General features: G+C 70.0%; 202 protein-coding genes, 5 tRNA genes, 9 pseudogenes and 1 riboswitch (2 of these 217 running past the window's edge). Of the genes and pseudogenes, 79 read left to right on the top strand and 137 right to left on the bottom strand.

The features are described 5' to 3' along the window. The 3 genes from pyrH to rpsB all read right to left on the bottom strand — a co-directional run. Positions 1-235, bottom strand: the beginning of a protein-coding gene (gene pyrH, locus CES90_RS05225) for a UMP kinase (RefSeq protein WP_189782565.1). Its footprint begins 524 nt before the window's first position; 235 of the gene's 759 nt are visible here — the first part of the coding sequence; its start codon is at positions 233-235; its stop codon lies off the left edge, out of view. A 195-nt stretch (positions 236-430) separates the two neighbouring features. Beyond that, positions 431-1,267 (bottom strand): translation elongation factor Ts, encoded by an 837-nt coding sequence (gene tsf / locus CES90_RS05220; protein ID WP_189782564.1) that lies wholly within the window; start codon positions 1,265-1,267, stop codon positions 431-433. Positions 1,268-1,459: 192 nt separating this feature from the next. Continuing rightward, complete coding sequence (gene rpsB / locus CES90_RS05215; RefSeq protein WP_189782563.1) at positions 1,460-2,350, bottom strand: 30S ribosomal protein S2; 891 nt, start codon at positions 2,348-2,350, stop codon at positions 1,460-1,462. A gap of 273 nt (positions 2,351-2,623) precedes the next feature. On the opposite strand from rpsB, the gene CES90_RS05210 reads away from it, so the two are divergent. After that, positions 2,624-3,193, top strand: coding sequence for a murein hydrolase activator EnvC family protein (locus CES90_RS05210; protein WP_189782562.1), 570 nt, complete (start codon positions 2,624-2,626; stop codon positions 3,191-3,193). Between the two features lie 154 nt (positions 3,194-3,347). Here the strand turns inward: CES90_RS05210 and CES90_RS05205 are convergent, their stop codons facing one another. The 18 genes from CES90_RS05205 to proS all read right to left on the bottom strand — a co-directional run bounded on the left by CES90_RS05205 (position 3,348) and on the right by proS (position 18,204). Continuing rightward, positions 3,348-3,905 carry a TetR/AcrR family transcriptional regulator gene (locus CES90_RS05205; protein WP_189782668.1) on the bottom strand — a complete coding sequence of 186 codons (558 nt, stop codon included), beginning with the start codon at positions 3,903-3,905 and terminating at the stop codon, positions 3,348-3,350. A gap of 127 nt (positions 3,906-4,032) precedes the next feature. Beyond that, entirely contained in the window at positions 4,033-4,869 is an 837-nt protein-coding gene (gene whiG, locus CES90_RS05200) for an RNA polymerase sigma factor WhiG (RefSeq protein ID WP_189782561.1), read from the bottom strand. A gap of 272 nt (positions 4,870-5,141) precedes the next feature. Further along, complete coding sequence (dprA, locus tag CES90_RS05195) at positions 5,142-6,302, bottom strand: DNA-processing protein DprA (protein WP_189782560.1); 1,161 nt, start codon at positions 6,300-6,302, stop codon at positions 5,142-5,144. Positions 6,303-6,336: 34 nt separating this feature from the next. After that, positions 6,337-7,959, bottom strand: coding sequence for a YifB family Mg chelatase-like AAA ATPase (locus tag CES90_RS05190; protein ID WP_189782559.1), 1,623 nt, complete (start codon positions 7,957-7,959; stop codon positions 6,337-6,339). Next, positions 7,959-8,324, bottom strand: a complete 366-nt coding sequence (locus CES90_RS05185) for a YraN family protein (RefSeq protein ID WP_189782558.1) — start codon at positions 8,322-8,324, stop codon at positions 7,959-7,961. The genes CES90_RS05190 and CES90_RS05185 overlap by 1 nt, the downstream gene beginning before the upstream one ends. A 118-nt stretch (positions 8,325-8,442) precedes the next feature. After that, positions 8,443-8,751 (bottom strand): DUF2469 domain-containing protein, encoded by a 309-nt coding sequence (locus CES90_RS05180; protein ID WP_005311352.1) that lies wholly within the window; start codon positions 8,749-8,751, stop codon positions 8,443-8,445. 56 nt (positions 8,752-8,807) lie between these two features. Beyond that, positions 8,808-9,341 (bottom strand): NUDIX hydrolase, encoded by a 534-nt coding sequence (locus CES90_RS05175; protein ID WP_189782557.1) that lies wholly within the window; start codon positions 9,339-9,341, stop codon positions 8,808-8,810. Continuing rightward, positions 9,331-10,071 carry a signal peptidase I gene (lepB, locus tag CES90_RS05170; RefSeq protein WP_189782556.1) on the bottom strand — a complete coding sequence of 247 codons (741 nt, stop codon included), beginning with the start codon at positions 10,069-10,071 and terminating at the stop codon, positions 9,331-9,333. The genes CES90_RS05175 and lepB (CES90_RS05170) overlap by 11 nt, the downstream gene beginning before the upstream one ends. An 81-nt stretch (positions 10,072-10,152) precedes the next feature. Beyond that, complete coding sequence (gene lepB, locus CES90_RS05165) at positions 10,153-11,037, bottom strand: signal peptidase I (RefSeq protein WP_229913763.1); 885 nt, start codon at positions 11,035-11,037, stop codon at positions 10,153-10,155. Further along, a complete protein-coding gene (gene lepB, locus CES90_RS05160; protein ID WP_229913762.1) occupies positions 11,021-12,148 on the bottom strand; it encodes a signal peptidase I in 1,128 nt (375 codons plus the stop codon). The genes lepB (CES90_RS05165) and lepB (CES90_RS05160) overlap by 17 nt, the downstream gene beginning before the upstream one ends. Next, positions 12,141-12,887 (bottom strand): signal peptidase I, encoded by a 747-nt coding sequence (lepB, locus tag CES90_RS05155; RefSeq protein WP_189782554.1) that lies wholly within the window; start codon positions 12,885-12,887, stop codon positions 12,141-12,143. The genes lepB (CES90_RS05160) and lepB (CES90_RS05155) overlap by 8 nt, the downstream gene beginning before the upstream one ends. Before the next feature lie 46 nt (positions 12,888-12,933). Beyond that, positions 12,934-13,284 carry a 50S ribosomal protein L19 gene (gene rplS / locus CES90_RS05150; RefSeq protein WP_053848457.1) on the bottom strand — a complete coding sequence of 117 codons (351 nt, stop codon included), beginning with the start codon at positions 13,282-13,284 and terminating at the stop codon, positions 12,934-12,936. A gap of 134 nt (positions 13,285-13,418) precedes the next feature. Further along, positions 13,419-14,252: a tRNA (guanosine(37)-N1)-methyltransferase TrmD gene (trmD, locus tag CES90_RS05145; protein ID WP_189782553.1), complete on the bottom strand. Its 834-nt coding sequence runs from the start codon at positions 14,250-14,252 to the stop codon at positions 13,419-13,421. Further along, positions 14,252-14,803, bottom strand: coding sequence for a ribosome maturation factor RimM (gene rimM / locus CES90_RS05140; RefSeq protein WP_189782552.1), 552 nt, complete (start codon positions 14,801-14,803; stop codon positions 14,252-14,254). Before rimM ends, trmD begins: the two co-directional genes overlap by 1 nt. A gap of 85 nt (positions 14,804-14,888) precedes the next feature. Beyond that, entirely contained in the window at positions 14,889-15,128 is a 240-nt protein-coding gene (locus tag CES90_RS05135; protein WP_033526925.1) for an RNA-binding protein, read from the bottom strand. A gap of 2 nt (positions 15,129-15,130) precedes the next feature. Beyond that, the gene (rpsP, locus tag CES90_RS05130) at positions 15,131-15,550 is read right to left on the bottom strand and encodes a 30S ribosomal protein S16 (protein ID WP_149825718.1); all 420 of its coding nucleotides are present in this window, start codon (positions 15,548-15,550) and stop codon (positions 15,131-15,133) included. Between the two features lie 382 nt (positions 15,551-15,932). Further along, positions 15,933-16,529, bottom strand: a complete 597-nt coding sequence (locus CES90_RS05125; RefSeq protein ID WP_149825719.1) for a hypothetical protein — start codon at positions 16,527-16,529, stop codon at positions 15,933-15,935. A gap of 259 nt (positions 16,530-16,788) precedes the next feature. After that, positions 16,789-18,204, bottom strand: a complete 1,416-nt coding sequence (gene proS / locus CES90_RS05120) for a proline--tRNA ligase (protein ID WP_189782551.1) — start codon at positions 18,202-18,204, stop codon at positions 16,789-16,791. A 201-nt stretch (positions 18,205-18,405) separates the two neighbouring features. Here proS and CES90_RS05115 point away from each other — a divergent pair, with 201 nt between their 5' ends. After that, positions 18,406-19,266 (top strand): class I SAM-dependent methyltransferase, encoded by an 861-nt coding sequence (locus CES90_RS05115; RefSeq protein ID WP_189782550.1) that lies wholly within the window; start codon positions 18,406-18,408, stop codon positions 19,264-19,266. Between the two features lie 81 nt (positions 19,267-19,347). Here the strand turns inward: CES90_RS05115 and ffh are convergent, their stop codons facing one another. The 5 genes from ffh to nsdA form a co-directional block, all read right to left on the bottom strand. Continuing rightward, the gene (gene ffh / locus CES90_RS05110; protein WP_189782549.1) at positions 19,348-20,898 is read right to left on the bottom strand and encodes a signal recognition particle protein; all 1,551 of its coding nucleotides are present in this window, start codon (positions 20,896-20,898) and stop codon (positions 19,348-19,350) included. A 157-nt stretch (positions 20,899-21,055) separates the two neighbouring features. Next, on the bottom strand, positions 21,056-23,506 hold the full coding sequence (locus tag CES90_RS05105; protein WP_189782548.1) for a [protein-PII] uridylyltransferase: 2,451 nt from the start codon (positions 23,504-23,506) through the stop codon (positions 21,056-21,058). 26 nt (positions 23,507-23,532) lie between these two features. Further along, complete coding sequence (locus tag CES90_RS05100) at positions 23,533-23,871, bottom strand: P-II family nitrogen regulator (protein ID WP_009308760.1); 339 nt, start codon at positions 23,869-23,871, stop codon at positions 23,533-23,535. Continuing rightward, the gene (locus CES90_RS05095) at positions 23,868-25,154 is read right to left on the bottom strand and encodes an ammonium transporter (protein ID WP_189782547.1); all 1,287 of its coding nucleotides are present in this window, start codon (positions 25,152-25,154) and stop codon (positions 23,868-23,870) included. The genes CES90_RS05100 and CES90_RS05095 overlap by 4 nt, the downstream gene beginning before the upstream one ends. Positions 25,155-25,545: 391 nt before the next feature. Beyond that, on the bottom strand, positions 25,546-27,021 hold the full coding sequence (gene nsdA, locus CES90_RS05090) for a transcriptional repressor NsdA (RefSeq protein ID WP_189782546.1): 1,476 nt from the start codon (positions 27,019-27,021) through the stop codon (positions 25,546-25,548). A 435-nt stretch (positions 27,022-27,456) separates the two neighbouring features. Between nsdA and CES90_RS05085 the strand changes: the two genes are divergently transcribed. After that, complete coding sequence (locus CES90_RS05085) at positions 27,457-28,128, top strand: bifunctional DNA primase/polymerase (RefSeq protein ID WP_189782545.1); 672 nt, start codon at positions 27,457-27,459, stop codon at positions 28,126-28,128. Between the two features lie 104 nt (positions 28,129-28,232). Here the strand turns inward: CES90_RS05085 and ftsY are convergent, their stop codons facing one another. Continuing rightward, entirely contained in the window at positions 28,233-29,435 is a 1,203-nt protein-coding gene (ftsY, locus tag CES90_RS05080) for a signal recognition particle-docking protein FtsY (RefSeq protein WP_189782544.1), read from the bottom strand. A gap of 330 nt (positions 29,436-29,765) precedes the next feature. Between ftsY and CES90_RS05075 the strand changes: the two genes are divergently transcribed. Then, entirely contained in the window at positions 29,766-30,737 is a 972-nt protein-coding gene (locus tag CES90_RS05075; protein WP_189782543.1) for an LLM class flavin-dependent oxidoreductase, read from the top strand. 11 nt (positions 30,738-30,748) lie between these two features. Here CES90_RS05075 and CES90_RS05070 read toward each other — a convergent pair whose 3' ends face one another. From CES90_RS05070 to CES90_RS05060, 3 genes are all read right to left on the bottom strand, one after another. Further along, the gene (locus CES90_RS05070) at positions 30,749-34,405 is read right to left on the bottom strand and encodes an AAA family ATPase (RefSeq protein WP_189782542.1); all 3,657 of its coding nucleotides are present in this window, start codon (positions 34,403-34,405) and stop codon (positions 30,749-30,751) included. A gap of 236 nt (positions 34,406-34,641) precedes the next feature. Continuing rightward, entirely contained in the window at positions 34,642-34,842 is a 201-nt protein-coding gene (locus CES90_RS05065) for a hypothetical protein (RefSeq protein WP_149825411.1), read from the bottom strand. Positions 34,843-35,242: 400 nt separating this feature from the next. Continuing rightward, a complete protein-coding gene (locus CES90_RS05060; protein ID WP_189782541.1) occupies positions 35,243-35,524 on the bottom strand; it encodes an acylphosphatase in 282 nt (93 codons plus the stop codon). 190 nt (positions 35,525-35,714) lie between these two features. Here CES90_RS05060 and CES90_RS05055 point away from each other — a divergent pair, with 190 nt between their 5' ends. Together CES90_RS05055 and CES90_RS05050 are read left to right on the top strand one after the other, a co-directional pair. Further along, positions 35,715-36,668, top strand: a complete 954-nt coding sequence (locus tag CES90_RS05055; RefSeq protein ID WP_189782540.1) for a CAP domain-containing protein — start codon at positions 35,715-35,717, stop codon at positions 36,666-36,668. Positions 36,669-37,035: 367 nt separating this feature from the next. Further along, complete coding sequence (locus CES90_RS05050; RefSeq protein ID WP_229913761.1) at positions 37,036-37,476, top strand: winged helix-turn-helix transcriptional regulator; 441 nt, start codon at positions 37,036-37,038, stop codon at positions 37,474-37,476. Here the strand turns inward: CES90_RS05050 and mutM are convergent. The 8 genes from mutM to CES90_RS05010 all read right to left on the bottom strand — a co-directional run bounded on the left by mutM (position 37,449) and on the right by CES90_RS05010 (position 45,857). After that, a complete protein-coding gene (mutM, locus tag CES90_RS05045) occupies positions 37,449-38,309 on the bottom strand; it encodes a bifunctional DNA-formamidopyrimidine glycosylase/DNA-(apurinic or apyrimidinic site) lyase (protein ID WP_189782539.1) in 861 nt (286 codons plus the stop codon). The genes CES90_RS05050 and mutM overlap by 28 nt on opposite strands. A gap of 137 nt (positions 38,310-38,446) precedes the next feature. Further along, positions 38,447-39,271 carry a ribonuclease III gene (gene rnc / locus CES90_RS05040; RefSeq protein ID WP_189782538.1) on the bottom strand — a complete coding sequence of 275 codons (825 nt, stop codon included), beginning with the start codon at positions 39,269-39,271 and terminating at the stop codon, positions 38,447-38,449. A gap of 19 nt (positions 39,272-39,290) precedes the next feature. Beyond that, entirely contained in the window at positions 39,291-39,464 is a 174-nt protein-coding gene (rpmF, locus tag CES90_RS05035) for a 50S ribosomal protein L32 (protein WP_003951102.1), read from the bottom strand. A 2-nt stretch (positions 39,465-39,466) separates the two neighbouring features. Beyond that, entirely contained in the window at positions 39,467-40,111 is a 645-nt protein-coding gene (locus tag CES90_RS05030; RefSeq protein WP_189782537.1) for a YceD family protein, read from the bottom strand. A 126-nt stretch (positions 40,112-40,237) separates the two neighbouring features. Continuing rightward, the gene (locus tag CES90_RS05025) at positions 40,238-41,296 is read right to left on the bottom strand and encodes an ATP synthase subunit B family protein (RefSeq protein WP_189782666.1); all 1,059 of its coding nucleotides are present in this window, start codon (positions 41,294-41,296) and stop codon (positions 40,238-40,240) included. Between the two features lie 89 nt (positions 41,297-41,385). Further along, a complete protein-coding gene (coaD, locus tag CES90_RS05020) occupies positions 41,386-41,865 on the bottom strand; it encodes a pantetheine-phosphate adenylyltransferase (protein ID WP_216372959.1) in 480 nt (159 codons plus the stop codon). 29 nt (positions 41,866-41,894) lie between these two features. Further along, the gene (gene rsmD, locus CES90_RS05015; protein ID WP_189782536.1) at positions 41,895-42,479 is read right to left on the bottom strand and encodes a 16S rRNA (guanine(966)-N(2))-methyltransferase RsmD; all 585 of its coding nucleotides are present in this window, start codon (positions 42,477-42,479) and stop codon (positions 41,895-41,897) included. Positions 42,480-42,644: 165 nt separating this feature from the next. Next, complete coding sequence (locus tag CES90_RS05010) at positions 42,645-45,857, bottom strand: helicase-related protein (protein WP_189782535.1); 3,213 nt, start codon at positions 45,855-45,857, stop codon at positions 42,645-42,647. Between the two features lie 195 nt (positions 45,858-46,052). On the opposite strand from CES90_RS05010, the gene CES90_RS05005 reads away from it, so the two are divergent. After that, a complete protein-coding gene (locus tag CES90_RS05005; protein WP_189782534.1) occupies positions 46,053-47,921 on the top strand; it encodes an HSP90 family protein in 1,869 nt (622 codons plus the stop codon). A gap of 44 nt (positions 47,922-47,965) precedes the next feature. Next, the gene (locus tag CES90_RS05000) at positions 47,966-50,890 is read left to right on the top strand and encodes a tetratricopeptide repeat protein (protein ID WP_189782665.1); all 2,925 of its coding nucleotides are present in this window, start codon (positions 47,966-47,968) and stop codon (positions 50,888-50,890) included. 164 nt (positions 50,891-51,054) lie between these two features. Here the strand turns inward: CES90_RS05000 and CES90_RS04995 are convergent, their stop codons facing one another. Then, positions 51,055-52,734, bottom strand: coding sequence for a DAK2 domain-containing protein (locus tag CES90_RS04995; protein ID WP_189782533.1), 1,680 nt, complete (start codon positions 52,732-52,734; stop codon positions 51,055-51,057). Between the two features lie 258 nt (positions 52,735-52,992). Between CES90_RS04995 and rpmB the strand changes: the two genes are divergently transcribed. Continuing rightward, positions 52,993-53,178, top strand: a complete 186-nt coding sequence (gene rpmB / locus CES90_RS04990; protein ID WP_003993230.1) for a 50S ribosomal protein L28 — start codon at positions 52,993-52,995, stop codon at positions 53,176-53,178. A gap of 112 nt (positions 53,179-53,290) precedes the next feature. Continuing rightward, a pseudogene (locus tag CES90_RS04985) lies at positions 53,291-53,938 on the top strand (AfsR/SARP family transcriptional regulator); the annotation flags it as partial. Positions 53,939-53,949: 11 nt separating this feature from the next. Here the strand turns inward: CES90_RS04985 and CES90_RS51560 are convergent. Further along, on the bottom strand, positions 53,950-54,156 hold the full coding sequence (locus CES90_RS51560; protein WP_308437853.1) for a hypothetical protein: 207 nt from the start codon (positions 54,154-54,156) through the stop codon (positions 53,950-53,952). Between CES90_RS51560 and CES90_RS49285 the strand changes: the two are divergent. Next, positions 54,136-54,381: pseudogene (locus CES90_RS49285) on the top strand (FAD-dependent oxidoreductase); the annotation flags it as partial. The gene CES90_RS51560 and the pseudogene CES90_RS49285 overlap by 21 nt on opposite strands. On the opposite strand, the gene thiD reads toward CES90_RS49285, so the two are convergent. Continuing rightward, on the bottom strand, positions 54,356-55,159 hold the full coding sequence (thiD, locus tag CES90_RS04980; RefSeq protein ID WP_189782532.1) for a bifunctional hydroxymethylpyrimidine kinase/phosphomethylpyrimidine kinase: 804 nt from the start codon (positions 55,157-55,159) through the stop codon (positions 54,356-54,358). The pseudogene CES90_RS49285 and the gene thiD sit on opposite strands and share 26 nt — an antisense overlap. After that, positions 55,156-56,121 carry a thiamine-phosphate kinase gene (locus tag CES90_RS04975; RefSeq protein ID WP_189782531.1) on the bottom strand — a complete coding sequence of 322 codons (966 nt, stop codon included), beginning with the start codon at positions 56,119-56,121 and terminating at the stop codon, positions 55,156-55,158. Before CES90_RS04975 ends, thiD begins: the two co-directional genes overlap by 4 nt. Positions 56,122-56,339: 218 nt before the next feature. Between CES90_RS04975 and CES90_RS04970 the strand changes: the two genes are divergently transcribed. Together CES90_RS04970 and CES90_RS04965 are read left to right on the top strand one after the other, a co-directional pair. Continuing rightward, entirely contained in the window at positions 56,340-56,573 is a 234-nt protein-coding gene (locus tag CES90_RS04970; RefSeq protein WP_055512560.1) for an Lrp/AsnC family transcriptional regulator, read from the top strand. A gap of 21 nt (positions 56,574-56,594) precedes the next feature. After that, positions 56,595-57,116, top strand: a complete 522-nt coding sequence (locus CES90_RS04965; RefSeq protein WP_189782530.1) for a DUF3515 domain-containing protein — start codon at positions 56,595-56,597, stop codon at positions 57,114-57,116. A 150-nt stretch (positions 57,117-57,266) separates the two neighbouring features. On the opposite strand, the gene CES90_RS04960 is transcribed toward CES90_RS04965, so the two are convergent. From CES90_RS04960 to CES90_RS04950, 3 genes are read right to left on the bottom strand one after another with little or no spacing between them, the layout of a single operon-like run. Then, a complete protein-coding gene (locus CES90_RS04960; RefSeq protein ID WP_189782529.1) occupies positions 57,267-58,424 on the bottom strand; it encodes a D-alanine--D-alanine ligase family protein in 1,158 nt (385 codons plus the stop codon). A gap of 59 nt (positions 58,425-58,483) precedes the next feature. Then, positions 58,484-59,494: an NAD(P)H-dependent glycerol-3-phosphate dehydrogenase gene (locus tag CES90_RS04955; RefSeq protein WP_189782528.1), complete on the bottom strand. Its 1,011-nt coding sequence runs from the start codon at positions 59,492-59,494 to the stop codon at positions 58,484-58,486. Next, positions 59,491-60,303, bottom strand: a complete 813-nt coding sequence (locus CES90_RS04950; protein WP_189782527.1) for a lysophospholipid acyltransferase family protein — start codon at positions 60,301-60,303, stop codon at positions 59,491-59,493. Before CES90_RS04950 ends, CES90_RS04955 begins: the two co-directional genes overlap by 4 nt. Positions 60,304-60,467: 164 nt before the next feature. Between CES90_RS04950 and cofC the strand changes: the two genes are divergently transcribed. Both cofC and CES90_RS04940 read left to right on the top strand, forming a co-directional pair. After that, positions 60,468-61,118 carry a 2-phospho-L-lactate guanylyltransferase gene (gene cofC, locus CES90_RS04945; protein WP_189782526.1) on the top strand — a complete coding sequence of 217 codons (651 nt, stop codon included), beginning with the start codon at positions 60,468-60,470 and terminating at the stop codon, positions 61,116-61,118. Between the two features lie 9 nt (positions 61,119-61,127). Beyond that, on the top strand, positions 61,128-61,331 hold the full coding sequence (locus CES90_RS04940; RefSeq protein ID WP_149825371.1) for a hypothetical protein: 204 nt from the start codon (positions 61,128-61,130) through the stop codon (positions 61,329-61,331). A 213-nt stretch (positions 61,332-61,544) separates the two neighbouring features. Here CES90_RS04940 and CES90_RS04935 read toward each other — a convergent pair whose 3' ends face one another. The 4 genes from CES90_RS04935 to leuC all read right to left on the bottom strand — a co-directional run bounded on the left by CES90_RS04935 (position 61,545) and on the right by leuC (position 64,873). Next, entirely contained in the window at positions 61,545-62,180 is a 636-nt protein-coding gene (locus CES90_RS04935; RefSeq protein ID WP_189782525.1) for an HU family DNA-binding protein, read from the bottom strand. Positions 62,181-62,316: 136 nt separating this feature from the next. Beyond that, positions 62,317-62,547, bottom strand: a complete 231-nt coding sequence (locus CES90_RS04930; protein ID WP_189782524.1) for an SCO5555 family protein — start codon at positions 62,545-62,547, stop codon at positions 62,317-62,319. Between the two features lie 296 nt (positions 62,548-62,843). Beyond that, positions 62,844-63,437 (bottom strand): 3-isopropylmalate dehydratase small subunit, encoded by a 594-nt coding sequence (leuD, locus tag CES90_RS04925; protein ID WP_189782523.1) that lies wholly within the window; start codon positions 63,435-63,437, stop codon positions 62,844-62,846. Between the two features lie 5 nt (positions 63,438-63,442). Next, complete coding sequence (gene leuC / locus CES90_RS04920) at positions 63,443-64,873, bottom strand: 3-isopropylmalate dehydratase large subunit (RefSeq protein WP_189782522.1); 1,431 nt, start codon at positions 64,871-64,873, stop codon at positions 63,443-63,445. Positions 64,874-65,078: 205 nt separating this feature from the next. Here leuC and ndgR point away from each other — a divergent pair, with 205 nt between their 5' ends. Further along, a complete protein-coding gene (gene ndgR / locus CES90_RS04915) occupies positions 65,079-65,795 on the top strand; it encodes an IclR family transcriptional regulator NdgR (protein WP_030577649.1) in 717 nt (238 codons plus the stop codon). A 119-nt stretch (positions 65,796-65,914) separates the two neighbouring features. On the opposite strand, the pseudogene CES90_RS04910 reads toward ndgR, so the two are convergent. Further along, positions 65,915-66,379: pseudogene (locus CES90_RS04910) on the bottom strand (DUF4188 domain-containing protein); the annotation flags it as partial. A gap of 91 nt (positions 66,380-66,470) precedes the next feature. Here CES90_RS04910 and CES90_RS04905 point away from each other — a divergent pair. Then, entirely contained in the window at positions 66,471-67,115 is a 645-nt protein-coding gene (locus CES90_RS04905) for a MerR family transcriptional regulator (protein WP_189782521.1), read from the top strand. A gap of 51 nt (positions 67,116-67,166) precedes the next feature. On the opposite strand, the gene CES90_RS04900 is transcribed toward CES90_RS04905, so the two are convergent. The 6 genes from CES90_RS04900 to CES90_RS04875 form a co-directional block, all read right to left on the bottom strand. After that, positions 67,167-67,239 (bottom strand) — tRNA-Glu (locus tag CES90_RS04900). Positions 67,240-67,267: 28 nt separating this feature from the next. Next, positions 67,268-67,339: transfer RNA gene (locus CES90_RS04895), tRNA-Gln, on the bottom strand. A gap of 20 nt (positions 67,340-67,359) precedes the next feature. After that, a tRNA-Glu gene (locus tag CES90_RS04890) sits at positions 67,360-67,432 on the bottom strand. A gap of 62 nt (positions 67,433-67,494) precedes the next feature. Continuing rightward, a tRNA-Glu gene (locus CES90_RS04885) sits at positions 67,495-67,567 on the bottom strand. A 42-nt stretch (positions 67,568-67,609) separates the two neighbouring features. Beyond that, positions 67,610-67,681 (bottom strand) — tRNA-Gln (locus CES90_RS04880). A gap of 90 nt (positions 67,682-67,771) precedes the next feature. Beyond that, complete coding sequence (locus tag CES90_RS04875) at positions 67,772-68,506, bottom strand: HAD family hydrolase (RefSeq protein ID WP_189782520.1); 735 nt, start codon at positions 68,504-68,506, stop codon at positions 67,772-67,774. Between the two features lie 88 nt (positions 68,507-68,594). Here CES90_RS04875 and CES90_RS04870 point away from each other — a divergent pair, with 88 nt between their 5' ends. Next, entirely contained in the window at positions 68,595-68,879 is a 285-nt protein-coding gene (locus CES90_RS04870; RefSeq protein ID WP_189782519.1) for a hypothetical protein, read from the top strand. Positions 68,880-68,941: 62 nt separating this feature from the next. Here the strand turns inward: CES90_RS04870 and gltX are convergent, their stop codons facing one another. The 3 genes from gltX to CES90_RS04855 form a co-directional block, all read right to left on the bottom strand. Continuing rightward, a complete protein-coding gene (gene gltX, locus CES90_RS04865) occupies positions 68,942-70,417 on the bottom strand; it encodes a glutamate--tRNA ligase (RefSeq protein WP_189782518.1) in 1,476 nt (491 codons plus the stop codon). After that, on the bottom strand, positions 70,410-71,186 hold the full coding sequence (locus CES90_RS04860; protein WP_189782517.1) for a fumarylacetoacetate hydrolase family protein: 777 nt from the start codon (positions 71,184-71,186) through the stop codon (positions 70,410-70,412). The genes gltX and CES90_RS04860 overlap by 8 nt, the downstream gene beginning before the upstream one ends. A 242-nt stretch (positions 71,187-71,428) precedes the next feature. Next, complete coding sequence (locus CES90_RS04855) at positions 71,429-71,608, bottom strand: hypothetical protein (protein ID WP_189782516.1); 180 nt, start codon at positions 71,606-71,608, stop codon at positions 71,429-71,431. A gap of 601 nt (positions 71,609-72,209) precedes the next feature. On the opposite strand from CES90_RS04855, the gene CES90_RS04850 reads away from it, so the two are divergent. From CES90_RS04850 to CES90_RS04815, 8 genes are all read left to right on the top strand, one after another. Next, complete coding sequence (locus CES90_RS04850) at positions 72,210-76,061, top strand: sensor histidine kinase (protein ID WP_189782515.1); 3,852 nt, start codon at positions 72,210-72,212, stop codon at positions 76,059-76,061. A gap of 9 nt (positions 76,062-76,070) precedes the next feature. Further along, the gene (locus CES90_RS04845) at positions 76,071-76,484 is read left to right on the top strand and encodes a roadblock/LC7 domain-containing protein (RefSeq protein WP_189782664.1); all 414 of its coding nucleotides are present in this window, start codon (positions 76,071-76,073) and stop codon (positions 76,482-76,484) included. A 113-nt stretch (positions 76,485-76,597) separates the two neighbouring features. Next, positions 76,598-76,996, top strand: coding sequence for a DUF742 domain-containing protein (locus tag CES90_RS04840; RefSeq protein WP_009314205.1), 399 nt, complete (start codon positions 76,598-76,600; stop codon positions 76,994-76,996). Further along, positions 76,977-77,552 carry a GTP-binding protein gene (locus tag CES90_RS04835; protein WP_189782514.1) on the top strand — a complete coding sequence of 192 codons (576 nt, stop codon included), beginning with the start codon at positions 76,977-76,979 and terminating at the stop codon, positions 77,550-77,552. The genes CES90_RS04840 and CES90_RS04835 overlap by 20 nt, the downstream gene beginning before the upstream one ends. Before the next feature lie 408 nt (positions 77,553-77,960). Next, positions 77,961-81,191 carry a sensor histidine kinase gene (locus tag CES90_RS04830; RefSeq protein WP_189782513.1) on the top strand — a complete coding sequence of 1,077 codons (3,231 nt, stop codon included), beginning with the start codon at positions 77,961-77,963 and terminating at the stop codon, positions 81,189-81,191. Between the two features lie 10 nt (positions 81,192-81,201). Further along, entirely contained in the window at positions 81,202-81,615 is a 414-nt protein-coding gene (locus tag CES90_RS04825) for a roadblock/LC7 domain-containing protein (protein ID WP_004983065.1), read from the top strand. Between the two features lie 98 nt (positions 81,616-81,713). Beyond that, positions 81,714-82,283: a DUF742 domain-containing protein gene (locus tag CES90_RS04820; RefSeq protein WP_189782512.1), complete on the top strand. Its 570-nt coding sequence runs from the start codon at positions 81,714-81,716 to the stop codon at positions 82,281-82,283. After that, on the top strand, positions 82,264-82,845 hold the full coding sequence (locus CES90_RS04815) for a GTP-binding protein (protein ID WP_009314218.1): 582 nt from the start codon (positions 82,264-82,266) through the stop codon (positions 82,843-82,845). The genes CES90_RS04820 and CES90_RS04815 overlap by 20 nt, the downstream gene beginning before the upstream one ends. Before the next feature lie 188 nt (positions 82,846-83,033). Here CES90_RS04815 and CES90_RS04810 read toward each other — a convergent pair whose 3' ends face one another. Both CES90_RS04810 and CES90_RS04805 read right to left on the bottom strand, forming a co-directional pair. Beyond that, the gene (locus tag CES90_RS04810; protein WP_189782511.1) at positions 83,034-83,228 is read right to left on the bottom strand and encodes an acyl-CoA carboxylase epsilon subunit; all 195 of its coding nucleotides are present in this window, start codon (positions 83,226-83,228) and stop codon (positions 83,034-83,036) included. Between the two features lie 57 nt (positions 83,229-83,285). After that, the gene (locus CES90_RS04805) at positions 83,286-84,869 is read right to left on the bottom strand and encodes an acyl-CoA carboxylase subunit beta (protein ID WP_189782510.1); all 1,584 of its coding nucleotides are present in this window, start codon (positions 84,867-84,869) and stop codon (positions 83,286-83,288) included. Positions 84,870-85,279: 410 nt separating this feature from the next. Here CES90_RS04805 and CES90_RS04800 point away from each other — a divergent pair, with 410 nt between their 5' ends. Beyond that, positions 85,280-85,837: a YceI family protein gene (locus CES90_RS04800; RefSeq protein WP_189782509.1), complete on the top strand. Its 558-nt coding sequence runs from the start codon at positions 85,280-85,282 to the stop codon at positions 85,835-85,837. Next, entirely contained in the window at positions 85,834-86,367 is a 534-nt protein-coding gene (locus CES90_RS04795; protein WP_373313314.1) for a GNAT family N-acetyltransferase, read from the top strand. The genes CES90_RS04800 and CES90_RS04795 overlap by 4 nt, the downstream gene beginning before the upstream one ends. Here CES90_RS04795 and CES90_RS04790 read toward each other — a convergent pair. The 3 genes from CES90_RS04790 to CES90_RS04775 form a co-directional block, all read right to left on the bottom strand. Then, complete coding sequence (locus tag CES90_RS04790) at positions 86,342-86,956, bottom strand: YdeI/OmpD-associated family protein (RefSeq protein ID WP_189782508.1); 615 nt, start codon at positions 86,954-86,956, stop codon at positions 86,342-86,344. The two genes, CES90_RS04795 and CES90_RS04790, sit on opposite strands and share 26 nt — an antisense overlap. 38 nt (positions 86,957-86,994) lie before the next feature. Next, complete coding sequence (locus CES90_RS04785) at positions 86,995-87,870, bottom strand: aminoglycoside phosphotransferase family protein (protein ID WP_189782507.1); 876 nt, start codon at positions 87,868-87,870, stop codon at positions 86,995-86,997. 280 nt (positions 87,871-88,150) lie between these two features. After that, positions 88,151-88,651 (bottom strand): hypothetical protein, encoded by a 501-nt coding sequence (locus tag CES90_RS04775; RefSeq protein ID WP_208921403.1) that lies wholly within the window; start codon positions 88,649-88,651, stop codon positions 88,151-88,153. A 221-nt stretch (positions 88,652-88,872) separates the two neighbouring features. Between CES90_RS04775 and CES90_RS04770 the strand changes: the two genes are divergently transcribed. Further along, positions 88,873-89,658: a S1 family peptidase gene (locus tag CES90_RS04770; protein WP_189782505.1), complete on the top strand. Its 786-nt coding sequence runs from the start codon at positions 88,873-88,875 to the stop codon at positions 89,656-89,658. Positions 89,659-89,774: 116 nt separating this feature from the next. On the opposite strand, the gene CES90_RS04765 is transcribed toward CES90_RS04770, so the two are convergent. From CES90_RS04765 to CES90_RS04735, 7 genes are all read right to left on the bottom strand, one after another. Continuing rightward, on the bottom strand, positions 89,775-91,148 hold the full coding sequence (locus tag CES90_RS04765) for a hypothetical protein (protein ID WP_189782504.1): 1,374 nt from the start codon (positions 91,146-91,148) through the stop codon (positions 89,775-89,777). A 49-nt stretch (positions 91,149-91,197) separates the two neighbouring features. Next, on the bottom strand, positions 91,198-93,666 hold the full coding sequence (locus CES90_RS04760; RefSeq protein WP_189782503.1) for a glycoside hydrolase family 3 N-terminal domain-containing protein: 2,469 nt from the start codon (positions 93,664-93,666) through the stop codon (positions 91,198-91,200). Positions 93,667-94,009: 343 nt separating this feature from the next. Continuing rightward, on the bottom strand, positions 94,010-95,614 hold the full coding sequence (gene cimA / locus CES90_RS04755) for a citramalate synthase (RefSeq protein WP_189782502.1): 1,605 nt from the start codon (positions 95,612-95,614) through the stop codon (positions 94,010-94,012). A gap of 356 nt (positions 95,615-95,970) precedes the next feature. Next, positions 95,971-96,306: a hypothetical protein gene (locus CES90_RS04750; protein ID WP_189782501.1), complete on the bottom strand. Its 336-nt coding sequence runs from the start codon at positions 96,304-96,306 to the stop codon at positions 95,971-95,973. A 63-nt stretch (positions 96,307-96,369) separates the two neighbouring features. Continuing rightward, complete coding sequence (locus tag CES90_RS04745; RefSeq protein ID WP_189782500.1) at positions 96,370-97,125, bottom strand: GAF domain-containing protein; 756 nt, start codon at positions 97,123-97,125, stop codon at positions 96,370-96,372. Positions 97,126-97,328: 203 nt separating this feature from the next. Further along, positions 97,329-98,417, bottom strand: a complete 1,089-nt coding sequence (locus CES90_RS04740; RefSeq protein WP_189782499.1) for a branched-chain amino acid aminotransferase — start codon at positions 98,415-98,417, stop codon at positions 97,329-97,331. A gap of 288 nt (positions 98,418-98,705) precedes the next feature. After that, entirely contained in the window at positions 98,706-99,749 is a 1,044-nt protein-coding gene (locus tag CES90_RS04735; RefSeq protein ID WP_189782498.1) for a 3-isopropylmalate dehydrogenase, read from the bottom strand. A gap of 142 nt (positions 99,750-99,891) precedes the next feature. Between CES90_RS04735 and CES90_RS04730 the strand changes: the two genes are divergently transcribed. Further along, positions 99,892-101,466, top strand: coding sequence for a purple acid phosphatase family protein (locus CES90_RS04730; RefSeq protein WP_189782497.1), 1,575 nt, complete (start codon positions 99,892-99,894; stop codon positions 101,464-101,466). A gap of 105 nt (positions 101,467-101,571) precedes the next feature. On the opposite strand, the gene CES90_RS51195 is transcribed toward CES90_RS04730, so the two are convergent. The 3 genes from CES90_RS51195 to CES90_RS04720 all read right to left on the bottom strand — a co-directional run bounded on the left by CES90_RS51195 (position 101,572) and on the right by CES90_RS04720 (position 104,962). After that, entirely contained in the window at positions 101,572-101,703 is a 132-nt protein-coding gene (locus CES90_RS51195; protein ID WP_149825310.1) for a hypothetical protein, read from the bottom strand. A 329-nt stretch (positions 101,704-102,032) separates the two neighbouring features. Beyond that, complete coding sequence (pruA, locus tag CES90_RS04725; protein ID WP_189782496.1) at positions 102,033-103,664, bottom strand: L-glutamate gamma-semialdehyde dehydrogenase; 1,632 nt, start codon at positions 103,662-103,664, stop codon at positions 102,033-102,035. A 371-nt stretch (positions 103,665-104,035) separates the two neighbouring features. Continuing rightward, the gene (locus CES90_RS04720) at positions 104,036-104,962 is read right to left on the bottom strand and encodes a proline dehydrogenase family protein (protein WP_189782495.1); all 927 of its coding nucleotides are present in this window, start codon (positions 104,960-104,962) and stop codon (positions 104,036-104,038) included. Positions 104,963-105,089: 127 nt separating this feature from the next. On the opposite strand from CES90_RS04720, the gene CES90_RS04715 reads away from it, so the two are divergent. Next, the gene (locus CES90_RS04715) at positions 105,090-106,301 is read left to right on the top strand and encodes a PucR family transcriptional regulator (RefSeq protein WP_189782494.1); all 1,212 of its coding nucleotides are present in this window, start codon (positions 105,090-105,092) and stop codon (positions 106,299-106,301) included. Positions 106,302-106,311: 10 nt separating this feature from the next. On the opposite strand, the gene CES90_RS04710 is transcribed toward CES90_RS04715, so the two are convergent. Both CES90_RS04710 and CES90_RS04705 read right to left on the bottom strand, forming a co-directional pair. Continuing rightward, positions 106,312-107,676, bottom strand: coding sequence for a cytochrome P450 (locus tag CES90_RS04710; RefSeq protein WP_229913760.1), 1,365 nt, complete (start codon positions 107,674-107,676; stop codon positions 106,312-106,314). 118 nt (positions 107,677-107,794) lie between these two features. After that, entirely contained in the window at positions 107,795-109,309 is a 1,515-nt protein-coding gene (locus CES90_RS04705; RefSeq protein ID WP_229913759.1) for a hypothetical protein, read from the bottom strand. Between the two features lie 140 nt (positions 109,310-109,449). On the opposite strand from CES90_RS04705, the gene CES90_RS04700 reads away from it, so the two are divergent. The 4 genes from CES90_RS04700 to CES90_RS04685 all read left to right on the top strand — a co-directional run bounded on the left by CES90_RS04700 (position 109,450) and on the right by CES90_RS04685 (position 114,476). Continuing rightward, a complete protein-coding gene (locus tag CES90_RS04700; protein ID WP_189782493.1) occupies positions 109,450-110,937 on the top strand; it encodes an ABC transporter substrate-binding protein in 1,488 nt (495 codons plus the stop codon). Further along, a complete protein-coding gene (locus CES90_RS04695) occupies positions 110,934-112,730 on the top strand; it encodes an ABC transporter permease subunit (RefSeq protein WP_189782492.1) in 1,797 nt (598 codons plus the stop codon). Before CES90_RS04700 ends, CES90_RS04695 begins: the two co-directional genes overlap by 4 nt. A gap of 61 nt (positions 112,731-112,791) precedes the next feature. After that, positions 112,792-113,799 (top strand): ABC transporter ATP-binding protein, encoded by a 1,008-nt coding sequence (locus tag CES90_RS04690; RefSeq protein WP_189782660.1) that lies wholly within the window; start codon positions 112,792-112,794, stop codon positions 113,797-113,799. Then, positions 113,796-114,476, top strand: a complete 681-nt coding sequence (locus CES90_RS04685; RefSeq protein ID WP_189782491.1) for an ATP-binding cassette domain-containing protein — start codon at positions 113,796-113,798, stop codon at positions 114,474-114,476. Before CES90_RS04690 ends, CES90_RS04685 begins: the two co-directional genes overlap by 4 nt. 3 nt (positions 114,477-114,479) lie before the next feature. Here CES90_RS04685 and CES90_RS04680 read toward each other — a convergent pair whose 3' ends face one another. Further along, the gene (locus CES90_RS04680) at positions 114,480-115,067 is read right to left on the bottom strand and encodes a TetR/AcrR family transcriptional regulator (protein ID WP_189782490.1); all 588 of its coding nucleotides are present in this window, start codon (positions 115,065-115,067) and stop codon (positions 114,480-114,482) included. A gap of 97 nt (positions 115,068-115,164) precedes the next feature. Here CES90_RS04680 and CES90_RS04675 point away from each other — a divergent pair, with 97 nt between their 5' ends. Further along, positions 115,165-116,697: an MFS transporter gene (locus CES90_RS04675; protein ID WP_189782489.1), complete on the top strand. Its 1,533-nt coding sequence runs from the start codon at positions 115,165-115,167 to the stop codon at positions 116,695-116,697. Positions 116,698-116,821: 124 nt separating this feature from the next. On the opposite strand, the gene serA is transcribed toward CES90_RS04675, so the two are convergent. From serA to CES90_RS04645, 6 genes are all read right to left on the bottom strand, one after another. Next, a complete protein-coding gene (gene serA, locus CES90_RS04670; RefSeq protein ID WP_189782488.1) occupies positions 116,822-118,411 on the bottom strand; it encodes a phosphoglycerate dehydrogenase in 1,590 nt (529 codons plus the stop codon). Positions 118,412-118,640: 229 nt separating this feature from the next. Further along, positions 118,641-119,642 (bottom strand): ketol-acid reductoisomerase, encoded by a 1,002-nt coding sequence (ilvC, locus tag CES90_RS04665; protein ID WP_189782487.1) that lies wholly within the window; start codon positions 119,640-119,642, stop codon positions 118,641-118,643. A 128-nt stretch (positions 119,643-119,770) separates the two neighbouring features. Then, positions 119,771-120,298: an acetolactate synthase small subunit gene (ilvN, locus tag CES90_RS04660; RefSeq protein ID WP_055713333.1), complete on the bottom strand. Its 528-nt coding sequence runs from the start codon at positions 120,296-120,298 to the stop codon at positions 119,771-119,773. A gap of 26 nt (positions 120,299-120,324) precedes the next feature. After that, positions 120,325-122,172, bottom strand: a complete 1,848-nt coding sequence (locus CES90_RS04655; RefSeq protein WP_189782486.1) for an acetolactate synthase large subunit — start codon at positions 122,170-122,172, stop codon at positions 120,325-120,327. 259 nt (positions 122,173-122,431) lie between these two features. Beyond that, complete coding sequence (locus CES90_RS04650; RefSeq protein ID WP_189782485.1) at positions 122,432-125,500, bottom strand: putative bifunctional diguanylate cyclase/phosphodiesterase; 3,069 nt, start codon at positions 125,498-125,500, stop codon at positions 122,432-122,434. 402 nt (positions 125,501-125,902) lie between these two features. Then, positions 125,903-126,880, bottom strand: a complete 978-nt coding sequence (locus CES90_RS04645) for a 2-hydroxyacid dehydrogenase (RefSeq protein WP_229913758.1) — start codon at positions 126,878-126,880, stop codon at positions 125,903-125,905. 75 nt (positions 126,881-126,955) lie between these two features. Here CES90_RS04645 and CES90_RS04640 point away from each other — a divergent pair, with 75 nt between their 5' ends. Both CES90_RS04640 and CES90_RS04635 read left to right on the top strand, forming a co-directional pair. Beyond that, on the top strand, positions 126,956-127,954 hold the full coding sequence (locus CES90_RS04640) for an aldo/keto reductase (protein WP_189782484.1): 999 nt from the start codon (positions 126,956-126,958) through the stop codon (positions 127,952-127,954). Positions 127,955-128,203: 249 nt separating this feature from the next. Beyond that, positions 128,204-129,367, top strand: a complete 1,164-nt coding sequence (locus CES90_RS04635; protein ID WP_189782483.1) for a PQQ-dependent sugar dehydrogenase — start codon at positions 128,204-128,206, stop codon at positions 129,365-129,367. A gap of 13 nt (positions 129,368-129,380) precedes the next feature. Here CES90_RS04635 and CES90_RS04630 read toward each other — a convergent pair whose 3' ends face one another. From CES90_RS04630 to CES90_RS04550, 17 genes are all read right to left on the bottom strand, one after another. Next, complete coding sequence (locus tag CES90_RS04630; protein WP_189782482.1) at positions 129,381-129,578, bottom strand: DUF6191 domain-containing protein; 198 nt, start codon at positions 129,576-129,578, stop codon at positions 129,381-129,383. A 38-nt stretch (positions 129,579-129,616) separates the two neighbouring features. Then, on the bottom strand, positions 129,617-129,877 hold the full coding sequence (locus CES90_RS04625) for a type II toxin-antitoxin system RelE family toxin (RefSeq protein WP_229913757.1): 261 nt from the start codon (positions 129,875-129,877) through the stop codon (positions 129,617-129,619). Positions 129,878-129,907: 30 nt separating this feature from the next. After that, complete coding sequence (locus tag CES90_RS04620) at positions 129,908-132,964, bottom strand: helix-turn-helix transcriptional regulator (protein ID WP_189782657.1); 3,057 nt, start codon at positions 132,962-132,964, stop codon at positions 129,908-129,910. A 77-nt stretch (positions 132,965-133,041) separates the two neighbouring features. Then, complete coding sequence (locus CES90_RS04615) at positions 133,042-133,212, bottom strand: hypothetical protein (protein ID WP_189782481.1); 171 nt, start codon at positions 133,210-133,212, stop codon at positions 133,042-133,044. Positions 133,213-133,402: 190 nt separating this feature from the next. Then, on the bottom strand, positions 133,403-134,011 hold the full coding sequence (locus CES90_RS04610; RefSeq protein ID WP_189782480.1) for a hypothetical protein: 609 nt from the start codon (positions 134,009-134,011) through the stop codon (positions 133,403-133,405). Between the two features lie 35 nt (positions 134,012-134,046). Next, entirely contained in the window at positions 134,047-134,622 is a 576-nt protein-coding gene (locus CES90_RS04605) for a GNAT family N-acetyltransferase (protein ID WP_189782479.1), read from the bottom strand. Beyond that, complete coding sequence (locus CES90_RS04600; protein WP_189782478.1) at positions 134,600-136,831, bottom strand: MMPL family transporter; 2,232 nt, start codon at positions 136,829-136,831, stop codon at positions 134,600-134,602. The genes CES90_RS04605 and CES90_RS04600 overlap by 23 nt, the downstream gene beginning before the upstream one ends. A gap of 277 nt (positions 136,832-137,108) precedes the next feature. Continuing rightward, positions 137,109-138,623, bottom strand: a complete 1,515-nt coding sequence (gene gatB / locus CES90_RS04595) for an Asp-tRNA(Asn)/Glu-tRNA(Gln) amidotransferase subunit GatB (protein ID WP_189782477.1) — start codon at positions 138,621-138,623, stop codon at positions 137,109-137,111. Between the two features lie 15 nt (positions 138,624-138,638). Further along, positions 138,639-138,881 (bottom strand): hypothetical protein, encoded by a 243-nt coding sequence (locus CES90_RS04590; RefSeq protein ID WP_189782476.1) that lies wholly within the window; start codon positions 138,879-138,881, stop codon positions 138,639-138,641. Beyond that, positions 138,878-140,374, bottom strand: coding sequence for an Asp-tRNA(Asn)/Glu-tRNA(Gln) amidotransferase subunit GatA (gene gatA / locus CES90_RS04585; RefSeq protein ID WP_189782475.1), 1,497 nt, complete (start codon positions 140,372-140,374; stop codon positions 138,878-138,880). The genes CES90_RS04590 and gatA overlap by 4 nt, the downstream gene beginning before the upstream one ends. A 7-nt stretch (positions 140,375-140,381) precedes the next feature. Further along, a complete protein-coding gene (gene gatC, locus CES90_RS04580; protein ID WP_007384860.1) occupies positions 140,382-140,678 on the bottom strand; it encodes an Asp-tRNA(Asn)/Glu-tRNA(Gln) amidotransferase subunit GatC in 297 nt (98 codons plus the stop codon). A gap of 381 nt (positions 140,679-141,059) precedes the next feature. Further along, the gene (locus tag CES90_RS04575) at positions 141,060-143,423 is read right to left on the bottom strand and encodes a putative bifunctional diguanylate cyclase/phosphodiesterase (RefSeq protein WP_189782474.1); all 2,364 of its coding nucleotides are present in this window, start codon (positions 143,421-143,423) and stop codon (positions 141,060-141,062) included. A 227-nt stretch (positions 143,424-143,650) separates the two neighbouring features. Further along, a complete protein-coding gene (gene ligA, locus CES90_RS04570; RefSeq protein WP_189782473.1) occupies positions 143,651-145,879 on the bottom strand; it encodes an NAD-dependent DNA ligase LigA in 2,229 nt (742 codons plus the stop codon). Positions 145,880-145,894: 15 nt separating this feature from the next. Next, a complete protein-coding gene (locus CES90_RS04565) occupies positions 145,895-146,911 on the bottom strand; it encodes a methionine synthase (protein WP_189782472.1) in 1,017 nt (338 codons plus the stop codon). A 245-nt stretch (positions 146,912-147,156) separates the two neighbouring features. Beyond that, the gene (locus CES90_RS04560; protein WP_189782471.1) at positions 147,157-147,855 is read right to left on the bottom strand and encodes an SDR family oxidoreductase; all 699 of its coding nucleotides are present in this window, start codon (positions 147,853-147,855) and stop codon (positions 147,157-147,159) included. Positions 147,856-147,877: 22 nt separating this feature from the next. After that, positions 147,878-148,417, bottom strand: a complete 540-nt coding sequence (locus CES90_RS04555; RefSeq protein ID WP_189782470.1) for an LOG family protein — start codon at positions 148,415-148,417, stop codon at positions 147,878-147,880. Positions 148,418-148,426: 9 nt separating this feature from the next. Next, a complete protein-coding gene (locus CES90_RS04550) occupies positions 148,427-149,284 on the bottom strand; it encodes a class I SAM-dependent methyltransferase (RefSeq protein ID WP_189782469.1) in 858 nt (285 codons plus the stop codon). 92 nt (positions 149,285-149,376) lie between these two features. Between CES90_RS04550 and CES90_RS04545 the strand changes: the two genes are divergently transcribed. Further along, positions 149,377-149,706 (top strand): DUF427 domain-containing protein, encoded by a 330-nt coding sequence (locus CES90_RS04545; RefSeq protein ID WP_229913756.1) that lies wholly within the window; start codon positions 149,377-149,379, stop codon positions 149,704-149,706. Between the two features lie 43 nt (positions 149,707-149,749). On the opposite strand, the gene mnmA is transcribed toward CES90_RS04545, so the two are convergent. Continuing rightward, on the bottom strand, positions 149,750-150,880 hold the full coding sequence (gene mnmA / locus CES90_RS04540) for a tRNA 2-thiouridine(34) synthase MnmA (protein WP_189782467.1): 1,131 nt from the start codon (positions 150,878-150,880) through the stop codon (positions 149,750-149,752). Between the two features lie 60 nt (positions 150,881-150,940). Between mnmA and CES90_RS04535 the strand changes: the two genes are divergently transcribed. Then, on the top strand, positions 150,941-151,651 hold the full coding sequence (locus CES90_RS04535; protein WP_189782466.1) for an N-acetylmuramoyl-L-alanine amidase: 711 nt from the start codon (positions 150,941-150,943) through the stop codon (positions 151,649-151,651). Between the two features lie 56 nt (positions 151,652-151,707). Here the strand turns inward: CES90_RS04535 and CES90_RS04530 are convergent, their stop codons facing one another. From CES90_RS04530 to CES90_RS04520, 3 genes are all read right to left on the bottom strand, one after another. Continuing rightward, positions 151,708-152,877 carry a cysteine desulfurase family protein gene (locus tag CES90_RS04530; RefSeq protein WP_189782465.1) on the bottom strand — a complete coding sequence of 390 codons (1,170 nt, stop codon included), beginning with the start codon at positions 152,875-152,877 and terminating at the stop codon, positions 151,708-151,710. Between the two features lie 168 nt (positions 152,878-153,045). Next, positions 153,046-153,324: a DUF4190 domain-containing protein gene (locus CES90_RS04525; protein ID WP_189782464.1), complete on the bottom strand. Its 279-nt coding sequence runs from the start codon at positions 153,322-153,324 to the stop codon at positions 153,046-153,048. A 35-nt stretch (positions 153,325-153,359) separates the two neighbouring features. Beyond that, positions 153,360-153,524 (bottom strand): hypothetical protein, encoded by a 165-nt coding sequence (locus CES90_RS04520; RefSeq protein WP_189782463.1) that lies wholly within the window; start codon positions 153,522-153,524, stop codon positions 153,360-153,362. Positions 153,525-153,643: 119 nt separating this feature from the next. On the opposite strand from CES90_RS04520, the gene CES90_RS04515 reads away from it, so the two are divergent. Beyond that, on the top strand, positions 153,644-154,270 hold the full coding sequence (locus CES90_RS04515; RefSeq protein ID WP_189782462.1) for a TetR family transcriptional regulator: 627 nt from the start codon (positions 153,644-153,646) through the stop codon (positions 154,268-154,270). Between the two features lie 14 nt (positions 154,271-154,284). On the opposite strand, the gene CES90_RS04510 is transcribed toward CES90_RS04515, so the two are convergent. After that, positions 154,285-154,707, bottom strand: coding sequence for a hypothetical protein (locus CES90_RS04510; protein WP_229913755.1), 423 nt, complete (start codon positions 154,705-154,707; stop codon positions 154,285-154,287). A gap of 141 nt (positions 154,708-154,848) precedes the next feature. Between CES90_RS04510 and CES90_RS04505 the strand changes: the two genes are divergently transcribed. Next, positions 154,849-155,475: a TIGR03086 family metal-binding protein gene (locus CES90_RS04505; RefSeq protein WP_189782461.1), complete on the top strand. Its 627-nt coding sequence runs from the start codon at positions 154,849-154,851 to the stop codon at positions 155,473-155,475. Here CES90_RS04505 and CES90_RS04500 read toward each other — a convergent pair. The 7 genes from CES90_RS04500 to CES90_RS04470 form a co-directional block, all read right to left on the bottom strand. Further along, positions 155,459-156,313: a thioesterase family protein gene (locus CES90_RS04500; RefSeq protein ID WP_189782460.1), complete on the bottom strand. Its 855-nt coding sequence runs from the start codon at positions 156,311-156,313 to the stop codon at positions 155,459-155,461. The two genes, CES90_RS04505 and CES90_RS04500, sit on opposite strands and share 17 nt — an antisense overlap. Before the next feature lie 78 nt (positions 156,314-156,391). Further along, positions 156,392-157,051 (bottom strand): trimeric intracellular cation channel family protein, encoded by a 660-nt coding sequence (locus CES90_RS04495; protein WP_189782459.1) that lies wholly within the window; start codon positions 157,049-157,051, stop codon positions 156,392-156,394. 64 nt (positions 157,052-157,115) lie between these two features. After that, positions 157,116-158,180: an ABC transporter ATP-binding protein gene (locus tag CES90_RS04490; RefSeq protein WP_268257017.1), complete on the bottom strand. Its 1,065-nt coding sequence runs from the start codon at positions 158,178-158,180 to the stop codon at positions 157,116-157,118. 38 nt (positions 158,181-158,218) lie between these two features. Then, entirely contained in the window at positions 158,219-159,313 is a 1,095-nt protein-coding gene (locus CES90_RS04485) for an ABC transporter ATP-binding protein (protein ID WP_189782457.1), read from the bottom strand. Beyond that, positions 159,310-160,317, bottom strand: a complete 1,008-nt coding sequence (locus CES90_RS04480) for an ABC transporter permease (RefSeq protein ID WP_189782456.1) — start codon at positions 160,315-160,317, stop codon at positions 159,310-159,312. Before CES90_RS04480 ends, CES90_RS04485 begins: the two co-directional genes overlap by 4 nt. Before the next feature lie 69 nt (positions 160,318-160,386). Further along, positions 160,387-162,141, bottom strand: coding sequence for an ABC transporter substrate-binding protein (locus CES90_RS04475; RefSeq protein ID WP_444545334.1), 1,755 nt, complete (start codon positions 162,139-162,141; stop codon positions 160,387-160,389). A gap of 67 nt (positions 162,142-162,208) precedes the next feature. Beyond that, complete coding sequence (locus tag CES90_RS04470) at positions 162,209-163,207, bottom strand: ABC transporter permease (RefSeq protein WP_189782454.1); 999 nt, start codon at positions 163,205-163,207, stop codon at positions 162,209-162,211. A 651-nt stretch (positions 163,208-163,858) separates the two neighbouring features. Here CES90_RS04470 and CES90_RS04465 point away from each other — a divergent pair. Together CES90_RS04465 and CES90_RS04460 are read left to right on the top strand one after the other, a co-directional pair. Beyond that, complete coding sequence (locus CES90_RS04465) at positions 163,859-164,431, top strand: hypothetical protein (RefSeq protein ID WP_189782453.1); 573 nt, start codon at positions 163,859-163,861, stop codon at positions 164,429-164,431. Positions 164,432-164,639: 208 nt separating this feature from the next. Beyond that, positions 164,640-165,209 (top strand): hypothetical protein, encoded by a 570-nt coding sequence (locus CES90_RS04460; protein ID WP_189782452.1) that lies wholly within the window; start codon positions 164,640-164,642, stop codon positions 165,207-165,209. 107 nt (positions 165,210-165,316) lie between these two features. Here CES90_RS04460 and CES90_RS04455 read toward each other — a convergent pair whose 3' ends face one another. From CES90_RS04455 to CES90_RS04445, 3 genes are all read right to left on the bottom strand, one after another. Further along, positions 165,317-166,105, bottom strand: coding sequence for an enhanced serine sensitivity protein SseB C-terminal domain-containing protein (locus CES90_RS04455; RefSeq protein ID WP_189782451.1), 789 nt, complete (start codon positions 166,103-166,105; stop codon positions 165,317-165,319). 192 nt (positions 166,106-166,297) lie between these two features. Continuing rightward, entirely contained in the window at positions 166,298-167,074 is a 777-nt protein-coding gene (locus tag CES90_RS04450) for an enhanced serine sensitivity protein SseB (RefSeq protein WP_189782450.1), read from the bottom strand. A gap of 193 nt (positions 167,075-167,267) precedes the next feature. Beyond that, complete coding sequence (locus tag CES90_RS04445; protein WP_189782449.1) at positions 167,268-167,936, bottom strand: AAA family ATPase; 669 nt, start codon at positions 167,934-167,936, stop codon at positions 167,268-167,270. A gap of 147 nt (positions 167,937-168,083) precedes the next feature. Continuing rightward, a riboswitch (glycine riboswitch) is annotated at positions 168,084-168,182 on the top strand. A gap of 165 nt (positions 168,183-168,347) precedes the next feature. Here CES90_RS04445 and gcvT point away from each other — a divergent pair. The 4 genes and pseudogenes from gcvT to CES90_RS04425 form a co-directional block, all read left to right on the top strand. After that, positions 168,348-169,490 carry a glycine cleavage system aminomethyltransferase GcvT gene (gene gcvT, locus CES90_RS04440; protein WP_189782448.1) on the top strand — a complete coding sequence of 381 codons (1,143 nt, stop codon included), beginning with the start codon at positions 168,348-168,350 and terminating at the stop codon, positions 169,488-169,490. 120 nt (positions 169,491-169,610) lie between these two features. After that, positions 169,611-169,988, top strand: coding sequence for a glycine cleavage system protein GcvH (gene gcvH / locus CES90_RS04435; RefSeq protein WP_189782447.1), 378 nt, complete (start codon positions 169,611-169,613; stop codon positions 169,986-169,988). Between the two features lie 18 nt (positions 169,989-170,006). Beyond that, on the top strand, positions 170,007-171,287 hold the full coding sequence (gene glyA / locus CES90_RS04430) for a serine hydroxymethyltransferase (RefSeq protein ID WP_189782446.1): 1,281 nt from the start codon (positions 170,007-170,009) through the stop codon (positions 171,285-171,287). Positions 171,288-171,396: 109 nt separating this feature from the next. Next, positions 171,397-171,810, top strand: a pseudogene (locus CES90_RS04425) (serine dehydratase beta chain); the annotation flags it as partial. On the opposite strand, the pseudogene CES90_RS04420 reads toward CES90_RS04425, so the two are convergent. The 3 genes and pseudogenes from CES90_RS04420 to CES90_RS04410 form a co-directional block, all read right to left on the bottom strand. Beyond that, positions 171,797-172,138: pseudogene (locus CES90_RS04420) on the bottom strand (FAD-dependent oxidoreductase); the annotation flags it as partial. The pseudogenes CES90_RS04425 and CES90_RS04420 overlap by 14 nt on opposite strands. A gap of 20 nt (positions 172,139-172,158) precedes the next feature. Then, entirely contained in the window at positions 172,159-172,356 is a 198-nt protein-coding gene (locus CES90_RS04415) for a ferredoxin (RefSeq protein ID WP_189782929.1), read from the bottom strand. 45 nt (positions 172,357-172,401) lie between these two features. Then, positions 172,402-173,607 carry a cytochrome P450 gene (locus CES90_RS04410; RefSeq protein WP_189782930.1) on the bottom strand — a complete coding sequence of 402 codons (1,206 nt, stop codon included), beginning with the start codon at positions 173,605-173,607 and terminating at the stop codon, positions 172,402-172,404. Between the two features lie 167 nt (positions 173,608-173,774). Between CES90_RS04410 and CES90_RS04405 the strand changes: the two genes are divergently transcribed. Beyond that, positions 173,775-174,428, top strand: coding sequence for a TetR/AcrR family transcriptional regulator (locus tag CES90_RS04405; protein ID WP_189782931.1), 654 nt, complete (start codon positions 173,775-173,777; stop codon positions 174,426-174,428). A 140-nt stretch (positions 174,429-174,568) separates the two neighbouring features. On the opposite strand, the gene CES90_RS04400 is transcribed toward CES90_RS04405, so the two are convergent. Beyond that, positions 174,569-174,871 (bottom strand): hypothetical protein, encoded by a 303-nt coding sequence (locus CES90_RS04400; RefSeq protein WP_189782932.1) that lies wholly within the window; start codon positions 174,869-174,871, stop codon positions 174,569-174,571. A 1,016-nt stretch (positions 174,872-175,887) separates the two neighbouring features. Here CES90_RS04400 and CES90_RS04395 point away from each other — a divergent pair. The 3 genes from CES90_RS04395 to CES90_RS04385 are packed head-to-tail and all read left to right on the top strand — an operon-like array spanning position 175,888 to position 178,051. After that, positions 175,888-176,952: an aromatic ring-hydroxylating dioxygenase subunit alpha gene (locus tag CES90_RS04395; protein ID WP_189782933.1), complete on the top strand. Its 1,065-nt coding sequence runs from the start codon at positions 175,888-175,890 to the stop codon at positions 176,950-176,952. After that, positions 176,949-177,119 carry a hypothetical protein gene (locus CES90_RS04390; protein WP_189782934.1) on the top strand — a complete coding sequence of 57 codons (171 nt, stop codon included), beginning with the start codon at positions 176,949-176,951 and terminating at the stop codon, positions 177,117-177,119. Before CES90_RS04395 ends, CES90_RS04390 begins: the two co-directional genes overlap by 4 nt. Next, positions 177,116-178,051, top strand: coding sequence for a PDR/VanB family oxidoreductase (locus CES90_RS04385; protein WP_189782935.1), 936 nt, complete (start codon positions 177,116-177,118; stop codon positions 178,049-178,051). The genes CES90_RS04390 and CES90_RS04385 overlap by 4 nt, the downstream gene beginning before the upstream one ends. Here CES90_RS04385 and CES90_RS04380 read toward each other — a convergent pair. Then, positions 178,002-178,880 carry an IclR family transcriptional regulator domain-containing protein gene (locus CES90_RS04380; protein WP_189782936.1) on the bottom strand — a complete coding sequence of 293 codons (879 nt, stop codon included), beginning with the start codon at positions 178,878-178,880 and terminating at the stop codon, positions 178,002-178,004. The two genes, CES90_RS04385 and CES90_RS04380, sit on opposite strands and share 50 nt — an antisense overlap. Positions 178,881-179,118: 238 nt before the next feature. Between CES90_RS04380 and CES90_RS04375 the strand changes: the two genes are divergently transcribed. The 4 genes from CES90_RS04375 to CES90_RS04360 are packed head-to-tail and all read left to right on the top strand — an operon-like array spanning position 179,119 to position 182,448. After that, positions 179,119-180,087, top strand: a complete 969-nt coding sequence (locus tag CES90_RS04375; protein WP_189782937.1) for an ABC transporter substrate-binding protein — start codon at positions 179,119-179,121, stop codon at positions 180,085-180,087. After that, positions 180,084-180,857: an ABC transporter permease gene (locus tag CES90_RS04370; protein WP_189782938.1), complete on the top strand. Its 774-nt coding sequence runs from the start codon at positions 180,084-180,086 to the stop codon at positions 180,855-180,857. Before CES90_RS04375 ends, CES90_RS04370 begins: the two co-directional genes overlap by 4 nt. Beyond that, positions 180,854-181,633 carry an ABC transporter permease gene (locus CES90_RS04365; protein ID WP_189782939.1) on the top strand — a complete coding sequence of 260 codons (780 nt, stop codon included), beginning with the start codon at positions 180,854-180,856 and terminating at the stop codon, positions 181,631-181,633. The genes CES90_RS04370 and CES90_RS04365 overlap by 4 nt, the downstream gene beginning before the upstream one ends. Positions 181,634-181,653: 20 nt before the next feature. Beyond that, positions 181,654-182,448, top strand: coding sequence for an ABC transporter ATP-binding protein (locus tag CES90_RS04360; RefSeq protein WP_189782940.1), 795 nt, complete (start codon positions 181,654-181,656; stop codon positions 182,446-182,448). A gap of 52 nt (positions 182,449-182,500) precedes the next feature. Here the strand turns inward: CES90_RS04360 and CES90_RS04355 are convergent, their stop codons facing one another. Next, complete coding sequence (locus CES90_RS04355) at positions 182,501-183,184, bottom strand: MmyB family transcriptional regulator (protein WP_189782941.1); 684 nt, start codon at positions 183,182-183,184, stop codon at positions 182,501-182,503. Positions 183,185-183,458: 274 nt separating this feature from the next. Here CES90_RS04355 and CES90_RS04350 point away from each other — a divergent pair, with 274 nt between their 5' ends. The 5 genes from CES90_RS04350 to CES90_RS04330 all read left to right on the top strand — a co-directional run bounded on the left by CES90_RS04350 (position 183,459) and on the right by CES90_RS04330 (position 187,715). Next, on the top strand, positions 183,459-184,115 hold the full coding sequence (locus CES90_RS04350) for a helix-turn-helix domain-containing protein (protein WP_189782942.1): 657 nt from the start codon (positions 183,459-183,461) through the stop codon (positions 184,113-184,115). Between the two features lie 31 nt (positions 184,116-184,146). Beyond that, a complete protein-coding gene (locus CES90_RS04345; protein WP_189782943.1) occupies positions 184,147-184,695 on the top strand; it encodes a toxin-antitoxin system, toxin component in 549 nt (182 codons plus the stop codon). 21 nt (positions 184,696-184,716) lie between these two features. Further along, on the top strand, positions 184,717-185,925 hold the full coding sequence (locus CES90_RS04340; protein ID WP_189782944.1) for an MAB_1171c family putative transporter: 1,209 nt from the start codon (positions 184,717-184,719) through the stop codon (positions 185,923-185,925). Beyond that, entirely contained in the window at positions 185,909-187,336 is a 1,428-nt protein-coding gene (locus CES90_RS04335) for an FAD-dependent monooxygenase (RefSeq protein ID WP_189782945.1), read from the top strand. The genes CES90_RS04340 and CES90_RS04335 overlap by 17 nt, the downstream gene beginning before the upstream one ends. A gap of 151 nt (positions 187,337-187,487) precedes the next feature. Next, the gene (locus CES90_RS04330; RefSeq protein ID WP_189782946.1) at positions 187,488-187,715 is read left to right on the top strand and encodes a hypothetical protein; all 228 of its coding nucleotides are present in this window, start codon (positions 187,488-187,490) and stop codon (positions 187,713-187,715) included. Between the two features lie 67 nt (positions 187,716-187,782). Here CES90_RS04330 and CES90_RS04325 read toward each other — a convergent pair whose 3' ends face one another. Genes CES90_RS04325 through CES90_RS04315 form a run of 3 tightly spaced genes read right to left on the bottom strand, consistent with a single transcriptional unit; the run spans position 187,783 to position 190,323 of the window. After that, positions 187,783-188,763, bottom strand: coding sequence for a polyprenyl synthetase family protein (locus tag CES90_RS04325; protein WP_189782947.1), 981 nt, complete (start codon positions 188,761-188,763; stop codon positions 187,783-187,785). Beyond that, complete coding sequence (locus tag CES90_RS04320) at positions 188,760-189,467, bottom strand: 4'-phosphopantetheinyl transferase family protein (RefSeq protein WP_189782948.1); 708 nt, start codon at positions 189,465-189,467, stop codon at positions 188,760-188,762. The genes CES90_RS04325 and CES90_RS04320 overlap by 4 nt, the downstream gene beginning before the upstream one ends. After that, positions 189,412-190,323 (bottom strand): metallophosphoesterase family protein, encoded by a 912-nt coding sequence (locus CES90_RS04315; protein WP_189782949.1) that lies wholly within the window; start codon positions 190,321-190,323, stop codon positions 189,412-189,414. Before CES90_RS04315 ends, CES90_RS04320 begins: the two co-directional genes overlap by 56 nt. A gap of 292 nt (positions 190,324-190,615) precedes the next feature. On the opposite strand from CES90_RS04315, the gene CES90_RS04310 reads away from it, so the two are divergent. Then, positions 190,616-191,779 carry an ATP-grasp domain-containing protein gene (locus tag CES90_RS04310; RefSeq protein WP_189782950.1) on the top strand — a complete coding sequence of 388 codons (1,164 nt, stop codon included), beginning with the start codon at positions 190,616-190,618 and terminating at the stop codon, positions 191,777-191,779. Positions 191,780-191,986: 207 nt separating this feature from the next. Here CES90_RS04310 and CES90_RS04305 read toward each other — a convergent pair whose 3' ends face one another. From CES90_RS04305 to CES90_RS04290, 4 genes are all read right to left on the bottom strand, one after another. Beyond that, positions 191,987-192,868, bottom strand: coding sequence for a sulfotransferase family protein (locus CES90_RS04305; protein WP_229913803.1), 882 nt, complete (start codon positions 192,866-192,868; stop codon positions 191,987-191,989). Between the two features lie 158 nt (positions 192,869-193,026). After that, complete coding sequence (locus CES90_RS04300) at positions 193,027-196,074, bottom strand: alpha-mannosidase (RefSeq protein WP_189782951.1); 3,048 nt, start codon at positions 196,072-196,074, stop codon at positions 193,027-193,029. A gap of 73 nt (positions 196,075-196,147) precedes the next feature. Continuing rightward, positions 196,148-197,488, bottom strand: a complete 1,341-nt coding sequence (locus tag CES90_RS04295; protein WP_189782952.1) for a 6-phospho-beta-glucosidase — start codon at positions 197,486-197,488, stop codon at positions 196,148-196,150. 136 nt (positions 197,489-197,624) lie between these two features. Beyond that, positions 197,625-198,374 carry a DeoR/GlpR family DNA-binding transcription regulator gene (locus tag CES90_RS04290; protein ID WP_189783184.1) on the bottom strand — a complete coding sequence of 250 codons (750 nt, stop codon included), beginning with the start codon at positions 198,372-198,374 and terminating at the stop codon, positions 197,625-197,627. A gap of 126 nt (positions 198,375-198,500) precedes the next feature. On the opposite strand from CES90_RS04290, the gene CES90_RS04285 reads away from it, so the two are divergent. From CES90_RS04285 to CES90_RS04255, 7 genes are all read left to right on the top strand, one after another. Further along, positions 198,501-199,523, top strand: a complete 1,023-nt coding sequence (locus tag CES90_RS04285; protein ID WP_189782953.1) for a carbohydrate kinase family protein — start codon at positions 198,501-198,503, stop codon at positions 199,521-199,523. A 92-nt stretch (positions 199,524-199,615) separates the two neighbouring features. Next, positions 199,616-200,902, top strand: a complete 1,287-nt coding sequence (locus CES90_RS04280) for an extracellular solute-binding protein (RefSeq protein ID WP_189782954.1) — start codon at positions 199,616-199,618, stop codon at positions 200,900-200,902. After that, positions 200,902-201,864: a carbohydrate ABC transporter permease gene (locus CES90_RS04275; protein ID WP_189782955.1), complete on the top strand. Its 963-nt coding sequence runs from the start codon at positions 200,902-200,904 to the stop codon at positions 201,862-201,864. Before CES90_RS04280 ends, CES90_RS04275 begins: the two co-directional genes overlap by 1 nt. A 12-nt stretch (positions 201,865-201,876) precedes the next feature. After that, positions 201,877-202,740, top strand: a complete 864-nt coding sequence (locus CES90_RS04270) for a carbohydrate ABC transporter permease (RefSeq protein ID WP_189782956.1) — start codon at positions 201,877-201,879, stop codon at positions 202,738-202,740. Next, positions 202,740-205,694, top strand: coding sequence for a glycoside hydrolase family 2 TIM barrel-domain containing protein (locus tag CES90_RS04265; RefSeq protein WP_189782957.1), 2,955 nt, complete (start codon positions 202,740-202,742; stop codon positions 205,692-205,694). Before CES90_RS04270 ends, CES90_RS04265 begins: the two co-directional genes overlap by 1 nt. A gap of 66 nt (positions 205,695-205,760) precedes the next feature. Further along, complete coding sequence (locus CES90_RS04260; protein ID WP_189782958.1) at positions 205,761-207,602, top strand: LamG-like jellyroll fold domain-containing protein; 1,842 nt, start codon at positions 205,761-205,763, stop codon at positions 207,600-207,602. A gap of 24 nt (positions 207,603-207,626) precedes the next feature. After that, positions 207,627-209,303: a PHP domain-containing protein gene (locus CES90_RS04255; RefSeq protein ID WP_189782959.1), complete on the top strand. Its 1,677-nt coding sequence runs from the start codon at positions 207,627-207,629 to the stop codon at positions 209,301-209,303. A gap of 102 nt (positions 209,304-209,405) precedes the next feature. Here CES90_RS04255 and CES90_RS04250 read toward each other — a convergent pair whose 3' ends face one another. Genes CES90_RS04250 through CES90_RS04235 form a run of 4 tightly spaced genes read right to left on the bottom strand, consistent with a single transcriptional unit; the run spans position 209,406 to position 213,223 of the window. Next, positions 209,406-209,861, bottom strand: a complete 456-nt coding sequence (locus tag CES90_RS04250; protein ID WP_009301942.1) for a MaoC family dehydratase — start codon at positions 209,859-209,861, stop codon at positions 209,406-209,408. A 12-nt stretch (positions 209,862-209,873) separates the two neighbouring features. Beyond that, a complete protein-coding gene (menE, locus tag CES90_RS04245) occupies positions 209,874-211,379 on the bottom strand; it encodes an o-succinylbenzoate--CoA ligase (RefSeq protein ID WP_189782960.1) in 1,506 nt (501 codons plus the stop codon). A 51-nt stretch (positions 211,380-211,430) separates the two neighbouring features. Further along, positions 211,431-212,306, bottom strand: coding sequence for an amidohydrolase family protein (locus CES90_RS04240; RefSeq protein ID WP_189782961.1), 876 nt, complete (start codon positions 212,304-212,306; stop codon positions 211,431-211,433). After that, on the bottom strand, positions 212,306-213,223 hold the full coding sequence (locus CES90_RS04235) for an SDR family NAD(P)-dependent oxidoreductase (RefSeq protein ID WP_189782962.1): 918 nt from the start codon (positions 213,221-213,223) through the stop codon (positions 212,306-212,308). Before CES90_RS04235 ends, CES90_RS04240 begins: the two co-directional genes overlap by 1 nt. A gap of 243 nt (positions 213,224-213,466) precedes the next feature. Between CES90_RS04235 and CES90_RS04230 the strand changes: the two genes are divergently transcribed. Together CES90_RS04230 and CES90_RS04225 are read left to right on the top strand one after the other, a co-directional pair. Continuing rightward, the gene (locus tag CES90_RS04230; protein ID WP_189783185.1) at positions 213,467-213,892 is read left to right on the top strand and encodes a MarR family winged helix-turn-helix transcriptional regulator; all 426 of its coding nucleotides are present in this window, start codon (positions 213,467-213,469) and stop codon (positions 213,890-213,892) included. Between the two features lie 4 nt (positions 213,893-213,896). Next, positions 213,897-214,724 (top strand): IclR family transcriptional regulator, encoded by an 828-nt coding sequence (locus CES90_RS04225; RefSeq protein WP_189782963.1) that lies wholly within the window; start codon positions 213,897-213,899, stop codon positions 214,722-214,724. Positions 214,725-214,885: 161 nt separating this feature from the next. Here CES90_RS04225 and CES90_RS04220 read toward each other — a convergent pair whose 3' ends face one another. Next, a complete protein-coding gene (locus CES90_RS04220) occupies positions 214,886-216,682 on the bottom strand; it encodes a sulfatase-like hydrolase/transferase (protein ID WP_189782964.1) in 1,797 nt (598 codons plus the stop codon). Between the two features lie 296 nt (positions 216,683-216,978). Then, a complete protein-coding gene (locus CES90_RS04215) occupies positions 216,979-218,079 on the bottom strand; it encodes a serine hydrolase domain-containing protein (protein ID WP_189782965.1) in 1,101 nt (366 codons plus the stop codon). Between the two features lie 152 nt (positions 218,080-218,231). Between CES90_RS04215 and CES90_RS04210 the strand changes: the two are divergent. From CES90_RS04210 to CES90_RS04200, 3 genes and pseudogenes are all read left to right on the top strand, one after another. Further along, a pseudogene (locus tag CES90_RS04210) lies at positions 218,232-219,021 on the top strand (serine/threonine-protein kinase); the annotation flags it as partial. Positions 219,022-219,504: 483 nt separating this feature from the next. After that, the gene (locus tag CES90_RS04205; RefSeq protein ID WP_189782966.1) at positions 219,505-220,902 is read left to right on the top strand and encodes a glycoside hydrolase family 16 protein; all 1,398 of its coding nucleotides are present in this window, start codon (positions 219,505-219,507) and stop codon (positions 220,900-220,902) included. Between the two features lie 176 nt (positions 220,903-221,078). Next, positions 221,079-221,655, top strand: a pseudogene (locus CES90_RS04200) (transaldolase family protein); the annotation flags it as partial. Positions 221,656-221,699: 44 nt separating this feature from the next. Here CES90_RS04200 and CES90_RS04195 read toward each other — a convergent pair. Both CES90_RS04195 and tnpA read right to left on the bottom strand, forming a co-directional pair. Then, positions 221,700-222,908 (bottom strand): RNA-guided endonuclease InsQ/TnpB family protein, encoded by a 1,209-nt coding sequence (locus tag CES90_RS04195; protein WP_189782967.1) that lies wholly within the window; start codon positions 222,906-222,908, stop codon positions 221,700-221,702. Then, positions 222,905-223,333, bottom strand: coding sequence for an IS200/IS605 family transposase (gene tnpA / locus CES90_RS04190; protein WP_189782968.1), 429 nt, complete (start codon positions 223,331-223,333; stop codon positions 222,905-222,907). Before tnpA ends, CES90_RS04195 begins: the two co-directional genes overlap by 4 nt. A 149-nt stretch (positions 223,334-223,482) precedes the next feature. On the opposite strand from tnpA, the pseudogene CES90_RS04185 reads away from it, so the two are divergent. The 4 genes and pseudogenes from CES90_RS04185 to gnd all read left to right on the top strand — a co-directional run. Next, a pseudogene (locus CES90_RS04185) lies at positions 223,483-224,064 on the top strand (transaldolase family protein); the annotation flags it as partial. After that, entirely contained in the window at positions 224,061-224,219 is a 159-nt protein-coding gene (locus tag CES90_RS04180) for a hypothetical protein (protein ID WP_189783201.1), read from the top strand. The pseudogene CES90_RS04185 and the gene CES90_RS04180, both read left to right, overlap by 4 nt. Beyond that, on the top strand, positions 224,216-225,136 hold the full coding sequence (opcA, locus tag CES90_RS04175) for a glucose-6-phosphate dehydrogenase assembly protein OpcA (protein WP_189782970.1): 921 nt from the start codon (positions 224,216-224,218) through the stop codon (positions 225,134-225,136). The genes CES90_RS04180 and opcA overlap by 4 nt, the downstream gene beginning before the upstream one ends. A gap of 1 nt (position 225,137) precedes the next feature. Further along, positions 225,138-226,016, top strand: a complete 879-nt coding sequence (gene gnd, locus CES90_RS04170) for a phosphogluconate dehydrogenase (NAD(+)-dependent, decarboxylating) (RefSeq protein ID WP_189782971.1) — start codon at positions 225,138-225,140, stop codon at positions 226,014-226,016. 201 nt (positions 226,017-226,217) lie between these two features. On the opposite strand, the pseudogene CES90_RS04165 reads toward gnd, so the two are convergent. Then, positions 226,218-226,578 (bottom strand): annotated as a pseudogene (locus tag CES90_RS04165) (aminoglycoside phosphotransferase family protein); the annotation flags it as partial. A gap of 179 nt (positions 226,579-226,757) precedes the next feature. Here CES90_RS04165 and CES90_RS04160 point away from each other — a divergent pair. Then, positions 226,758-229,306 carry the 5' portion of a peroxidase family protein gene (locus CES90_RS04160; RefSeq protein WP_189782972.1) on the top strand. 322 nt of this gene lie beyond the right edge of the window, so the window shows 2,549 of its 2,871 coding nt (coding positions 1-2,549); it begins with the start codon at positions 226,758-226,760; its stop codon lies beyond the right edge, outside the window.

Below are 229,306 nucleotides of genomic sequence, written 5' to 3'. Positions count from 1 at the left end.
CCCGGTCCATGCCGCGCTGCTGGAGTTCGGCGCCGCGGAAGAAGTTGCCGCCGCCGATGACGACCGCGATCTCTGCTCCGTCGCGTACGACGGCCGCGATCTCCCGGGCGATGGCGTGCACCACGTCAGGGTCGACGCCGAGGCCACCGCCCCCGGAGAACGCCTCTCCGGACAGCTTCAGCAGATACCGGCCGCGTACTTTGCCGTCGTCGCTCTTCTCGGGCTTGGTGGTCATGGAGATCTCGCCTCTTTACGTGTCGCACATACGAAGAAGGCCATTGCCGGTGGGGTGGTGTTCGCAACCCATGCTCGGCAATGGCCTCCTCGTCAGATCTGCTGTCGTCCGTCACGCGTCACGCGCGCACGTGGCGGGATACGCGAACGACTGCACTCGACCCTATCGGGGCCGGGTGCCGGTCGTGCAACGGACTCAGATGCCGACCTTGATGCGCGTGAAGCGCTTCAGGGTGACACCGGCCTCGTCCAGGACCTTCCGGACCGACTTCTTGTTGTCCAGCGCGTACGGCTGGCCGAGCAGCGTGGCGTCCTTGAAGAAGCCGTTGAGGCGACCCTCGACGATCTTCGGCAGGGCGGCCTCGGGCTTGCCCTCGGCGCGGGTGGTCTCCTCGGCGACGCGGCGCTCGGACTCGACGACCTCGGCCGGCACGTCCTCCTTGGAGAGGTACTTCGGCGCGAAGGCGGCGATGTGCTGGGCGACACCCTTGGCGAGCTCGGCGTCGGCCTTGTCCAGCTCCACCAGGACACCGATCTGCGGGGGCAGGTCGGGCATGGTGCGGTGCATGTAGGCGTAGACGAAACCGTCGGCGAACTGCGCGAAGCGGTCCAGGACGATCTTCTCGCCGAGGTTGGCGTTGGCCTCGTCGACGTACGCCTGGACGGTCTTGCCGGCCTCGATCTCGGAGGCGAGCAGGGCCTCGAGGTCGGCCGGGGAGGTCTTGGCGACGTGCTCGGCGATCGCGGCGGCGGCGGCCTGGAACTTCTCACCCTTGGCGACGAAGTCCGTCTCGCACTTCAGCTCGACCAGGACACCGGAGGTGTTGTCGTCGGCGATGAGGGAGACCACGGCGCCGTTCTCGGCGGAGCGGCCCTCGCGCTTGGCGACGCCCTTCTGGCCCTTGATGCGCAGGGCCTCGACGGCCTTGTCGACGTTGCCCTCGGCCTCGTCCAGCGCCTTCTTGCAGTCCATCATGCCGGCGCCGGTGAGCTCGCGGAGCTTCTTGACGTCGGCGGCGGTGTAGTTCGCCATGATCTGTGAATCTCTTCTCGGAGTTCGAAGTCTCGAAGTCGGCGTCCGCCGCCGCGCGTAGGGCGAGCGCCCGCCGAAGATCTACGGGCTGCGGAGATCTACTGCCCCGAAGATCTAGTGGCTGTGGGTGAACGGCGGGTGGCGTGCTCGGCGCCACCCGCCGTCATGTCGACAGCCGTACGACCGTGAAGGTCAGGCCTGCTCGGCGTCCGCGGCCGGAGCCTCGGCGGCGGGGGCCTCCGCAGCGGGAGCCTCGGCAGCGGGAGCCTCGGCAGCGGCCTCGGCCGGCTTCTCCGCCTCGTCGGCCTTCTTCTCGCCCTCGAGCAGGTCGCGCTCCCACTCGGCGAGCGGCTCGCCCGCGGCCTTCTCGCCCTTTTCGCCGGTGGCGACGCCGGAGCGGGCGATGAGGCCCTCGGCGACAGCGTCGGCGATCACACGGGTGAGCAGGGTGACGGAGCGGATCGCGTCGTCGTTGCCCGGGATCTTGTAGTCGACCTCGTCGGGGTCGCAGTTGGTGTCGAGGATGGCGACGACCGGGATGTTGAGCTTCCGGGCCTCGCCGACCGCGATGTGCTCCTTCTTGGTGTCCACGATCCAGACGGCGCTGGGCACCTTCTGCATCTCGCGGATACCGCCGAGGGTCTTCTCCAGCTTGGCCTTCTCGCGGGAGAGGACCAGCAGCTCCTTCTTGGTGAGGCCGGAGGCGGCCACGTCCTCGAAGTCGATCTGCTCGAGCTCCTTGAGGCGCTGCAGACGCTTGTAGACGGTCGAGAAGTTGGTGAGCATGCCGCCCAGCCAGCGCTGGTTGACGTAGGGCATGCCGACGCGGGTGGCCTGCTCGGCGATGGCCTCCTGCGCCTGCTTCTTCGTGCCGACGAACATGACCGTGCCGCCGTGGGCGACGGTCTCCTTGACGAACTCGTAGGCGCGGTCGATGTACGACAGCGACTGGAGCAGGTCGATGATGTAGATGCCGTTGCGCTCGGTGAAGATGAAGCGCTTCATCTTCGGGTTCCAGCGACGGGTCTGGTGACCGAAGTGGACGCCGCTCTCCAGCAGCTCCCGCATCGTGACGACGGCCATGGCCGTTCTCCTTGAATTTCTCGGTTGTGCCGCGAGAACCGGACGGCTCCCGCGCCTGACGCCCGCGATGCGCCGTTGCCGCAAAGGACCGAGGGGCGCTGATACGGACCACGGAAGGGCCTCGTACCGGGGCGTGCGAAGTCGACCCGGTGACCCGGATCGCCATCAGAAGTGTACGGGACCCACGAGGCCCCGGGTGACGCCGATATCCACAACCGCCGAGTACTCCACAGATCCCGGCCATGATCCCGCCATCCGCGGGACGCTTCCCGCATGTCTGACGAGCGAACGAAACGACTGGTGTGGACGTGGTCGGCGTTGCTGTTGTGCCTGACGGCGCTGCTCCCGATCACACCGGCGGCGGGAGCGGGTTCGGGTCCGCGGAACGCCGAGGGGCCGGTCCCCGCCCTCGGCCGCGCCTGGCCCGTGGGCCTGCGCCCCCTGGTGGTCCACGCCTGGGACCCACCGCCGACCCCCTACGCCAGAGGCCACCGAGGCGTCGACCTGTCCGCCCCCGCTGGGTCTCCGGTACAAGCGGTCGCCACCGGCCGCGTGTCCTTCGCCGGCCGAGTGGCAGGCCGAGGAGTCATCGCGATCGAACTGACCAACACGGGTGACCCGCCCCTGCGCACGACCTACGAACCGGTACGGGTGTCCGTGAAGAAGGGCGACGAGGTGGCAGCAGGCACCATCCTGGGCACCCTGGAGCCCTCCCCCTCCCACTGCCCGACAGCCTGCCTGCACTGGGGCCTACGCAGAGCGGACACCTATCTGAACCCGTTGTCCCTACTGCCCCCATGGCTCCTGAGAAGGGGCCCATCACGTCTACTGCCGCTGTCATAGCCGCGGGCAGTCGTGCCGCTGGGGCGATGGGGGTACCTCCCGCTCGAGCGAAGCCGGGAGTGGGGGAGGGTGGGCCCACCGGCACCCTGTCAGCGCCGACAAGCGCACTCCACCCCCGCCCGGCACCGGCCGCCGGCACCCGGGAGCAAGAGCCTCAGCCCCGCACACCCCGAAGGGCCATCGAAACCGCCGCGTCGGTGATCGCGGAGGGATCCTCGGCGGCCCCCAGCTCAATCCGCCGCACCGCCGCATCCACGACACCCTGCAACAACATCGCGGCCAACCGAGGCTCCGCATGCCCCAGCCCTCCGAGTGCCTCCACGATCATCGCGACGAGCCCACCATGCGCGGCCCGGATCTTCTCCCGGGCCCCGGCATCCAACTCGCTCGCCGAGATCGCGACCACGGCCCGATGCCGCCGGTCCCCGACCAGCTCCAGCTGCTTACGGACGTACGCCTCGACCTTGTCCTCGGCCCGATCGACAACCGCCATCGCCGCCTCGATCTCGGCCGCCCACACCGGGAAGTCGACCTCGCACAGCTCCTCGACCACGGCGGCCCGCGACCGGAAGTACTCGTACACGGACGACCGCGCCAGCCCCGTGCGCTCGGCGAGCGCCGGGAACGTCAGCGCCTCCGTCCCACCCTCGGACAACAAAGAGCGAGCCGCGTCCAGCAAAGCGGTTCGCTGCATCGACCGGTGCTCGGCCACGGAGGCCGCTCGAATCCTTGGCACGTCAACCACTGTACGGACGGACCGCCGCTCACGGGAGAGGCTTCCCCCGACCGGCCTCACCAAGCACCACCAGGCGACCCGCATTCGGCCGGGTCAGACCGGCTCAGCGGCCGAAACTCGCCAGCTTCGCCCGCAACTGCAGGACCGACTTGGTGTGGATCTGGCTCACCCGGCTCTCGGTCACACCCAGCACGTTCCCGATCTCGGCGAGCGTGAGCCCCTCGTAGTAGTACAGCGTGACGACGGTCTTCTCCCGCTCGGGCAGTGTGTTGATGGCCCGTGCCAGGAACCGCCGCAGCTCACGGTCCTCGGCCACCTCGACCGGGTTGTCGGCGGCGGTGTCCTCCAGCGTGTCCATCAGACTGAGCCGGTCGCCGCCCTCTCCCCCGACGTGCAGCAACTCCTCCAGCGCCACCACGTTGGCCAGCGACAACTGGCTGAAGACGGCGTGGAGTTCATCGACCTGGATGCCCATCTCGGCGGCGACCTCGCCCTCGCTGGGAGTACGTCTGAGCCGGGACTCCAGGGTCGCGTACGCCCGCTCCACATTGCGGGCCTTCTGCCGCACCGAGCGGGGGATCCAGTCCAGCGCGCGCAGTTCGTCGATCATCGCGCCCCGGATCCGGGTGATCGCGTACGTCTCGAACTTGATCTCCCGGTCGATGTCGAACTTCTCGATCGCGTCGATGAGCCCGAAGACCCCGGAGGAGACGAAGTCCGCCTGCTCGACATTGGCCGGCAGGCCGACGCTCACCCGGCCCGCGACATACTTCACCAGGGGTGAGTAGTGGAGGATCAACTGCTCGCGCAGCCGTTCGTCGCCCGTCGTCTTGTAGGTCCGCCACAGCTCGTCGAGTGTCGAGGGGGCGGGCGGGCGCACGGTGCCGCGGGCGGCGGAGGTTACCGCCGCCCGGTCAGACCCGGAGGTGTGCTGGGGCATTCGTCGCCTTGTGCCGTTCTGCCGTGAACTGGGAGTGCCTGAGTGAGCTGTCGATCTGATGTCGAGTTGCCTGTCCTGAGTCGGAATCCTCGTGAGCGTAGCGTGACTGGGGCGTCGCAGTGCGCGAAGGGCGAGGGATCGCCCGTGGGCAGATACGTTCCGCTAACCGCCCACCGGTGTCACGACGGTCGCGCTGTGTGACCGACCCGACGCGTCAACTACCGGAAACCGCGAGGCGGTAGGCATTCCCCCGGACGGTCGAACACGCTCGGTCAACTTCGCCTCCGATCCGACGAAACGGAGATCATCGCCTGGCGTGTCAACTTCCAGCTGTCGCCGTGCCGTTCGACGTAACCAAGTGATCGGAGTTCGTACAGTCTTCCGACCGTGTCGTCCTCGGTCGTCCCCGCGCCCCGGGCGATCTCGTCGACCGCCGCGGTGCCTCGTCCCGGCAGCGCGGCGAGCACCTGCCGTGCGGCGGGTTCCAGCAGGTCACGTGGGAGCACCGGCCCGCGCCGGTCGGGCGCCAGCTCTCCCATGTCACCCACCAGCTCGACAACTTCGGCGGCGTCGGACACCAGTACCGCGTCGCCCCGCAGAAGTTCGTGCACCCCTGCCGAGAGGGCCGAGGTCGCGGGCCCGGGCACCCCCATGGTGAACCGCCCCAACCGCTGCGCGGCCCGTGCCGTGACCAGCGCACCGCTGCGGTAGGCCGCCTCGACGACCACGGTGCCCCTGGTCAACGCGGCGATGACCCGATTCCGCAGGATGAACCGACTCGGTGTCGGATGGTCCCCCGGCGGCAGCTCCCCCACCACGAGACCCTGTTCCGCGATCCTGCCGATCAGCTGGGCGTGCCCCCGCGGATAGGGCCGGTCCACCCCGCAGGCCAGCACGGCGACGGTCGCCCCGCCGACCCCGAGCACCCCTCGGTGAGCGGCCCCGTCCACGCCGTACGCGCCGCCGGACACGACCACCCACCCCCGCTCGGCGAGCCCCGCCGCCAGCGTGGCCGCCATGTGGGCCCCGTACTCCGTGCAGGCCCGCGCCCCCACGACGGCCACGGACCGCAAGGCCCACATCCGCACATTGGCCTTTCCCCGAACCCACAGCCCTACAGGCCGCCCGTCGCCCAGATCATCAAGCTGCCCGGGCCACTCTGCGTCCCCGGGCACGAGGAATCGCGCACCGGATGCCTGAGCCTGGGCCAGATCCTTTTCCGGATCGGCCCGCCCGGCGCGGGCGCACAGCCCCGCCCACCGCTTCTCCGACGCCCCCGGCAGCGGCGGCCCGTGCCCTGAGCACCGCCGCACCAGCTCCTGGACGCCGAGTTCCCGCAGCCACCGACCGCCGAGCTCGTCCCCGGGTTCGAGGACACGGGCGAGGAAGACCCGATCGAGCCGCTCGGCGTCCGACACACCCTCACCGGTCATCGTTCACCCACCATGGGGACACAGAACGCCGGCCTCATACCAGCGCCCCGATCGCCATCGGCACGCCCCGCGGGATCCCGGTGCGAAGCTGCAGGGCCAAGTTGACGTCCGTCGCGTCCGGGCGGTCGTGACCGACGAGATCGGCGATGGTCCACGCGACCCTCAGCACCCGATCCAGGCCGCGTGCGGTCAGTACGCCCCGCTCCAGACTCCGCTCGGCTTCGTCCATCGCGCCCGGCGCGGCGTGCCACCGGCTGCGCAGCTCGCGCCCCGGCACCTCGCTGTTCGTCCGCCACGGCATGCCCGCCAGCCGTACCGTCGCCCGCTCCCTGGCGGCTCGCACGCGGTCGGCCACCGTCACGGTGGACTCTCCCCGCGCATCGCGCTGGGAGAGTTCTGAGCGCGTGACACGGTCGACCTCGACCCGGAGGTCGACCCGGTCCAGCAACGGCCCGGAGAGCCTCGCCTGATAGCGGCGGATCGTGGCGGGCGGGCACTCGCACAGGTCGTCCGTCCGCGAGAACCGGCCGCATGGGCACGGATTGGCCGCCAGGACCATCAGGAACTTCGCCGGGAACCGGACGACCCCCGCGCTGCGCGCGATCACGACATGCCCGGCTTCCAGCGGCTGTCGGAGCGCGTCGAGCGCCTGGCTGCCGAACTCGGGAGTCTCGTCGAGGAAGAGCACCCCTCGATGGGCGAGCGACACCGCACCCGGCCGTGCGACGCCCTGACCGCCACCGACGAGGGCCTGCATGGTGGCCGAGTGGTGAGGGGCGCAGTAGGGCGCCACGTCGACCAGCGGTTTCCCCGCCGGGAGCAGGCCGGCGATCGAGTGGACGGCCGTGACCTCCAGCGACTCCTCCCTGCTCAGCCTCGGCAGGATGGCCGGCAGCCGCTCGGCCAGCATCGTCTTGCCCGCACCCGGCGGCCCCTCCAGGAAGAGGTGGTGGCCCCCGGCCGCGGCGACCTCCACCGCGGTCCGGGCCGCGAGCTGGCCGACGACATCGGCGAGATCGTGCCCCTGGTCCTGCTGGGCGGCTCCCGCGGTGTGCATGCCGGTGGCCGCACCCGTGCCCGGAAGTCTCAGTCCGGCCATCAGCGGGTCCGGACGCCCCTCGTCGGGTTCCTCGTCCGGCACAGGTTCGTCCGCGAGGACAGCGATCAGCTGCCGCAGTGTGCGCACGCCCAGCACCGAGATGCCCGGCACCAGCGAGGCCTCCGCGGCCGCGCATTCAGGCACCACGACCTGCTCGTACCCCGCCTCGGCGGCAGCCAGCACCGCGGGCAGGATGCCGCGGACCGGCCGTACCCGCCCGTCGAGTCCCAACTCGCCGATCATCACGATGTCCGAGAGCACCCGTGGGTCGATGCGCTCGGAGGCGCCCAGGACCGCGCTTGCGACCGCGAGGTCGAACCCACTGCCCGCCTTGGGCACCGAGGCGGGGCTGAGTCCCACAGTCAGCTTCTTCTGTGGCCACTCGGCACCGGAATTGACCACCGCCGCCCTGACCCGGTCCCTGCTCTCCGTCAGGCTCTTGTCCGGCAGCCCCACCAGCGTGAACGCGGCGACCCCTGGTTCCAGGTCGGCCTGGACCTCGACGACGACGCCTTCCACGCCGACGAGGGCCACCGAGCACGTGCGGGCGAATCCCATCAGGCCACCCCCCGTACGTGCTCGACGACGGGTGCGCCGCGGGTGGGCAGGAGGACTCCGACCACGTCGATGCGGACGCCGCCCGGCGGGGCCCCTCCGTGTTCCTGGAGCCAGCGTTCGGCGAGGCCGCGCAGGCGATCTGCCTTTGTGGTCGTGACGGCCGCCATCGGGTGTTCGAAAGCCCCGGCCCTGCGGGTCTTGACCTCGCAGACGACCAGCGCGTCCCCGTCCCGGGCCACAATGTCGATCTCACCAGTCCTGCCGCAGCGCCAGTTGCGCTCCAGGACCGTCATCCCGGCGTCGGCCAGCCGCCGTGCGGCCAGCTCCTCGCCGTACTTGCCGAGTGCACCTCGTGCGTTGCTCATGTCGGCACCACCTCCGGCGCCAACACTGAGGGCAACTCAGCCCGCTATTGGATCTTGGTGGACAGAGGGGCGATTGTGGATAACTTCGCCACCCACACGGATGACTTCCACCACAGCCTCAGCTGCCCGGCAGCTCCAGATCGCTCTTGTTCAGCTCCTCGATGTTCACATCCTTGAACGTGAGTACCCGTACCTGCTTCACGAACCGAGCCGGCCGGTACATGTCCCACACCCAGGCGTCCGCCATGGACACCTCGAAGAACACCTCGCCCTGTACCGAGTGCACCTGCATCTCGTAGTCGTTGGTCAGGTAGAAGCGCCGTTCGGTCTCGATCACGTATTTGAACAGACCGACGACATCGCGGTACTCCCGGTAGAGCTTCAGCTCCATCTCGGTCTCGTACTTCTCGAGGTCCTCGGCGCTCATGGCATGTTCCCCTTCAGCCGTGCGATCCCACCATTGTGCGCCAGCCCCGCGGGCCTCTAGACAATTTCGGTGTCAAGGACCACGGGCTTGGCCGGGGGACCTTCGTCGAGCAGCGTGCGCAGCAGTTCGGCGAGTCTGGTCGGGTACACCGTCTCATGCGTGCGGGCCAGTTCCCCGCACGTCCACCAACGTGCTCCGGCGACGCTGCGTCGTTCCAGGTCCGTCAGACGGGCCGCGGCCGGCACCGGCAGATGCGTATCGGCGGTACGAGCCAGGTAGTACCACTCGTCCTGGTCCCAGCGGCGGCCGGCGAAGGGGAAGGAACACGTCCGCCGCCAGAGGACCGGGCCCAGCTCGACGTCCGTGATTCCGGTCTCCTCGGCGACCTCGCGCAGCGCGGCCTCCTCGCGGGTCTCGGTGCCCTCCACACCGCCGCCGGGGGTGAACCACCAGTCGTCCGCGCGATCGTCCGGTTCGTGCCCGTGCAACAGCAGGATGCGGTCCTGCGGATCCAGCAGGACCACCCGGGCCACCTTGCGCAGACCGCCCTTGTACGTGTCCTCGTACGGCGGCTCGGGCTCAGGCGACACCGGTCGGCTCCGACTGCTTGGGACGGCCGCCGAGCCGCTTGGCCACGGGTCCGTAGGCGGCGCCGCCCAGGACGAGCACCATGCCCACGACGAGCGCGGCGGTGATCAGCCGCAGCGGGCCGGGAGTGGAGAGCGCGCCGAGCTTCTCGAAGCCGGTGGGGCTGGCCAGCATGCCGTCCATGGGCCAGACGACGGCGTCCACGCGGGCGTCCACGTTGTCACGCGGCACCGTGCCCTGACCGGCCTCGGTGAGGTGGGCGGTGGAGTCCAGGGAGCCGCTGCGTTCATCACCGAGGAGGAAGAGCCGGCCCTTGGGGACGGTGATCTCCGGGATGCCGCTCAGCTCGGCGTCCTCGCCCTCCGGCAGATAGGCCTCGTCGATCTTCTCGCCGTTGACGGTGAGCTTGCCGTCGGTGCAGCAGGCGACCGTGTCGCCGCCGACCGCGACGACCCGCTTGACCATGGGCGCGTTGCCCCAGGTCTCCTCCCGGAAGACCACGACGTCACCGCGCTTGATTTCGCCGCCGTCGATCCGCTCGGCGAGGATGCGGTCCCCGGAGGTGATCGTGGGGGCCATGGAGTCGGTCGGCACGGTGTAGGGCTGGTAGACGATCGCACCCCAGAGGAAGCTGCCCAGGAAGAGCACACAGCCGAGGGCCACGGCGATGCCCGACAGCGTGCTGCCGAGCCGTCCGTGGCCCTCGTCCGTACGACGTGTCGTCCCGCTCATCCCAGTGCTCCCCCAGGTCGGAGATTCGACCGTCCGGGCCCGGTGCGGGCCGCCGGAAGATCGGCGATCTGGGACGGCACCCTACCCGGCGGTACCCGTGCCAGAAACCCTCGGGCCCTCGGCGGCGAGGAGGCGGCGGCGGCGCCACAGCACCAGCGGGACCGCGCCCGCGAGGCCGAGTGCTCCTGGGGCGGCGGCGCTCAGGTTCTGGTCGAAGGTGTCGGGAACCGGCAGCGTGGACCAGCGGGTGGGCGGCCAGGCGACCACGATGGCGCGGCCGACGACGCTGCTCACGGGGACCATGCCGCCGTTCGTGTCGTTCTGGTGGTAGCGGGAGTCCAGCGAGTTCTGCCGGTGGTCGCCCATGACCCAGATTTTGCCCTCGGGCACCTTCACCTTGAACTGGCCGCCGGTGTCGTCGACCGTGCACGGGGTGTTGCCCGGGTACACGTACGACTCCTCGCTGAGCGCCTTGCCGTTGACCTTGAGCGGGCCCGTGCCCTTGCACTCCACGGTGTCGCCGGCGACACCGATGACGCGCTTGATGAGGTCCTTCTCCTCGGCGGACGGCATCAGGCCGATCCAGCCGAGGACGCGCTGCACGGGGTTGGGCTCCAGGGTGGGCTCGCCCTCCAGCCAGCCGGCCGGGTCGTGGAAGACGACGACCTCGCCACGCTCGGGCTCGGAGCCGAACCACGGGGTGAGCTTGTCGACCAGAACCCGGTCGCCCTCCTGCAGGGTGTTCTGCATCGAGTCCGACGGGATGGAGAACGCCTGCACCAGGAAGGTCTTGATCAGCAGCGCGAGCACCAGCGCGATACCGATCAGGATCGGCAGTTCCTTCCAGAAGGAACGCTGCTTCTTCTTGGGCCTCTGTTCCTCGTCGCCGTCGTCGGCCGAGGCCTGGGGGGCGTGCCCGCCGTCCTCGCTGCCCGCTCCGGCCGGGGAGTCACTCCCGGCGGACACGGATCCCTCTGAGTTCGCTGCGTTCACGGCGTCCTCTGCGGCCGGGGAACCCGCCTCGTCGGGCCGCTCCGGCCGTTCCTCGGAACCACCGTGTCCGGATCGTGCGCCGACCGCCAAATCCCCCACATCCACTCCTCATGCCGTACCGCCGCCCACGCCACAACCGGTGCAGGCCCACCACTCCCATAACGAGCGGGAGTTCCGCAGGGCTCGGGAGGGGGATCAATCCGTTTCGATCCGCGGAGGCCACCCTATGCGAAGCGCCGAGGGCCGTGGTCGTGCCGCTCGGCACGGCCGCGAACGTGTCCGGTTCCTCCAGCTGCCCCCAGTGGCCGACCGGCCAGGCGATCACCACGGCCCGGCCGACGACGGACTCCTCGGAGACCGTGCCACCGTACTGGGCGGTGCTCGATGTGTCGTTCTGGTGGGCACGCGAGTCGGCGGAGTTCTCCCGGTGGTCGCCCATGACCCAGAGGCGGCCCTGAGGGACGGTCACCTCGAACGGCTGGGTGGACGGTTTGTTGCCGGGGTGGAGGTACGCCGACTCGTTCAGCGGCATGCCGTTGACCGTGACGAGGCCCTGGGCGTCACAGCACTTGACGGTGTCGCCGCCGACCGCGACGACCCGCTTGATCAGGTCCTTCTCGTCGTCGGACGGGAGCAGGCCGATGAACTGCAGACCTTCCTTGATCTGCTTGATGACGATGGGGTCTTCCCCCGTGGCCGTCGTCTGTTCGTCCTCCAGCCAGCCGCCGGGGTCCTTGAAGACGACGACGTCCCCACGGGTCGGCTTGGAGCCGAACCAGGGGGTGAGCTTGTCGACGAGGACGCGGTCGCCGATCTGGATCGTCTGCTCCATGGAGCCCGACGGGATCACGAAGGCCTGGACGAGGAAGGTCTTCAGGACGAGCGCGATGAGGACGGCGACACCGACCAGGAGCGGGATCTCCTTGACCGCCGAACGGCGCCGCCGCCGCTTGATCTTGCGGGCGAGCTTGCGCCGCTCCACCCGGCTCGGCCGGGCCGCGCCACCGGCCCGTCGGGTGCCGGTAGGCAGCAGGGTGTCGGCGGCGGAGCTGGGCGCCCCGCGGGGTTTGCCACGGTTACCCATGCGCACCACCGGCGGCCGGCACGCGCGTGTGGGCGTCGGGGCGGTCCAGCCGGGTCCAGTGGTCGGCGGGCCAGGCGATCCAGTCGGCCCGGCCGATCACGGAGTCGAGGGGGACCATGCCGCCACCGGGGGATCCCAAGTGGTCGCGGGAGTCGCTGGAGTCGCTGCGGTGGTCGCCGAGGACGAACAGGCGCCCTTGGGGCACGACCACGTCGAAAGGCACGTTCGACGGGCTGTCCCCCGGGTACAGAAACGACGACTCGTCGACCGACCGGCCGTTCACCTCAAGCCTCCCCTCCTGGTCGCAGCAGACCACCCGGTCTCCCCCCACACCGACAACGCGCTTGATGTAGTCGGCGTTCCCGAAGTAGCCGGTGCCGTCGAACACGACGACGTCACCTCGCTGCGGATCAGAACCAAAACGGTACGCCAACTTATTTACGAGAACTCGGTCCCCGATCCTCAATGAGTTCTCCATGGAGCTGCTGGGAATCTGGAACGGCTGCATCACGAAGTTCCTGAAGAGCGCCAGAAAAAGCAGGCAGATCAACACGGTCAGGGTGTAACGACCACCGGGGACCCGGTCGGCGGTTCTGCCCAGCAACACGAAACGCGACCGTCCCTCCGGCCGCTCTGTGTCCGAGATCTCCTCGGAGCGAGCCGAGGGTGGTGCCTGCTCGGCCTCAGAAGGGCGGGAGGAGCGGTCGCGCTCCATGTGCTGCTGTGCTTCGGTGTCCATCGGGGCCAGATCGTATCCGGCCCCGCTAGAACACCTGAGCGCGCGCTCAGTTCTCGCGCTTCTCCTTGATCTTCGCCGCCTTGCCGCGCAGCTCGCGCAGGTAGTACAGCTTGGCGCGACGGACGTCACCGCGGGTGACGAGCTCGATCTTCTCGACGATCGGGGTGTGCACCGGGAAGGTGCGCTCGACGCCGACGGAGAACGAGACCTTGCGGACCGTGAAGGTCTCGCGGACACCGGCGCCCTGGCGGCGGATCACAACGCCCTTGAACTGCTGCACACGGGAGCGGTTGCCCTCGATGACGCGGACGTGGACGTTGACGGTGTCACCCGGGCGGAAGGCCGGGATGTCGCTGCGCAGCGACGCGGAGTCGACGGAGTCGAGCAGGTGAGACATTTCGTCTGCTTTCTTCGCCCATGCCACAGGTCATAGGCGGGAGCTAGGTGTTCCAAGAGGATGCTGTCCAGGTCGGGGCGGGCGTCGTGTCCCCCTGTGGCAGGGGCGCACGCCGGACGACGCACAACAGCGGTCTATTCTTCCACGCCGTCCAGTCGACGCCAAAATCGGCCGTACGGCTCCCCCTCCGGGTCCGGGGCCCAGCCCAGGATGGAGAGCATCTCGCGGTCCTTCTTGTCGAAGGCCTTGGGGTCGCAACGCTCTATGAGGTCGGGCCGGTTGGCGGTCGTACGCTTCAGGGCCTCGTCCCGGCGCCAGCGCGCGATCTTGCCGTGGTGACCGCTGAGCAGCACCTCCGGAATGGCACGGCCACGCCACTCGGGCGGCTTCGTGTAGACGGGGCCCTCCAGGAGGTTGGCCATGGCGCCGGGTGCGAAGGAGTCGTCGCGGTGGGACTCCACGTTGCCGAGGACGCCGGGCAACAGCCGCGCCACGGCTTCCGTGATGACAAGTACGGCCGCCTCGCCGCCGGCGAGCACGTAGTCGCCGATGGACACCTCGTAGACGGGCATCCGGGTGGCGTACTCGTCGATCACCCGGCGGTCGATGCCCTCGTAGCGCGCCGGTGTGAAGACCAGCCAGGGTCGATCGGAGAGTTCGACGGCGAGTTCCTGGGTGAACGGGCGGCCGCTGGGCGTGGGGACGATCAGGGCGGGCCGGAGGGAGCCCGTCTCGTAGCCGTCGGCGAGGACGGAGTCCAGGGCGTCGCCCCAGGGGTCGGTCTTCATGACCATGCCCGGGCCACCGCCGTACGGCGTGTCGTCGACGGTGTTGTGCCGGTCGTACGTCCAGGAGCGCAGATCATGCACGTGCACATTCAGCTGTCCACGCGCGCGCGCCTTGCCGACGAGGGAGACATTGAGGGGTTCGAGGTACTCGGGGAAGATCGTGACGACGTCGAGCCGCATTACGCCTCGTCCTCCGCGTCCCGCGAGGAGACGATCTCAGCCTTGTCGTCGATCAGACCCGGCGGCGGAGCGATGACTGCTCTCTGCTCCTCCAGGTCGATCTCGGTGACGATCTCCTGGACGAAGGGGATCATCACCTCGCTCCCGTCGGGCCGCTCGACGATGAAGAGGTCCTGGGAGGGCAGGTGCGAGATCTCGGTGATACGGCCGACTTCCGCGCCGTCAGCGGTGACGACGTCCAGGTCGATCAGCTGGTGGTCGTAGTACTCGTCCTCCTCCTCGGGCAGTTCGTCCGGGTCGACCTCGGCGATCAGGAGGGTGTTGCGGAGGGCTTCGGCGGCGTTGCGGTCCTTGACCCCTTCGAAGCGCAGCAGCAGCCGACCACTGTGCACCCTGCCGGTCTCGATGGTGAGCGGGCCTGCCGAGGCAGGATCCGTGATGAGCACTGCGCCGGGCGCGAGCCGCAGTTCGGGCTCGTCGGTGCGGACCTCGACGCTGACCTCGCCCTTGATGCCGTGGGCGCGGCCGATCCGTGCGACTACGAGCTGCACTTTTCGAAGTTCTCCTGTCGTAACGACTACGGGCCGGGGACGGCCCAGAGGCCCTCCCCGGCCCGAGCCGGTGCTGCGATTGGCGTCAGCGGACGTGGTCCACGTCGACAAGGTCGACACGGACACCGCGGCCGCCGATGGCGCCCACGACGGTGCGCAGGGCGCGGGCGGTACGACCGTTGCGGCCGATCACCTTACCGAGGTCGTCGGGGTGGACCCGGACCTCGAGGACGCGCCCGCGACGCAGGTTGCGCGAGGCGACCTGTACGTCGTCGGGGTAGTCGACGATGCCCTTGACGAGGTGCTCGAGAGCCTCCTCGAGCATGCTCAGGCCTCGGTCGACTCGGACTCAGCGGCAGCCTCGTCCTTCTTCTCGGCCTTCTTCTTCTGGGTGATCGCCTCACCCTTGCCCTCGTCGTCGCCGCCGAGGGCCTCGAAGGACGGACGCGTGGACTTCGGCTCGGCGACGAGGAGCGGCGCCGGGGCGGCCTCGCCCTTGAACTTCTGCCAGTCGCCGGTCTTCTTCAGGATGGCGAGCACGGGCTCGGTCGGCTGCGCGCCGACACCCAGCCAGTACGCGACACGGTCCGCGTCGACCTCGATGACCGACGGGTTGTACGTCGGGTGGTACTTGCCGATCTCCTCGATCGCACGGCCGTCACGACGGGTACGGGAGTCGGCGACGACGATGCGGTAGTGAGGCGAACGGATCTTGCCCAGACGCTTCAGCTTGATCTTGACTGCCACGGGAGTGGGTTCTCCTGGATTTGACGTGGTTGGGCACGGCGAGAAAAGCCGCGTGGGGTTGCGGTACCCGAGTGCCCGATGGACGCGTCAGCCGGAGGAGAGAGGGGTCCTGTGCGGCTGTCGAGTACAGCTAGCCATTCTGCCACACGCTGGAGGTCGCGCTTGCCCCGAGGGTGCGTGCGGGCATGGCTGAGCGGCCCCCGGCGCCAAGCGATTCGCTCACCGGCGCGTGTGGGGTGCCGCTGCGCCCACCCGTGCCGCCCCAGCGGCACGACTGCCCGCAGCTACGCATGACACAGCGACACCCCGCAGCGCGGCCTGGCACGAGCCCACGAGCTGTGTACGGCTGCCACGAGCAGTCGTCGTCCCAGCTCGTCGGCCGTCACGCCGCGCCCACGACCTCCGGGATCCGGAACGGCTTTCCGCAGCCGCCGCAGACGATGGGGGCCTGGGCGAGTACGGACGGCACGACCCGGACGTTGCGGCCGCAGTCGCAGACGGCCTTGACGCGGACGCCGCCGCCGGAGGAGCCATGGCGGGCGGCCGGGCCCCGGAAGCTGCGGGCCGTGTCCGCGGAGGTCGCGGCCGTGTGGGCCTTGAGCGCGCGCTGCAGTCTGTCGATGGTCGGGCGGTAGCGACGCTTCGCCTCGGGGTTGAGCGTGACCAGCGAGAAGCCGCTGCTGGGGTGCGGTTCCTCGGGGTGGTCGAGGCCCAGTTCCTCGGCGATCGCGAGGAATCTGCGGTTGTGGTAGCGGCCGGCCCGGGAGGTGTCGCGGACTCCGCGAGCGGCGGCGATGCCGTGGACTGCCTCATGGAGCAGTCGCTCGAAGGAGAGTTCGTGCCCGCAGGCGGACGACGACTCCCCGATCAGGGACTCGGGAGCGGCAAGATCCGGCAGCTCGGGGTGGTACCGCTGAATGTCGGCCCACGCCTGCGCCAGCTCTGCGGCGAGAACAGGTGGTGTCTGTGTCGTGCTCACGTAATGGCAACGAGCCGGAGTGCCCCTGTGTTCCGATTCCGGGCCATCCCAAATAATTTGCACGTACCCGTCAGTTGCCGCTGATGCGTCCTGACGAGGGCGGGTGCGCTGATCTGCGGAGAAGCCGCACAGCTCCTCCCAAGGCGGTACGTAGTAACACGTACGCCCCGACACGTAGACGTCGTCCGCGCGCCGGGGCACCTGTGGTCGTCAGTGCGCAAGGGGCGTTTCGGTCGCTCTCCTGACGGAACGGATCGCTCTAGTAAGCGCGCGCCACGACAGCGACGTTACCGGGTGCGTCATAGGAGTCGGGCACCGACCCGTCCTCGGCGACCAGACACCGTACGGTCACCGCGTGCTCCCCGAGCTTGGTCTCGCCGTCCTCACCGAGGGTCGACCAGGGGATTCGCGCCCAGCCGCCGGCCGTGGCGGCCTCGATCGCCTCGTCGATCGTCGACACCTCCGCCGTACGGGACTCACGGCGCTCGCGCGACTGCGTCAGGAGCAGCGCCTGGTCCTCCACGAGGACCCTCGGCAGCAGCTCCGGAAGGGCGTCCAGGGCCACCGGCTCCTTGCCGCCGGGGATGCGGCGGGCGAGCATCGCGGTGCTGTTCTCCAGGTCACGAGGGCCGACCTCGATGCGTACGGGGACGCCCTTGAGTTCCCAGTCGACGGCTCGGCGGCCGAACGGGATGTCCGTGCGGTCGTCCACCTGGACGCGTACGCCCGCGGCCTTGAGCCGGTCGCCGAGCTCGCGGACCTTGGCCAGAACCGCGTCGTCGCCCTTGATCGCGAGGACGACGGCCTGGACGTGCGCCAGCCGGGGCGGGACGCGCAGACCGTTGTCGTCGCCGTGCATCATCACCAGGGCGCCGATCATGCGGGTGGTGGAGCCCCAGGAGGTCTGCCAGACGAGCTCCTGCCTGCCTTCCTTCGACAGGTACTGGGTGTGGAAGGCCTTGGCGAAGTTCTGGCCCAGTTCATGGCTGGTGGCCATCTGGAGGGCCTTGCCGTCGCCCATCATGCCTTCGAGCGTCAGGGTGTTGATGGCGCCCGCGAAGCGCTCCTTGACCGTCTTGCGGCCGGGGACGACGTCCATCGCGAGGACGTTCACCATGAAGTCCTCGTAGACCTTCCGATGGATGTGCGCGGCGAAGTCGCGCGCCTCCTCGTACGTCGCGTGCGCCGTGTGGCCCTCCTGCCACAGGAACTCGGTCGTGCGGAGGAAGAGGCGGGGCCGCAGCTCCCAACGGACCACGTTCGCCCACTGGTTGATCAGCAGCGGGAGGTCGCGGTAGCTCTGCACCCACTTCGAGAAGTAGTCGTTGATGATCATCTCGGAGGTGGGGCGGACCACGGCGGGCTCTTCGAGGTCCTTGCCGCCGCCGTGCGTCACGACGGCCAGCTCGGGCGCGAAGCCCTCGACGTGCTCGGCCTCCCTGGTCAGGTACGACTGCGGGATCAGGAGGGGGAAGTACGCGTTCTGTGTGCCCGTCTCCTTGATCCGGGCGTCCATCTCCTGCTGCATCCGCTCCCACAGCCCGTACCCGTACGGTCGGATGACCATGGTGCCGCGCACCGGCCCGTTGTCGGCCAGTTCGGCCTTGGTGATCAGGTCCTGGTACCAGCGCGGGAAGTCGTCCGCCCGGGGAGTGAGAACGGGTGCTTTTGCCATGGCGCGATGCTACGGGGCCATGTTGCGGGAACGTGAATTCTTTTGCCTGCGCACAGACAGCGCACAAGCCGGTGTCCGAGACCTCTGGACGACGCGCCGGGCGCGGAGTTACCTGGCATACGGGGGGAGTGCGGGCGCACTGCCACGGGGGCCCAGACAACGGGCACAGCGGCAACTCTCGGCGGATTGGGGCGCTTTCATATGACACCTACGCTCGTGCGGCAGCGACTGCCTCGCGCGGGAGCGACACCTCGCGTGGACCAGTGCACACGCGCGCGTGACTGGGCCGAGATTCAGGAACGGATGCTGGTTCCGCTCTATGAGGCGGTCTACCGGCGGCTCGACGTGGGCGCCGGTACGCGGCTGCTCGGCCTCGGCTGCGGATCCGGTCTGGCGCTGCTGATGGCGGCGTCGCGGGGCGCCGCGGTCACCGGAGTCGACACGTCCTCACCCGAACGGATGGCGCTCGCGCGGGAGCGTCTGCTGCCGGATGGATGGGGTACACGCGCGCGTGCCGACACGCGGGTCGTCGACGGCATCCCCGAGGACGCGGCCGACGCCCTCGGCGACCCGCTGTACAACCTGGTGACCGCCTTCGAGCCGATCGGCTGCCTGGCCGGGGACTCCGAGGGCCTGGGCGACCTGCTCGCCACCGCGACGCCGCTCGCCGAACGCGGCACCCCCGTGGTCCTCGCCGGCTGGGGTCCGCCGGAACGCTGCGCCACGTCCGCCGTGCTCCGCGTGGCGGCGAAACTCGCGGATCCCCTACGCAGTGCGGGGAGTTGGCGCCCCGCACTGCGGGACGACCTCGAAGAGGTCGCCCAGCGGGCCGGTCTGCGCCCGGACGGCTCCGGACGCGTGACCTGCCCCTTCGGGTACGCCGACGTGGGCAACGCGGTACGGGGACTGCTGTCGACCGGTTTGTTCGACGCGGCGATCGCGGCCACCGGCCAGGACCAGGTCGACAAGGAACTGACCGAGGCCCTGCACCCGCACCGACGCCGGGACGGCACGGTGTGGATGCCGAACGTGTTCCGCTATCTGATCGCGCGGACGCCCTGAGGCCACGCATGCGCGATGCCGACACCACGCCCGTGCCGTCCGCGCACGGCACGGGCCCCGCAACACCTCTTGAACGAACCGTCAGCCCATGAACTTCTTGAACTCGTCCGGCAGCTCGAAGTCCTGACCGCCCTGCTGGCCCGGCAGGCCGAACGCGCCGCCCTCGGCGGCGGCGGCCCGGCGGGCGGCCTCCTCCTGCTCCTGCTGCTTGCGCTTCATCGGGTTGCCGGAGCGCTGCTTGCCCTTGGCCTTCTTCGGCTGCTTCTTCGTACGGCCGGGGCCGCCGCCCATGCCGGGCATCCCGGGCATCCCGGGCATGCCGCCGCCCTGGGCCATGCGGGACATCATCTTGCGGGCCTCGAAGAACCGCTCCACGAGGTTCTTCACCGCGCTGACCTCGACACCGGAACCCTTGGCGATACGGGCGCGGCGCGAGCCGTTGATGATCGTCGGGTCCTGGCGCTCGCCCGGCGTCATCGACTTGATGATCGCGGCGGTGCGGTCGACGTCCCGCTCGTCGAGGTTGTTGATCTGGTCCTTGATCTGTCCCATGCCGGGCAGCATGCCGAGCAGCTTGCTGATGCTGCCCATCTTCCTGACCTGCTCCATCTGGGCCAGGAAGTCGTCGAGCGTGAAGTCCTGCCCCTTCTTGGACGCCAGCTTGGAGGCCATCTTCTGGGCCTCTTCCTGGCTGAAGGTCTTCTCCGCCTGCTCGATCAGGGTGAGCAGGTCACCCATGTCGAGGATGCGGGAGGCCATCCGGTCCGGGTGGAACGCGTCGAAGTCGTCGAGCTTCTCGCCGTTCGACGCGAACATGATCGGCTTGCCGGTGATCTGCCGGATCGACAGGGCCGCACCACCGCGGGCGTCACCGTCGAGTTTGGACAGCACGACGCCGTCGAAGCCGACGCCGTCACGGAAGGCCTCGGCGGTGTTGACCGCGTCCTGACCGATCATCGCGTCGACGACGAAGAGGATCTCGTCGGGGCCGACCGCGTCGCGGATGTCGGCGGCCTGCTGCATCATCTCCTGGTCGATGCCCAGGCGGCCCGCGGTGTCGACCACCACGATGTCGTGGACCTTCGACTTCGCGAACTCGATGGAGTCCTTGGCAACCTTGACCGGGTCGCCGACGCCATTGCCCGGCTCGGGGGCGTAGACCGCGACGCCCGCGCGCTCGGCGACGACGCTCAGCTGGTTGACCGCGTTCGGACGCTGGAGGTCACAGGCGACGAGCAGCGGCGAGTGGCCCTGCTCCTTCAGCCACTTGCCGAGCTTGCCCGCGAGGGTCGTCTTACCGGCACCCTGCAGACCCGCGAGCATGATGACCGTGGGCGGCTGCTTGGCGAAGCGGAGGCGACGGGTCTCGCCACCGAGGATGGTGACGAGCTCCTCGTTGACGATCTTGAGGACCTGCTGGGCGGGGTTCAGCGCCTTGGAGACCTCGGCGCCGAGGGCCCGCTCCTTGACGTTCTTGATGAAGCCCCGGACGACCGGGAGGGCCACATCCGCTTCGAGGAGCGCGATGCGGATTTCACGAGCCGTGGCGTCGATGTCCGCCTCGCTGAGGCGCCCCTTGCCGCGCAGGTTCTTGAAAGTCGCTGAGAGGCGATCGGAGAGCGTATCGAACACGGCGGTGTCGGTCCTCGGAGTCGGGGGCAGTCTGGATTGCCCTCCAGGGTATCTGTCTGGATGTGGTTGGGTCTCCACCTCTGTGGACAACAGAGACGCAGCCCACGGGTACGGCACCGACAAGGCCCCGTACCCGTCGTCCCCGTATCCGCCGTGCTCAGCCGCGCAGCGTCTCCTCCAGCTTGCGTGCCACGGCCGCCGCCTCGTCGCTCGGCAGGGGCGTCCCCTTCGGTCCGGTGACGTAGAAGGCGTCCACCGCGTTCGCGCCCAGCGTGCTCACATGCGCGCTGCGCACCCGTACGCTCGCGTCCTCCAGGGCCCGTCCGATGCGGTGCAGCAGACCGGGGGCGTCCTGGGCGCGCACCTCGATGACCGTGGCGTGCCGGGAGGCGGCCGCGGCCACCGTGACGCGCGGCGGGGGCGCGACCACGCCCCGGCGCCGGGGGTAGGCGGCGTCGCGCTCCGCGAGCCGTCCGGCGATGTCCAGCGAGCCGTCCAGCGCCCGTACGAGGTCGGCGCGGAGCCGGGCAGCCTGGGGCAGGGAGCCGTACTCGGCGGCCACGCGCCAGTTCAGCAGCAGTACGGAGCCCTCGACGCCGTCCGGCAGGTCGAGCGCGCTCAGCTCCGCCGTGCGCACGGTGAGCCGGTGCATGGCGAGGACGCCGGCGACCGCGGGCAGAACACCGGCCTGGTCGGGTACGGCGATGAGGAGCTCCACGCCGAGCGGCTCCGGGTCGGCCTTCTCGTCCTTCTCGTCGGCGGCCGCCTCCGTCTGCGCGCGCAGCGCCAGCACCGGCCCGCCGGTGCGGAACGCCTCGATGGCGAGCCGCTCCTCCTCGGCGGTGGGCGCGGCGGGCTCGGGCTCTTCGGGGATGTCCCCGGCGAACACCGCGGCGACCCGCTTGACCAGGTCGGCCACGAGGGAGGCACGCCACGCCGACCAGGCGGCGGGCCCGGTGGCCAGCGCGTCCGACTCGGTGAGCGCGTGCAGCAGCTCCAGCGTCCCCGGCGACCCGACGGCCTCCGCCACGGACCGGACGGTGGCCGGGTCCTCCAGATCGCGGCGCGTGGCCGTGTCGACGAGCAGCAGATGGTGCCGTACGAGCGTGGCGATCACCGCCACGTCCTCGCGGTCGAAGCCGATCCTGGCCGCCACGTCCTTGGCGATGATCTCGCCCGCCACGGAGTGGTCGCCGGGCCAGCCCTTGCCGATGTCGTGCAGCAGCGCGGCGACGAGGAGCAGGTCGGGCCGGTGGACCCGGCGGGTCAGCTCGGAGGCCCGGACGGCGGTCTCGATGAGGTGCCGGTCGACGGTCCAGATGTGCACCGCGTTGCGCTGCGGACGGCAGCGGACCCGCTCCCAGTCGGGCAGCAGCCGGGTGATGAGCCCCTCGGCCTCCAGGGCCTCCCAGACGTCCACGGTCGGCCGCCCGGAACCCAACAGGGTGACGAGCTGTTCGCGGGCCTCGGCGGGCCAGGGCGTCGGCAGTGGCCGGGCGACGGCCGCGAGGCGGCGTACGGCGTGCAGGGACAGCGGGAGTCCGGCCTGGGCGGCAGCGGCGGCGGCGCGCAGCGGCAGCACCGGGTCCCGCTCGGGCCGGGCGGCGCGCGCGAGTACGGCCTCCCCGTCCTGCTCCACCACGCCCTCGGCCAGCGGCGAGCGCTCCGCGGTCGGCTTGCCTCCGCCCAGCATGGCGCGCAGCCTGGGCCGCACGGCGCGCGATCGCAGTACGCGCCCCACTTCACGCCAGGTGACGTCACTGGCGTACGAGATGACCCGCGCGGCCTCGTACACCTGGCGAAGCAGTGTGTCGGCGTCCAGCAGACCGAGCTCGGCGGCGACCTGGTCCTGTTCCTGGAGCGCGAGCCGGTCGGTCGCGCGCCCGGTGGCGAGGTGAAGGGCGTCGCGTACGTCGAGGAGTCGGCGGCGGGCGTCGGCGAGCCCCTCGCGCGGGGCGTCGGCGAGCCAGGAGGCGGCGACGGCCCGCAGAGCGGTGGCGTCGCGCAGCCCGCCCCGGGCCTCCTTCAGGTCGGGCTCAAGGAGGTACTGCAGCTCTCCCTGCCGCTCGGCCCGCTCGGCGCACAGCTCCTGGAGTTCCGGGAGTCGCTTGGGTGCCTGGTTGCGCCAGTCGGCGAGGACGGCGGTGCGCAGTCCGGCGGTCAGTCCCAGGTCTCCGGCGAGGTGCCTGGCGTCCAGCAGCCCCAGGTGTGCCTTGAGGTCCTCGCTCGCGGTCTTGCGGGCCTCTGCGGGGGTGCGGACGGAGTGGTCGAGGGCGAGCCCCAGGTCCCAGATGGGGTACCAGATGCGGTCGGCGAGGGCGGCCACGGCCTCCTCGTCGGTCCCGTCGTGCAGGAGCAGCAGATCGAGATCGCTGCGCGGCGACAGCTCACCGCGCCCGTACCCCCCGACGGCGACCAGCGAGACCCCGCGCAGCTCCGAGGCCCCGGCGCCGAAGAGGCCCGCGAGCCAGTCGTCCGTGAGCTCGGCGAGGGCGGCACGGCGCGGCGGCCCGGACTGCGCCCCCTCCTGGAGGAGGTGCAGCCGGGCCGCCGCGTAGCCGCTGGGTCCCGAGTCCTCTGCTTGTGTACGTGCGTCCGTACTCGTCACCCAGCGACTCCTGTTCTTCTGTTCGGTCAGAGCGCGTCCGGGCCGCGCTCACCGGTCCGGACCCGTACGGCCGTCTCGACCGGGATCGACCAGACCTTGCCGTCACCGATCTTGCCGGTGCGGGCGGCCTTGACGATGACGTCGATCAGCTGCTCGGCGTCGTCGTCCTCGGCCAGCACCTCGATACGGATCTTGGGGACCAGGTCCACCGTGTACTCGGCGCCGCGGTACACCTCGGTGTGCCCGCGCTGCCGACCGTACCCACTGGCCTCGGTGACCGTAAGACCGTGCACCCCGAAGGCCTGCAGTGCTTCCTTGATCTCGTCGAGCCGGTGCGGCTTGACGACCGCGGTGATCAGCTTCATGCCTCGACCTTCTTGCTCTCAGTGGCAGCGACGCTGCTCGTCGTGGAGGAGATGTGCGACTGGGTCGCCGAGGTGAAGTCGTAAGCGGTCTCGGCGTGCTGGGCCTGGTCGACACCGGAGACCTCGTCCTCCTCGGAGGCGCGGAAGCCGATCGTCTTCTGGATGGCGAAGGCGATGATCCAGGTCACCACGAAGGTGTAGCCCATGACGGAGAAGGCACCCGTGGCCTGCTTGCCGAACTGGTCGAGGCCGCCCACACCGGTGGCGAGGAAGCCGACCATCAGGGTGCCGAGGACACCGCCGACCAGGTGGACGCCGACGACGTCGAGGGAGTCGTCGTAGCCGAGCTTGTACTTGAGGCTGACGGCCCAGGAGCAGACCGCACCGGCGACGACACCGATCAGGATGGCGCCGAAGGCGTTGACGTGACCGCCGGACGGGGTGATGGCGACGAGGCCGGCGACGGCGCCGGAGCAGGCACCGAGGGTGGTGAACGCGCCGTGGCGGATGCGCTCGTAGATCAGCCAGCCGATGATGGCCGCGGCGGTCGCGATCTGCGTGTTGATCGCCATCCGGGCGGTCGTGCCGTCGACACCGAGCCAGGAACCGGCGTTGAAGCCGAACCAGCCGAACCACAGCAGGGCGGTGCCGATCATGACCAGCGGCAGGCTGTGCGGCCGCATCGGGTCCTTCTTGAAGCCGATCCGCTTGCCCACGACGAGGACCGCGGCGAGCGCGCCGATACCGGCGTTGATGTGGACCGCGGTACCACCGGCGAAGTCGATGACACCCATCTCGAAGAGCCAGCCGCCCGGGGCCCAGACCCAGTGGGCGACCGGGAAGTAGACGATCGTGACCCAGAGGGCGACGAAGATCATCCAGGCGCCGAACTTCACGCGGTCGGCGAGCGCGCCGCTCATCAGGGCCGGGGTGATGACCGCGAACAGCATCTGGAAGAGGATGAACGCGAACGCGGCGATCTGGTGCGGCTTTTCGTCCGCGCCGGTGACGAAGCTGTCGACCGTGCTCGCGATGTCGATGCCCTTGAGGCCGATCGCGTCCAGGTTGCCGATGAACCCGCCCGCGTCACCACTGAACGCGAGGGAGTATCCGTACAGCACCCACAGGATGCTGACGATGCCCAGCGAGATGAAGGACATCATCAGCATGTTCAGCACGCTCTTCGCCCGGACCATGCCGCCGTAGAAGAGCGCCAGGCCCGGCGTCATCACCATGACGAGCGCCGCGCTGATCAATACGAATCCGGTATCTGTGCCGTTCAATGCCGGTATCTCCTCATGGTCGGAACGGCCCGTGCGGATGCTGAAGCTTGGGGGAGCTCTCGGGGAGGGCCGACTGTGCTGAGGAGATTGGCGCAGCACCGTTTCACCGGGAGATTGGAATTGTTTCCCGGACGTGACGAACGCCCGCGTCGTGTTACAGACAGGTGAAACGTAGGTCACGGAGGATTCGCCATACCTGGGGCCCCGCCCCTGCGGGCCCGGTGGCCGATAACGGTTTCGTATCCGATGGAACTCTCGGTGAAGGCCGCCAAATGAGCCGACCGCGGCGGGCCATCCGTTGACCTGGCATGGGGGAGCCGAGTCGGGCAGTTAGGGATGGCCGACCGCGGTCGGGGTCGAGCGGGCCCGCGGGGTATCGGCGGGCCGGGGGTCAGACCGCTTCGGCGGTTTCGGGGAGGTGTGCGGCGAGCTTGTCGGTGAGGTCGACGACCTCGGCGAGATCGCCGAAATCGCGTACGGCCGTGTCGACGGTCTTGCGGATACGGGTGTTGACGCGCTCGGAGCGCACCTTCTTGGCGACCTCCATGGCCCGCTGCGCCATGGTCACGCCCTGCTCGGGCTCCCGCTGGAGCAGATGCACCGTGGCCATGCCGATGAGGTTCAGCGCGTACGACCGCTGGTGTTCGGTGTCCGTGGAGAAGAGCTCGACGGCGCGGCGCATCACAGGCTCGGCCAGGGAGGCGTAGGTGGGGCTGCGGCCGGCGACATAGGCGAGATCGCGGTAGGAGTGGGAGTTCTCGCCGTGCAGTTCGGCCTCGTTGAAGAATCGGATCCAGTCGGGATCCGGGTCGTCCCATTCCTCGGCGTCGGTGAAGGTGTCCTCGGCCATCCGGACCGCCCGTTTGCACTTTCCGGGCTGGCCCATGTTCGCGTAGGCGCGGGCCTCCATCGCATACAGCATCGACTGGGTGCGCGGGCTCGCGCAGTCGCGGCTGCCGTACTGGGCGAGGTGGATCAGTTCGAGCGCGTCGTCGGGCCGGCCGAGGTGGATCATCTGCCGGCTCATGCTGGAGAGGACGTACGAGCCGAGAGGCTTGTCGCCCGCCTCCTTGGCGGCGTGCAGGGCGAGGACGAAGTATTTCTGGGCGGTGGGCTGGAGGCCGATGTCGTACGACATCCAGCCGGCCAGCTCGGCGAGTTCCGCCGCGACCTTGAACAGGCGCCTGGTGGTGGCCTCGGGCTGGGGTTCCTGGAGGAGGTCGGTCACCTCGTGCAGCTGGCCGACGACCGCCTTGCGGCGCAGACCGCCGCCGCACTGGGCGTCCCACTGCCGGAACATCGCCGTGGTGGACTCCAGGAGCTCCAGCTCCGGCTGGGAGAGGCGTCCGCCACGGCGGACGGCGGCGGGCGGCTCCGGTTCCGCACGCGGGACGAGGGGCGAGGGGACGAGCCAGCGCTGCATCGGCTCGATGAGGGCCGGGCCCGCGGACAGGGCCAGCGAGCTCCCGAGGAAGCCGCGCCGCGCCAGCATCAGGTCGCTGCGCGAGAACTCGCTGATCAGCGCCACGGTCTGCGGGCCCGTCCAGGGCAGGTCGACGCCGGACACCGACGGTGACTGGTGAGCGGCGCGCAGCCCCAGGTCCTCCACGGCGACCACACAACCGAACCGCTCGGAGAACAACTCGGACAGGATCCGGGGGATCGGCTCGCGTGGGTTCTCCCCGTCGAGCCAGCGGCGCACACGGGAGGTGTCGGTGGAGATGTGGTTGGCCCCGAGCTGGCGGGCCCGGCGGTTCACCTGCCGGGCGAGCTCGCCCTTGGACCAGCCGCTGCGGACGAACCACGAGCCCAACAGTTCGTTCGGGCGCTTCTCAGCGTTCGTGCCGCTTCCGCCGTTGCCGCCCACTGGAACGCCCCCATCCCTGAAACCCACCTGTGCGCTTACACGCTGTGTGCGCAAAGCCCTACCAGAATGCCGGTTACCACGCCGTACGTCCGATGGCTCCCACCCTTCGAACGGAAAGACGACTTGCCTCCGGCATACCCACGAGCGCGAACGTCCCCAGATCCCGTGCACTCAAAGTAATCCCACGATCACCCGAACAGCCACGACGGTTCCATAAACGCCACCTTTCGCCACCCCTTCGGATGAACTCACGGACGTCAGTACGCGATTCACTTGACACATGACGGCCGGGAGTGGGCGGAGTGACGCACTCAGGGGCGCGCGTCACGGACCGCACCACCGGGTGTGCTGCGCTGCGCCATTCGGGTGGCAACACAGCGTCACATTCCGCCTCCGTCGCGTAACCACCGGCGCGCTGGACCCGTTGGAGGGGGCATGGGCTTCACGATCGGCGGTATTCGGGAGATGCGTATCCGGGAGATGCGTTCGGGTACGCGGCGGCGTGGCCGTACCTCGGAGTGCACGGCCGTGGCCGAGTTCACCGGCCTCTGGGGATGGGACGTCGTCCCCGGCGCACGGACGGCTTCGGGCGCGTGCTCATGCGGCAAGGCGCACTGCGCCGCGCCTGGCGCACATCCCCTCGACTTCGCTCCCCCGGTCCGCGCCGGGGCCACGCTCGACGAGGTGAGCGAGGCCTGGGCCCAGTTCCCCGGCGCCTCGATCATGCTGCCGGTCGGCCGTTCCTTCGACGTGATCGAGGTTGCCGAGCCCGCCGGGCGGCACGCCCTGGTCCGGCTGGAGCGCATGGGCCTCCCGCTCGGCCCGGTGATCGCCGCCCCCGAGGGTCGCGCGCACTTCCTCGTCGCCCCGGGCGCGGCGGCCGAGCTGCCCGAGCTGCTCTACCGCATGGGCTGGGACGACCCCTCCGCCCTGGACCTGCGGGGCCTCGGCCCCGGCACCCACGTCACCGCCCCGCCCTCCGACCGCGCCGGCCTCGGCCCGGCCCGCTGGCTCCGCTCCCCGGCCCTCGACTCGGCGACGAAGCCGCCGGCCCCGCGGCTACTGCTCGGAACGCTGGCGTACGTGGCGCACCGGTCGCGTGCTTAGGCGGTGTCTGAAAGCCCCGCACACGTACGGACACAGCGAAGCGCCCGTCCCCCACACGTTGGGGGCGGGCGCTTCTTTGGTCACCGCCGAAATTTCGGAGGTGACTACTCTCCGATAAGGGCGTCAACGAACGCCTCCGGCTCGAACGGTGCCAGGTCGTCGGCGCCCTCTCCGAGGCCGACGAGCTTGACGGGCACGCCCAGCTCACGCTGTACGGCGATGACGATGCCACCCTTGGCGGTGCCGTCCAGCTTGGTCAGCACGATGCCGGTGATGTCCACGACCTCGGCGAAGACGCGGGCCTGCACGAGCCCGTTCTGACCGGTGGTGGCGTCGAGGACGAGCAGGATCTCGTCCAGCGGCGCATGCTTCTCCACCACACGCTTGACCTTGCCGAGCTCGTCCATGAGGCCGGTCTTGGTGTGCAGCCGGCCGGCGGTGTCGATGAGGACGACGTCGGCGCCCTCCTCGATGCCCTCCTTGACCGCGTCGAAGGCGATGGACGCCGGGTCGCCGCCCTCGGGACCGCGCACCGTACGGGCGCCGACCCGCTCGCCCCAGGTCTGCAGCTGGTCGGCGGCGGCGGCCCGGAAGGTGTCGGCGGCTCCGAGCACGACGTTCTTGCCGTCGGCGACGAGGACACGGGCGAGCTTGCCGGTGGTGGTGGTCTTGCCGGTGCCGTTGACGCCGACGACCATCACGATGCCCGGGGTGTCGAGCGGCGAGTCGGTCTTGACCGCGCGGTCGAACTCGGGGACGAGGATCTTGAGCAGCTCCTCGCGCAGCAGCCCGCGCAGCTCCGCCGGGGTACGGGTGCCGAGCACCTTCACCCGCGCGCGCAGCTGTTCGACCAGCTCCTGGGTGGGCTGGACGCCGACGTCGGCGGTGAGGAGGGTGTCCTCGATCTCCTCCCAGGTGTCGTCGTCGAGGTGCTCGCGCGCGAGGAGCGTGAGCAGCCCCTTGCCGAGCGCGTTCTGCGAGCGGGAGAGCCGGGCGCGCAGCCGTACGAGACGGCCGGCGGTCGGTTCGGGGATCTCGATCGCGGGGGCGGCCGGGGGCTCCTCGACGGCGACGGGTGCCGTCGCCGTGGCGTCCGGGAGGTCCACCTCCTCGATCGTTCTGCGCGGTTCTTCGCGCGGCGTCTCGGCCTCGTCGCCGACGTGCGGCTCGGCCGGGGGCGCGGTGATGTCCGGGGTGGTGGGGGGTGCCGGGGGCAGCGGCTTCTTCCTGCGGCTGCCTACGACGAGCCCGCCCAGCACGCCGAGCACGACCACGGCGATGACTAGGGCAAGGATGAGAATTTCCATAACAGAGCCAGTATGGCGTGACCTGCCACCCATCGGATCGTCAGGCACGTCGGGGCTACGGACCCCACCGGGCTGGTTCCAACCCGGCTGGTGCCGATCGCGTAAGACTCGACCGCTCGCTGGGCGATCAAGCGGCGTGAGCCAGGAATCCCCGCTTACGACGGGGAGGGTTCAAAACGGGTCCAGTATGCGAGTCCCGTCTCGGGTACGCGGAGACGCGTCCCCAGGGTGTGTGACGGCCCATGCAGTGGGTCGTCACACACCCTCCCATAGAAACCTGACGCTTAATCAGCTAACGTCCCCCTCCACACCCTCCGAAGGGGACCTGTCATGCCCGTCACGGTCGTCCGTTTCAATCTGGTCGAGCCCGGGGCGACGCCCGCCTCGCTCGGCGCCCGTTACCGGGCCGCCGTCGAGATGGCCGCGTACGCCGATGAACAGGGCATCAGCACGGTGCAGACGGAGGAACACCACGGGGTCCCCAACAACTGGCTGCCGTCGCCGTTCGTCTTCGCGGGGGCCGTGTTCGGAGCGACCCGCCGGATCGCGGTGACCGTGTCCGCGATGATCGGTCCGCTGCACGACCCGTTGCGGCTGGCCGAGGACATCGCCGTACTGGACCTGGTGAGCGGCGGTCGGCTGGTGACCGTCGCCGGGATCGGGTACCGGCCGCAGGAGTACGCCCAGTTCGACGTGGACTGGAAGGGGCGGGGGCGACTCCAGGACGAGCTGCTGGAGACCCTGCTCCGGGCGTGGACCGGTGAGCCCTTCACCTACCGGGGTCGTACGGTCCGGGTCACCCCGCGCCCTGGCACCCAGCCGCATCCCCTGCTGCTGGTCGGCGGCTCGTCGAAGGCGGCGGCACGGCGGGCGGCACGTCTCGGGCTGCCGTTCTTCCCGAGCGCGCATCTGCCGGAGCTGGAGGCGTACTACAAGGAGCGGCTCGTGGAGTACGGCACCGAGGGGTGGACGATGATGCCCGCCGCCGAGACGCCGTTGCTGCACGTCGCCGAGGATCCGGACCGGGGCTGGGCCGAGTACGGCGGGCATTTCCTGCACGAGGCGCGGACGTACGCGTCCTGGCAGTCGGCCGGTATCCGGTCGGCCGTGCGGTCGGCGGCGACGACAGTGGACGAGTTGCGCGCCGAGGGTGTGTACAGGATCGTCACGCCGGACGAGTGCGTGGCGCTGGGCCTCGACACCTACGTACTGCATCCGCTGGCGGGCGGAATGCCGGTGGAGGAGGGATGGCGAGGGCTTCGGCTCTTCGCCGAGCAGGTACTGCCCCGGCTGAACGGCTGACTCGGCCGGAACTACCGGAGCCGCTGACTGATCACTTTCGACACCCCGTCGCCCTGCATGGACACGCCGTAGAGCGCGTCGGCGACCTCCATGGTCCGCTTCTGGTGGGTGATCACGATCAGCTGCGACGCCTCCTGCAGCTCCTGCATGATGCGGATCAGCCGCTGCAGGTTGGTGTCGTCCAGGGCCGCCTCGACCTCGTCCATGACATAGAACGGGCTGGGCCGCGCCTTGAAGATCGACACGAGCATCGCGACGGCGGTCAGCGACCGCTCGCCACCGGAGAGCAGCGACAGCCGCTTGACCTTCTTGCCGGGAGGCCGGGCCTCCACGTCCACGCCCGTGGTGAGCATGTTGTCGGGGTCGGTGAGGATCAACCGCCCCTCACCCCCCGGGAAGAGCCGACTGAAGACGCCCTCGAACTCACGGGCGGTGTCCCGGTACGCCTCGGTGAAGACCTGTTCGACGCGCTCGTCGACCTCCTTCACCACCTGAAGCAGATCGGCGCGGGTCTTCTTCAGGTCCTCCAGCTGCTCGCTGAGGAACTTGTGCCGCTCCTCCAGCGCCGCGAACTCCTCCAGCGCCAGCGGATTGACCTTGCCGAGCTGCTGGTACGCCCGCTCGGCAGCCTTGAGCCGCTTCTCCTGCTCGGCACGGTGGAACGGCTTGGGCCGGTTACGGGGATGCTCCGGGTCCTCCGGCAGCTCCTCGCCCTCAGCGGGCGGTGACGGCGGTACGAGCTGATCGGGCCCGTACTCGGCGACCAGACCCTCCGGTTCGACGCCCAGCTCCTCCAGCGCCTTCGTCTCCAGTTGCTCTATCCGCATCCGCTTCTCGGCGCCGAGCACCTCTCCCCGGTGCACGGAGTCGGTCAGCTTGTCCAGCTCGGCCTTGAGATCACGCCCCTCGTTCCGCGCCTGCGCCAGCTCCTGCTCCCGACGCGCCTTGGCGGCGTCGGCCGCGGTGCGCTCCGCCTCCGCGCGGGCGAGGGAGACCTCGACGTGGGCCAGCAGCTGCCGGGTGCCGGACGCGACGGCCTCCGCCACGGCCGCCTCGTGCCGCAGCCGCGCCCGGCGCTGCTCGGCCCTGGCCCGCGCCTCGCGCTCGGCGCGCGCGGCCCGGTCGAGCGAGTCGGCGCGCCCGGCCAGCCCTTTGACCCGCTCCTCGTGCGTACGCACCTGGAGCCGGGCCTCCATCTCGGTCTGCCGCGCGTTGGCCCCGTCCGCCGCCAGCCGATCCCGTACGGACGTGTCGGGCTCCTCCTCGACGGGCATCTCCTCGGCCACAGCAAGCCGCTCGGCCAGCTCCTCGGCTTCCTGTACGGCCTTGTCGAGCGCCTCCTGGGCCCGCGCGGCCGCGGCGGTGGACCGCTCGGCCTCCCCGGCGGCACCCCTCGCCTGCCCGGCGAGCCGCCCGAGCTGCTGGGCGACCGCGGACTTCTCCCGCTCGGCCGCCCGGCGCCGCTCCCCCAGCTCCTCCACGAGCCCGGCCCGTTCCCGGCGCAGCTCGACCGCGCTCTCCTGGGCCTCGGCCAACTCCTCGCACCGTACGGCCAGTTCCTCCAGCTCGGCCGCCGCCTCGTCGACGGACGCCTGCACCTCCAGCAGACTCGGCGCGCCCGCGGAGCCGCCGTGTGCGAAGTGCGCCCCGAGCAGGTCGCCTTCGGCGGTGACCGCGGTGAGGTCAGGGCGTGTTTGAACGAGGTCTTCGGCGTCTTCGAGGGTGCCGACCACGACGATGCGGTGGAGTAGGCGGTGCACGGCGGGCATGAGGTCGGCCGGGCCGCGGACGAGATCGGTGGCGAAGTGCCCGATAGGGGGTGCGGTGCGCCCGGCGGGGGGTGCCGGGAGAGGCCGTCGTTCGTCCGCGGGTGCGTCGTGGCCGGTCGCGCAGTTCCCCGCGCCCCTTTGGGGCGGCGCTGTCCCTGGGGGCGGTGTCAAGTCCTCCGGTGCGCCCGCCAGCAGCAGCGCTGCCCGGCCCGCGTCCTGCTTGCGCAGCAGTCGGATCGCCTCGGCGGCCGATGCCGGGGTTGTCACCGCGATCGCGTCGGCCGCCGCGCCGAAGGCTGCCGCCAGGGCGACCTCGTGGCCCGGGGACACCGTCAGCAGTTCGGCGGCCGGACCCAGCAATCCTCCGAGCCGATCCTTCGCGTTGAGCAGCGCGCCCGATCCGTCCTTGCGGCGCAGGCCCATGGCCAGGGCCTCGTGGCGGGCCTGGGTGGCGGCGCGGCGGCGTTCGGCGGTGGTGGTGGCCTCGCGGGCGGCGGTGAGGGCGGACTCGGCCTCGGCCAGGGCTCGCTTGGCGGCGTCGTGCTGTTCGGCGAGTTCGGTGTCGTCGGCGTCGAGGCCGTCGACCTCGGCCTTCAGCGCCTCGTACTCCTCCTGGGCGGCGGCGGCACGTTCCCGCGCCTCGTCGCGGGCGGCGGCGAGGCGGTCGATCTCGGCCTGGGCGGAGGCCGCGCGGGAGCGGGCGGCGTTGACCTGGCCGCCCAGTCGGGCGAGGCTCTCGCGGCGGTCGGCGATGGAGCGCGCGACGTCCTTCAGGCGACGCTCCTCGACGGCCAGCTCACGCTCCAGTTCGGCCCGGTGGTCAACCGTGTCCTCCAAGGCGCGCTCGGCGGCTTCGAGGGCCGCTTCGAGCTCGGCCTCCTGTTCACGGATGCGGGCGGCCTCGCGCTCCATGTCCTCGGGGTCGCGTCCGCGCCGCTCCTCGGGCGGGGCCGAGGTGGCGCTCTTCACCCGGGCGTCAGCCAGGGAGATCGTGCCGCGCACCCGCTCGGCGAGCTGTGACAGCTCGTACCAGGTCTCCTGGGCCCGTTGCAGACGCGGGGTGAGCCGCCGTACCTCGTCCTCCAGGAGCGCCTCACGCTGGAGGGCCTTCTTGAGCTCGACCTCGGCGGCCTCCTTGCGCTGCTTCAGCGCCGCCTCGTCGGCGATCTCGTTCTGCAGCGCCCCCCGGAGTCGTACGAGATCGTCGGCCAGCAGCCTGAGGCGCGCGTCCCGCAGGTCCGCCTGGATGACGGCGGCCCGGCGGGCGACGGCGGCCTGGCGGCCGAGGGGCTTGAGCTGGCGGCGGAGTTCGTCGGTGAGGTCCTGGACGCGGGCCAGGTTGGCCTGCATGGCGTCCAGTTTCCTGAGCGCCTTCTCTTTGCGCTTGCGGTGCTTGAGGACGCCGGCGGCCTCCTCGATGAAGGCGCGGCGGCCCATGGGGTCGGCGTGCAGGACGGAGTCGAGCTGGCCCTGGCCGACGATGACGTGCATCTCGCGGCCGATGCCGGAGTCGGAGAGGAGTTCCTGGATGTCGAGGAGACGGCAGGTGTCGCCGTTGATCTGGTACTCGCTGCCGCCGTTGCGGAACATGATCCGCGTGATCGTGACCTCGGTGTACTCGATGGGAAGGGCCCCGTCGGAGTTGTCGATGGTCAGGGACACCTCGGCGCGGCCGAGCGGGGGGCGCCCGGTGGTGCCGGCGAAGATGACGTCCTCCATCTTGCCGCCGCGCAGCGACTTCGCGCCCTGCTCGCCCATGACCCAACTGAGCGCGTCCACGACATTGGACTTGCCCGAGCCGTTCGGTCCGACGACACACGTGATACCCGGCTCGAACCGGAGTGTGGTCGCCGAGGCGAACGATTTGAACCCGCGGAGGGTCAGGGCCTTGAGGTGCACGCCGCTGGACTCTACCTCCCGGCTTTGTCTCACTCCATGAACGCGCGGTTTCACCCATGAACGCGCAGGGCACACCACACGTTAAAGAGCGTGAGAAGCACCGTTCACGAGTGTGGGGACGCACGGGGGAAAGAAAGAAGGGACGCCTCAGGAAGGCGTCCCTTGCAGATCTGACAACTTAGCGGTTGATACGGGCAGCCCAACCACTGCTGTCGTGGTGCCATGCGTTGCAGTGATCAGGTGAGCGCAGGCTCCGCCTGGTGTGCGTCGAGCTCCATGAGCGAGTCGTGAGAAGCGGCAGCCGTCAACGCGTCGTTCTCCGCCTGGATCCGTACGAGCTCGGATTCCAGGTCCTGGACGCGCTGCTGGAGCCGTCGCATCTCGGCGAGGAGTCGCGGGTCGGAGCCGCCGACGTAACCGAGAAGCGCCTTTGCCATGATGGATGGTCCTCCACACTGAGTGACCGACCGAAGCGGTGTGGGTCGTGAGGGAATCGCACCCGCGGTGCTTGGCACTATTGAGTTTTGCTGCCGTTCATCCATGCCAAACAGCTAAGGTGCGCGGGGCTTTCAGCGTCTCACCAAAAAGTTTGACGGTCAACACGATCACGCCCCGCATTGGCGGACGACCCGGTGGCGCGCGGCCCTCGATGGGCGGCGCGGCGGCACTTCCGGGACCTCTCCTGGCCGACGGAGCGAGGGGATCATCCTCGGCGCGGAGCTTGCCATGGACAGTGCGCTCTTGGCAACCACCTGCACATTTCTGGTTTGTGCATGCCACTGACATATGCCAGCGGCATGCACTTCCGCCGTACCCGCCTCGCTTCACTGAGCCCGGTCAGCGGATGGCGAAGCCGTCGTAGCCCCCTCGGGGTGTGTCCCAGATCTCGGTGACCCCGTCCACGCGCCCGGGCGTGTCGTCGCCCTGGAGCCACTCCAGCAGCCCTTGACAGGCCTCGCGAGTACCCTCGGCGACCACCTGTACGCGTCCGTCGGCCAAATTGAGAGCAAAACCACTCAGCCCGCCGATCTCCAGCGCCCTGGCCCGCGTGAACCAGCGGAAACCCACACCTTGCACCCGTCCACGCACCCAGGCGACCAGCCGCACATCCTCGCTCATGCCTGCACGCTAACGGGCCAATGTCTCCCAGGCCCCTCCCTCCCCCGGCGCCATGCTGTACCGTCCCGATCCAATGAATCTCATATGAAACTCACTCGTTCGTGTGAGGTTCGTGAAGGCGACGATCACAACGTTGACAACACCCCCAACGTTGACCGCAGGACAGCGCAAGGACGAGGAAGGCCAGACAATGGGACGCCACCGACGCTCCGCCGCCGGCCGCGCCGCCACGGGCCGCGCCACCGGAGTCACCGATACGGGCCCGGAGCCGCACTACGGCCCGGAGAACCTGTACGGGTTCGCCGCGTTCTTGGAGGCCGACGCCCAGGCGGCGTCGCGTTCCGGTGGTTCACGCCGCCGTAAGAAGAAGGCCGTCACGCCCGTGAAGTCCGGCCTGCTCGGTGTGTCCGCCGCCGTGGCCCTCGGCACCGTCGCGGTCGCGACCGGTGTGCTGCCGGGCGGCGACAAGTACACGGTCAGCGGTGGCGCCAGTCCCGAGACGGTGGTTCCGGCCGGCTCGCCGACGGGCGCGGCGGCCCAGCAGGGCGGCACGGACGGCGCCGCCGAGCAGCGCGAGGACGAGTCCACCAGCCGCGACTCCCAGCGCGAGGCCTCACCTTCGGCCGGCCCGTCCACCAAGACGCCCACGCCGCCCAAGACGCCCTCCGAAGAAGCAGACAAGGGCTCCGGCTCGAAGAAGACCCAGAAGCCGAAGCCCGAGCCCACCAAGGAGAAGGAGAAGACTTCCCCGGCGGAGATCTCCTCGGAGACCCAGGCCGAGGCGGCGGTCCTCCAGCTGGTCAACGAGGAGCGGGCCAAGGCGGGCTGCGACCCGGTCGCGGCGAACAGCACGCTGGCGAAGCTGGCTCAGCTGTTCAGCGAGGACATGGCCCTGCGGGCCTTCTTCGACCACACGAACCCCGACGGCCTGGACCCGTGGGACCGCGCGGCCGCCCTCGGGATCACCGGCCTCGGCGGCGAGAACATAGCCCGCGGCCAGGCCACCGCCGAGGCGGTCATGGAGGCCTGGATGAACAGCCCCGGCCACCGTGCGAACATCCTGAACTGCGACTTCAAGACCCTCGGCGTCGGTGTGCACATGGCCGACGGGGGGCCGTGGTGGACGCAGGACTTCGGTTACTAGTGCCCTGGCAGGCAACGTTTGCCCGTCAAGGAGCGGCGTCCGGTGCGTGCTCTCGGTGTACCGGCCGGAAGGCCCCGTAGACGGACTGGATGTACTTGGGCTTTCGGCCGGTGCGGCGGTGGGGCCCCTCCCGCTCATGGGGGCCCCTCCCGCTCGAGCGAAGCCGAGAGTGGGGGAGAAGCCGAGAGTGAAGGAGAAGCCGAGAGTGGGGGAGCGTGCCGGGCGTCGCGACGGGGCGAACGTTGCCTGTCGGGGCACTAGAGGGGCGTACCGCGGGGCGCGTCCGCCGAGGCGCGCACACCCCGGCGCGCTAACCGCGAGTTAGTGCAACCTTCTGGTTAGCGCTGCGCCGGAGTATCCTCGACGTATGGAATCAGCCGCGCAGACCGCCGTGACGCCCGCGCAGGCCGCCGCGTGCGCGGATGGTGCGAACCTCGACGACCTGCCCTTCGACGTGTTCGCCAGGAACTGCCCGTCCCGAGGCACCCTGGAGCACGTCACCGGCCGCTGGGGCGGTCTCACGCTCTGCGCGCTGCACGAGGGCACGCTCCGCTTCAACGAGCTGCGCCGACGGGTCGACGGCGTCAGCGAGAAGATGCTCTCCCAGACCCTCCACGCCCTGGAGCGCGACGGTCTGGTCCACCGCGAGGCCCAGCCCACGAACCCGCCCCGCGTCGACTACACGCTCACCCCGCTCGGCCGCGAGGTCGCCGAGCGCCTGCTGTCCCTCATCCACTGTGTGGAGGACCGCATGGAGGATGTGCTCCGGGCACGCGAGCGCTACGACGAGACGCGCGGCGCCCGCTGACACGTCGGGCAGTAATAGCTGGACCGGTTCATCCAGGGGCGCCGCCGCATCGGCGTGGCACAGCGTCGGCAGGGCAGCCCCTCCCGCCCGTACGCGTCGAGTGAGCGGTCGAAGTACCCCGACTCGCCGTTGACGTTGACGTACAGGCTGTCGAAGCTCGTGCCGCCGACCTCCAGGGCCGCGTTCATCACATCCCGTATGTGCCCCAGGAGTTCGGTGGTGCGGGGGCGCGTGAAACCGGCGGTCGGGCGCTCGTAGTGGACTCGTGCGCGCCAAAGCGCCTCGTCCGCGTAGATGTTGCCGACGCCGCTGATCAGCGACTGGTCGAGCAGGGCCCGTTTGATGGTCGTACGCTTGCGCCGCAGCGACTGATGGAAGGCCTCGGCGTCGAACAGCGGGTCGAGGGGGTCTCGGGCGATGTGGCCGATGACGTCCGGCAGGCCGTCGGGGATCGTGTCGTGCAACGACAGTCCCCCGAAGGTGCGTTGGTCGACGAAGCGGAGTTCGGTACCGAGGGCGTCCGCGAACCGTACGCGGATCCTGAGGTGCTTCTCGTCGACCGCGTCGTGCGGCTGCACGAGCAGCTGGCCGCTCATCCCGAGATGGGCGAGAACCGCGATTCCGGTGTCCTCGACGGGCAGCCACAGATACTTCCCACGCCGACTCGGCTCACCGATCCGGTACCCCTTGAGCCGGTGCGCGAAGTCGTCCGGCCCGGCGAGATGCCGCCTGATCGCCCTTGGGTGCAGGACCTCCACATCGGCGACCGTCCGGCGGGCCACCCACCGCTCCAGCCCTCGCCGTACGACTTCGACCTCGGGAAGCTCAGGCATGGGGCTCCTCTTCAGGGGCGCGGGGCTGTGTCGATGTGCGGCTCCGCCGCGCGGGCGCGAGCGACAACACACAACCCGCACCCACCCAACAACCCCGACCCCCCGAGCTGGAGGCGCTCAGGGGGTCCCGTTCGGGGTCAGGCCGACGCGGTGTCCGAAGGCGCGTCGGCGGTGGACTCGGCCTCGGCGGCGGCCGCGGCGGCCGCAGCCGCCGCCTTCGCACGCTCGTCCGCCGCGGAGCGGATCGCGCGCCAGGCGGACTCGGCCGCCTGCTGCTCCGCTTCCTTCTTGCTGCGGCCCGTGCCGGTGCCGTACGAGACGCCTCCGACGCGGGCGGCAGCGGTGAAGGTCTTCTCGTGGTCGGGGCCGGTCTCCGTGACCAGGTACTCGGGCACGCCGAGCCCCTCGGTCGCGGTGAGCTCCTGGAGGCTGGTCTTCCAGTCCAGGCCGGCTCCGAGGTTCGAGGACTTCTCGATCAGCGGGTCGAACAGGCGGTGCACCAGCTCCGCCGCCGAGTCCAGGCCCTGGTCGAGATAGACCGCACCGATCACCGCTTCGAGGGTGTCGGCGAGGATGGACGCCTTGTCCCGGCCGCCTGTGCCCTCTTCACCGCGGCCGAGCCGGATGAAGGAGCCCAGGTCGAGCCCACGGCCCACCTCCGCCAGCGCACGAGAGTTGACCACCGCGGCCCGCAGCTTGGCCAGCTGGCCTTCGGGCAGGTCGGGGTGGGTGCGGTACAGCGTGTCCGTGACCACGAGGCCGAGTACGGAGTCACCGAGGAACTCCAGGCGCTCGTTGGTGGGCAGGCCGCCGTTCTCGTACGCGTAGGAACGGTGGGTCAGCGCGCGCACCAGAAGGGCGGACTCGAGCTGGTAGCCGAGCCGCCCTTCCAGAAGCGTGTGGGACGAGGCCGTGTTGTCCGCCTTTTTCTTGGCGCTGATTTCCGCCTTGGCGTCAGACATAAAGCCTCTCACCAGCCGCTCAGACCTCGAGGACCTGGCGCTTGTTGTAGGTGCCGCAAGACGGGCACGCGATGTGCTGCTGCTTGGGCTCGTGGCAGCGCTCGCACGCAACCAGGGTGGGGACCGCAGCCTTCCACTGCGACCGGCGGTGGCGCGTGTTGCTGCGCGACATCTTCCGCTTCGGAACAGCCACGGCTACTTCTCCTGCTTCTCGTCGACGCCAGCTTCGGCGCCGCTCATCTCGTCCTTCTCGCCATCTTCGAGTGAACCGGCGAGTCCCTGCAGTGCCGCCCAACGGATGTCGACGGCGTCGTGGTGGTGGTCCGGGTCGTCCGCGAGCCGGGCTCCGCACTGGGAGCACAGGCCGGGGCAGTCGTCCTGGCACACCGGCTGCATCGGCAGTGCGAGCACCACCGCGTCACGCAGCACGGGTTCGAGGTCGAACAGGCCGTCCTCGATGAAGAGCCTGTCCTCGTCTTCCTCGGCGTCGTCGGCCGGCTCCGCCTTGGGGCGGCCCCGGTCGTCGGCGTCAGGGTACGAGAACATCTCCTGGTAGTCCGCGTCGAGCTCCAGCTCAAGCGGCTCCAGACACCTTACGCACTCCCCCTCGGCCTTGGCACGGGCGGTGCCAGTGACGAGCACACCTTCCATGACCGACTCCAGGCGGAGTTCGAGCCCCACCGGCGCGCCTTCCGGCACTCCGATCACTCCCTGGATCCCGAGGTCCTTGGGAGCGTCGATCTCACGGGTCAGGCGCTGCAGCGCGCCAGGACGCCGCCCCAGCTCGTGTGTGTCGAACACGAGAGGGTTGCGGTGGTCGAGGCGGGCGTTCAGGGCCATTCCTGCTTTCGATCTTGAAGCTCTGGGATGCCGCCCTTCGATGCTTCCCGGGCAGCGTTGATCGCGGACGTACGCGCGACCGAAGAGCCAGGATACTGGACCTTTCGCTCTCGGCCCAATCCGCTGTCAGCGGCCCTGCTCGTAGCGGCGCAGCTGCTCCGCGGTGATCATGGTGGTGTCGAAGAGGCTGGTCTCGTCGAGGGCATTGGCCGGGGGCTGTGCGTACCCCTGATGCCCCTGCTGTTCCTGGTTCGGGTCGTACGACGGCTGCTGCGGGTAGCCGGCCGCGTACGGGTCGGCCTGCTGGTAGCCGTAGGGGTCGGCCGCCTGCTGGGGCTGGGCGTACTGCTGCTGGTAGCCGCCGTACGGATCCTGCTGGTACGCCGTCGCCCGGTACGCGTCCTGCTGCTGACCGTACGACGACTGCCCCGGCACCGCGGAGGGCTGCTGGGCGGGGGTGTCGGTGAGCGCGGCGAGCTCGGCCAGGTAGTCGGCGTCGCTGGTGGGCCGGGGGGAGGTGCCGTCGTCGTTCAGGGCGAGGGCGCCGAGGTCGTCGGTGGCGATCCGGCCGTGGAGCTTCTGCCGGCCGCGGCCGACGGCCTCCAAAGTCTTGGCGAGGACGGCCTCGAAGGCACCGAGCTTGGCGTCCACGTACGCGTCCGCGTCGCGGCGCAGGGTCTCGGGGTCGTGGCTGCGCTCCGGAGCGTCCTCGTCCTCGTAGCCCTGTTCGTCGACGCCGGGGCCGGTGCCGAGGAGCTTCTCGCGGCCGCGGCCGACGGAGCCGAGGGTCTTGGTGAGGACGACCTCGAAGTTGGCGAGCTTGGAGTCGACGTAGTCGTCGGCCTCGGCGCGGACCTCTTCGGCTTCCTGGCGGGCCTCGGCGAGGATGCGGTCGGCCTCGTTCTGGGAGCGGCGGGCGACCTCGGTGTCGGAGATCAGGGAGCCGCGCTCGGCGTGCGCGGTCTCGATGATCCGCTCGGCCTCCATCCGGGCCCGCTCCACCATGTGCTCGCGGTCGCCGATCAGCTCCTGCGCCTGGGCGAGGGAGTCGGGCAGCGCCGCGCGCACCTCTTCGAGCAGCGAGAGCAGTTGGGCGCGGTTGACCACGCACGAGGCCGACATGGGCATGGCCCGGGCGCCGGAGACGACCGAGACGATCTCGTCGAGCTTCTTCTGCACGTCCACCGTGTGGTCCACCGTGTGCTCGCCACTCTCTACAGCTGTGTTGGAGACGGTCGGGTCGACTGTACGGCCAGTGGACGACCGCCGTCCCCTCAGTCCTGCTTCAGACGCTCGTTCAGCGCCTGGAGGACCAGCGGGGGCACCAGGTGGGAGACGTCGCCGCCCCAGGTCGCGACCTCCTTGACCAGGGAGGAGGACAGGAAGCTGTAGGTGGGGTTGGTGGGGACGAAGAGGGTCTCCACGCCGGAGAGGCCGTTGTTCATCTGGGCCATCTGCAGCTCGTAGTCGAAGTCGCTGACCGCGCGCAGGCCCTTGACGATGGCCGGGATGTCGCGCTGCTTGCAGAAGTCGACGAGGAGGCCGTGGAAGGCCTCGACCCGTACGTTCTCGTAGTCGGCGGTGACCTCGCGGATCAGCTCGATCCGCTCCTCGACCTCGAACAGGCCCTTCTTGGACTTGTTGATCATCACGGCGACGTAGACCTCGTCGTACAGCTTGGAGGCGCGGCCAATGATGTCGAGGTGTCCGTTGGTGATGGGGTCGAACGACCCCGGACAGACGGCTCGGCGCACTTGGGATCCCTCGCTCTTCGGTCCGGTCATCATGCGTCTTCGCACGTGGAGGCGGCGCGACCGTACCAAAACGTTCCCTCGCCGTAGCGACGGGACCTGATCGCTTCGAAACCGGTCGGCCAGCGGAATTCGCCGCCTCTGGTGCTGCGCTCCACGGTGACGAGGGCTTCCTCGCCGAGCCAGCCCCCCGTACGGAGTGTGAGGAGAATCTCTAGAAGATCGTCATCCGAGACGGCGTACGGGGGGTCCAGGAAGACGAGGTCGTACGGCGTCTCCGGGGCCGGGCCATGAACGATCTGCTCCGCTTTGCCCGACCTGACCTCGGCTCCGGGAAGGCCGAGCGATCTGACGTTGTCGCGGACCGTGCGGGCCGCTCTCGCGTCGGCCTCGACGAGGAGGGCGTGGGCGGCGCCTCGGGAGAGGGCCTCCAGGCCTACGGCGCCGGAGCCGGCGTAGAGGTCGAGGACCCGTTCGCCGTCCAGGGGGCCGCCGAGGAGGGATTCCCAGGTGGAGAAGAGGCCCTCGCGTGCGCGGTCGGAGGTGGGCCGGGTTCCGGTGCCGGGCGGCACGGAGAGGCGCCGTCCGCCGGCGGCGCCGGCGATCACGCGGGTCATTGGGGGAGTCCTTCTTCGTGGGCGGCTTTACGGTTCAGTTTGGCAGGCGGGAGGAGGTGGGTGCCTGGTCGCCGTCGGCCACTTCGGGTCCATCGTGGCTTGTCGCGCCCACCTGGCGAAGCCGCATGTCGACACAGCCCCGCACCTCCTGGGGCGCGCTGGTCCTCAACCCTTGTCCAAGTACTGTTCCCTCTCCTCGTCCAACAGGGCGTCCAGGGCCGTGCGCAGGCCGGGGAGGTGCTGTAGGTCCGGGTCTTCGGCCACTACCGCCGCCGCCTCCTCCCTCGCCTCCGCGATGATCTCCTCGTCCTCGATGACGGCCAGCATCCGGAGGCTGGTGCGGGCGCCGGACTGGGCCTGGCCGAGTACGTCGCCTTCTCGGCGTTGTTCCAGGTCGATGCGGGAGAGTTCGAAGCCGTCGAGGGTGGCTGCGACGGCGTTGAGGCGTTGGCGGGCCGCGCTGGCCTCGGCCATCTCGGTAACCAGGAGACACAGGCCCGCTGCCGAGCCTCGGCCCACCCGGCCGCGGAGCTGGTGGAGCTGGGAGACGCCGAAGCGGTCGGCGTCCATGATGACCATCGCCGTGGCGTTCGGAACGTTGACGCCGACCTCGATGACCGTGGTGGCGACCAGGACGTGCGTCTCGCCGGCGGCGAAGCGGCGCATCACGGCGTCCTTGTCGTCGGGGTGCATACGGCCGTGCAGGACCTCGACCTCGATGCCGTTGAGCGGGCCCTTGGCAAGGTGGTCGGCGACATCGAGGACCGCGAGGGGTGGGCGCTTCTCGGCCTCGTCCTCGGGGGACTTCTTGGCCTTCTTCGGGTCGTCCTCCTCATCGCCGATGCGGGGGCAGACCACGTACGCCTGGTGGCCGTTCTCGACCTCCTCGCGGATCCGCTCCCAGGCGCGGGCGAGGAAGTGGGGTTTGTCGGCGGCCGGTACGACATGGCTGGCGATGGGTGAGCGGCCGGCGGGGAGTTGGTCGAGGACCGAGGTCTCCAGGTCGCCGAAGACGGTCATGGCGACCGTGCGCGGAATGGGGGTGGCCGTCATGACGAGGAGGTGGGGCGGCTGCTTGCCCTTGCCGCGCAGCGCGTCGCGCTGTTCCACGCCGAAGCGGTGCTGTTCGTCCACGACGACCAGGCCCAGGTCGTGGAACTGCACCTTGTCCTCGATCAGCGCGTGGGTGCCGATGACGATGCCCGCCTCGCCGGTGACCAGGTCCAGCAGGGCCTGCCTGCGGGCCGCGGCGCCCATCGAACCGGTGAGCAGCACCACCTTGGTGGCGTGCTCGGCCCCGCCCAGCATCCCCCCCTCGGCCAGCTCGCCCATCATCTCGGTGACCGACCGGTGGTGCTGCTGGGCGAGCACCTCGGTGGGCGCGAGCATCGCGGCCTGCCCGCCCGCGTCGACGACGGCGAGCATGGCTCGGAGGGCCACCATGGTGTTGTGGGTGACCGTGAAGTTGTCGGTGACGTAGGCATGGCTCGGGTGGGCGACGCTGATGCACTGGACCGGCTTGCGGCCCACATGCTCGACGGCCCGGATTCCACGTCGAAACGTGTTCGGCCGAGCCCGTACGCGGTCGGCCTTGCGGGTCAGCCGGAACGGCGCGTGTTCCTCGGGCAGGGCGACCGAGACATTGAATGCGGCGCGCTTCGGCAGAACCCGTGCACGGCCACCCAGCGATCGCACGAGCCAGGCGACGTCGTCCGCCAGCCTGCGCGAGACCGAACAGAGCGAGATGTTCAGACCGTCCGCCTGGACGGTGCCATCCGTGTCCAGAAGGCCTTGCAGCAGGGCCAGACGGTTCTTGACCGACGTGTTCTTGAAGTCGTCCGGCACGAACTTCCCAGGTGACGTGAGACCCCACAGGTTCAGGTCGCGCAGCGTCTGGATCACGGGATTGCGGACGCCGCCGGCACGTTCCGTCAGCTGGATCGTGTAGTCGCAGCCGGAGCCCTTTACCGGCACCAGTCGGCATTCCGGCGCGACCGCGGCTGCCACGGCATCTCGAATCTCCTCGTCGATCGTGGAGAAGCGCAGGTTGTGGCGGAACGAGCCGTCCCCCAGGAGGAGGCCGAACAGGTAGGGATCCAACGGCAGTCCTGAATCGTCTCCGAGGTCGACGGGGGTTGCGGCCGGGATGTACCACTTCGAGGATCCGTTTGCCTTGAAGGTGTCGAGACGGATCTCCCGAGCGGTCATGACCTTGGGTTCCTGCCCTCGGTGCCCCCCGCAGCCCGTACCGACGATCCAGAGATGCTCGTCGTCGCACTCGACAGAGCTGCCGTCGGACAGCACCAGCCGCCAGACATCGCGCTCTCCTTGTGGGAAGACGCCGTCGATCAGCGCGATCTCCCCGTCGGGCACGACAACCTCGTCCCCCACGCTCAAGTCCCCCATCCGGCGGAAACCGGCGGGAGTGAGCACCAGCGAGTCGAGAGGCTGGGCCTTGCCCGAGCCGACCTCTCCCTGAAGCAGGCGGTGCATCGGATGCTCGGTGGCCAGGTCGTCGAAGATCTCCTTGGAGACCTTGCGCTGGCCCTCGGTGAGGGTGAAGGGGAGGCGGGCGTCGAAGGCGGTGAGGAGGCCGTCGGGGGTGGGTTTGCGAACCGCGGCGGGGAGTTGGGCGTCGGCGTGGCGGCGGCGGGCGAGGGCCACCTGGAGGACGAAGGCCTCGTCCCACTTGAGGCGGTCGCGGGCGGAGTCGATGTCCGCCTTGGTGTGGGGACGGTGGATCTTCAGGAGGGCTTCGGGGAGGGGGACCAGGCCGCGGCCCGCGCGGAGCGAGTCGGGCAGGGGGTCCACGGCTTCCTGGGCGCTCGGGAGCACTGTCTGGACCGCCTTGGCGATCTTCCAGGACTCCAGCTTGGCGGTGGCCGGGTAGATCGGGATGAGGGCGCCGGCCCAGGTGTCGACGGTCTCGGAGACGTCGTCGCCGCGCAGGAGTTCGTAGGCCGGGTGCGCCAGTTGGAGGCGGCGGTTGAAGACGGAGACCTTGCCGGCGAACAGGGCGCGGGTGCCGGGGAGGAGCTCCTTGTGGGGTTTGTGCACGCCGTTGCCGAAGAAGACGAGCTGGAGGCGGCCGCTGCCGTCGGTGATGGTCACTTCGAGGCGCTGGCCCTTGCCGCGGGGCGCCTTGGCGGAGGCGAAGGTGTGCAGTCGGGCGTCGGCGACCTGGGCGACCACGGTGACGTGCTCGTCCATGGGCAGGTCGGCGAGGTGGGTGAGCTGGCCGCGCTCCTCGTATCTGCGCGGGTAGTGGTGGAGCAGGTCGCCGACGGTGTGCAGGCCGAGGTGCTCGGCCATCACCTTCGCGGTGGCGGCGCCGAGCGTGTTCTTGAGCAGTTCTTCGAGCGCGGGCACGGGATCCATTGCACACCAACCCACTGACAATCCCGTATACGTCCTTGAAATCTGCTGGTCAGACGGGTCGTTCGGGCCTAGGATGGCGCACTCCCGGGCCCAGCAGTGGCAGGGTCCGTACCGCCTCCCGTCCGCGGTCACCGTCTCGCGGGACCGCCCGACCCCGCCGCCGTCGCCAGAATCCCACCCACCGGCGCTGCGACGATGGATTCAATGACCTCACAGTCATCCCAGGCACCCCGGACACCTCACTCATCCCACTCGCCTCATACGTTCCAGGTCGATCTGCGTGGCCTGGTGGATCTCCTCTCGCACCACCTCTATTCCAGTCCGAAGGTCTACCTGCGGGAGTTGCTGCAGAACGCCGTGGACGCGATCACCGCGCGGCGTGCCGAGCAGCCCGACGCGCCCGCCCGGGTGCGGCTGTTCGCCGAGGGCGGCGCGCTGCGGGTGGAGGACTCCGGCGTGGGGCTCACCGAGTCCGATGTGCACGATCTGCTGGCCACGATCGGCCGCAGTTCCAAGCGGGCCGACGGGATCGCCGACGGGCTCCGGGAGGTCCGCTCGGACTTCCTGGGGCAGTTCGGCATCGGGCTGCTGGCGTGCTTCGTGGTCGCCGAACGCATCCGGGTGGTCAGCCGCAGCGCCCGTACGCCCGGGGCGCCGCCCGTGGAGTGGACGGCGACCGACGACGGGTCGTACACCGTGCGGACGCTGCCCGACGAGGCGCACCCCGAGCCCGGTACGACGGTGCACCTGATCGCGCGGCCCGGCGCCGCCGAATGGCTCTCCCACGCGCGCGTGCTGTCGCTGGCCCGGGACTTCGGGTCGCTGCTGCCGTACGACGTCCGGGTGGGCGACGAGGCGGTCACCGATCTGCCCGCGCCCTGGGACCGTGCGTACCCCTCCCCCGCCACCCGCAGGGTGGCCCTCGCGCGGCACTGTCACGACCTGTTCGGGTTCACTCCGCTGGACGCGATCGAGCTGGACGTGCCGCTGGCCGGGATCCGGGGTGTGGCGTACGTCCTGCCGTCGGCCGTCAGCCCGGCTCAGCGGGCGAGCCATCGGGTGCATCTGAAGGGCATGCTGCTCACCGAGCGGGCCGAACAGCTGCTGCCGGACTGGGCGTTCTTCGTGCGCTGCGTCCTCGACACGGACAGCCTGCGGCCCACGGCGTCGCGGGAGTCGCTGTACGAGGACGAGACCCTGGCGGCCGTACGGGAGGCGCTGGGCGACAGGATTCGCGGCTGGCTGACCGGGCTCGCCGCCGGTGATCCGGAGCGGCTGGCGGCCTTCCTGTCGGTGCACTACCTGGGGGTCAAGTCCCTGGCGCGGCACGACAAGGAGATGCTGCGCACGATGCTGCCGTGGCTGCCCTTCGAGACGACCGACGGGCGGCTGTCCCTGGAGGAGTTCGCGCAGCGGCACCCGGTGGTGCACTTCACGCGGACGGTCGAGGAGTACCGCCAGGTCGCGCCGATCGCCTCCGCGCAGGGCGTCGGGGTCGTCAACGGCGGCTACACGTACGACAGCGAGTTGGTCGAAGCGCTGCCGTCGGTGCGGCCGGGGACGGTGGTCGCCGAGCTGGACGCCGACACGGTGACCGCGCATCTGGACACGCTGGACGCGGACGAGGAGCTGGCGCTGACGGGCTTCCTGTCGGCCGCGCGGGCCAAACTCGACCCCCTGGGGTGCGATGTCGTGCTGCGGGCCTTCCACCCACTGTCCGTGCCCGCGCTGCACCTGGACGACCGGTCCTCCCGGCACGAGCAGGCGCGCGCGGAGGCGGAGGAGCAGGCCGACGACCTGTGGGCGGGCATCCTCGGCTCCCTGCGGGGCAGTGCCCCCCGCGCGCGGTTGGTGCTCAACCATCTCAACCCGTTGATCCGGCGGATCAGCTCCCTGAACGACCCGGAACTGATCGGCACCGCCACCGAGTCCCTCTACGGGCAGGCCCTGCTGATGGCGCAACGCCCACTCAGGCCCGCCGATTCGGCGCTGCTGAACCGGGCGTTCATCGGCCTGCTGGAGTGGGCCACGCACAGCGAGACCGGGGAGGACGGCCGCAAGTGAGTGAGTTCATCGAGGACACGGCCTTCGACGAGCTGCGCCGGGCCATGGCGGAGAACTACGAGCAGCCGGAAGGACCCGCCCGTAACGCACGCGCGGAACAGTTGCTCGCGGAGGCGGAGAAGCTGAACATCCCGCTCGCCGTGATCGAGGCACTCGGGCACCAGCTGAAGGTCTACAACTACAGCTCCGAGAAGGACAAGATGTTCGTCCCCTTCGCGCGTCTGCTGCGCATGTGGGACGAGCGCCCCGAGGACTTCGACGAGTACGAGATCCACTCCCTGCACTGGGTCTTCAAGTGGATGTCGGCCGGCATGCTCAACCAGCCGCACATCCCGCTCGCCGCGATCGAGAAGTGGCTGGGCGAGATGGAGCACCGCTACCGGCTCGCCGGGCACTCCGAACGGGCGGTGCGCGGCGCCGAGTTCAGCGTGGCGGCGCACATCGGGGATCTGGCGCGGGCCGAGCGGGCGTACGAGGCGTGGCTCGCCGCCGACCGGGACAGCATGGCCGACTGCCACGCGTGCGAGCTGCACGGCCAGGGCTGGTGGCGGGCGCGGCTGCGCCAGGACGCCGAGGCCCTGGAGCTTTGGGCGCCGGTCCTGGAGGGCCGGTACGCGTGTGCCCACGAGCCGCACACCGTCCTGGCGTCGTCCCTGGTGCCGCTGCTGCGCCTGGGCCGCGTGGACGAGGCCCGCGCCCACCATCTGCGCGGCTTCCGGCTCGTGCGGGCCATGGAGAGCATGCGGGGCGCGTACGCGGACCATGTGGAGTTCTGCGCCCTGTCCGGCAACGAGGCACGCGGCCTGGAGCTGCTGGCCGAGCGTCCGGCGTACTTCACGGACTCCGGGGACCCGCGCAGCAAGCTGGACTTCATGAGTGCGGTGGCCCTGCTCATGGACCGCCTGGTCGCCCGTGGGTTCGGCGATCAAACGGTCCCGGGCCCGGCCGGCCGTACCTGGACCGCCCGCGAACTGGCCTCCCACGCGCGCGAGGAGGCCCTTTCCCTGGCCGCGCTGTTCGACGAGCGCAACGGCACGGCGTACGTCAGTACGGGCGCCCGGGAGCGCATGGACCAGCAGCCGCTGCTGGACCGGCTGCCGCTGGGGGTGCGTGCGACGCGTACGGCACCGGTTCCGGCGCCCCGGCAGCCCGCCGCGGCCGAGCGGACGGAGGCTGCGGGGAGCGCGCCGGGCCCCGGCGACCTGGCCGGGCTGCTCGCCGAGGCGCGGCGGCTCGCCGAGTCCCTGCACCCCGACTCCGTCGCGGCATGGGCCGCCGTGGCCCGTGCCGTGGAGGCCGGGGGCCGGGGTGCCGAGCTGACCGCCTACGACCAAGCGGAGCTCGTCGATCACCGGGCGATCGGCCTCGGCCCCGAGGGCGCCCCCCTCTTCGAACAGGCGGCCGAGCTGTACGAGGAGGCCGGCGACCCGGGCGAGGCACTGGCGGCACGCGCGCGTGGAGCCACGGTCCACGCCCTGAACGGCCGCGTCGAGACGGCCCTGGAGCTGATCTCCGAGCCGTACGAGAAGGTCCTCGCCCTCCACGAGGCCGACGGCACCGGCGTACGGCAGACAGCGTCCGTGCTGGTCGGGCGGGCGCGCATCCTCGTGCAGCGGATGCACGAGACGGAGGACACCGGTGATACGGCGGACGCGGCCGCGGTGGCCGCCGCCGAGGCGGCCGTGCGGGAGCTGGCGGAGTTCGTCGAGCCGCACCGCGCGGACGACGTACGGCTGGCCTCGCGGGCGGCGGAGGCGCGGGCGCTGCTCGGGGAGCTGGCCGCGCGCCGCGAGGACGCCCAGGCGGCCGCCGAGCTGTTCGTGGAGGCCGCGGAGCGGTATGTGACGGCCGGGCTGCCCTGGTTCGCGGTGCAGTACGAGGCGCGGCTGGCCGGCGTCGCGCAGCAGGTCGGGGACCTGGAGACGGCCGAGCGGGCGGCCCGCGCGGCGCTGGAGCACGGCGGCGCGGAGCTGGACCCGGTGGGCCGCGCCCAGCTGAACGCCCAACTGGCCGAAGTCCTCGGCGCCGGGGACCGCGTCGAGACGGCCGCGGAGCACGCCCTGGAGGCGGCGCACTGGGCCGACGAGGCTGGTGAGAGCCGGACGCTCGGTTCCTGGGCCCGGCATCTGCTCGGCGGGTTCCTGCTGCGGCAGGAGCGGTGGGCGGAGGCCGCGGAGGTACTGGAGTCGGCACTGCCGGATCTCACCGCCGAGACGCACGGCGACGGGGCGGTCGCGCAGACCCTGTGGTGGCTCGGCGACTGCCACACCGAGCTCGGTGAGCACCGGGAGGCCGCCGAGCGGTGGCTGCGGGCCGCCGACATCACCCGGCACTGGCCGGAGCAGCGCGACCACGCCATGTTCGCCCATCTCGCCGCCGAGGCACTCGCCCGCGCGGGGCTGCCCGCCGACGCCGACCGGGCCTACGAGCGCGCGGGCGACCTCTGGGGAGAGCTCGGCAACGTCCACGGATACGTCCGGGCGTTGCGCGCGCGGGCGTGGTACGCGGCGCAGGAGGGGGCCGGGCTGGACGCGTCCCGGGAGTTGATGGGTGACGCGGTGCTGGGGTGCGAGGCGGCCCTGTCGGACGTGGCCGGTGAGGAGAACCGGCGGCGGATCGTCGCCGAACTCGGTGAGACGTATCGGCAGTTCGGGGATCTGCTCGCGCGGTCGGTGGCCGAGGACGCGGAGCTCTCCGAGTTCCGGCCGGTGTTCGAGGAGGCGCTGGAGTTCGTCGGGCGGGCGGTGTCGGTGTACGGCTCGCTCGGGGCGGACTTTGTCGATGCCCGTGGTGGGGCTGAGCTCGCGGCGGGATGGTTGGAGGCGGATCTGGGGCTGGGCGATGCGGCGGGGGCACGCGCGCGTGGGGTGTTGTCCGCGGTTGCCGGGCGGGACGACGAGGTGGCGGTGGCTCGGCGGGCGGAGGCATCGAGGATGCTCGAGGTGGTGGAGGGGCGGGGGGAGAGCTGAGCTGTGCGGGGGTTGCTCGCGCAGTTCCCCGCGCTCCTCAAAAGCACGGGGTGCACCCTGGTTTTCAGGGGGCGCGGGGAACTGCGCGAGCAACCAACGACAACCCGCACTCGCCCACGCACCCCGTCCCCCGAGCTCTCAGGCGCCCCGGCGCACCCTCGTAGCTACTCCACCCCGATCAACAGCAACGCCCCCTGCCGCCCACCCCTGTACACCACCGTGTCCACCGCCAGGTAGGACTCCCGTACCCGGGTCTCCACGTGGGCCGCGATGTCGGTGGGGGCCTCGTCGCCCAGGACCAGGGTGACCATCTCGCCGCCTGCGGCGAGCATGCGGTCGACGACCGTCGCGGCGGTGGTGGTGATGTCGGCGCCGATGACGGCCACGTCGCCGTCGATGAGGCCGAGGACGTCGCCGGCCTGGCAGATGCCGGCCATGGTCCAGGACTGGCGTTCGGCGATGACGACCTCGCCGTAGCGGGTGGCGCCGGCCGCGGAGGTCATGGAGACGACGTCCTCGTCGAAGCGGCGGTCGGGCTCGTGGACGGCGAGGGCGGCGATGCCCTGGACCGCCGAACGGGTGGGGATGAGGGCGACGCGTACGCCCTCGGCACGGGCCTGTTCGGCCGCGGCGGCCGCCGTGTGGCGAAGGTCCGCGTCGTTGGGCAGCAGCACCACCTCGCGCGCGTGGGCACGCCGTACGGCCTCCACGAGTTCCCCGCTGGCGGGGGGCTCCCCGGGGCGGGCCAGCACCGTGGTCGCGCCGGCCTCGGTGTACAGCCCGGCCAGCCCCTCCCCCGGTACGACGGCCACGACGGCGCGCTGGGCCCGCTCCCGTGGCGGTCGCCCGGCCGCACCGGCCATGTGCGCGTCCTCGGCCCCGAAGTGCGTGATCCGGATCCGGTACGGCCGCCCGGCCTCGACCCCGGCCTCCACGGCGGCCCCGGCGTCGTCGACGTGCACATGGACGTTCCACAGGCCGTCCCCGCCGACCACCACGAGCGAGTCGCCCAGCGCGTCGAGCCGCGTGCGCAGCCGGGCCACGGCCGCGTCGTCCGCCTCCAGGAGGTAGATCACCTCGAAAGCGGGGCCGCCGGGCTCGGGCCGGTCGTCCGTACACACGTCCGTCGCGGCGTCGACACCCACACTCACACCAGCACCCGCACCCGCCACCGCCCTCGGCGCCTCCCCCGTGAACGTCTCCACCAGCGCCGCCAGTACGGCCAGCAGGCCCCGTCCGCCCGCGTCCACGACGCCCGCGCGGGCCAGGACGGCCAGTTGCCCGGTGGTGGCCGCGAGGGCCTCGCCCGCGCCCTCGTAGGCGGCCCGGGCGACCGCGCCGCAGTCGCCCTCGGCTCCGGTGACCGCGGCGGCCGCGGCGGAGGCGACCGTGAGGACGGTCCCCTCGACGGGATGGGCGACGGCGTCGCGGGCGGAGTCGGCGGCGTGGCGCAGGGCGAGCCGGAGACCTTGGCCGTCGGTGTGGGCCGCCTCTCCGTCGTCGGCGAGTACCTTGGCCATGCCCCGGAGCAGCTGGGCGAGGATCGTCCCGGAATTACCCCGGGCGCCGATCAGAGCGCCGTGCGCCATCGCGCGCGCGGCGTCGGCCAGGGTGGGCTTCCCGGTGGCCCCGGGGCCGGCCTCGTGGCCCGCGAAGACGGCCTCGACCGCCGTGACGGCCGACTCCATGGTCAGGTAGAGGTTCGTGCCGGTGTCCCCGTCCGCGACGGGGTAGACGTTGATCGCGTCGATCTCCTCGCGCGCCCGCCCGAGCGCCGCCAGCGCGAGACCGCACCAGGTGCGCACCGCGAGAGCATCGAAGAATGTCTGCGGCACCTGCGCCACCTACGCCTCCTTGAACGGCCCGGACGTGGGACGCAGCGTAGACCCAGCGTGGGTGTCCACCGGAAGAGGGCCGGGAACAGGGGCCTGAGCAGCCATGGTAGTTTCGTTCTACTGGCGCAGCCGTTGTATGCTGCTCCAGTTGCCCGATCCAGATCGGGCCATTCCCCTGGCAACGCCACTCAGATCTCTGATCCTGCGATCTCGATCCCGGCCTGCCGGGATCAACCGTAAGTGCATCTGAAGTCTTTGGAGTGACCCGTGGCTGCCAACTGCGACGTCTGCGGCAAGGGGCCGGGCTTCGGCAACAACATCTCGCACTCGCACCGCCGTACGTCCCGCCGCTGGAACCCGAACATCCAGCGTGTGCGTACCGTGGTCGGCGGGACGCCGAAGCGCGTGAACGCTTGCACCTCGTGCATCAAGGCCGGCAAGGTCTCGCGCTGACGCTCAGCTAGCGCGCGGCCACTGCTGGTTCGCTGCACAGAGCCGGTCCACCGAACAGTGGGCCGGCTTTTTGCCGTGCCTGCACCCTTCCTGTACTGGCACAATCCAGTGAATGCGGTTCGGCATCCTCGGTCCCCTCGACATACGCGCCGACGACGGCACTTCGGTGGACCCCGGTGGCCTCCGCCCCCGCGCCCTGCTGACGCTGCTGCTCCTCGACGCGGGCCGTTCGGTCTCCACCGAGCGCCTGACCGGCGGCGGCCTGTACGGCACCGAGCCACCCGCCGGAGCCGCGGGCGCACTCCAGTCCCAGATCTCCGGCCTGCGCAGGCGCCTGGGGCCACACACGGCGCACACGGCGCACACGGCGCACACGGCGATCGAGGCCACGCCCGTCGGCTACCGCATCACCACCCCGCCCGACGCCGTCGACGCCCACCTCTTCGAGTGGCTGTGCGGCGAAGGGCGTACCGCGCTCGCGGCCGGGGACCATCCGCAGGCGGCGGCGCGGCTGCGCGAGGCACTCGCCCTGTGGCGCGGACCCGCGCTGCCCGACCTCCCGGACGCGCATGCCGAGGTGGCGCGGCTCGACGAACTGCGGCTGGCCACCGTACAGGACCGGATCGAGGCGGACCTCGCGCTCGGCGGCGGCCCCGAACTCGTCCCCGAACTGCGCTCGCTGCTCGCCGCGCATCCGCTGAGCGAGCGGCTGTACGGGCAGCTGATGCGGGCCCTGTACGCGCGTGGGCGGCCCGCGGAGGCGCTCAAGGCCTACGAGCAGGCCAGGCACACCCTCGCGGACGAGCTGGGCACGACCCGTCGCTCGAACTCTCCGCGCTCCACCTCGAACTGCTGCGCGGCGACGGCCCGGCCCCACTCCGACACCGCGTACCGGTCCAACTCACCCGTTTCATCGGCCGGGACACCGAGCTCGCACGCATCGCGGCGCTCCTCACCGCCCTGGCGGGCGGAGATCACCGTACGGCGTTCGCCGCGTACGAGTCGCGGATCCGGGACTTCGCCAAGGGCTGCCAGAAGACCTCGGGCAACGCGGGCCCGTTCTTCGCGCCGCCCACCGAGCGGCGGATCCGCAGCCGGGACCGGATGTACCGCCTGCTCGCCTCCCGCCCGCTGGCGGCCTTCTTCAAGCGGCTCACCGAGAAGTCGGCGACGAACATCAAGCTCCCGGCGTACCCCCGGTGAATGCCCACCCGTGAGCCACGGGGCCGATCCCCCCGCCAAGTGCGAACCCGGCGGCGATCGCCCCGGTGACGTACTCCTTGGCTGCCGCCACGGCCTCCGGCACGGACTGGCCCTTCGCGAGCTGCGACGCGATCGCGGAGGCGAGAGTGCAGCCCGTGCCATGGGTGTGCCGGTTGTCATACCTCGGGGCCCGCAGCCAGTGCTCCTCCGAGCCGTCGGTCAGCAGATCGACGGCTTCTCCCGGCAGATGGCCGCCCTTGATCAGCGCCCATCGGGGCCCGTACGCGAGCACGGCCGCCGCGGCTCGCCTCAGATCGTCCTCCGACTGGACACGTACGCCGGTGAGTTGGGCCACCTCGTCCAGGTTGGGCGTGGCGACGGTGGCGACGGGCAGCAGCTTCGTCCGTACGGAGTCCAGCGCGGACGCAGCCAGCAGGGAGTCCCCGTGCTTGGACACCCCCACCGGGTCGACGACCGCCGGGGCATCCGTGCCGCCGATCAACTCGGCCACCGTTTCGACCAGTTCGGCCGAGGCCAGCATGCCGGTCTTCACGGCCTGTACGCCGATGTCGTCGACGACACTGCGGTACTGGGCGCGGACCGCCTCCACCGGCAGCTCCCAAGCACCCTGCACACCAAGGGAGTTCTGCGCGGTGACGGCAGTGATCACGCTCATCCCGTGCACGCCGAGCGCGAGCATCGTCTTCAGGTCGGCCTGGATCCCGGCCCCGCCGCCGGAGTCGGAACCCGCCACCGTCAGAACCCTGGGCGGGGTCATGACTCGATGTCCCCGAAGTGGTCCCAGCCGCCCTTGTTCGTCCAGGGCGCCCCGTCCACGGTCACCTGGGGCAGCGCCGAGGGGTTGAGGACCTCGCCGATCACCTTCCAGCGGGCGGGCAGCTTCACATCCGGCGGGAAGGTCGCCACGATCGCGTGGTCCTCGCCCCCGGTGAGCACCCACTGGATCGGGTCGACACCGACGGCCTGCCCGATGTCGTTCATCTGGGAGGGGATGTCGATCGCGCCGGAGCGGATGTCGATCCGGCACTTGCTCGCCTCCGCGATGTGCCCCAGGTCGGCGATCAGCCCGTCGCTCACGTCGCACATCGCGGTCGCGCCGAGTTCGGCGGCCGCGGGCCCCGCGTGGTACGGCGGCTCCGGGCGCCGGTGGGCCTCCACGAAGGCGCGCGGCGAGCGGAAGCCACGCGAGAGCACCGCGTGCCCGGCGGCGGACCAGCCGAGCCAGCCGGTGACGGCCACGACGTCCCCGGGCTGGGCGCCCGCCCTGGTCACGGGCTCGTGGTTGCGCAGATCACCGAGCGCGGTGATGGAGATCATGATGGTGTCACCGCGCACGACGTCACCGCCGACCACGGCCGCCCCCGCGACCTGGCACTCGTCACGCAGGCCGTCCATCAGCTCGGTCGCCCAGGTCACCGGGAGTTCGACGGGCGCGACCAGGCCGAGGAGCAGCGCGGTGGGTACGGCGCCCATGGCGGCAATGTCCGCGAGGTTCTGCGCGGCCGCCTTGCGCCCGACGTCGTACGCCGTGGACCAGTCCCGGCGGAAATGCCGTCCCTCCAGGAGCAGGTCGGTGCTCGCCACGACCCTGCGGTCCGGCGCGGCCACCACGGCGGCGTCGTCGCCGGGGCCGACCCGGACCGCGGGGGTGGTGGTGAGCCGGGAGGTGAGCTCCCTGATGAGCCCGAACTCCCCCAGCTCTCCCACGGTGCCCTTCATCGTCGTATCGCCCCTTCTTGTGCCGCTTCCAGTGTCGCCCGCGCCCGGTCGCGAGCGGTTCTCGTCCTCGGTACGATCGCGCCGACCGTCACCTTCCGTCGCCCCCGCGCCCCGGTGTGCGCGGCGCGGCCTCCACAGGTCTCCCCGTGGCGCGTGACGACGCGATACCGTGGCGTTCCTTTTCCCCACATGATCCTCGTGGCCGCCCTGGAGGTTCCGTGGTACAGGCGTACATCCTGATCCAGACGGAGGTCGGCAAAGCGTCGACCGTCGCCGACACGATCAGCAAGATCCCTGGGGTCATCCAGGCCGAGGACGTGACGGGTCCGTACGACGTCATCGTGCGCGCCCAGGCCGACACCGTCGACGACCTCGGCCGACTCGTGGTCGCAAAGGTCCAGCAAGTGGACGGCATCACCCGCACCCTGACCTGCCCGGTCGTACACCTGTAGCCCCCGTCTACCCTTTGGCCGGTGAACTCCTTGCGTCACCGGCACCCCGCTCGCTTCGGGCTGCCCGTCCTGGCCGTGTCGTTGATCGCCGTCTCGGGCTGCTCCTCAGCAGACGACGGCGGATCAGCGGCGGTTCCCAGCGCTGGGGCTGCCGCCACGAAACTGTGCCAGAAGCTGGACGGGGCCCTGCCGCGAGAAGTGGACGGTCTCAGCCGCCGGGATCCTCAGCCGGCCTCCGAGCTGACGGCACGCTGGGGCGACGCGGTGATCATACTGCGCTGTGGTGTGCCCCAGCCGCCGAAGATGGTCGACCCCAGGGTGGCCGAGGGGCGCGACGCCGATGCGGTGGCGGGGGCGGTGGACGGGGTCGACTGGCTGATGGAGAAGCGGGACGACGGGTCGTATCGCTTCACCACGGCGAATCGCTCCGCGTATGTCGAGGTGACGGTGTCGGCTGAGAGGGCCGGGGAGGACACCTCGCCGATCCTTGTGGGGCTTGCACCGGCGATCAAGAAGACGATCCCTGAGGGGATTGCCTCCTGAGGGGTGCCTCGGAAGGCCGTCGGGAGGCTGCGAGTCCGTCGTGGCTGGTCGCTCCCCCAGTCTCGGCTTCGCTCGACCGGGGGGACCCCCATCGCGGCGGAGCCGCAATCGACACAGCCCCGCGCTCGTGAAGGGGCGCAGCCCCTTTCCTCAGCGCAGCCCCGTCGACCTGCTCAGCGCCGCCTGGATCAGGCGGTCCACCAACTCCGGGTACTCGATTCCCGTCGCCTTCCACATCGCCGGATACATCGAGATCGGCGTGAAACCGGGCAGCGTGTTGATCTCGTTGATCACAAACTCCCCGTCCTCCGTGAGGAAGAAGTCGGCACGCACCAAACCCTCACACGACGCCGCCTCGAAGGCGTCCACCGCCAGGCGCTGGACCTCCGCGGTCTCCTCCGGCGTCAGCGGTGCCGGCACGATGCCCGGGGTCGAGTCGATGTACTTGGCCTCGAAGTCGTAGTAGGCGTGGGCGTCCGGCGGCGGGATCTCCGCCGGAACCGAAGCGCGAGGGCCGTCCTCGAACTCCAGCACCCCGCACTCGATCTCACGGCCGCGCAGCGCCGCCTCGACGAGGATCTTCGGGTCGTGGCTCTGGGCCTCCGCGATCGCCTCGTCCAGCCCCGACAGGTCGTCGACCTTGGTGATGCCGATGGAGGAGCCCGCGCGGGCCGGCTTCACGAAGAGGGGCCAGCCGTGCTCGCCGGCGAAGTCGATGATCTTCTTGCGGGCGGCGGACTCGTCGAGCTGCCACTCGCGGGGCCGGATCACCACGTACGGGCCGACCTTGAGCCCGAAGGAGGTGAACACCCGCTTCATGTACTCCTTGTCCTGGCCGACGGCCGAGGCGAGGACGCCCGAGCCGACGTACGGGACGCCGGAGAGCTCCAGCATGCCCTGGAGGGTGCCGTCCTCGCCGTACGGGCCGTGCAGGACGGGGAAGACGACGTCGACCTCGCCGATCGCCTTGGGCACCGAACCGGGCTCGCTGTAGACGACTTCGCGGTTGGCCGGGTCGATGGGAAGCACCACGCCGCCGTCCCTCGACTCCGCGAGTTCCTCGACCTCCGGCGTACGGCGGTCGGTGATCGCCATGCGCTCCGGTTCGTCGGCGGTGAGCGCCCAACGGCCGTCCCGGGTGATACCGATCGGCAGGACGTCGTACTTCGTCCGGTCGATGGCCCGCAGGACGGCGCCGGCCGTGACGACGGAGATCCCGTGTTCCGAGCTGCGGCCGCCGAAGACGACGGCCACGCGCGGCTTGCGGGACGGCTGCTCAGGGCTCTGGGGGAGGTTCTCGGTGCTCATATCGCGTTGAGAGTACCCGTTGGTAGGGCGGCAGTCAGCGCCCGCACGGCCGGTTTCGATCAGCGTCGCTCCGGCTTGGCGGAGCGCGACATCATCTCCTTGAGGGCGACGACCGGCGGCTTGCCGTCGTGGACGATGTCGACGACCGTCTCCGTGATGGGCATGTCGACGCCGTGCCTACGCCCCAAGTCGAGTACCGACTCACAGGACTTGACGCCCTCGGCGGTCTGCTTGGTGACCGCGATGGTCTCTTGCAGGGTCATGCCCTTGCCGAGGTTGGTGCCGAAGGTGTGGTTGCGGGAGAGCGGCGAGGAGCAGGTCGCCACCAGGTCGCCGAGGCCCGCGAGTCCGGAGAAGGTGAGCGGGTCGGCGCCCATCGCGAGGCCGAGGCGGGTCGTCTCGGCGAGGCCGCGGGTGATCAAGGACCCCTTGGCGTTGTCGCCCAATCCCATGCCGTCCGCGATTCCGACGGCGAGACCGATGACGTTCTTGACGGCGCCGCCCAGTTCGCAGCCCACCACGTCCGTGTTGGTGTACGGGCGGAAGTACGGCGTGTGGCAGGCGGCCTGGAGCCGCTGGGCGACCGCCTCGTCGGTACAGGCAACCACGGAGGCGGCCGGCATGCGGGAGGCGATCTCGCGGGCCAGGTTGGGCCCGGTGACGACGGCGATACGGTCCTGGCCGACCTTCGCGACATCCTCGATGACCTCGCTCATCCGCATGGCGGAACCGAGTTCGACGCCTTTCATCAGCGAGACGAGGAGGGTGTCGGGGGCCAGCAGGGGAACCCATTCGGCGAGGTTGGCGCGCAGGGTCTGGGACGGCACGGAGAGGACCGTGAAGTCGGCGTCGGCGGCGGCCTCGGCCGGGTCGGTGGTGGCCCGCACGTTCTGCGGGAGCTCGAGGCCCGGCAGGTAGTCGGTGTTGGTCCGGGTGGAGTTGATCGCGTCCGCGACCTCCGGACGGCGCGCCCAGAGTGTGACCTCGCACCCCGCGTCGGCGAGCACCATGCCGAAGGCCGTGCCCCACGAACCGGCGCTGAACACGGCCGCCTTGACCGGCTTGCTCACTTGCCCTGCCCCTCTTCCTGACGTTCCTCTTCCCGCAGGGCTCCATTGTGCTGGTCGGGCCGCCGGTGCTCGACCGCCGCGGCCGTCCGGCGCCGCTGCTCGATGCGTTCGTGCTTCGGGTCGTACGGCGTCTTCGGTGCCTTCTCGCCGCGGATGTCCTCCAGCTGCCGGGTGATGGCGGCCATGATGACCTCCGTCGCGTCCTTCAGCAGGTCGGGGGTCATCTCCTTGCCGTAGAAGCGGGAGAGGTCGACGGGCGGACCGGCGAGCACGTGGTGGGTCTTGCGCGGAAGGACGTTGAGCTTCTTGGCGTACGGCGGCAGCAGCTCGTTGGCGCCCCACTGGGCGACGGGGATCACCGGGCACCTGGTCTGCAGCGCGACCCGCGCGGCCCCGGTCTTGCCGGTCATGGGCCACTGGTCGGGGTCCCGGGTGATGGTGCCCTCCGGGTAGAACGCGACGCATTCACCGCGCTCCACGGCGTCGATCGCGGCCCGGAAAGCGCTCAGCGCGTCCGTGGTCTCGCGGTAGACGGGGATCTGTCCGGTGCCGCGCATGACGGCGCCGATGAATCCTTTCCCGAAGAGGCCGCTCTTCGCGAGAAATCGCGGAACGCGGCCACTGTTGTACTGATAGTGGGCGTACGCAAAGGGATCGGCATGCGAATTGTGGTTCACCGCGGTGATAAATCCACCCTCAGCCGGAATGTTCTCCATTCCACGCCAGTCCCGCTTGATCAGCACCACCAGTGGCGGTTTGGCGATCACCGCGGCGAGGCGGTACCAGAAGCCGATTCTGCGGCGGGGCACGCGGACACCTTCCTCTAGGACTTCCCAGGGCCTGCTCCGGGGGGCGGAGCCGCACAAGTGTCGCCCCGAGCCGCCGGTATGTCGAGAACACCGTACGCCCCGCCCTGCGGGCCTCCCGTGTGGCCAGGCGACAATGACCGCGACAAGAGAAGGACGGAACGCTCGTGCAGTGGACCCTGGTCGTACCCGTGAAGCCCCTGGCCCGGGCCAAGAGCAGACTCGCGGACACCGCCGCCGGCGGGGTGCGCCCCGGCCTGGCCCTCGCCTTCGCCCAGGACACGGTGGCGGCGGCCCTGGCCTCCACGGCGGTCCACGGTGTGGTGGTCGTCACGGACGATCACCTGGCAGGCCGCGAGCTCGCCGCCCTCGGCGCCCGTATCGTCCCGGACGACCCGCAGGCCGACCCGGCGGACGGCCTGAACGCCGCTCTGCGGCACGCGGAGGCCCTCCTGCGCACTGTGCGCCCGCGAAGCCCTCTGGCGGCCCTGAACGCCGACCTACCGGCTCTGCGCCCCACGGAACTGACCCGAGTCCTGGAAGCCGCCGCCGCATTCCCCCGCGCCTTCCTCCCGGACGCCGCCGGTACCGGCACCACCCTGCTCGCCGCGACCCCCGGCCGCGCCCTGCGCCCCGCCTTCGGCCCCGACTCCCGGCTGCGCCACCGCCGCTCGGGCGCGACGGAACTGACCGTGGACGAGGCCGACTCCGTACGCCAGGACGTGGACACCGGCGACGACCTCCGCGCAGCCCTCGCCCTGGGCGTCGGCCCCCGTACGGCCGCCGCGGCCGCGCGCCTGCTCATACCCGGCCAGTAGGCTGCGCCCATGCAGGCGACCGCGTACACCTACGACCCCGAGACCCGCTCCGGCCAGGTCCTCCTCGACGACGGCACCCCCGTCCCCTTCGACACCCGGGCCTTCGACGCGGGCCACCTGCGCCTGCTCCGCCCCGGCCAACGGGTCCGTATCGAGACGGAGGGCGAGGGCACCTCCCTCCGCATCACCTTGATCACCCTGCAGACCCTCTGAGACAAGAGGACATCTGCAGCGCCCCCTTCAGGGGCGCGGGGCCGTATCGATCTGCTGCTCCGCCGCGTGGTGCGAGCAACCGGACACAGCCCGCACCCGCCACAAAGCAAAGCCCCCCACGGCGAACAGGCGACCACACCCCAAAACACCGCGGGCCGGGCTCCGATCAAGGAGCCCGGCCCGGCGCGTGTGAGAGTAACCAGCGCCTCCCGATCAACGGGCGGCGGTCTTCTTCGCGGTCGTCTTGCGAGCCGTCGACTTCTTGGCCGGCGCCTTCTTGGCGGTGACCTTCTTCGCCGGCGCCTTCTTGGCCGTGGTCTTCTTCGCGGCCGCCGCCCCCGTGGTCTTCTTGGCCGCAGCCGTCTTGGTGGTGGCCTTCTTCGCGGTGGTCTTCTTCGCCGCCGTCGTCTTCTTGGCCGCCGTGGTCGTCTTGCGAGCCGTGGTCTTCTTCACCGCGGCCTTCTTCGCGGTCGTCTTCTTCGCCGCCGCCTTCTTGACCGTCGCCGCGGCCCCACCGGTCAGGCTGCCCTTGGGCGCCTTCTTGACCGCGACTTCGCCACCCCGGGGGAGCTTCTTCGAACCGCTCACCAGGTCCTTGAACCCCTGGCCCGCACGGAAACGGGGCACAGAGGTCTTCTTGACCCGAACCCGCTCACCCGTCTGCGGGTTGCGGGCGTAGCGGGCCGGCCGGTCGACCTTCTCGAACGAACCGAAACCGGTGACCGACACCCGTTCACCCGCGACCGTCGCCCGGACGATCGCGTCCAGGACGGCGTCGACAGCGTCGGCGGCCTGCTGACGGCCTCCGAGCTTGTCCGCAATCGCTTCTACGAGCTGCGCCTTGTTCACGTCTTCCCCTTCGGAGATTCGCCAGAACGAAACTGTTCAAGCTTTTTCGCACGTTAGGCAGATATATACCGCAAATCAAACACGAAACGGGCTTATCACCCTTGTGCCGCAACGAACTCGGCGGTCATGGAGCCCTTCAGCGTTCCTCCGCGGGCATTCGCCCCTCGTCGAGGTCCGTCATGAAGCCCTCCAGACGCCTTGCCGCGTCGGCGAGATCGTGCTTGGCCACCGCCGTAACGACCAGCAGCTTCCGGGTCAGCGCCATCCGTACGCCCTCCGGGACTTGCAGTGCGCGCACCCTTGCGTGCGCTTCCTTGAGTTGGCTCGCGACCGCCGCATAGAGCTCGAGTTGGCCGTCGTGTTCCATGCACAGATTGTGCCATCTGGGGCGAGTTGTCGCCTGCGCAGGGGGCAACTACCGTCTCCCGGAGGCATGCCGGGCACCCCCTTCCGATGCCGCACCATGGTGCGCGTACCCCGGCAATCGCCTTTGTAACTAGGGGAGTTGAAACCTTTCTGCACACCACTTCGAAGGCGCGTCACCCCAGACATGGCTGTACCCCCAACCGTGCTCGATTGGGGGTACAGGGGGGTGTCACGGTGGCTGGAATCCGCCTTGCGCGGACCACCCGGACCGGTCGGAGGGGATGGCCGCCGACGAGGTCAGACCTTCAACGTCCTCGGCTTGTACGACGGCCGCTTGGCCTCGTACGCGGCGATGTCCGCCTCGTTCTGGAGGGTGATGGAGATGTCGTCCAGCCCGTTCAGCAGCCGCCAGCGGGAGTTCTCGTCCAGTTCGAAGGCGGCGGTGATCCCCTCGGCGCGCACCTCACGCGCCTCAAGGTCCACAGTGACCTCAGCAGTCGCATCCTTCTCCGTGAGCTCCCACAGCGCGTCCACGGTCTTCTGCTCCAGAACGACTGTGAGCAGGCCGTTCTTGAGGGAGTTGCCGCGGAAGATGTCGGCGAAGCGGGAGGAGATGACGGCCTTGAAGCCGTAGTTCTGCAGCGCCCACACGGCGTGCTCACGGGAGGAGCCGGTGCCGAAGTCGGGGCCGGCGACCAGGACGGTGGCGCCCTTGCGCTCGGGTTGGTTGAGGATGAACGTCTCGTCCTTGCGCCAGGCCTCGAACAGCCCGTCCTCGAAGCCGTCCCTGGTCACCTTCTTGAGCCAGTGGGCGGGGATGATCTGGTCGGTGTCGACGTTGCTGCGGCGCAGCGGGACTGCCCGGCCGGTGTGCGTGGTGAATGCTTCCATGACTCTCAGACTCCAGCGGGCGTACGGGTGTCGGCGTCGGTCAGGTCGGCGGGGGACGCCAGGTGGCCCAGGACGGCCGTCGCGGCGGCGACCTGCGGCGAGACCAGGTGCGTACGGCCGCCCTTGCCCTGCCTGCCCTCGAAGTTGCGGTTGGAGGTGGACGCGGAGCGCTCACCCGGGGCGAGCTGGTCCGGGTTCATGCCCAGGCACATGGAACAGCCCGCGTGCCGCCATTCGGCGCCGGCCTCCTTGAAGACGACGTCCAGGCCCTCGGAGACGGCCTGCAGACCGACCCGCGCGGAGCCGGGGACGACCAGCATCCGTACGCCGTCGGCGACTTTGCGGCCCTTGACGAGCTCGGCGGCGGCGCGCAGGTCCTCGATGCGGCCGTTGGTGCAAGAGCCTACGAAGACGGTGTCCACCTTGATGGAGCGCAGCGGCTGCCCGGCCTCCAACCCCATGTATTCCAGGGCCTTTTCGGCGGCGAGGCGCTCCGAAGCGTCTTCGTACGAAGCGGGGTCGGGGACGGACGCCGAAAGCGGCGCGCCCTGGCCGGGGTTGGTGCCCCAGGTGACGAACGGTGACAGCGAGGCGGCGTCGATGACGACCTCGGCGTCGAACTCGGCGTCCTCGTCCGTCTTCAGCGTCTTCCAGTACGCGACGGCCGCGTCCCAGTCCTCGCCCTCGGGGGCGTGCGGGCGGCCCTTGAGGTACTCGAAGGTGGTCTCGTCGGGGGCGATCATGCCCGCGCGGGCGCCGGCCTCGATCGACATGTTGCAGATGGTCATGCGGGCCTCCATCGAGAGCTTCTCGATGGCGGAGCCGCGGTACTCCAGGACATAGCCCTGGCCGCCGCCCGTACCGATCTTGGCGATGATCGCCAGGATCAGGTCCTTGGCGGTGACGCCCTCGGGCAGTTCGCCGTCGACCGTGATGGCCATGGTCTTCGGGCGGACCAGCGGCAGCGTCTGGGTGGCCAGCACATGCTCCACCTGGGAGGTGCCGATACCGAACGCCAGGCCGCCGAAGGCGCCGTGCGTGGAGGTGTGGGAGTCACCGCAGACGACGGTCATGCCCGGCTGGGTCAGCCCGAGCTGCGGACCCACCACATGCACGACACCCTGCTCGACGTCGCCCAGCGGGTGCAGCCGCACCCCGAACTCGGCGGCGTTCTTGCGCAGCGTCTCCAGCTGGACCCGGGAGACCGGGTCGGCGATGGGCTTGTCGATGTCGAGGGTGGGGGTGTTGTGGTCCTCGGTGGCGATGGTCAGGTCGAGCCGGCGAACCTTCCGCCCGCTCTTGCGAAGACCGTCGAAGGCCTGGGGGCTGGTCACCTCGTGCAGCAGGTGCAGATCGATGAAGAGGAGGTCGGGCTCGCCCTCGGCGCGCCGGACGACGTGGTCGTCCCAGACCTTCTCCGCGAGTGTCCTACCCATCGCTTTCCCTCCGGCCGGCTTGTCCGTGCGCCGGCCCAACTAGAGATCTCGGAGGTGGCGAGCGCGCGGAACCCCCGTCATGTCGCGGTATCGCGCGCCGGCCGCCGGGCTCGCTGGTCGACGAGCCGTTGTCGTCCTTCCAGAGTGGCAAGGTCCACGCGAAATTGAACTTGCGTTTCACAGAGTGAGACGCGAGTATCGTTGCATGGACAACAGTAGCGGCGTCGGCGTTCTGGACAAGGCGGCCCTGGTCCTGAGCGCTCTGGAGTCCGGTCCGGCCACCCTCGCGGGTCTGGTCGGGGCCACCGGACTCGCACGACCCACGGCCCACCGCCTGGCCGTGGCTCTGGAACACCACCGCATGGTGGCACGCGACATGCAGGGCCGTTTCATCCTCGGCCCTCGGCTGGCCGAGCTGGCCGCGGCCGCCGGCGAGGACCGCCTCCTCGCGACGGCGGGCCCGGTGCTCACCCACCTCCGTGACGTCACGGGCGAGAGCGCGCAGCTCTACCGCCGCCAGGGCGACATGCGGATCTGCGTGGCCGCGGCCGAGCGGCTCTCGGGCCTCAGGGACACGGTCCCGGTCGGTTCCACGCTCACGATGAAGGCAGGTTCCTCGGCCCAGATCCTCATGGCCTGGGAGGAGCCCGAGCGCCTGCACCGCGGCCTCCAGGGCGCCCGCTTCACGGCGACCGCCCTCTCCGGCGTACGCCGGCGGGGCTGGGCCCAGTCGATCGGCGAGCGCGAGCCGGGCGTCGCCTCGGTCTCCGCCCCCGTACGCGGCCCCTCCAACCGTGTCGTGGCCGCCGTCTCGGTCTCCGGCCCCATCGAACGCCTCACCCGCCACCCGGGCCGCATGCACGCCCAGGCGGTCATCGACGCGGCGGCCCGCCTGTCGGAGGCCTTGCGCCGCACAGGCTGACCAGGAAGTCCACACGCTCACAAAGAGGCCTGCCTCAACGCCGCGGCAGGCCTTTTTTGTATGAGATCAACTGCAGCCGCGCCCCGAAGGGGCGCGGGGAACTGAGCGAGCAACCACAGTCAACCCGCAGCCGCAGCCACCAGAGCCCGGCACCCACACGGCGCCCAGGCACTCACCTCTTTCCCCGACCGATGAGCGAACCTCTCCTTCGCCGACCTCCCCCTGCCCTCGAGCGGCAGCGTCCCCGTTGCCGCCGCGAGGCCGAACGCCGGCATGTCCGCGTAGATCGACTCGTACGCCCCCTCCGGCACCACGTACGTCTCGTGCCAGAGCCCGACATGCCGCCGGCCCTTCCCCTTCCGCTCCTTGCGGTTGAGCGCCGCCCACGCCACGCGATGGAACGCGTCGGGGGTGTGCGCGTACGCGTAGAGCTTCTCCTTGGACTCCCAGTACTGGACGACGTAGTACGTCCACGGCGAGGCCGTGAGCAGCACCGCGTTCAGCAGCCCCCGGCTCGGGTCCTTCCGCAGTTCCCGCTGCATCCGCGACATCGCCGCGAACACCGGCCCCCAGTGGTGCACGGCCGACTCCCCCTACCGGTGACCCTATTGGGTAGCGGCACTATCCGAGGACCCATGCTTGGATAGTTCCACTAGCCAAGGAAGGGCGCAGACAGTGCGACTGGCCGAGTTGAGCGAACGCAGCGGCGTGTCCACCGCGACGATCAAGTACTACCTGCGCGAAGGGCTGTTGGCGCCCGGCCGTCAGATCAACGCGACGACGGCCGAGTACGACGAGGAGCATCTGCGCCGGCTGCGGCTGGTGCGGGCGTTGATCCAGGTGGGCCGGGTGCCGGTGGCGAACGCCAAGGAGGTCCTGAAGCATGTGGACGACGACTCCCTGGGCCGCACGATCCGGCTGGGGGCGGCCCGGTGGGCGTTGCCCCAGGCTCCCGACCCGGACGGCGAGGACCCCATCACGGTCGCCGCGCAGGCAGAGGTGGACCGGCTTCTCGGGATCCTCGGCTGGGAGTCCACGAGGGAGATCGGCGGCCTGTCTCCGGTGCACCGTTCACTGGTGGCCCTGGTAGCCGCACTGAAGCGGCTCGGTTATCCGTGCGACGCCGAAACCATGGCGCCCTACGCCGAGTTGATGCACGAGGCGGCCCGGCGGGACCTGGATCACATGGAGACCTATGAGTCCGACACGGAGAAGGTCGAGGTGGCGGTGTCGTCGGCGGTGCTCTTCGAGCCGGTGTTGCGGGCGTTGCACCGGTTGGCACAGGAGGAGGAGTCGGCGCGCCGGTACGGCATCGAGTAGGCCTGGGTACGAGAAAGGCCCCCCACCGAGGTGGGGGGCCTTTCGTCGACGTACCCCCGACCGGATTCGAACCGGCGCTACCGCCTTGAGAGGGCGGCGTGCTAGGCCGCTACACAACGGGGGCATGGAGCCTGCGTTTCCGCAGGTCCGAGCTGGTCTACCTGGACTCGAACCAAGACTAACTGAACCAGAATCAGTCGTGCTGCCAATTACACCATAGACCAATGTGGTTTAGACCAGACAGTACCCCCGACCGGATTCGAACCGGCGCTACCGCCTTGAGAGGGCGGCGTGCTAGGCCGCTACACAACGGGGGCCCTAGCGATCCTGCGTCGAGGTCGGTGGGAGCTACCCGAGCCGTCCTCGCGGGAAGGATCTGTACCCCCGACCGGATTCGAACCGGCGCTACTGCCTTGAGAGGGCAGCGTGCTAGGCCGCTACACAACGGGGGCTTTGCGGATCTGATCTCCGCATATGCAGATAAGCTCTGCGAGCTGGCCTACCTGGACTCGAACCAAGACTAACTGAACCAGAATCAGTCGTGCTGCCAATTACACCATAGGCCACTGGAACGCAAGCCCCTGAAGGGATCTTGTTCTAGCTTGCTCCGTCAGTTCCGGCCTTTCGGCCCGCTCCCCGGCGGCGCAGGAAGAACATTACCCGAAGGTGGACGGCGCTCCAAAACGACTATCCGTGCCGAGGATCGCGGGCAGTTCGGCGAGGGTGGCGATCCGGTGCGGACCGGCGGGCGGTTCGACGGTCGCGTACGCGCCGCCGCGGTCGATCCAGACGGACAGCAGACCGGCGTCGGCGGCACCCCTCCCGTCGATCTCCGGATGGTCGCCGACGTACGCCACCTCGTGCGGCGGCAGCTCCAGCGCCTCGCAGGCGGCGTGGAACGCCTCGGCGGCCGGTTTGTGGACGCCCAGCTGTTCGGCGCACAGCACCGTCTCGAAGCGGTCCCACACGCCGAGGGTGCGCAGTTTGCGCTCCTGGACGGGGAGGCTGGAGTTGGAGAGGACGGCGTGCCGGTGGCTGGCCGCGAGGGCGTCCAGGACAGGAAGGACGTCCGGGAAGAGGGCCCAGGCGCGCTCGTAGTGGGCGATGTAGCGCTCGAACCAGTCGTCCGCCTCCGCGTCGGTCAGCAGCGGCTCCCCGAGGAAGTCCCGTACACGGTCGCGCCGCGTGGCCTCCCAGTCGCCCTCGCCCGCCGCGTACCGCCGCCAGTGCAGGCTGGTGAGCTCCTTCCAGCGGGCCAGCGCCTGCTCGACGGACTCGTACCCGTGGAGCAGCCCATCTACGGCCAAGTGGGCGCGCATCCCGGTCCGGTCGGCCGTGGTGTAGTCGAAGAGGGTGTCGTCGATGTCCCAGACCACGGCCTTGATGTTCATGGAAACGACCGTAACCGTGAGCAGGGCTCCGTGTACTGCGGATGCCTTAACGTGGTGGGACTGCCGAGTGAAAGACCGAGTCACAGCCATGACCGAGTACCGCGTCCAGTTCACCGTCGAGGCCCGCGCGGCCTACGACGGCCTGCCCGGCGAGCGTCGAGCCCACCTGGACAGGGCTGTGCGGATACTGGCGCGTGATCCCTTCCGCAAGAACGCGACCGCGCAGCTCGGCCCGGACGAACACCTGCGGAAGGCGTACGTGGCCCCCGGCGTGATGCTGGAGTACATGGTCGCGGGAGCCATCATGGTCATCGTCGTACTGGAAATCTTCGACGAGTTCGCGTACCTCATCGACGAGAGCGACACCGTCTGAGAGGAACGTTTGAGGGGCGACACCCGAATCGCCGGGTGCCGCCCCTCACACATGCGCCGGAGTTACGCCGCCAGCTTGGCCAGCGCCGCGTCGATGCGGGCCAGCGTCTTCTCCTTGCCGAGGATCTCCAGGGACTCGAAGAGGGGCAGGCCGACCGTACGGCCGGTGACGGCGACACGGACGGGGGCCTGGGCCTTGCCGAGCTTGAGGCCGTGGGCCTCGCCGGCGGCCAGGACGGCCTCCTTGAGGGACTCGGGCGAGGTCCAGTCGGCCGACTCCAGCTTCTCGCGGGCCGTGCGGAGCAGGGCGTCGCTGCCCTCCTTCATCGCCTTCGTCCAGCTCGCCTCGTCCTCGACCGGCTCCGGCAGGAACAGGAAGTCGACGTTGTCGGTGATCTCCGAGAGGACCTTCAGACGGGTCTGCGCGTGCGGGGCGATCGCCTGCCACTTCGTCTCGTCGAAGTCCTCCGGGGCCCAGGGGGCGAAGGGGGCCTTCAGCCAGGGGGCGCAGCGCTCGGTGAACTCCTTCACACCCAGCATGCGGATGTGGTCGGCGTTGATCGCCTCGCACTTCTTCAGGTCGAAGCGGGCCGGGTTGGGGTTCACGTCGGCGATGTCGAAGGCGGCGACCATCTCCTCGATCGTGAAGATGTCCTTGTCCGCCGAGAGCGACCAGCCGAGGAGGGACAGGTAGTTGAGCAGGCCCTCGGGGAGGAAGCCGCGCTCGCGGTAGAGGTTGAGCGAGGACTGCGGGTCGCGCTTGGAGAGCTTCTTGTTGCCCTCGCCCATCACGTACGGCAGGTGGCCGAACTGGGGCACGGACTTGGCGATGCCCAGCTCCATCAGCGCCTTGTACAGGGCGATCTGACGGGGCGTAGAAGAAAGGAGGTCCTCGCCGCGCAGGACGTGGGTGATCTCCATCAGGGCGTCGTCGACCGGGTTGACCAGCGTGTAGAGCGGGGCGCCGTTCGCGCGGACGATGCCGTAGTCCGGCACGTTCTCCGGGGTGAAGGTGAGCTCGCCGCGGACGAGGTCCGTGAAGGTGATCGTCTCGTCGGGCATGCGGAAGCGGACGATCGACTCGCGGCCCTCTGCCTCGTACCGCTCCTTCTGCTCGGGCGTGACCTCGCGGCACTTGCCGTCGTAGCCGGAGGGCCTGCCGGCCGCGCGAGCGGCGTCGCGGCGCTCCTCCAGCTCCGAGGCGGTGCAGTAGCAGTGGTACGCGTGGCCGGCCTCCAGGAGCTTCTGGGCGATCTCCTTGTAGGTGTCCATGCGCTGCGACTGGCGGTACGGCGCGTGCGGGCCGCCGATCTCGGGGCCCTCGTCCCAGGTGAAGCCCAGCCAGCGCAGGGAGTCCAGGAGCTGCTCGTAGGACTCCTCGGAGTCACGGGCCGCGTCGGTGTCCTCGATGCGGAAGACGAACGTGCCGCCGGTGTGGCGGGCGAACGCCCAGTTGAACAGGGCCGTGCGGACCAGGCCCACATGGGGGTTGCCGGTCGGGGACGGACAGAAACGTACGCGGACGGAGCCGTTAGCCACGCTTGATCACCTTGTTGGTGAGAGTGCCGATGCCTTCGATGGTGACGGCGACCTCGTCGCCGACGGTGAGCGGCCCGACGCCTGCCGGGGTGCCCGTGAGGATGACGTCGCCGGGGAGCAGCGTCATGGCCTCGGTGATGTTGACGATCAGATCCTCGATGGAGTGGATCATCTCGCTCGTACGGCCGAGCTGGCGTTGTGCGCCGTTGACCGTGAGCTGGATGGTGAGGTCGCTCGGGTCGAGGTCGGTCTCCACCCAGGGGCCGAGCGGGCAGGAGGTGTCGAAGCCCTTGGCCCTGGCCCACTGCTTCTCGCGACGTTGGACGTCGCGCGCGGTGACGTCGTTGGCACAGGTGTAGCCGAAGATCACGTCCTTGACGCGGTCGCGCGGGACCTCGCGGCACATGCGGCCGATGACCACGGCCAGCTCGGCCTCGTGGTGCAGTTCCTGCGAGAAGGAGGGGTACTGGATCTCGTCGCCGGGGCCGATCACCGAGGTGGCCGGCTTGAAGAAGGCGAACGGGGCGTCGGGCACCTCGTTGCCCAGTTCCTTGGCGTGTTCGGCGTAGTTGCGGCCGAAGGCGACGACCTTGTTGGGGAGCACCGGCGGCAGCAGCCTGACCTTGCTGACCGGGACCTTCGTACCGGAGAGCTCGAAGTCCGCGAACGGAATGCCCTTGATGATGTCGAGGACGAGCTCGTCCGGCTTGTCGCCCTCGACCGCGCCGAAGGCTACGTTCCCGTCGATGGAGAACCTGGCGATGCGCACGGGATGCTTGCGCCCCTTAACTGAGCTGGCTGGAGTCTGACGCTCCAGGCTAACGCGGGAGGGGCGCCCCTCAGGGTGCCTGCCTCGCGCAATAGACGCCTTGCGTGGCGGCGCGTGCACAAGAAGGGCGCCCTGGTCGTGTGGCCGGGCGCCCTTTTCCCTGTGTTCTCACAGGGACCGTCTCGTATTCACAGGATCCGCCTTGAGCAGCGGGCGAGTCCTGCCCGTACTTGACCGTGCAACTACTCCGCGGCCGGGACCGGGACCTTCATGAGGACGGTCCGGCGCGGGTTGGCGGTCTGGGAGGGGAGGTCGACAGAATGCTCCAGCTCCGGCGTGCGCAGCTCCTCGGCGTCGGCGAGGTGGGCCAGCGTGGTGCGCCGGGGGTTGGCTATCGTGCGGAACATCATCGTCGTCTTCACTGTTGTTCAGGACCTCGTCGTATGCGGGCGCCGGGCCGACCGTAAGAGTCGCCCCACAAGCGCGGGTTGTCGGATTAGCCATCCCTGTAAAGCGTCAGGCTAAACATCGGATTCCCGGGTCAAGGCGTGAAGAAGGCATGATCGGCGTGTGAGTTTGCTCACTCACTCATGGGCAAACCGGGCAATCCGGATCCTCAACCCACTGTGGCAAAACGGGCATTAGTCACCTGAAGCCCGCATTCCGCTCCTGATCATGGCGACTGGGACACCCCGCTCGCGGCGGTGAATCGCAGAACTATGCCCGTTTTGACGGGGAACCCTGTCCACATCCAGTAACGCACGCCTCACACTCTGTCACAGTGAACAGACCGTTATCCATTGGCCTTGTTGGAGGTCCGGCACTGTGCTGGAATTCCACGGACCGCCGCAGGATCGTGCCGGCGCGCAGAGGCGCAAAGCAGCGCCTGGCGGCGGTGGAAGGGGGAGCCAGCGCCGGTCACTCACGACCACCAACAGGGGACGTATTCAGGGCGCCCCCAAGACGCCGACACCGCCCCGCCGTTCACGCGGAGGGGCGCCTGGTCCAGAGGTTGCGACGCTAGTGCAGGGACGTTTCAAGAGGGATGGCAGCGCTTCGGCGGAGCCGGAGCCACACAACGGAGCCGGTCACGGTTCCTCCCCCCAGCACGCCCAGAACCCGGGTCCGGCGGAGATCGGCGACGGCGGTGAGCGCTCCGGGCGCCCCGGCGCGTCTGCTCCTCCCCCGCCGCCCGGGAAGCCCAAGGGCGGCAACAAGGTCGGCTCCGGTGGCACGGGTTCACGAATAGCTCTGCGCAACTGGCGCATTTCCACCCGTCTCGTCTCGCTGCTCGCGCTCCCCGTGGTGGCGGCGACCTCGCTCGGCGCGCTCCGCATCGGCGACAACGTGGACGACATCCAGCAGCTCGAGAACATGCGGCTGCTGACCGACATGACCAAGCAGGCGACCGAGCTGGCCGACGCGCTCCAGAAGGAGCGCGACCTCTCCGCCGGCCCCCTCGCGCACGGCCTGAACGCCACCGACTACACGGTCAAGGGCAGCCGCGAGACGACGGACCGGGAGCGGGTCCAGTTCCTCGACGCGACCCAGGAAGCCGAGAACGCGAACACCACGGACAAGCTCCCCGGTGTCCGCGACAGCCTCGTCCGCGTCGCGCGCGAGCTCAACAACCTCAACGGCATCCGCGGCAACGCCTACGAGGACGCCAGGAACTCCACGCAGACCGTCGAGGCGTACCACCGTCTGATCACCCAGCTGCTGGGTCTGTCCACGGACATGGCCGAGGCCACCAGCAACCCGGACATGATCACGCGCACGCGTGCCCTGGCGGCCTTCTCCTCCGCCAAGGAGTACGCCTCCGTACAGCGCGCGGTCATCGCGGCCGCCCTGCCCGAGACCGACGACAAGGCCGGCTCTCTCTCCGAGAACGACCGGCTGTACGCGAGCTCGGCACTGGCGAACGAGCAGTCGGACCGCACCACCTTCTCCGACATCTACGGTGACGGTGCCGAGGAAGTAACCAAGCAGATCGACGACGCGAGCCCGACCATCGAGGCCGCCGACGTCTACGCGGACCGGGTGCTCGCCAGCAACGGCGGTCTGGCCTCCCAGGACAGGCGCACGTACAAGGACTGGATCGACGACTCGTCTTCCAAGATCGAGCAGATGAAGAAGATCGAGAACTCTCTGCTGGAGGAGATGGAGCAGACCGCTCGTCAGCTCCGCAGCGAGTCCGAGCAGGAAGCGATCATCTCCGGTGCGCTGATCCTGCTCGTCCTCGGTGTCTCCCTGGTCGGCGCCTTCGTCGTGGCCCGGTCCATGATCCGTTCGCTGCGGCGGCTGCAGGACACCGCGACCAAGGTCGCCCAGGACCGGCTGCCCGAGCTGGTCAAGCAGCTCTCGGAGTCGGACCCGCAGGACGTCGACACCTCCGTCGAGTCGGTCGGTGTGCACTCCCGGGACGAGATCGGCCAGGTGGCCGCGGCCTTCGACGACGTGCACCGCGAGGCGGTCCGCCTCGCCGCCGAGCAGGCCCTGCTGCGGGGCAACGTCAACGCGATGTTCACCAACCTCTCGCGCCGCTCCCAGGGTCTGATCCAGCGCCAGCTGTCGCTCATCTCCGAACTGGAGTCCCGCGAGGCCGACCCCGACCAGCTGTCCTCCCTGTTCAAGCTCGACCACCTCGCCACCCGCATGCGCCGTAACGGTGAGAACCTCCTCGTTCTCGCCGGTGAAGAGCCCGGCCGCCGCTGGACCCGTCCGGTCCCGCTGGTCGACGTGCTCCGTGCCGCGGCGTCCGAGGTGGAGCAGTACGAGCGCATCGAGCTGGCGGCCGTGCCCGCCACCGAGGTCGCCGGCCGGGTCGTCAACGACCTCGTGCACCTGCTCGCCGAGCTGCTGGAGAACGCCACCTCCTTCTCCTCGCCGCAGACCAAGGTCAAGGTCACCGGTCACGCGCTGCCCGACGGCCGAGTGCTGATCGAGATCCACGACACCGGTATCGGTCTCTCCCCCGAGGACCTCGCCGCGATCAACGAGCGGCTCGCCGCGCCGCCCACCGTGGACGTGTCGGTCTCCCGGCGCATGGGTCTGTTCGTGGTCGGTCGTCTGTCGCAGCGGCACGGCATCCGGATCCAGCTGCGTCCGTCCGACTCGGGCGGTACGACCGCGCTCGTCATGCTTCCCGTCGATGTCGCGCAGGGCAACAAGAAGCCCACCCCCGGCAAGCCCGGCCAGGGCCCCTCCACCGGTGGTCCGGCCGCCGCGCAGGCCGCGGCCGGTGCCGCAGCCGCACGTCGCCAGACCAGCGGTCAGGCGGGCCCGCCGCTCGGCGGTGGCCCCGGACGTCTCGGTGCCGTCCCGCAGCGCGGGCAGGTGGGTGCCGGACAGGGTCCGCGGGCCGCGCTGCCCGGCAACTCCAGTGGTCCGGGTGGTTTCGGCGCCCCGGGTGGTCCGCGTGGGCCGCAGGGCGGTCCGCCGCCGCAGGGTGGACGGCCGGCTCCGGCCGGTGCCGGTGTCGACATGTTCGGCGGCGGCCAGGCTCCGGGTGCCCCGCAGGGCCTCCAGGCCGCCGGGACCGGTGGCCCCGGGGCCTTCGAGAACTTCAGCGACTCCGGACGTCAGGGCGGCTTCGCCGACGGCGGCCAGGGTCAGCGTCCGGGCGGCCCCGGTGACAGCGGTCCCGGCGCCGTACCGCCCAAGCAGGGCAAGGAACGTTCCCGCAGGCGTCGTCCGCAGCTGCCCGGCCGCGGTGGTGCGCGGGCCGAGCTGCCCGGCGGCAACTCCCCGTCGCGCACGCCGAGCTGGAGCGACGAGAACGCGCAGCCGCCGGTGCCCCGCGCCTCGCTGGACGCCCCACGCGGCCACGACGAGCAGCCGGACATCACCGCGCCGATGCCGCGGATCGAGCCCGGCCAGGGCCCGGGCTCCGGCACCGACTTCCCGCGTTCCGCGCCTGCCGGACGTCCTGACTTCGACGCCCAGCGCCCCGGCGCGGACGCCGGGCAGAACGACACCGGATCGTTCATCCGCTCCGACGTGTACGGCGGGGCCGGCGCCCCTCCGGCGCCCACCGGTCCGTTCCGCGGCGCCTCGCAGGACCCCTCGTCGACCGGTCAGTTCGCGTCAGCGAGCTTCGACGGCTCCGGCACCGGACAGTTCCCGGCACCGCGTCGGCAGAACCCGCAGGACACCGGGCAGTTCCCGGTTCCCGGCCGCCAGAACCCGCAGGACACCGGGCAGTTCAACGTGCCGGGCCGCCAGAACGGCCAGAGCACCGGGCAGTTCAACCTGCCCGGGCGGCAGAGCCCGCAGGACACCGGTCAGTTCGAGCGGCCGCAGGTCAACGGTGAGAACTTCGGTGCGCCCAGGCCGCCGCAGCGTCCGCCGATGCCCCCGCAGCGCCCCGCCACGCGTCCGCAGGAGCCGGAGGCACTGCCTCCGGCCGCGAGTCCGGGCGACGGCCGTACCCCGCTGTACGACACGCTGGAGACCAACTGGTTCCACGGTCAGGGCGGTCAGAACGGCCAGGGCGGCGGCCAGCAGGCCCAGCGGCCCGCCCAGGCTCCCCAGGCTCCGGTCGCGCCCCAGCGGCCGGCGGCAACCGCCGCGTCGGCGTCGCCCAGCTGGCGCAGCACACCCAATGACGACCTGGTCCGCCAGGCCGAACGAGTCCGTCAGCCGTCGGCCGGCGGAGTCACCACCTCCGGCCTGCCGCGCCGGGTCCCGCGCGCGAACCTCGTGCCGGGGACGGCTCAGCAGCAACAGCACCAAACCGGTCCGCAGGTCTCGCGTGCGCCTGACGACGTTCGCGGCCGGCTGACCAATCTCCGTCGGGGCATCGCGCAGGGTCGACAGGCCGGTACCGGCCAGACCGGCAGCTTCCCGAGCCCCACTCACCAGCAGGAGCGTTAGTTGAGCCAGATGAGCCAGGCGGCACAGAACCTCAACTGGTTGATCACCAACTTCGTGGACAACACCCCCGGGGTGTCCCACACCGTCGTCGTGTCCGCCGACGGACTCCTTCTGGCGATGTCCGAAGGGTTCCCGCGCGACCGGGCCGACCAGCTCGCCGCGGTCGCCTCCGGGCTCACCTCGCTCACGGCCGGGGCGTCCCGGATCTTCGAGGGTGGGGACGTGGCCCAGACGGTGGTGGAGATGGAACGCGGGTTCCTCTTCCTGATGTCCGTCTCGGACGGTTCGTCCCTGGCGGTCCTCGCCCACCCCGAGTGCGACATCGGCCTCGTCGGTTACGAGATGGCGCTGCTCGTCGACCGCGCGGGCACCGTGCTCACGCCCGACCTGCGCGCCGAACTTCAAGGCAGTCTGCTCCACTGACGCCTGCGGATCCACAGACCTCACCAAATCACCGTCCGGCCGTCACAGTCCCCCCACCGGCCCCCGTCAGACGGCTCGACTGACACCGACTTGCTGTCCCGCTCGGAGGATCCATGACCCCGCCCACCGCTCCTCACGATCCGTACGCAGAGCCGTACGGAGACGAGGGCGACCAGCCGCTGGTTCGGCCGTACGCCATGACCGGTGGCCGGACGCGGCCGCGTTACCAGCTCGCCCTCGAGGCGCTGATCAGCACGACGGCAGACCCCGCGCACCTCATGGGACTGCTTCCCGAGCACCAGCGGATCTGCCACCTGTGCCACGAGGTGAAGTCGGTGGCCGAGGTATCGGCCCTGCTGTCCATGCCGCTCGGTGTGGCCCGGATCCTTGTCGCGGACCTCGCCGAGGCCGGACTCGTCGCGATCCACCAGCCCGGTGGCGACGAGAACGCCGGTGGCGCGCCGGACGTGACTCTGCTGGAAAGGGTGCTCAGTGGACTTCGCAAGCTCTGAATCGGGACGGACCACCACCTCGGCGAAGATCGTGGTGGCGGGTGGCTTCGGCGTGGGCAAGACCACGTTCGTGGGCGCCGTCTCGGAGATCAACCCGCTGCGCACCGAGGCCGTGATGACCTCCGCCTCGGCCGGCATCGACGACCTGACGCACACCGGGGACAAGACGACCACGACGGTCGCCATGGACTTCGGCCGTATCACCCTGGACCAGGACCTGATCCTGTACCTCTTCGGTACGCCCGGTCAGGACCGCTTCTGGTTCATGTGGGACGACCTCGTGCGCGGCGCCATCGGAGCCGTCGTCCTGGTGGACACCCGCCGGCTCGCCGACTGCTTCCCGGCCGTCGACTACTTCGAGAACAGCGGCCTGCCCTTCGTCATCGCCCTCAACGGCTTCGACGGGCACCAGCCGTACTCGCCCGACGAGGTCCGCGAGGCCCTGCAGATCGGGCCCGACACCCCGATCATCACGACGGACGCCCGCCATCGCGCGGACGCCAAGTCGGCCCTGATCACCCTCGTCGAGCACGCGCTCATGGCGCGGCTGCGGTAGGAAAGCAGGAACTCAAACGCCGCGCCTGGACCGCTTGGGCCCGAAATACGGCCCAAGTCCACAACGCCATACGGCAGTTGTCGTAGATACACCGAAGCCGACTGTGTCCTTTGACACGGTCGGCCTCGGTGTTCATAACGTTTCGACAGAAAAATAGGGTGGTACGACCACGCGTCGCGGTCGATCGGTGCCTCTGTGCTCACAAGGACCCCACTTTTTGCCGGGGCTCGCTCTGTTTGACCGATTTATCTGGGACTTACATCACGCGGAATCGTTGCCTCCCAGTGTTTGGAAGTCATCAGCGTGACGTGCTGGAATGCCTGAACTGCCCATTAGTCAAAAACGTACTAGGGCGTGGAGTCACCCGCGGCACGACGTAGGTGCCGGCGCCGAGAGGTTGTTGGTCGAGTGAGGCGAAGCAAGAAAGGTCCCGAGTCGTCGGCGCGGGGCAACTTCACCCCGCCGCCGCGCGGAGCGGCACCCACACAAGTGACCGGACCGGAGCCGACGGCAGCTCCCGCTCCCAGCGGCAGTCGTCTCTCCCCCCGCAACTGGCGGGTGCCCACCCGTCTGAACGCGATCCTGCTGATACCCGTGCTGGTCGGCCTTGTCATGGGCGGCTTCCAGGTGAAGGGTTCCATCGACACCTGGCAGGAAGCACGGGACGCGGAGAAGGTCGCCAAGATCGTGGCCGCCGCGGCCGTGTACGCCGAGGCGCTGCTCAACGAGCGTGACCTCTCCGCCGAGCCGCTGCTCCAGGGCAAGCGGGACAGCGACATCGTCAAGGACACCCGCGCCTTCACCGACGAGAAGGCCGACGCCTTCCACACCGAGGTCGTGGGGATGCCCGACGGCCAGGGCCTGGAGCGCCGCCTCCGCCTGGTCGAGGAGGCCGAGCCGCAGCTCGACAAGCTCCGGCAGACCGCGTTCACCCGCGCCGCCGACCCCGTACAGACCGAAGAGGGCTACGTCGCCGTCGAGCACCTGCTGATGGAGTTCTCCAACGAGCTCGGCCTCGGCACCGGCAACGTCACCGCCTACGGCCGCTCCGTCTACGCGATCGCCCTCGCCAAGGGCGCCGCCTCCCTCCAGCGCGCCATCGGCATGCACCTGCTGATCCGCCCCAGCGAGGACCAGGCGACCTTCCGCCGCCAGGTCACCGCGTTCACCTCGTACGCCTACCTCGAGAACGTCGCCATCCAGGAGTACGTCTCCGGTGGTACCGAGGCGGACGCCGCCCGACTCCAGCAGGTCCTCGAGCAGAAGGAGGAGGAGGGGAAGAAGCAGGTCGCCGACGCCGCGGCCGCGGCCAAGGCCAAGGGGCAGAACTTCACCCCGCCGCCCTCCTCCATGCTGAAAATGATCGAGGCGATAGGCAGCGGGCAGTCGCCCGACGAGCTGAAGGCCCTCGGCGTCACCCCGGCCACCTGGATGGCCGCCTCCACCCTCAAGTTCGAGGGCTACAGCGAGGTCGAGACCGAACTGATCAACCGCGCAGTGGACGAGGCCGGCAAGATCGCCTCCGACGCCCAGCGCGACGCCTACATCAACGGCGCGATCGTCGTGGTCGCCCTGCTCGCCGCGTTCATCATCGCCGGGATCATGGCCCGCCAGATGAGCCGCTCGATGCGCCAGCTGCGCAACGCCGCCTTCGGTATCGCCGAGCAGCGCCTGCCGATGCTGGTCGACCAGCTCTCGCGCACCGACCCCGGTCGCGTCGACACCCGGGTCGCGCCCATCCCGATCACCACCACGGATGAGATCGGCGAAGTCGCCCGCGCCTTCGACCAGGTCCACCGCGAGGCCGTCCGGCTCGCCGCCGAACAGGCCCTCCTGCGGGGCAACATCAACGCGATCTTCACCAACCTCTCGCGCCGCAACCAGTCGCTGATCGAGGGCCAGCTGACCCTGATCACCGACCTGGAGAACAACGAGGCCGACCCGGACCAGCTGGAGAACCTCTTCAAGCTGGACCACCTGGCGACCCGTATGCGTCGCAACGGCGAGAACCTCCTGGTCCTCGCGGGCGAGGAGCCCGGCCGTCGCTGGGACCAGCCGGTCCCGCTGATCGACGTGCTGCGCGCCGCCTCCTCCGAGGTGGAGCAGTACGAGCGCATCGAGCTCTCCGGTGTCCCGGAGGCCGAGATCCACGGCCGCGCCGTGACCGACCTCGTGCACCTGCTCGCCGAGCTCCTCGAGAACGCAACCACGTTCTCCTCCCCCCAGACCAAGGTCCGCGTCACCGCGACCCGTCTCCCCGACGGCCGCGTGATGATCGAGATCCACGACAAGGGCATCGGCCTCACCGCCGAGGACTTCGCGGACATCAACCACAAGCTGGCCAACCCGCCGACCGTGGACGCCGCCATCTCGCAGCGCATGGGTCTGTTCGTGGTCGGCCGGCTGTCCGACCGACACGGCATCCGCGTCCAGCTCCGCCCCTCGGGCGAGCAGGCCGGTACGACCTCGCTGGTCATGCTCCCGGACGTCATCACCCACGGTGGCGGTGGCGAGCAGCAGCCGCAGGCCGACCAGTTCACGGTCTCGCAGATCATCCCCGAGCAGCAGCACGCCTTCCAGCAGCAGGGCATACCCCCCATGCGGACCGCCGCCGAACTCGGCTTCGACGACAGTCGTTACGAGGTCCCGGACGACATCCGCGAGCTGGACCCCGTGGGCCGCTCCCTGATACGCGAGGAGCGCCGCGCGGCCCTGGAGGCCCAGGCGCACGGCCAGAACCCGCAGCTGCCCCCAGGGGCTGAGGCCCCGCGCTACGGAGACGACTTCCAGGCACCCGAGCCGTCCTACGACAACGGTGCCACGGCCTTCGTGGACCCGCAGCGGTCGTTCGACCAGCAGACGGCGTACGAGGAGCCGCAGCAGCCGTCGTACGACGAGACGTACTTCCCCCAGGGCGGCGCCACGCCGAACGGCAACGTCCAACTGCCGGGAGGGAACGACAGCTTCGGGGCTACCGGCGGTTACCCCGAGCCCGCGTATGCGGAGTCCCTCCAGGAGGAGCAGGCGCCGACCGCTCCGGAGACGTACTCGGGCTTCGAAGAACCGTCCTATCAGGACGACTGGCCGCAGCAGCAGGACTACCAGAGCTCCTACCGCTCCGAGTACGCTCCGGAACCGGAATCTGCGCAGGCCGCTGACGTGAAGGAGCCGGACCGCGTAGGCTTCGACCGTCCGGGATCCACCCCCTCCGCCGGCCACGCGATGACCGACGCCGGCCTGCCCCGCCGCGGATCCACCGCGAGCGCGGGCGGCACGAGCGCAGGCGCCGCGAACGGACGGCAGCAGGTGGCCCAGGACCAGCAGCCGGCGACCGGGGAGACGGGCACCGACTGGCGCTCGGCCAACGACGAGCGCTGGCAGCAGGCTTCCCAGCTCAAGAAGCCGAAGGCGGGCGGGGTCACCTCTTCCGGCCTGCCGCGGCGGGTGCCCAAGGCCAACCTGGTCGAGGGCGCCGCGAAGACGACCCCGCAGGGAGGTCCACAGATCTCCCGCGCTCCCGAGGACGTCCGGGGCAGGCTGAGCAACCTGCGCCGAGGGGTCCAGCGGGGACGCAACGCAGGCAGTGAAACGAACGGCCAGGGCTTCGGTCCTGACAGCACCTACAACCAGGAGCGTTAGTGTGAGCCCGATGAGCCAGGCGGCACAGAACCTGAACTGGTTGATCACCAATTTCGTGGACAACACCCCCGGGGTGTCGCACACGGTGGTGGTCTCCGCCGACGGACTCCTTCTGGCGATGTCCGAAGGGTTCCCGCGCGACCGCGCCGACCAGCTGGCGGCCGTAGCGTCGGGTCTTACTTCTCTGACCGCGGGTGCCTCCCGAATTTTCGAGGGTGGCAGCGTCAATCAGACGGTTGTGGAGATGGAGCGGGGATTCCTCTTCATCATGTCCATCTCCGACGGTTCCTCGCTCGCCGTTCTCGCACACCCGGAGGCGGACATCGGTCTCATTGGGTACGAGATGGCACTTCTGGTGGACCGCGCCGGCACCGTCCTGACGCCCGATCTGCGTGCGGAGCTCCAGGGCAGCCTGCTCAACTAACAGACAGACGGTGCGTTTTGGCGTCCCGGGGCCGTAAGGTTTCGGGACGCGGCTTCCAATGAGCCATGGATGCCAGCACAGTCGGAGGAGGAGAGAACGTGGCAACACCCCCAGGCGGTTCATCGTCGGGCAACTGGTCCTACCCTGGCCAGGGGCCGGGCCAGGGTGACCAGAACCGATACAACTTCCCCTCCGCACCGAGCCGCCAGCAGCCGTACGCACCGCAGGGCCCCGGCCCTTCACCGTACGACCAACCGCCGGCGCCGCGCATCCAGCCCGTGCAGCCGCAGCGCCGCGCCCCCGAGCCGTCGCCCGCCGGGGCGGCGAGCAACCCCCTGGTGCGCCCGTACGCCATGACGGGCGGCCGCACCAGGCCGCGCTACCAGCTCGCCATCGAGGCGCTGGTACACACCACCGCGCAGCCGCACCAGATGCAGGGCCAGTTGCCCGAGCATCAGCGGATCTGCAACCTCTGCCGAGAGATCAAGTCGGTCGCCGAAATCTCGGCGCTCCTGACCATCCCCCTCGGCGTGGCCAGGATCCTCGTCGCCGACTTGGCGGAGGCGGGCCTGGTCGCCATCCATCAGCCCGGCGGCGACGAGAGCGCCGGCGGTCAGCCAGACGTGACACTGCTCGAAAGGGTGCTCAGTGGACTTCGCAAGCTCTAGCGGCGGTCCTTCCCGCTCCACCACCTCAGCGAAGATCGTGGTGGCGGGTGGCTTCGGCGTGGGCAAGACCACGTTCGTCGGGGCCGTCTCGGAGATCAACCCGCTGCGTACCGAGGCCGTCATGACGTCCGCGTCGGCGGGCATCGACGACCTCACCCACACCGGAGACAAGACGACGACGACCGTCGCCATGGACTTCGGCCGTATCACCCTGGACCAGGACCTGATCCTGTACCTGTTCGGCACCCCCGGTCAGGATCGCTTCTGGTTCATGTGGGACGACCTCGTGCGCGGCGCCATCGGCGCGATCGTCCTCGTCGACACCCGTCGGCTCGCGGACTGCTTCCCGGCCGTCGACTACTTCGAGAACAGCGGCCTGCCCTTCGTGATCGCGTTGAACGGCTTCGACGGCCAGCAGCCGTACAACCCGGACGAAGTCCGGGAAGCGCTCCAGATCGGGCCCGACACTCCGATCATCACGACGGACGCGCGGCATCGGGCGGACGCGAAGTCGGCCCTGATCACGTTGGTCGAGCATGCGCTGATGGCCCGCCTTCGGTGAGTAGGTAAGCAAGTAAGGGGCGCCCTTCTTCTTGGAGGGCGCCCCTTCTTTTTGCCACACACCATTCTTCTGAGGCGCATTGGTGGCTACGAGTGCTTCGTCGTTGCGACCAGCCCCCACTCACCCGCAGCCGACACACATACGAAAGGGCCCCTTCCCGTCAGGAAGGGGCCCTTTCAAGACAAGGCTCAGCGCCAGCTGTGGGGTGCCCGGAAGCCCGGCTCACGCTCCAGGCGGCGCCAGCCGGCGCGGGCGCGGCCTCGGTGGGCCGGGGTGGTCTCGGAGGGCTGGGCGGCGGCGCGGGCGAGGAGCAGCGCGGTGATCGCGGCCACTTCCTCCGGCTCGGCGTGGCCCTTCTCGACGCGAATGTCAGGCAGGTTCATGGGTGTCAGTCTCCAGGGACGAGGTTTCCGCAGGGGTACCGAGAGGGATCCGCTGGGTTACTGGGGCGGGTTGCCGTGCTTGCGGGAGGGCAGGTCGGCGTGCTTGGTGTGGAGCATCGCGAGGGAGCGGATGAGGACCGCGCGGGTGTCCGCGGGATCGATCACGTCGTCCACGAGGCCGCGTTCGGCCGCGTAGTACGGGTGCATCAGCTCGGCCTTGTACTCCTTGACCATCCGGACCCGCATCGCCTCGGGATCCTCGGCGTCGGCGATCTGCCGTCGGAAGATGACGTTGGCGGCACCCTCGGCGCCCATCACGGCGATTTCGTTGGTCGGCCACGCGTACGTGAGGTCCGCCCCGATCGACTGGCTGTCCATGACGATGTAAGCACCTCCGTACGCCTTCCGCAGGATCAGGGAGATCCGGGGCACGGTCGCGTTGCAGTAGGCGTACAACAGCTTCGCGCCGTGGCGGATGATCCCACCGTGCTCCTGGTCGACGCCCGGGAGGAAGCCGGGTACGTCCAGAAGAGTGACGATCGGGATGTTGAAGGCGTCGCACATCTGCACGAAGCGGGCGGCCTTTTCGCTGGCCTCGATGTCCAGGACACCGGCCAGCGTCTGCGGCTGGTTGGCGACGATGCCGACCACCTGGCCGTCGAGACGGCCGAGGGCGCAGATGATGTTGCGGGCCCAGCGCTCGTGGACCTCGAGGTAGTCGCCGTCGTCGACGATCTCCTCGATGACCTTGGCCATGTCGTACGGCCGGTTGCCGTCCGCCGGGACGAGGTCCAGGAGGACCTCGCTGCGGCGGTCCACCGCGTCGGAGGCCTCCACGCGCGGCGGGTTCTCCCTGTTGTTCTGCGGGAGCATCGACAGGAGGTAGCGCACCTCGGCGATGCAGGTCTCCTCGTCGTCGTACGCGAAGTGGGCCACACCGCTGGTCTCGGCGTGCACATCGGCGCCGCCGAGGCCGTTCTGGGTGATCTCCTCACCGGTGACCGCCTTGACGACGTCCGGGCCGGTGATGAACATCTGCGAGGTCTCGCGGACCATGAAGACGAAGTCCGTGAGGGCGGGGCTGTAGGCCGCGCCGCCGGCGCACGGGCCGAGCATCACGGAGATCTGCGGGATGACACCGGACGCCCGAGTGTTGCGCTGGAAGATGCCGCCGTAGCCGGCGAGGGCCGAGACGCCCTCCTGGATACGGGCGCCCGCACCGTCGTTGAGCGACACCAGCGGGGCCCCGGCCGCGATGGCCATGTCCATGATCTTGTGGATCTTCGTGGCGTGGGCCTCGCCGAGGGCGCCGCCGAAGATGCGGAAGTCATGGGCGTAGACGAAGACCGTACGGCCCTCCACCGTGCCCCAGCCGGTGACGACACCGTCGGTGTACGGCTTCTTGGCCTCCAGACCGAACCCGGTGGCCCGGTGCCGGCGCAGCTGCTCGACCTCGTTGAAGGAGCCCGGGTCCAGCAGCAGCTCGATGCGCTCCCGGGAGGTCAGCTTGCCCTTGGCGTGCTGCGCCTCGGTCGCCTTCTCGCTGGGGCCGGCGATCGCCTGCGCACGAATCTCGTGCAGTTCTGCCACTCGCCCGCGCGCGTCCGTCGGCTCACCCGGCGCCTCATCCAAAACGGTCATGTAGCGACCTTACGAAGCCGAGCGAGCAAACCGGTCCGTCGACTCCGTACAGTCTCCGGGGTGTTTTCCTGGTACCACTGAACAGAATCGTCCCGCCATGCAGGCGAACCGACTGCTCAGGGGGTATGGGGCTTGTAGGGGTCGCACAATCCCGGTCGGCCCCGGCCCGTGCGCGGCGTTCGCTCATGCGGAGGGTATCGGTACGGCCCGACGGCGTACCCACACACCCTGAAGATCAACATTGCGCGACTCGGCGATCACGGAAGCGACAAGGTTGAAACTCGGACGGAATAGACCTACGGTGAGCCGTGTTCACTTCGTTGAAGATTGAACGAACTTCGGCGGCGCGACCTGGGCCGTCGTTGAACCACCTCACCAGTCGTTGAACCACCTCACCGAAGGAGCACGTCATGGGCACCCCCGAGCAGGCCGCGCTGACCGGCGACTACACGATCGACGCGTCCCACACGACCATCGGCTTCGTGGTCCGCCACGCCATGGTCACCAACGTCAAGGGCGGCTTCCTCGACTTCTCCGGCAGCCTGCACCTCGACGGCACGGACCCGTCCCGGTCCACCGCCTCGATCGACGTCAAGATGGACAGCATCGACACGGGCAACGCCGACCGTGACGGCCATCTGAAGAGCGCGGACTTCTTCAAGACCGACGAGTTCCCGATGATGACCTTCCGTTCGACCAAGGCGGAGGCCCTGGGCGGCGACGACTACCGCATCACCGGCGACCTCTCCATCCTCGGCACCACCAAGCCGCTCACCATCGACCTGGAGTTCAACGGCGCCGCCAAGGACCCCTTCGGCAACGAGCGCGTGGGTTTCGAGGGCAAGGCGGAGATCCTGCGCTCCGAGTGGGGTCTGACGTGGAACGCGGCGCTGGAGACGGGCGGGGTGCTGGTGTCCGACAAGATCAAGCTGAACTTCGACATCTCGGCGATCCGGGACGCCGGTTGATCCTGCGTGACGGGAAGCCCGCTGCTCGAGTCCGGCAGCGAAGTGATCGTGACCTCGACGAGTGCGTCCGAGCGCTCGCCGAGGTCCACGAGCGCGACGGCTACCCGGTGAACTGGCCGCCCTCCCCCGGCGATTGGCTGTCGCCGCCGTCGCTCATGGCGGCCTGGGTGGCGGAGTCGGACGGCCGGGTCGCGGGCCATGTCGGGCTGTGCGCGAGCGAGGCGGGAGACTCGGCGCCGGGGCTGTGGAGTGCGCGTACGGGTACGGCCGTCGAGGCGACCGCCGTGGTCAGCCGGCTGTTCGTCGCCCCGTGGGCGCGGGGGCACGGGATCGGCTCGCTGCTGATGGACCGGGCGGTGGCCGAAGCGCGGGGGCTGGGTCTGCACCCGGTGCTCGACGTGGTGGCGACGGACACGGCCGCGGCCGCGCTGTACGAGCGGCTGGGCTGGGAGTTGCTGGCCACGGTCGAGCAACGGTGGGGCGCGGACCAGAGCCCGGTGACGATCAGGTGTTACTCGGCGGGGAGCTGACCTCGATCGGTTGTCGCGGGTGGCCCTCGGCTTCCAGCCTGGCCACGGCTTTCTCAAGCCGGGCGACGCGGGTGCGTGCTGTGCGGGCCTTCAGCAGGCCGAGGACGACGAGATATCGGTCCGTCTTCCCGAGGCGCTGGAATTCCCGCGCGGCCGCGGGGCTGCGTTCCAGGGCCGCCGCCAGATCCTCCGGCACGCCGGCCTCTTTCTGCGACTCGTACGCCGCCGCCCACCGCCCGTCCGCCTTGGCCGCGTCCACCTCCGCGAGCCCGCCGGGCCGCATCCGCCCGGCGGCGGTGAGCTCCTCGACCCTCCGCACATTCACCATCGACCAGTCGCTGCGCGGCCTGCGCGGTGTGATCCGTTGCAGGTAGTACGCCTCGTCGAGCCGCCGCCGGTGACCGGTGATCCAGCCGTGGCAGAGTGCGGCGTCGTTGACGTCACCCGCGCTGACGGAAGGGATACCGGTCCCTTTCTTGGCGACCTTCACCCACAGACCGGGGTGCGGGGCGGGGTGGGCGGTGAGCCAGGTGTCGAGGTGGTCGACATCCGGGAACGCTCGCACATCGGCGGCTTCAGGAGTGGCCATGGAAGTCACATTAGGTAGCAGATGGGCCAGCATCTGTCCTATACGGCGACCGGATCCTCCAGCACCTGGACCAGCACGCGGGCCTGAACGCCCTCCGTATCCGGAGCGGCCAGCCCCGCCATGCAGATCAGCGCCTTCCACATCGCCCAGCCGCGCCCTCGCCGCCAGGCGTCGTCAGGCAGCCCGACGGCCTCCCGGAAGACCTTCCGCTCCTCGCCGGCGAAGTAGTTCCAGGCGATGACGAGATCGCAGGCGGGGTCGCCGACGCCACACGTGCCGAAATCGATGACGGCGGAGAGTGCCCCGTCGGTGGCGAGCAGGTTCCCGACGGCGACGTCACCGTGGAACCAGGTCGGCGCCGACGGCCAGGCCGACGTCAACGCGTCCGACCACACGGCCCGGCAGGCGGCCGCGTCGACGACACCGTCGAGCCTCTCCAGGGCCTCCTCGACCTGGTCGCCGTACACGCTGGGGTGGCAGCCGCGGTAGTACGAGTGCAGCCCGGCGGCCGGGCCCCGCCCTACGGGAGCCTGGCGCAGCTCGGTCAGGAAGTCGCCGAGATCGCGGGCGAGTCGGACGCGATCGATGTCGGCCGAGGCCTCGACCGTCTCCCCCTGAAGCCACCTGCGCACCGACCACGGGAACGGATAGCCCGCCGCCGGCCGCCCGACAGCGACCGGTTCCGGCACCGGCAGCGACAGATGCCCGGCCAGACCGGGCAGACAGCGGTCCTCCTTCGCCACGGCCGCCGCATACCCCTCCGCGCTCGGCAGCCGAACGGTCAGCTCGTCGCCGAGCCGGAAGGTGCGGTTGTCCCACCCCTGCCGCTCGACGGGTCCGACCGGGAGGTCTGCCCACTCGGGGAACTGGTCGGCGATCAGTGCGCGTACGAGTTCGACGGTGATCTCAGGCACCGGGCCATTGTGCGTACGAATGCGGCATCGGCCAACATGGTTTTCCCCGACCCACTCGCCGCGTACGGTGTCGACTCCTCGCTCAGCGAGCAGGGCCTCGGTGTGGCGGAGCCGCTCGAGCAGTGGGTGAACGCGGCACGATCGCTCGGCCGACCTTGCGCGGTTCAAGTCCAGCTACAGCGGCAGCCAAGGCGGCGACTGCGTCGAGGTCGCCGCCCCTCGGCTCCGCCGTTCACATCCGCGACTCCCAGGTCCCGTCCGGGGCCGAGCCAGGACGCGATCACGGTCCGGAGCTGGAGACGACTTCGGGATTGATCGTGTCGAAGTAGACCCAGTCCCCACTCGGGTCGAAATAGAACGCGCCCGAATACGTCCCGCCCGTCACCTCACGGTCGAAGGACTCGCTTCGGACCCACCTGGCGCTCTTGGGCGTGAACTGCGCGAGAGTTTCCGGTGGCTTGCTCGGCGTCTCGCGCTGAAAACCCCGCTGCCGTCCCCCGACGATGGCGGCGACGCCACCCGCCGTCAGCCGGGCGAAGCCCACCACACGAACATCGGTGGGACCCGGAGCGGACACCCTCGAATCGCCGCCCAGCGCGAAGCCGAGCCAATGAGCGTCCGAGAGCGAGCCGAGCTCGGTGAAGCGACGTTCCAGCGGTTCGGAATCCGTACGGACTGTGTTCTCATCCGTGCTTTTCGTGGTCGGCGTACACGCCGCGAGTAGTGTCGCCGCGCCCAGCGCCAGCGCGCCCCGACGCCCCAGACCTGCCAAGCCGCCCATCAGATCCCCTGCCCCCGAAGCCCTGAGGTCTGATCGTAATCGTGCACTCAAGCCAAAGGTGCATGGCTGAATCCGCCCCCTTGTGTCGCCACTCACAGGGTTCACATAATCCACGCAACAGAAATTGACCCGTCCATGGCAACATCACACAACCCTTTGGCGCAGTTGACATGAGCGCGTCACATTTCTCCCCCAGTGAACCCCCCACGGAAGGCGTCACCTTGAAGAAGCTCCTCACGGCACTCAAGAGATGCGCGGTCATCGGTGCCGCCGCGCTCGCCATCGCCAGCCTGCAGCCCGTGACGGCGGCCGAGGCCGCGCCGGCGCCGGTGGTCGGCGGGACGCGGGCCGCGCAGGGCGAGTTCCCGTTCATGGTCCGGTTGTCGATGGGCTGTGGCGGCGCGCTGTACACCCAGCAGATCGTGCTCACCGCCGCGCACTGTGTGAGCGGGTCCGGCAACAACACCGGCATCACGGCCACCGCCGGAGTCGTGGACCTGCAGTCCACGAGCGGCCGGGTCCAGGTGCGCTCCACCAAGGTCCTCCAGGCGCCCGGCTACAACGGCACCGGCAAGGACTGGGCGCTCATCAAGCTCGCCCAGCCGATCAACCTGCCGACGCTGAAGATCGCCACCACCACGCAGTACAACGCCGGTGACTTCACCGTCGCCGGCTGGGGAGCGGCCCGCGAGGGCGGCGCCCAGCAGCGCTATCTGCTCAAGGCCACGGTGCCGTTCGTCAGTGACGCCACCTGCCGCGCCTATGGCGGCAGCTACAGCGGACTCGTCGCGAGCGAGGAGATCTGCGCCGGCTTCGCCCAGGGCGGCGTCGACACCTGCCAGGGCGACTCCGGCGGCCCGATGTTCCGCAAGGACAACGCGGGCGCCTGGATCCAGGTCGGCATAGTCAGCTGGGGCGAGGGCTGCGCCCGTCCCAACGCCCCCGGTGTCTACGCCGAGGTCTCCACCTTCGCGTCCCAGATCGCCTCCGCGGCGGCCACGCTGTAGCACGCGGTCCGGCGTGGTCCGGCATCACCTCGTACGACGTCCACGGGCCCGGCGCCTCCCACGCCGGGCCCGTGCCCGTCATCCCGTGCCCGTCATCCCATTCCCGTGTCCGGGATTCAGAAGCCGCCGAAGTCCCCGCCGCCCCCGAAGTCGCCTCCGCCGCCGAAGTCGCCTCCGCCGAAGCCGCCGCTGAAGTCGTCCGTGTCGAAGTCGGCGCCCGAGACGTCGCCGCCCTCGTAACCGGCGTCGGCGCCGAAGTCGCCGTAACCCGTTCCGTACATGGCCGCGTACGAGGGGGTGGCCATCATGCTGCCGAGCATCGTGCCGATGAGGAGGCCGGGGAGGATACCGCCGCCGAAGTAGCCGCCCGCCCAGGGGCCGTAGGCGGGGCCGGCGTCCCAGTACGGGCGCCGCCCACCGGACACCGTCTCGACCTCGCGGATCATCGGGTCGCGGCCGTCGGCGAGGCGGGCCTGGTCGGCGGCGCAGACCGGAACCTCGCGTTCGGCGCCGGCGCCCGGGGTCCAGGGGACGTCGGCGACCGAAGGGCCGTGTCGGGGGTCGAAGAAGCAGGGGGCGCGGCGCTCGGAAAGGGGGCGGCCCTCCCTGCGGGCGGCCAGTTGGGCGAGGGAGAAGCGGCCGTCCTCCAGTGCCTGGGTGACCGCGCGTACCTCCTCGGGGCGGGTCGCCGCCGCCATCAGCGACTTCGCTTCCTCGTACGCGTCCAGGGCCCGTTCGTAGTCGGCGCGCATCGCGTCGTCCGCACCCGCCTCGGCGGGATGGAAGTCGAGACGGTCCAGTTCCTCACCGAAGGCCGTGATGTCCTCGTCCACCACCACCTGGAGCTTCCTCAGGGCCTCACGGCGTTCCTCCTCCTTCTTATGGCGGTTGCGGCGGACCAGCGCGTACGCGCCCACGCCGCCCGCGACCACCACCGCGCCCGCCGCGGCCAGGGCGGCCGCGTCCACGCCCGTGTCACCGCCGTCGCTCCAGCTCGACGGGGCCGAGCCGCCGAGGTTGCTGCGCAGGGCGTCGTCCACGAAGTCGTTCAGCTGGGCCTTCGTGTCGCCGGCGCTCCGCACGGCCGTGACCAGGTTCGCCACCGCCTCCTGGCTCAGGACACTGCTGTCGGCCTGGGCGTTGAAGCGGTCACCGAGGCGGATGGCGTACAGGCCTGTCACGCCCGTCTCGGTACGGAGGTTCCGGAAGAGGTCCTCGGTGGGATAGTCGGCCGGGAGGACGGCCACGAAGACCGGCTCGTCCGCGTCCTCGATCTTGTCGGCGAGGGCTTCGGCGTCCGACGAGGAGAGCAGGTCGGAGGCGGCCGGGTCGACGTAGACGGGGCTCTCGCGCAACGACTCGGCCACCGTGGAGAGGTCGGTGGCCGCGTGGGCGCTGGGCGCACCGACCGACAACACCGCCAGGGCCGCCGCGGCGAGCGACGCGATCAGCAAGCGGAAGAACAGACGTCGACCAAGTGCGCCCTTCATACCTTCGAAGCTACCTCCATCGCCACGAAAACGGACGATTCGGAGGCTGTCACGCCGCCCTGTACGCCTCCCCCAGCTTCGCCAGTGCCTCCGTGTAGTGGCCCGTGAGCAGCAGGTGGTCGGCCTCCGCGAAGGGCTTTGCCACCGCCTCGGTCATTCGGACCTCCTGGCCGACCTTCGCCTGCACGAGCTGCCGTGCCTTGAGCGCCGCGGCGGGCGCCCCGCGCTCCGGTGCCGCCCCCTTCGCCCCCTTCGTCGTCAGGCCCCAGCCGTACGGGAACTGCGCGTCGTACGACGTGTCGCCGACGTTGATCGGCAGCTGGGCCTCCGACCTGGGCCAGGTGACGGGGAGCCGGCCGGTGAAGGGCCGCTTGCCGTACAGGACGTCCGCGACGCCGTCGCCCTCCGAACCCGGCAGCCAGGAGGCGACGAGCGCGTCCATGGCGCCGAGTCGGTCGCCGATGAGCTGGGGGCGGCCGGAGACGACGAGCACGGCGCACTTCATGGCGCCGCAGACCTTGTCCACGGCGGCCTTGTCGGCGTCGCTCAGCTCCAGGTCGTGGCCGTTGCCGACATCGCCGAAGCCCTCGGTGTACGGGGTCTCGCCGACGACGACCACGCCCACGTCGTGCCCGGCGGTCGGGGCGGAGGCGTCCTTCGAGTACGTCACCCGCTTCGCGCCGCCGGCCTTCCGGATGCCCTCCAGGATGGTCGTGCCCTCGGTGATGTCGCCGGACGAGCCCTGCCAGGTGATCGTCCAGCCGCCGCTCTGGTTGCCGATGTCGTCGGCGTTCGAGCCGGCCACGTACACCTTCTGGGACCTCTTCAGGGGCAGGACGCCGCCCTTGTTCTTCAGCAGGACCTGCGACTTGGCCACGGCCTCGCGGGCCGCCGCGCGGTGGGCGGGCGAGCCGATGTCGTCGATGCCGCCGGTGGCGGCGTACGGCTGCTCGAAGAGGCCCAGCTTGAACTTCTGGGTGAGGATGCGGGAGACGGCGTCGTCCACGCGCCGCTCGCTGACGCGGCCCGCTTTGACCTCGGCGAGCAGGGTGCGGTGGAAGTCGCCGTACGCGTACGGAACCATGATCATGTCGAGGCCCGCGTTGATCGACGTACGGACGTCGCTCGCGTAGTCGCCGGGGATCTGGTCGATGGCCTGCCAGTCGCTGATGACGAACCCGTCGAAGCCCATGCGGTCCTTGAGTGCGCCGTTGATCATGTCCGCGCGGGCGTGCATCTTCACCGCGCCCTTGCCGTCGCCGAGGATGTCGAGGGACGAGAAGGACGGCATGACGGAGCCGACGCCCCGGTCCACGGCCTCCTGGTACGGCGCGAGGTGCACCGCCTCCAGCTCCTGCCGGGTGACCTTCGTGATGCCCTGGTCGATCGTGTACGCGTCGGTCGTGGACGAGCCGTACTCGGTGCCGCCGTCGCCGACGAAGTGCTTGGCGGTGGCGAGAACCTTGTCGGACCGGTCCAGGTCCCGTCCGTCGCGGGCGCCCTGGAGACCCTGGATGATCGTCTCCATGGACTCCACGAGCGCCGGGTCCTCGCCGAAGGACTCGTAGGCCCGGCCCCAGCGGTCGTCGCGCGTCACGCACAGGCAGGGGGCGAAGTCCCACGGGATGCCGGTGGCCCGGGTCTCGGCCGCCGTCAACTCACCCATCCGATGGGCGAGTTCGGGATCTCGGGTGGCGCCCAGGCCGATGTTGTGCGGGATGATCGTGGCGCCGGCCAGGTTGTTGTGGCCGTGGACCGCGTCCACGCCGTAGATGAGCGGGATCTGCAACCGTGTGGACAGAGCGCGGAGTTGGAAGCCGTCGATCATCTCGGCCCAGGCCTCGGGGGTGTTCCGCGCCGGGGCGGAGCCGCCGCCGGAGAGGATCGAGCCGAGGCCGTACGCCGTGATGTCGTCGGGGGTGGCCAGGGCGCCGCGCTCGGCCTGGGTCATCTGGCCGGCCTTCTCCTCCGGGGTCATCCGGGAGAGGAGGTCCGCGACCCGCTTGCGCATGGGCAGCTTCGGGTTCAGGTAGGGCAGGCCGTGGGCACCGATGACGGCCTTCGGGATGGTGGCGGGGGCCTTGGCGCCGGTGACGGTGAGCTTGACCGGGATCGTCTCCGCCGTCTCCGGGGAGTTGTCGGGGAGGGTGCGTACGGTGATGGTGCGGGTGCTGCCGGAGGGGGTGCCCGGGGGGAAGGTGAGGGTGCCGTGGGCCGGGGTGTGGTCGCGGTCTGCGGTCGTCTCGTACGTGACGGTGACCGGCTTCGTGACCGTGCCGGTGACGGTGACGCGGATGTGGGCCGTGTCGCCCTCGGCCACTGGGTAGACGGCGGCGTCCGTGCGCACGGTCGGGGGGCCGGCGGCTGTCGCCGTTGCCGTCGCGGCGAATGGCGAGGGGAGCAGGCCGGCCAGCAGGACGGCCGAGGCCAGGAGCGGCGTTCTTCGGGCGTGTGGGGTGCGTTGGGTGCTTCGGTCGTGCGTCGAGGACCGCATCGAGGACTGCATCGAGGACTGCATCAGGCTTCCCTCCGCTGAGACTCCGGGACCAGTCGCCGCGCTCAACTCCCGTTTCTCTTTTGTTTCTTGACGGGGGTCAAGTGTCGGCTCGGAAAGGCGTCAAGAGCCCTGTACAACCGTGCGGGAGGGGTGCTGGTCACGTAGTGCGACGGGGGGACGGGGTGCCTCGGGCGCTGGGTGCTTTTCTCGCCCCGCCGCCCCTATGGGTTGTTCGCGCAGTTCCCCGCGCCCCTTAGAAGCACGGGGCGCGCCCGGAGTCTCTTAGGGGCGCGGGGAACTGCGCGAGCAACCACAGCGCACCCGCAGCCGCCCACGCACCCCCGGCCCCACCTTTTGGGCGTTGCTACTCCGCCGGGTCCAACCCCGCCCGCAGCAGGCCGTACGTGTACGCGTCCTCCAGGGCCTGCCAGGACGCGGCGATCACGTTGTCGGCCACGCCGACCGTGGACCACTCGCCGGAGCCGTCCGAGGTGGAGATCAGGACCCGGGTGGTGGAGTTGGTGCCGTGCTTGCCTTCCAGGATGCGGACCTTGTAGTCGACGAGCTCCAGCTTGGCGAGCTGGGGGTAGATCTTCTCCAGGGCCACCCTCAACGCCCTGTCCAGCGCGTTGACCGGGCCGTTGCCCTCGGCCGTGGCGACGATGCGCTCGCTCTTGGCCCACAGCTTGACCGTGGCCTCGTTGGCGTGGCTGCCGTCGGGGCGGTCCTCGACGATGGCCCGCCAGGACTCGGTGCGGAAGTAGCGCTGCGGCTTGCCCGCGACCTCGTCGCGCAGCAGGATCTCGAAGCTCGCGTCGGCGGCCTCGTAGGTGTAGCCCCGCAGCTCGCGCTCCTTGACCCGCTCGACGACCCGGCCGACCAGCTCGCGGTCGCCGCCGAGGTCGACACCCAGTTCCTTGCCCTTGAGCTCGATGGAGGCGCGGCCGGCCATGTCGGAGACCAGCATGCGCATGGTGTTGCCGACCTGCTCGGGGTCGATGTGCTGGTACAGGTCCGGGTCGACCTTGATCGCGGAGGCGTGCAGGCCGGCCTTGTGCGCGAAGGCGGAGACACCGACGTACGGCTGGTGCGTGGACGGGGTGAGGTTGACGACCTCGGCGATGGCGTGGGAGATGCGCGTCATCTCGCGGAGGTGGCCGTCCGGGAGGACCTTCTTGCCGTACTTCAGTTCCAGGGCGGCGACCACCGGGAACAGGTTGGCGTTGCCTACGCGCTCGCCGTAGCCGTTGGCGGTGCACTGGACGTGGGTCGCGCCCGCGTCGACGGCGGCGAGGCTGTTGGCGACCGCGCAGCCGGTGTCGTCCTGGGCGTGGATGCCGAGGCGGGCGCCGGTGTCGGCGAGAACGGTGGCGACGACGGCCTGGACCTGCGCGGGGAGCATGCCGCCGTTGGTGTCGCAGAGGATGACCACGTCGGCGCCGGCCTCGGCGGCGGCCCGTACGACGGACTTCGCGTACTCGGGGTTGGCGCGGTAGCCGTCGAAGAAGTGCTCGCAGTCGACGAAGACGCGGCGGCCCTGCGACCGGAGGAAGGACACCGTGTCGCGGACCATCTCGAGGTTCTCGTCGAGGGTGGTGCGGAGCGCCAGCTCGACATGCCGGTCGTGGGACTTGGCGACCAGGGTGATCACCTCGGCGCCCGAGTCCAGGAGAGCCTTGACCTGCGGGTCCTCACTCGCTTTGCCGCCCGCGCGGCGCGTGGCGCCGAAGGCGACGAGCTGGGCGTGTTTGAAGTCGATCTCTTTCTTCGCCCGGGCGAAGAACTCCGTGTCCCTCGGGTTGGCACCCGGCCAGCCGCCCTCGATGAAGCCCACCCCGAAGTCGTCCAGGTGCCGAGCGATGGCCAGCTTGTCCGCGACCGTGAGGTTGATGCCCTCGCGCTGGGCGCCGTCGCGCAGGGTGGTGTCGAAGACGTGGAACGAGTCGTCCAGCTCGCTGGTTACCGTCATGGTGTCAAGGCTCCTGTGTTGGATCTCGGTCTACCGGAATGACCGGCTCCACCGTCCCCCAATGATCCCTCGCGCTGCGCTCCCGGCTGAGGTTGGGCCAGAAATGCGAAAAACCTCTCGCGGGTGCGAGAGGTCTGCGCGCGGGTCGAGGACGACGGTGTCCGCCCGTACCTGGTCGTACGTGGCGGTCACTGCGGACCGGCGCGCCTGCTGCCAATAATCATGGCGAACGAGAGCACGAGGGCAGTCTGGCACAACTGGCCCCCGTGCTCACCGTCCGTCTCAGGATGCGAACAGCGCGCTGATCGACTCGGTTCGGTTCGGGCGGAGTCGGATCGGTCAGTTCAGGTGATGTCTCAGTCGGCCCGCCCGGGCGGTGAACCGTCCGTCGCCTCCGGGCGGAGGATCCGTCGCGCGAAGTGAACGGCCAGGACGAGCGACGGCACCACCAGCGCGACCGGCAGCAGGCTCCACCAGCCGAACCCGAGGGCGAACAGAGAGACGGTGATGACACCGAACACGAACGACCCGACCACGGTGACACCCAGGTGGGACAGATACCGTTCGCGCGGCCGGTCGAGTTCGGCCCGCACTCTGCGGTGTGCCTCGTCCAGGGCGGCGCGGTACTCGTATTCATGGGCGACCAGCCGCTCCCAGTCCTCGGGACTGACTCCCTCCATGGACTCGGGCATGAAAGGCTCACGGGGCCGTCTGCGCGGCCACCGCCGGATCCGCTGCGCCACTGGGAGCCTCCCCTACTTCAGGGCGTAGGACGCCGCGAGAATGTTGGCCAATGACTCCATGAGCGTGACATGTGCGCCGGTGAAGTCCGAGTACTCGGGCGCGTCGACGGAGAGGATGCCCACCTTCTCCGTGCCGTGGATGACGGGTACGGCGATGACCGCCTTGTACCCCGTCCCGACCGGGATCAGATAGGAGTGCGGCTCGTTCTTGCCGTCGATCCTGAAGGTCTTTCCGCCGCCACCCAGGATCTCGTTCCTCATGTGCGCGGCGCCGACGGGGTCGATGACGCTCCTGGGCGTCCGGTGCCCGGGTTGGGTGCCTTCCAGTGTGAAGTCGCCCGTCGCGGCGTCGTACAGGTAGAAGCTGCACCGCGCCCGCGGCACGAAGGTCGGCCCGACCGGTGGGGCAGTGAGGGTGACAGCCGCGAAGAGGACCGCGTCGAGGATCTGCCTGCGCTCGCGCTCGATGTCGGACACAGTCTGCGCGGGCGTGGAGGCCGGCAGGCGGGCCACGCTCCCATAGAGCGTGGTCAGCTGCCGGACTCTGTCACTCAGGGGCTGCAGCGCCGTCGAGTACGCCTGTGTCAGGTGTGCCTCGGCCTCGGCGGCCCGCAGCTCGGCACGCGCCCTCCCCTTCTCCACCAGGCGTCTCTCGAGGTGGGTGATCAACACGACGCCGAAGGCGCAGACGCCTGCTATGAGGGCCCAGAGCCTCTTGTCGTTCCCCTGGGCGCCGTCCGCCCACACGGAGACAACGGCAACCGCCACACCGAGGACCGCGGAGAACAAGAGGAACAGATAGTGAAGGCCTCGATCTGCCAGCCATTGCTTCATCCGTACGCATCGCTCCGCGCTCGTCGACGATCTCCGTACGCAGAATCCCATACTTCCCGTACGAGGCGCCCGGCGACGGCAGCGAACTGGCGGTCCCCGCACTCCCGTTGAGAAGTGCGGGGACGGTCGAACCCGGCTCAGCCCAGTTCGTGCATCCAGCCGTGGGTGTCCTCGGCCGTGCCGCGCTGGATGTTCAGGAGGGCTTCGCGGAGTTTGAGGGTGACGGGGCCGGGTTCGCCGCCGGACTGGTGCCACTGGGCGCCGGTGCGCTTGACCGTGCCGACGGGGGTGATGACGGCGGCGGTGCCGCAGGCGAAGACCTCGGTGAGGGTGCCGTTCTCGGAGTCGGTCTGCCACTGGTCGATGGAGATGCGGCCCTCCTCGGCGGTGTAGCCGAGGTCGCGGGCGACCGTGAGCAGCGAGTCGCGCGTCACGCCCTCCAGGATCGAGCCGGTGAGGGAGGGCGTGACGATGCGGTCGCCGTACACGAAGTACAGGTTCATGCCGCCGAGTTCCTCGACCCACGTGCGCTCGACCGCGTCGAGGTAGCAGACCTGGGCGCAGCCCTCGGCGGCGGCCTCGGCCTGGGCGAGGAGGGAGGCGGCGTAGTTGCCGCCGGTCTTGGCGTCGCCCATGCCGCCGGGGACGGCGCGGACGTGGTCCTCGGAGACCCAGATGGAGACGGGCTTGACGCCGCCGGGGAAGTAGGCGCCGGCCGGGGAGGCGATGACCATGAAGAGGTACTCGCCCGCCGGCTTGACGCCGAGGCCGACCTCGGTGGCGATCATGAAGGGGCGCAGGTAGAGGGACTCCTCGCCGCCGTGCGCCGGGACCCAGGCCTGGTCCTGCCGCACCAGCACGTCACACGCCTCGATGAACGTCTCGACCGGCAGCTCCGGCATACCGAGCCGGCGCGCGGAGGACTGGAAGCGCGCCGCGTTCTTCTCCGGACGGAACGTGGCGACGGACCCGTCGGGCTGCCGGTAGGCCTTCAGCCCCTCGAAGATCTCCTGCGCGTAGTGCAGGACCATCGTGGCCGGGTCCAGGGAGATCGGCGCGTACGGAACGAGCTGGCCGTCGTGCCAGCCACGGCCCTCGGTCCACTTGATGACGACCATGTGGTCGGTGAAGTGGCGGCCGAATCCGGGATCGGCCAGGATCGCCTCGCGCTCCGCGTCGGAAAGTGGCGAGGCCGAGGGCTTGAGCTCGATCGTGGGCGTCGTCATGAGTGGTTGTCCTTCACCGGTTGTGTGTGACGGGCCGCGCTCACATCCGTACGGCCAGTGGCCGGTGCTAGGGCGTCCGAGCATTCCCTCATTCGGCGGCTCCGCGTTCGATTATCGCAAGCGGGGCTGCCGGAAGAAAACGGCGTGAATGCGACCCGAAGGATGATGGTGACACCCCGGCGGGGACATGGGGAAGCCGCCGGGTGCCAGAGGGACCCGACGGCTTCGAAAGGTTTCGAGTGGCGGTGGGGGTCCCCCCCCCACACCGTTCGAGGTGGTGGGGGAAGGTCAGCCGGCTACTCGTACGACGAGGGCGTCGCCGATCTCGTCCGTCGAACGGGCGGGCTTGCCCACGCGCTCCGCGAGGTCGGCGGAGACGGCGTCCTCGATCGTTGCGGCCTCGGCCTCGTAGCCGAGGTGGCGCAGGAGGAGGGCGACGGACAGGACCGTGGCGGAGGGGTCGGCCTTGCCCTGGCCGGCGATGTCCGGGGCCGAGCCGTGGACGGGCTCGAACATGGACGGGAACTCGCCGCTCGGGTTGATGTTCCCGGAGGCCGCGACGCCGATGCCGCCGGAGACGGCCGCGGCGAGGTCGGTGATGATGTCGCCGAAGAGGTTGTCGGTGACGATCACGTCGAAGCGCTCGGGCTGCGTGACCAGGTAGATGGTCGCCGCGTCCACGTGCATGTACTCGGTGGTGATTTCGGGGAACTCCTCGGCCACCTTGTTGAAGATGTTGGTCCACAGGTGACCCGCGAAGGTCAGCACGTTGTTCTTGTGGATCAGCGCGAGCTTCTTGCGGGGGCGGGCCTGGGCGCGGGCGAACGCGTCGCGGACCACGCGCTCGACACCGAAGGCCGTGTTCACGGAGACCTCGGTGGCGACCTCGTGCTCGGTGCCCTTGCGGATCGTGCCGCCGTTGCCGGTGTACGGGCCCTCGGTGCCCTCGCGGACCACGACGAAGTCGATGGCCGGCTGACCCTTCAGGGGGGTCTCGACACCCGGGAGCAGCTTCGACGGGCGCAGATTGACGTGGTGGTCGAAGGCGAAGCGGAGCTTCAGCAGGAAGCCTCGCTCCAGGACCCCGGACGGCACGCTCGGGTCGCCGATCGCGCCGAGGAGGATCGCGTCGTGCTGCTTGAGCGACTCCAGGTCGGCCTCGGTGAGGGTCTCACCGGTGGCGTGGTAGCGCTTGGCACCGAAGTCGTATTCCTTGGTCTCCAGCTTCACATCCTGCGGAAGGACGGCGGAGAGGACCTTGAGCCCCTGGGCCACGACTTCCTGACCGATGCCGTCACCGGGGATCACTGCGAGATTGAGGCTGCGAGACATGACGGCACCGTACTCCTGGTCCCACGGGATGACACGCGGTGTCCGGGATGCGGACACCCGGGCGAGTGACAACTTCCACAAGTCGCCGTGCGTTCACCCGTATGTGTAGCGGGCGTTGGCATTCGCTGGGAAGTTGCCTCCCATGGACATTCCCGACTTCGGCATTCCGCCGCAGCTCGCGCGCCGGATGAGCATGGCCGAGCAGCACGAGTACCTGCGTACGAAGCTGACGCGGCGTCGCACCCTGGTGACGGCGGGCGCGGTGGCGGCGGGCGGACTGCTGACCGGCTGCGGCGACTCCGGATCGTCGGGCTCGCCGAGCGCCACGACCTCGGCCCCGTCGCCCGCCACCTCCAAGGCGCCGGGCTCGCTCGTCACCCCCTTCGGCCGTCATCTCGCCTTCGGCGCCGACCCGAAGTCGCAGATGCGGATCTCCTGGCAGGTGCCGGTCTCGGTGAAGAAGCCGTACGTCCGGATCGGCCTGACCCCCGACGACCTGAGCCGGAAGATCGAGGCCGAGGTACGCGACCTGCACACGCCGGGCGTCCAGGGCGTGCGCCTCGAACTGGACCAGTACTACCTGCACGCGGCCCTGGACGGCCTGCTCCCCGGTACGACGTACTACTACGGCGTCGGCCACGAGGGTTTCGACCCGACCTCGCCGGGCCGCAGGTCGACGATCGAGTCGTTCCGTACGGCGCCGGCGAGCCCGGAGAGGTTCGTGTTCACGGCGTTCGGCGACCAGGGTGTCGGCAAGGCCGCGGCCGCCAACGACAATGTCATCCTCCGTCAGAAGCCCGCCTTCCACCTCCACGCGGGCGACATCTGCTACGCGAACGTGAACGGCAAGGGCGTGGAGCAGGACGGATACGACCCCGCCTTCTGGGACCTGTTCCTCAAGCAGAACGAGACGGTCACCAAGTCCGTGCCCTGGATGGTGACGACCGGCAACCACGACATGGAGGCCTGGTACTCACCGGACGGCTACGGCGGCCAGCTCGCCCGCTGGTCCCTCCCGGACAACGGCTTCGACCCGCGCTCGGCGCCGGGCGTGTACTCGTTCACCTACGGAAACGTCGCCGTCGTCGCGCTGGACGCGAATGACGTGTCGTACGAGATCCCCGCCAACTACGGCTACACCGGCGGCCGGCAGACGAAGTGGCTGGACGAGAAGCTGGCCGAGCTGCGGAAGGCGAAGGACGTCGACTTCGTCGTCGTCTACTTCCACCACTGCGCGTACTCGACATCGGCGCACGCCTCCGACGGCGGGGTGCGGAACGAGTGGGTGCCGGTGTTCGCCAGGCACCAGGTGGACCTGGTGATCAACGGCCACAACCATGTGTACGAGCGCACGGACGCCATCAAGGACGGCGAGGTCGGCGGGGCGGTGCCGATCGGCGCGTCGACCGACCCGACACGGGACGGGATCGTGTACGTCACGGCGGGCGGCGGCGGCAAGGATCTGTACGGCTTCCCGTCGGGCGTCGACGAGAGCTACGAGGGGCACGTCACGCGCCACGACACCGTCGACACCTTCCAGTGGACCAAGCAGCGCTCCTCCGACGGGGAGACCGTGGAGTGGTCGCGCGTGCGCTACCGGGGCTTCTCCTTCCTCAAGGTGGAGGCGGAGAGCGGCTCCAGGCCCGTCCTGAAGGTGTCGGCGCTGGCGCAGAACGGCGAGCGCATCGACCATTTCGAGGTGCGGCGCGGCGCGTAAGTCCTCAGCGTGCTCACGGCCGCACCGCACCCCATGGGGGTCCCCCCCCACGCTCGAGCGAAGTCGAGCGTGGGGGAGGGTGCGGCTCCCGGCTGGTGGGGGCACTCAGTGCCCGGTGGAGCCTCCATTGTCCCTGCGGTCGAGGGCGCGCTGGAGGGCGGCGGCGGCGTTCCTGCGGTCGGACTCGCTCGTCGGGGAAGCGTGACGGACTCGGCGGCGGACGGTCGTCTCGGCCATGGGGAATCGACTCCTTCGAGGCAATCCGGAGTACGGAAACGGGGGGTTACGAGACGCCGGATGGGGCGGGGAGCGGGGGCCGCAGGGGTTGCCTGCCTCGGGCTCCGGCTCACGACCGCCATTCGCTTGATCGAGCGAGACGTTCGGCTCCTACAAAGCTAAGCGAGTCCGGGGCATCTGTCTGCACAATTACTCGGACTTCCTACTATCTGAGACAGTGGATTGAGTCACACGCGGCTGACCTGCGCTTTTCATCATGCTGGGAACGCGGCCGCGCCCGGCCCCTCCCGTGGTGGAGGGGCCGGGCGCGGTGTCGGTCGCCGGGCGGCTCAGCCCATGTGCGGGTACGTGTAGTCCGTCGGCGCCACCAGGGTCTCCTTGATCGCGCGGGTCAGGGTCCAGCGCATCAGGTTCTGCGGGGCTCCCGCCTTGTCGTTCGTACCGGAGGCGCGACCGCCGCCGAACGGCTGCTGGCCGACCACGGCGCCCGTCGACTTGTCGTTGATGTAGAAGTTGCCGGCCGCGTAGCGGAGCCTGTTCATCGTGTGGGCGGCGGCCGCGCGGTCGCCCGCGATGACGGCGCCCGTCAGGGCGTAGTCCGACACCGACTCCATCTGGGTCAGCATCTCCTCGTACGCCTCGTCCTCGTAGACGTGCACCGCGAGGAACGGGCCGAAGTACTCCGTCGTGAAGACCTCGTTCTCCGGGTCCGTGCACTCGACGACCGTCGGGCGGACGAAGTAGCCGACCGAGTCGTCGTAGGTGCCGCCCGCGACGATCGTGCAGGCCGGGTCGGACTTGGCGCGGTCGATGGCGGACTTGTTCTTGGCGAAGGCGCGCTCGTCGATCACCGCGCCGATGAAGTTCGACAGGTCGGTGACGTCGCCCATGGTGATGCCGTCGACCTCGGCCGCGAACTCCTCCTTGAAGCCGGAGTTCCAGATCGACGCGGGGATGTAGGCACGCGAGGTCGCGCTGCACTTCTGGCCCTGGTACTCGAAGGCACCCCGGGTCAGGGCCGTCTTCAGGATGGCGCGGTCGGCGGACGGGTGGGCGACCACGAAGTCCTTGCCGCCGGTCTCGCCGACGAGGCGCGGGTACGAGCGGTACTTCTCGATGTTCGCGCCGACCGTCTTCCACAGGTACTGGAAGGTCTTCGTCGAGCCGGTGAAGTGGATGCCGGCGAGGTCGCGGTGTTCGAGAGCCACCTGGGAGACCTCGATGCCGTCACCCGTGACGAGGTTGATGACGCCCTTGGGCAGGCCCGCCTCCTCCAGCAGCCGCATGAGCAGTACGGCGGCATGGGTCTGGGTCGGGGACGGCTTCCAGACCACCACGTTGCCCATGAGGGCGGGGGCGGTGGGCAGGTTGCCCGCGATCGCCGAGAAGTTGAAGGGGGTGATCGCGTAGACGAAGCCCTCCAGCGGGCGGTGGTCGAGGCGGTTCCAGACGCCCGGGGAGTTGGCCGGGGGCTGCTCGGCCAGGATCTGGCGGGCGTAGGCGACGTTGAAGCGCCAGAAGTCGATCAGCTCGCAGGGGGTGTCGATCTCGGCCTGCTGGATGGTTTTGGACTGGCCGAGCATCGTCGAGGCCGCCAGCGTCTCGCGCCAGGGGCCGGAGAGCAGTTCGGCGGCGCGCAGGATGATCGCGGCGCGGTCGTCGAAGGACATCGCGCGCCAGGCGGGCGCGGCGGCGAGGGCCGCGTCGATGGCGTCCCGGGCGTCCTGCCGGGTGGCGTTGGCGTACGTGCCGAGGCGGGCCTTGTGGTTGTGCGGCTGTACGACGTCGAAGCGCTCGCCGCCGCCCATCCGCTTGTCGCCGCCGATCGTCATCGGCAGGTCGACCGGGTTCTCGGCCAGTTCCTTCAGCTTGGCCTCCAGCCGGGCCCGCTCGGGCGAGCCGGGGGCGTAGCCGAGCACCGGCTCGTTGACGGGGGTGGGGACCTGGGTCACAGCGTCCATGAGCTACCTCTTCCGAGTGAATGCCTGGCTTCAGCCCGAGGGAGCCGAAGGCGTTTGCGTATGTTGGGCGGCGGTCAGGGCTTGACCGTCACGAGCCCGCTGCGGCGAGCTGGTGAGAAGCCCCCGCAGGGGCGGAGTCACGGGTTCCGTAACTCCTTTCCGGAGCCGGGTCGGCTCAGCCGACCGATGGGCGGTAGCTGCCGTTACCCAGGATGCATCCTGGGTAACGGCAGCTACCGCTCACCCTTTGCTGACCATCGAGCGGACGAAGAAGCGCAGTTTGGCCGGTTTCTCCGCCAGGCGCCGCATGCTGTGCCTTCCCGGGGGACAACCCCCGGACCCCTGGCAGAAATCGCGGTGACTGTCATGTCTCAGCCTCGGGTCAGCATGCTGCGGACGAAAAATCGGAGATTCGCCGGCTTCTCCGCCAGGCGCCGCATGAAATAGCCGTACCAGTCCGTGCCGTACGCCGTGTAGACCCGCATGCGGTGGCCCTCGGCGGCGAGGCGCAGGTGCTCCTCACCGCGGATGCCGTACAGCATCTGGAACTCGTACTCGTCGAGCTTGCGCTGGGCGCGGTGGGCGAGTTCCTGCGCGATGGAGATGATGCGCGGGTCGTGGGACCCGATCATCGGGTACCCCTCGCCCTCCATGAGGATCTTCAGGACGCGTACGTACGCCCTGTCGATCTCGGTCTTCTGCTGGAAGGCGACGGAGGCGGGCTCCCTGTAGGCGCCCTTGACCAGCCGTACGCGGCTGCCGTTCGCGGCGAGGCGGCGGGCGTCGGCCTCGGTGCGGAAGAGGTAGGCCTGGATGACGCAGCCGGTCTGGGGGACGTCGCGGCGCAGTTCGTCGTGGATGGCGAACATCGAGTCGAGAGTGGTGTGGTCCTCCGCGTCGAGGGTGACCGTGGTGCCGATCGCGGCGGCGGCCTCGACGACCGGACGGACGTTGGTGAGGGCCAGCTCGTGCCCGCCCGGCAGTGCCTGCCCGAAGAGGGACAGTTTCACCGACACCTCGGCGCGCTCGCCGAGCTCCAGCTCCTTCAGGCGGTCGATGAGCTCCAGGTAGGCGTCGCGGGCGGCGCCGGCCTGCTCGGGGCGGGTGGTGTCCTCGCCGACGACGTCCAGCGTGACTTCCAGGCCCCGGTCGGTGAGGTCCTTGACGACGGGGATGATGTCATCGACGGTCTCGCCGGGGATGAAGCGGTCGACGACCTGCTTGGTCACGGGCGCCGCCGAGATCAGGCGTCGCATCCGGTCGCTGCGCGACGCGGCGAGAATCACGGGACCCAGCACGGGGCACCTCCACAAACCAGCAGATAGAACCACCGTGAAACCTAAGGATCCCTCCGATCGTCGGCCATCGACAGCTGTCACGCATCCGTGCCGCAGATCTCAGACAGATGTATGAAGAGCCGGGAAATTGAGGGAGAATGCCCGGGTGACGTCCGAAGCCGGGCCCTTCAAGAACACGGGTGACTACCAGGAGCTCGTCGACGAGATCTCCGGTCTGCTCGGCGCCCCGGCGACCCTGGAGAACCGGGACTTCGAGCTGATCGCCTTCGGCGCGTACGACAGTGAGGGCGCCCTTGATCCGTCGGCCGTCGACCCGGTCCGCGCCCGTTCGATCCTGACCCGCCGTTCGACCACTGCGGTGCGGGAGTGGTTCGAGGGGTTCGGCATCACGCGGGCGACCGGCCCGGTCCGGATCCCGCCCACCCCCGAGGCCGGGGTGCTGCGCGGCCGCATCTGCCTCCCTGTACGGCATCGGGGGGTCGCCCTCGGTTACGTCTGGCTCCTGGACGGTGATCCCGGCCCCACCGACGCACAGCTGTCCGCCGCGATGACGGTCGCCTCCCGCATCGGCGCCCTCCTCGCGGACGAGGCGCAGGCAGGCGCCGACCTCACCCGGGAGCTGCGCGCGGTCCTCACCGCCGAGCGCGGCTGGGAGCGGGACATGGCGGTGGCGGAGTTGCGCACGGCCCTCGGCCCACGCGGGGACGGCGTCCACACGGTGGTGTGCGTGGCCCCGTGGCCGTCCGCCGACCCGGACGTGGCGGCGGGGGCGCCCTCCTTCCGTACGGTGCCGGGGGCGACGGCGCTGTGCACGGTGCCGTGGGGCGCGGCCGGGCAGACCCTCGCCCTGCTGGTACGGCTGCGCTCGGCGGAGGTACCGGCTCCGGCGCTCGCGGCCGCCGCCCGGCTGCTGGAGCGGGCGGGCGCGCACGCGGCGGCCGGGGTCGCGGGCCCTCGTACGGGCCTCGCCGACCTTGGCACCGCCTGGCGGGAGGCGTCGGCGGCGGCCCGTGCCGTGCTGGCGGAGCCGCGCCTCGGCCCGGTCGCCGAGTGGCGCTCCATCGGCCCGTACCGCCTGCTGACGGCCCTGCCGCCGGAGGCGCCTCAGGACCCTGCCGTACGCGCCCTGTTGTCCCCCACCCACCGCGAACTCGCCCACACCGCCGAGGTGTTCCTCGACTGCGCGGGGCAGGCCGGGCGCACGGCGGCCGAGTTGGGCATCCACCGCCAGACCCTCTACTACCGCCTCTCCCGCGTCGAGAAGCTCACCGGGCTCGACCTGGACGACGGGGAGGACCGGCTGCTGCTGCACATGGCGTTGAAGGGGGCGCGGCTCTGAGCGGGGTCACTTAGTTCACCAAGCTCGCGGGGGTCGGGCCACCGGGGCGGACCGTGATGCCGTACTCCGCCTTCGTCGGGAGGGAGTGGAAGGCCGGGGTGTGGGCCGGGAGCAGGTGTTCGAGCAGGATGGTCGATTCGCGGAGCGCGAATTGCAGACCCAGGCAGGCGCGGGGGCCGATGCCGAAGGGGAAGTAGGCGCCGAGGTGGGCGGGGCGGCCGCCCGGGGTGAGGAAGCGCCGGGGGTCGAAGTGCTCCGGATCGGGCCACAGTTCGGGATCGCGGTGCGTGAGGTACGGGCAGACCAGGAGGTCGGTGCCCGCCTCGACGGCGTGACCGGCGAGGGTGTCGTCCTCGGCGGCGTGGCGGGGCAGGATCCAGGCGATCGGGTAGAGCCGGAGCGTCTCGTGAACCAGAGCCTGGAGGGCCTGGCGGCGTTCCGCCGAGCCTTCTTCCCCGGCGGCGAGGGCTTGTTCGCGGGTGGCGGGGTACCGGTCGAGGAGCAGGTAGAGCCAGGTCAGCGTGGTGGCGGTGGTTTCGTGCCCGGCCACGAGCAACGTGACCAGCTCGTCGCGGATCAACTGGTCGGTGTACTCGGGGTGCTCGGCGGCGTCGATCAGGACGTGCAGCAGGCCCGGGCCGTCGGGGCCGGCCTCCCCGCTGCGGGCGGCCTCGATGGCGTGCCGGGCGACCGCGTCGATCCGGGCGAGATCGGTGGCTACCGCGTCCTGGGCGTCCGTGACATCTGCGGGCAAGGTCGGAAGAGCGGTCGCCACGGCCGCCACGGCGCCCAGTTCGCGCTCGGTCCCGTCATCGAGGTGGTGCCCGGTGAGGGAGCGCCAGATGGCGTCCAGGGCAAAGCGGCGCATCTCCCGCCCTACATCGAGGGTCTGCCCGGTACGGGCGTACCCTCCCCAGCGCCGGGCGGTGGTCCGGGCAGCCTCGGTGATCCGCTGTTCGTAGCGCCGCATCCCGGTGCCGGTGAACTGGGCCTGCAGCAGGCGGCGTTGCCGTTTCCACGCCGCTCCGGTGGCGGAGAGGACGCCGTCGCCGACCAGCAACCGGGCCCGGTGCGAGCGTTTGACGTACCGGTCCGGCCGCCGGGCGAGTACGTGCTGGACCGCGTCCGGGTCCGTGACCAGCAGGGTGGGAGCCGGCCCGAGGCGGAACGCGGCGACGCCGCCGCACTGTTCGCGCACCCGGGTCAGCAGCTCGATCAGCTCGCCTCCCTCGGCATGCCACTGCTTCACGAGCCCGGGCTCGGCCTCGGGGACCGGCCGCCCGGTGCCGGGAACGTGCGGAAGGGAGCCGTGGCCGGCTCGGGTGTCCGTGCCTTGGATGTCCGTGCCTTGGGTGTCCATGCCTTGGGTGTCCATGCTTCTTCTCCTGGTCGACCGCTGGGCTGGTCCTTGACGGATCCTCAGGGAGCATCGCCACCACGGACTGTACGGGAGCAGGCACATCCGGTGACACCTTCCCCTGGTGCGGCCGCCGTCACCACTCGTCCTCGGTGTCCTCCTCGTACAGGCCCTCCAGCCGTTCGACGCTCTTCTCGGCGATCTCCGCGGCGAACCGCGGGCACGTCCACGACTCCACTCCGCGGACCTCTCCGGCGGGCGGGAACTCGTCCGGCGCGTAGAAGTGCGGCAGGTCCGTCCGGAACTTCCCGCTGTCCAGGGGCGGGTGGGCGTCGGTGTGGGCGCACTCCTCGGGGCGGGGAGCGGCGGCGACGGCGCGCATCGTCGCGGTGATGCCTTCGACGGCGGCCAGGACCGGACCGGGGTACGAGATCGTCATCGTCCGGTGGGCGACGAGCAGGAGGACGACCCGCTCCCGGTCGCCGACCCGCCCGCCCCGGTCGTACCGTCGAGCGGCCCAAAGCCCCAGATCGTCGGCGTACTTCTGGTTCCAGCTCTTGCCGTCGAGCCGCTCCACGATCTTCCCGATCTCCAGCCGCCCGTCCGCCCGCAGATACTCGGCGTCGAGATGCGAGGTGTCGCGGGGCCCGAAGAGCCGGTCGCGGCCCTCGCGCAACTCGGCCAGCGTCTCCTGCGCCACCTCCGCCATGAACACCGGGCACACCACCTGCTCCAGCGGGACGTCCCCATGGAAATAGGAGTGGCGGTCCCGTTCGTAGACGGCCCGTCCGCCGGGACTGCTCAGGGTGATGCCGAGCCGGGAGGCGGCCGTGCCGCTGCCGGACAGGCGCGGGTGCGCGTCGTGGTCGCAGGTCGCGTCGGCGAAGTCGGGCAGGACCTTCTCGACGCTGTTGATCAGGTCGTCGAGGACGGACTTGTCCCGGATCATGCCGGAGACAGCGTGCCAGCTCACCGCCCGTACGGCCTGGAGACGGCCGGGACGGTCGGCGGGCTCCGCGAGAGCGAGGTTCCAGCCCTGCGAGGCGATCGCGCTCGCGACGTCGGTCCCGGCCCCGGGATAGAGCTCCAGCACCCCTTCCAACGTGTCGATGTCCTCCCGGTCCTCCATCGGCAACCGGGGCGGGACGTCCGGGACTTGGCCCGGCTCGATGATGTCCAGGGCGATCCGCGCGTATCCGGCGACATTGCGTGGGCAGAGCCACTCCTCCCGGGGCTGGTTCTCGTCCCACTCGGCGTTCTCGTCGGCGAGCCGGGGCAACAGCCCGGGGAGTTCCTCGTCGTTCTCCTCGGCTTCATGGGTGCGGTACGGGTGCGTGTCGTGGTCGCAGGGCTGGTCTCGCAGGTGGCCGTCGGCAGCCCTCAGGGCGGCCTCGGCCTCGCGCCGGACGTCCGCGCCCCGGTCCCCCTCCGTGAGGTCCTCTTTCGGCAGCCCCGCGAGGTAGGGGGCCATGATCGCCAAGCCGAGCGTCCACACATACGCGGTCTCGCCGCCCGGATCGGCGACGAGACGGGCGGCGCAGTCGAGGACCGGCCCGTTGTACTCGCCGCGGCTGGGATACAGGTAGCGGTCCTGCATGTCGCCCCAGGTACGGGCGAGTTCGTCGAGTGGCGTGCCGTCGATCTCCCTCACGATCTTCCCGACGCCGGGCGGGCGTGAGAAGTTCCACGTTTGGACGCGGTGGCGCGAATTCGCGCTTCTGAAAATGATTGTCATCATGCTACGGTCGGTGAGCGTTCAACCTTTGACCACGCCTTTACCCGGAGTGTCCCGTGCGCGTCCCCGCCCGTCTTCTCCCCTTGACCGCGGCCACCGCGGCCTCCGCCCTGCTCACGGGCTGCTTCTCGTCGGTGGGAACGGAGGAGGCAGGCAGCGAGGGCAAGCGCATACGTGTCGCGCACATGCTGCCGCCCCGCTCGGGTCTGTCCCCGCTCTCCGACGACGCGTTCAAGCTGTCCCGCTGGTCGACCGCCGAAACCCTGGTGAAGCTGAACGCGGTGGGCGACGCGCAGCCCGCGCTGGCCACCGAGTGGGAGCAGTCCGGCAAGAGCTGGACGTTCACGATCCGGGACGGCGTCACCTTCCACGACGGTACGAAGCTCACCGGTGAGGCCGTCGTCAACTCCCTCACCGTGGCCGCCACCGCCTCCCCCAAGCCCCGCATCCTCGACGGCGTGGAGCTGACCGCGAAGGCCGACGGCAACACCGTCACCGTCACGACCGGCACCGAGGACCCGCTGGTCCCGCAGCGCCTCAGCTCGCCCCAGCTGTCGATCCTCGCGGCGAAGGCGTACAAGGGGAAGACGGTGAACCCGGTCGGCGCGGGCACCGGCCCCTTCGAGCTGACCAAGGTCAACGGCACCTCCTCCGCCTCCCTCGACCGCTACGACGGCTACTGGGGCGGCAAGGCCAAGGCCCCCGGCATCGACGTGAAGTTCGTGCCGGACGGCACCGCCCGCGCGGCCGCCCTGCGCACCGGCGAGGCCGACATCGTCGAGGCGATCCCGGTGTCGCAGGCCGCCGTGCTCGACCAGGACCTGATCACCGAGGTCCCGATGCCGCGCACCAACACCCTCTACCTGAACACCGAGAAGGGCGTCTTCAAGGACGTCTCGCTGCGCGCCGCCGCCCGCGAGGCCATCGACGCGAAGTCGATCGTCGAGGGTGTGTACGAGGGACGCGCGGACGTGGCCGAGGGTCTGCTCGGCCCGGCACTCCCCTGGGCCGCCGAGCTGCGCTCCACGGTGAAGCGCGCCGCGGCGGGCAAGCCCTCCGGCCAGACCATCACCATCGGTACCTACAGCGACCGCGCCGAGCTGCCCGAGGTCGCGGCCACGCTCCAGCAGCAGCTGCAGAAGGCCGGGTTCAAGGTGAAGCTCGACGTGCGCGAGTACGCCAACATCGAATCCGACGCGCTGGCGGGCGAGTTCGACGCGTTCATCCTCTCCCGGGCGACCGTCCTCGACTCCGGCGACCCGGCCGCGTACCTCTACAGCGACTTCGGCTCCGACGGCTCCTTCAACCTCTCCCAGTTCGCCGACAAGACGGTCGACGCGGCCCTGGACAAGGCCTCCGAGACCGCCACCGGTGACGCCCGCCGCAAGGCGGTCATCGAGGCCGAGGCCGCCGTGCTCGGCACCGACGCCGCCGTCCCGATGCTGCACGAGCGCGTCATCCAGGGCGACGCGGCCGGGGTCGTGGACGCGGCCCACGACCCGCGCGAGCGGGAGCTGGTCACGGCCGACACCTACGTCAAGTGAGGTCGGCCGCAAGGAAGTCGGTCAGCCCGGCAGGGCTGACCCGCTTCGTCTGCCTGATCACCGTCCTGACCGTGGTCGGCCTCCTGCCCTGGCTCTCCGGCCGCGACCCGGCGCTGACCGTGCTGCGCGCCCGCTCCGCCGAGCAGGAGGCGACGCCCGAGGCGCTCGCCGCGATCCGCGAGGACCTGGGCCTGGACGCCAGTCCCCTTTCCCTGCTGGGGAATTGGACCTCCGGGCTCCTTCGGGGCGACCTCGGCACGTCATGGGTCTCGGGCACGGACGTCCTCCCCTCCGTGGTCTCCGGCCTCCAGGTCTCCCTGGGCCTGATGGGCGCCTCCTTCGCCGTGGCCGTGCTGCTGGCCTGCGCGCTGGTCGCCCCGGTTCTCGTACGGGGCCGGGGGTCGAGCGGCGCGTTCGCCTCGATGCTGGCCGCCGTGCCCGAGTTCCTGCTGGCCACGGTGGTATTGCTGGTGTGCGGGGTCTGGCTGGGCTGGCTGCCCACGTCCGGCTGGGCGGGCCCGGAGTACATGGTCCTGCCCGCGATCGCCCTCGGCGTCCCGGCCGGCGGCCTCCTCGGCCGTCTGGTCGCGGACGCGCTGCCCGCCGTGCTCGACGAACGCTGGGTCGAACTGTGGCGAGGCGCGGGCGTGAGCCGGGCGCGGGTCTCGGCGGCCGCGCTCCGGCGCGTACTACCGCCGCTGGTCCCTCAGTTCGGCATGGTCGCCGTGGGCCTGACCGGCGGCGCGGTCGCCGTGGAGACGGTGTTCGCGGTCCCCGGCATCGGCCGTACGGCACTGGGCGCGGCCAAGTCCCAGGACCTCCCCCTCCTCCAGGGCTCGGTCCTCGCCCTCCTCGCCCTCGGCCTGGTCGTGGGCGCCCTCGCCGCACTCGCCCGGCGCCGACTGCTCGGTCCGGCCCTGCGCGACGCGGGCCTGACGCTCCCGGCGGCCCGCCCGATCCGCACCCACCCGGCGGTACCGCTGACCCTGGCGGTCGTCCTCCTGGTCACCATCGGCTGGGGCCTGCTGCGCGACCCGTACGCCGTGGACACGACCGCCCGCCTTCTCCCGCCCTCCTGGGCGCACCCGCTCGGCACGGACGGACTCGGCCGTGACGTACTGGCCCGCCTCGGCCACGGCGCGGCCTCCACGGTGGGCACGGCGGCGGCGGTCTGCGCCTTCAGCCTCCTCCTCTCCCTGGCCCTCGGCTTCCTGCCGAGCGTGGCGGCGGGCGCGGCGGACATCGCCAACGCGCTGCCCCCGGTGATCGCCGGCATCCTCGTCGCCGCGGTCGTCGGCCCCGGCACGGGCGGGGCGGCCCTGGCGGTCGCGCTGATCTCCTGGCCCGCCCTGGCCGCGCACGCGGCCGCCCTGGTCCAGGAGGTCCGCGCGTCCACGTTCCTGACCGCCCAACGGGCCATCGGCGCGAGCCCGTTGTGGATCCTCACCCGCCATGTGCTGCCCTCCGTGGCGGCCCCGGTCACCCGCCACGCCATCCTCCGTCTCCCGGGCATCGCCCTGGCGCTGGCCGCGCTCGGCTTCCTCGGCCTGGGCGCCCAACCTCCCGCCCCCGAGTGGGGCCTGCTCCTCGACGAGTCCCGCGCCTACGTGGAGCGCGCCCCGTGGGCGGCCCTGGCCCCGGCAGTCGCCCTGGCGCTGCTGGCGGGTCTTGCGGTGTCGGGCGCGGCGTACGCGCAGGGCCGCACAGGCGGCCGCCGTATGGGAAAGGCAGGCCGAGCACGCATCACGAAGGAGGAGGCTTCCGTTGAAGTCGCAGTCCGAGCCGACGTCTGACATGACATCCGACGTGCCGTCCGACGTGACGTCCGACGTGACGTCCGACGTGACGTCCGGCATGCCGTCCGACGTGACGTCCGGCGTGCTGCTGTCGGTGCGCGACCTGCGCATCTCGTTCGACGGGGTGGCGGCCGTACGCGGTCTGTCGTTCGACGTCCGCGAGCGCGAAGTGCTGGCCGTCGTCGGCGAGTCCGGCGCGGGCAAGTCCCTCGCGGCACGGGCCCTGCTCGGGATGCTGCCCAAGGGCGCCACGTCGAGCGGAACGGTACGGCTGCGGGGCGAGACGGACATCGCCGCCCAGCGCGGCCGCCGTATCGCCCTCGTCCCCCAGGACGCCCTGTCCGCCCTCTCCCCCGTGCACCCCGTCGGCGACCAACTCGCCGCGGCCGTACGGTCGGTGGCGGGCGTCTCCCGCAAGGAGGCCCGCGCCCGGGCGGTCGCCGCGCTCGACCGGGTCGGCATCCCCGACGCCGTACGCAAGGCGCGGGCGTATCCGCACGAGTACTCCGGCGGTATGCGCCAGCGGGCCGTGATCGCCATGGCCACGATCAACGAACCCGACGTGGTCGTCGCCGACGAACCCACGACCGCCCTCGACGCGGAACTCCAGGAACAGGTCCTACGGGTCCTCGGCGAGCAGCGTGAGGCGGTCGGCGCCGCGCTCGTCCTGGTCACCCACGACCTCGGCGTGGTCCGGGACCACGCCGATCGCGTCCTGGTCATGTACGCCGGTCGCCAGGTCGAACAGGGCCCGACCGAACGGGTCCTGGGCCGCCCCCGGGCACCGTACACGGCGGGCCTGCTGGCGTCGCTGCCACCGGACGCCCCCGACGGCGACCCGCGCACTCGTCGCCGTCGGCTGCCGTCCATCTCCGGCTCCCCGCCCACCCCCGACGCCCTCCCGCCCGGCTGCGCCTTCGCACCCCGCTGCCCCCTGGCCGAGGACCGCTGTCACCAGGAGGAACCGGGGACGTGGACGGCCGGCGCCGACCACGAGGTCTCCTGCCACCGCTGGGACGAAGTGCCGTCCTCGGCGACCGAGTTGTTCCTGGAGCAGCCCGTATGAGTGATGCCCTGCTCGATGTGCGAGACCTGGTCGTCCGCTACGGCACCGTCACGGCCGTGGACCATGTCTCCTTCACCGTGGACGCGGGCGAGACCCTCGCCCTGAACGGCCCCTCCGGCTGCGGCAAGTCCTCCACGATCGCCGCGGTGCTCCAGCTGCGCCGCCCGGAGGGAGGCGAAGTCCGTTTCGAGGGCCGGGAGTTGACGACCCTCGCCGAGCGCGAACTGCGCCCGCTCCGCCCCCGCATGCAGCCGGTCTTCCAGGACCCGTACGGCTCGCTCAGCCCTCGCCACCGCATCCGGGACGCGGTGGCGGAACCGCTGAAGGTCCAGGGTCGCTGGAACACCGCGGACGGCCCGGCCCGGGTCGCCGAACTCCTCGACCGGGTCGGCCTGGACCCCGCCTACGGCGACCGCTTCCCGCACGAGTTGTCCGGCGGACAGTGCCAACGCGCCGGTATCGCCCGCGCGCTGGCCTCCGAGCCCCGCCTCCTGGTCCTCGACGAACCGGTCTCCGCGCTCGACCCCTCCATCCGGGCCGGCGTCCTCAACCTCCTCGCCGACCTCCAGGACGAGCTGAACCTGGCGTACCTGTTCATCTGCCACGACCGCGCGGTTGTACGCCACTTCGCGGACCGCTCGATCGAGATGCGCGCCGGGAGGCTCGTACCGGCGTAGGCCCTACTGGGCGGGGCGGGCCACCTCGATGAACCGGCGCAGCCCCTCGGCGAGTTCGTCCGCCTCGGGGGCGCTCGGCGGGTCGAAGGTCCACTGGGCGATGAGCCCGGTCATCAGGGTCAGGATGAAGTTGCCGAGGGTGTCCATGTCCTTCTCCTGGACGTCCTCCTCGCGGCCGCCCATGAACATCGGGATCAGCCCACGCCGCGCCTCCCGCTGAGCCAGCGCGAGATGGTCCCGCAGCTCGGGCAGCTGGTCGCCCATGACGATGATCTCCATGCTGAGCCGCCACATCGACCCCGGCTCCCGCATGGTGTCGATGATGTTCGCCCACACCTCCCGGAACCGCTCGACCGACCCTGGCTCGGTACCGCTCATCGCCGGCCCTTCCGCGTCGAAGGCCTGCGACATGTCCCCGACCAGGGCCACGTACGCCTGTGCCAGCAGCGCGTCCTTCGAGCCGTAGTGGTAGCCGATCGACGCCAGGTTCGTCCCCGACTCCTTGACGATGTCACGCGCCGTCGTACGCGCGAAGCCCTTCGCCAGCAGGCAGCGCTTGGCGCCTTCGAGCAGATCCTCACGGTGTCCCATGCGGATCAGCGTAGCCCGTCGCCATACAGACGTCCTAGACGCTTGTTTTAAACAAGTGTACTAGACATCCGTATAAGACATCCGTACAGTCCCAGCCATGACGACGAATTCCGAGAACGCGCCCCCTGCCGGGCGGGCAGGCCGCCGCGAATGGACCGCCCTGTGCGTCCTGATGCTTCCGCTGCTGCTGGTCTCGATGGACGTATCGGTCCTCTACTTCGCGATCCCGGCGATCAGCGCGGACCTGGAACCGAGCGGCACACAGCAGCTGTGGATCTTCGACATCTACGCGTTCGTGCTGGCCGGTCTGCTGATGACCATGGGCTCGCTCGGCGACCGCATCGGCCGTCGCAGGCTCCTGCTGATCGGCGCGGCCGCGTTCGGCGCGGCGTCGCTGGCGGCCGCGTACGCGAACAGCGCGGAGATGCTGATCGCGGCGCGCGCGGTGCTCGGCATCGGCGGCGCGACCCTCATGCCGTCGACGATGGCGCTGACCCGCACGATGTTCACGGACCCCGGCCAGCGGGCGAAGGCGATCGGCATCTGGTCGGGCGTGATGACGGCGGGCATCGCGCTCGGTTCGGTGCTCAGCGGTGTGCTGGTGGAGTTCTTCTGGTGGGGTTCGGTCTTCCTGGTGAACCTCCCCGCGATGGCCCTGCTCCTGCTCCTGGGCCCAGTCCTTCTCCCCGAGTCGAGGAACCCGGCTCCCGGCCGCTTCGACCTGATCGGCGTCCCGCTGTCCATGGCGGCCGTCCTGCCGACCGTCTACGGCCTGAAGGAGATCCCGTCGGAGGGCTGGAACGTCCGCTACGTCATGTCGGTGACGGTCGGCCTGCTCTTCGCGGCCCTCTTCGTGCACCGCCAGCGCACGACGGCGTCACCGATGATCTCCCCCGAGCTGTTCCGCGACCGGGGCTTCGCCCCTGCGGTCGCCCTCAACCTCATCGCCGCGTTCGGGATGATGGGCTCGGCGTACTTCACCACCCAGTACCTCCAGTCCGTCCTGGACAAGAGCGCGCTGGAGGCCGCGCTGTGGGGTCTGCTTCCGTCCGTGCTCGTGGGCGTGGCCGCGCCCGTGACGACACAGCTCGTACAGCAGGGCGTGAACCGGGCGTACGTGGTGGCGGGCGGCTTCGCGACCGCCGCGTGCGGCTACGGCGTGCTGTCCACCGCCGGTTCGGACTCCCTCTGGCTCGTCCTGGCCGGTGCCGGCGTTCTCGCCGCCGGCACGGTCACCGTGTTCTCCCAGATGACCGACCTGGCCCTGAGCGCCGCCCCCGTGGAACGAGCCGGCTCGGCCTCCTCCCTCCTGGAAACCGGCCAGGAGTTCGGCGGCGCGCTGGGCATGGCCGCGCTGGGCTCCATCGGCACGGCCGTCTACCACCACGAGATGCCGGCGTCGGCCCCGGCCCCCGCGCAGGAAACCCTGGGCGGCGCGCTGGCGGTGGCCGCCGAACTCCCCGGCGACACCGGCCGGTTGCTGGCCACAGCAGCGAGGGAAGCGTTCACCGACGGAATGCGGGGCGCTGCGCTGGCCGGAGCGATTGTCCTGTTGGGGGCCGCGGTGGTGGCGGTGAGGGCGTTGCGGGGCGTACAGGTACGGAAGGAGTGCGAGGAGGTTCTGACCTGACGCCCAAGAGCTCGGGGGTGCGGTGTGTGTGGCTACTGCGGGTGAATGGTGGCTGGTCGCGCCCACGCGGCGGAGCCGCAAATCGACACAGCCCCGCGCCCCTGAAAGGGGCGCGGGGACGAACTCAGACCAGGTTCACCGAGCGGGCGGACGTCGCCCCGATCTCCGCGGCCACCTCGGCGAGCACGCTCTGCGAAACCGTGTCGTCGACGGTCAGCACAGCCAGCGCCTCCCCACCCGCCGCAGACCGAGCGACCTGCATGCCGGCGATGTTGATCCCGGACTCGCCGAAGATCCGCCCCACCGTACCGACCACACCCGGCCGGTCCACGTACCGGAACACGACCATGTGATCGGCGAGCGCGAGATCCACGTCGTAGTCCCCGACCGCGACAATCTTCTGGTGGTGCTTGGGCCCGGCCAGCGTGCCGGACACCGACACCTCCTCGCCGCTGCCGAGCGTGCCCCGCACAGTGACGACATTGCGGTGGTCGGGCGACTCGGAGCTCGTGGTCAGACGGACCTCGACGCCCCGCTCCTGCGCGAACAGCGGAGCGTTGACGTACGACACGGTCTCGTCGACGACGTCCTCGAAGACACCCTTGAGCGCGGACAGCTCGAGCACCTTCACATCGTGCTGGGTGATCTCGCCGTACACCTCGACATCGAGCCGCACCGCGACCTCACCGGCGAGCGCGGTGAAGATCCGGCCGAGACGCTCGGCGAGCGGCAGACCCGGCTTGACGTCCTCGGCGATGACACCGCCCTGGACGTTCACCGCGTCCGGCACCAGCTCACCGGCGAGCGCGAGACGCACGGACCGCGCCACGGCGATACCGGCCTTCTCCTGGGCCTCGTCGGTGGACGCACCGAGGTGCGGCGTGCACACGACCTGGTCCAGTTCGAACAGCGGCGAGTCGGTGCACGGCTCCTTGGCGTACACGTCGAGGCCCGCGCCCGCGACGCGGCCCTCCTTGAGCGCCGAGTACAGCGCGGCCTCGTCGACGATGCCACCGCGCGCGGCGTTGACGATCCGAACCGACGGCTTGACCTTCGTCAGCGCCTCGGCGCCGATGAGGCCGACGGTCTCGGGGGTCTTCGGCAGGTGGACGGTGATGAAGTCGGAGACCTCGAGCAGCTCGTCCAGCGACAGCACCTTCACGCCCATCTGCGCGGCGCGCGCGGGCTGCACGTAGGGGTCGTAGGCGACGACCTTCATACCGAAGGCGGACATGCGCTGCGCGACGAGCGCACCGATCCGGCCAAGGCCCACCACGCCGAGGGTCTTCTCGGCCAGCTCCACACCGGTGTACTTGCTGCGCTTCCACTCGCCGTTCTTCAGCGCGGTGTTCGCCTGCGGGATGTGGCGCGCGGTGGCGAGGACGAGACCACAGGCCAGCTCGGCTGCGGTCACGATGTTCGAGGTGGGGGCGTTGACGACCATCACGCCGGCCTTGGTGGCGGCGGAGACGTCCACGTTGTCCAGGCCGACGCCGGCACGCGCGACGACCTTCAGCTTCTTCGCGGCGGCGACCGCCTCGGCGTCGACCTTGGTGGCCGAGCGGATCAGGATCGCGTCGACGTCGGCGATGGCCGGGAGCAGTTCGGCTCGGTCCGCTCCGTTGCACTGCCGGATCTCGAAGTCCGGCCCGAGCGCGTCCACGGTGGCGGGCGACAGCTCTTCAGCGATCAGTACGACTGGTTTCGAGCTCACGTGAGTCCTCACAAGTCCAATGCTGCGGACGGCCGTCCCGACGGCCGCAGGCGGTGGAGGGTGGTGGCCGCGTGGAAGACGCACGACGCTGTGGGCCCTGACGCGTATGTAGTACGGCAGTGTAGTGGCGCCGAGGCGTCGCTTCACGCCGCTACGGAAGGATCACCCGAAGGGGAAAACAAGGCCGGCCATGGCTTCGGGTGAACCCCTCCATGGCCGGCCTCTCAGGTCACGCCTCTTCGTCGTTGACCCAGCTCATGAGCTTGCGCAGCTCCTTGCCCGTGGTCTCCAGCAGGTGCTCGGAGTCCTGGGTCTTGTACTCGTTGTACTTCTTCAGACCGCCGTGGTACTCGTCCATCCACTGCTGGGCGAAGGTGCCGTCCTGGATCTCGGCGAGGATCTTCTTCATCTCGGCCTTGGTGGCGTCCGTGATGATCCGCGGGCCGGTGACGTAGTCGCCCCACTCGGCGGTCTCGGAGATCGACCAGCGCATCTTCTCCAGGCCGCCCTCGTACATGAGGTCGACGATCAGCTTCAGCTCGTGCAGGCACTCGAAGTACGCGATCTCCGGCTGGTAGCCGGCCTCGGTCAGCGTCTCGAAGCCCGCCTTGACCAGCGCGGCCGTACCACCGCAGAGAACGGCCTGCTCACCGAACAGGTCGGTCTCGGTCTCCTCGGTGAACGTCGTCTTGATGACGCCAGCGCGGGTGCCGCCGATGCCCTTGGCGTACGACAGCGCCAGCGCGAACGCGTTGCCCGTGGCGTCCTGCTCGACGGCGGCGATGCAGGGAACGCCGCGGCCCTCCTCGTACTGGCGGCGGACCAGGTGGCCCGGGCCCTTGGGGGCGACCATGCAGACGTCGACGCCGGCCGGGGGCTTGATGAAGCCGTAGCGGATGTTCAGGCCGTGGCCGAAGAACAGCGCGTCGCCGTCCTTCAGGTTCGGGGCGATGTGCTCCTCGTAGACCTGGGCCTGGATCGGGTCCGGGACGAGGATCATGATGACGTCGGCCTCGGCGGCGGCCTCCGCCGGGGTCACCACGCGCAGGCCCTGCTCCTCGGCCTTGGCCTTGGACTTGGAGCCCTCGTGCAGACCGACGCGGACGTCGGCGCCCGAGTCGCGCAGCGACAGGGCGTGGGCGTGGCCCTGGCTGCCGTAGCCGATGACCGCGACCTTGCGGCCCTGGATGATGGACAGGTCGGCGTCAGCGTCGTAGAACAGCTCGGCCACTTTGGGTTCTCTCCTTGAGTGCAGGTGTTGCGTCCCACCGTATGACGGCGGAGGGAAAGGAAGTCTCGCGGTCTCGGTATGCGGGCGGTCACGGGCGGCCGGAATTCCCCCGGCCGCCCGAATGTGCCTTACGCCGACCGGTCCAGGGCGCGCAGCGAGCGGTCCGTGATCGAACGGGCGCCGCGGCCGATCGCGATCGTGCCGGACTGGACCAGTTCCTTGATGCCGAACGGCTCCAGCATCTTCAGCATGGCGGACAGCTTGTCGCTGGATCCGGTGGCCTCGATGGTGACGGCCTCCGGGGAGACGTCGACCGTCTTGGCGCGGAACAGCTGGACGATCTCGACGATCTGGGAGCGCGTCTCGTTGTCGGCGCGCACCTTCACCAGGACGAGTTCGCGCTGGACGGCGGAGGACGGCTCCAGTTCGACGATCTTCAGGACGTTGACGAGCTTGTTGAGCTGCTTCGTCACCTGCTCCAGGGGGAGCTCCTCGATCACGTTGACCACGATGGTGATGCGGGAGATCTCGGGGTGCTCGGTGACGCCGACCGCGAGCGAGTCGATGTTGAAGCCGCGGCGGGAGAACAGGGCGGCGATCCGGGCGAGGATGCCGGGCGTGTTCTCGACGAGCACCGAGAGCGTGTGCTTGGACATGGGGGTCGTACCTCTTCCTGGTGCTCTCAGTCGTCTTCGTTGTCGCCGAAGTCGGGGCGGACGTCCCGGGCGGCCATGATCTCGTCGTTGGAGGTGCCGGCGGCGACCATCGGCCACACCATCGCGTCCTCGTGGACGATGAAGTCGATCACGACCGGGCGGTCGTTGATCGAGTTGGCCTCTTCGATGGCCTTGTCGAGGTCCTCGGGGCGCTCACAGCGGATCGCGTAGCAGCCCATGGCCTCCGACAGCTTCACGAAGTCGGGGACGCGGGTGCCCCTGGCCTCCGGGTTGACGTCGTCCGGGCCGGAGTGCAGCACGGTGTTGGAGTAGCGCTGGTTGTAGAACAGGGTCTGCCACTGGCGGACCATCCCGAGGGCGCCGTTGTTGATCACGGCGACCTTGATCGGGATGTTGTTCAGGGCGCAGGTGGTGAGCTCCTGATTGGTCATCTGGAAGCAGCCGTCGCCGTCGATCGCCCAGACGGTCCGCTCGGGGGCGCCGGCCTTGGCGCCCATCGCGGCCGGGACCGCGTAGCCCATCGTTCCGGCGCCGCCGGAGTTCAGCCAGGTGGCGGGCTTGTCGTACTGGATGAAGTGGGCGGCCCACATCTGGTGCTGGCCGACGCCCGCCGTGAAGATCGTGCCCTCGGGGGCGAGTTGACCGATGCGCTCGATGACGGCTTGCGGGGAGAGCGAGCCGTCGGCGGGCTGGTCGTAGCCCAGCGGGTACGTCTCGCGCCAGCGATCGAGGTCCTTCCACCAGGCGGCGTAGTCGCCCGGGTTGCCCTCGCTGTGCTCCTTCTGCACGGCCTGGATCAGGTCGGCGATGACCTCGCGGGCGTCACCGACGATCGGCACATCGGCGGCACGGTTCTTGCCGATCTCGGCCGGGTCGATGTCCGCGTGGACGATTTTGGCGTGCGGGGCGAAGCTGTCCAGCTTGCCGGTGACGCGGTCGTCGAAGCGGGCGCCTAGGGCGACGATCAGGTCGGCCTTCTGCAGTCCGGTGACGGCGGCCACGGAGCCGTGCATACCGGGCATGCCCAGGTGCTGCGGGTGGCTGTCGGGGAACGCGCCGAGCGCCATCAGGGTGGTGGTGACGGGCGCCCCGGTCAGTTCGGCGAGCACCTTCAGCTCGGCGGTGGCCTGAGCCTTGAGGACGCCGCCACCGACGTACAGGATCGGCCGCTTGGCGGCGGTGATCAGCTTGGCGGCCTCGCGGATCTGCTTGGCGTGCGGCTTGGTCACCGGGCGGTAGCCGGGCAGGTCCATGGCGGGCGGCCAGCTGAAGGTCGTCTGTGCCTGCAGGATGTCCTTGGGGATGTCGACCAGGACCGGGCCGGGGCGGCCGGTGGAGGCGATGTGGAACGCCTGGGCGATGGCCCGCGGGATGTCCTCGGCCTTGGTGACGAGGAAGCTGTGCTTGGTGATCGGCATCGTGATGCCGACGATGTCCGCCTCCTGGAAGGCGTCCGTGCCGATGGCCTTGGACACCACCTGGCCGGTGATCGCGACCAGCGGCACGGAGTCCATGTGTGCGTCCGCGATCGGTGTGACCAGGTTGGTGGCGCCGGGTCCCGAGGTCGCCATGCAGACGCCGACCCTGCCGGTGGCCTGCGCATAGCCGGTGGCCGCGTGGCCGGCGCCCTGCTCGTGCCGGACCAGGACGTGGCGCACCTTGGTGGAGTCCATCAGCGGGTCGTAGGCCGGAAGGATCGTACCGCCGGGAATGCCGAATACCGTGTCGGCGCCGACCTCCTCGAGAGAGCGGATGAGGGACTGCGCACCCGTGACGTACTCGACGGGGATGGACTGTCCTCCGGATCGGGGCCGCGGCTGCGGATGGTGGGCCCCGGTGGCCTGCTCGGTCATCGGCATTCTCTTCTCGATGCTGAGGGTGTTTTGCGAGGGTTTCTACGGCGTTCAGGCGGCGTGCGGCTCACGTCTGACTGGTGCCCGTGCAACAAAAAACCCCTCCTTGCCATGAGGCAAGCGAGGGGAGCGCGCCGGGTACGGTCGCTGGGGATTCCGGAACGTCGTCCGGTGGGTCCCAGCTTCAGCCGACGCGCTTTCCAAGTACGAGGATTCGGGTGCGCATGGCACTGACCCTCTCCCCGGCGCGCACCGCATGTCAAGTGGGTGGGACAGGAGTCTCATTATGTGAGCGAAGGACACTTCCGCCTCCGTACACAGCGGTCACACCACTTGTGTACACCCCTGTGCCCCCGATTGCTCGTTCACCACCCGGGAGCAACAACCGGTGCGCCTCCGGTTCTCTTCCGCCGCCCGCGAACACGGGTTCCACCGGACCGTGCGGCACCGGATAGGAGCCCGCGGCCAGGGCCCGGCGCAGCCGGTGGTCGTCCAGCGGTCCGGAGAAGGCCGCGCCCTGGCCGTGGGTGCAGCCCATGGCGCGCAGGGCGACAACCTGCTCGGGCAGATCCACGCCGTCGGCGACGGACTCCAGGCCCAGGTCGTTGGCGATGCGCAGCAGCCCGCTGGTGATCTTGTGCAGCCGCGTGGATTCCACGACCCCTTCGACGAGGCCCCGGTCCAGTTTGAGTACGTCGACGGGGAGGCGGCGCAGCGCCGTGATCGCCGCGTGGCCGCTGCCGAAGCCGTCCAGGGCGACCCGGACGCCGAGGCGCCGGAGGTGGTTCAGCCGGCGCTCCAGATCGTCGAGGGAGCCCTTCACCTCGGTGTCGGACAGCTCGATGACGAGTGCGCCGGAGGGCAGCCCGTGGCGGGTCAGGAGGGTCTCCAGGGAACCGGGGGGCAGTGAGCGGTCCAGCAGGCGCCGGGCGCTCATCCGGACGGACACCGGCACGCTCAGGCCGCCCCTGAGGCGGTCGGCGGCCTGCTCGACGGCCTGCTCCAGCATCCAGCGGCCCAGCTCGGCGGTCTTGTCGCTGTCCTCGGAGACCCGCAGGAACTCGGCGGGTGTGAACAGCACCCCCTGGGAGGAGCGCCAGCGGGCCGCGGTCGCGATCGACGAGATCCGGCCGGTCTCCAGCTCCACCACGGGCTGGTTCAGCAGCAGGAACTCGCCGTCGTGCAGCGCGGCCCGCAGCCGGGTGGCCAGCTCGGCCTTGCGTACGACGTCCTGCTGCATCTGTGGCTTGTACAGCTCGACGCGGCCCTTGCCGGACGCCTTGGCGCGGTACATGGCGAGGTCGGCGTTGCGCAGCAGCTCGCCGGCGCCGAGGCCCGGCTCGGCGAAGGCGACGCCGATGGAGGCGGCCACCCGGACGTCGTTCCCGTCGATGGTGTACGGCTGCGAGAGGGTGACCCGGAGGCGGTCGGCGAGCTCGAAGATGTGCTGCTCACGGGCTGCCCGGTCGCGGGAGCCGTCGCCGACGATCAGGGCCGCGAACTCGTCGCCGCCGAGGCGGGCGGCGGTGTCCCCCTGCCGGACGGCTTCCTGGAGTCTGCGGGCGGCCTGGACGAGCAGTTCGTCCCCGGCCTGGTGCCCGATGGTGTCGTTGACGGCCTTGAAGCCGTCGAGGTCGATGAAGAGGACCGCCGTGTTGCGCAGGGCGACGCCGCGGTCGGAGGAGCGGCGGCCGGAGAGCGCCTGCTGGACGCGCTTGGTGAACAGGGCGCGGTTGGGCAGGTCGGTGAGTGGGTCGTGCTCGGCATTGTGCTGGAGCTGGGCCTGCAGGCGCACCCTTTCGGTCACGTCCCGGCTGTTGAAGATGAGGCCGCCGTGGTGCCTGTTGACCGTGGACTCCACGTTCAGCCAGCCGCCGTCGCCGGACTTGAAGCGGCACTCGATGCGGGTGGTGGGCTCCTCGGCGGGGTTGGCGGCGAGGAAGCGGCGCACCTCGTGCACCACGCAACCGAGGTCCTCGGGGTGGATGATCGAGGCCAGCTCCTTGCCCATGAGCTCCTCCGCCGGGCGTCCGTAGACCCCGGCGGCGGCCGGGCTGACGTAGCGGAGGATGCCGTTGGGCGCGGCGATCATGATGACGTCGCTGGAGCCCTGCACCAGGGAGCGGAAGTGGTTCTCCTTCTGAGCGAGCTCCTGGGTGAGGGTGATGTTGTCGAGGAGGATGATGCCCTGGCGCGCGACGAGGGCGAGCACGACCGTGCAGGCGGTGATGAGCACCACGCGGTCGATGCTGCGGCCGCTGAGGACGTTGTAGAGGATGCCCAGGGTGCAGACGGCGGCGGCCAGGTACGGAGTGAGTGCGGCCAGGGATCCGGCGATGGGGCGGGTGACCGGATACCGACTGTGACCTCCTCCCTGGAGAAGCACATCGGTGTGCCCTCCCTGTGGGCCCTCGGGGCGCTGTCCCGGGAAGTGTTCGTGCCCCACGCGCGCGTGGGTGTCGTCCTCGGGCCGGCCACCGTGCCGCCGGCCGGCCCAGGGGGCGTAGGCGAGGAGCAGGGAGCCCGCGAACCATCCGGCGTCGAGGAACTGGCCGGAGCGGTAGCTGTTGTGCAGCAGGGGCGAGGTGAACAGGGCGTCGCACATCACGGTGAGCGCGAGGGCGCCGATCACGGTGTTCACCGCGGAGCGGTGCATCGACGTACGGCGGAAGTGCAGCGCGAGCACCATGCTGACCAGGGCGATGTCAAGCAGCGGGTAGGCCAGCGAGAGCGCGGTGTACGCGGTGTTCGAGCCGTCGAGCTGGGCGGTCTGGGCCAGCGCGAGGCTCCAGGAGAGGGTGACCAGGGAGCCGCCGATGAGCCACGAGTCCAGCGCCAGGCAGACCCAGCCGGCCTTGGTGACTGGCCTCTTGGCCAGCACCAGCAGTCCGACGATGGCGGGGGGCGCGAAGCAGAGGAAGAGCAGGTCGGCGTAGCTCGGATCGGGTACGTCGCGCTGCAGGACGACCTCGTACCAGCCCCAGACGCCGTTGCCGAGGGCCGCCATCAGGGATGACAGGGCGAACAGCAGCCAGGCGGGTCGAAAGCGGCTGCGGCGGCTGCGCGCGTAGCAGAAGCAGGAGACGGCGGCCGCGGCCGCGGCCGCGGCGAGCCCGAAGTCGCCCATGACGAGGGCGACTTGCTTATTGCCCCAGCCGAGCGCGGCACCGAGTGCGTAGGCCGCGCACACCAGGGCCAGCACGAGCCGCACTCGCAGGCTCGCTCCACCGCGGCCGGACGACGGCCCGCCAAGCAGCGACGGGTCCGGCAGCGGCTTGGTCTCCCTGCGTGTGGGGCTCAGCGTGGGGGCGGACGGGCGGGGACTCACCGGGACTCCCAGGTGAGCGCCGCTCCCGTGCCCCGCCGGTCCCGGTACGTCGGATGGGTGTGTTTCCGGCGGCAGTTGTGCCTGCGGTGATGACCGTGGCCACCGTGACCGCCGTGGACGCCGTGACTCCCGTGCGGGTCTCTGCGCGTCACAGCTCGCCAGGGCCGCAGCCGTCGGCTCCGCCGCGTCGGATCGTTCGTCCATAGGCCGTGCATCGCCCGTCGCCCCCCTCGCAGTCTCAAGTCCGTCCCCGGCCGCCGAACGGTGCGCGGCGCAGCCCCTGTCGGGGACGATACACCAGTCTCGTCACTCAGGGACATAGTTCCTCTACGCTCCGTGACCGTCTGCGGCAATACGAGCACGTACCGCTTCCGTTGGAATGCGGAGGGTGCCCGAAGTGGATTACAAGTGCGCCGACTCTTCCGTCGTAAGGACCACGTTGCGCAGCGGCTCGTGGTTCACGAAACGCCCCAACTGGTCCACCAACAGCCTTTTGGCGCGCGGCAGAAAGGCTGTGCTGGGGCCGCCGACGTGGGGGCTGATGAGCACCCCGGGTGCTTGCCACAGCGGGTGCCCCGGTGGCAGCGGCTCGGGGTCGGTGACGTCGAGCGCCGCCGTGATGCGCCCGTTCTCCAGCTCCGCGAGCAGCGCCTTGGTGTCGACGACGGCTCCGCGGGCAACGTTCACCAGCAGGGCGCCGTCCTTCATCCGGGCCAGGAAATCACTGTTGACCAGGCCTTTCGTCTGCTCGGTGAGGGGAGTGGACAGAATCACGACGTCCGCCTCAGGCAGCAGGGAGGGCAGGTCGGTGAGCGGGTGCACCGGGCCGCGCGCCGTGGTGCGCTCAGAGCGCGCGACGCGCGCCACCCGCGCCACCTCGAAGGGGATGAGCCGGTCCTCGATGGCGGCACCGATCGCGCCGTATCCGACGATCAGGACCGTCCTGTCGGCGAGCGCTGGGCGGAACTCGCCCTGCCACTGCCCCTGTTGCTGCGCCCGTACGAAACCGGGGATGCCACGCAGGGAGGCGAGCGTCAGGGTCAGCGCGAGTTCGGCCGTGCTGGCCTCATGCACTCCGCGTGCGTTGCACAACTGGACGCCGGGGCCGACCGCCGACAGCCGGCCCAGGACGTCGTCCACGCCCGCCGTCAGCGTCTGAACGACCCTCAGGTTCCGCATGTGCTCCAGCGGTCCGACCCGCACCGCCAGGCGCTTCATGTACGGCACGACGTACAGGACGCAGTCCGCCGGGTCGCCCGGATACGCCTGGTCTCCCTTCTCACCCCCGTCCCAGAACAGGTAGTTGGGCCCTTCGGGGAGCCCGTCGATCTCGTCCGGGGGGATGGGGAGCCACACATCGGCGGTCACGTCAGCAGTCATGTGCGGAGGCTATGTCAGGTACCCGGGACGGCAGAGGTTAGGTTGGGGGGCCAGGAGAGGGAGGGTCACGACCAGGTGGAGCGCAGGACGATCGGCGCGGCGACGCTCGAGGTGGGGGCCGTCGGACTCGGATGCATGCCGATGACCTGGGCGTACACCGGGTCACGGCAACGGGGCGACGAGTCGGTGCGGGCGGTGCATCGGGCACTCGACCTCGGCACCACGCTGCTGGACACGGCCGACATGTACGGCCCGTTCACCAACGAACTGCTGGTGGGCCGGGTGCTGAAGGAGCGTCGCCGGGATGCCTTCGTCTCCACGAAGGTCGGCCTCCTGGTGGGCGAGCAGCACATCGTGGCCAATGGCCGCCCCGGTTATGTGAAGCGCGCGTGCGACGCCTCGCTGCGGCGTCTGCAGACCGACGTCATCGACCTCTATCAACTGCACCGCGAGGACCCCGAGGTACCCGTCGAGGAGACGTGGGGCGCGATGGCGGAGCTCGTACAGGCCGGAAAAGTACGGTCGTTGGGCCTGTGCGCGGTGGGTGCGCGGGCGGGGCGCAGGCCGGGGGCCGGCATGTACGACGCGACGCTCCGCTGTCTCCGGCGGGTCCAGCAGGTGTTCCCCGTGAGCGCGGTACAGGCGGAGCTGTCGGTCTGGTCGCGCGAGGCCCTCGCCTCGCTCCTCCCCTGGTGCGCGGCCCGCGGCATCGGCTTCCTGGCCGCCATGCCCCTCGGCAACGGGTTCCTCACCGGCACCCTCACCCCCGGCGAGGGCTTCGAACCGGACGACATCCGCGCCCGCCACCCCCGCTTCACCGCCGAGATGATGGCCGCCAACCAGCCCATCGTCGCCGGCCTCCGCCGCGTCGCGGCCCGGCACGGGGAGACGGTGACCCCGGCCCAGGTCGCCCTCGCCTGGCTCCTCTCCCAGGGTCCCCATGTGGTCCCGGTGCCTGGAACGAAGCACGCACGTTGGGCAGCGGAGAACGCGGGGTCCGCCGCACTGCGCCTGACCGCCGAAGACCTGGCGGAGATCGCCGCTTTGCCTCCGGCCCGGGGTTCCTGGGACTGAGCCGATAGCGCCCCCGCCGCCCCTACCCGTCCCATCCCCTACGGCGGGTGCGGGTCCGTGGGGGCTTGTCGCCAACACAACCGTCACGGACAAACGCACCCCGGACACCCCTCACCCCCAGCGGGGGTCTGAGGGCGGCAGCCAGCCCCCTGGGATGGGACGGGTGGTGCGGCGGGGGCGAGAAACAATGGAACCCGTGGGGCACTCGCGGTGTATGAACGGTAGAAGCCCCGCGTCGAAGGGATCGTGATGGTGCAACGTCGAGTGGTGACGGCCGCGTTGGCCGCAGCCGTGCTCCTGATGACGGCCGGCTGTTCCTCCGACGACGGAGAGCAACCGGACACACCCGGAAGCTCACCGCCGAGCAGCAGCGCGCCCGCGTCCCCCTCGGAGCAGGCCGCGGCCGAGGTACCCCCCGCCAAGGGCTCGGTGAAAGTGATCCGCACCGTCACCGAGGACCTGAACACCCCCTGGGGCCTCGCCCCCCTCCCCGAGGGCGGCCTCCTCGTGTCCTCCCGCGACGAGGCCACGATCAGCAGAATCGACACGGAGACCGGCGAGAAGACAGAGCTCGGCGAGGTCCCCGGCGTCGCCCCAGCCGGCGAGGGCGGCCTCATGGGCCTCGCCGTCTCCCCGGACTACGCCTCCGACCACATGATCTACGCGTACTTCACCTCGGAGTCCGACAACCGCATCGTGCGGATGCTCTACGACCCCGAGAAGCCCGAGGGCGAGCAACTGGGCGCCCCGGACACGATCCTCCGCTCCATCCCCAAGGGCACGAATCACAACGGCGGCCGGATCGCGTTCGGCCCCGACCAGATGCTGTACGCCAGCACCGGCGAGCGGTACGAGGGCCCGCTGGCCCAGGACAAGAAGTCCCTCGGCGGCAAGATCCTTCGCATAACGCCGAACGGCGAGCCCGCCCCGGGCAACCCCTTCGGCAACTCTCCCGTGTACTCCTACGGCCACCGCAACGTCCAGGGCCTGGCCTGGGACGGCAAGCAGCGCCTGTGGGCCTCGGAGTTCGGCCAGAACACCTGGGACGAGCTGAACCAGATCCAGCCCGGCGGCAACTACGGCTGGCCGGAGGTGGAGGGCAAGGGCGGCAAGTCCGGCTACATCGACCCCGTGGCCGTATGGGGGACGGACGAGGCCTCCCCCAGCGGCATCGCCATGGCGGAGGGTTCCGTCTGGATGGCGGGCCTCAGGGGCGAACGCCTCTGGCGCATCCCCCTCGACGGCACCAAGACCTCCGCCGACCCCCAGGCCTTCCTCGAAGGCGACTACGGCCGCCTCCGCACGGTTGTCTCCGCCGGCGGCAACAAGCTCTGGCTGGTGACGAGCGAAACGGACGGCCGGGGCTCCCCCGAGAACGGCGACGACAAGATCCTGGAGCTGGAGGTGAGGTAGCCGACCCGGCGCCTCACTCCTCGGTGCCCTCGGGCTCGGCTCCCTCCCCCGCTTTGGGCGGCCGCACGACGACCTTCCCGGACGCGAGATCTATCGGTCCACGCCCGGGATCGTTGTCCCCCACGTCCTCCCTGGTCAGCTCCAGCCGATTCTGCTCATCACGGGTGTGCTTACGGCCCGGCGCGAACAGTTCCTCGAAGGCGTTGAACACGGTGCTCCCTCCCCCTGGGCCCGCGTCTCGGCGGGCGGCTACTCGTCGTCGATCAGCGACTGGTCGAGAATCGCCACGGATACCAGGATCAGGAATGCCCGGTGGATCATGTAGTCGACGATCAGCCCCTGAGCTACGGACACCACACGGATGTCCTCACCACTCACAGCCTGGGACACCGGTGTGAAGGGATCCTCGGCCAGCTTGTGGAGCCCCTGCTCCAAGAGCTTGCGACGGTCCTCGGGGAGCGCATCACGCTGGGCTGCAGCGCGCTCGGTGAACTCAATCTGGTACAGCACGGCTCCTCGGCGGTTCGTGGCCTGCTTGCATTATCCCGCGACAAGCGGCTCCCCCGCCCCCGTAGGGAACAACCCCAGCCGATGCGCCACCGCCGCCGCCTCGCCACGCCCCGAGACTCCGAGCTTGGCCAGGATGTTGGAGACGTGGACGCTGGCCGTCTTCGGGGAGATGAAGAGTTCCTCGGCTATCTGGCGGTTGGTGCGGCCGGCGGCGACCAGGCGCAGGACGTCGTGTTCGCGTCCGGTGAGGCCGAGCGCCGCGACGGGGTCGGCGGGGGTGAGGGCGGCCTCGGGAGCACGCCCGAGGGTGAGGCGGGCGCGGCGGGCGAGGAGGGCGACGTCGTCGGCGAGCGGGCGGGCGCCGAGGTGGTCGGCGACAGCGGCGGACAGCCGTAGCAGCTCCGTCGCGCGGTCGCGGGCCCCGTCGTCGCTGCCGTCGGCCAGCAGCGCCTCGGCGAGACGGTGCCGGACGCGGGCGAGATCGTACGGCCGTTCCAAGGGCTCGAAGGCGGTGACGACCTCGGACCAGGTGTCGGGGGCCACCGTGCCCTCGGCGCGCCGGAGTTCGGCGCGTACCCAGCGTTCGTGGGCCAGCCAGATCGGGGCGCCGGTGGTGAGCTTCTTGACCATGGCGAAGATCCGGTCGAGGACCTCGGCGCGGCCGGGATCGGCGGTCGGGAGGCCTCGGGTATCGGCTTCCGCGGTGGCGGCGGTGAGCAGCAGCGGCCAGGCGTAGCGCTGGGTGCCGACGGGGAAGCCGGTGTCGAGGACGCGGGCCAGTTCGGCGCGGGCGTCGGGGAGGCGTCGCTCGGCGGCGGCGATGCCGATGGTGAGGGTGGACAGCGGCAGGTTGCTCTGCGGCATGGGGTTGTGGGTGCCGTAGTAGCTGTGCGCGGCGGCGAGTCGGTGGCCGGCCTCGGCGAGGTCGCCTCGGGCCAGCGCGATGGCGGCGAGGCACATGGCGCCGAGGCCGCCTGGCTTGGGGTTGCCGCCGCCGACCCTGGCCTGCTCGGCGGCTTCCAGGGCCTCGTCCCAACGGCCGAGGGAGATGAGCGACTCGGAGAGATTGCCCCGGATCCAGGCCTCGGAGACCAACAGGCCCATGCGCTGGGTGGCTTCGAGGCCTTCGTGCATGAGATGGACCGCCTCCTGCGAGCGGCCGACGGCCTCCAGGCAGGACGGAAGGTTGACATAGGCGCGGCCCACGACGGCTGCGGGCCCGCGTTCGAGGGCCCGGCGGCGGACCGCCTCCATCTCCGCGACACCGGCCTCGACGTCGCCGGCGTCGACCATCAAACCGCCAACGGTGAGGCGGGCGTTCAGTTCGATGTCCTCGGCGTCCACCATGCGCGCGTACTCGACGGCACGCTGAGCGTCGGTGAGCGCGCCGGGGCCGGGAGCGTGCAGCATGGACCAGTTCGCGACCCGGGAGAGCACCTCGGCGTGTACCTCGGACGGGGGCAGACCACGGACCAGTTCCTGAGCGGTGGCGATCTCCTTCCAGCCGTCGCCCCGGCCGAGGTTCTCGATCAGCAGGGAGCGCTGGATCCAGAACCAGGCCGCACGCAGCGGATCGTCGCCGCCCGCGAGCAGGTCGAGGGCGCGTCGGGTGATCCGCATGGCCCGCTCCCGCTCCCCGCACAGCCGTCCGGCGACGACGGCCTCCGCCATCAGGTCGAGATAGCGCAGCGGCGTGGTGGCCGGGTCGCAGCCGCAGGGAGGGTAGACCTCGGTGTAGTCGATGGGGCGCAGGGCGGCGCGTACGGCGTCGGGGGCGGCCTCCCACAGCTCCATCGCCCGTTCCAGGAGCCGTAGTTGCTCGGCGTGGGCGTGCCGGGAGCGGGCCTCCACGGAGGCGTCGAGCACGGCGGGCAGGGCCTTGGCGGCGTCGTGGGCGTGGTACCAGTAGCTGGCCAGGCGAGTGGCGCGACCGTCGGCGGGGAGGAGCGCCGGGTCGGCCTCCAGGGCTTCGGCGTAGCGGCGGTTGAGGCGCGAGCGTTCGCCGGGGAGCAGGTCGTCGCTGACGGCCTCGCGGACCAGGGAGTGCCGGAAGCGGTAGCCGTCGCCGCCGGGTGCGGCGAGGAGGATGTTGGCGCCTACGGCGGCCCTCAGCGCCTCGATGAGGTCGTCCTCGGGGAGCTGGGCCACGGCCGCGAGCAGGGCGTACTCCACGGTGGAGCCGCCCTCGGCGACGATGCGGGCGACCCGCTGGGCGTCCTCGGGGAGCCGTTCGACGCGGACGAGGAGGAGATCCCGCAGGGAGTCGGTGAGGGCGGCACAGCCGCCGTCGTGGGCGGCGACGGCGAGTTCCTCGACGAAGAAGGCATTGCCGTCGGAGCGTTCGAAGATGTCGTCGGCCTGTTTCGGGTCGGGTTCGGCGGCGAGGATGCCGGCCAGCTGGTGGCCGACCTCGGCGCGGTTGAAGCGGCGCAGCTCGATACGGCGGACCGTGCGGAGGCGGTCGAGCTCGGCGAGGAGCGGGCGCAGCGGGTGGCGGCGGTGGATGTCGTCGGAGCGGTAGGTGGCGAGGACGACGAGGCGGCCGGTGCGCAGGGTGCGCAGCAGATAGGAGAGGAGATGGCGGGTGGAGGCGTCGGCCCAGTGCAGGTCCTCCAGGACGAGGACGATCGTGCGCTCAGCGGCGAGGCGCTCCAGGAGGCGGGCGGTGAGCTCGAACAGGCGGGCCGTGCCCTCCTCGTCGTGCCGGGCCCGTGGGGTCTCGCCCAACTCGGGCAGCAGCCGGGCCAGTTCCTCCTCCTGGCCGGCGGCCGCGGCGATCAGCTCGGTGGGGAGCCCGCGGTACAGAGCGCGCAGGGCGGTGGAGAAGGGCGCGAACGGCAGCCCGTCGGCGCCGATCTCGACGCAGCCGCCGAGCGCGACGACCGCGCCCGCACGCACGGCCGCGTCGCCGAACTCCTCGACGAGGCGCGTCTTCCCGACCCCGGCCTCACCACCGAGGAGCAACGCCTGGGGCTCCCCCGAGGTTCCGCCGGCGGCGCGGGCGAGCGCGTCGTGCAACACCTCCAGTTCGTCGACGCGGCCGACGAACACCGGACTGACGGACATGGTCTCCACACCGCCGAGCATCGCACGCGGGTCCGACAGTCCGGCACCGATTATCCGCGAACCGGCCGCCGCCGGGCGCACGCGATGCGTTGCCGCGTTCACGCGGCGCGCGGGAACCGGAAGCGACGGACGCGTCGGCGACGCACCTGCACCCCCTCCTCGTCGTTCTCCTTTCGGTGGGCGCGGCGCGCCTCCCGTGCCTGACGGTAGTGCTCCGCCTTGCGGATCAGCTCTGCGGAACGGATCTGCTGGAGTTCGTACTCGAACATCTCGTACCCCCCGTGAAGGATCGGCTTCGGCTCGCTTCCTGCGATGCCGATGCCTCAACCTTCGTCTCCAAGGTAGGTCCGCCGCATCGGGAGAGTTCCGCATCTTGAACGGCTGAGGGGCCTTAGATCGACCGCGACATACCTACGGTCGACCTAAGGCCCCTCAGGACCCTCGGTGTTCAGGGGTGATTCAGCCGACGGACGGCAGTCCGAGCCAGACGTCCGTGTACTTGAGGACCGCGAGGATCAGGCCGATGACGCCGAGCGAAACACCCGCCCAGGAGACCGACTTGATCCAGACCGGCTGCGGCTTGCCCGGGACGCCGAACGCCGGCCGGACCAGGACCGCGACACCGACGATCAGCGCGATCAGCGCGAAGACGCCGCCCCACATCGCGGTGGCCTGCCAGGCGTCGCCGTAGACCGCCTCGAGCTGGGTGGCGACGGTCGCGTTCGTCGCGGCCTGCATCTCCAGGTTGCCGGTGATCTGCTCGCGCTCGGCGGCCACCGTGCCGACCCAGCTGCCGCTCAGTGAGATGACCGCGAGCGCGGCGGACACGATGGCGCCGGCGCCCTGGCCCACGCCCGAGGGCTCCTTCGCCTGGGCCTCAAGCAGTTCGTGGCCGTCCTCGGCATCGACCTCGGCCTGCTCGGCATCGGTCTGCTCCGCATCGGCCACGTCGGCCGCGGCAGCCTCGGGCGACTCCGCGTCGGCCTTGGTCACATCCACCTCGTCCTTGTCGTTCTTCGCCTCGGTGCCCGTACCGGCCCCTGTCTCGTCCACTGTCTTGGTTCCCATACCTCGCACCGTACAAATGTTGTCTGAGAGGTCTCTTAATGATCGCAGTGCGCGCCACGCGCGCGTGCCGCACGCCATTCCGGCGCCAGGACGGACCATATCTCCAGATCGTGCCGGACCCCTCGGTGGGGATACCTCTCCCGCTGCACACCGTCCCGGTGCATCCCCAGCCGCCGGGCCACGTTCAGGCTCGGTTGGTTCCCGGATGCCGCGATCCACTCGACCCGGTGGATGCCGCGGACGTCGACCGCCCAGTCGATGAGGATCCGCATCGCGCGGGTGACCAACCCCCGGCCCGTACCGGCGGGTTCCAGCCAGCAGCCAACCTCGCAGTTGGCGTTCTCCGCGTCGAAGTTGAGGAAGAGGACGCCGCCGACGAGCGTCCCGTCGAGCCACAAGCCGTGCAGGGAGGCGGTGTCGGCGGCGCGCATGTCGGCGTACCGCTGGAGGACTTCCCGGGCGGACGCGACGTCCGTGGCCGTCGAGCCGAAGGGGACGTACTGGTTGATGAACTCCCGCCCCCGTTCCAGGTGGGCGAGGAATTCCTCGGCGTGCCACGGCTCCAGGGGCCGGAGTTGGGCTCCGTCGTCACCCAGGGATATCGCGTACATCCTGCGGCCGCTCCTTGTCCAGATCGTCGACTGCGACGTCTGTGAGCCTCTCATGGGCGGCACGGGACTCGGGCGGTTCGATGCTGATGCGGGGCATGCGCTTGTCGAGCCAGCGGGGCAGCCACCAGTTGGCGCCGCCGAGCATGTGCATGAGAGCGGGGACGAGAAGCGTACGCAGGACGAAGGCGTCGAGGGCGACGGCGGCGGCGAGCGCGATGCCGAACATGGCGATCACACGGTCGCCGCTGAGCACGAAGGCGAGGAAGACGGAGATCATGATGACCGCCGCGGAGTTGATCACCCGGCTGGTCTCGGCGAGGCCGACCCGGACCGCGCGCCGGTTGTCGCCGGTCTCCAGCCACTCCTCGTACATCCGGCTGACCAGGAAGACCTGGTAGTCCATGGAGAGTCCGAAGAGGACCGACACCATGATCACGGGCAGGAAGGGCTCGATCGGCCCGGCGCTGCCGAGGCCCAGCAGCTCGCTCCCCCAGCCCCATTGGAAGATCGCGACGACCACGCCGAACGCGGCGGCGACGGCGGCCACGTTCATCGCGGCGGCCTTGAGCGGTATCCCGATCGACCGGAAGGCGAGCAGGAGCAGCAGACAGCCGAGCCCGATCACGACGCCGACGAACAGCGGCAGCTTGCCGACGATCACGTCCGCGAAGTCGTCGTAACCGGCGGTCATCCCGCCGACGTGCAGATCGAGCGAGGTGTCGGTCTCGGCGCGCGGCAGCACCTCGTCGCGCAGCCGTTCGACCAGATCGCTGGTCTTCTCGGACTGCGGGGAGGAGTCCGGTACGACGGTGAGGTACGCGGTGTCACCGCCGCTGCCGTACGTCACCGGGGTCACCGCCGAGACGCCCTCGGTGGCCCTGAGCGTGGTGTCCAGGTTGTCGAGGGCGAGCTTGTCGGCGGCGCCGTGCACCTCGGTGACGAGGGTGAGCGGGCCGTTCACGCCGGGGCCGAAGCCGTCGGCGAGGAGGTCGTAGGCCTGGCGGGTGGTCGTCGTCTTCGGGTCGTTGCCCTGGTCGGAGGTGCCGAGGCGGAGTCCGAGCGTGGGCAGGGCGAGCAGGGTCATGACGACGAGGGCGATCGCGCCGAGCTTCTTGGGGTGCCGTTCGACGAAGGCGGACCAGCGGGCGGCGAAGCCTGTGGGCAGCTCCGGTTGGGGGCCGTGCTCGGTGAGCCGGCGGCGCTCGCGGCGGCTCAGCGCCCGCATGCCGATGAACGACAGCAGCGCGGGCAGCAGCGTGACGGAGGCGGCGACGGTGAGGACCACGGTGAGCGAGGCGGCGATCGCGACGCCGTTGAGGAAGCCGAGCCGCAGGATCAGCATGCCGAGCAGGGCTATGCAGACGGTGGCGCCCGCGAAGACGACGGCCCTCCCGGTGGTGGCGACCGCGCTCCGCGCGGCCTCCTCGACCGGCAGGCCCCGCTTCAGCCCGCGCCGGTGCCGGGTGACGATGAACAACGCGTAGTCGATGCCGACACCGAGGCCGATCAGCGTGCCCAGCATGGGCGCGAAGTCGGCCACCGTCATGGCGTGTCCGAGCAGGGTGATCCCCGCGTAGGCGGTGCCCACACTGACCAGGGCGGTCGCGATCGGCAGCAGCGAGGCCGCGAGCGAGCCGAAGGCGAGGAAGAGCACCACGGCGGCGACGAGCACGCCCACGACCTCGGCGAGGTGTCCACCGGAGGTCTCGGTGAGCCCGATGGCACCGCCGCCCAGCTCCACCTGGAGCCCGTCGCCCTCAGCGGCCTTCGCCGTGTCGACGACGGCCTCGGCCTGCGCCTTGTCGACGTCCTCGGCCGGCTTGTCGAAGGTGAGGGTGGCGTACGCCGTACGGCCGTCCCCGCTGATCCGGCCGCCGTCGGCGCCGTCGTACGGGTCGGTCACGTCGGCCACGCCCGGCAGCTCGGCGATCTCGTCCAGGGCCCGGGTCATCGTCTGCTCGACGGCGGCGGCCCGTACGGTCCCGTCGTCCGTGTGCCAGACGACGGTGGCGCTGTCACCGCTGATCCGGGGGAACCCCTCGCTCAGGAGTTCCGTGGCGCGGCTGGACTCGGTGCCGGGGGTCTTGTAGTCGTTCGAGTACGCGGCTCCCGCGGCGGCGGCGCCGGCGACCGTGCCGGCGAACGCGACCAGCCACAGAATTACGGTGACGAGACGGTGCCGGACGCACCAGCGCGCAAGGGCTGCCACAGATCGTGCTCCTGGGGGGTTCGTTGATCTTTGACCGTGTACAGCCACAATTGGAACTGAACAGCACGCAAAGAACACATGAGCAATGCCTAGTCACTGTTGCATCCATATGTGATCGTTAGGCGGGTTTGAGGGCCTCGTCACAGGAGATGGGAGCCAGCTCACAGGACAGATGACGGCACTCTGTCGCCCTGTGTCACAACCGTGGACGCACCCGGGGGCGGTACATCGCAGTGATGTACCGCCCCCAGATGTACGGCGTGGAACTCCGGTTCGTTCAGCCCTCGCTGACGCCCAGCTTCTCCAGGATCAGCTCCTTGACGCGGGCCGCGTCCGCCTGACCCCGCGTGGCCTTCATGACCGCGCCGACCAGGGCGCCGGCCGCGGCCACCTTGCCGCCGCGGATCTTGTCCGCGATGGCCGGGTTGCCGGCGATGGCCTCCTCGACGGCCGTCGTCAGGGCGCCCTCGTCGGAGACGACCTTCAGACCGCGCTTCTCGACGACCTCGTCCGGGGTGCCTTCGCCCGCGAGGACGCCTTCGATGACCTGGCGGGCCAGCTTGTCGTTCAGGTCGCCCTTCGAGACCAGCTCGGTGACCCGGGCGACCTGCGCCGGCGTGATGGCCAGCTCGTCCAGTGCCTTGCCCGACTCGTTGGCGCTGCGGGCCAGCTCACCCATCCACCACTTGCGGGCGGAGGCGGCGTCGGCCCCGGCCTCGATGGTGGCGACGATCGGCTCCAGCGCACCGGCGTTGAGGAGCGCCTGCATGTCGGTGCCGCTGATGCCCCACTCCTCGCGGAGCCGGTTGCGGCGGACCAGCGGCAGCTCGGGCAGCGCGGACCGGATCTCCTCGACCCACTCACGCGAGGGGGCCACCGGCACCAGGTCCGGCTCGGGGAAGTACCGGTAGTCCTCGGCCTCCTCCTTCACCCGGCCCGAGGTCGTCGACCCCGTGTCCTCGTGGAAGTGCCGGGTCTCCTGGATGATCGTCCCGCCGCCGCTGAGCACGGCCGCGTGCCGCTGGATCTCGAAGCGAGCGGCACGCTCCACGGAGCGCAGCGAGTTCACGTTCTTCGTCTCGGAACGCGTACCGAACTTCTCGGTGCCGTTCGGGCGCAGCGACAGGTTCACGTCGCAGCGCATCTGGCCCATCTCCATACGGGCTTCCGAGACGCCGAGCGCCTTGATGACCTCGCGCAGCTCACGGACGTACGCCTTGGCGACCTCCGGCGCGCGCTCCCCGGCCCCGACGATCGGCTTGGTGACGATCTCGATGAGCGGGATGCCCGCGCGGTTGTAGTCGAGCAGCGAGTGGGACGCGCCGTGGATGCGGCCCGTGGCACCGCCCACGTGGGTGGACTTGCCGGTGTCCTCCTCCATGTGGGCGCGCTCGATCTCCACGCGGAAGACCTCGCCGTCCTCCAACTGCACGTCGAGGTAGCCGTTGAAGGCGATGGGCTCGTCGTACTGGGAGGTCTGGAAGTTCTTCGGCATGTCCGGATAGAAGTAGTTCTTCCGGGCGAAGCGGCACCACTCGGCGATCTCGCAGTTCAGCGCGAGACCGATCTTGATCGCCGACTCGACGCCGGTCGCGTTGACGACCGGGAGCGCGCCGGGCAGGCCGAGGCAGACGGGGCAGGTCTGCGTGTTGGCGTCCTGACCGAGCTCGGTCGAACAGCCGCAGAACATCTTGGTCTTGGTGCCGAGTTCGACATGGACCTCAAGGCCCATGACGGGGTCGTACGACGCCAGCGCGTCCTCGTACGACACCAGGTCGGTCATGGTGGTCACGGTGAAACTTCCCTCTCAGCCCAGCAGGACGTCGTCGTCGCCCAGCCGCTTCAGCTCGCGGTAGAGGATGGCGAGGCCGGTGACGATGGCGGCGGCGGACACAGCGGCGTCGATCAGACGGAGCGTGTCGTTCTCGAGGCGGGCCTTCTTGGCCTGCTTGGCGACACTGATCGCACCGAACGCGGTCGTGGCGATGGACAGATACGTGCCGGACTTGGACTTCTTGAAGCCCTTGGCCTTCGACAGTGCGTTACTCACAGCGACGGAGCCTCCTCGAGAAGCGGGTGGCCCCACTTTTCCACGAAGGCGGCCTCCACAGCAGCGCCCACCTTGTAAAGGCGGTCGTCCTGCATCGCCGGGGCGATGATCTGCAGGCCGACCGGCAGTCCGTCCTCCGGCGCGAGACCGCAGGGCAGGGACATCGCGGCGTTGCCCGCGAGGTTGGTCGGGATGGTGCACAGGTCGGCGAGGTACATCGCCATCGGGTCGTCGGCACGCTCACCGATGGGGAAGGCGGTGGTCGGCGTCGTCGGGGAGACGATCACATCCACCTTCTCGAACGACTTCTCGAAGTCGCGGGTGATGAGCGTACGGACCTTCTGGGCGGAGCCGTAGTACGCGTCGTAGTAGCCGGAGCTGAGCGCGTACGTGCCGAGCATGATGCGGCGCTTGACCTCCGGGCCGAAGCCCGCCTCACGGGTGAGGGAGGTGACCGCCTCGGCGGAGTTCGTGCCGTCGTCGCCGGTACGCAGGCCGTAGCGCAGACCGTCGAAGCGGGCAAGGTTGCTCGAACACTCGCTCGGTGCGATGAGGTAGTACGCGGCCAGCGCCAGGTCGAAGGACGGGCAGTCCAGCTCGACGATCTCGGCACCCAGCCCCTTGAGGAGCTCGACGGCCTCGTCGAACCGCTGTACGACACCGGCCTGGTAGCCCTCGCCGCGGAACTGCTTGACGACGCCGACGCGCATACCCGCGACCGAGCCGTTGCGGGCGGCCTCGACGACCGGCGGGACCGGGGCGTCGATGGAGGTGGAGTCGAGCGGGTCGTGTCCGGCGATGACCTCGTGGAGGAGGGCCGCGTCCAGGACCGTACGGGCGCAGGGCCCGCCCTGGTCGAGGGAGGACGAGAACGCCACCATGCCGTAGCGGGACACGGCCCCGTACGTCGGCTTGACGCCCACCGTGCCGGTGACGGCGGCGGGCTGGCGGATCGATCCGCCGGTGTCGGTACCGATGGCGAGGGGCGCCTGGAAGGAGGCGAGGGAGGCGGAGGAACCGCCGCCGGAGCCGCCGGGGATACGGGTGAGGTCCCACGGGTTGCCGGTGGGCCCGTACGCGCTGTTCTCGGTGCTGGACCCCATGGCGAACTCGTCCATGTTGGTCTTGCCGAGGATGACGACGTCCGCGTCCTTCAGCCTCTTGGTGAGGGTGGCGTCATAGGGCGGAATCCACCCTTCGAGGATCTTCGACCCGACGGTGGTGGGAATCCCGACGGTGGTGAAGATGTCCTTCAGCGCCAGCGGAACACCGGCGAGGGGGCCGAGCTTCTCACCCCTGGCCTTCTTCTCGTCGACGGCGCGGGCCTGGGCGAGGGCGCTCTCGCTGTCGACGTGCAGGAAGGCGTGCACCTTCTCGTCGACGGCCTCGATGCGGGCCAGGTGGGCCTCGGTGACCTGTACGGCCGTGAGCTCGCCGGAAGCGATCTTCTCGGCGATCTCGGCCGCGGTGAGCTTGATGATGCTGTCGGTCATGACGTGATCAGTCCTCCCCCAGGATCTGCGGCACCTTGAAACGCTGCTGCTCCTGGGCCGGGGCGCCGGACAGCGCCTGCTCGGGGGTGAGCGACGGACGGACCTCGTCCGCGCGCATGACGTTCGTCAGCGGCAGCGGGTGCGAGGTCGGCGGGACGTCTTGGTCGGCGACCTCGCTGACGCGGGCGACCGCGCCGATGATGTCGTCCAGCTGGCCCGCGAAGTGTTCGAGCTCTTCGGGCTTCAGCTCCAGACGCGCCAGCCGGGCGAGGTGGGCGACCTCCTCGCGCGTGATGCCAGGCATGCAGCGATCCTCTGGGGTGAGTGTGTGTGGTTTGGCGCCAATCCTATGGGGCGCGCGCCGTTGCCCGCGCCAGGGTTGTTCGCCCCCGCGCTGGGGCTGCGCCGCCGAGCCGGGCGCCATAGAGCTCGGGAGGTGAGGGTTGTCGGGCGGCTGCGGGTGGTTCGTGGTTGCTCGCGCGGTTCCCCGCGCCCCTGAAAAGCAGGGGCTGCGCCCCGTGCTTTTCGCTTTTAGGGGCGCGGGGAACCGCGCGACAAGCCCCACCGGACCCTCACCCGAAACGCCCCCTCGGGGGTCGAAGGGGCGCAGCCCTGGATGGGGGTCCCCCGCTCGAGCGGAGCCGAGAGTGGGGGAGGGACGGGTAGGGGCGGCGGGGCGAGGAAACTACTCGTCCGCCGTCGCCGCGGGCAGCGCCGCCGCCGGCCGCTGCCAACCCCGTGACCCCCGCGCCCGCAGCCACGCCGTCGTCTCGTCCGGCGGCATGGCCGCGGCGACCAGCCACCCCTGAACCGCATCGCACCCAAGGTCCCGCAACCGCTCCCACGTCTCGTCGTCCTCGACGCCCTCGGCGACGACGAGCAGCCCCAGGGAATGCGCGAGATCCACCGTGCAGCGCACGATCTCCGCGTCCTCGTTGTCGACGGCCAGCCGCGCCACGAACGACCGGTCGATCTTCAGCTCGCTCACGGGCAGCCGCCGCAGATGGACCAGCGACGAGTACCCGGTCCCGAAGTCGTCGAGCGACATCTTCACCCCGTGCCCGGTCAGCCCGGCCAGGGTGTCCGCGGCCCGCTGCGGATCCTCCAGGAGCACGTGTTCCGTTATCTCGAGCTGCAACGCCCCGGCGGGAACCCCGTGCCGGGCGAGCCGCGCGGCCACGGCCCCGGCGAAACCGGGGGTGTGGACATCACGCGGCGACACGTTCACGGCGACCGGCACATGCAGACCCTGCGCCCGCCACCGTGCCACCTGCCCGAGGGCCGTCTCCAGGACGTACTCGGTGAGGTGCGGCATCAGCCCGGACGACTCGGCGATCGCTATGAACTCGTCCGGCGGTACCTTCCCGCGCTCGGGATGCACCCACCGCACGAGCGCCTCCAGGCCGGCGACCTGCCCGTCGAAGCGGACCTTCGGCTGGTAGTGCAGCTCGACCTCCTGCGCGTCCAGCGCGCGCCGGAGGTCACCGAGGAGTCCGAGCCGGTCGGGGGTGTTGGAGTCCCGTTTGGACTCGTAGACCTCGACGCCGGTACGGTCCCGCTTCGCCTGGTACATCGCCACGTCCGCCCGCCGCAGCAGCCCCTCCGCGTCGAGCGCGTGGTCGGGGAAGACGGCGAGCCCGGCGCTGGCCTCCAGGACGAGGGTGAGCCCGTCGAGGTCGAGCGGTGAGCCGAGCGCGGCGACGAGGTTGCGGGCGACACGCGACGCGGACGTCGTGGAGTCGGCGATGGGCAGCAGTACGGCGAACTCGTCGCCGCCGAGCCGCGCGGCCTCCGCTCCGCGCGGCAGCGCCACTCGCAGCCGATCAGCTATCTGCAGCAGCAGCCGGTCGCCCGCGAGATGCCCGAGCGTGTCATTGACGGACCTGAAACGATCAAGGTCGATCAGCATCAGTGCCGCTCTCGCCCCGATGCGTTCGGCGTCGTCCAGGGCGGTCCAGGTCCGTTCGAGCAGCCATTGACGGTTCGGCAGTCCGGTGAGCGGGTCGCGCAGTTGTTCCTCCGCCCGGGCACGCGCGATCCACAGGGTGGAGTCGAGCGCGATGAGCGGGATGGCGAACAGGGGCAGCAGGAGGGGCTGGGCGGTGGCGACGACGCAGACCAGCGGCGCGATGCCGAGCAGCGCGACGGCGACGAGCCCCTGTCTCACCAGGGCCGTACGGGCGACGGTGGGTACACCGCCGCGCGGCGCGGCCAGGTACCAGAGCAGGGCGCGGGTGACCACGAGATAGGCGACGGCGACGAGCGCCACCTGGGGCGCCGAGTAGATGGTCCAGCTCTCGGGGTCCCAGGGCCGCTCCACGGAGGGAATGCGGCCGAAGGCGCGGAGGACGAGCGCGCCGACTCCGATGCCGAGGATGTCGACCGCGCCGTGCAGCACGCCCTGCCGCCAGCGGCCCCGGCGGGCGACGCCGACGAGGACCACGACGGTGAGGCTGACCATCCCTGCCGGCACCCAGCCGTACAGCAGCAGTACGGAGAGGGTCAGGGCGGCTCCGGAGCCGGTGCCGCCCCACCAGCGGGCGCGGCCCATGGCGACGAGGTGGCCGACGATGATGCCGGTGAGCAGGGCGAGGGACCAGCCGACCGCGCCGGACGGGAAGAGCGCGTGCTGCCCGGCGAAGGCCCGGTAGAAGCCGGCGCCCAGGATGGCGCCGGCGAGGCCGACGATCGCGGCGGGCAGTGCGGGCCAGGCCATGTGCCGCTCGGTGTCGTGGCCGGGCAGCCCGTGCCCTCGGCCGTCACCGAGCGCGGCCGTGACGGGTGCGGCCCCGCCGGTGCCGGCTCCGGGGCCGGCGGTGAGCTGTACCGTCGCCGGCAGGAGGGCGCCGGGTGCGCTCGCGCCCGCACGGCCCGGTGGCCACCCGGCGCCGACCCGAGGGTCCGCGCCGGTCTCCTGTCCGCCGCTCCGTTCTCGAGTTCCCTCGAACGGGCGTCCCCCCATGAGCAGGGAACGCCCCCATCGCCAGGCCCCGGACACCCGGCGCAGGCGCAGCCGCGAGTCCGGGGCGACGCTCTCGGTCGGTTCCATTCCCGTCCCTCTCACAGCCGGCGGTGCCCACGCCACGCGGCCCGTTGCTCCCGACAACCCTCAACGGCACCGCGTCCGAAAACCCACCACGCGTCCGGGCACGGCAGGCGCACATCTCAACAGTAGGCCGCACAAGGCTTTCTCGGGCAGCGGTCGACGACGGTTGCCCGAATGCGACCGGCCACCCATATGCATCTGGTATGCGCCGAACGGGTGGCGTTCAACCCCTACTCCTCGGTCGGAAGCGCGACTTCTCCTGCTGCTTCCGGTCCCTGTTCGAGCAGAACCGTGAAGCCGTCCTCGTTCAGAACCGGCACCTTGAGCTGCATCGCCTTGTCGAACTTCGAGCCGGGATTCTCACCGACCACCACAAACGAGGTCTTCTTCGAAACCGACCCGGTCACCTTCGCACCCCGGCTCTGCAGCGCCTCCTTGGCTCCGTCGCGTGTGTGGTGTTCGAGCGTGCCGGTCACCACGACGGTGAGTCCTTCGAGCGGCCGGGGACCCTGGTCCTCGCCGGAGCCCTCTTCCTCCATCCGGACCCCGGCGGCCCGCCACTTGCGGAGGATCTCCTGATGCCAGTCCACCGCGAACCACTCCTTGAGCGAGGCCGCGATGATCGGCCCGACACCGTCGGTGGTCGCCAACTCCTCCTGGGTCGCCTGCTCGATACGCTCGATCGAACGGAACTCGCGCGCGAGCGCCTCGGCGGCCACCGGTCCGACGTGCCGGATCGACAGGCCGGTCAGAATGCGCGCGAGCGGCCGCTCCTTGGCCGCCTGGATGTTCTCCAGCATCGCGACCGCGTTCTTCCTCGGCGCGCCCTCCTGGTTGGCGAAGACGGTGGCGATCTTCTCCTCGCCGGTCTTCGGATCGCGCTTGGGCAGTCCGCTGTCCTGGTCGAGGACGTACGCCTTGATGGGCAGCAACTGCTCGATGGTGAGGTCGAACAGGTCTCCCTCGTCGAGGAGCGGCGGGTCGGACGGCTCCAGCGGCTTGGTGAGCGCGGCGGCGGCGACGTAGCCGAAGTGCTCGATGTCCAGGCACTTGCGGCCGGCGAGGTAGAAGAGCCGTTCGCGCAACTGGGCCGGACAACTGCGGGAGTTGGGGCAGCGCAGGTCGATGTCGCCCTCTTTGGCGGGCGCCAGCGGCTCACCGCACTCCGGGCAGGTGGCCGGCATCACGAACTCGCGCTCGCTGCCGTCGCGCAGGTCGACCACGGGTCCGAGGATCTCCGGGATGACGTCACCGGCCTTGCGCAGCACCACCGTGTCGCCGATGAGGACGCCCTTGGCCTTGACCACGTCCTGGTTGTGCAGGGTGGCGAACTCGACCTCCGAGCCCGCGACCGTCACCGGCTCGACCTGGGCGTACGGCGTCACCCGGCCCGTACGTCCCACACCTACACGGATGTTGACGAGCTTGGTGTTGACCTCCTCGGGCGCGTACTTGTAGGCGATGGCCCAGCGCGGGGCGCGGGAGGTGGAGCCGAGGCGGCCCTGGAGGGGGATCTCGTCGAGCTTGACGACCGCGCCGTCGATCTCGTGCTCCACGGAGTGGCGGTTCTCTCCGTAGTGGGTGATGAACTCCCGCACCCCGTCGAGGTCGTCGACCACCCTGTTGTGCCGGGCTGTGGGCAGGCCCCAGGTCTTGAGCAGGTCGTAGGCCTGGGAAAGGCGGGTGAGGCCGTCCTTGAAGCCCTCCAGGGCGCCGATGCCGTGCACCACCATGTGGAGCGGGCGGGTGGCGGTGACGCGCGGGTCCTTCTGGCGCAGTGAACCGGCCGCCGCGTTGCGCGGGTTGGCGAAGGGCTTGTCGCCGGCCGCGACCAGTCGCTCGTTGAGCTCGGCGAACTTTTCCATCGGGAAGTAGACCTCGCCGCGGATCTCCACGAGGTCAGGGACCTTGTCGCCCTTGAGACGGTCCGGGATCTCGGCGATCGTGCGGACGTTCGGCGTGATGTCCTCGCCGGTGCGGCCGTCGCCACGGGTCGCGGCGCGGGTGAGGCGGCCGTGCTCGTAGGTGAGGTTGACGGCGAGGCCGTCGACCTTGAGCTCGCACAGCAGGTGGTAGTCGGGCGTGCCGACGTCCTTGGCGACGCGGTCGGCCCAGGCCGCCAACTCCTCGTCCGTGAAGGCGTTGTCGAGGGAGAGCATGCGCTGGCGGTGCTGGACGGCGGTGAACTCCGTCTCGTACGCCCCCGCGACCTTCTGGGTCGGCGAGTCGGGCGTGCGCAGCTCCGGGTACTCCTCCTCCAGCGCTTCGAGCGTCCGCAGGAGGCTGTCGAACTCCGCGTCGTCGATGACGGGGGCGTCCTTCACGTAGTACCGGAAGCGGTGCTCCTCGATCTGCTCAGCGAGACGCGCGTGCTTCTCCCGGGCCTCGGCGGGTGCCGACGCCTCGGTGGGTACGGATGCTGCGGTCGGGGCAGTCTGTGCGTCCTTGTCGCCGGCCACCGTGTTGTCCTCCCGTTACTCTGGGTTGTCCGCGAGAGATCTCGCCGCCTTGACGCAGTGGGCGAGCGCCTGCCGCGCGTACGCCGGGGAGACCCCCGCGAGCCCGCACGACGGAGTGACCGTCACCGCGTCCGCGAGAAGCCCCGGATGCAGCCCCAGCCTGCGCCACAGCGTCCTGACACCCATGACGCTACCGGCAGGGTCTGACAGTGGGCCCTCCGCGGTCGGCACAACACCGGCGAACAGCTTCGTGCCTCCCTCCACGGCTTCCCCGATCGCGTCGTCGTCACGCTCGGTGAGCAGCGAGAAGTCGAAGGAGATCGCGGCGGCGCCGGCTCGGCGGAGCAGCGCGAAGGGTACGTCAGGGGCGCAGGAGTGGACGACGACCGCCCCTTCCGTGGTGTGGACGCCGATGATGTCCCGGAGCGTGGCCTCGACGCGTTGACGGTCCACGCCGCGGTGTGTGCGGTAGCCGCTGGCGGTCTTGACCTGCCCGCGCAGTACGGCGATGAGGGACGGCTCGTCGAGCTGAAGCACGATGGTGGCGCCGGGCACGCGCCGCCGTACCTCGGCGAGGTGCAGCCGCAACCCTTCCGCCAGTGAGCCGGCGAGGTCCCGGCAGGCGCCGGGGTCGGAGAGGGCCACCTCGCCGTTCTTCAGCTCCAGCGCGGCGGCGAGCGTCCACGGTCCGACGGCCTGCACCTTGAGCGGGCCCTCGTACCCCTGCGTGAACTCCTCCAGCGCGTCCAGGTCCTCGCCCAGCCACGACCTCGCCCGCTTGGTGTCCCGGCCCGGCCGGTCCCCGATCCGCCAGCCACTGGGCTCCACGCGCGCGTACAACTCGACCAGCAGGCCGGCTGTTCTGCCGATCATGTCGGCGCCGGGGCCGCGGGCGGGCAGCTCGGGCAGATACGGCATCCCGCCGTCCGGCCACTCGAACGTCCCCGTGATGGTCTTGGCGGCCTCCCTGGCGTCGCCGCCGGGCATGGAGCCGATACCGGTGGCTGCGCCGAAGCTGAAGTTCTCGTTCACGTGCCGAAGCCTACGTAGGTCTTTGGGGGCCTGGGCGCTTCAGAGCTCGGGAAGCGCGGTTTGTGGGGCGGGTGCGGGCGGGTTGTGGCTTGTCGCGCAGTTCCCCGCGCCCCTGAAAGACACGGCCCTGCGGGCCGAAAGGCATGGGGCGCAGCCCCTGCTTTTCAGGGGCGCGGGGCTGTGTCGATTTGCGGCTCCGCCGCGTGGGCGCGACAAGCCCCCACTCACCAGCAGACGAAAGAAAGTTACCGACCCGGGCGGACCGTCAGGTCGTTGACCTCCGCGTCCCTCGGCAGATCCAGCGCCATCAGGATCGTGGTGGCGACCGACTCCGGGCTGATCCACCTCGACGGGTCGTACTCCTTGCCCTCCTGCTGGTGGACCTTGGCCTGCATGGGGCTGGCGGTGCGGCCGGGGTACACGGTCGTGACGCGGACGCCGTTGCCGTGCTCCTCGTGGCGGAGGGAGTCCGCGAGGGCCTTCAGACCGTGCTTGGAGGCGGCATAGGCGGCCCAGTCGGCGTGGGCGTTGAGACCGGCGCCGGAGTTGACGAAGACCACGTGCCCACGGGCAGCCCGGAGTTGGGGCAGGAAGTGCCGAGTCAGCTCGGCGGGGGCGATGAGGTTGACGTTGAGCTGGTGGCGCCAGGACTTGGGCGTCAGCTCACCGACCGGCCCGAGGTCGACCACGCCCGCGATGTGCAGCAACGAGTCCACCCGGTCGGGCAGGGTCTGGTGGGAGAAGGCCCAGGACAGCTTGTCGGGGTCGGCGAGGTCGCCGACCAGGGTCTTCGCGCCGGGGAACTCGGCCGCCAGCTCCTTCGCCCGGCCCGCGTCGCGCACGTGCAGGACGAGTTCGTCCCCACGCTCGTACAGACGGCGGGCCACGGCCGCGCCGATGCCGGACCCGGCCCCGGTGATCACATGAGTAGCCATGCCCGCCATGCTCGCATCAGTGGTGACCGCGTCACGCCACTCCCCGGCTCTCCTCCAGATACGCCATCGCGCCCACCGGCTCCTCCGCGAAGAACACCAGGTCGGAGAGTGGGCGCGGCAGGAACCCCTCGTCCTCCATACGCCGGAACTGCTCCTTCAGGCCGTCGTAGAAGCCCGCCGTGTTGAGGAGCACCACCGGCTTGTCGGTGTGGCCGTGCTTCTTCTGCTCCAGGATCTCGGTCGCCTCGTCGAGCGTGCCGGTCCCGCCGACCATGATCACGACGGCGTCGGCCTTCTCCAGGAGCAGCTTCTTACGCTCGGCGAGGTCCCGCGCGATCACCATCTCGTCGGTGCCGGGCCGCGCCTTGGCCGCGAGGAACTCGACCGACACGCCCAGCAGTCTGCCGCCCGCCTCCTGCACGCCGTCGGCGACCACCTTCATCAGCCCTACGTCCGAGCCGCCCCACACAAGGGTGTGGCCGCCCTTGCCGATCAGCTTGGCGAACTCCCGCGCGGGGCGCGTGTAACGGTCGTCGAGGTCGGCGGCGGAGAGGAAGACGCAGATGTTCATGCGTCCACGTTAGGGGGCGGCACTGACATCGGAGCCCGGTTGCCCGTCCTTCCCCTTCACCGCACTCACCCGGATCTTCGACTGCCGGTGCGGCAACTCCTCCCAGTCGTCCATGAAGCGCGCCGACAGGCCGTACTTCCGGGCGAGTTCGACCAGGGTGTCGGTCCGGTAGTAGAAGTCCTCGTGCAGCACCTGGTGTTCCTTGCCCTCGGTGCGGCCGAACGTGAAGTCGAAGAAGCCACCGGGGGCGAGGACGCGGCCGACATGGGCGAAACACTGCTCTATGACGTGCACCGGTGAGTGCGAGAAGACGCTGTGCGCGTGGACGACGTCGAAATACCCCTCGGGCAGGAACTCGAAGGTGAGGTCGGCGACGAGCGCCAGATGCGGCAGTTTGGATTGCAGACCCTCTCGCACGAGGGTGCGCTGGGCTTCCAGGAGGATCGCCGGCGAGATGTCGATCCCGTAGTAGTGCCCGGCGTCCAGATGGTCGATGAACAGCCGCCCGGCCCGCAGGTTCCCGCAGCCGATCTCCAGCATCCGGTGCCGGGGCTCCAGACCGTGCCGTACGAGGTAGTCGAACTGCATCCGGCCGATGCGCTCCCACTTCTCGACGGAGGGGTTGTGCCCGACGGCGGCTTCGGGGCTGCGCGCCGTGTCCGCCGCCATGACGGCCCGGTAGTACGCGATGTGGTCGCGGTGCTTGAGCCGCAGCCACGCATCCCGCGCCACCCGGTGGGCGTGCGCCGGGACACGCTCCGGGTAGCGCACGGCGTAACGGACCCGGTGGGCGATACTCCGACGGTTCTTGGACGAGCCCCTGGATGGGTTTCCGGCCGGGCTCCCGGCCGGATCTGCGGCTGGCATGCGACCTCCTGCGACCTGCGCGACCTCGAGGGAAGAACTCACCAGCAGCCTGCGCTGTACTCGGCGAGACGGCTACCCGAGGAGGGGCGATCGTGACCGATGGACATCGCATCACCATCGAACAGAGCACCGAACACGTCCGAGTGGTCCACGAGGGCGAGGTGCTCGCGGAGAGCAGCCGTCCCCTGGTCCTCCGCGAGACGGGCTGTCCCGTGCGGTACTACATCCCCGAAGGGGATGTCCGTATGGAACTGCTGACGGCCTCCGAGAACCACACCTACTGCCCGTTCAAGGGCACCGCGTCCTACTGGTCGCTGCCGGACGCCCCCGACCTCGTCTGGGCGTACCAGGACCCGAAGGCCGAGGTCGCCGAGATCAAGGGGCACCTGTGCTTCTACGACACCGAGGTCGTCGGCGACTGACACTCACCCGACCCGCCCCCGACAGGAGGCGTACAGGCGGCAGTCAGGCGATCGGAACCGCTGCCCGCCGCGTCGACGCGATCGTCGCCGAGCCCACCACGCGGGTGTCGTCGTAGAGGACGATCGCCTGGCCGGGGGCGACGCCGCGTACCGGTTCGGTGAAGTGGACCTGGAGGGTGCCGTCGATCAGTTCCGCGGTGACCTCGGTCTCGCCGCCGTGGGCGCGGAGCTGGGCGGTGTAGGTGCCGGGGCCGGTGGGGGCCGCGCCGCACCAGCGGGGCTTGATCGCCGTCAGGGCGTCGACGTCGAGGGCGGCGGCCGGGCCGACGGTGACCGTGTTGTTCACCGGGGAGATGTCGAGGACGTAGCGCGGCTTGCCGTCGGGGGCGGGGGTGCCGATGCGGAGGCCCTTGCGCTGGCCGATGGTGTAGCCGTACGCGCCCTCGTGGGTGCCCAGGACGTTGCCGGCCTCGTCGACGATGTCGCCCTCCGCCTTGCCCAGCCGGTCGGCCAGGAAGCCCTGGGTGTTGCCGTCGGCGATGAAGCAGATGTCGTGCGAGTCGGGCTTCTTCGCGACCGCCAGCCCCCTGCGCTCGGCCTCCGCGCGGATCTCGTCCTTCGTCGTCACCGTGTCGCCGAGCGGGAACATGGCATGGGCCAGCTGCTTCTCGTCGAGCACGCCGAGGACGTACGACTGGTCCTTGGCCATGTCGGAGGCACGGTGCAGCTCACGCGTGCCGTCCGGGTTCACGATCACCTGGGCGTAGTGGCCCGTGCAGACGGCGTCGAAGCCCAGGGCGAGGGCCTTGTCGAGCAGGGCCGCGAACTTGATCTTCTCGTTGCAGCGCAGGCACGGGTTGGGGGTGCGCCCGGCCTCGTACTCGGCGATGAAGTCCTCGACGACGTCCTCGCGGAAGCGGTCGGCGAGGTCCCACACGTAGAAGGGGATGCCGATGACGTCCGCGGCGCGGCGGGCGTCGCGGGAGTCCTCGATGGTGCAGCAGCCACGCGCACCCGTACGGAACGACTGCGGGTTCGCGGACAGCGCCAGATGGACGCCTGTCACGTCGTGCCCGGCTTCCGCCGCGCGGGCGGCGGCCACGGCGGAGTCGACCCCGCCGGACATGGCGGCGAGGACACGGAGGGGGCGGGGGCGCTGCGGGATCTCAGTCATAACCCTTCCAGGGTACGGGGCGCCGGGAACCGGAACCCGCGCATATCCGTTGACGATCTCGTGGGCAGCAGAAGGGCATCCGAGGACAGCGCTTCCCAGGGCAGGGGCAAGGACGGGGACCGACGCGTCGGGCGGCGGGCCCTGCTGATCGGTACGGCCGTGGCCGCCGTCGGCACGGCCGTCGTGGCCCGGGACGAACTGCAGCGCGCGTGGTGGCGGGTTCCCGGCATCGAGAAGCCGCGCAAGGACGGCGAGGTCGACTACACCGGGGCTCGGTGGGTGGCGGCGTCGGACGCGAACTGGCGGATGGCGGACCGGCCGGACGACTACGGCGTGGACATGGTGATCATCCATGTCACCCAGGGCAGCTTCGACAGCGCCGTGCAGGTCTTCCAGGACCCCGAGCACGGGGCGGCCGCGCACTACATCGTCCGCAAGGACGGGCACGTCACCCAGATGATCCGGGAGCTGGACGTGGCGTACCACGCGGGCAACCGCGACTACAACGAGCGGAGCGTGGGCATCGAGCACGAGGGCTTCGTCGACCGTCCGGAGGACTTCACCGACGAGATGTACGAGGCCTCGGCCCGCCTCACGGCCCGGATATGCGCGCGGTACGAGATACCCCTCGACCGGGAGCACATCATCGGCCACGTCGAAGTGCCGGGCACGGACCACACCGACCCCGGTGAGGGCTGGGACTGGGACCGGTACATGAAGCTGGTGCGCGCGGCGGCCCAGGCCTCGCCCGGGAGCTCGACGAGCGCCTGATCCGGTCTCCGGACATTTGGCTCCCGGTCCTGATACGCCGTCTCAGTCAGGCCGTCTCAGGTCAGGCCGGCGCTGCGGGCCCGTTCCACCACCGGGCCGATCGCCTTCGCGACCGCCTCGACGTCGGCTTCCGTGGAGGTGTGGCCGAGGGAGAAGCGGAGAGTGCCGCGGGCCAGGTCCGGGTCGGTGCCGGTGGCCAGGAGGACATGGCTGGGCTGGGCGACGCCGGCGGTGCAGGCGGAACCCGTGGAGCACTCGATGCCCTGGGCATCGAGGAGGAGGAGCAGGGAGTCGCCCTCGCAGCCGGGGAAGGTGAAGTGCGCATTGGCCGGGAGGCGGCCCTCCAGGGACGGGTCCCCGCCCAGGATCGCGTCCGGTACGGCCGTACGGATCGCGGTGATCAGGTCGTCGCGCAGGGCGCCGATCTCCCGTGCGAACCACTCGCGCTGCTCGGCGGCGAGCCTGCCCGCGACCGCGAAGGAGGCGACGGCCGGGACGTCGAGGGTCCCGGAGCGGACATGACGCTCCTGGCCACCGCCGTGCAGTACGGGTACGGGGCTGTACTCGCGGCCCAGCAGCAACGCGCCGATGCCGTACGGGCCGCCGATCTTGTGGCCGGAGACGGTCATGGCGGCGAGGCCGGAGGCGTCGAAGTCGACCGGAACCTGACCGAAGGCCTGGACCGCGTCGGCGTGCAGCGGGACGCCGAACTCCTTTGCCGTGTCGGCGAGTTCGCGGACCGGCATGATCGTGCCGATCTCGTTGTTGGCCCACATCACGGTGGCCAGGGCGACGTCGTCGGGGTTGCGAGCGATGGCCTCGCGCAGGGCGTCCGGGTGGACGCGGCCGTACGCGTCGACCGGGAGGTACTCGATCGTGGCGCCCTCGTGTTCGCCGAGCCAGTGGACGGCGTCCAGGACCGCGTGGTGTTCGACGGGGCTCGCGAGGACCCGGGTGCGGGCCGGGTCGGCGGCGCGGCGGGACCAGTACAGGCCCTTCACGGCGAGGTTGTCGGCCTCGGTGCCGCCGGAGGTGAAGACGACCTCGCTGGGGCGGGCGCCGAGCGCTTCCGCGAGGGTTTCGCGGGCCTCCTCGACGGTTCGCCTCGCGCGGCGGCCGGAGGCGTGGAGGGAGGAGGCGTTGCCGGTGACGCTCAGATGGGCGGTCAGGGCCTCTGCCGCCTCGGGGAGCATCGGGGTGGTCGCCGCGTGGTCGAGGTAAGCCATGGTGATCCCGATTCTACGGGGGCGCCGGCGCCGGCCTCGGCCGACGGGGGTGGGCGTCTCGTGGGCTCGGCACCCGGCGGTTGTTCTGCGCCTTGCCTGGGTGCACTTGGGCTCTTGCACGAGGGCGCCCGGCGCTGCTGGCTGTGCCCGCCTTCCCCCACTCTCGCCTCAGAAGCTCCAGGACACTGTGTTCGTCGTCTGCATCAGTACGGCCAGGATCGCGAGGTCTGCCACGCCCAGCCCCATGCCCAGGAAGGCTCGACCGCGCCTGGTCGTGCCGCGCTTGAGGGCGACGGCGGCCAGGACGATGGCGATGGGCCCGAGGAAGAGGTTGAGGACGAGGAGGCCCAGGAGGCCGAGGACGAAGGAGGCTACGGCCATGCCGTCGGCGTCGCGGCCTCGGGTGCGGGGGGTGGTGGCGGTGTGGGGTGCGGCGGTGAGTTGCATGGTTCGGTCTGCTCCCAAGGGGCTTTCGCGGGCGGTCAGTCGGTGGTGCGGGTGCGGCGGGCATGGCGCTCGCGGTAGGCGAAGACGGCCAGCCAGGTGGCGATGACGGCCGCGGCGACGAGGGAGACGTGGAGCGGAACGTGGGCCACGGTGCCCAGGACGACACCCAGCAGCAGAAGTGCGGCGACGAGGAACAGCATCGCGAGAAGGCCTCTCGTTACGGTTGGGTGAACGATTGTAGTTACAGTTGTTCACTGACTGCCAAGTCTAGCGCTCGCCCGGCTTTGCAAATACAGAGAACAGTTGTTAACTGCATGGCATGAGTCACACCCTCGGTGTCCGGCAGGCCCAGAAGCAGAAGACCCGGCAGGCGCTCATGGACGCCGCGCTCGGCCTGCTGGAGGAGCAGAGCCTGAGCAGCCTGGGCCTGCGCGAGGTCACCCGGGCCGTGGGGGTCGCCCCGACCGCGTTCTACCGGCACTTCCGCTCGACCGCGGACCTCGGTGTCGCGCTGGTCGAGGAGGTACTGGGCAGTCTGCATCCGGTGATACGGGATCTGATGTCGGCGGTCGGCGACAGCGACGAACTCATCGAGCGTGCCGTCGAACTGATCGCCCGCCACGTGGACGAGTACCCGGCTCACGTCCGTTTCATCGCCCGCGAGCGGCACGGCGGAGTCCAGCCGGTGCGGGCGGCCATCCGCGAGCAACTGGTCCGGTTCGCCGAGGAAGTGAGCAGCGAGCTGGCCAAGCACCCAGAGGCCGAGGGGTGGAACGAGGACGACCTGCTGATGCTCGCCGGTCTCTACGTCGACCAGATGCTGATGACGGCTTCCCTCTTCCTGGAGGCGCTGGACGAACCCGAGGAGGAACGGGCCAGGGTGACCCGACTCGCCACCCGCCGCCTGCGCCTGATCAGCATCGGCCGCCTCAACTGGCTGGACTGACAGACGGTCTCGCCTCACATACGTGGAGGGCGCGCCCGGTCATCGGGCGCGCCCTCCACGTACGTACCGGTCCGGGCACGGACCCGAGGTCGGCTCTCCTCTGACGCCGAGGCCGTGGCCGCCGCGCTCGGCGCGCCGCTCGGGGCGCCCTGGCCCTGCCGGCCGCCGCCCGGGCCACCACAGCCCCCACCGCCGCCGGGGCCGCCCTGACCGCCACCGGGGGCGCCGCTCGGCGCACCGGACGGGGCCGCGCCATCAGCCGACGGGGCGCCCGACGGAGCCGCGCCGCCCGCCGAGGGGGCACCGGAGGGGGCGCCGGACGGGGCCTGGCAGGTCTGCTGGCCGGAGTTGCCGTTGTTCGAGTTCGAGGTGGACGACGAGGAGTCGCCCGAGCCGCACGTCACCAGGAAGAGAGGGGCCACCGCGAGGAGGGCCACCGGTCGGCCTTCACCGGATCAGGGGCTCAGGGTCCCTCATGCGGGTTGTCCGGGCAGCCTCCGGCCACCGGCACCGGGCCCGGCGGGAAGTCTCCGAACAGCACCGACGCGCCACCCCCACCCGCACCGAGAGGCCCACCAATGACCGCCGCGGACGCGCCCGACACCCAGGGCACCCAGGACAGCACCGTCGACCCCCGCCCCTTCTACACCCGCGCCACCGCACAGGCCGCCGCGCTCATCGGGACCGTACGGCCGGAACAGCTGACCGGCCGGACGCCCTGCGCCGAGTACGACGTACGCACCCTGCTCAGCCACATCGTCGGCGGCACCCTCCGCATCGCGGTCGTCGGCGAGGGCGGCGACGGGCTGGCCGTACGGATGTTCGTGGACGGCGTCGGGGACACCGCATGGCCGACCGCGTACGAGGCGGTCAGGAGCAGGGTCCTCAGGGCATGGGCGGGCGACGAGCGCATGACGACCCCTGTACGCGTCCCGTGGGGCAACATCCCCGGACGGGACGCGCTGTCGGCGTACGTCATGGAGATCGTGGCCCACACCTGGGACCTCTCCGAGGGCCTCGGGCGGCCACTCGCGCTCGACCCGGAGCTGGCCAGGTTCTCCCTGGCCGCGGCGCGGGTCACGCTGCCCGACGGCTCGCGCGAGGGGCGGCCGTTCGAACCGGCGCTGCCGGCCCCCGAAGGGGCCGACGCCTATGGGCGGTTGGCGGCCTGGCTGGGCCGCAGGCCGCTCAGTTCGACAGCCTGACCCGCGCCAGTTGACGGGACTGCGCGACCAGTCGGTCGGCGCTGTCCCAGACCTCCGCGTCCTCCTCCAGGAAGCCGCCGGCGAGGTTGCGGGTGGCGATGGAGACCCGGAGCGGGCCCGGCGCCGGGCGGCAGCGGACGTGGACGGTCAGTTCGACGGTCGGAACCCAGCCGGAGATGCCCAGTTCGAAGGCGGTCGGAGGCAGGGCGTCCACCGCGAGGAGAAGCGAGATGGGGTCGGCGTCGCGGCCGTCGGCGAGCCCGAACCAGGCCCGCATCTCGCCCTTGCCGGAGGGCGCGCCGAGCACCCAGCCCAGGGTCGAGGGGTCCAGCTTGAGGAGCAGCCGGTCGGCGATCGCGGAGCTGCCGGGGACGGGGGCGGGAGCGTCCTGAGGGCCGAAGCACTGCTCGACCGGCGGGATCGCGGGCGGCTTCGCCGTCGTACGGACGTCGTCCGGGAGGGAGTCCAGGTCGCCGTAGGAGGCGAGGACACGGATCCGCTCGACCTCGTTGCCCGCCTCGTCGTACTGGAAGAGGGAGGCCTGGCCGGTCGACAGGGTGCGGCCGGTGCGGACGATGTTCGTGCGGACGACCGCGGGGCCCGGCCGGGACGCGGTCAGGTAGTGCGCGGAGACCGTGAACGGGTCGTCGTGCGGGAGCGCGTCGGCGAGGGCGCGGCCCAGAACGGCCAGCAGATAGCCGCCGTTGACAGCGCCGATGATCGTCCAGCCGGCGGAGAGGTCGATGTCGTAGACGCCGGGTTCCCGCAGGGTGACCGCGGTGTCCCGGTCGAACTCGCTGTCTCCGATGGTGGCCTGTACGAAAGCTGCTTCGGGCATGGGTGAACCGTACAACAGGTGATTACTAAGCGGTAGCTTTATAGGCTTTACCTGCGGCACAGGCTTTGCATGACCGGCTCAGACTTCCTCCACCGCCGCCGACCGCCGGTTCCACGCCCGTGGCGCCCGCCAGTGGTACCGCATCGCCAGCAGCCGCAGCACGAAGGCCGTGACGGCGGCGAGCGCGGAGGTGACCGTGGTCAGGGCGTCGTAGCGGAGGCACAGCACGACCAGGCCGGCGCCGACCATCGCGGGGACGGCGTACAGATCGCGGTCCCAGCGCAGCAGCGAGGGCACCTCGCCCGCGATCACGTCCCGCAGCACACCGCCGCCGACCGCCGTGGCGAGGCCGAGGGTGGCGGAGGCGGTCAGACCGAGGCCGTGCTCGTACGCCTTCGTCGTGCCCGCCACACAGAAGAGACCGAGGCCGGCGGCGTCGAAGACGTTCACGCCGGCCTGGATGCGCTCGACCTCCGGATGCAGGAAGAAGACGAGCAGGGCGGCCAGGAGCGGGGTGAGGAAGTAGCCGAGATCGGTGAAGGCGGCCGGCGGAACGGCTCCGATGACCAGGTCCCGGAACAGCCCGCCACCGAGCGCGGTGACCTCGGCGAGAACGGCGATCCCGAAGACGTCGAAGTTCTTGCGTACGGCGAGCAGCGCGCCGGAGATGGCGAAGACGAAGATGCCGATCAGGTCGAGCGCATGCTGGACGGATGGGGAGAAGATTTGCTGGAGCACCCGAACATTCTCACCCGAAAACACGAGTGCGCCTTGCAATGCAAGGCGCACCCAGTGCTCTACGTCACTTCTCCTTGGCGGGAGCCTCCGCGGTGGCCTCGGTCTTCACGGCCTTCGTGTCCTGCGGCTGCTGGTCCTCGAAGTTCTCCGGGTGGTGGCAGGCCACCCGCTGCCCCGGCTTCAGCTCGGCCAGCGGCGGTTCCGTGGTCTTGCAGATCTCCGTGGCCTTCCAGCACCGCGTGTGGAAGCGACAGCCGCTCGGCGGCGCAATCGGCGAGGGCACATCGCCCTTGAGCAGGATGCGCTCGCTCTTGGCGCCGCGCCGCCGGGGGTCCGGGATCGGTACGGCCGAGAGGAGGGCCTTGGTGTACGGGTGCATCGGCGCCGCGTACAGCGAGTCCCGGTCGGCGAGTTCGACGATCTTGCCGAGGTACATCACCGCGATGCGGTCGGATACGTGGCGGACCACCGACAGGTCGTGCGCGATGATCACGTACGTCAGGCCGAGCTCGTCCTGGAGGTCGTCCATCAGGTTGACGACCTGGGCCTGGATGGACACGTCGAGCGCGGAGACCGGCTCGTCCGCGACGACCATCCGGGGCTTGAGGGCGAGCGCGCGGGCGATGCCGATGCGCTGACGCTGGCCGCCGGAGAACTCGTGCGGGTAGCGGTTGTAGTGCTCGGGGCTCAGGCCCACCAGCTCCAGGAGGCGCTGGACCTCCTTCTTCACGCCGCCCTCGGGCTCGACGCCCTGGAGCCTGAACGGCGCGGAGACGATCGTGCCGATGGTGTGCCGGGGGTTCAGCGAGCCGTACGGGTCCTGGAAGATCATCTGCACATCGCGGCGCAGCGGGCGCATGCCGGCCGTGTTGAGGTGCGTGATGTCCGTGCCGTCGAACTCGATCTTCCCGCCGGACGGTTCCAGGAGGCGGGTGATCAGACGGCCCATGGTCGACTTGCCGCAGCCGGACTCGCCGACGACGCCGAGGGTCTCGCCCCGGCGGACCTCGAAGTCGATGCCGTCCACGGCCTTGACCGCCCCGACCTGCCGCTGGAGCAGGCCCTTCTTGATGGGGAAGTGCTTGACCAGGCCCTCGACCTTGAGCAGCGGTTTCTCGTCCTCGGACACTTTCTCGCCTTTGGTCCCCGTCCGGGTATCGGTCTCACTCACAGCTTCGGCGCAATCTCTTCGTTCCAGATCCGGCTGCGGTCCTCCTGCGACAGGTGGCAGGCGGTGAAGTGCCGGCCGCCGACCTCGCGCAGCTCGGGGCGCTCGGTGCGGGTGATCCCGTCCTTGGGGACGTCCGCGTAGGGGCAGCGCGGGTTGAAGGCGCATCCCGAGGGGACGTTGATGAGGCTGGGCGGCTGGCCCTTGACGGGGATGAGCCGGTCGGTCTGCTCGCGGTCGATACGCGGCATCGAGCCGAGCAGGCCCCAGGTGTAGGGGTGCCCGGGCTGGTAGAAGATGTCGTCGACCGGTCCGCGTTCCACGCAGCGGCCGCCGTACATCACGAGGATGTCGTCGGCGATCTCGGCCACCACGCCGAGGTCGTGCGTGATGATGATGACCGCGGAGCCGAACTCCTTCTGCAGATCCCGGATGAGGTCGAGGATCTGCGCCTGGACGGTGACGTCCAGGGCGGTGGTGGGCTCGTCGGCGATCAGCAGTTCGGGGTTGTTGACCAGGGCCATGGCGATCATGGCGCGCTGGCGCATACCGCCGGAGAACTCGTGCGGGTACATGTCGACCCGCTTGTTCGGCTCCGGGATGCCGACGCGGTCGAGGAGTTCGACGGCGCGGGTGCGGGCGGTCTTCTTGCTGACGTCGTGGTGGACGCGGTACGCCTCGACGATCTGGTTGCCGACCGTGTAGTAGGGGTGCATCGCGGACAGCGGGTCCTGGAAGATCATCGCCATCTCGCGGCCGCGCAGCCGGCGCACCTCGTCCGGGTCGGCGCCGACCAACTCCGTGCCGTCGAGCCAGATCTCGCCGGACATCCGCACGTTCTTGCCGCGTGCGCCGAGCCGGTGCAGGCCCATGATGGCCAGCGAGGTCACCGACTTGCCGGAGCCGGACTCGCCCACGATGCCGAGGGTCTTGCCCTTCTCCAGCTGGAAGGAGAGACCGTCGACGGACTTGACCAGGCCGTCGTCGGTCGGGAAGTGCACCTTGAGGTCGCGCACTTCGAGGAACGCCTCGGGGGCGTCCCCGGCGCGTGCGGGCTCGCCGACGGCGGCCCCGGTCTTGGACAGTTCGGTCACGAGAGCCTCACCCGCGGGTCGATCGTGGCGTACAGCAGGTCCACCACAAGGTTCATGAAGACGACGAAGAACGCCGCGAGCAGGGTCACCCCGAGGATCGGGGGCAGGTCGTTGGTGGTGATCGACTGGACCGCGTACTCGCCGATGCCGTGCAGGGAGAACACGGTCTCGGTGATGAGGGCACCGCCGAGGAGCAGGCCGATGTCCATGCCGAAGACGGTCACCAGCGGGGTCAGCGCGGCCCGCAGACCGTGCCGGACGACCACCTTGCGCTCGCGCAGGCCCTTGGCCCGCGCGGTGCGGATGAAGTCCTCGTTCATCGTCTCCAGCATGCCCGAGCGGGTGAGCCGGGCGTAGATGGCCGAGTAGAGGAGCGCCAGCGAACACCAGGGCAGGAACAGGGTGTTGGCCCACTGTGAGGGGTTCTCGGTGAAGGGGACGTACGTCCTGCCGAAAATCTCCAGCTGGTAGCTGAACAGCAGCAGGGCCAGCTGACCGGTGAAGAACATGGGCAGGGAGACGCCCGCGAGGGCCACACCCATCGCGGCCCGGTCGAAGAACGAGCCGGGCCTCAGGGCCGAGATGACACCGGCCGCGACACCGCCCAGCAGCCACAGCACGGCGGCGCCGAGGGCGAGCGAGATGGTCACCGGCAGGCGGCTGGTGAGCTGCGGCCAGACCTCCAGGTGGTCCTTGAAGGAGTAGCCGAAGCAGGGAGCTTCACAGCGGACCGTGGTGGGGCCGAGGTCGTACGTGGCACCGGAGACGATCCCCTTGAGGAAGTTCCAGTACTGCTCGTAGATCGGCTGGTCCAGGCCGAGGTTCCGCTTGACCGCCGCGATGTCCTCGGGCGTGGGGTTCTTGCCGATGTACTGCTGTGCCAGCTGGTCGGTGGTCTGTCCGGCGAGTTTCGGCAGGATGAAGAAGATGCCGAAGGTGACCGCGGTGACGACGAGCAGCAGGATCACCGCCGCGATCGTCCGGCGGAGGATGTACGAGATCACGAGGACCGGCGCCGGCGCCCGCGGGTGGCGAAACCCGCGGGCGCCAATGCCTTCACCTGCCTTCCGGGGCTACTTCTTTTCCGTGGTGCCGACGTTGAGGTAGTCGTACTGACCGCTGAAGGCCGAGGTCGACACCAGGTTGGTGGCGTACGGCGAGCGGTACAGCAGCACCTTGAAGTAGGTCAGCGGGACGATGGCGGCCTGCTCCATGACCTTCTTGTCGACCTCGGTGTACGCGGCGGTGCGGGCGGCCTCGTCGGTGTTGCCGATCGCCTCGTCCAGCAGCTTGTTGATCGCGGGGTCGTCCAGCTCGGACAGGTTGGTGTTGCCGGACTGACCGATGGCCTTGCCGTGAACGATCTGCTGCAGGAAGCCGTAGCCGGTCGGCCAGTCGGCACCCCACTGCATCATGATGAGGCCGATGTTGTTCTTCTTGTTGAACGCCGGCACACCCGCGTAGTCGGAGAAGTACTTGCCGGACGGGTACTGCTTGATGTCGGCCTCGATGCCGACCTTCTTCAGCGCCTCGACGATCGCCGTGGCCGCGTCGACCTCGCCCTGACGGTCGGTACGGGCGGAGATGGAGGTCTTGAAGCCGTTCTCCTTGCCACAGGCCTTCAGGTGCTCCTTGGCCTTGGTGACGTCACCCTTGTTGCCCTCGGTGGCGTACAGGTCGGCCTTCTCGTAGCCCGTGACGTCGGTCGGCAGGACGGTGGAGGCGATGTCACCGCGGATCGGTCCGCCCATGGCGGTCTGCACGGCGGCCTTGTTGATCGCGTACTCGACGGCCTTGCGGCACTCGATGTTGTCGAACGGCGCGACCTTGGTGTTGATCGCCGTGTAGACGAGACGGCCGCCGAGCGCGTTGTCGGTGTTGGCCATCTGGTCCTTGTCCTTCAGGACCTGGGCCTGCGTCTGGGCGTCGACACCGGTGCCCTGGATGTCGATCATGGTGTCGCCGGCCATCACGTCCTTGTCGATGGTGGCCTTGTTGACCTTGAGGTTCACCACGATCTTGTCCGGGTACTGCTTGCGCAGCGGGTCCGTCTTGGCGTCCCACTGGTCGTTGCGGACGAGGACGATCTGCTTGCCCTCCTCGTACTTCTCGAACTTGTACGAGCCGGAGGAGACGACCTTCTTGGTGTAGTCGACGCCCGTGTCCTTGGCCTTCGGCACCGGAGCCGTCTGCGGCATGCTCGCCAGGTAGTCGAACTCGGAGAACGGCTTGTTCAGCTTGAAGACGATCGTGTGGTCGTCCGGAGTCTCGATGGACGCGATGCCCTTGTCGCTCTTGTCCTTGTACGGGCCCTTGTACTTGTCCGGGTCGTCCAGCAGGTTCTGGAAGTAGTTCGGGCCGAGGGAGAGCACGTCACGCGCGAAGTTCGAGCGCTCCACGGCGTACTTGACATCCTTGGAGGTGACCGCGGTGCCGTCCTCGTACTTGACGCCCTGGCGGATCTTGTACGTCCAGGTCTTGCCGCCGTCGCTGGGCGTGCCCGCGCTCTCGGCCAGGTCCGGGACGAGCTCGTTGCCCGCCTCACCGGGGCCGGGCTTATACGTCATCAGCGGACGCGCGTAGAGGCGGCTGAAGTTGAGGCCGTACGCGTAGTACATGTTGCCCGGGTCGAGGGACTCGGGGGCGTCGGAGCTGGCGTACGTGACCGTGCCGCCCTTCGCCGTGGACTCGTTGACGACACCCTTGGTCGCGGCGTTGGCGCCGGCGCCCTTGGGGGTGTCCGAACCGTCTTCCGCCTTGCTGCAGGCGGACAGAAGCAGGCCGGCGCTGCTCACTACCGCGACTGCGGCCATTGCTGACCTTCGCATGATGGTCGGTTTCCCCTTCGTAGTTGGACAGTTGAGTAGGACGCGACGTGCGCCGCGACCGCAGACGTCAGCGGCTGCGGGGGTCGAGGGCGTCCCGGAGGCCGTCACCGAGGAGGTTGAAGGCCAGCACCGTGATGAAGATCGCGAGGCCGGGAACGATCATGTACTGCGGGTCGACCTCGAAGAAGTCGACCGCCTGGTTGAGCATTCCGCCCCAGGAGGCCTGCGGCGGCTGGATCCCGACGCCGAGGAAGCTGAGCGACGCCTCGAAGAGGATGTTGGTCGGGATGAGCAGCGTCGAGTAGACGATGATCGGCGCGACGAGGTTGGGCAGCAACTCCTTGAAGAGGACGTACGGGCCGCCGGCCCCCATCCCCCGTGAGGCATCGATGAACTCGCGCTCGCGGAGCGCCAGGGTCTGACCGCGCACGATGCGCCCCATGTACGGCCAGTTGAAGAAACCGATCACGAAGATGAGCACCGTGATGTGCAGCGGCAGTCCTTCGAGGCCGAAGGCGCCGCCCTGGAGTGTCGCGGAGATGGCGATGGCGAAGAGCAGCAGCGGGAACGCCAGGAAGGTGTCCATCAGCCGGCTGACGATCGTGTCGACCCGGCCGCCGTAGTACCCGGCGATCAACCCGAGGACCACGCCGATGGCGTTCGACAGGAGCGTCGCGCCGAAGGCCACGACCAGGGAGACCCAGGAGCCCTCCAGGATGCGGGCGAGGATGTCGCGGCCGAACTTGGGCTCGACACCCAGCGGGTGATCCCAGCTCATCCCGCCGAAGTCGCCCTTGGGCAAGGAGGTGTTGGGGTCGATCAGGTCCTGGTTGAAGGCGTTGGGGTCGAGGCCCAGCAGCGACTGGAGCGGCCGGGAGAGGGCCGCGATCAGGATCAGCAGGACGACGATGACACCGCCGGCGACCGCCACCTTGTCGCGCTTGAAGCGGGTCCAGGCGATCTGGCCGAGCGAGCGGCCCTCGATCTTCTTGGCCTCGACACCTGCCAGCACGGCCTCCGGCTGCGCCTCGGCCTGCGATCCGGTCGTCTCAATCGGTGCGGTCATCGTCCCTCGTGCTTGCCTGTGCCGGTGGTTGCCGACTGTGCCTGACGGCCGCCCGGGTCTGCGGTGCGGTCCGTCGCCACTGCTGTTCTTCCGTCGCCTGCTGTTTCTTGCCTGCTTGTTGCCCCGGCACGGGCGCCAACCTCTGTGTCGCGCCGGGCCGTTCGGGAGGAGAGAAGGACCGCGGCTCCGAACACCACCGCACGAACAGCACGTTCGACCTCCCCCCCACCGCTCTGGGGGAGTCTTCAACGGTCGCGCGATCAGGCACCAGACCCGACGGCGAAAGTATGCGCAACCGTGATGTGGCCAGCAGGGTTCCGGTATCCGAACACTGCGCTCGCGTGAGCGGCACTGACTCCCTGTTACATGTGACCCAGGTCACGGAACGAGTTCACCATGTCCAGATCACCCGCAATCGCCCCGTTCGATTGCGCGGCAATTCGGACGAAGAACACATGCCGCCAGCCCTGTTCACGACCATTACCGGCGAATTTGAGGTTCACTTGAGCGTTAGTTCGTAACAAAGACCCCGCACCATTGCGAGCCGTCTCGACAGCCGACTAACTTCATTCCCGCCGGGGGCAGCAGGACCCACTCCCCCGGGCACGGGGTTTTGACCGTTGACGGGTCAACGGGGAAACGGGGATATAAATGAATCTGCGCAACAAGCGTGCTCTTTCCGCGACTCTCGCGACGACCGCGCTCATCACCGGCGCGTTCACGGCCGCGCCGACCATGGCGAACGCCACCGAGCAGGCGCCCATGCGTTGCGAAGGCTACGTCTACTCCAAGGTCTTCAAGCTCGGCAAGCCGTGGTACGCCTCCCGCGGGCCGGTCGTGAGCAAGCGCAACAGCAGCTCCAGCAAGTCCACCCTGGTCTACTCGATCAAGACCACCAAGACCCGCACGACGACCTGGGGCGGCGAGGCCAGCGCCAGCGTGAGCTGGGGAATCGCCCAGGTCGAGGCCAAGACCAAGTACGAGGTCGCCAAGTCCGTCGCCAAGGGCCGCACCGTGACCAACCGTATGACGGTCGACCCGGGCAAGCGCGGCTACACCCAGCCGATGGTCGAGTACCAGAAGTTCCAGGTCGAGCGGTGGCGCGAGCTCGGCAACTGCAAGCACGACCGTATCGAGATCGTCGGCATCCTCAAGGGGATCACCTCCTCGCTGCACTTCGCCGAGTGCCAGACGAAGAAGGCGTCCTGCACGCCCAAGCCCTGACGCTGCCGCTGAGCTGAGCTGAGCTGAGCTGAGCTGAAAAACGTGCCGTCTGTTCTCGGGCCCATGAACAGGCGGCACGCAATACGGGGAAACAATACGGGGAAACAAAAACGGGGAATTGAATATGCCCTCGGAGTCCTTTGACCGGGAAGCCGGGGACAAAGACAACCAGGCACAAAGAATTGAAGAACGGGGAACGGGGACACAAATGAAGAAACTCATCGCGGGCGCCATGACGACCGTCGCGGTCGGAGCGATGGTGCCGCTGCTCGCCGCCGCGCCGGCGAACGCCGACGCCCAGGCCAAGGTCTGCAAGCCGGGTGCCACCAAGATCACCTGGGTGAAGACCACCAAGACACCGACGCTCACCCACGGCAAGCTGCGCACCGCGACGAAGCCGGAGCGGGTGTCCGTGCGGGTGCCCAAGGTGACGACCATCAGGGCGGCCGTCAAGGGCCCGGGGAAGCCGGCGACGGTACTGGCCTCCCTCGCGAAGCAGACCAAGCTGAAGCTGGCCGACGTCAACGAGCCCACACCCAGCCTCGTGGGCGTCTCGGCCAAGGTGAAGGCCGGCAAGACGGTCTTCTACGCCGGCACCACCAAGGCCGACGGCACATACACGTTCAGGACCTGCAACAGCAAGGGCACGGCTTACGGCGCGGCCAAGAAGGGCACCGCCGTGAGCTGGAACCTCAAGCTGTCCCGGAACGCGGTCCACTGCAGCGTCAAGACCGTCGACCCGCTGGCCGCCGCGGCCCAGCAGAAGTTCTGCCGCTGAAGCCGGTAGCGAATCTGCCGCTGAAGCCGGTAGCGAAGCGGATCGCTTCACGCACATGACGGAGCCCCTGGGGGTGTCACCACACCCCCAGGGGCTCCGCCCGTTGCTCAGTAACCGCCCGGGTAGCCGTACCCACCCGCTGCCGGGGCCTGGGCCGGGGCGCCGTGGGCCTCGCGGTCGTAGAAGGGGCGGGCGGCGGCGCGCAGCCACATCGCGACCGGGTCGTACTCGTCGGACATGGCGACGGTGGAGACGGGCAGGCCGTCCGGGACCGCGCCGATGGACTGCTGCATCATCGCCCGTACCGAGTCCACGGCGGGCGGCGAGGTGTCGTACACGTCGAGCCCGATGGCGAGGTACGGGGCGCCGAGCGCGGGTTGCACCCAGGCGCGGCGCAGGGAGCGTACGGCGGGGGTGCGGTGGGCGTTCTGCGTCAGCAGGGCGTAGAACTGCGGGATCTCGATGGCCGGTTCGGACAGCCGGAGCGGGCCGGCGGGCTGCCGCTCCAGGCCCGTGGCCATACGACGCAGATCCAGCCAAGGGATGCCCACGCCGCCGCCCGGCGCGTGCGGGTTCAGCCAGAGGCCGTAGTGGTCCGGGTAGAGGGTGCGGGCCACGTCGAGGCCGTCGACGACCTCATAACTGCGGTTCCAGCCACTGGCGGATAGCTCCTGGGCGGAGGTCACGCACGGGGCGTAGTTGAACCCGTCCACCTCCATGTTCCCGTACTGCGCGTCCGGGGAGCCGGCCTGGCCGTGCCACAGGAGCATCCAGATCTGGCCGGTGGAGGGGGCGGCCAGGGCACGCAGCAACGCCTCGTAGGCGTCGTATCGCCCGGGCGTCACCTGGCGCAGCATGTGCTCGACCTGCCCGGTCGCCGTGCCGCTCGCGCTCACGTTGGCCGCCCTTCGGTTTGAGCCCTGGTTGGGGTTGGACCCTGGTTGTGGGTCCAGCTTAGGTGGTGTGCGGTTTGAGCCGGTCAGGGCTCGGGGCTTGTTGTGCGTTGCGGGCCGCGCGTGCGTGGGGGTTGATCGCGCCCACGCGGCGGAGCCGCATATCGACACAGCCCCGCGCCCCTTGAAGACCTGTCAGTAGCCCTGTTGGTAGAAGGGCCGTGCCTTCTCCCGGAGCCAGTCGCATACCGGGTCCTGGGCCACATCCAGGAAGACCATGTTTACCGGCCAGGGGACGGGGGCCTTGGCCAGGGCGCGGCCCAAGGCGTCCAGGGGGACGGTGCGGTCGGTCTCCCAGGAGGCCAGTTCGATGCCGATGAACATCACGGGGGCGGCCGTCTCGATGGCGGCGAGGCAGCGGCGGGCGGTGAGGACGACACCGGTCGCGGCGAACTCGGCGGAGGCGGCCGCGAGGAAGTCCAGCGGGTCGTCCTGCCAGTCGGGCTCGAACAGGCGGACCCGGGCCCCGCTCGCCGCCCCGTCCAGCGAGGTCCGCCCGGCCCGGCACAGTTCGGCCACGGCGGGCGGCGGCAGCGGGATGCCCACGACACCGTCCGGGTTGAGGGCGATCCCGGCCTGCGGGGGCAGGCCGCGGGCGAACTCGACGGCCGGCGCGATCGTGTACGACATGTGGTTGCCGACGACCTGGCGGAACTGCTCCTCGGAGCTGAAGACCGGCACGTACACCTGCCCGTCGAGCTCCATCGTCGGCAGGTCGAGCTGGCCGCTGTGCGGGCCGCCGCCCTCGGGCAGCGGCACCCAGACGAAGCTGCGGGCCAGCACCTCCACGATCCGGGCACCCGCCGAGGGCACCCCGAGAGCCGCGGAGAGCACCTCCTCCAGCTCATTGCCGGGCCACCCGCCATGCCCATGAGGGTGCGCCTGTGCCGGAAAGTCCGCCGCGAAGTCCATCTGCTGCCTACCGCTTTACTCCGTGATGCTGTTGTCCCCGAACTTTAATGCGCCGAGCAAGGGCAGCGCCCCCGAAGGGGCGGAGGGCTGTGTCGATGTGCGGCTCCGCCGCGTGGGCGCGATCAACCACGACGCACCCGCAGCCCGCAGCCCGCAGCCCGCTATGTGCAGCAAGTCCCAAGCTCTCAACGACTCAACCCACGAAGTCGATCCTCTTCAAGACATCCGCCGCGTCCCGATCGATCAGCACCGCAGCCCCGCACCCCTCCGGCAACCGTCCCTCCTCCACCGCCCGCAGCAGCCGAGTCATCGCCGCCCGATGCCGCGCGAAGGCATACCGCGACACTCCGCGGCCGCGGCTGCGCTGGCCGTCGCGAGCCTCACCGGGAGTGACGTCGAGCAACAGCAGATGCAGGGTGCCGCCCCGTTTCCCGGCCTCGCGCGCGAGCCACGCCCGTACCCACGCCTGCGTCCCGCAGTCGTGCACGACGACACCCTCGCCGGACCGCAGCGCGCGCCGCAGTCCGGTGTAGTGGGCGAGGCGCACGAACGGCCGGTAGACCGCGTACGGCAGGAAACGCGCGAGGCGGGCGTCGAAGCGGTCGCGGGTGTCCTGGGAGTCGATCCGGATGCCCGGCACCGCGCGCCGCATCAGGGTCGACTTTCCGCTGCCGGGGAGCCCGGTGACCACCACGAGGTCGTCCGGTCCGAAGGACAGCTCGTGCGGACTTCGCCCGGCCCGCTCCCTGAGGTCGCGGACGACCGCCCTCGGGAACGGGCCGCACGCATCACCGGCCGGGGCAGCGGGCTGCTTGGGCAGCGCGCCGCCCCAGGTCGTCGCGTACGCCGTGGTCCTGTTCACCGTTGCCGTCCTCCCCAGGGGTTGGAAGACCCATCCCCACAGACTGTAAAGAGAAGGTAATGCCCGATCTCTCCTGGTTCAGTCCTCGTATGGCCACAAGAGTGCTACGGATGCAATGATGTGCGCGCCAACTGCATACCGGCCGCTTGAATCCGCGCGGGAGAGCTCCCAGCAGTCGTTCGCTGGGGCGCCGAAGGAGCAAGTCCCTCCCTTGAATCTCTCAGGCCCAGATACCGCGCGGGCGAGGCACATCTGAAAAGCGAGTCGCTACCACAGTGGCTCCACCCACGGTGCAAGTCACGACCACCGGTACATACGGTCACCGGTACGTACGGTCGTGGTGAACCTCTCAGGTTCCGATGACAGATGGGGAGGAAAGACCTCGCCTGTCATGCCATGGGAGCAGAACCGATGAGCAGCAACGCCCCCGCTGAACCGCGTCGTACCGCGCTCGATGCCCTGCATCGCTCGCTCGGCGCGACGATGACCGACTTCGCGGGCTGGGACATGCCCCTGCGATACGGCTCCGAGCGCGACGAGCACAACGCCGTACGGACGAAGGCCGGGCTCTTCGACCTGTCGCACATGGGCGAGATCACGGTGACCGGGCCGGAGGCGGCGCAGCTGCTGAACTTCGCCCTGGTCGGCGACATCGCCTCCGTCGGCGTCGGCCGCGCCCGCTACACCATGATCTGCCGCGAGGACGGCGGCATCCTGGACGACCTGATCGTCTACCGGCTCGCCGAGACGGAGGCCGGGTCTTCCCACTACATGGTCGTCGCCAACGCCTCCAACGCCCAGGTCGTGCTGGACGCGCTCACCGAGCGTTCCGCGGGCTACGACGCCGAGGTGCGGGACGACCGGGACGCGTACGCGCTGATCGCCGTCCAGGGCCCCGAGTCGCCCGGGATCCTCGCTTCCCTCACCGACGCCGACCTCGACGGCCTGAAGTACTACGCGGGTCTGCCCGGCACGGTCGCCGGTGTCCCGGCGCTGATCGCGCGCACCGGGTACACCGGCGAGGACGGCTTCGAGCTGTTCGTGCGGCCGGAGCACGCCGTGGAGCTGTGGCAGGCGCTGACCAAGGCGGGCGAGGGCGTCGGTCTGGTGCCGTGCGGGCTGTCCTGCCGGGACACGCTGCGTCTGGAGGCGGGCATGCCGCTGTACGGGCATGAGCTGTCCACCGAGTTGACGCCGTTCGACGCCGGGCTCGGGCGGGTCGTGAAGTTCGCGAAGGAGGGCGACTTCGTCGGGCGTGCCGCACTGGAGGCCGCCGCCGAGCGGGCCGCGAGCAATCCTCCGCGCGTCCTGGTGGGACTGGTCGCCGAGGGCCGCCGGGTCCCGCGCGCCGGGTACCCGGTCGTCGCCGACGGCCAGGTGATCGGCGAGGTCACCTCGGGCGCCCCCTCTCCGACCCTGGGCAAGCCGATCGCCATGGCGTACGTCGACGCCGCGCACTCCGCGCCCGGTACGGCCGGGGTCGGGGTGGACATCCGAGGCAGCCACGAGCCGTACGAGGTCGTGGCGCTGCCGTTCTACAAGCGCCAGAAGTAAACACTGTGCGCGGCGGCCCCTGCAGCCGCGGTGACGCCCGCGCACATTTCCGCTGTTCACGCTCGCTTTCCGCAGTACCCCCTTCATCACCACTCCCGCGCGTACAGGAGAATTCAGGCCATGAGCAACCCCCAGCAGCTGCGCTACAGCAAGGAGCACGAGTGGCTGTCAGGCGCCGAGGACGGCGTCTCGACGGTCGGCATCACGGAGTTCGCGGCGAACGCGCTCGGCGATGTCGTCTACGCCCAGCTCCCCGAGGTGGGCTCCACGGTGGCCGCGGGCGAGACCTGCGGTGAGCTGGAGTCGACGAAGTCGGTCAGCGATCTCTACTCGCCGGTCAGCGGTGAGGTCACCGAGATCAACGAGGACGTGGTCAACGATCCGTCGCTGGTGAACACCGCCCCGTTCGAGGGCGGCTGGCTGTTCAAGGTACGCGTCGCGGAGGAGCCGGCCGACCTGCTCTCCGCGGACGAGTACGCCGCCCACACCGCCGGCTGAGAAGACGAGGTCGTACGCATGTCGCTTCTGAACACGCCCCTCCATGAGCTCGACCCGGAGGTCGCCGCCGCGGTCGACGCCGAGCTGCACCGCCAGCAGTCCACCCTCGAGATGATCGCCTCGGAGAACTTCGCTCCGCTCGCGGTCATGGAGGCGCAGGGCTCGGTGCTGACCAACAAGTACGCCGAGGGCTACCCCGGCCGCCGCTACTACGGCGGCTGCGAGCACGTCGACGTCGCCGAGCAGATCGCCATCGACCGGCTCAAGGACCTCTTCGGCGCCGAGTACGCCAACGTCCAGCCCCACTCCGGTGCCTCCGCCAACCAGGCCGCCCTCTTCGCCCTGGCCCAGCCCGGCGACACGATCCTCGGCCTGGACCTGGCACACGGCGGTCACCTGACGCATGGGATGCGGCTGAACTTCTCCGGCAAGCAGTTCAACGTGGTCGCCTACCACGTGGACTCCGTCACCGGCCTGGTCGACATGGCCGAGCTGGAGCGGCTGGCCAAGGAGCACCGCCCGAAGGTGATCATCGCGGGCTGGTCGGCGTACCCGCGTCAGCTGGACTTCGCCGCCTTCCGCCGGATCGCGGACGAGGTCGGGGCGTATCTGTGGGTGGACATGGCCCACTTCGCCGGTCTGGTCGCGGCCGGGCTGCACCCGAACCCGGTCGAGTACGCGGACGTGGTCACCTCCACGACGCACAAGACCCTGGGCGGGCCGCGCGGCGGCATCATCCTGGCCAAGAAGGACTTCGCGAAGAAGCTCAACTCCTCCGTCTTCCCCGGCTTCCAGGGCGGCCCGCTGGAGCATGTGATCGCCGCGAAAGCGGTCTCCTTCAAGGTCGCGGCCAGCGAGGAGTTCAGGGAGCGTCAGCGGCGGACGGTCGAGGGTGCGAAGATCCTCGCCGAGCGGCTCACGGCCGCCGATGCCCGTGCGGCCGGCGTGAACGTGCTCTCCGGCGGTACGGACGTGCACCTGATCCTGGTCGACCTGCGCGAGTCCGACCTGGACGGGCAGCAGGCGGAGGACCGTCTCCACGAGGTCGGCATCACCGTCAACCGCAACGCCGTCCCGAACGACCCGCGCCCGCCGATGGTGACGTCGGGCCTGCGGATCGGCACCCCGGCCCTCGCCACCCGCGGCTTCACCGCCGAGGACTTCGCCGAGGTCGCGGACGTCATCGCGGAGGCGCTGAAGGCGCCCTCTCCCTTCGGGGCGGCCGACGTGGAGGCCCTGAAGACCCGGGTCAAGGCCCTGGCCGACAAGCACCCGCTCTACCCCGGCCTCGGGAAGTAACCCGGGCTTCACCGGCACGCAGTGCCGTTTTTCGGGGGCACCGCGCACACTGGGCAGTGAGCGCGGTGCCCCATCCCCTGCACAACCTCCCCCCTCCTGAGGAGTCACCGTGGCCATCTCGGTCTTCGACCTGTTCTCGATCGGCATCGGCCCGTCCAGCTCCCACACGGTCGGCCCCATGCGCGCCGCCCGCATGTTCGCCCGCCGGCTGCGCAACGAGGAACTGCTCGGCAACGTCGCCTCGGTACGCGTGGAGCTGTACGGCTCCCTGGGCGCGACCGGCCACGGCCACGGCACCCCCAAGGCCGTACTCCTGGGCTTGGAGGGCGCTTCCCCGCGCACGGTGGACGTGGAGTCGGCCGACGAACGGGTGGAGGCGATCAAGGAATCGCGCCGCATCCGCCTCCTCGACGCCCAGGAGATCGCGTTCGACTTCGACAAGGATCTGGTCCTGCACCGCCGCAAGACCCTGCCGTACCACGCCAACGGGATGACCGTGTGGGCGTACGAGTGCCGGGCAGCAGGCGGGGACGGACCCCGGTGGCCACGATGAGTCCGTCGTACGGCACCTCCGTACCGTCGGCGAGCAGCACCGTGCCCTCGGAGACATTCACGCTGATGGCCTCGCAGCCGTAACGGGCGTCCAGGTCGAGGGCGCCGAGATCGGCCGGAGCGCGCAGGGGGAGCCGGTCGGGGCTCCAGGCGCCGGAGAGGATCTCCTTCGACAGGGGCGGGCGGTCGTAGGGGGCGGCGGGTTCGTCGCCGATGAGGGTGATGGTGCCGGTGTGGCCCTCCCGGCGGAGGGTTTCGGCGGCGGCGAGGCCGGCGGCGGAGGCGCCGACGACGACCACGCGGCCGGCCGGGGGCACGCTCACGACTCCTCCAGGCGGATCGCGGCCGCGGGGCAGACGGTGGCGGATTCGCGAACCGCGTCGTGAAGTTCAGCCGGCGGGTTCTCGCTGAGGAGGACGACCAGGCCGTCCTCGTCGCGCTGGTCGAAGACGTCGGGGGCGAGCAGTACGCACTGGCCCGAGGCGACGCACTTGGGGACGTCGACTTCTACACGCATGGTGTTTCTTCCCTGCTCTCAGTTGGGGGGATCAGGTGGCTCCGGTCACCAGGTGACGGGCAGCTCGACGACGCCGTAGACGACGGTGTCCTGCTTGAAGGCGATCTCGTCCATCGGTACGGCGATCTTCAACTCGGGCAGTCGGCGAAAGATCTCGGGCAGCACGATCTGGAGTTCGGCGCGGGCCAGCGGCTGGCCGAGGCACTGGTGAATGCCGTAGCCGAAGGCGAGGTGCTGGCGGGCGTTGGCGCGGTCCAGATCGAAATCGTCGGGAGCGGTGAAGAGTTCCGGATCGCGGTTGGCGACGTGGACGGGAACGATCACACCCTCTCCCGCGCGGATGGTGACGCCGTCGATGGTGACGTCCTCGATGGCGGTTCGGCGCAGCCCGCCGTGCACGATCGAGAGGTAGCGCAGAAGCTCCTCGACCGCGCCCGCGACCTGCGCTTCCCCGCCGAGGATGTGCGGAATCTGGTCGGGATGGCTGAGGAGGGCGATGACGCTCAGCGCGATCATGTTCGCGGTCGTCTCGTGTCCGGCGAACAACAGGAAGGCACCCAGGTCGGCGGCGTCCTGATCGGTGATGACGCCCTCGTCCGCCTGCGCGGCCAGCCGGGTGATCACGTCGTTCCCGGGCTTGGTGCGCTTGGTCTCCACGAGTCCCACCAGATATTCGGAGAGGCTCGCGAGCGCCTGCGTGGCCTTCTGCGCCGTGGCGTTGAAGTCGACGATGGCCTTCGAGTGCTCCTGGAAGAACGCGTGGTCCTCGTAGGGCACACCCAGCAGCTCGCAGATGACCAGGGACGGCAGCGGCAGCGCGAAGTGCTCCACTAAGTCGGCGGGACCGCTCAGCTTGGTCAGGTCGGTGAGGAGCTCATCGGTCAGGCGGGCGATGGCCGGGCGCAGCTCGTTGATGCGCTTGACCATGAACTCCCGGGTCAGGGTGCGCCGCATCGTCGCGTGGACGGGGTCGTCCTGGTTGGCGAAGAAGCCACGCCGGCCCTGCGGGGTGTCTTTCCTGAAGGTGGGTGCGCCGGGATGGGTCGGATCGGTGCTGAACGCCGGACTGCCCAGCACGGTGCGGGCGTCCTCCCAGCGGGTCACCAACCAGGGGCTGAGCTGCCCCTCCCACAGGGAGACGCGGGAAATGGGCTGCTTCGCACGGAGTTCGGTGTACAGCGGCGGGGGGTCCAGGGGGGCGCCCTTCGGGCGGGTGAGCGTGAACGCGGGGACCGTCGGAGACGAGGTCATGACTGCGCCTTTCCATCATCGGCTAACGCTGTTAGTTGAACAGACGTTAGGCTAACAACGTTAGTCGACAAGTGGGAAGTCCCTGTGCCGGCTCGGACGAAGCGCCGACCCCGGGAGACAGGGCGCACCGAGGGTCGTAGGCTGCTGCGGACAGCGAGGAGGAGGCTATGAAGTCGCAGGTCAAGCGGGTCCCCAACGCGCGGGGCGAAGGCGAGCGGCTGCGGCAGGAGATCCTCGGCGCGGCGACCCGCATCCTTGAGGAGACAGGGCGCGAGGACGCGCTCTCCCTTCGCGGGGTCGCCCGCGAGGTCGGCATTTCCGCACCCAGCGTCTACCGGCACTTCAAGAACAAGGCCGACCTGGTTACCACAGTGCTCGACGTCACCTACCACGCACTGGCCGTCGCGATGAGCGAGGCCGGCGAGTCGGCCGCCGCGGCGGGCGCGGACCCATGGGGGCGCGTGCGGGCCACCGTCACCGCCTATCGCAGATTCGCCATCGACAAGCCCCGCCGCTACCGGCTGATGTTCAGCCTGGAGTACGAGCCCGACCGGCCACCGACCACCGGCCACCCCGTCGGCACCGTGCTCCAGGCGTGGACCGACACGGCTGACGCCTACCTCGCCGAAGTGGTCCCCGGCCGTCGGGCGGAGGCGCAGGACTTGGGTGTCCACCTGTGGACCGCCTTGCACGGTCAGCTCATCCTGTGGCGCACCCTGCCGAGTTCCGCCGCCGGCAACGAAGCCATCCTGATCGAGTTGGAGGAGTCCTTGCTGCGACGCCTGCTCCCGGCATCGGAGGCTGCGAGCCCCGCGGAGTGACAGGCCAGGGCTGGCTCCCTGCTCCGGGAAGGTGGACGAGGTCGCCCGATCGTGCGCCGCTCGAAAAGTCATCGGTGCGCCTCACGCGGCACACCTGTACTCGTTGATGACTCCGCCGAGGATCCGGGTGCGTAACCCGCTCATTCGCGGCAACGAACAGCGTCTGCATTGACCGGCTTCGAGCCTGATCTCAACTCGGAGATGAACGCTTCCACCCCCGACGGCGCCCACTGCCACGGGTACCGACCGGTGAACTCGGCGAACCGACGGACGAGCCGAGCACGCTCGCCGATCGTCGTGTCCCGCAGCATCCGGCTGTGCCGCTGCCGAGTCCAGCCCTCCACCATCTCGTCGCTCGCGATCCGATGGGCCGCATGAGCGAGCCGGTCGAGGTCCCGCGACAGCCCATTCAGATTGACGGTCGCGAAGACCGCGCTGGTCACCGGCGCATCGTAGGGTGTCGGCGGAGCGGTCGCCGCCAAGCTGGTCGCCCTCGGCTGACTCCCTCAACTGCCCAGCCATGGGCAGGACTTACCTGAGCACCACTCAAGGGCCCTCGCGTAGGTCCATGAACTCGTTGAGGTACCGAGATTTCCAGTTCGGCGTCGGTGACGGCGAGCCGACCGAGGCTGTACTGATGTCGGCGCCGAGGAATGGCAGTTCCGGGGCGTACCGGATGTTGCGAGAGCGCCGGCTGCCTCGCGAGGCGGCGGGGCAGCCGGCCACGCCACCCGCCTACCACCCGTCTCCTGGATGGCCCCTGCCGCCCGGCAGGTCGGTCTCGGCCAGGAACCGCCATTCTCGCGCCGTCGCACGCCAGCCGTCCCGCCTGAAGACATGTCCGCAGGACATGATCACGAAAGGCATGCACGACCACCAGCGAAGAATTCGCTGGTGAGCCCCCTGCGCCTGGCAGCCGATCACAGCCACTCAGCGCCCCTTCAGCGCCTCATCGGACCGACTACTCATCGCGCCGCCCCCGTACACGAGGCGAACCGGCACGTGACCTCACACCGCCCCTGACCAGCGGCGACACGCTCAGCAGCCTGAAAGGGTGCGGATTTGACCCGGATTCGACCCGAGGGCCCCAGACTCCAAAACGATCAGTAGTTGACCTGCGGTGATGCTGATTCTTGCCGCTGTACCGAGCATCCATGAACAGACGGGTAGCACATTTGCAATTAAGCGGACATGTTTGGGCGATTAACGGTACGCAGTGAGTAGTCGCACTCACTGTCGCCCTCTCCGGCCAACCCAAGCGCGAACCGAACAGCAGCACCATCCGGGCCACCTACTCTGGCGACTAGAGGCTGACAGAACAGGGCTCTGACCAGCCTCTTTACAGAAGTTCTTCCGCCTGGCAGAAGCCGCCTTGCCGAGCCGATGCAAGCCTCACGACCCTGATCCCAACCACGGCACGCGGGGCGACGACGCCCCGCCGACAGGGACGGGACCGCCCATGCCTCACATGACCGCCTTCGCCAGGAACCAGTGGTACGTCGCCGCCTATGCCCATGAGGTCGGGCGGGAGCTGCTCGGCCGGACGATTCTGGGTGAGCCGCTCGTCTTCTACCGGACGGAGGAGGAGGGGACGCCCGTCGCGCTGCACGACCGGTGTGTGCACCGCCGGTACCCGCTGTCGAAGAGCGGGCTGGACGGGGACCGGATCGTGTGCGGGTACCACGGCTTCACGTACGACACGACGGGCGCGTGTGTGTATGTGCCGGGGCAGAAGCGGATTCCGCGGACGGCGCGGGTCGCCTCGTACCCGGTGGTCGAGCAGGACTCGCTGATCTGGGTGTGGATCGGCGACCCGGCGCTCGCCGACCCGCAGACGATCCCGCGTGCCAAGCACCTGGACTCCCCCGGCTGGCTCACCGTGCGCGGTATGGAGCCGATCGACGCCGACTACGGGCTCCTCGTCGACAACCTCCTCGACCTGTCGCACGAGACCTATCTGCACGGCGGGTACATCGGCACCCCCGAGGTCGCCGAGACGCCGATCACGACGGAGGTCGACGAGGGGGCCGGGATCGTGCGGGTCAGCCGGCACATGGACGACGCCGAGTGCCCGCCCTTCTACGCCAAGTCCACCGGCATCACGGGCCGGATCACCCGCTGGCAGGACATCGAGTACCACGTGCCCTGCCTGTACCTGCTGCACAGCCGGATCGCGCCGGTCGGCGTGCTGCCCGAAGCCGACGGCAGCGACCCGAACGGCTTCCACACCGAGATCACGTACGCGATCACCCCGTCCTCGGACGGCAAGGTGTACGACTTCTGGATGGTCTCGCGCGACTGGGCGACCGACAACGACGAGGTCACCGAGTTCCTCAAGGGCAACAACCACACGGTCGTCATGCAGGACGTCGACGCGCTCAACCTCCTCCAGGAGACGCTCGGCACCGAGCGCACCGGCTACCAGGAGCTGAGCATCAACATCGACACCGGTGGTCTCGCCGCCCGCCGTATCCTTGCCCGACTGATCGAGGAGGGCGACAAGCCCGTGGAGAAGGTCCTGTGACGTCACCGACCGGAGAGGTCTACCGCATCGACTGGCTGCCGGGCACCGACATCCTGCACGGCACCTGTCACTGCGGGCGTGAACACACCGCGCAGGACCCGATCGATATGTGGGAGTGGATGCTCGCCCATCCGCAGGGACACGAGCCGCAAGGAAACACCTCATGACCGTGTACGAAGCCGAACTCGTCGTCGAGAGCAGGGAGTTCGCCGCCGACGGCGTGCTCGCCCTCACCCTCCGCCACCCGCTGGGCGAGGAACTCCCGGCCTGGGAACCGGGCGCGCACATCGATGTGCTGCTGGCGCCCGAGCTGGAGCGGCAGTACTCCCTGTGCGGCGACCCCGCGGACCGGCACAGCTGGCGGATCGGGGTCCTGCGGGAGCCCGAGGGGCGTGGCGGATCGGCCTATGTGCACGCCGAGTTGCGGCAGGGCGACAAGGTCCGGGTTCGTGGGCCGCGCAACAACTTCGCCCTGGAGTCGGCGCCCCGCTACCGGTTCGTGGCCGGCGGCATCGGAATCACTCCCATTCTGCCGATGCTGGCCGCCGCACAGCAGTCGGGCGCGGAGTGGACTCTGCTCTACGGCGGGCGCAGCCGTCGATCCATGGCGTTTCAGGACGAGTTGGAGGCATACGGGGACAAGGTCACAGTCGCTCCACAGGACGAGACCGGGCTGCTCGATCTGGGCTCGGTGCTCGACGACCTCGCCGAGGGGACCCTCGTGTACTGCTGCGGTCCGGGTCCCCTGCTCGACGCGGTCGAGGAGCGGTGCCCGGGACGGGCACTGCGGGTGGAGCGGTTCCAGCCCAAGGAGCAACAGACCGGCCCGGACAGCGAGTTCGAGGTCGTACTGGAGCGCACCGGCAAGACCGTGACCGTTCCCGTCGGTGTCTCCGTGCTCGACACGGTGCGGGCCGCCGGGGTCGAGGTGCTCTACTCCTGTACCGAGGGCACCTGCGGGACGTGTGAGACGGACGTCCTCGACGGCACCCCCGACCACCGGGACTCGGTGCTGAGCGACGAGGAGCGCGAGGCCGGGGAGACCATGCTCATCTGTGTGTCCCGCTGTCGGGGGGCGCGGCTCGTGCTCGACCTGTAGCCGCGCCGGGGGCCACGGCCGGCATCCGGCCCGTGGCCGTCCCGGCCACTCCCAGGTCCGCCTCGATCCGGGCCACCGCCGCGAGCAGATGGGGCAGCAGGTCACGGCGTACCGACTCCACGGAGTTGCGGCTGGCGTGCACGGGGATGTTCACGGCGGCCACCACCTCGCCGTCCCGGTCCCGTACCGGGGCGGCGACGGACCTCAGCCCCTCCTCCAGTTCCTGGTCGACGATGGCGTACCCCTGCCGTCGTACGCGGCGCAGTTCGGCCCGCAACTGGTCCGGTGACACCACGGTGCGGCGGGTGAAGGGCTTGAGGTCGGCGCGGGCGAGCCGGGCGTCGATCTCGTCGTCCGGCAGATGCGCGAGGATCACCCGGCCGACCGAGGTGACGTGGGCCGGGAAGCGGGTGCCCACGGTGATCGTCGCGCTCATGATGCGACTCGTGGGAACCCTCGCCACGTACACGATGTCCTCGCCGTCGAGGACGCACAGCGACGACGACTCCCCCACCTGCGCGACCAGCCGCTCCAGATGCGGCTCGGCGAGGTCGGACAGGGTGAAGCTCGACAGGTAGGCGTAGCCGAGTTCGAGTACGCGCGGGGTCAGCCGGAAGAGCCGGCCGTCGGTGTGGACGTATCCGAGGTCGACGAGGGTGAGCAGGAAGCGGCGGGCGGCCGCCCTGGTCAGCTCGCAGGTGCGGGCGACCTCGCTCAGCGTCAGCGAGGGGTGCTCGGCGTCGAAGGCGCGGATCACCGCGAGGCCCCGCTCGAAGGACCGGACGAAATGCGGTTCGCGGGCTCCACCGAACCCGGCTCGATCTGACATCGTCGCCTCCACGAGGACGCACGAAGGCGCACCCGAAATGCGCTCTGTACACACCTGAGATGCGCTCTGCACGCACGGAAGTGCGCTCTGCGCACGCTAAGAGCACACTTCTGCAACTGTCAACGACCTTGCGCTGCAGGGGCATTGACCCGCCCCCGGCGACGCTCTACGTTCCCGCTGTGCACTGTTGTGCGGTCTGCGCACACCTTGTCGAGTAACCGTCCCACTAGGGGGAGCCATGCGTCGTCTGCCCATCGGCCTTGCGGCCGGCGCTCTGTTTCTGGCCGCCACGGGCTGCGGTTCGTCCGACTCCTCGGGGTCGGGCGGGGTCGGCGCGTCCGGCGGTACCACCACCCTCAAGGTCGGCGTCATTCCCATCCTGGACGTCGCTCCCGTCTACCTGGGCCAGAAGAAGGGCTTCTACGCCGAGCGGGGCCTCAAGCTGGAGCTGACGCCCGCTCAGGGCGGGGCCGCGATCGTGCCCGGTGTCGTCTCCGGCCAGTTCCAGTTCGGCTTCAGCAACACGACGTCGCTGCTGGTCGCCCAGTCCAAGAATGTGCCCGTCAAGGTCGTGGCGAACGGTGTTGCGTCCACCGCCGAGGAGGGGGCCGACTTCTGCGGCATCACGGTGAAGAAGGACAGTCCCATCAAGTCCCCCGAGCAACTGGAGGGCAAGAAGGTCGCGGTCAACACGCTCAACAACATCTGTGACACCTCGATCAGGGAGTCGATCCGCAAGGCCGGCGGCGACCCGTCGAAGGTCGAGTTCGTCGAGATGCCCTTCGACCAGATGCCCGCCGCGCTCGCCAAGGGCCAGGTCGACGGGGCCTGCACCCCGGAGCCCGCGCTGGCCACCGTCAAGGCCGCCGGCGGCCGGTCCATCGCGTCGAACTTCTACGATGTGGACCCGAACCTCACCGTGGCCATGTACTTCACCTCCCAGCAGTACGCCCAGAAGAACCCGGAGCTGGTGAAGAAGTTCCAGGAGGCGACCATCGAGTCCCTCAAGTACGCCGACAGCCACCCGGACGAGGTACGCGAGATCCTCACCACGTACACGAAGATCCCGAGCGACCTGCTGGACAAGCTGACCCTGCCCCACTTCCCCGCCGAGCCGGACCGGGCCTCCATCGAGAGGCTGGCCGAACTCGGGCAGCAGGACGGACTGTTCGAGAAGGTTCCCGACCTGGACAAGCTGCTGCCGTGAAGGTCACCAACGCCGTCCTGGGCGCGGCCGGGTTCGCGGGGTTCCTAGCCCTGTGGGAGGCGGTCCCGCGCCTCGGGTTCGTCCAGGACGACTTCTTCCCGCCGGTCAGCCGGGTCGCCGCCGCGCTCGCCGCCGAACTCGCCGACGACGCGTTCTGGACGGCGCTCGGGGACACGCTCACCGGCTGGGCGCTCGGACTCCTCATCGCCGTGACCGCCGGGATCCTGGCCGGAGTCGTCATCGCGGTCGTGCCGTATCTCCGCGAGGCGACAGCCTCCACGATCGAGTTCCTGCGCCCGATCCCGTCGGTCGCCCTGATCCCGCTCGCGGTACTGCTCTTCGGCACCGAACTGCAGTCGGTGCTTCTGCTGGTGGTCTACGCGTCCTTCTGGCAGATCCTGATCCAGACCCTGTACGGCGTCCAGGACGTCGACCCGGTCGCCGAGGAGACCGCCCGCTCCTACGGGCTCGGCCCCTGGGCCCGGGTACGGCACGTCCTGTGGCCGACCGCCCTGCCGTACGTCATGACCGGCGTTCGGCTGGCCGCCGCCGTGGCCCTCATCCTCGCGGTGACCGCCGAACTCGTCATCGGCGCACCGGGGTTGGGCGCGCGTATCGCGGTGGCGCAGACCTCGCAGGCCGTGCCGGAGATGTACGCGCTGGTGGTGGTCACCGGGGTGCTGGGGCTGCTGATCAACCTGGGCGCGCGGACGGTGGAGCGGCGGGCACTGGCCTGGCACCAGTCGGTGCGCGGGGAGGTGGCGGTGTGAGACTCGTCCTGCTGCGGCTGCTGTTCGTCGTCGCCCTGCCGCTGGTCCTGGTCACCGCGTGGTGGCTCGCATCGGACGACAGCACCGATGTGTACTGGCCGCCCCTGCGGACGATCCTCACCACCTTCCCGGACGTGTGGACGGGTGAGCGGCTGCGCGCGGACGTCCTGCCCAGCCTGCTGCGTCTGTCGGCCGGCTACGCCGCGGCGACCGCGGTCGGCGTCGCACTCGGCACGGTCATCGGTTCCTACCGGCGGGTGCGTGCGGTGTGCGAGCCGGTGCTGGAGTTCCTGCGGGCGGTGCCGCCGCCGGTCCTCGTCCCGGTCATCATGCTGTTCGCGGGCATCGGCGACACGATGAAGATCGCCGTGATCGCGAGCGGCTGTGTGTGGCCGATCCTGCTCAACACGGTCGAGGGCGTGCGGGCGGTGGACACGGTGATGTCCGAGACGGCACGGTCGTACGGCATCACGGGCACGGCACGGCTGCGGAACGTCGTCCTGCGCTCGGCGAGCCCGCAGATCTTCGCGGGGATGCGTCAGGCGCTGTCCATCGGCATCATCCTCATGGTCATCAGCGAGATGTTCGCGGCCAGCAACGGTCTGGGCTTCACCATCGTCCAGTTCCAGCGCGGCTTCGCGATCCCCGACATGTGGACCGGGATCCTCGTCCTCGGTCTGCTCGGGTTCGCGCTGTCCGTCGTGTTCCGGCTGGTCGAGCGGCGCGTGCTCGGCTGGTACCACGGTCAGCGCGCGTCCTCCCGGCGGTCGCATTGAAGCTTGAGAAGGGGCGAACCATGCACGCCTTGCTCGAAGTGTCGGGCCTGCGCAAGGTCTACGAGGGTTCCGGGCGCCGTGTCGAGGCGGTGCGGGACCTGACCTTCACCGTCGACGCGGGCGAACTCGTCTGTCTGGTGGGCCCGTCGGGCTGCGGCAAGACGACCCTGCTGAAGTGCGTGGCCGGACTGTTGAACCCCACGTCCGGCGAAGTCCTCCTGGAGGGACGGCCGGTGAGCGGGCCGCCGCCGGGCATGGCGGTCGTCTTCCAAGAGTACGGCCGCAGCCTGTTCCCCTGGATGCGGGTCCGCGACAACGTCGAACTTCCGCTCAAGCAGAAGAAGTTGAGCAAGTCCCGCCGCCGCGAGCTGGTCGACGACGCCCTCGCCTCGGTCGGCCTGGCCGACGCTGCGGGCGCGTACCCCTGGCAGCTGTCCGGCGGTATGCAGCAGCGGGTCGCCATCGCCCGGGCGCTCGCGTACGAGCCGGACGTGCTGCTGATGGACGAGCCGTTCGCCGCGGTCGACGCCCAGACCCGTGCCGATCTGGAGGACCTCGTCCGGGGCCTGTGGCGGGAGCGGGGCATCACGATCCTCTTCGTCACCCATGACATCGACGAGGCCGTCTACCTCGGCGAGCGGGTCCTGATCCTGTCCGCCTCCCCCACAGTCGTACAGGAGCAGCTCAAGGTCGATCTGCCGGTCGAACGCGACCAGTTGCACACCCGAGTGGCACCGCGCTTCGCGGAGCTGCGGACCCATGTGTACGAGCAGATCCAGGCGGCGAAGCGGGGAGTTCCGCTGGGCAAGGATTGACCTCCGGTGCCGTCGGCGACCTGAACGCCGGCGGCACCGGAGGGGGTGCGGCTCACTTGTGGGGTGAGGGCACCACGCTGAGGTGGCTCGCGGTGGTGCGGCGTGGGCGGCGGGGCCTGCGGTGCGTGTCGGACGGGCGGCCGGCGTCGCGCAGGACGAGGGTCATACGGGTGTAGCCCAGGTCGCGGAGGGTGTCGGGGGTCTCGTCGATCACCCGGCAGTCGGTGGCGCCCCAGCGCGGGTCGGGGTGGAGCAGTGGGCGTACGGCGCCGTCGCGCTGGGCGGCCTCGGGGCCGACCGTGCGGAGCCAGTGGGGCAGGCCGTGCCGGTAGGCGGCGTCCATGATGGGGTCCTGGGCGATGTCGCGGCGGATGGACAGCAGCCCGCCGTCCTGGGCGTGCCGTTCCACGGCGGCGGCGAAGTGGGCGAGCATCGGCAGGCACCAGCTGGACTCGTGTTCGCCGAGGACCGTGGCGGCGTCGGGGTGGAAGAGCACGAAGCGCAGGAAGTTGTCGCCCGGCATGGCCGTCGGGTGCGGCCCGACACCGCTGAAGAGGGCCTGGAACGCGGAGTTGGTGAGGACGACGTCCCAGCGGTGGTCGAGCACGGCGGACGGGAAGGAGACGGCCTCCAGCAGGGTGGCGTAGTCCTGGAGGTACGCCTGTGCTTCCTGGGCTTCGAGAGTGTCGGGGACGGCCTGCGGTGCCGACCGCTGCCCTCCTGCCTGATATGCCATCGGGAGGTCACCCCTCTTGCCTATGCGGCCTTCACGCGGCGTCTTGATCCTCCTGCCCTCGACTCAGTCGTGTCAACTATCGTGGCATTCGACGCCGGTTGACGGCTGAATCTCGCCACAGTTGTGGCGAGACCTGGATGAGAGTTCGACCGAACCGCTAGTCTCCCCGCAGTTCACGGTGTACTTGCCGGGACCAGGGTCTCGCGCCAGGCTTGGATCCACGGATTCCGCAGTACCGCGAAATTGGCCTGAGAGAGACGTAGGAGATCTGTCGGTGACGGATGGCTTCGAGGTTCCGGACGCCACGGCGACGGTTCTGCTGCCGGCCGTCGTGGCCCGTGTCACCGCGCTGACCGACAGGCTGGGCGTGGCGCACTCGGAGGTCTTCGACACCCGACGGCTCTCGGTCGCGTCCGGCGTGCCGGAGGCGGTGGTGAAGGCGCTGCTCAGCGGGCAGCGCGCCGGTGAGCCGGACATCCAGGCACGTTTTCTGCAACGCCTGGACCTGCTGCGACGCACCAGACTCAAGCCCAACGGCCGCAAGTACACCCAGCAGGAGATCGCCGACGGCGCCGGTATGTCGCGTCAGCAGGCGGGTGCCCTCATCAACGGCGACCGGCGCCCCACGATGGAACACTGCGACGCCATCCAGCGCTTCTTCAGAGTGCACGCCGGCTTCCTCACCGCCGAGGATCCCGAGGCGCTGGCGAGCGCCCTGATGCGCACCGAGCAGGAGCTCCTCCAGCAGCTCGCCGACCGTGAACGGGCAGCCGCCGAGGCCGCCGACGACCCGCTGCAGCGGCTGCTGCAGAACCACGGTGTGCGCTCCATCGCCTGGCGGGCAGCCCAGTTGCCCACCGACCAGCACCGCGACAAGGTGGCGGAGTGGCTGGACATGCTGCTGGAGAGCGTCAAGCGGCCCGAGTCCTGACCGGGGGAGAACTGTGGGCATCGGAAAGGAAATGCGCCGTCTGTGCGGCGAGTTGGTCGGCGAGCTGACGCTCCCGGCGCCGGCGGACCCCGCCGACATCTACAGCGCCCTGTGCGACGCCATGAGCAGACGCCGTGGCCGCCCCGTCCACTACCGTACGGCCGCTTTCCCGCCCGGTACGGCCAGTGGGCTGTGGCTGGACATGCCCGAGCGGGACCTCGTCGTCATCGAGGAACGCACCGCCCCCGACCACCAGTTGGTGATCCTCGGCCACGAGCTGTGGCACATGCAGGCCGGGCACTGCGGTCAACATGTGCAAGTGGCCGAGAGCACTGTGGGCGCCGCCGTCGCCGCGCGCTTATTGAACGAGGACGCCGACCTCCAGGCGACGGTCCTGAGGGTCGCCGCCCGCACCCGGTTCGACCTGGCCGACGAGCAGGACGCGGAGAGCTTCGGACTGCTGCTGGCCAGCAAGTGCCGTACCTGGCTCGCCGGTTCGGCGCTGCGCGGGCCCGTGCGACGCGATCATCTGGCCGGCCGGATCGGGGCTTCCCTGGGCTACCGCGGTCCGCAGGGCTGAGCGGCGGAGCCGCCGACACCTATGGACGGGTCCAGCTACTACATACCGGCCGTCGCGATGACGGTCGCCCTCGCCCTCAAGACGCCCGCGCTGCTGCGCAATTGGCGCGACCCGCTGCTGAGGTCCGTGTGCGCGCTGATGACGCTGGCCTGTCTGGTGTTCTTCTTCGCCGCGCCCCCGACGATCGCCGAGGTCAATCGTGTCACCGGGGTCACGAACATCTCGGCGGCCGTCGTCTACGTCCTGCTGAGCGCGTTCAGCGGCTCCTGCCTCGTGCTGATCGTCAACTGGCGGGGCGGTCCGCCCGAGTCGACCCGCAGGCTCTCGCGCCGCTGGATCGCCGGGTACGGCGTGGTGTGCGCGGCGATCGTGGTGCTGTTCCTGCTCGGCGACGCGCCCCTGGAGCGGGTGCGGGACTTCGACACGTACTACGCCAACACCCCGTTCCTGCGCGAGATGATCGTGCTGTACCTGGTCGGGTTCACCGTCGCGGGCGTCGCGATGAACCTGATGTGCTGCCGCTGGGCGCTCCAGGTGCACGGCTGGCTGCGCGCCGGACTGCTGATCATCGCGCTCGGCTATCTCGTCAACGTGCCGTTCGCGGCGGTCAAGTTGATCGCCGTGGTGGCCCGCTGGCAGGGCGGGGACCTGGACTACCTGAGCACGTACGTCGCCCCCGCGCTGTCCTCGGTGGGCGCCCAGGTCTGCGCGCTCGGTTTCTGTCTGCCGCTGGCCGGGGAGCGCATCGGCGACTCCTGGACCACCTGGTCCATGTACCGTCGACTCGGGCCGCTGTGGCGGGAGTTGCGGCCCGTCTGGGCCCAGGCGAGCCACGACGTACGGATCTCCTGGTGGGCTCCCGCACAGCTCCAGATGACGCAGCGGGAGTCCGACATCCACGACGGCATGCTCAGCCTGTACCCGTACTTCGACTCCGAGGTGCGTGCCAAGGCCTACGACGCGGCCGTGGCGGCCGGTTCCGAGCCGGTCCAGGCGCGGGCCGAGGCCGATGCCGCGATGGTGACGGCGGCGGTACGGGCCAGGGCGGACGACCCGGAGGGCCGGGTCATCAGTTCGGCGGTGACCGACGCCCCCGACCTGCCGGCCGAGAACCCCCGTGACCTGGTACGGATGTCCATCGCCCTGCGTCAGTCCCCCGTCGTAGCGGCCGCCCGCGAGTGGGCCGCCGCGACCAGGTCAGGAAGCGACTTTCATGAGCGAACCCGTTAGCGGCACACCCGACACCGCGGTCGCGACCGCCCGGCGTGCCGTCGTCCTCGGCGCGGGACTGGCCGGTCTGCTGACCGCCGCCGCGCTGCGCGACCACGCCGAGGTCACCGTCGTCGAGCGCGACGAACTGCCCGAGGGGCCCGAGCCCCGCAAGGGTGTCCCACAGGCCCGTCACGCCCATCTGCTGTGGTCCGGCGGGGCCCGCGCGATGGAGGAGCTGCTGCCCGGCGTCACGGAGGCCTGGCTGGCGGCCGGAGCCCGGCGGATCCCGCTGCCGACCGGCCTGGTCTCGTTGTCCGCCCAGGGGTGGCTGCGGCGCTGGCCGGAGATGGAGTTCATGATCGCGTGCAGCCGCGATCTGCTGGAGTCGGTCGTCCGCGCCCGGGTCCGGTCCGACCCCCGGGTCACGGTCCTGGAGCGCACCGAGACCCTGGGCCTTCAGGGCGACGCCGCCAGGGTCACGGGGGTACGGGTCCGGCCGGCCGGGGGCGAGGAGCGGGTCCTGGCCGCCGACCTGGTGGTGGACGCCTCGGGCCGCGGTTCACGGGGCACCGCCTGGCTCGACGCGCTGGGGGTGCCGGCCGCGCGGATGGAGGAGGTCGACTCCGGGCTCGTCTACGCCAGCCGGATCTTCCGGGCGCCCGAGGGCACCGAGGAGTTCCCGGTGGTCAATGTGCAGCCGGACGTGACACAGCCGGTGCCGGGGAAGGCCGCGACCCTGGTGCCCATCGAGGGTGGCCGCTGGCTGGTGACGATATCGGGCACCCGCGGCGGTCAACCCACCGCTGCCGCAGAGGAGTTCGAGGAGTTCGCCCGCGCGCTCCGGCATCCGGTCGTCGGCGAGCTGATATCCCGCGCGGAGCCGCTGACGGACATCATGGTCACCCGCAGCACGATCAACCGGCGGCGCTACTTCGAGAAGGTCTCCGACTGGCCCGAGGGGTTCGTCGCGGTCGGCGACGCGCTCGCCACGTACAACCCGATCTACGGCCACGGCATGTCCGTCGCCGCCCAGGGCGCCCTGGCGCTGCGCGAGCGGGTCGCGGCGCACGGCATCACGGCACCGGGGCTCGCGCGCCGCATACAGCGGGCCGTCGCCGTACCGGTGGGCATCGCCTGGGAACTGGCCACCGGCACGGACATCCGCTACCCCGAGGCGATCGGCAAACAGCCGAACGCCGGGCAGAGGCTCTTCCAGCGTTACGTGCGCCGGCTGATGCGCACGGCGACCGGGCGTCCCCTCGTCTGCAAGGCCCTCCTCGGTGTCATCACCCTCAACGAGCCGGCCGGCGCCCTCGTCAGGCCGGAGGTTCTCATGGCGGTACTGCGGGGCCCGGTCAAACCACCGCTGACGGGACCGCCGCTGACGGACCCTGAGCGGGAGACGACGCTCGGCGCGTCGCGACGGTAGCCGTAGCGGGCCCCCTTTTCCCTGCGCTTTTCCTCCGCCGGCCGGGCGAACGAACGTGGGGGGAAACGGGATTGTCAGTGGCGGGCGGCAAGCTGGTGGTGTGTCACGTCCACGTGGCGCTTCACGGATCCGACCAGGGGAGAGCCGTTCGATGCCGACCGCCGTACTGACCGACCGCGAGCGCACCGCCGTCCAGGCGTATCTGCGGCTGCTGGGTACCGTACGAGCCGCGTTCGACGGGCCGCCGGAGTCCCGCCGACCACCCGTGGTGCCGACCGCCGCCCTCGCCGAGGCGGAGCAGGCGCTGACAGCGGCCGGACTGGCGGGCAATGAGGAGGAGTTCTTCCGGCTGCTGAGGAGCTGGTGCCCGGACGTCTGAGCGCCGGGTGTGCCGTTGTATGTCGGGCGGTCCGTCGGGGTGCACCGGCGGACCGCCGCCACGGGCCTCAGCCGGCCGGGGTCAGATACATCCCGGAGGCCTGGTCGACGAGTTGCCGCAGCGCCGCCATGTACTTCTCGTGGCCGCCCAGTTCACCGAGGACGCGGTACGCCTCGTCGCGGTACGCGGAGAGGTCCTTCTCGTAGCGGCGGAGAACGGCGGGGTCGAGCAGCAGGGCCGTGAGTTCCGTGCGGGACTGTTCGGACGTGCGGGCGGCGGCGCTCAGTTCCGCGATACGCGCTCTGGAATCGGGCGGAGTCTCTTCCAGGGCGCAGGCGAGGAGATAGGTCACCGTGCCGTTCAGGAGATCCTCGTTGCGGCCCGAAAGGATGTCCTCCTGGTCGTTGAAAAGCTGCCAGAGGATACCGAAGACCGCACCGAATCCGCGCCACAGCTCGGTGCGCTCACTCCCGGCTCCGGACAGCATCGCCGCCATTGCCGTGATCATCCCGAAAGGGGCGCCGGACTTCCCTCGACAGGCCGCGACGACCGCATCCCGTGAGGCGTTGTCCAGGTCGCCCCGCAGGTCCCTCAACTGGCCTTCCACAGCGTCGATCCAGCAATTGACGATTTCACCGGTCAAGGCGTCACGGACCGCGTCCGGGACCGGCTGGGCCCGTATGACCCGGATGGGTAAAGCCTGTCCGCTGAGGACGGAGGCCAGCAGAGCCGCGTCCGCGCCGAGTCCGTCGGGGATGCCCGCGCCGTGGCCGTCGGACAGGTCGTCGAGATAACAGGCGGAAGTCCACCACAGGACATGCACGGCCGACAGGGGAACGGCCGGTGCGGTTTCACCGGTCTCGGCCGCGTGGACGAGCAGCGGGAGCACGGAGAGCGGATATTTCATCTGCTGGTGCCCCAGCAGCGCGGATATGGAGGCCCGTACCGCTGACGACTCCGGCCCGAGACTCTCCAGAGCGGACGCGATGTTCGCGTCGATATCGGCCGCGACCTGTCTGTGCAGATCCAAATAGGAAAAGGAGTTCAATTGGCATCCTCTTCTTCCGTGGGGAAGCGAACCGGGACCGCCGTCGCCACGAGCCCGTGCCGGACGGTCCAGCGTCCGGTGAAGACCGTGATGCGTCGGCCGCCCACCACCGGTCCGGGAACGAGGAGTTCGGCGCGCAGACCGCCGCGCCGGCCGTCGGCGTCGACGGTCACCTCGATGTCGGCCTCCGAGAAGTCCAGCCACCGGCCGGTGAGCGGGAACCACGCCTTGTAGACGGATTCCTTGGCGCTGAACAGCAGGCGGTCCCAGTGGAGCGTCGGACGGTCGGCGGTCAGCCGGCGCAGCCGGGCCTCCTCCGTGGGGAGCGCGATCGCCTCCAGCACACCCTCGGGCAGGGCGCTGTGGGGTTCGGCGTCGATGCCGAGGGAGGCGAGGTCGGTGGTGCGGACCAGCGCGGCGGCGGCGTACTCGTCGCAGTGGGTCATGCTGCCGGTCAGTCCGTCCGGCCAGCCGGGGGCACCGCGCTCACCGGGCAGGATCGGCCGCGGCGCCACGCCGAGCTTCTCCATGGCACGCCGGGCACAGACGCGGACGACGGTGAACTCACGGCGCCGCTTGGGCACCGCGCGGGCCACGAACGCCTCCTCCTCGGGGTAGAGGGCGCCCTCCCAGGCTCCGTCGGCCGTGTCATTTGCGTGCGCCTCCACGGCCACGACCGACTCCGGGAGCAGTTCCTCGATCACCGGCTGAGACCTCCATCGGCAGAATGCGGCGCAGCCTTCCCGGCGGTTCCGGGCGCGGACGCCACTCGCGGGGGTAACCCACGGACACCTCTTCGAATCGGACCCCGTCCAGCCAGGTGGTCCGCGGAATGTGCAGATGGCCGTAGACCATCACCTCGACGCGGAAGCGCCGGTGCCAGTCGGCGGTCAGTTCCGTGCCGCACCACATGGCGAACTCGGGGTAGCGCAGGATGTCCGTCGGGTGCCGGTCGAGCGGGTAGTGGTTGACCAGCACCGTCAGCAGGTCGGCGGGCAGTTCGGCGAGCCGGCGCTCGGTCTCGGCGACCCGGGCGCGGCACCAGGCGTCACGGCTCGGGTACGGGTCGGGGTACAGCACGCGCTCGTCGGTACACACCACGCCGGTGCCGTACGCGTACTCCAGGCCCTCGTCCTTCGTCGTGCAGCCCTTGGGCAGGAACGTGTAGTCGTACAGGAGGAACAGCGGCGCCACGACCACGGGGCCGCCCGGTCCCTCCCAGAGGGGATAGGGGTCCTCGGGGGTGACGACGCCCAGGTCGCGGCAGACGGCGACGAGGTGCTCGTACCGCTCGACACCGCGGTACGGGACGGTCTCCTTCGGGTGAGTCCACAACTCGTGGTTGCCCGGCACCCACACGACCTTGGCGAAGCGGCCGGCGAGGGTCTCAAGGGCCCACCGGATGTCGGCGACGGTCTCGGCGACGTCGCCGGCGACGAGGAGCCAGTCGTCGTCCGTCTCGGGCCGCATCCTCTCGACCAGGGCGCGGTTCTCGGGATAGCCGATGTGCAGATCGCTGATGGCCAGGAGATTCCCGTGACGGCCGACCTTCGACTCCACCCGCGCTCCCCTCCGTGACACCGATCGAAAACACGAGAACACATGTGCGCACCGACGGACAAGGCCGACCCGCCGAGACCATTGGGCAGAGCGCTACGATGCGTCCCGGCAAGCGCGGCACGCAAGGATTAACACCCGCGTGACAAAAACTTCGGGCCGAGTGGCCGTATGATCCCTCCAACACCACCGCCACGCCCTCCCTTTCGCGTACGGCGGTTCGGCGTACCTCCAACTCCCTTGGCCGGGCACGGCCTGCTCCGCCGTGCCCGCGAACCGTAGAAAGGCGGCCTGCATGGTCTCTCGCGTACGCGTCTGGCTCAACCGCACGTACGCGGAGAACGTCTTCTTCATGGACCAGCTGCGGAGTAATCCACACGCTCGACCAGTGGACATCCATGCCACCCACGGTGACGCCGACTCCCCCGTACTGGCCGCCGCCGACACGGCCGACCTCGAGCCCGAGGGCCTCTCCCCCGCCGCGTACGTCGAGTACGCGCTCGACCAGTGCGCCAAGCGCGGCATCGACGTCTTTGTGCCCCGGCTGCACCAGGCCGCCATCGCCGCGCATCGCGAGGAGTTCGCGGCCGTCGGTACGGCGCTGCTGGCGCCGCCCGCCGAGGCCATCGAGGTCTTCGAGGACAAGGTGACCGCGTACGAGGCGGTCCAGGCATACGGGGTTCCCGTCCCGCCGTGGTTCCGGGTGACGTCCGTCGATGAACTCGTCGCCGCGGTGGAGGAGTTGGAGGCCGGGGGGCACAAGGCATGCTTCAAGCCGGCGGCCGGAGCGGGTGGCGTGGGCTTCCGTGTCGTCACGCGCGCCCCCTTCTCGCTCGCTCACCTCAACGGGTTTCCGAGCCCGTATGTGCCGCTCGACCTCGTCGTCGAGGCCCTGCGCGCCGCCGACGAGCAGGTGGACTGGCTGGTGATGCCGCGCCTCGAACAGCCGGAGGTGTCCGTCGACTGTCTGACCGGCCCCGACGGGCGGGTCCGGATGGCCGTCGGCCGTACGAAGAACGGACGGCGGCGCGGTTTCAGCCTCAACCCCGCGTGGATCGAACCGGCCCGGCTCATCGCCGAGACCTTCGGGCTCCACTACCTGACGAACATTCAGTTCCGCATGTATGGCAACAAGCCCGTGCTGATGGACGTCAACACCCGTCCGGCCGGCGGGCTCCACCAGCTGGCCCTCTGTGGGATCAACGCGCCCTGGGCCGCTGTTCAGTTGGCGCTGGGCGAGGAGACCGGTGATGTGATGCCGGGGCGGCTCGGGCAGGACTACACGGTGGTGTCGGGGCCGCGGGCTGTGCGGTCGGTGTCGGTGCCGCATCAGGGCATGGACGTACCGGCGGCCGTCGGGGTGCCGGGAGCCGCGGGTGTGGCGGTGGTGGAGGTGCCCGTGGGCGCGGTGGCTCCGGCTGGCTGCAAGCCGGCCACGGATCGGCCGCTGGCGGTCTGACCGGGCTTTCTCGCCCCCGCCGCCCCTACCCGTCCCATCCGCAGGGGCTGCGTCGCCCCTGCGACCCCGCCACGCCTTCGAGCTCGATCCGGTCGGTTTGTCGGCGGGTGCGGGTTGGTCGTGGTCGCTCGCGCCCACGCGGCGGAGCCACAAATTGACACCGCCCCGCGCCCCTGAAGGGGCGCGGGGATCGCCGGGATCACTGAGTTACGCGGAGTAGCCCCATGCCCTTGCCAGTTCCTTGAGGCGGGGCGGGAGTTCTGCGGTGGGGTCGGCCTGGCGGGCCTGCTGGATGCGGCCGGACTTGATCGTGGAGGACCAGTCGCCGAGCTGGGGGCGGAACGTGCCGTGGTCCTTGGAGCCGTAGTCGAGCATGGCGGACTCCCAGGGGATGTCGAGGTAGTCGCAGATGCCCTGGGTGACCTTTTCCGGCTCGGAGGTGAGGTCCTCGTACGTGATGACATGGACCGGCAGGTTCTGGCGGGCCTCTTCCAGCTTCTCGCTGTAGGAGAGGACCTCGGCCCGGATCGCCTCGTGGTCGGGGTCGGTACGGCGGCTGGTGAGGGACTGGACGACCGCGCCGGGGTGGCGGAGCAGCAGGATGTAGCGGGCGTCCGGCCAGCATCGCTCCAGGCGCGGCCAGATGAGGGTGTTGGGCGGCGTCTTGTCGACGATGATCCGCTTGCCGCTGCGGCTGAGTTCGAGGTGGAGAATCCGGTCCCAGAGGACGTGCTCCAGCTCGGTCTTGTCGAGTTCGAGCGCCTGCATGGCGGGCGCGGTGAAGTCGCGGGAGAGATGGACGTGAACGGTGCGCAGATGCATCTCGTGCGGGGCACGGATCTGACTGTGGCTGTTGAGGATGACCCGCAGCAGCGTCGAGCCGGAACGCACCGAGGAGAGGACGAACACCGGCGACTCCACCAGCCGGGGCGCACGCGGAGCCACGTACTTCGGCTCTTCGGCGCCGGCCTCGGTCCGGGGCGCCGGAACGGCGTTCAGGGGCTTCTTCGGCGGGCTCACCGCCTCGGCGATCAGTCTGCCGCGGCGCCTCAGCCCCTTGCCGATCGCTGACATTCGCGGGTCTCGCACGATGACACCTCACAACTCTCACTCGCATTATCCCGTATCACACGGTCGGTAAGAGAACTTTAGGTGTCATGAAGGGAACGAACGGGGGTCGCGGCGGGTAACCCACCCGCCGCGACCTGGGCTTTTACGTGTTTCTTAATTCTTGATGGGAACGGCGGTCACGACTGCCCCACCGCCAGACGCAACGTTTTCACCTCGAATGGCCTCAGGGTCACGGGAACACCGTCGCCGTCCGTGGCCGCCTCCGACAGGGGGCGCTCCAGCAGGTCGGTGATCTGGGCCCCGGCGAGCGGGAATCCGGTACGCAGAACGCCCTGGGCCCGGCCGCCGCGCGACTCGTACAGCCGGACGACGACGTCGCCGGACTCGTCGTCGGCCAGCTTGACCGCCTCGACCGTCACGCCCTCGCCGTCCACGGAGACGACCGGATCGGGTGCGCCCGCCGCGTCCGCGACGCGCAGCGGCAGGTTGAGCGCGTAGCCCTCGGCGACGGCGTCCTCGATGGTCGCGCCCGGGAGGAGGGAGTAGGTGAGGCGGTGCTTGCCCTGGTCGGCCTCGGGGTCCGGGATGCGCGGGGCGCGGACCAGGCTGAGGCGGACCGTGGTGGTCGTACCGCCGTCCTCGCGGACCGTGCGGGAGACGTCGTGGCCGTAGGTGGAGTCGTTGATCACCGCGACGCCGTAGCCGGGCTCGGCCACGTGCACCCAGCGGTGGCCCGACACCTCGAAGCGGGCCGCCTCCCAGCTGGTGTTCGTGTGGGTGGGGCGCTGGATGTGGCCGAACTGGATCTCGGCGGAGGAGTGCGGGGCACGGACGTCGATCGGGAAGCCGGCCTTGAGGAACTTCTCCGCCTCGTGCCAGTCGATGTCCGTCTCGAAGTCGATACGGGGGCTGCCGGCGCGCAGGGTGATCGTCTGGGTGATCCTTGAGCCCTTGCCGAACGATCGCTCTACGCGGATGGCGCCTCGGAGCGGGTCCTCCTCGACCACGGTGACGGAGTCCGCCTCCAGCAGGTCCGTGTAGCGGTTCTTGTAGTGCTTGTCGACGTCCCAGGCGTCCCAGTAGTTGGGGAGGTCGGTGTGGAGGCGGAGGAGGTTGCCCTTGTCGCCGAGGACTTCGCGGTCGGCCTTCAGGTCGCGGACCGAGGCGAGGGTTCCGTCCTCGGCGATCTCGACTCGGACCAGGCCGTTGTCGAGGACACGGCCGGAGACGGTGACCGGGTGCGGGGGTTCGGTGGGGGTGAGGGGTGCGCTGCCGTTGGCGGGAACCTGTACGTACGCCAGTGCGTCCGCAGGCGTACGTACCACCTCGGCACGGTCGCGCGGGCTGGTGTTGAAGACACGTGTGTCACCGGCACCGAGAGCCGCGACCGCTGCCGCCGTCAGCTCCTCCAGTTCCTTCGCCACCCGTGCGTACTCCGCCTCTGCCTCGCGGTGCACCCAAGCGATCGAGGACCCCGGCAGGATGTCGTGGAACTGGTGAAGGAGGACCGTCTTCCAGAGGCGGTCGAGCTTCTCGTACGGGTACGAGTAGCCCGGTGCGTGCAGCGCGGCCGTGGTCGCCCACAGCTCGGCCTCGCGCAAGCGGTGTTCGGACCGCCGGTTGCCCTGCTTGGTGCGGGCCTGGGAGGTGTACGTGGCGCGGTGGAGTTCCAGGTAGAGCTCGCCGTTCCAGACGGGGGCGTCCTCGTACTCCTCGCGGGCCTTGGCGAAGAACTCGTCGGGGTGCTCGACCACGACCTTCGCCGAGCCCTCCAGGTCGGCCAGACGCCTCGCCCGCTCCATGATCTCGCGGGTGGGGCCGCCGCCGCCGTCGCCCCAGCCGAAGGGGGCGAGGGAGCGGGTGCCGGCGCCCTTCTCGGCGTAGTTGCGGACGGCGCGGGCCATCTCCTCGCCGCTGAAGCGGGCGTTGTAGGTGTCGACGGGCGGGAAGTGGGTGAAGATGCGGGTGCCGTCGATGCCCTCCCACCAGAAGGTGTGGTGGGGGAACGTGTTGGTCTGGTTCCAGGAGATCTTCTGGGTGAGGAACCACTCGTTGCCGGCGAGCTTGGCGAGCTGCGGGTAGGAGGCGTTGTAGCCGAAGGAGTCCGGCAGCCAGACGCCCTTGGTCTCGATGCCGAAGTGCTCGATGAAGAACCGCTTGCCGTGGACGAGCTGGCGGGCGATGGCCTCGCCGCCGGGCAGGTTGCCGTCGGACTCGACCCACATGCCGCCGACGGGGGCCCACTGGCCCTTCTCGACGGCCTTCTTGATCCGTTCCCAGACGTGCGGGTAGTTGTCGCGCACCCACTCGTACTGCTGGGCCTGGGAGCAGGCGAAGATGAAGTCCTCGTACTCGTCGGCGAGCGCGGTGACGTTGGAGAACGTACGGGACGTCTTGCGCTTGGTCTCGCGGATGGGCCACAGCCAGGCGGAGTCGATGTGCGCGTGGCCCACACCGGACACCACATGCGCGCTCGCGTGGGCGGGCTTGGCGAGGACGGGGGCCAGGATCGCGCGGACGGCGGTGGCGCTGCCGGAGACGTCGTCGAGGTCGACGGCGTCCATGGCCCGGTCCAGGGCGTGCAGGATCTCGTGGCGGCGGGGCTCGTGCTCGCCGAGGTGGACCATCAGCTCGCGCAGTACCTGGAGGTCCAGGTCGAGGTGGAAGACCTCCTCGTCGAGGACGGCGATGTCGGCGCGCTGGAACGTGTACAGCGGCTTGTCGCCGGCCGTCAGGATGTCGCCCAGCGGTGTGATCTTCGAGAAGTTGTCGGCGAGGATGTCGGGGTTGGAGGCCGCCTCGACCAGGTAGTCGATGGTCTCGCCGCCGCTGACCGGGTTGCCGATCGGCACGTACTGGTTGAGCGGGTTGACCGCCTTCAGGGGGGTGCCGTCGGTGAGGTGGACGAGGGCCTCGGCCTGGTTGCCTGGCCAGTCGCCGACGAAGCCGAGGTCGATGACGGCCTCGACACGGCGGCCGGCCCACTCGGCGGGCACCTGGCCGTGCATCCGGAACCAGGTCGTGCCCCACGGCGGGCCCCATGGTGTGTCCATGGCGAAGGGCGTGTACGAGGCGGCCGCGGCCTCCTCGAAGGGCACGGGCTCGCCGGGCGCCTGCCAGGCCTCGACCTGGAAGGGCACGGAGGCCGCGTAGATCGCGGGCTTGATGCGCTGGGTGTGGACGCGCTCGACGCGTTCCTCGATGCGGCGGCGTTCGTCGTGCATGGCCGTGGGTCTCCTAGGAGTGGGGTGCGGCTTCAGTTGAGCATGGGGAGGCTGCCCACGGCAGCCCGGGGTTCTACTGCAGGTACCCGAGGCCGGGGTGCACCGCCGTGTAGCCCTCGACGAGGCGGCGTGCCACGTTCACCGAGTCGACCAGGGGGTGCAGGGCGAAGGCCTTCACGGCGGTCGCACGCGCACCCGACTCGGCGGCGGCCAGGACCTCGCGTTCGACGGCCTTGACCGCGCAGACCAGGCCGGTGGCGTGGTCGGGCAGCGGGTCGACGGCGACCGGGTGGGCGCCGTTGGCGTCGACCAGGCAGGGCACCTCGATGACGGCCTCGGTGTCGAGGACGGAGAGGGTGCCCTTGTTGCGGACGTTGAGGATGAGGGTGGTGCGCTCGTCGCGGGCGATGGCCCGCATCAGGGCGAGGGCGACCTTCTCGTAGCCGCCGGAGAGGTCGTCGGCGTCGCGTTCGCCGGCGCCCGCGGTCTCCCGGTTCTCCGACATGTAGGTGGCCTCGCGCTCGGCGCGGGTGCGGTCCCATGCCTTCAGGGCGTGGGCGTCGGGGCGCCGCATCTCCTCGTAGAACTGCGCCTGCTGGTCCTTGAGGAAGGCGCCGCGGGTCTTCTCGGCCTGCTGGTAGGCGCGGACGGCTTCGCGGTTGAAGTAGTAGTAGTGCAGGTACTCGTTGGGGATGGCGCCGAGGGACTGGAGCCAGTCCACGCCGAAGAGCTTGCCCTCCTCGAAGGAGCCGAGGAGGTCGCGGTCGGCGAGCAGGCGGGGGAGTTCGTCGCGGCCGGCGACGCGCAGGCCGCGGACCCAGCCGAGGTGGTTGAGGCCGACGTAGTCGATCCAGGCCTCGCCCGGGTTGGTCACGCCGAGCACGCGGGCGATACGGCGGCCGAGGCCGACCGGTGAGTCGCAGATGCCGATGACGCGGTCGCCGAGGTGGCGGGACATGGCCTCGGTGACGAGTCCTGCCGGGTTGGTGAAGTTGATGACCCAGGCGTCGGGAGCGAGTCGAGCGACTCGCTGGGCGATGTCGACCGCCACGGGCACCGTGCGCAGGCCGTACGCGATGCCTCCCGCGCCCACGGTCTCCTGGCCGAGCACGCCTTCCGCGAGGGCCACCCGCTCGTCGTTGGCCCGGCCCTCCAGGCCGCCGACACGGATCGCGGAGAAGATGAAGTCGGCGCCGGTGAGGGCCTCGTCGAGGTCGGTGGTGGCGGTCACCTCGGGGGCATCGGGCACGTCGGCCGCCTGCTCGGCGAGGACGCGGGTGACGGCGGAGAGCCGCTCGGCGTCCAGGTCGTGCAGGACGACTTGGGTGACCCGGCCCTCGGCACGGTCCCCGAGGAGCGCCCCGTACACGAGGGGCACCCGGAATCCTCCGCCGCCCAGAATCGTCAGCTTCACGCAACTACCACCCTTTGCCGATCGTGCATTCGTGCCGACTGTTCCGACACGTGTCAGCCCTCCCCACACGGGTGCGGGTCGGGCCGTCGTCGTGGATCATTCCGCCGCCGGCGTGGTTCATGCCCCCGTACGCGGGTCATGCCTTCACGACCTCCACCCCGGCCTCCTCCAGCGACGAACATGTCGCCTGGTCGGCGGGATCGTTGGTCACCACCACGTCGAGTTCCCCGGGACCGCAGACCCGCGCCATCCCCGTACCGGGAAACTTGGCGGAGTCGGCGAGCAGGACGACCCTGTCGCTGGCCTTGATCATCGCCCTTTTCACGGGGACCTCGACGACGGTCGTGTCCATCACCTGGCCGCCGGGCCGCACTCCGCTGGTGCCGAGGAACAGCCAGTCGGCGTGGAGCTGACGGAGGTTGTCCTCTGTGAGGAAGCCGACGAGGGAACGGTACTCGCGGCGGACCATGCCGCCGAGCAGCACCAGCTCGATGCCCTCGTCGTCGGCGAGCTCCTCATAGACCACCAGGTTGCTGGTGATCACGGTGAGGCGGCGGCCGTGCAGCTGCCGGGCCAGGCGGTAGGCGGTGGTCCCGATGTCGAGCAGGACGGACTGGCCGTCGCGGACCATCGACGCGGCCTTCGCCGCTATCGCGTCCTTCTCGGCCACCCGCACCTCGGCCACCTCGGCGAAGGGCTGGTCGCCCTCCTCCACGACCGCGCCGCCGTGCACACGCGTGAGCAGCCCCTCCTCCTCCAGTCTGACCAGGTCACGCCTGATCGTGGCGGGGCTTACACCGAGCTGCTCGGAGAGATCGGTCACGGCTGCGGGGCCGCCTGATCTCAGGGCCCGCAGGATGAGTTGGTGTCGTCGTTCTGCCAGCACGCGCTGAACAGTACTCGTCATTCCCAATCATTTCCATGCTCACTTCTGCTCGGGTATTGACCAATCCCCCGGAGCAGCGCACGATTCCGGGCATCGATTTGAAGAGTTCTGACGAGAGGTGCGCACGTGGACGACGACCGGCCCGACGTGCTGCTGACCGGGCTGCTCTTCTACGACCTCGTCCTCACGGGGTTGGGAAGGCCACCCACGCCAGGCGAGGAGATCTGGACCGACGGCATGGGCTGCGGCCCGGGCGGCATCGCCAACCTGGCGGTCGCCGCCGCCCGCTTCGGCCTGAACACCTCCCTGGCCACGGTCTTCGGCGACGACCACTACGGCGCGTACTGCCGTGACGTCCTCGCCGGCCAGGAGGGCCTGGACCTCTCCCTCTCGCGCACCGCGGACGGCTGGCACACCCCCGTCACCGTCTCGCTCGCGTACGGCAATGACCGCGCCCTGGTCACCCACGGGCAGGAGCCGCCGCACTCACAGGACGAGCTGATGCGCACCCCGCCGGAGGCGCGCACGGCGCTCGTACACATCGAGGCCGAGCCGCGCGAGTGGCTCGCCAAGGCCGCCGCGAACGGCACGCACATCTACGCGGACGTCGGCTGGGACCCCACCCAGCAGTGGTCCCGCGACCTCCTGGACCAGCTCGCCCTGTGCCACGCCTTCCTCCCCAATGAGACCGAGGCGATGGCGTACACCCGTACCGACAGCGCGGTCGCGGCGCTCGGCACACTGAGCGAGCTGGTTCCGGTGGCCGTGGTCACCCGCGGCGGCGAGGGCGCGATCGCCGTGGACCAGACGACCGGCGAGTACGCCGAGGTCCCCGCCCTCGACGTCGACGTGCTCGACGCGACGGGCGCCGGTGATGTCTTCGGCGCGAGCTTCGTCGCGGCCTCCCTCGGCGGCTGGCCCCTGGTGGAGCGGCTGCGATTCGCCGTGCTGGCCGCCGGACTCTCCGTGGGCCACCACGGCGGAGGCCTGGCCGCACCGGGCTGGTACGGCGTCCATCAGTGGTGGTACGCCCAGACCGACCCCGAGGTCCGGCGCGCCTACGACTTCCTCGCCGACCGGCTGCCGAGCGACCCGGGCCCGCCGGTGCGGTACGCCCCGGTCACTCCCCCGAACCTCACCCCCCGCTGAACCACCCCTGCACCCCCTGCACCCCCTGCACCCCCTTGTTGGTCCCCTCGTACGCCTCGTACGTCGAAAAGATCCGAAAGGCGGTGGGAGCTGTGCGGCTCTCACGAAGAGGCCTGCTGCACGCGGGCCTGGCCGGTACGGCCGCCACGGCGCTCGGCGGCCTCACGTCCGGCTGCGCCGTCCCGTACGGCTCCAGTGGCCGGAACATGGTCCTGTGGTACTGGAGCGGCGGGCTGAGCGACACCGTCGTGAAGAAGGCCACGGCTCGCTACGGCAGCGCCGTCGACCTCAAGCCCATCCAGATCGGCGGCTACTACCGCTCCAAGCTGATCACCACGATGACGGGGCGCTCCCATGTCCCCGACATCGCCGGTCTCAAGGGCGAGGACATGGCCTCGTACCTGCCGAACGCGGGCCAGTTCGTGGACCTGCGCACGCTCGGCGCGGAGAAGCTCAAGGGCCAGTACCTGGACTGGAAGTGGCAGCAGGGCATCGCCGAGGACGGCTCGATGGTGGGATTCCCCATCGACTGCGGTCCGGTGGTGCACTACTACCAGGCCGCGGTGTACGAGAAGGCGGGGCTGGCGTACGAGCCCGACGACGTGTCGCGCGAGATGGACACGTGGGAGAAGTTCTTCGCCGCCGGTGAGCAGCTGAAGAAGCGGGTGCCCGGCGCGTTCCTGCTCGTCGACGCGAGCGCCGTGTTCGAGAACTCCGTCGGGCAGAGCACCAAGCGGTACGTCGACAAGGACCGGAACTTCATCGGCGACGAGGAGCACATCCGCACCGCCTGGGACCGGGCCGTCGAGGCGAAGCGGCGCGGCCTCGTCTCCAGCATCGTCAACGGCACCCCGGACTTCAACGCGGCCACCGAGAAGGGCCTGTTGCCCACCCAGCTGGGTGCCTCGTGGGCTGCGGGCGACCTCAAGCTGGGTCTGCCGAAGACCAAGGGCCAGTGGCGGGTGGCCGCGATGCCGGGCGGGGCGGCCAACAACGGTGGCTCGTTCCTCTCGATCACCAAGGCCTGCCGGGAGCCTGAGCAGGCGTTCGAGATCATCGGCTGGATCCTCAACGCGGACAACCAGGCCCAGGGCTTCGTGGACGCCGGGCTCTTCCCGTCCACCCCCGCCTCGTACGAGATGAAGAAGCTGCGCGAGCCGGACCCGTTCTTCGGTGACCAGATCACGATGGATGTCTTCGGGCCGGCCGCCGAGAAGATCCCGGTCTCGTTCAACAGCCCGTTCGACGTGGCGCTCGGGCAGCCCATCAAGGACGAGATCAAGAACGTCGGCGTCCTGGGCAAGGACCCGAGGAAGGCCTGGAGTGACGCCATGAGCAAGTGTCGCCGCATCGCGAAGCACCTGGGGGTGACCTACTGATGGCCACCGTCCCCGCGCTGGAGAAGCCCCCGGTCGTCGTGGTCGAAGCCCCGGTCGAGGCCCCGAAGAAGGGCATCCTCAGCTACTGGCGGCTCTACGCCGCGATTTCCCCCTTCTATCTGCTCTTCCTCGCCTTCGGCCTGATCCCCGTCGGCTTCTCGCTCTACGTCTCCTTCCACCGGTGGGACGGTCTCGGCTCGATGGAGTGGGCGGGGCTGTCGCAGTACCAGTACCTGCTGAGCGACAGCGACTTCTGGGGCTCGGTCGGGAACACGATCGTCATCTGGGCGCTGGCGACCTTCCCGATGATCTTCCTGGCGCTGGTCACGGCCGTGATGCTCAACTCGGCGGTGCGGTTCAAGAACCTCTACCGGTTCGCGTACTTCCTGCCGAACGTGACCTCGGTGGTCGCGGTGGCCATCATCTTCGGATCGGTGTTCTCCACCAACTTCGGTCTGGTGAACGCCCTGCTGCAGGCGGTCGGTCTCGACCAGGTGGCGTGGCTGAACACCCCGTGGGGCATCAAGGTCTCCATCGCCACCCTGATGACCTGGCAGTGGACCGGCTACAACGCGATCATCTTCCTCGCCGGGCTCCAGACGATCCCGAGCGATCTGTACGAGGCGGCGCGGATGGACGGCGCCGGGCCGGTGCAGACGTTCTTCCGGATCACGCTTCCGCTGATGCGGCCGGTGCTGCTGTTCGTGCTCGTGGTTTCCACGGTCACGGGTCTGCAGAGCTTCTCCGAGCCGCAGATCCTGCTGCAGACCACGGCCAACGAGTCGACGTTCTCGGGCGGTCCCGACCACGCCGGCCGGACGATGGTCCTCTACTTCTTCCAGCAGACCTTCGACAACAACGACTTCGGCTACGGCGCCGCCGTGGCGTGGGGCATCTTCCTCGTCGTCGTCCTCTTCTCGATCATCAACTGGCGGCTGGTGCAGCGCCGGCGCGAAGAATAGGAGGCCGCCACCATGGCATCCGTCCAGGGCGCACGGCGCCCCAAGGCCATCAAGGGCACCCGCGGCAGAGGTTTTGCCCTGCACGCGTCGCTGATGCTCGGCGTACTGCTGTCGGCGTTCCCGTTCTACTGGGCGATCATCATGTCGACCCACACGTCGACGGAGATCTTCTCGTATCCGCCGAAGCTGCTGCCGGGCTCGCACTTCCTGGAGAACACGCGCAGCCTCTTCGACAACATCGACTTCTTCGGTTCGATGCTGAACTCGCTGCTCGTGGCCGTCTCGGTGACGTTCCTCGTACTGTTCTTCGACTCACTGGCCGCGTTCGTCTTCGCCAAGTTCCAGTTCCCCGGGCGGCGGCTGCTGTTCGCCCTCATGATGATGATCTTCATGGTTCCGGCGCAGCTCGCGGCGATCCCGCAGTTCGTGATCATGGCGAAGATCGGCTGGGTCGGTTCGATGACCGCGCTGATCGTGCCGGCGGCGGCCAACGCGTTCGGTATCTTCTGGATGCGCCAGTACATGAAGGGCGCGATCCACGACGAACTGCTGGACGCCTCGAAGCTGGACGGCGCCGGGTTCATGCGCCAGTACTGGCACGTGGCGCTCCCGGTGGTGCGGCCGGGGCTCGCCTTCCTCGGCATCTTCACCTTCATGGGCCAGTGGAACGACTACGCCTGGCCGTTGATCGTCCTCACCAACCCGGACAACGTGACCCTCCAGGTCGCGCTGTCCCAGCTCAACGGCGTCCACGGCACGACGGACTACGGGATGGTCATGACGGGCGCGCTCCTCGCCCTGATCCCGCTGTTGATCGTCTTCGCCATCGGCGCCAAACAGATCATCGCCGACCTCGGCAAGGGAGCCATTCGCTGATGCCTCGCGATCCACTGATCGCCCTCCGCCCCTGGGAGTCACCCGAGGTGACCTCCTGGGGGCGGTTGCCCATGAGCGCCGTCGACCGTCGCGACCGGGCGCTCTGCCTCGACGGACAGTGGCGGTTCCAGCTGCTGCCGTCGCCCAGGCACGAGCCCGGCCCCGGCTGGTCCTGGGCCGGGCTCCCGGGTTCCTGGGCCCTGCACGTCGCGGAGGACCCGCCGCGGTACACCAACGTCCGTATGCCGTGGCCCGAGTTCCCGCCCGAGGTGCCCGCCGCCAACCCGACCGGTGTGTACGAGCGGGAGATCGACATACCCGCCGACTGGACCGGCCGCCGGATCGTCCTCCAGGTCGGCGCCGCCGAGAGCGTGCTGCTCGTCCATGTGGACGGGCAGCCCGTCGGCATCTCCAAGGACTCCCACCTCGCGGCCGAGTTCGAGCTGACGGGCCTGGTGCGCCCCGGCTCGCCCGCGACCGTGCGGCTCACCGTCGTCAAGTGGTCCGACGCCTCGCACATCGAGGACCAGGACCAGTGGTGGCTCGGCGGCATCACCCGCTCGGTTCTGCTGTACGCCACCGATCCGCTGTATCTCGCGGACGTGACCGTGCGGACGAGGTGCGACGGGGAGCTGCGCGTGGACTGCCGGGTGCGGTCGGCCGAGGCGACGGGCGCGCTGCCCGGCGGGTGGTACGTCAGCGGGGAGCTGGACGGCCTCGGGCTTGTTCAGGACACCGAGTTCGACCGGGTCAGCAAGGAGGACGAACGGGTCTCCGACTTCCTCGGCGAGGTCCGGCTGCGGACGGTCGTACCCGAGGTGCGCACCTGGACCGCCGAGACCCCCGAGCTCTACGGCCTCACCGTCCGGCTGCACCGCGCCGACGGCACCGTCGCCGACACCTCGCACCACCGGATCGGCTTCCGCGAGGTCGAGATCCGCGGCCGGGACCTGCTCGTCAACGGGGAGCGGGTCTACATCCGGGGCGTGAACCGGCACGACTTCCACCCCCTGACCGGCCGTACGGTGTCGTACGAGGAGATGCGCGCCGACCTGGTCACGCTGAAGCGGTTCGGCTTCAACGCGATCCGCACCTCCCACTATCCGGGCGACCCGAGCCTGTACGACCTCGCCGACGAGCTCGGCTTCTACGTCGTCGACGAGGCGAACATCGAGTCGCACGACCACGCCCATGAGATCGCCGACGACCCGCGCTATCTGAACGCCTTCGTGGACCGCGTCTCCCGTATGGCCCTACGGGACAAGAACCACCCGTCGGTGATCATCTGGTCGCTGGGCAACGAGTCCGACTACGGGGCCCATCACGACGCGGCGGCGGGCTGGCTGCGCCGTCACGATCCGACGCGGCCGATCCAGTACGAGGGCGCCGCCAAGCTGGACTGGGCGGCCACGGACGACGCCTCCGACATCGCGTGCCCGATGTACGCGCCCATCGAGGACTGTGTCGCACACGCGCTCTCCGGTGAGCAGACCCGGCCGCTGATCCAGTGCGAGTACTCGCACGCGATGGGCAACAGCAACGGCACGCTCGCCGACATGTGGGCCGCCATCGAGGCCACCCCAGGTCTTCAGGGCGGGTTCATCTGGGAGTTCTGGGACCACGGCATTCTCCAGCGTGTGAACGACGGACGACCGGCCGGGCGTGGGGGCGCCGGGCTCTACGAGAGCGGAGTCACCGCCCCCGGCCATCGCTGGGCGTACGGCGGCGACTTCGGCGAGACCATCCACGACGGCGCGTTCATCGCCGACGGGGTCGTCTTCCCCGACCGCACACCCAAGCCGGTGATGTACGAGCACCGGGAGATCGCCTCGCCGGTACGGCTGTCCGTGGAGGGCGAGGGCAGCTGGCGGGTGCTACGGGTGCACAACAAGCAGCACTTCCGTGATCTGTCGTGGCTGGCCGCCGAGTGGGAGTTCGCGGCGGCCGACGGCGGCAGCTGGACCGTGCCCGCCCAGCTCCCCCACGTCCCGCCCGGCGGCTCGGCCGTCGTCGACCGGCCCGAGGTGCCGGGCGGGGCCGGCGAGATCTGGCTGACGCTGCGCGTGACGACGGCCGCCGACGGATCCTGGGCACCGCGCGGCACCGAGGTGTGCAGCCCGCAGGTGCGGTGGTACGAGGCGGACGAGGGCGAGCCGATGGTGGGCTCCGAGGGCGAACTGGGCCACGTGCCTGCGCCGGAGACGGACGAGGACGGGCTGCTGCTGCACCCGCTGCTCGCCGCCCCGCCGACGCTGAGCCTGTGGCGCGCCCCTACCGACAACGACGTACTCGGTGGCATGGCCGGCCGTTGGCGCGAGCTGGGCCTGGAGCGGCCGGAACGGGAGACGGTCTCCGTGGAACGCAAGGATGCCACGGTGCGGGTCCGGTCCCGCTGGCTGACGGGTGCCGGGGCCGTCGAGCACGAGCAGACGTTCACGGCGCTGGTCGACGGCCGGATCCTCGTCGAGGAGACGGCGGTGCTGCCCGAGGAGCTGACGGACGTGGCCCGCGTCGGCACGGTCTTCGAGACCGCCGACGGCTTCGACCGCCTCGCCTGGTACGGGCAGGGCCCTTGGGAGAGCTATCCGGACCGCGCGGCCGGGGCGCCCGTCGGGCACCACGCGGCAGCCGTGGACGAGCTGTTCACCCCGTACCTGCGCCCCCAGGAGAGCGGAGGACGGCACGGTGTACGGCATTTCACGCTCTCGGGAGACGACCACGTCCTGGCGGTACGGCTGGACCGACCGCGTCAGGTCTCGGTCACCCGTCACCGCGCGGAGGAGCTGGCCGCCACCGCGCACCACGACGAACTGGAACCCCGGCCGGGATGTGTGGTGCACATCGACGCGGCCCACCGAGGGCTGGGCACCGCCTCGTGCGGCCCTGACACCTCGCCTTCCTATCTGATCCCACCAGGTGTCCACCGCTGGGCGTGGACGCTGCGTGCCCTCTGATCCCACCCCTCATTCGCTGTTGTCACCCGTTGTTGTCACCGCTGTTGTCACCTTCACGGAGCACCTGTGTGTACTTCGCATGACCACGAGCAGGGCGAGGCCGCCCAGGCCGGCGCCGGCAGACGCAACTTCCTGCGTGCCACCGCCCTGATGGGCGCCGCTGCCACGGCCGTCGCCGCACTCCCGGCGGCCACGGCGCAGGCCGCGCCGGCCGAGTCCCGCACCGCCGCTTGGCGGCCCGATCCGGACAGCCGCCGTTTCACGCTGGCGGTGATGCCCGACACCCAGTACCTGTTCGACGGGCCGAGCATCGACAAGGCGCCCGTCGAGGCGTCCCTGCGCTACCTGTTGGAACACGGCCGGGAAGAGAACATCGTCTTCCTGTCCCACCTCGGTGACCTCACCCAGAACGGCACGAAGGAGGAGTGCGCGGCGATCGGTGAGGCGTTCCGGCTCCTCGACCGGCGGGGTGTGGGCTACAGCATCCTCGCGGGCAACCACGACGTGAGGTCGTCGACGACCGACCAGCGGGGCTCGACCCCGTACCTGGACGTCTTCGGCCCCGACCGCTTCAAGGACAAGGCCACCTACGGAGGTTCCTCCCCGGACGGCTACAACTCCTTCCACCTGTTCAAGGCGGGCGGCCGGCAGTGGATGGTGCTGGCGCTGGACTGGCGGCTGTCGGACAAGGGATACGCCTGGGCGAAGGAGATCATGGCGCGGCACCCGAAGACGCCGGTGATCCTGACGACCCACGAACTGGTCGTGGAGGACGACGCGTTGTCGTCCTACGGTCAGCAGCTGTGGGACCGGCTGATCAAGGACCACGACCAGATCTTCCTCACCCTCAACGGTCACTACTGGCCCGCCGGCCGGGCGACCCGCAAGAACGCGGCGGGACATGACGTCCACCTGCACCTCACGAACTACCAGAACCGGTACTTCGGCGGCGCGGCGATGATCCGCCTCTACCACTTCGACCTCGACCGGAACGCCATCGACGTGGAGACGATCTCCCCGTGGATCCTGGGCCGGGCCGCGAAGGGACTCAACGAGCTGGAGCGACAGGAGATCGAACTCTCCGGCGACGCCGACCGGTTCACGGTCGACATCGACTTCGCCGCCCGCTTCAACGGCTTCGACCCGGTGGCCGCCCGCGCGGAGCGGCCCGTGTCCAAGCTGCTGATCCCGGGCACGGTGGCGTACTGGCGGTTCGACCAGGCCGTGAGCGACACCGTCCGCGACCGCTCCGGACGCGGCAACGACCTCACCCTGGTCACCGTAGGCGGCGGCAGGCTGGGCTGGTCCGCCGACCACCACCCCGACCAGCCCGGTCACGGCAGCCTGGAGTTCCAGGGCTTCAAATCCCCGCTCAAAGGCGCCTATCTGCGTACGGTCGACGGTGCCCCGCTCAACTCGGCGACGTTCGCGAACGGCTACACCATCGAGGCGTTCTACCGCCTCCCGGCCGACTGGAACCCCTCCCACAACGCCTGGTCGGGCCTGGTCAGCCGCACCGGCACAGGCGGCGCCGCCGGCAAGACCGCCGACGACCCGGACGAGCCGCTCGCCACCCTGTCCCTCTCCAACGACCGCGAGCCGCAGTGGGCCATGCGCCCGCTCAACCAGCAGGGCATCGCCACCAACTGGGGCCAGGAGACACCCCTGGAGACCTGGTGGCATCTGGCGGTCGTCAACGACGGCGAGCACACCACCCTGTACGTGGAGGGCTGCCCGGTCGTCCGCAACCCGAAGGCGGCCTCCGTCGGCATCACCTCCGTGGGCCTGCCGTGGCTGCTCGGCGGCTACGAGTACGGCGGCAGGATCGACCAGATCCTGTACGGCCGCCTCGGCGACGTCCGCATCGTCGAACGGGCGCTGCCCGTCATGTCGTTCATGAACCGCTGACATCCCCGGAAGGCCTGTACGACCATGTCCGAGCAGCAAGAGCAGCAACTGCCCGCCTGGGCCGACCCGTCCGTCTCCCCCAACTCCCTGGACCCGCAGGGCCTCTCCCGCCGCGGGCTCCTCCGCGGCGCGGGCCTGTTCGGGGCCGCGTTCGCGATGGGCTCACTGGCCACGCCCGCGACGGCCGACTCCCGCCCCTACGGCGGCGACGACCCGCGCCTCGCGTACCTCGTCGGCGACCACCACATCCACACCGTCTACAGCCACGACGCCAAGTACACGTTCTCCCAACTGGCCGCCGCGGGCGCCAAGTACGGCCTTGACTGGCTGGTGTTCACCGAACACTCCAACATCGGGCACGCCAAGTACGGTGCCTCGCTGGAGCACGAGGAGATCCTCAAGGCCCGCGCCGAGAACCCGCGTCAGCTGATCTTCCAGGGCCTGGAGTGGTATATCCCGGCCGCCGAACACTGCACCGTCTTCACGGCCCCCGGCCCGAACGAGGTCGACGTCCTCACCCGGTTCGAGAACGCCTACGACGGCAAGCTGCTCGGCTACGCCGAGGGTTCCGTGGGCGGCGCGGCCACCGCCCGCAACGAGGAACACGCGGTCAAGGCCATCCAGTGGCTGGCCGAGCAGCGCCGCACCGGCTACATCGACGACGTACTGGTGCTCGCCAACCACCCCATGCGCCTGGGCATCGACTCCCCGCACGAGATGCGCAACTGGCGGGACGCGGCCCCCGAGATCATGATCGGCATGGAGGGCGCACCCGGCGCCCAGGGCGCGGCCATCCCCGGCTGGCGCGGCACGACCTCGATCCGCGGCGAGTACGAGAACAAGCCGTCCGCCCAGTCCTGGCCCGGCTACCCGGCGGAGGCGTACCTCACGTACGGCGGTTTCGACTGGGCGACGGCCACGGTCGGCGGCCTCTGGGACTCGATGCTGGCCGAGGGCAAGCTGTTCTCGATCACCACCAACTCCGACGCCCACCGCATCGTCTTCGACACCTGGAAGAACGGCGACTGGGCCGCCGGCCAGAACTTCGACAACACCGGCAGGCTCCCCGACCCCGTCAACACCGACACCCCGCAGCCCGGCAGCGACTTCTGGCCCGGTCAGTTCAGCCGCACCCACGTCGGCGTCACCCGCTACGGCTACCGCGCCGTGATGTCGGGCCTGCGCGCCGGCCGCGTCTGGCTCGACCACGGCCACCTGCTGGACGGCCTGGACGTCCGGGTGAAGCGCACCCACGACCACGGCCGGGGCGTCACCCTCGGCGGCCGCCTCCGCGTCCGCAAGGGCGAGAAGCTCACGCTGAACGTGACGGTGACGACCGCTTCGCGTCCCAACCCCCAGGGAATCCTCCCGGAGTTGGCCCACGTGGACGTCGTCCGGGGGACGGTGCAGGGTCCGGCCGCCGACCGGGACGTCTGGAAGGCCCCGGACACGAAGGTCGTCCACACGACGGACGTGACCGGCCGCAAGGGCACGTACACCCTGCGCATTCCGCTCACGGCCGGGGACGAGTCCTTCTACGTCCGCCTGCGCGGCAGCGACGGCAACCGCAACGGAGCGGGTTACCTGGGCGCATCGGTCGACCCCCACGGTCCGATCCCCCACGCGCCGGGCAACGGCGACCCGTGGGCGGACACGTGGTTCTACTCGAACCCGATCTTCGTGGACGTATCAGGAGGCTGAGGGGGCGCGCCCCCTCAAGGGGCGCGGGGAACTGCGCGACCAGCCACGACGGTCCCGCAGTTCCCCACAACGCCTGCCCCTGCGGCGCTCCAAGCGGAGCGCTTACGCGTAGAAGCGGGAGAGGCTCTGCAGCACAGCCGCCGGCTTGGCCCCACCCTCGATCTCGATCGTGCCGTCAACCGTGATCTGCACGCCCCCCGGCACGTCCTCCACCGACGCCAGCTTGCCCACGAGCCGAATCTTGGACCCGACCTTCACCGGCGAGGGGAACCGCACCTTGTTCAGCCCGTAGTTGACCTTCGTCGAGACACCCTCGACGTCCAGCAACTCGGTGAACAGCGGAATGAACAGCGAAAGGGTCAGATACCCATGAGCGATCGGGGCCCCGAAGGGGCCCTCCGCCGCCTTCTCGGGGTCGACGTGGATCCACTGGTGGTCCCCGGTGGCGTCGGCGAACGTGTTGATCCGCTCCTGGGTGACCTCGATCCACTCACTGGCCCCGAGGTCGCTGCCCGCGAGCTTCTTCAGCTCGTCGATGCCGTTCACGGTGATGCTCATATCGTTCCTTACCTAAGAGTTGGTGCCGTAGTGCTTGCGCACCCGGGCCTTCAGCAACTTGCCGGAAGCGGTCCGCGGAAGCTCGTCCGCGATCACCACCGACTTCGGGATCTTGTACTTGGCCAGCCGCCCCGCGAGGGACGCCAAGACCTCGTCCGCGTCCAGGGCGGCACCCTCCCGCGGCACGACCACGGCCCGCGGCACCTCGCCCCACTTCTCGTCCGCCACGCCGATCACCGCGCACTCGACGATGTCGGGGTGGGTGAGGAGCTGGTCCTCGATCTCGGCGGGGTAGATGTTCTCGCCCCCGGAGATGATCATGTCCTTGATGCGGTCGACGATGTAGACGTACCCGTCCTCGTCGACCCGGGCGGCGTCCCCGCTGCGGAACCACCCGTCGGCGAATACCGCGGCGGTCTCCTCCGGCAGCCCCCAGTAACCGGGCATGACATGCGGCCCACGGACCACGACCTCGCCTGTTTCGTCGACGTCGACCGGTGTCATGTCCGGCCGTACGACCCGCACATCGCTGAAGAAGTGCGGTACGCCCGCCGACCCGGCCTTGCTCACGGCGTGCTCGGCATCGAGGAACAGCGTGCCGGGGGCGGCCTCCGTCATGCCGTAGCCCTGGAGGAAGGTGAGCCCGCGCTCCTGGAACTTGGCGATGAGCGGGGTCGGCACCGGCGAACCACCGCACGACAGCATCCGCAGCGAGGACAGATCGGCGTCGGCCCAGCGCGGATGACGGGCCACCTGGTCGAACATGGTCGGCACCCCGAACATGAAGGTGATCCGGTGCCGCTCGATGAGGTCGAACGTGGCCTCGGGGACGAATGCCTCGACCAGGACGCACGTACCGCCCTTGAGCAGCACGGGCAACGTGAGCATGTTCAGCCCGGCCGTGTGGAACAACGGCGCGGAGACCAGGGCGCGCTCGTCGGTGATGATGTCCTGGTCGACGAGCACGTTGACGGCGTTCCAGATGATGTTGCCGTGTGTGAGCATCGCGCCCTTGGGGCGGCCCGTCGTCCCCGAGGTGTACATGATGATGCAGGTGTCGTCGGCGGTGACCGACTGGTCGATCGGCCCGGTCTCCGCCCCGGCGAGCAGCGCCTCGTACTCGGTACCCACCTCGACGTACGTACGGACGTCGGTGTCGCCCGGCAGCCCCGCGACGAGTCCGGTGAACCCGGACGCGTACACCAGTGCCTTGGCTCCGGAGTCGGCCAGTTGATAAGCGATCTCGGGCCCCGCGAGGCGGGTGTTGAGCGGGACGAAGACCGCGCCGAGGGTTCCGGCGGCGAACAGCGTCTCCAGGTACGAGGGGTGGTTGGGCCCCAGATAGGCGATCCGGTCCCCTCGGCGTACGCCGGAGGCGCGCAGCGCGTGGGCGAGGCGCGTGGTGCGCTCGTGCAGTTCCCCGTAGGTGATGCTCGTGTCCCCGTGGATCAGCGCGGTACGCCCGGGGGTCTTGCGGGCCCGGCGGGCGGGCCACGATCCCAGTCCCTCATTGCGCATGTCTGTGCCCCTGTCCCTCATTGCACATGGGGTGTGTCCTTAACCGTGTCGTCATGGTTTCGTCAGGCCGAGCAGCCGGGCGGCGTTCTCCTTCAGGATCTTCGGCTTGACCTCGTCCTTGATCGACAGCTTCTCGAAGTCGGCGAGCCAGCGGTCGGGGGTGAGGACGGGGTAGTCGGAGCCGAAGAGCACCTTGTCCTTCAACAGGGTGTTCGCGTACTGCACCAGCTGCGGCGGGAAGTACTTCGGCGACCAGCCGGACAGGTCGATGTGCACCCCCGGCTTGTGCGTGGCCACCGCCAGCGCCTCGTCCTGCCAGGGGAAGGAGGGGTGCGCCAGGATGATCTTCAGATGCGGGAAGTCCGCGGCGACGTCGTCGACGTGCAGGGGGTTCGAGTACTTCAGCCGGATGCCGCCCCCACCGGGCACACCGGCGCCGATGCCCGTCTGTCCGGTGTGGAAGAGGGCGATCGTGCCGGTCTCCTCGATGACCTCGTACAGGTCGTACGCCACCGAGCGGTCGTTGGGGAAGAAGCCCTGGATGCTGGGGTGGAACTTGAAGCCCTTCACCCCGTACTCCTCGACCAGGCGGCGGGCCCGCTTGACGCCGGCCTTGCCGCGGAAGGGGTCGATGGAGGCGAAGGGGATGAGTACGTCCGCGTTGGCGGCGGCCGCCTCGGCGACCTCCTCGTTGGGGACGGGCTCGGTGCCGGTCGCGGACTCGGCGTCGACCGTGAAGATCACGGCGGCCATCTTCCGCTCGCGGTAGTACGCGGCCGTCTCCTCGATGGTCGGCTTCCGCTTGCCCTCGACCTTGAAGTAGGCCGAGGAGGCGTCGTGCAGATCGTCGTCCAGGGAGGAGGTGCCCTTGGAGGACACCTCCGCGTGGGTGTGGACGTCGATGGCGACCAGTTCCTCGACGTTCATCACGCCTCCGGGATCTTCGGGGCGGGGACGCCCACGGTCTGCGGCTCGGAGCCCAGCGAGGTCGGCCAGACGTCGGCGAGGGCCTCGGGGGTCCAGCCGCCGTTCGCGTACGCCGTCTTGATCTCCTGCGGATGCGACCAGAGTGCCACCTTGTCGCCGCCGATGCCGATGGCCTGGCCGGTGACCCCGCGGGCGGCCTCGGAGGCGAGGAACGGGATCAGGGCCGCGCAGTCCTCGGGGGTGCCGAAGCCCTCGCCCTTGCGCAGGAAGTCCGGGAACGGCTTGCCCTCGCGCAGCGCCTCCACATACGGGGCGAAGACCGGGATGGTCTCGGTCATGGCGGTGGCGGCGACCGGGATGATCGCGTTGACGGTGATGTTCGCGCGGCCCAACTCCATGGCCCAGGTGCGGGCGAAGGCGGCGATACCGGCCTTGGCGGCGGCGTAGTTCGTCTGGCCGAAGTTGCCGCGCTGGCCGGCCGGGGAGCCGACGAGGATCAGGGAGCCGCCCTCGCCCTGCTCGCGCATGCGGATGGCGGCGGCGCGGGCGCAGGTGAAGGTGCCCTTGAGGTGGGTGGTGATCACCGCGTCGAAGTCGTCGTCGGACATCTTCCACAGCACCTTGTCCCGCAGGATGCCCGCGTTGGTGACCAGGATGTCGAGTCGGCCGAACTCCTCCACCGCACGGTTCACCAGCTTGTCGGCCGCCTCGGACGTACCGACCGGCACGACCTCGGCCACGGCCTTGCCGCCCGCCTCGGTGATGGACTTCACGGCCGCTTCGGCCACGGCCTCGTCGATGTCGTTGACGACCACGGAAGCGCCGGCGGCGGCCAGGGCCTGTGCGTAGGCCAGGCCGAGGCCTCGGCCACTGCCGGTGACGACGGCGACCTTGCCGGTGAGATCGATGCTGGGCACGAGTGGGGTCCCTTCAGGTGGCGGTGCGGCGTCGAACGCTTGGCGAGCGTCTGCCGACTGCGGCTACGAAATCGAAGTTAAGAGCAATAGTTGTTGACGTCAATAGTTGTTGTTGCCAGATCTTTGGGGCATGCTGGGGTAGTACGTATGCGCCGCCCCTCTCCCGGGGCCTCGACCAGGGAGTCCGCCATCGCCGGCCAGCAGACGCAGAACCCCGCCTCGATCGAAGGGCGCGAGCCGTGGATGCGCGGGCTGCACGCGGACACGGGGTATCTCCTGTACCGCCTGGGCCTGCGCTCCGGGCAGCTGTTCAACGCCTCGCTCCAGGAGTCGGGCCTGCGGCTGCGGCACTACGCGCTGCTGCGCCTTCTCGCCACCTCGCCGGGTGCGCTCCAGCGGGAGCTGAGCGCCTCCCTCGGCTATGACCCGAGCGCGATCGTCGGGCTGGTGGACGACCTGGAGAAGCTGGGCTTCGCCGAGCGGCGCCCCTCCCCCGACGACCGCCGCAGCCGGATCATCGTCCTCACCGAGGACGGCCGCTCCTTCCTGCGGAACACCGACGAGGCCGGGCAGCGCGTCACGAACGAACTGCTCGGCCCGCTCGACGCCGCCGAGCGCGACACGCTCCATGTACTGCTGCAGAAGGTCGCCGAAGCCGGACTGGGGTGACGCCATGCCGATGACCACCGACGCCCTGCCGACAGCGGGGGCCGCCCGCTCCGCCCCCGACCGGCTGCTCGCCGTGCTGGCCGCCTTCGACCACGACCACCCGGCGCTCTCGTTGACCGACATCAGCCGCCGGGCCGGGCTGACGCTCACCACGGCCCATCGGCTGGTGGGCGCGCTCACCGAGTGGGGCGCCCTGGAGCGGGACGCGTCCGGTGTCTACCACGTGGGTCTGAGGCTCTGGGAGATCGCCGCGCTCGCCCCGCGCGGGCTCGCGCTGCGCCAGGTCGCGCTGCCGTACCTGGAGGACCTGTACGAGGCGACGCACGAGAACGTGCAGTTGGCGGTGCGTGACGGCGACGAGGTCGTCTACATCGAGTGGCTCTCCGGGCGCTCGGCGGTCGGCGTCCACATCCGGGTGGGCGCCCGCTGGCCGCTGCACGCCACGGGCGTGGGTCTGGCACTCCTCGCGTACGGCGAACTCGCGGCCCAAGAGGAGTACTGCCAGGGGGAGTTGGCCTCCTTCACCCCGTACACCATCACCGACGGAGCCCAGTTGCGGCGGGCGCTCGCCGAAGTACGCCGTACGGGTGTGGCGGTGAGCAGCCGTCAGGTCACGGAGGACGCGCTGTCGGTGGCCGCCCCGGTGCGCGGGCCGGGCGGAGCCGTGGTCGCCGCCGTGTCGGTGGTGGTGCCGCAGGCCGGCGCGCAGGTACCGGTGCTGGCCCCGGCGGTCCGGGTCGCGGCGCGCGGCATATCACGGGCGCTGGGCTGGCGGCCGGACGAACCCCGACGCGGATCGGCGATCCCGGGCCGGGGCACTTCCTCGTCCTGAGCGGTGCCCGACGCGTCCTGAACGGTGCCCGACGCGTCCTGAACGGTGCCCGACGCGTCCTGAACGGTGCCCGACGCGTCCTGAACGGTGCCCGACGCGTCCTGAACGGTGCCCGACGCGTCCTGAACGGTGCCCGACGCGTCCTGAGCGGTGCCGAGCGGTTACTTCTTCACCAGCGACTGAGCCGCGTACGTCACCGTCGCGCCCGCGTGGGTGGCGGTGCCACGTGCCGTGAGCCAGCCCTGTCCGGCGTCCGCGGCGGGGGTGACCTCCCAACGGGTGGTGAAGCGGCCGCCGGAGCGGATGCGGTCCGTGGTCACCGGCCCGAGCGCCCGCACCTGCCAGCTGTTCGGCGCGGTGAGGGCGAGCCGGGCGGCGGTCCAGGGCCGGGCGGAGCCGTTGGCGCAGGTGGCCGTGACGAGGAACTTGCCGTTCTTCCGGGTCACTTGGAGGCTGACTCCGAACGGCTTGCGCTTGTACGTGTCCACCCACGAGGTGTGCATCAGGGCCACCAGCGCGTCGGCCTGGGCGGGCCGCCTGGCCGCCAGGTTGTTGCGCTCGCCCGGGTCGCGGGCGAGGTCGTACAGCTCGACCTCCCACTGGCTGTCGGGCGCGTCCCGGCTCTGCCCCGGCGCGAACCGCACCGCCTTCAGATTGCCGCGTCGCACCGCCTCCGCCGCCCGCTTCGCGCGGCCCTGGTCGACCCGGTCGGCGCGCGGGGTGACGCCGTTGTGGTTGCGGTAGAAGTACAGATGGTCGTGGCGGGCGGCCTGGTGACCGCCACCGCGCAGCAGCGGTGCCACGGAGAGCCCGTCGATGTCGGACGGGGCGGGCGCGCCCGCGAGGTCGGCGAGCGTCGGCAGCAGATCGATCAGCGGGGTCGGCCGGTCGGTGGTGCCGGCCGGGACGCGCCGCGGGGACCAGGCGATGAGCGGGACGCGGATGCCGCCCTCGTACAGGTTGCGCTTGTAGCCGCGCAGCGGGCCGTTGCCGTCGAAGAGGTCGGGGTTGGTGCCGCCCTCCTCGTGCGGGCCGTTGTCGCTGGTGACGATGACGAGGGTGCGCTGTGCGATGCGGTGCCTCTTGAGCCGGTCGACGATGTTGCCGACGAGCGTGTCCAGGCCCGTGACCTGGGCCGCGTGCTCCTTGTCGGGGCGGGACCAGGGCTTGTCCGCGTACTCGCCGACGTTCGGGGCGAGGCTCGGGGCGTGCGGCACGGTCGGGGCGAGGAACAGCAGGAACGGCTGGTCCTTGTGGGTGTCGACGAAGCCGAGGGCGCGCTCCTCGAGCAGGTCGGGCGCGTAGACCTTCCGTGCGTCGTCCCGGTTCTCGGGGATGCCCTGCTTCTTGTCGTTGTCCCACAGGTACGTCGGGTAGTAGTCGTGGGCGTGCTTGTGCGTCAGATAGCCGTAGAACTCCTCGAAGCCACGGGCGTTGGGGTGGCTCGGCTGGTCCGGCTCCTCGGGGCCGAAGCCCCACTTGCCGATGAGTCCGGTGCGGTAGCCGAGGGCACGCAGCGCCTCCGCGAAGGTGAAGTCGTCCTCGGTGAGGCTGCCCTGGCCGCCGGGACCCCACGGGTTCGTGCGCACGGTGGCGTGGCCGCTGTGCAGGCCGGTGAGCATGGAGGCGCGGGCGGGGGCGCAGACCGGTGCGGGCGAGTAGGCGTCGGTGAAGCGCAGGCCCTCGGCTGCCAGGGCGTCCAGGCGCGGGGTGTGGATCAGTTTCTGCCCGTAGGAACCGAGTTCGCCGTAGCCGAGGTCGTCCGCGAGGACGACCACGAAGTTGAGCCGCTGCGACGGGGCCTGGGCCGCGGGCACGATCGACACGGGCGGACGACTGGCCTCCGCCGCGGCGTCGCCGGCGGCCGCCTTGCGTCCCTCGTGCGCGACACAGCCGGCCACCGCTCCGGTCGCGCCGAGGGCGGCGGTCCCGGCGAGAAAGCGACGGCGGCTGGACATACGGACTCCTTGGATGACGGTCGTCGGGTGGTCGTGATCCGATCATGGACTGACACTCGGAGCACAACCATGCACAGGGCATGAACACCTTGTTGCGGCAGGTCATGGGGGACCGCGGTGATCAACTGTGCGACCCCCGACCGTAGAGAGGGGGAATCCGGCGTTCTGGTTCCCCTCACAGGCAGTGATCTTGCCAGTGGCCGACGACAGCGCGCACACCGGGCCCGCCCATCAACAGCGCTCCGGCCCCCTGAGCCGTCGTCAGGGGGCCGGAGCGCTCTTGTATGTCTTGTGTGTCAGACCGAAAGACCCTCGTAGACGGCCGCCAGGATCATGAAGCCCCGCTCGTCGCCGAGACCGCCCGGGTCGATCATCTGGTTCATCGTGTACGCGACGGACATCCGGGCGTCGAGGTCGACCAGGACGACCGAGCCGCCCCAGCCGCCCCAGAAGCAGGTGCGGGGATTGGGCAGTTGGCCGGCGTTCAGGCCGTAGCCCATGCCGTAGCGCATCGGTACGCCCAGGACGCGGTCCGTGCCGTTGAACTGCTCCTCCAGGGCCCGCTCGCACCCCTTCTCCGACAGCAGCCGAACGCCCCGGGCCGCTCCCCCGCAGGCCAGCAGTGACTGCACGGCGGCGACCGAACGGGCGTTGCCGTGACCGTTCGCGGCCGGGATCTCGGCGCGCCGCCAGGCGAGGGTGTTGGCGGTGTCCGGCGGGATGGCCGGGTTGGGCGGCACGTCACCCCGGGGCGGGGACGAGGGCGGCGCGAGGATCGGTGCGACACGGTGATCGTGTTCGGCGGCCAGGCCGATGTGGAAGTCGGCGCCCAGCGGTCCCGCGACCTCCTCGGCGAAGAAGGTGCCCAGGCTGCGACCGGTGACCCGGCGTACGACCTCCCCGACCAGATACCCCTGGGTGACCGCGTGGTACCCGGCTTCGGTGCCCGGTTCCCAGGCCGGTGCCTGCGCGGCGAGCCGGGCGGTGACGGTCGGCCAGTCGTAGAGGTCGTCGATCGTCGTCGGCGCGTCCCAGACATGCAGCCCGGACGTGTGCGAGAGCAAGTGACTCACCCGTACGCCCTCCTTGCCCGCCGCGGCGAACTCGGGCCAGTACGCGGCCACCGGTGCGGCCAGGTCCAGCTCACCGCGGTCGGCCAGGATCAGCGCGCACAGCGCCGCCATCGTCTTGGTGGTCGACCAGACGTTGCCGATGGTGTCCCGCTCCCAGGAGACCGTGCGGCCGGCGTCGACATACCCGCCCCACAGATCAACCTCCGGCTCCCCATCCACGTAGACGGCGACCGAGGCCCCGACGTCCTTGTCGTCCAACGAGGCCGCCAGCGCTTCCCGCACCGGGGCGAATCGATCCGTGCATGTGCCGTGGGTGTCCGCCATGGGGCGAAGCTAGCGGGTGGTTCGGGGGGCGGGCCATCGAATAAAGGGTCACAGCAGTCGTTTCAACGCCAAGGACAGGCCGGTCCGCCCCCGGTTCGGCTGAACGCCTGGGCTGCCTGCCGCAGCTGCCGTACGAATGGGCGTGGTGGGAAATGCCGCTGAGTGACGACGGTCCCCTCGTCAAAGGCGGGTACGAGCTGCTGGATCGGCTCGGTTCCGGTGGCATGGGTGTCGTCTGTCTCGGGCGGTCCGCGTCGGGGCGGCTGGTCGCGGTGAAGCTGGTGCACGCGCAGTTCTGCGAGGACGAGGAGTTCCGCTCGCGGTTCCGGCAGGAGGCCGCGGCGGCCCGCAGGGTCAGCGGCGCGTTCACCGCGCCGGTGCTCGACGCGGATCCGGAGGCCGATCGGCCCTGGATGGCGACCCAGTACGTGCCCGGCCCGACCCTCTCCGGGCTCGTCCGCAAGGAGGGCCCGCTGGACGCGGCCCGGGTGAGGCCCCTCGCCCTCGGGCTCACCGAGGCGTTGCGGGACATCCACCCAGGCCGGTGTCGTGCACCAGGACCTCAAACCGGCGAACGTCCTGATGGCCGAGGACGGTCCGCGCGTCATCGACTTCGGTATCTCGCGCGCCTGCGACAACCAGGCCCTGGCCAGGACCGGCCGGGTGATCGGCACCCCGCCCTTCATGTCGCCGGAACAGCTGCGCTCGCCCCGGGACGTCACCGCCGCCTCGGACGTGTTCTCGCTCGGCTCGCTGCTGGTGTACGCGGCCTGCGGGAACAGTCCGTTCGAGGCGGAGAGCCCGTACATGGCGGGCTATCAGGTGATGTACGAGGAGCCGGAGATGGATTCGGTGCCGGAGCCGCTCAGAGCCATCACCGCGCGCTGCCTGGCGAAGGATCCGGCGGCCCGTCCGGACCTCATCGAACTGCACCACCTGCTTGACCTCTCCGCTCCGGCGGTGTCGGCGGCGCGGGACGAGGTCTACTTCGCCAACCGGTTCGGCCGGCTGCTGGGTCTGGACGCCGCGACAGGCGCCGAGTTGTGGCGCACGGGCCCGCTCGACGATCCGGGCGACATCGCGGCCGAGGCCCCACCGAGCGTGCTGCTCGTCGGGGACGCGATCGTGGCGATGGCCGGGGACACGGCGTTCTCGGTGCGCCCGGACGAGCCGGAGGCCCGGTCATCGCCGGCGGGAGCGAGGCCGGCCGGGGACTGACCGCCCGTCGCCTCGTCCCTTTGATGCGCACCTTCACATCATGAACTCGCCGCAGAGGTACGGACTTTCTCCGCTTTGACTCTTGACGACCGCAGAGACGGAGCGCACATTGTCCGCACGCTCATCCTTGAGAGCGCTCTCAGAACGGGACTCCACGGAGCGCTCCCCCACCCGCGCACTTCACTCCGTACACCTGAAGAGGCCGCTATGAGTGAAAGCTCCGAACCTTCCGGCATACCCATCAGACGCCGTCGCCCGCTCCGGCGCGTACTCCTCGCCGTCGTCAGCGCGTTGGCGCTGGCCACGGCCGGGGCGACGGCCGCGCAGGGTGACGCGCCCGCGCCGCCCACCGGCTGGACCCGGGTCTTCGTCGACGACTTCAACGGCACGGCCGGCACCGGCGTCAACACCTCCAACTGGCAGTACGCAACCGGCACTTCGTACCCCGGCGGGCCCGCGAACTGGGGCACCGGTGAGGTCGAGACGATGACGAGCAGCACGAACAACGTCTCGCTCGACGGCAATGGCAACCTGCGCATCACCCCGCTGCGCGACTCGGCCGGCAACTGGACCTCGGGCCGTATCGAGACCAACCGCACCGACTTCCAGCCCCCGGCGGGCGGGAAACTGCGGGTCGAGTCCCGGCTCCAGATGCCGAACGTCACCGGCACGGCCGCCGAGGGCTACTGGCCCGCGTTCTGGATGCTGGGCGCGCCGTACCGGGGCAACTACCAGAACTGGCCGAGCGTCGGCGAGCTGGACATCATGGAGAACGTCCAGGGCCGCAACCAGGTGTGGGCCACGATGCACTGCGGCACCAACCCCGGCGGGCCGTGCAACGAGACGACCGGCCTGGGCAACTCCACGGCCTGCCCCAACACAACCTGCCAGTCGAGCTTCCACACCTACACCATGGAGTGGGACCGCTCCGTGACGCCGGAGACGATCCGGTTCTCCGTCGACGGCACCCGGTTCCACTCGGTCAACGCGAGCCAGGTCGATGCCACCACCTGGAACAACGCCACCAACCACGGCTTCTTCATCATCCTGAACGTGGCGATGGGCGGCGCATTCCCCGACGCGTTCGGCGGCGGCCTGGACGGCGACACCCGCTCCGGTGTCCCCATGGTCGTGGACTACGTTCAGGTCCTCTCGGCCGCCGGGAGCACCACCACGCCTCCACCGTCGGGCACCCGTGACGCGTACAGCGCGATCCAGGCCGAGTCGTACGACAGCCAGAGCGGCGTCAGTACCGAGACCACGACCGACAGTGGCGGCGGCCAGAACATCGGTTCCCTGGCCAATGGCGACTGGGCGCTCTTCCAGAACGTCGCCTTCGGTTCCACGGCGGCCACCCAGTTCATCGCCCGGGTCGCCAGCGGCGCGGGCTCCGGTGTGAGCGGGCTCGTCGAGGTACGCCTGGACAGCCGTACCAACGCCCCCATCGGCAGCTTCTCGATCGCCAACACCGGTGGCTGGCAGTCGTGGCGGACGGTGCCCGCGAACATCAGCGGGGTCACCGGCACCCATGACGTCTACCTGACCTTCACGAGCGGTCAGCCGCAGGACTTCGTGAACGTGAACTGGTTCAACTTCCGTCGCTGAACGGACCTGTTGGCCGTATGGCCGTGCGCCGTATGGTCGAACACCGAGGGGCTCCACGCGTGCGTGGAGCCCCTCGGCAGTTTCCATGCGGAGTCATCGCACCGCAGCGAACGTCGTCACCACCGCGAGGGAATCACTGTCGGCCGTCCGTGGTTGACGCGACCGTCTGAAGGAAGATGATCACTGTGACCTCCGAGGCAACCGAAGCGGCCGCCGCCGCGGACCCCCTGAAGCGCCTCTCCGACGCGGGCGTCTCCATCTGGCTGGACGACCTTTCCCGCGAGCGCATCGCCTCCGGGAACCTCGCCGACCTCATCGAACACCGGCACGTCGTCGGCGTGACCACCAACCCGTCCATTTTCCGGGCCGCGATCGGCGCGGGAGTGGGCTACGAGGGGCAGCTCGCCGACCTGGCCGTGCGCGGGGTCGCGGTCGACGAGGCCGTACGGATGATGACGACCGCGGATGTCCGCGCCGCCGCCGACATCCTGCGCCCGGTGTACGACGGGACCGCCGGCCGTGACGGGCGGGTCTCCATCGAGGTGGACCCCCGTCTGGCCCACGACACCCGGGCGACGATCGCCGAGGCCGAACAGCTCGCCTGGCTGGTCGACCGTCCGAACGTGATGATCAAGATCCCGGCGACGAAGGCCGGCCTGCCCGCGATCACCGAGGTCATCGGCCTCGGCATCAGCGTCAACGTCACGCTGATCTTCTCGCTGGAGCGCTACTACGAGGTGACGCACGCCTATGTGACTCCACCCACGCGTAAACGCGCGGGCTTCCTGCGTCGGTGGTTAAGCCGCCGCGCAGAGGACCAGCCCGGCCCTGTTGAGGACGTTCGTCGCGCCGACGTGGTCCGCGTTCGCCGCGAACCCACACGCCGTGCATTCGAACTTCGCTTGGGTGACGCGGTTCTCCTTCGCGACGTGCCCGCACTCGGGGCACGTGCGGGAGGTGTTGCGCGCGTCCACCGAGACCACGAGGCGACCGGCACTCTCAGCCTTGTTCGCCAGGATCGTCAGGAACTGCGCCCAACCCGCGTCGAGGATGCTGCGGTTGAGCCCGGCCTTGGCGGCGGCGCCGTTGGGGAGACACGCGCCGTCGTTGTCGGGGTGGGGCTTGGCCTTGGGGGCGCGGGTCATGCCCGCTGTGTTGAGTCGCTCGTGCGCGATGACGTCGTGGTCCCGCACGAGGGTGCGGGCGGTCTTGTGGTGGAAGTCGGCGCGCTGCCGCCGGATCTTGCCGTACAGCTTGGCGACCTTCCGGGCCGCCGCGCGGTGGCGCTTGGTGCGCTGCCGGGTCCGCTTGGGGAACATCGCGAGGTGCTGTTGCGCTTCGGCCAGTTCGTCGGCCATCTCCTGGAGGAAGCGCGGGTTGGCGACGTGTTCGCCGTCGGAGGTGGTCAGGAAGTGGGCGATGCCCATGTCGATGCCGACGATCGCCCCGGTGGGCGAAAGCTCCTCGGCGGGGACCTCGTCGCAGGCGAGGACGACGTACCAGCGGTTTCCCTCGCGCTTGACCGAGATCGTCCTGACGCGGCCCTGCACGGGCCGGTGCTGGTGCACGCGGACGTGCCCGACGCCTTGGAGGCGCACGCGGGTCTGCGGGTCGTGGGGGGTGGAGTCCCAGCGGCAGCCGTCGCCGTCCTTCGGGACGGTGACGGTGTCGAAGTGTCCGACGCCCTTGAAACGCGGGTAGCCCGGCATGAGACCGGCCTTGACGCGGCGGAAGAACGCCTGGAATGCCTTGTCGAGGCGGCGCAGGGTGGCCTGCTGGGAGGAGAACGACCAGCGGCCCTGACGCTCGGGGTCGAATGCCCGGATGTCCTTGAGCTGGGCGGACTGGTCGCCGTAGCGGACGGTGCTCTTCGAGGCGTGCCGGTAGGCGTCCCGGCGTTCCTGGAGAGCGCCGTTGTACAGGGAGCAGTGGTCGGCCAGCATCTCGCGCAGTGCGACGGCCTGACGGGCGGTGGGGCGCAGGAGGAACTTGTACGCGCGGATCACGAGCCGTCCCCCTTCTTCCACGGGCGTTCCCACTGGGTGTTGATGTACTTCTCGACCGTCGCCGCCGACACGGCACCGGCCGATGCCGCGAAGTACGACGACGACCACAAGGTGGGCATCCGCGACTTCAGGTGCGGGAACTCCTCGCGCAGGACGTGGGAGGTGAAGCCCTTGAACTGGTTGGCCACGTACGAGGCTGACGACTTCGGGTCGTGCTTCACGAAGAGGTGGACGTGGTCGGGCATCACCTCAAGGGCGATGATCTCCCAGCCGCGCTCGTCTGCCTTCTGCCGGATCAGTTCGTCCAGCCGTGCCGCGACTGGGCCGCCGAGGACCGGACGGCGGTACTTCGGGCACCACACGATGTGGAGCCCGAGGTCGTACACGCCGCCGGAGAATCGGCGAACCTTCCTGGTCACGGCCATGCGATCACTATACACACGCCGCAGGTCTAATGCGGCAGAAAGGCGGCACAGGTGAACAGTGCAGATCCGTGCACCCAGTTGAGGTCAGAGCAGCCCAGAGAAACCATTCCCCACCCCGCTAAAGCGGGGCGTCCCCTGGCTAGACCCTGATGGCGGGCCTGGTGAAGGCGCAGGCGGCGGGCCTCGACCTCACGGCCATCCACTCCGTCGCCTCCTTCTTCGTCTCCCGCGTCGACACCGAGATCGACAAGCGGCTGACACTCCTCGGCACGGACGAGGCCCTCGCCCTCAAGGGGAAGGCGGCCCTCGCCAACGCCCGGCTGGCGTACGAGGCCTTCGAGGAGGCCTTCTCGACGCACCGCTGGGAGGCCCTCGAGAACGCGGGTGCGAACCGGCAGCGGCCCCTGTGGGCCTCGACCGGCGTGAAGGGCCCGGAGTACAGGCCCACCCTGTACGTGGACGAGCCGGTCGCTCCGGGAACGGTCAACACCATGCTGGAGGCCACCCTGCACGCGACCGCCGAGCACGGTGTCGTCCGCGGCGACACGGTCACCCGCGGCTATACGCAGGCCCGTGCCGACCTCAGGGGCGTCGAGGCGCTCGGCATCTCGTACGCCGAGGTCGTGCGGCAGCTGGGGGAGGAGGGCGTGGCGAAGTTCGCGACGGCGTGGCAGGAGCTGCTGGACGCGGTGACGAAGTCCCTGAACAGCAAGGGAGTTGACGAGGAATGAGCACCGGGCGGAGCACGCAGTGGCTCCGGGACGTCACGATGGACTTCGCGTACGGCGAGTCGTGCACCGAGTCCAGCCCGGAGGCGTACGAACGGCTGATCCTGGAAGCCCACGAGATGCTCGCACGAGATGGACGGAGCTGGCGCAGGCCATGAAGATCGACCTGAGCGACACCACGGCAAGCAAGATCAACAAGGCCCTGGTGCAGGGCCGCCGGGCCATCGGCACCCCCGCCGTGGGCATGGTCCTCACGATGGTGATCGTGACGGACGAGGAGAACGCCTACGACTCGATCAAGGCGGCCGAGGAGGCCTCGCACGAGCACCCCTCGCGCACCCTGGTCGTCATCAAGCGGCACGCCCGCACCCCGAAGGACCGCACCAAGTCGCACCTGGACGCCGAAGTCCGCGTCGGCGCCGACGCGGGCACCGGTGAGACGGTCGTGCTGCGGACGTACGGCGAGGTGTCCGACCACGCCGACTCCGTGGTCCTGCCGCTGCTGCTGCCGGACGCGCCGGTCGTCGTCTGGTGGCCGGTGGACGCGCCGGACGTACCGGCCAAGGACCCGCTGGGGGCGCTCGCCCAGCGCCGGATCACCGACATGTACGCGGTGGAGACCCCGCTCGCCGCCCTTGAACAGCGGGTCGCCTCGTACACCCCCGGGGACACCGACCTCGCCTGGACCCGGCTGACGCCCTGGCGTTCCATGCTCGCGGCCGCGCTCGACCAGGCCAGGACGGAGATCACCTCGGCCGCCGTGGAGAGCGAGGCGGAGAACCCGAGCGCGGAGCTGCTGGCCCGCTGGCTGGAGGCCCGCCTCGGCGTCGAGGTCGAGCGGGTCACGACCGCCGGGCCGGTGGTGACGGGTGTGCGTCTCGGCTCCGAGAAGGGCGAGATCTTCATCGACCGCCCCGAGGGCCCGCTCGCCACGCTCACCCTGCCGGGCCAGCCCTCCCGCACTCTCGCCCTGAAGGTGCGCGCCACCTCCGAGCTGATCGCCGAGGAGCTGCGGCGCCTCGACGCCGACGACATGTACGCCGTCGCCCTGCGCGGCGGCACCAAGGAGAACTGACATGCAGCTGGGACTCATTGGCCTCGGCAAGATGGGCGGCAACATGCGCGAGCGGATCCGCCGCGCGGGCCATACCGTCATCGGCTACGACCGCAATCCCGATGTCTCCGACGTGGGCGGTCTGGCCGAGCTGGTCGAGCGCCTCGACGGCCCGCGGGTGGTGTGGGTGATGGTTCCGGCGGGCGCCGCCACGCAGTCCGTCATCGATGAGCTGGCCGACCTGCTCTCCCCCGGTGACACGGTCGTCGACGGCGGCAACTCCCGCTGGACGGACGACGAGAAGCACGCGGCCGAGCTGGGCGCGAAGGGCATCGGCTTCGTCGACGCGGGCGTCTCCGGTGGTGTGTGGGGTCTGCAGAACGGCTACGCCCTGATGGTCGGCGGCGACAAGGAGCACGTCGAGCGGCTCCAGCCGATCTTCGAGGCGCTCAAGCCGGAGGGGCCGTACGGCTATGTCCACGCCGGCAAGGTCGGTGCCGGGCACTTCTCGAAGATGGTCCACAACGGCATCGAGTACGCCATCATGCAGGCGTATGCCGAGGGCTGGGAGCTGCTGGAGACCGTGGAGTCCGTCACGGACGTCCGCGAGGTGTTCCGGTCCTGGCAGGAGGGGACGGTCATCCGTTCCTGGCTGCTCGACCTCGCCGTCAACACCCTTGACGAGGACGAGCACTTGGAGAAGCTGCGCGGGTACGCGGAGGACTCGGGTGAGGGACGGTGGACGGTCGAGGCCGCCATCGACCACGCGGTGCCGCTGCCGGCGATCACGGCGTCGCTGTTCGCCCGCTTCGCCTCCCGCCAGGCCGACTCCCCCCAGATGAAGCTGATCGCCGCGCTGCGCAACCAGTTCGGCGGCCACGCGGTGGAGTCCAGCAAGTAGGGGTTCGCCCCCGCCGCCCCTACCCTCCCCCACTCTCGGCTTCGCTCGAGCGGGGGGACCCCCATCATCCCCAGGGGCTGTGCCCCTTCAACCCCCGCCGGAGAGCTCGGGAGGTTGCGGATGTTGGGCGTCTGCGGGTCGTTCGTGGTTGCTCGCGCAGTTCCCCGCGCCCCTGAAGGGGCGCGGGCTAGCTGTCGGCGAGGCGACGTCCCAGAGGGGGCGGCCCGGTGCCGCGAGGTCGAAGTCGATCAGGGCACAGGCGTCGCAGCAGCTTGCCCACGGACGCGAGCGCGGGCTCCGTCAACGCCCAGGACGGGAACGGCGGCAGCACCACCTCACCGGGTACGAAGGTCAGCTGCTCACGGCCGTCCGAGGTGAGGCGGACGGGAAGCGGGCCGCCTTCGAAGCCATGGTGCCGCAGCGCGCGGAGGCGGGTGTGGAGGGCGGGGCGCGGTACTCGGCGCCGGGCGGTCGACCACGGAACCCCGCCGGAAGACCGCCCCGCGTTCACCGTGCCGCCGACCAGCGGTTCCCCGTTCGGCGCATCGCCCTTTTCACCCATTCGAACACTCCCACGACATGCCGGATTGCGAGGGTCATCCTCATTATTGTCAGATGTGTACATGGCGTGAACTGTCGCTGTGGCCGAACCCTGCCGCCGGTAGCGTGCGGCCTCTGTCCCGTATGCATCCCGTACGCATCCGTACGCGTCCGCACGCGTCCGTCCGAAGGAAACGACCGATGGCCGAGACCGGGCAGCACCATCAGCGATACGAGCGGTACGAAGGCGGCAGCCCCGAGGCCGAGCGGCGCGTCTTCGAGCGGTTGGCCCGGGAGCTGATGGAGGTCCAGGTCAGGAACCGGCGCGCCGGGGGTGGCGGGATCGCACGGGCGTTCCATGCGAAGGCCCCGGTGGCGGTCGAGAACGCGCGGCTCCGCTTCCACGACGACCTCCCGGAGGCGCTGCGGGTCGGTTTCGCGCAGCCCGGCGCCGACTATCCGGCGACGGTACGGCTGTCGAACGCGAGCGGTATCCGGCAGGGCGACGGCTCGCCCGACCTGCGGGGCGCGGCCGTCCGCGTGCGGGTGTCGGACGGCGAGAGCCATGACCTGCTGGCCACCAGTTTCCCGGTCTCGCACGCGAGCGACGCGCGGGAGTTCGTGGCGTTCGCCAAGGCCATGGCGGGGGCGCGGACGCCGTTGCAGAAGGCGTTCGGGCTGTTGGTGAAGCTGCCCCTGGCGGTGGGCCTGAAGACGGCCGCGCGGATGCGGCGCAATGTGCAAGCCGCGACCCGGCGCACCGTCAACTCCCTTGCGAACGAGACCTATTGGAGCAGAGGGGCCATCCTCTGGGGTGAGGCGGGGCCCGTGCGGTATCTGCTGCGGCCCGCGCCCGGTACGCCGCCCGCGCCCGCGCCCGACCGCCGGGATGCCGACTTCCTGCACCGCGAGTTCGCGCGGCGGCTCGGCCAGACGGACGTGGCGTTCGATCTGTGCGTCCAGCGGTACGTGGATGAGCGGCGCACGCCGATCGAGGACGCGGCGGTGGAGTGGAAGGACGAGGTGGCGCCGGCGGTGCCGATCGCCCGGCTCACCATCCCGAGCCAGGAACTGGACGGCGCCGAGGCACGGGCGGCGGCGCGGCGGATCGAGGACCTGACGTTCAACCCCTGGTACACGACCGACGATTTCCGGCCACTGGGAAACATCAACCGGGCACGGAAGGCCGGGTACCAGGCGGGCGGCGCCCATCGCCTCGGGCTGCGCTTCGTCACCGAGGAACCCTTGCGCAACAGGGTGCTCGGCCGTCCCGTGGGCGCCCTCATCGGGGTGCTGAACCGCGTCGTGCCCTGGCATCGGCTGCCGCTGTCGCTGAGCCTGCTGAACCTGGTGTTCCTGCGGAAGGTGCTGCGGCGGCTGAACCTGATCGACACCGAGGTGCGCGAGGCGCCGCCGAAGGCCCAGCCCGTGCCGGAGCCGATCCCGGAGCGGCTGCGCACGGAGCGGTCGTACGACGGGACGTACAACGATCTGTCGGAGCCGAGGATGGGGGCCGTCGGTGCCGCGTTCGGACGGAACCTGAAACCCGACTACCGGCCGGACCTCTTCGACACGCCGAATCCGGTCACCGTCAGCCGCCAGTTGCTGCACCGCGAGAGCTTCGTGCCGGCGACCTCGCTCAATGTGCTGGCGGCGGCGTGGATCCAGTTCCAGGTGCACGACTGGGTCAACCACCGCCGCCACAATCCCGGTGACCGTAGTGTCGAGGTGCCGCTGCCGCCCGGACACGGCGGCGGCTGGCAGAACACACCGAACGGGCCGGCCGAGAACGTGATGCGGTTCGCGGAGAACGAGGGCATCGAACGGCCCGGCGAGCCGCCGATCCTGTTCGCCAACAGCGCCTCGCACTGGTGGGACGGCTCAGAGGTGTACGGCGGGGACGAGCAGACCGCGCGGTTCCTGCGCGAGCCGGACGGGGGCGCGGGGCTCCGTCTGGAGGACGGCCACCTGCCGGTGAGCGGCAACGGCATTCCGCTCACCGGGTTCAACGAGAGCTGGTGGATGGGGCTCAGCGCGATGCACACGCTGTTCGCCCGCGAGCACAACGCGGTGTGCGACGCGCTGCGCGCCGAGTACCCGACGATGAGCGAGGAGCGGGTCTACCAGACGGCCCGCCTGGTGGTGTCCGCGCTGATCGCGAAGATCCACACCGTGGAGTGGACGCCGGCGATCCTCGCCACCGAGGCGATCGACGTCGCGCTGCGCACCAACTGGTCCGGCCCGCCGAAGAACTGGCTCAACCAGCTGGGCCTGTGGCTGTTCGAAGCGCACTCGCTGACCGGCATCCCCAAGACACTGCCGGACCATCACGCGGCGCCGTACTCCCTCACCGAGGACTTCGTCACCGTCTACCGCATGCATCCGCTGATCCCGGACGACTACGAGCTGCGCGAGCACCAGTTCGGGCGGCGGCTGGAGACGGTCGGCTTCCGGGACATCCAGGGCGGTGCGGCCGAGACGCAGATCCGCAAGACGGGGCTGGCGAACTCGCTGTACTCGTTCGGGATCGCCCACCCGGGCGCGATCACCCTGCACAACTTCCCGCGCTCGTTGCAGCGGTTCGAGCGTGACGGGGAGATCGTCGACCTGTCGGTCGTCGACCTCGTGCGGACGCGCCGGCGGGGCGTGCCGCGTTACAACGACTTCCGGGCGGGGCTGCACAAGGGGCGTATCCGTTCGTTCGAGGAGCTGACGGAGAACGCGGAGACGCTGGCGCGGCTGAAGGACGT

It is taken from the genome of Streptomyces capitiformicae (assembly GCF_002214185.1).
GTDB lineage: Bacteria > Actinomycetota > Actinomycetes > Streptomycetales > Streptomycetaceae > Streptomyces > Streptomyces capitiformicae.
This window is presented reverse-complemented; position numbering and strand designations above follow the sequence as displayed.

Excerpts from the sequence above, each read along its gene's own strand:
- lepB (WP_189782556.1), bottom strand. The coding sequence starts at position 10,071 with ATGAGCGGGACGACACGTCGTACGGACGAGGGCCACGGACGGCTCGGC.
- CES90_RS05115 (WP_189782550.1), top strand. The coding sequence starts at position 18,406 with ATGACACCTACGCTCGTGCGGCAGCGACTGCCTCGCGCGGGAGCGACA.
- CES90_RS04230 (WP_189783185.1), top strand. The coding sequence starts at position 213,467 with ATGCGCGGGCTGCACGCGGACACGGGGTATCTCCTGTACCGCCTGGGC.
- CES90_RS04275 (WP_189782955.1), top strand. The coding sequence starts at position 200,902 with ATGGCCACCGTCCCCGCGCTGGAGAAGCCCCCGGTCGTCGTGGTCGAA.
- CES90_RS04875 (WP_189782520.1), bottom strand. The coding sequence starts at position 68,506 with ATGAACATCAAGGCCGTGGTCTGGGACATCGACGACACCCTCTTCGAC.
- CES90_RS04550 (WP_189782469.1), bottom strand. The coding sequence starts at position 149,284 with ATGCCAGCCGCAGATCCGGCCGGGAGCCCGGCCGGAAACCCATCCAGG.
- CES90_RS04395 (WP_189782933.1), top strand. The coding sequence starts at position 175,888 with ATGCCTCACATGACCGCCTTCGCCAGGAACCAGTGGTACGTCGCCGCC.
- CES90_RS04270 (WP_189782956.1), top strand. The coding sequence starts at position 201,877 with ATGGCATCCGTCCAGGGCGCACGGCGCCCCAAGGCCATCAAGGGCACC.
- CES90_RS04615 (WP_189782481.1), bottom strand. The coding sequence starts at position 133,212 with ATGTTCGAGTACGAACTCCAGCAGATCCGTTCCGCAGAGCTGATCCGC.
- dprA (WP_189782560.1), bottom strand. The coding sequence starts at position 6,302 with ATGACCGGTGAGGGTGTGTCGGACGCCGAGCGGCTCGATCGGGTCTTC.
- CES90_RS05050 (WP_229913761.1), top strand. The coding sequence starts at position 37,036 with ATGGAATCAGCCGCGCAGACCGCCGTGACGCCCGCGCAGGCCGCCGCG.
- CES90_RS05185 (WP_189782558.1), bottom strand. The coding sequence starts at position 8,324 with ATGAGCAACGCACGAGGTGCACTCGGCAAGTACGGCGAGGAGCTGGCC.
- CES90_RS05000 (WP_189782665.1), top strand. The coding sequence starts at position 47,966 with ATGGCGGAGAACTACGAGCAGCCGGAAGGACCCGCCCGTAACGCACGC.
- CES90_RS05060 (WP_189782541.1), bottom strand. The coding sequence starts at position 35,524 with ATGAGCGAGGATGTGCGGCTGGTCGCCTGGGTGCGTGGACGGGTGCAA.
- CES90_RS04960 (WP_189782529.1), bottom strand. The coding sequence starts at position 58,424 with ATGAGCACCGAGAACCTCCCCCAGAGCCCTGAGCAGCCGTCCCGCAAG.
- mutM (WP_189782539.1), bottom strand. The coding sequence starts at position 38,309 with ATGCCTGAGCTTCCCGAGGTCGAAGTCGTACGGCGAGGGCTGGAGCGG.
- CES90_RS05210 (WP_189782562.1), top strand. The coding sequence starts at position 2,624 with ATGTCTGACGAGCGAACGAAACGACTGGTGTGGACGTGGTCGGCGTTG.
- thiD (WP_189782532.1), bottom strand. The coding sequence starts at position 55,159 with ATGACCCCGCCCAGGGTTCTGACGGTGGCGGGTTCCGACTCCGGCGGC.
- pruA (WP_189782496.1), bottom strand. The coding sequence starts at position 103,664 with ATGGACGCTGTGACCCAGGTCCCCACCCCCGTCAACGAGCCGGTGCTC.
- CES90_RS04515 (WP_189782462.1), top strand. The coding sequence starts at position 153,644 with ATGAGTCACACCCTCGGTGTCCGGCAGGCCCAGAAGCAGAAGACCCGG.
- CES90_RS04460 (WP_189782452.1), top strand. The coding sequence starts at position 164,640 with ATGAAGAAACTCATCGCGGGCGCCATGACGACCGTCGCGGTCGGAGCG.
- CES90_RS04465 (WP_189782453.1), top strand. The coding sequence starts at position 163,859 with ATGAATCTGCGCAACAAGCGTGCTCTTTCCGCGACTCTCGCGACGACC.
- CES90_RS04385 (WP_189782935.1), top strand. The coding sequence starts at position 177,116 with ATGACCGTGTACGAAGCCGAACTCGTCGTCGAGAGCAGGGAGTTCGCC.
- CES90_RS04505 (WP_189782461.1), top strand. The coding sequence starts at position 154,849 with ATGACCGCCGCGGACGCGCCCGACACCCAGGGCACCCAGGACAGCACC.
- rnc (WP_189782538.1), bottom strand. The coding sequence starts at position 39,271 with ATGTCTGACGCCAAGGCGGAAATCAGCGCCAAGAAAAAGGCGGACAAC.
- CES90_RS04415 (WP_189782929.1), bottom strand. The coding sequence starts at position 172,356 with ATGCGTGTAGAAGTCGACGTCCCCAAGTGCGTCGCCTCGGGCCAGTGC.
- CES90_RS04685 (WP_189782491.1), top strand. The coding sequence starts at position 113,796 with ATGAGTGATGCCCTGCTCGATGTGCGAGACCTGGTCGTCCGCTACGGC.
- CES90_RS04250 (WP_009301942.1), bottom strand. The coding sequence starts at position 209,861 with ATGAGCATCACCGTGAACGGCATCGACGAGCTGAAGAAGCTCGCGGGC.
- CES90_RS05065 (WP_149825411.1), bottom strand. The coding sequence starts at position 34,842 with ATGGCAAAGGCGCTTCTCGGTTACGTCGGCGGCTCCGACCCGCGACTC.
- CES90_RS04410 (WP_189782930.1), bottom strand. The coding sequence starts at position 173,607 with ATGACCTCGTCTCCGACGGTCCCCGCGTTCACGCTCACCCGCCCGAAG.
- CES90_RS04730 (WP_189782497.1), top strand. The coding sequence starts at position 99,892 with ATGGACATTCCCGACTTCGGCATTCCGCCGCAGCTCGCGCGCCGGATG.
- gcvH (WP_189782447.1), top strand. The coding sequence starts at position 169,611 with ATGAGCAACCCCCAGCAGCTGCGCTACAGCAAGGAGCACGAGTGGCTG.
- CES90_RS04380 (WP_189782936.1), bottom strand. The coding sequence starts at position 178,880 with ATGTCAGATCGAGCCGGGTTCGGTGGAGCCCGCGAACCGCATTTCGTC.
- rpsB (WP_189782563.1), bottom strand. The coding sequence starts at position 2,350 with ATGGCCGTCGTCACGATGCGGGAGCTGCTGGAGAGCGGCGTCCACTTC.
- CES90_RS04340 (WP_189782944.1), top strand. The coding sequence starts at position 184,717 with ATGGACGGGTCCAGCTACTACATACCGGCCGTCGCGATGACGGTCGCC.
- leuD (WP_189782523.1), bottom strand. The coding sequence starts at position 63,437 with ATGGAAGCATTCACCACGCACACCGGCCGGGCAGTCCCGCTGCGCCGC.
- CES90_RS04735 (WP_189782498.1), bottom strand. The coding sequence starts at position 99,749 with ATGTCTCGCAGCCTCAATCTCGCAGTGATCCCCGGTGACGGCATCGGT.
- CES90_RS04180 (WP_189783201.1), top strand. The coding sequence starts at position 224,061 with ATGAGCACCGGGCGGAGCACGCAGTGGCTCCGGGACGTCACGATGGAC.
- CES90_RS04610 (WP_189782480.1), bottom strand. The coding sequence starts at position 134,011 with ATGGGAACCAAGACAGTGGACGAGACAGGGGCCGGTACGGGCACCGAG.
- CES90_RS04255 (WP_189782959.1), top strand. The coding sequence starts at position 207,627 with ATGTCCGAGCAGCAAGAGCAGCAACTGCCCGCCTGGGCCGACCCGTCC.
- CES90_RS04300 (WP_189782951.1), bottom strand. The coding sequence starts at position 196,074 with ATGCACGACGAACGCCGCCGCATCGAGGAACGCGTCGAGCGCGTCCAC.
- CES90_RS05005 (WP_189782534.1), top strand. The coding sequence starts at position 46,053 with ATGGATTCAATGACCTCACAGTCATCCCAGGCACCCCGGACACCTCAC.
- CES90_RS04845 (WP_189782664.1), top strand. The coding sequence starts at position 76,071 with ATGAGCCAGGCGGCACAGAACCTCAACTGGTTGATCACCAACTTCGTG.
- proS (WP_189782551.1), bottom strand. The coding sequence starts at position 18,204 with ATGGCAAAAGCACCCGTTCTCACTCCCCGGGCGGACGACTTCCCGCGC.
- CES90_RS04475 (WP_444545334.1), bottom strand. The coding sequence starts at position 162,141 with ATGCGAAGGTCAGCAATGGCCGCAGTCGCGGTAGTGAGCAGCGCCGGC.
- CES90_RS04555 (WP_189782470.1), bottom strand. The coding sequence starts at position 148,417 with ATGAACATCTGCGTCTTCCTCTCCGCCGCCGACCTCGACGACCGTTAC.
- CES90_RS04805 (WP_189782510.1), bottom strand. The coding sequence starts at position 84,869 with ATGACCGTTTTGGATGAGGCGCCGGGTGAGCCGACGGACGCGCGCGGG.
- gcvT (WP_189782448.1), top strand. The coding sequence starts at position 168,348 with ATGAGCAGCAACGCCCCCGCTGAACCGCGTCGTACCGCGCTCGATGCC.
- CES90_RS04765 (WP_189782504.1), bottom strand. The coding sequence starts at position 91,148 with ATGAAGGGCGCACTTGGTCGACGTCTGTTCTTCCGCTTGCTGATCGCG.
- CES90_RS05100 (WP_009308760.1), bottom strand. The coding sequence starts at position 23,871 with ATGAAGCTGATCACCGCGGTCGTCAAGCCGCACCGGCTCGACGAGATC.
- CES90_RS04620 (WP_189782657.1), bottom strand. The coding sequence starts at position 132,964 with ATGCTCGGCGGTGTGGAGACCATGTCCGTCAGTCCGGTGTTCGTCGGC.
- CES90_RS04375 (WP_189782937.1), top strand. The coding sequence starts at position 179,119 with ATGCGTCGTCTGCCCATCGGCCTTGCGGCCGGCGCTCTGTTTCTGGCC.
- CES90_RS04205 (WP_189782966.1), top strand. The coding sequence starts at position 219,505 with ATGAGTGAAAGCTCCGAACCTTCCGGCATACCCATCAGACGCCGTCGC.
- CES90_RS04940 (WP_149825371.1), top strand. The coding sequence starts at position 61,128 with ATGCAGGCGACCGCGTACACCTACGACCCCGAGACCCGCTCCGGCCAG.
- CES90_RS04520 (WP_189782463.1), bottom strand. The coding sequence starts at position 153,524 with ATGCTGTTCCTCGTCGCCGCACTTCTGCTGCTGGGTGTCGTCCTGGGC.
- CES90_RS04800 (WP_189782509.1), top strand. The coding sequence starts at position 85,280 with ATGGGCACCCCCGAGCAGGCCGCGCTGACCGGCGACTACACGATCGAC.
- CES90_RS05180 (WP_005311352.1), bottom strand. The coding sequence starts at position 8,751 with ATGAGCGCCGAGGACCTCGAGAAGTACGAGACCGAGATGGAGCTGAAG.
- cimA (WP_189782502.1), bottom strand. The coding sequence starts at position 95,614 with ATGACGGTAACCAGCGAGCTGGACGACTCGTTCCACGTCTTCGACACC.
- CES90_RS04560 (WP_189782471.1), bottom strand. The coding sequence starts at position 147,855 with ATGGCGGGCATGGCTACTCATGTGATCACCGGGGCCGGGTCCGGCATC.
- trmD (WP_189782553.1), bottom strand. The coding sequence starts at position 14,252 with ATGCGGCTCGACGTCGTCACGATCTTCCCCGAGTACCTCGAACCCCTC.
- ilvN (WP_055713333.1), bottom strand. The coding sequence starts at position 120,298 with ATGTCCAAGCACACGCTCTCGGTGCTCGTCGAGAACACGCCCGGCATC.
- CES90_RS04225 (WP_189782963.1), top strand. The coding sequence starts at position 213,897 with ATGCCGATGACCACCGACGCCCTGCCGACAGCGGGGGCCGCCCGCTCC.
- opcA (WP_189782970.1), top strand. The coding sequence starts at position 224,216 with ATGAAGATCGACCTGAGCGACACCACGGCAAGCAAGATCAACAAGGCC.
- gatC (WP_007384860.1), bottom strand. The coding sequence starts at position 140,678 with ATGCCTGGCATCACGCGCGAGGAGGTCGCCCACCTCGCCCGGCTGGCG.
- CES90_RS05075 (WP_189782543.1), top strand. The coding sequence starts at position 29,766 with ATGCCCGTCACGGTCGTCCGTTTCAATCTGGTCGAGCCCGGGGCGACG.
- CES90_RS04530 (WP_189782465.1), bottom strand. The coding sequence starts at position 152,877 with ATGGCTTACCTCGACCACGCGGCGACCACCCCGATGCTCCCCGAGGCG.
- CES90_RS04500 (WP_189782460.1), bottom strand. The coding sequence starts at position 156,313 with ATGCCCGAAGCAGCTTTCGTACAGGCCACCATCGGAGACAGCGAGTTC.
- CES90_RS04330 (WP_189782946.1), top strand. The coding sequence starts at position 187,488 with ATGCCGACCGCCGTACTGACCGACCGCGAGCGCACCGCCGTCCAGGCG.
- CES90_RS04760 (WP_189782503.1), bottom strand. The coding sequence starts at position 93,666 with ATGCAGTCCTCGATGCAGTCCTCGATGCGGTCCTCGACGCACGACCGA.
- ndgR (WP_030577649.1), top strand. The coding sequence starts at position 65,079 with ATGGACAACAGTAGCGGCGTCGGCGTTCTGGACAAGGCGGCCCTGGTC.
- CES90_RS04265 (WP_189782957.1), top strand. The coding sequence starts at position 202,740 with ATGCCTCGCGATCCACTGATCGCCCTCCGCCCCTGGGAGTCACCCGAG.
- CES90_RS04645 (WP_229913758.1), bottom strand. The coding sequence starts at position 126,880 with ATGACTGCTGACGTGACCGCCGATGTGTGGCTCCCCATCCCCCCGGAC.
- CES90_RS05055 (WP_189782540.1), top strand. The coding sequence starts at position 35,715 with ATGGGACGCCACCGACGCTCCGCCGCCGGCCGCGCCGCCACGGGCCGC.
- ftsY (WP_189782544.1), bottom strand. The coding sequence starts at position 29,435 with ATGGAAATTCTCATCCTTGCCCTAGTCATCGCCGTGGTCGTGCTCGGC.
- CES90_RS04775 (WP_208921403.1), bottom strand. The coding sequence starts at position 88,651 with ATGGGCGGCTTGGCAGGTCTGGGGCGTCGGGGCGCGCTGGCGCTGGGC.
- CES90_RS04220 (WP_189782964.1), bottom strand. The coding sequence starts at position 216,682 with ATGTCCAGCCGCCGTCGCTTTCTCGCCGGGACCGCCGCCCTCGGCGCG.
- mnmA (WP_189782467.1), bottom strand. The coding sequence starts at position 150,880 with ATGACTGAGATCCCGCAGCGCCCCCGCCCCCTCCGTGTCCTCGCCGCC.
- CES90_RS04675 (WP_189782489.1), top strand. The coding sequence starts at position 115,165 with ATGACGACGAATTCCGAGAACGCGCCCCCTGCCGGGCGGGCAGGCCGC.
- CES90_RS04975 (WP_189782531.1), bottom strand. The coding sequence starts at position 56,121 with ATGAAGGGCACCGTGGGAGAGCTGGGGGAGTTCGGGCTCATCAGGGAG.
- CES90_RS04870 (WP_189782519.1), top strand. The coding sequence starts at position 68,595 with ATGACCGAGTACCGCGTCCAGTTCACCGTCGAGGCCCGCGCGGCCTAC.
- lepB (WP_229913762.1), bottom strand. The coding sequence starts at position 12,148 with ATGGGTAACCGTGGCAAACCCCGCGGGGCGCCCAGCTCCGCCGCCGAC.
- CES90_RS04525 (WP_189782464.1), bottom strand. The coding sequence starts at position 153,324 with ATGCAACTCACCGCCGCACCCCACACCGCCACCACCCCCCGCACCCGA.
- CES90_RS04470 (WP_189782454.1), bottom strand. The coding sequence starts at position 163,207 with ATGACCGCACCGATTGAGACGACCGGATCGCAGGCCGAGGCGCAGCCG.
- CES90_RS04710 (WP_229913760.1), bottom strand. The coding sequence starts at position 107,676 with ATGGACACCCAAGGCATGGACACCCAAGGCACGGACATCCAAGGCACG.
- CES90_RS04790 (WP_189782508.1), bottom strand. The coding sequence starts at position 86,956 with ATGGCCACTCCTGAAGCCGCCGATGTGCGAGCGTTCCCGGATGTCGAC.
- CES90_RS05190 (WP_189782559.1), bottom strand. The coding sequence starts at position 7,959 with ATGGGATTCGCCCGCACGTGCTCGGTGGCCCTCGTCGGCGTGGAAGGC.
- CES90_RS05085 (WP_189782545.1), top strand. The coding sequence starts at position 27,457 with ATGGGCTTCACGATCGGCGGTATTCGGGAGATGCGTATCCGGGAGATG.
- CES90_RS04360 (WP_189782940.1), top strand. The coding sequence starts at position 181,654 with ATGCACGCCTTGCTCGAAGTGTCGGGCCTGCGCAAGGTCTACGAGGGT.
- whiG (WP_189782561.1), bottom strand. The coding sequence starts at position 4,869 with ATGCCCCAGCACACCTCCGGGTCTGACCGGGCGGCGGTAACCTCCGCC.
- CES90_RS05010 (WP_189782535.1), bottom strand. The coding sequence starts at position 45,857 with ATGGATCCCGTGCCCGCGCTCGAAGAACTGCTCAAGAACACGCTCGGC.
- CES90_RS05030 (WP_189782537.1), bottom strand. The coding sequence starts at position 40,111 with ATGGCCCTGAACGCCCGCCTCGACCACCGCAACCCTCTCGTGTTCGAC.
- CES90_RS04575 (WP_189782474.1), bottom strand. The coding sequence starts at position 143,423 with ATGGAACCGACCGAGAGCGTCGCCCCGGACTCGCGGCTGCGCCTGCGC.
- CES90_RS04450 (WP_189782450.1), bottom strand. The coding sequence starts at position 167,074 with ATGGACTTCGCGGCGGACTTTCCGGCACAGGCGCACCCTCATGGGCAT.
- leuC (WP_189782522.1), bottom strand. The coding sequence starts at position 64,873 with ATGGGTAGGACACTCGCGGAGAAGGTCTGGGACGACCACGTCGTCCGG.
- CES90_RS04310 (WP_189782950.1), top strand. The coding sequence starts at position 190,616 with ATGGTCTCTCGCGTACGCGTCTGGCTCAACCGCACGTACGCGGAGAAC.
- CES90_RS04930 (WP_189782524.1), bottom strand. The coding sequence starts at position 62,547 with ATGGAACACGACGGCCAACTCGAGCTCTATGCGGCGGTCGCGAGCCAA.
- glyA (WP_189782446.1), top strand. The coding sequence starts at position 170,007 with ATGTCGCTTCTGAACACGCCCCTCCATGAGCTCGACCCGGAGGTCGCC.
- CES90_RS04750 (WP_189782501.1), bottom strand. The coding sequence starts at position 96,306 with ATGCCCGAGTCCATGGAGGGAGTCAGTCCCGAGGACTGGGAGCGGCTG.
- tsf (WP_189782564.1), bottom strand. The coding sequence starts at position 1,267 with ATGGCGAACTACACCGCCGCCGACGTCAAGAAGCTCCGCGAGCTCACC.
- lepB (WP_189782554.1), bottom strand. The coding sequence starts at position 12,887 with ATGGACACCGAAGCACAGCAGCACATGGAGCGCGACCGCTCCTCCCGC.
- CES90_RS04355 (WP_189782941.1), bottom strand. The coding sequence starts at position 183,184 with ATGGCATATCAGGCAGGAGGGCAGCGGTCGGCACCGCAGGCCGTCCCC.
- CES90_RS04405 (WP_189782931.1), top strand. The coding sequence starts at position 173,775 with ATGAAGTCGCAGGTCAAGCGGGTCCCCAACGCGCGGGGCGAAGGCGAG.
- menE (WP_189782960.1), bottom strand. The coding sequence starts at position 211,379 with ATGCGCAATGAGGGACTGGGATCGTGGCCCGCCCGCCGGGCCCGCAAG.
- CES90_RS04215 (WP_189782965.1), bottom strand. The coding sequence starts at position 218,079 with ATGGCGGACACCCACGGCACATGCACGGATCGATTCGCCCCGGTGCGG.
- CES90_RS04335 (WP_189782945.1), top strand. The coding sequence starts at position 185,909 with ATGAGCGAACCCGTTAGCGGCACACCCGACACCGCGGTCGCGACCGCC.
- CES90_RS04655 (WP_189782486.1), bottom strand. The coding sequence starts at position 122,172 with ATGACCGAGCAGGCCACCGGGGCCCACCATCCGCAGCCGCGGCCCCGA.
- tnpA (WP_189782968.1), bottom strand. The coding sequence starts at position 223,333 with ATGGCCGTGACCAGGAAGGTTCGCCGATTCTCCGGCGGCGTGTACGAC.
- CES90_RS04345 (WP_189782943.1), top strand. The coding sequence starts at position 184,147 with ATGCGCCGTCTGTGCGGCGAGTTGGTCGGCGAGCTGACGCTCCCGGCG.
- CES90_RS04635 (WP_189782483.1), top strand. The coding sequence starts at position 128,204 with ATGGTGCAACGTCGAGTGGTGACGGCCGCGTTGGCCGCAGCCGTGCTC.
- gnd (WP_189782971.1), top strand. The coding sequence starts at position 225,138 with ATGCAGCTGGGACTCATTGGCCTCGGCAAGATGGGCGGCAACATGCGC.
- CES90_RS04825 (WP_004983065.1), top strand. The coding sequence starts at position 81,202 with ATGAGCCAGGCGGCACAGAACCTGAACTGGTTGATCACCAATTTCGTG.
- CES90_RS04740 (WP_189782499.1), bottom strand. The coding sequence starts at position 98,417 with ATGACGACGCCCACGATCGAGCTCAAGCCCTCGGCCTCGCCACTTTCC.
- CES90_RS04605 (WP_189782479.1), bottom strand. The coding sequence starts at position 134,622 with ATGTACGCGATATCCCTGGGTGACGACGGAGCCCAACTCCGGCCCCTG.
- CES90_RS04240 (WP_189782961.1), bottom strand. The coding sequence starts at position 212,306 with ATGAACGTCGAGGAACTGGTCGCCATCGACGTCCACACCCACGCGGAG.
- rsmD (WP_189782536.1), bottom strand. The coding sequence starts at position 42,479 with ATGACCCGCGTGATCGCCGGCGCCGCCGGCGGACGGCGCCTCTCCGTG.
- CES90_RS04690 (WP_189782660.1), top strand. The coding sequence starts at position 112,792 with ATGCCGTCCGACGTGACGTCCGGCGTGCTGCTGTCGGTGCGCGACCTG.
- gatA (WP_189782475.1), bottom strand. The coding sequence starts at position 140,374 with ATGACCGACAGCATCATCAAGCTCACCGCGGCCGAGATCGCCGAGAAG.
- CES90_RS05135 (WP_033526925.1), bottom strand. The coding sequence starts at position 15,128 with ATGCTCGAGGAGGCTCTCGAGCACCTCGTCAAGGGCATCGTCGACTAC.
- CES90_RS04680 (WP_189782490.1), bottom strand. The coding sequence starts at position 115,067 with ATGGGACACCGTGAGGATCTGCTCGAAGGCGCCAAGCGCTGCCTGCTG.
- CES90_RS51195 (WP_149825310.1), bottom strand. The coding sequence starts at position 101,703 with ATGGCCGAGACGACCGTCCGCCGCCGAGTCCGTCACGCTTCCCCGACG.
- CES90_RS04810 (WP_189782511.1), bottom strand. The coding sequence starts at position 83,228 with ATGAACCTGCCTGACATTCGCGTCGAGAAGGGCCACGCCGAGCCGGAG.
- CES90_RS04840 (WP_009314205.1), top strand. The coding sequence starts at position 76,598 with ATGACCCCGCCCACCGCTCCTCACGATCCGTACGCAGAGCCGTACGGA.
- rplS (WP_053848457.1), bottom strand. The coding sequence starts at position 13,284 with ATGTCTCACCTGCTCGACTCCGTCGACTCCGCGTCGCTGCGCAGCGAC.